We start from the raw sequence: 215255 nt of genomic DNA, 5'->3' as shown, positions 1-215255 counted from the left end.
ACATCGCCGAGGGTATCCAGGACTCCGGCACCACCCGCCAGGAAGCCTCCACCATCCTCGCCGCCCACGGCTAAACACCCCGCACAGCATCACCACAATGACTCCTCATGCTCCCCACGTGTTGAAATTGTCCCTACCAACGGCATTCAGCTGTGCAGCTTCAACTCTTTGGACGCTTCCCCGCAGCCGGTCTGACTCGTCCGGCTGACGTTCGCCCGCCGGACGGGTGTCAGTATCGTCAACAGCAGTAGTACGACGGCGGTTGGTTGCCTCTCTGAGGTGACTGGCCGCCGTCGGAGGTTAAGTGCCGCGGGGTCAAGTAATGAAACTGCAGCATTCGAACACCAGCGCAATTTTTGCTCAAGACAGGCACAAGGTTCGCGCAGTCCACAACCAGAGCCGGACGTGGCCGGCGGTTTCGGCTCCGCAAGTGCCCTGAAGCTGTTTCTTCAAAACTGAGTACAAACTGTCCCGTCCTAACGGCGGACACTGGGCCGCATCCAAGTAGTCACCTGCCGGAAACTGAGTACTCGCATGCGGGATGAACGTATTCCCGACCCCTTGTTCGAGCGGAAAAGTGAGGTACCCCGGACACTAGCCAGAGGGCTTGTGCGGACTGAACTATTGGGGTCATCGCTTCATCCGACAACACCGATCGGATGCTGGGGGTTGCGATGCGGCTCCCCGGGACGTAGATCAACCAAGGAGCCTTATCATGCGCAAGCTTTCCAAGAAGAGCCGGATCACAGCAGCCGTCGCCGGCGTGGCACTGGTGGCAGTTGGCGGCGGAGCCGCTTACGCCTACTGGACCACCACGGGTTCGGGCAGCGGCGAGGCTACCAATGCGCCTGGCGGCGGAACCGTAACCCTCCACGCTACGTTTGACGGCGGGCTCGCTCCCGGGAACCAGGTTAATGTGGCCTACACGGCAGATAACGCCACAACCTCCAGCACCGTGGTGGGTGCCCTCAGCGCCACTGTGACCACCAATGTGGCGACCTGTCTTCCGACCTGGTTCGAGGTCACGGCCAACACCAGCAACAGCCCTGTGGCTGCCGGCACCGCCGGGACGTCCGTTGGCAGCGGCGTGCTGAAGTTCAACGACAGCACCACGGAGAACCAGAACGCCTGCAAGGGTGCAGTCGTAACCGTCAACGTCACCAGCCTGTAGCGCCTGACCGCCGGGGACCACCTTGCGAGTGGTGGTCCCCGGCCTACGCATTTCTGCCCGCAGCCCCGAACACGTCCGAAAAGAGCTTCCATGGACCCCCGGCCTCAGCGAACAACGCCGTTCGGCCAAGCACGAGTGCCACTCCGTGCGCTCATACTGGCGCTCGTAGTTGCCCTGGTCCCGGTGGCGGCCCTCGCGGCCAGCAGCGGGCAGGGCGCCTCCCAAGGGAACCAAACCAAGGTCTCCAAAGGGTTTGTGGTCGCGTTGTCTCCCACAAGCCGGAGCCTGGACCAGGGGCAGTCCACCACGTATACCGTGTCAGCCACTTCCACGGGAGGCTTCACGGGAACCGTCATGTTCGCCGCCAGCGGGTTGCCGGCCGGAGCGGAGGCGGCCTGGCAACCGTCGTCGGTGGTTCTCACCTCCGGGAGCACCGCGCATATGACCATGACAGTGCAAACGGCACCCACCACAGCCGCCGGCAAAACGGACTTCACGGTGAAAGGCACCAGCGGATCTGTGCAGGCTTCAGCTCCGGCGCAGCTGCACGTGCTGGAGGTCAAGCGGTCATTTGACGTCACCGGCTCGGTGGACGGCTTGCTCGCACCGGGAACCACCAGGCCCGTGAACCTCCAGATTTCCAACTCCAGCAACAGGAGCATCGCCGTGACCAACCTGACTGTGGCTATCAGCCAAGTGGTCAGGACTCCCGCGGCGGAGGCGGCCAACCTGCCCTGCACCACGGCGGACTACAAGATCACCCAGTATTCGGGGGCGTATCCGCTGACGGTTGCACCGGGCACCCGCTCACTCTCCGCACTCGGTGTGCCGGAGTCCAAGCGACCGCAGATCGCCATGCTCGACTCATCCACGCTCCAGGACGGTTGCAAAGGCGCGACCCTCCAACTCGCATACACCGGCACGGGACAGGCGAACTGACATGAAGACCACAGTCCGAACTCCCCGCATTCCCGGCAAAGGGCGCCTGGCCCGAACCGCGGCCGCCACTGTGGCTCTCTGCATTCTGGGCGGCGTAGGGACCGCCTACGCGTACTGGGCCTCCACTGGCGCGGGAAGCGGATCGGCAACCAATGGCACCCTGCAGACCGTCACGGTGGACGCACTCGTCCCGGGCGATACCCTGCAAACCAGTCTGGTCCCCGGCGGGACTGCCGACGTCATCCTCCGGGCCTACAACCCGAACCCGCATGCCGTGACCATCTACGGATTCACATTGAATGGCCCCGTGACCGCTGATGCGGCCCACCCCGGCTGCGTCATCACCGGAGTGACGTTCACGCCCCCACCGGCACCGTTGGCACCCGCTGTAACCATTCAGGCGAACACCTCCCTCCAGCTCACGCTTGGCAATGCAGCCACCATGAGTTCGGCGTCGGTGTCCGCCTGCCAAGGCGCCACGTTCAATGTTCCCGTCACTCTGGAGGTGCGGAAGTGAGTCGGCTTCGTCATACCACTGGCGGGGCGACGTCCTCGCCCGCCACCTTTGGCCTCTGGAACAGGGTTGCCGTGATTGTGGCCGGCATTCTCCTCGTCTCGTGGGGAGGGCCGGCTGCCAGCGCGTTCTGGGGCTCGGTCAGCAGCGGTTTCGGGGCAGCCAAGGCCGACGCCGTAGCGCAGGGCGCGAGGCCCGCCACCGCCGTTTCCGGCACCAGCGTGACGGTCACTTGGACTGCAAGCACGACGGCGGCAGGACGGCCCGTGACCGGCTACAGCATCGCACGCTACGCCACAGCGACGGCAGGTACCGGGATGGCTGCGGCAGGAACCTGCGCGGGAACTATCGCCGCCCTCAGTTGTGTGGACAACAACGTTCCTACCGGGACCTGGTACTACGCTGTAACACCGTTGCTCTCGGCATGGCAGGGCGCGGAAAGCACCCGGAGCGCAGCTACGGCCTTGGACGCGACCCCACCCGTAGCACCTGTTATCACTGCCCCTGCGTACGTGTATTCCAGCAACGTGAACAACGTTCCCGTCAGCGGCACCGCCGAACCTGGTTCAACCGTGGTGCTCACGGTCACCGGTGCCGGGGCCCAGCCTTTGACGCAAACCATGACGGCCAACGGTTCCGGAAACTGGACGGCAGCACCGCTGAACACGAGCGCATTCAACGAAGGAACTATCAACTACTCAGCTCGTGCAACGGATGCAGCCGGCAACACCAGCCCTGCAGGTACGGCAGATTCCACGAAGGACGTGACCGCGCCGACGGTGACCGGGGTTCAGCTCACTAACGGCGGAACCACAGCCGGCAAGGTTGAGTCGGGCGATTATGTGACGCTGACATTCTCCGAGCCGCTTAGGGCCAGCACCATCTGTAGTACCTGGACCAGCCCCGACAGCACACAAACTGTGAGCGGCAACGGGAACAACCGGGTTGTGGTGAATGTCGGTTCCAACGACGTTCTTTCCGTGATTACCAATAGCTGCCCGGTGCTAAGAGTAGGCGCGGTTGCTCTCGGAGGACACTACGCATCGAGCAATTTGACTTTCGGTTCACCTAACAGCGGCGGCATTTTGCACTGGAGCTCCACAGCCCAAACACTCACTGTCACTTTGGGTGGAGGTAGTGCCGGAGGGGCGACCCTCACTTCGGACACTATCTTCCCGACTTACACCCCCGCCTCCGGCCTGACCGACGTCGCTGGGAACCAGCTTGGCACCTCGTCGGTACAAGGAGCCCCGTCCCGCTTCTGACCTCAGGAATGATCGTCAGATAGTGCCCCTCGCAGACGTGATAAGGGGCACTATCTGCGCCCATTGCCCGGGCAGCCCTAAAGCCCGGGCGTAACCTTGAAGCGGACGCCAGCGCCGCCGTCGTGCGTTTGATCCTGCGACGAAAGGCGAGCTGCCACTTGAAGGCTGTAGCGGAAATGTTCACGATGGGTCCTGGAAACAAGGACCACCATCCCGCACTCCGCTGCGCTGTAGGTGTGTTTGTTCCGCTGATTACTTTGACCTTGCTGGGACGACTGGATCTGGCAGTGTTCGCCTCGTTCGGTGCGTTCACCGGAATTTATGGCCGGAACGAGCACCACAGCGTGCGTTTCCGGAGCCAGTTGCGCGCCGGCGGCTTCATGCTTTTGATCGTTCTCCTGGCCACACTTATGGCTCGCTTTGCGCAGGCCGCGGGCATCGAAGGTGCAGCTTATTCCTGGCTCCTGACGGCTGCTACCACTGTGGTGGCCGGTGTCTGCTCCGTGGTGGTGGCTGCTTGGAGGCTACGGCCCGGCGGCTCGCTCTTTCACATTTTTGCCTTCGCTGCCATTGCCTCCATCGCCGCGCAGCCTCCCCTATGGGAAGCGATGCTGGTGGCGGTGGGGACTACCGTCTTTTGCTTGCTCATCGGCATGTCTTCACGCGTGCTCAGAAGCCACCGGACCCCGTGGAAACGGCCGCCACCCATCCGTCACACCGCAGCTGAGCGCCGGGCGATCTGGCTTGAGGGCGGTGGTTATCTCGTGGCCGCAGGGTTGGCGGGAACCATCGCAACGTTGGTAGGGGAGCGACTCGGGTTCGGGCACACCTATTGGGCTATGGTGGCGGCTGTGGTGCCGTTGGTGGGTCACTCGACGCGTCACAGGGTCAGTCGAGGTATCCAAAGGATCGCGGGAACGGTGATCGGACTGGTGCTGCTGGCCGGCATTCTCTGGCTCAACCCGGCACCGTGGGCCATGGTCCTGGTCATCGCCGCGTGCCAGTTCGGGGCGGAGATGTTCATCGCGCGGCAGTATTTGGTGGCGCAGGTCTTCGTGACGCCGCTGGCCTTGATTGCCACGCTGTTGGCCGCGCCGGTTGATCCGGCTTTGCTGCTCCGCGACCGCATCATCGAGACCGTCATTGGAGCCGCCGTCGGTGTGGCCGTCGTAGTGGCGCCGGCTGTTTGGCGTCGTATGCGGAGAAACGGGACAGGCTCTTAGCGCCTGAGACCTGGGGGTGCGGTCAGCACCGCCTGATCAGATCACCTAGGATCAATTGGTTAGACAAGCGAGATACATGTCTACCAAAGGACTGGTGATGAGCGACAGAAGTGAACGTCAGGGCTACTGGTACGGGCTGGAGCGCCGCAAGCAGATGGGCGCCGTGGACGTCCTGAATGCACTCAGGGACTACCGATCAGCCGAAGCTGACATGCGGCGCAGAACCCAGGCATCAACGGGGATGGGCGAAACGGACCTTCTGGCGCTCCGCTACTTGCTGGAAGCCGAGCGGGCCGGCAGGGATGTGGGGCCCAAGGAGTTGACTGTCCGCTTGGGAATGACTTCCGCTTCCATGACCTCGCTGGTGGATCGGCTGGTCAGGTCTGGCTATGTCACTCGCGAGCCGCATCCCACTGATCGACGAGCACTTATTCTCAGACCAACTCCAGGATCAGATCAGGAGGTACGCAGCACCCTGGGTGATATGCATGCCCGAATGATGGAGGTGGCGGGGACCCTGAGCGCTGAGGAATCAGCAGTTGTGGTGGACTTTCTCAGGCGTATGCGAGGGGCGATCGACGGCGTTGCCACCTAGTCCCGGCTGGACTTAAGTAGTAAGTACACATATAACTAGATAGCCAAGCTACTTACTAGGGAATGTGTGGGAGAGAACGATGACAGTCGCGCTGCGTGAACCAAGCTCCACACCAGTGGCTGAAAATACCGTTGACATTGTCACGGAACAGGCTATCCCCCAGGGGCCCGTGCACTGCGGTTCCCACATGGCCATCTCCGCCGGGCCATCCTACGACTCCATGCAGTGGGTTTCAGTTGAGCCGATCTGGCCCGAGTGGGCATGCGGTTGCGGCTTCCGGATGGATATTGACGCCCTGGACCCCGTGAGCGGTGTCTGGATCGCGGCTCTCCGCCGCCAGAGCCTGCAGCATGAGCTCGCCGTTGCCCAGAACACCCTCGAGCTGACGTTCAAAAAGGCGGTCGACGCCGGTGTCGATCCTCGCGCTCTGGCCGACGTGACCGGAGTGCCTGCCACCGAAATCGAAACCCTCCTTCAGTGACGCTCCTTGACCGGGCGGTCGTCCGCGCTGATCGCGGGGCCGCTGGAATGGATCGGCAGGTCGCTCAAACTGATCGGCAGGTCGCTCAAAGTGATCGCGGCGCGATGGCTGCCAGCTCGATGCACCCCGAGGTGGTGCTTGGAGGACGCTACCGGCTCGGCGCCCAGTTGGGTGGAGGCTCGGAAGCGTATGTCAACGAGGCCTTGGACCTGCTATCAGGCAAATCGGTAGCTGTGAAGATTTTCAGGTCAACGGACTCCATGGACAACGCCCCGTTCCGGCGGGAGCTGGAAATCCATGGACGGTTGCGGCACAAGAATATCGTTAGGGTCCTCGACTCCGGCGACACAGTAGACGCAGTAGATGCCGGCGACGCCGGTAAAACTGGCGCCGGCGCCAGTCAGGAAAGCCGCAGCTTTGTGGTGATGGAGCTGGTAGGGGGCAAGGACCTGCGTGGATTTCTGCAGAATAATGCTGCCTCTCCGGAGCAAACGGCCGCCTGGATGACAGACATTGCCCGCGCCCTGGCGCACGTCCACCGCAGGGGAATCGTCCACAACGACATCAAGCCCGGCAACATCCTGGTGGACTTCGCGTCCGACCCGCGCGGTCTTGGAACCGCGAAACTGGCGGACTTCGGAATTGCCATCAACGGACGCCACGCGGCCCCCAACTCTTCCTCGGGCACACCGCATTACCTCAGCCCCGAAGAGGTATGCGGCGGAACGTCCACAACCGCCAGCGACATCTACTCGCTGGGCCTGGTTGCACTTGAATGCCTGACCGGAACCAAAGCGTTCCCAGGCCCTCCCCTCGAGTCCATGGTGGCAAGGACTCTGGGGGAACCCCGAATTCCCGGCACGGTGCGGCGGCGCTGGTCCATGGTGCTTCATGCCATGACAGACCCCGATCCTGCCGGCAGGCCGTCTGCCAGCCAAGCCGTCGGCATGCTCCGCCGGCTCAGCTGGTAGCCAACAATCAGGCAGATAGCGGCATGTGTCCTTATGCCGAACTGGGGCCTCCACCATGAAAGAGAGAATGAAAAATGGGAATCATCGGTTGGATTATTTTGGGTTTGATTGCCGGCGCCATTGCAAAGGCCATCATGCCCGGTAAGCAGGGTGGCGGCTGGATCACCACGATCCTCCTCGGCGTCGTGGGCGCCGTACTGGGTGGTTGGATCGGCAGCGCGCTCTTTAAGGTGGGCATCAATGAGTTCTGGTCGCTTTCCACCTGGCTGCTCGCAATCGGCGGCGCGCTGCTGGTCCTCATCATCTGGGGACTGGTCACGCGCAAGAAGGCATAACTGACTGAACGCCAAGAGGCCCCGACGCTGCTGCAATTTCTGCAGGGTCGGGGCCTCTTTGCTGTATTCGAGACCATGACGTCCACCTGCTCATGTTCGCGTAGAAAGCGATGGGCAGGGGCGTCCTGGCTGATGGATGGCGCGAAGACGTACCCGGGCGAGCAGCACTGATGCGACAGAGCCCATAGTCGCCGCCCCTGTTTCGATGTGCAAAGCGATATTTACATCAGCCCTTCGGTCACAAATCTCCTGTAACTGTCCGGGTGCATACGACGTCAAAGGGTCGGTTACGCTGCTCAAAGCCACGCAACTCCGCACGCATAGGGCCACCAATGACGCACTCTTTTGCAGCCGATCACGCCACCCCGCAGCCGGGAACTTCGCCCGAACCCAGCGCCGAACCCAGCATCGAACCCAGCTCCGAACCCGGCGTCGAACGCGGAGCCGCCGGCACTGCCCTGGGAGCTTTCGGAATGGCGGGCGCCGTCGGTGTATTCGCTTTTCTCCTCCACATGTTGACCCAGTATTCGCCGCGGATTGGTCCTGGTTACGCGGGCTGGCAGCAAGACGCCGTTGACACGCCGTTGGCGGCCCTTCGCTGGTTCCTCGGCGACATGACCGAGCCACTGTTCTACAAGTCCGATCTCGCCGCGCTCGGACTACTCGCGGGCGCAGTGGTCGCGTGGTGGGCTGGCCGGAGAGGTTCGAAATGGGCGGGATCCCTTAGCTATGGGACGGGCCTTTGGCCTTGGGTTCTGGCATCAGCGTCCATGAGTTTGATTCTGTCCAATCTGATGTTCGGATGGATGCTCGACGACGGATGGCAGCCAACGTTTGTGCCTTTCGTTTGCGTCGCGCCCGCCCTGGTCCTTATGTACGGCGCGGGTTGGCGGACCTGCATCACCGGCGCGGTGCTTGGGGCGGCCATTACAACACCCTTGGCGCTGTTGTTCATACCCACCATCGCAGAACCGCTTGGCCTGCCGGCCGTGGTGGGGAGCGTCCTCGCAATGTCGGTGGGTTCGGTCATCTCGTTCCTGGCCGCCCGGCGGATGCCGTGGCTTGTCCTTCGGAAGCATCGACCGCCGACGCAACCGGAGTTGCCGCCGTCGAGCTTCAACCGAAACTTGGCCGGCGATGCCGTTTGGGCTGCGCGCAGGGTGCTTAAGGACTTCACTGAAACCCATTTTGTCGCCAACGAGCTCGCCGCGGCCTGTGTGATCCTGGCTGTGGCGGCGGCTTTCGTCCTGAACCCGGCGCTACCGTCGTACGGGACGGGCCTGCTGCCGCACATACTGTTTGCCCAGGCATTGACCTCGGCCATCGGCGTCTCGCTGTGGCGGGGCTGGTACCGCGACGGAGGATGGGCGGCCACCTACGCGCCCGTGGTATCAGTGGCTCCTGCGGCAGTACTCGCGTATGGCGGCTCCTGGACGGCAATAGTGGGCGGTGCCGTGATGGGTGCTGTCCTCGCACCGCCCCTGGCCAGGGCAATATCCGCGCGGCTGACGGCGGGCTTCCATCCAGTCATCGGCAATACAGCGGCCATGGCCGTCTCGACGGCGGTTGCGTTGCCGCTAATTGGGCTGCTGCACTAGTTTGCAGGGACTTTGCCCGCGTAGCTCAGCCGCCGATGTGGTGAATAGTAAACGCGCTCAGGAATCCGACGGCGGCCGTCAGCCCGGTCAGGTTATGGTGCTCCTCAAATGCCTCGGGAATCATGGTGTCGGCAAGCATGGCCAGGATTCCACCTGCAGCGATGGCGGTGATGAACGCGATCACGGTCTCCGGAGCGTTTTCCAGAGCGGTGTACCCAAGGAGTGCGGCAAGCCCGCTGAACACAGCAATGCCAGCCCACGTCCCAAAGACGTAAGCGGGGCTGCGTCCGGCCTTCTTCATGCCTGCCGTGCTGGAAAGGCCCTCCGGCACATTCGAAATGAAGACGGCGGCGAGCATGGCCGGGCTAACTGCCCCTCCGGCCAGGAGGCCGACGCCCAAGACCACTGATTCCGGAATGCCGTCAATGAGGGCCCCAACTGCAATCGCGGTGCCGCTTCCAGGGGAGTCCTTTTCTGAGGGCTGAGCGCCGCTGGAACGCTTACGATGCTTGGCTCCGGCGCGGGCAAGGAGGGCGTTGGAACCCACAAAGATGAGGGCGCCCAGAAGAAAGCCCAGGACCGTGGGGAGCAAACCGCCGCCTTGCACGGCTTCGTCCACCAGTTCGAAAGCCAAGGCAGAGATTAATACCCCGGCGCCGAATGCCATCACCGTGGACACGATTTTGGGCGGTACTTTCCAGATCCACGCGATACCCGCCCCAAGGACCAAGGCCCCGCCGGCAAGTGTTCCCCATATCAGGGCCTGCAACCACATTGGCATTGTCGTGCTCCAATCAGCCGTTCATGTGCACCAAGAAGTGTTGCACATGAGGTCTGTGTGGCTGCTGGAAGTCTTGATGGTTTCCTGAGGAATTGTTGACCGAACATAGGATTTGTTCTTGATCCGGGCCCGGCACAGTAGTTCTTGCCAGCCAGAGAGGCTGGAAAATGAACGGCCGGCCGGACCCGCGGTGGCCTCCCGAAAGGACCATACTCAGATGGCCATCAGCCTCAAGACCACCTCCGGCAAAATCCTCGCCTCGGTCGCACTGGTCGGCACCGCAGCCGCAGTGGCCGGCATGGGCACCTACGGCGCGTTCACCTCCTCCACCTCCGCCTCCCAGGCAGTCACCGCCGGGACCGTCACCATCGCCCTCGGCGCCCCCGGCCCGGCCAACACCCTCAACGTCCCCATCGCAGGCCTGCTCCCGGGCGACAAGGTCGAAAAACTCGTCACCCTGGCCAACACCGGCAACTCGGACCTGAACAACGTCACCCTCACCACCTCCGCCGGGACCACCGCGTCCCTGCTCACCACCGACGCCACCAACGGCCTGCAACTGACCATCGAAAACTGCTCCGTCGCCTGGACCGGCGCCGCAGCCCCCTACAGCTGCACGGGCACCAAAACCACCGTGGTCGCGTCCTCACCGGTGATCGCCGCGAACAAAGTCCTGACCAACCTCACCTCCCTGACCTCGGCCAAAACCGACAACCTCAAAGTCACCACCGCGTTCCCCACCACCGCGAACAACGACTTCCAAGGCGCCACCTCCACCATCGCCTTCGCCTTCACCGGCACCCAACGCACCGAAACCACCAAATAACAGCAACACAACAGCCCCGCCGGGCCTGATCGGGCGCCCCCCTGCCCGATCAGGTCCGCCGGTAAAGCCATACCCAACAACGAAAGGAACGCCAGGCAATGAGCACCATCACCAGCATCAACGAACCCGCAGTCCAGGGCCGGCGTTCCGCCACGCAGGTTCTCGAAACCGCAGAACCAGTTACCGGGCCGGGTACCGCCGTGACTCCCGCTTCGGCGACCCCCACCTCCGCGACCCGGCCCACCGCCGTCGTTATGCCTACGGAAGCTGGCATCACGGCAACGGGCAGTGGAAAACCGAGTGCCTTCCGCCGGATTGCCGGCAAGGTAGTTAAGGGCATCGGCGTGGGCATGCTGGTCCTTGCCGCCGTGGTGTTCCTCTTCCTGGCGATCGGGCCGCGTATCTTCGGCTACCAAACATCAACCATGCTCACCGGTTCCATGGCCCCGCTGATCAACCCGGGCGACGTCGTCGTCACGACCCCGACCCCCGTCAGGGACATCAAGGTAGGAGACGTCATCACCTACCACATCCCCGTCGAAGACCAACGGGTGGAAACCCACCGCATTACCGAGATCACCACCACCGCCGACGGCGGCGTCGCCGTCCAAACCAAAGGCGACGCCAACAACGGCATTGACCCCTGGATCGCCACCCTCCAAGGCAAAACCGTGGACAAGCAAGTCGCCACCATCCCCTACGTCGGCAACGCCATCCGCGCCCTCCGGGAACCCTTCGTCATGAACACCCTCATGTACGCCGCCCCCGCCATCCTGGTCATCGGAATGCTCGCCTCCATCTGGACCAAAGATCCCAAAAAGTCAGCGCCGGAAGGTGCCGCAGCTCCCCAGGCTTCCAGTGGTGAGTGAGGATCCGGGCCCCGCCCCGCAGGCGATGATTCTGGAACCTTGCAGGCTGCAAGCGCTGGCTGATGAGTTGGGAGACTCAACACCTGCGCTCCGTTTTCTCTCCACCTACCTGTCCATGCTGCCTGAACGGATTCTCAGCATCTCCAGTGGCCTGTGCGAGCACGACGTCAACGCGAGCATGGATGCCATCCTGAGCTTGAAGATTTCCTCGGCCATGGTCGGCGCCCTGGACACCGAAGACCAGTGCCGGGCCATCGAACGGATGATCCGGGAAGACCACTTCGACTCGGCTGTCCAGGCATTCCCGGCTCTTCAAAACTCTACGGACCGCTGCCTCGCTGCCGGACCTCAGTTATTGGGGAAGGCTCGGGAGGCGCTCTGCTCGAGGTCCCGGTCGCCCTTTTAGGGTCCGGCGGTTATCGTATTGTTCAAAGCCCAACCGGCACACTGGTCTCTGCTGTCTTGACCTCATGCGGTACAAGAAACAGCGCGGCTACTGCCAATACGCCTGCAGCAGCGAACACATAGAAGCCGGCAGGGTAGGCAATGTTTGCGGCAACCAAGGTCCCAGTCACTGCAGGTCCTACGATCGCACCGAGCCTGCCCACCCCCGCAGCGAAGCCCAGGGCGGTTCCGCGGAGGCGGGACGGGAACAGCTGGCTAACCCAGGCGTAGACCAGCACCTGCGAGCTGAAGACAAAGACTCCCGTGACAAACACGGCAGCGTTGAGCAGGAACTCGTTCTGGATCTTGAAGCTCAGAATGGCAAGGAACACGGCCGAGAGGCCGAACCACATCAGCACGATCTTCTTGGTCCCATGCTTGTCGGCCAGGATTCCGGCCAGGAAAAGGCCCGCGACGGCGCCGAGGTTCAGGACCAACAGCAGTGTCAGCCCAGTGCTGACGGGGTATCCGGCGGCGGCCATTAGCTGCGGTAACCACGTGTTCAGTCCGTAAACCAGCAGCAGCCCCATGAACGACGCGATGCCAATGCCCACGGCAACCAGCGGATACGGCTTCTGCAGGAGGTCGCGGAACCCGGTCTTTGGCTTTGTGCCCGTTGAATGCTCGACGGCGGTTGGTGCCGTTGCGGGTTCACTCGCCTTCAGTTCGTTGGTCTTGGCCGGGCCGGTCTTGGCGGAGGCTGCATCGGGGAGCGATTCCGGCAGCTTGACCCACAGGAAGGGCAGGAGCAGCAGCCCGGCTACACCGCCGATGATAAACATGAGTCGCCAGTTCGGAACGATGAAAATGGCAAGGAGTGCCGTTGCTACCGCGCCAACGTGATAACCGGTCATGGTTCGAGTGGTGGACTTGCCCGCAGATCCGGCTGGTGCGTAGTCGTTGATGTATGCCAAGGCCGCGGGGAGGCAGGCGCCCAACCCGAGCCCGGCCAGCATGCGAAGCAGCGAGAAGACGGCGACGTTCGGCGCGAAGGCGACTCCTATGGTGAAGAGCGAGAAGCTTGCCACGCAGGCGATCAGCAGTTTACGGCGTCCGAACTTGTCGGAAAGCGGTGCGATAAAGAGGGCGCCAAGGCCCACGCCCACCAAGGAAATGGTGGCGGCGAAGGTGGCTCCGACGGCGTCGAAGCCCAGCTCACCGGTCTTGATGAGTGTCGGGATGACGGTGCCCAGGACCACCAGGTCGAAGCCGTCCAGGACCATGGCCAGCCAACAGAGCCAGACGGGCCATTGGGAGCGGCGGGCAGATGACATCGTTGGCATAGCGTCCTCGGTACTTCTTGGTGGTTGGTGCCGACCACAGAACGTTCGGTCAGTCATGAGAGTTGTATCACCGCATGATGTTGCCCGGCACACGTTTTACCATTGAATGGAAGATGGTTCGCCGACAAATCAGGAGTGCATGTGGCCAACTCAGCATCAGGCGATTCTGTGGTGGACCGCGTTGTACGGGTCATCGAAGCTTTTCCGGAAGGCGTCATCACGCTGCAACTGAGCGAGCTGTCCGACCGTGCCGGACTCCCGTTGTCATCAGCTCATCGCTTGGTGCGGCAACTTTCCGAGCATGGGCTCCTGGATCTTGGGGCCGGCGGGACTGTTCGTTTGGGACTGCGCTTGTGGGAGCTCGTCAACCGGAATTCGCCTACGTTGGCTCTCCGGCAGGCAGCCATGCCCTTCATGGAGGACATCCAGCAGGTCCTCAACCAGAATGTGAACCTCGCCGTACTTGATGGATGGGAAGCGCTTTTTGTTGAGCGGCTTTCGCGGCGGGGATCGGTAGCCAACCGGGCACGGATCGCCGGGCGGATGCCTGTCCATATTTCCTCGGCGGGGCTGGCCCTGATGTCACATCAGCCGCGGGAGCTGCAGGCGGAGTACCTCGAGCAGTTCGCGGACCAATCGGGAAAAGTGACTGCCGACGTCGTGCGTCATTTCTTGGCGGAGGCAGCTCAGCAGGGGTACGCGCAACTGGCTGGTGTGGTGGACCCGGACACGTGGGGAATTGCCGTGCCGGTGATGAACGGTAAGCGCCGCACAGTGGCGGCGCTCGGAGTGGTGGTTCCTCTTGCGGAGATGCGGTTGCAGGCTCTGGTGCCCGCACTGCAGACTGCGGCTAGGGGGATCGGCCGCCAACTGGGGGACTAAGTCCTTCCATTGAATGGAAGTGCTGTAACGACAGTCACGCTACGCGGGTCACACTGATGTCAGATTCGTCCCGCTTCGGAGCAAGCAGGGATCCGCAACGAAGCGAGGATAAACATGGCACGAACATCAGTTACCACCCAAGTCGCCATCATGGGAGCAGGTCCCGCAGGCCTGATGCTCTCCCACTTGCTGGCAAAACAGGGAATCGAATCCGTGGTGGTGGAGATCCGCAGTCGGAAGCAGATTCAGGAAACAGTCCGTGCCGGTATCCTCGAGCACGGCACCGTAAACCTGTTGGTTGACTCGGGTGTCTCGGACCGGGTGCTGCGAGAGGGCGACCGGCACGATGGCATCGAATTGCGCTTCAACGGCGAGAGTCACCGCATCAACTTCAAGGAACTGGTGGGGGAATCCGTGTGGCTATATCCGCAGACGGACGTCTTCATGGATCTTGCCGCGAAGCGGGAGGCCGACGGCGGCGACGTTCGGTACAGCGTCACCAACACCACTGTGCACGATCTTGAAGGCAAGCCCAAGGTCTGGTTCACCGACGCCGATGGCCAAGACTTTGAAATTCAGGCCGACTTCGTGGTGGGCGCCGACGGGTCGCGCAGCCATTGCCGCTTCCAGATCCCTGAAGCCAACCGCAAGTGGTACTTCCACGAGTACCCATTCGCATGGTTCGGAATCCTCGCTGAGGCCCCCCGCAGCGCCGACGAGCTCATCTATGCCAACTCGGCGAACGGCTTCGCCTTGATCAGCCAGCGCACCGAAACTGTTCAGCGCATGTACTTCCAGTGCGACCCCAAGGAAAACGTTGCCGACTGGGACGACGAACGCATTTGGTCCGAGTTCCGCCAGCGCGTCAACGGCAATGGCTTTGAGCTCAAGGAAGGCCCCGTCCTGGAAAAGATGGTCCTGCCTTTCCGCAGCTTCGTGCACACCCCCATGCGCCACGGCAACCTTTTCCTCGCGGGCGACGCTGCGCACACCGTCCCACCCACCGGCGCCAAGGGGCTCAATCTGGCTATTCACGACGTCAAAGTGCTCTTCGAAGGCCTCGATTCGTTCTACTCGAACGGTTCGACCACCCTGCTCGATTCCTACAGCGAGCGGGCCCTGGACCGTGTGTGGAAGGCCCAGCACTTCTCGTACTGGATGACGTCCATGCTGCACACGGTTCCCGGAGCCGACGACTTTGATCGTGCCCGACAGCTTGGTGAGCTTCACTCTGTGGTGACGTCCGAGCACGCCAAGGCATATCTGGCGGAGTCGTACACAGGCTGGCCGGCTGCACGGTAGCTCTGGTCGCGGCCCTCGGGCCCCCCGACTCACATCAGCCCGGACCACAACACCACATCTTTATGTTCTTTGGGGTGTGTGGTGGTGGTTGCGTCGGGGTGTTTGTTGGGGGTCGAGGTGGGGTGGGGGGATGAACCAGGGGATTCCGGTTGTGATGTTGATGCGCCATTGTTCTTTGTGGATGAGGTGGTGGTGGTGGCTGCAGAGCAGGGTGCCGTTGTGTGTTGATGTGGTGCCGCCGTGGGACCAGTAGGTGGTGTGGTGGGCTTCGCACCAGGGTGCGGGTGTGGTGCAGTCGGGGAAGGTGCAGCCGCCGTCGCGGGCGGTGATGGCTTTGCGGATGTGGGGTGGGAAGATCCGGGTGGTGCGGCCGATGTCCAGGACTTGGGAGTCGGTTCCGAGCAGGACGGGGATGATGTCGGCGTCGCAGGCGATTTTGCGGATGGTGTTTGGGTGGATCGGGCCGGTGAAGGTTGCTGTGCCGGTGCTGAGCCGGTTCCCGGCCGGGCCGGTGCTGAGTCGTTGGTGGTTGTGGTTGTTGAGTCGTTCGAAGAGGTCGCGTTCGTCGATGGTGACGGTGAGTTGGGGTCGGAGTCCGCCGTTGGAGGGCAGTTTCCCGGTGGTCATGGCGAGGGCGCAGGCTCCGACGAGGCCGTTGAGGAGTTTCTGGGCCCGGCTGCGGCGGTCCAGGTCTGCTTTGCCAGGTTTGTCTTCTGGTCCGGTGGGATTGTTGCCGGTGGTGAGTCGTGGGTTGGTGGCGGTGTTCATGGCGGTGGTGAGGGTTTCGTATTGTTCGGCGGTGGCGAAGATTTCGAGGTGGTGGAGTCCGTGGCGGCGTCGGCGGCGGAGGAACGCGCCTTGGAGTTGGCGGAGGACTTCTTCGGACGGTTCGGGGCCGTCCTGGTCGATCCTGTCGGTCCAGCGTTTGGTCATTTTGGTGACGAAGTCCGGGTCGGATTCGAGGGCGGTGGTGGTGAGGGCGTGTTCCATTCGGGTGATGGTGTTCTCATCGGTGAGTTGCCGGACTTGGTCCAGTGCGGTGCTGATGATGGTCGCGGACCGGGACGGCAGGTCTCCCGCGGAGAGGGCGTCGGCCAGTATTTCGCGTCGGGCCGGGATTTGTTGCCCGGCCATTCCCGCCTGGGGAAGGACTTCGGGGGCGAGGGCGAGCCTGCGCCGGGCTTCTCCGATGCTGATCCGCAGCCGGGCCCGAAGGAACTCAGCGGCATTCCGGTACCCGTCATCCAAAGGGTTCACTTTTGAATCAGCAGGCCCTCCTCCGGAACCCGCCCCGAATACGGATCCGGGCCTAGTTACTGGCCCCGGACCGGGCACGGAAACGGCCCCGCTCCTGGAAGCTTCTGCGCTTCTGGAGCGTGCTTCACCAAGGGAATCCGGCGCAACACCGGATCCTGGTCCCACACCGGGTCCTGGCCCTGGTTCTGTCCAACCGGTCCGCCACTCCGGCGCGCCACCCGTGGACCCTAACGACCCAGGTCCTGTTTGCTGTGCTTCTTTCCGGGTCCGTTCGACCGCCTGCGCCGCGACGACCTGCAGGTACTCCAAGGACCGGGAGATCTCTTCGATGCTGCCCGCAAAGTCGGCAGCCTCAACGAACCCAAACAACCGGGCCTCATCGGCAGCTATTGATCTCAGCGCGTCCGCTGCGGCAGCACTCTCAAGGAGCGCCGCTTCCAGTGCCGGCAAACCCGACGGCGAGGATACCGGCGGCAGCGGCTCCGGCCACAAAGAACCCGGCAACTTGCCGGGAGCGGAGACCCTTGGCCAGGGCAACTGCCCGGGCACCTCCTCCTCGGGTGCTGCGTCTTCGGGCGCGGACCAGTCGGGCGCGGACCAGTCGGGCGACCCTGGAGGTACAGACTCTCCGGCATCGGGCACCGACTCGAGTCCAGGAAGTAGCTCAGGAGCCAGTGAGGATTCCGCGTCGGTGCATGCCGCCGTCGGGCATTCATGTGTTGAAAGCCGGGAGAGCGTGTCGAGCGAGGAGGGCGAGACGCGCCTGGGCGCCTCGCTGGCGTCGGACGGACCCGTCCGCCGCGCCGCAACCTGCTCTATGCCTTCCATAACTCAACCCTGACAGGATGGCGCAAAATCCATCAGCTCTCATCGACGCTATGTGGAAAAAGTGAGTCCAAGGCCGGGGTTGTCGAAAGTTCCGGGTTGCAGGACCTAGCGTACAAACATGACTATTGATCCACGTCCCAAATCACCGGTCCGGCAGTTGCGGCTCGTCGTTGAGGCTGAGGACTATGAAGCTGCATTGGCGTTTTTCCGTGACGCCCTGGGCCTGCCCGAGCAGGCTGCTTTCGAAGGAGATGGGGATGCCCGCGTCACTATCCTCGAAGCCGGCCGGGCCACCCTGGAGATTTCCAACCCCGCCCAAGTGCGGCTGATCGACCAGGTGGAGGCCGATGGGCAGCCCAGCGCCAAGATTCGCATCGCCTTCGAAGTGGATGATTCTGCCGCAACCACTAGAGACCTGGTCGAAGCAGGGGGCACCTTGATTGCTGAACCCAGGATGACCCCGTGGAAGTCATTGAATTCGCGACTCGAAGCACCCGCAGGTCTCCAGATAACGCTGTTCCAGGAGCTTGAACCAATCGAGGAACGCAGTTCGAAGCCTGGTGTCAAAAGGCCTTGAGCGGAGGCGGCGCCTAGCCGACGACTCCGTCTTGGTGATCGATGCCCACTTGGTCGACTTTTCTGTGGAAGCGCATGCCGGCCTTGCCGCCGACGATGGCACCGAGGAGGGGGATGATGAGGGCGATGACGAGACCGATGATGCCGCTGGTGGTCATCAGGCTTCCGTCGACGGGTATCTGGGGTGCGCCGTTGAGATTGTCGAGAATGTTGAACTGGCTCCCAGCCACCGCCGCGAGGACTGCCACGATAATGGCGATGATGATGCCCCACAGCCACACGGCGAGCCCCTGCTTGGCCCCGTCGAAACGGGCCATGCGGCCGGCGACGTACCCTCCGCAGTAGTAGGCAAGGAACAAGACCACTGCAAGGACGATTCCACTGACGATGCCCAGGGTTTCCGCGTTCTGCTGAGCCTGGTCCGCCGCTTGGTCGGCGCCGGATGGATTCGCTGCTCCCACGCCTACGCCAATGGCGGTGGCCAGGGCGCTGAGCAGGACGGTCATCCCGATGGCCGTCAGCCAGCCAAAGAAAGCCGAGCCCCATTTGATACCGCCGAAGCGATCCTTTTCCGCCCTGACGACGTCGTTCCTGCGGGCTTCGGGAGTGCTTGAGCCCGCACCGTTTTCATAGACCATGTCAGCTCCTAAGCCGGGTGCCTGAACTTTGGTTAATCAAGCAAAACACCACCCCCGACAAGAAAGCAAGCATGCTTACTAAATTCCCGCATCCCTCAGGAGTCGATTTCCGCCAAACCGCGCTGGACTTTGCCGCTCTCACCCGAAACCTCAAGCAGTTGCAGGGCTCCCGCAGCCGCTGATCCCGGGTCTGCGGCGTACAGGAGCACCCGGTGCCCGGATTCGTCCGGCGGCGTGAGTACCTCGAAGTTCAACTCCAGATACCCCACTTCGGGATGATGCAGGTATTTCACACCGGACATGCAGTTCTCCACCGGGTGCCGGGCCCAGAGCTTCGCAAAATCAGGGCTCTTTAATGTCAGCTCACCAACCAGTGACGCCAGTTCCTGGTCATCAGCGGATTTTCCCGCCACGAGGCGTAAGGACGCGACCGCCCTTCCCGCCTCCTCGGGCCAACGCGTGTACAGCTCACGCGTGTGATCGTCGAGGAATAACAGGCGGGTCATATTGGGACGAGCGGAGGGGGCCTCAGGCGCGTCAAAATCCAGGTGGCCGGCAACGAGCCGATGTCCCAAGGGGTTCCACGCCAACACTTCGCTTCGACGCCCCAAGACCACCGCCGGCGTGCCGGACATGGACTGGATCAACCGCAGTATCCCCGGCCGCACTTTGTCCGGCTTTGCGGGCATACGCCGTTTCGTTTTTCCCGGACGCGCCAAGTTGAAGAGATGCACGCGTTCGTCTTTGCTGAGGTTCAGGGCACGAGCGATTGCATCAATGACAGCTTCTGAGGCGTTGGTGCTCAGTCCCTGCTCCAGTCGTGTGTAATACGTGGTGCTGACCCCGGCCAGCATCGCCAATTCCTCCCGTCGTAGGCCAGGAACGCGCCGGATGCCGTAATTCAGAACGCCCACGTCCTCAGGCTGCAAGGCTGCCCGACGGACGCGAAGGAACTCCCCAAGTTCGCTGTGTGTACCCATACCTTCATTGTTCAGGTAGTCGCCGGGGTTGTCCTGTCACTGCCAGTGGTACCCACGGCGGGGTGTGGTTACGGCTCAAGAAGACGGTCACGCTGAACGCATGCCTACAACCAAACGCATGCCCACAACCAAACTCACGCCAACAACAAATAGAGCCAGCCATCCCCATGTCGATCCAGGACAAAACAAGGCCCCACAAAGCATGACCACCAAGCAACGGCTGGCGCTCATGGTCCTCCTGGCAGCGAGTTTCACGCTGGCCGTCGATTTCTCGATCCTCAACGTCGCGCTGCCCGCAATCGGCTCCGACGTCGGTTTCTCGCTGGAAAACCTACAATGGGTCGCAACGGCTTTTGCGCTGTGTGCCGCAGGCTTCACTTTGCTGTTCGGCCGAGTGGCAGACCTGGCGGGTCGGCGGAGGATGTTCCTGATCGGTATGGCGCTGCTCGGGGCAGCGTCCCTGGCTGGCGGCCTCGCGACTGAACCGGCGTTGCTGCTGCTGGCAAGGGTGGGCCAAGGCATCGCTACGGCGATGGTGATACCGGCGGCCCTGTCATTGTTGCTGGTTTCGTTCCCGGAAGGCCCTCTTCGGGACAAAGCACTCGGGCTCAACGGGTCCCTGATGGCTGCCGGATTCACCACTGGGGCGATCCTGGGTGGGCTGTTGACCGACCTCCTGAGCTGGCGGTGGGCGTTCTTCATCAATGTTCCCGTTGCGGCAGTCGTTCTCCTCATCGCACCCGTTGTCCTCGCCGAATGCCGGGCAACATCCAAGCTCCGGCTGGACATTCCCGGCGCCATCACGGTCACCTTTGGCCTGCTCGCGCTGGTCTTCGGCCTTACGCATGCAGCCGAACACTCCTGGACCCACCCCCTGACGATCGGTGCGCTTGCGGCCGCCGTCGTCCTCTTTGCGGTGTTTGCCAAGGTTGAAAGCCGGGCGCCGCATCCGTTGGTGCCCCTCGGCATCCTCAAGCGTTCGAGCGTAGCGTGGGGCAACCTCGCCGGGCTGCTGGCGTTCCTAACCGAGACGTCGCTGGTGTTCCTGCTGACCCTATACCTGCAGCAGGTCCTCGGCTATACCCCGCTCGGTGCCGGCCTTTCGTTCGCCGTCCTCGGCATGGGCACCGTCCTCGGTGGGATGCTGGGGCCCAAAGTAATCGGGAGGATTGGTGCCAAAAACGCGATCGTCTACGGGTTCGTGGTTCAGGCAGCGGCTACCGGAGCGTTGGTCTTGCTCAGCTCGGACCCGGCCTCCATTGTGCTCCTCCTGGTAGCGACATTCGTTGGGGGTGTCGCCAACCTGGTGGTCATTGTGGGGTTCATGGTTACCGCCACGTCAGGCCTGCCTGACGTAGATCAAGGCATGGCTACAGGCCTGGCTACCATGAGCCAGCAGATCGGCATCACCATGGGCATCCCTGTGATGAGCGCCGTGTTTACCGCTCAGCTGCTCAACCTCGGCGCGAGCGACAGGCCGGCGGTGCTGGCTGCCGCCACCATGGCCATTACGGTGAATGCCGCCCTATGCCTCGCAGCTGCCGTAGCAGTGGCGGCCTTTCTAAAGAAGCCCGTTTGCCAGACCGTCGGTTGAGCGGCCTACCGCCGCAGAAAGGCGCCAAACGCACGACGGCGGAAGGTCGCCGTCGTGCGTTGCTCGTGTTGAGGGCGGAACGCCGAAGCGGCGGTCAAGGCTGCTGCGACGCCGCCGCGGTGGGTTCAAGGTCTTTGAGGGTGAGCAGATGCGAAGGAGCTTGCGGGAACGAAACCGTGGAGGTGACGGAAAGGTCCGGGCCGACGTGAACCAGTTCGCCGGAGGCCATGGGCCGCCAGCCAGGGTTCGGGTCCATGGGTTCGGTGGCGAAGAGGACATGTGGGGAACGGGAAAGCTCAGTACTCTTCGAACGGATCCGATGACTTCGGGCGTCCAGCGGGCCAGATGCAGGGGCCTGCCGTTCAAGCACGTACAACTCGTGGGTGGCCGGGTATCTCAGCGCCCACATGTCCGTTGCGGTGGTCAGGATGAAGTTGAGGCTGAATACGGGGAGTTCCTGAGCCACCCAGTTGATGGCCTCCACTAGGCCGGTCCCAACATCCCCTCCGGCGAGGCGCGTTTCCGCCGTGATGAGTGCGAAAAGGCGTTCGCTGTCCGACTGTCCCAGCACCAGATCCGTCACGCCGAGCTCGTTGAGGCGCTGATCAAGTTGGTCCAAACCGTGGAGAACACCGTTGTGGGCGAACGGCCGCCCGTCCTGCTCGAACGGGTGCGTATTGGCCATGGTGAGCGCGCCGGTGCTGGCGTACCGCACATGGGCCAGGAACGTGGTGCTCTTCAGGTCCCTGGCTTCGCGGGCGAAAGCGTGATCCTCCCACGCCGCCAAAGGCTGTTTGGCTACGTGCGCCCTGCCTGCCGTATCAAACGTACCTATGCCGGCGCCGTCGGGCTCGCGTCGGCTTTGCACAGAGAGGCTGTCCGGGGCATCCAACAACCAGAAGGTGGCGCGCACCGGCCGTGGACCGGCGTGGAGCCCGAAAAGGCGACACATACGGACTTCCCTTCCCGGAGTTAGTGGTGAAAGCCTTCTGACTGCTTGTCCGTGGGCATCGGCGCCGTGAGGCTATCGAGGTAGTCAACTTCCTTCTTGAGGTCAGCCAGGAAGCTGGAGGCGAGGTCACGGGTGAAACCGTTGCGGACCACGATCCTCTGGACTGTGACTTCACTCAACCCATCGGGCAGCGGGTAGGCCGGAACCAGCCACCCGTTCATTCTGAGCCGTTCCGAGAGGTGGTGAAGGTTCCAGTGCTCCGTGTGGCCGTCGCTGAGCTGCCATGCGAATACCGGGATATCTGACCCGTCGCTCCAGAGGGTGAACGCGTCCATCGCCCCGATCTCGCTGGAGAGGTAAAGCGCCACATCCCTGGACGTCGCTTGGACAGACCTGTATCCGGCAAAGCCAAGGCGGAGAAAGAGGTAATACTGCAGAAGCACCTGCGCTCCGGGGCGGGAGAAGTTCAGCGCAAACGTTGGCATGTCCCCGCCGAGGTAGCTGACATGGAAGATCAAGTCCTCAGGGAGTGCTGCAGCGTCCCGCCACACCACCCAGCCCAGGCCCGGGTACACCAGCCCGTACTTGTGGCCTGAGGTGTTGATGGAAGCGACGCGGGGAAGCCGGAAATCCCACACGGTTTCGGGTTGCAGGAACGGTGCCACCATGGCTCCGGAAGCACCGTCCACGTGGATGGGGATGTCCAATCCGCGACGTGCCTGTATATGGTCCAGGGCTTCGGAGATGAGCTCCACCGGTTCGTACTTGCCGGTGTAAGTGACGCCCAAAATGGCGATGACGCCGATGGTGTTCTCGTCCACGTACTTGTCCAGGTCATGGCCGTCCAATGTGGGATGCTCGGTCGAGACCGGGACATAACGGGGCTCCACGTCCCAGTAATTGCAGAACTTCTCCCAGCACACTTGGACGGCGGAGCTGAGGATGAGGTTGGGCTTCTCCGTGGACTTGCCGGCAGCGCGCCGGTCATGTTGCCAGCGTCGCTTCAGGGCCAAACCGCCTAGCATGCAGGCCTCGGAGGACCCGATGGTGGAAGTGCCGATGCTCTTCTCGGGATCCGGCGCATTCCACAGGTCCGCGAGCATTCGCCAGCAGCGCGTTTCAATGAGCGCCGTTTGCGGGTACTCGTCCTTGTCGATCATGTTCTTGTCGAACGTCTCGGCATAAAGCCTGGATGCTTCCGTCTCCATCCATGTCCCGACGAACGTGGCCAGGTTCAGCCGCGAATTGCCGTCCAACATCGCTTCGTCATGGACAACCTGGTAAGCCGTGGCCGGCAACGATTCCCCGTCCGGCAGGGTGAAACGGGGGAAAATGTTGGATTCTCCGGGCCTGCTGAACAAAGGATTGAGTTCGACGGCGGTGTCCGGTTCATGCTGTGACGCTCGGTGGGATCTGCTCATGGGGCAACTCCTTGGGATCGTCCGCTAGCGGCGGGGCGCAACCTGTCCTCGGCACACGCTACCCGGGACCGCCGGCTAACCCAAGCTCCTGAAGCGCTACAAAAAGCGCACGACGGCGGTAGCTCGCCGTCGTGCGCTTTTCCCCCTGATGCCGGTCACGTAGCGGCCGTGAAGTCAGCGCCGGTGAAATCCAGCGCAGGCTGGGGCTAGTCGGGAATCTCCATCTGGAACCCGCATTCATCGCAGTGCAGGACCCTGGTGTTGAGGTACACCTCAAGTTCCGGGTCAACGGTCTGGCCGGTGGCATCGACCATGAGGACGTGTTGCTTCCCGGCCCCCGTATGCATGGGAACTCCGCAGTGAAGGTGATGGTCCCCGAACTGGAGCAGGCCGGGCGGATTCGTCGACGTGTGCAGGACATCCGCGACGTCGGCAACTGTTGCTGCATGGGCAAGGAACGAACCGCATTTTCCGCAGTTGTAGCCCACCTCCACCAATCCGGAGGCGAGGCTGTGATGGGCGCCAATGGTGTCCACCGTGAGGTGCCGACTGCTGCCGCAATGGTGGCACTGAGGAGGGCGCGCGGGGTTTGGGGTAGGAAGTGGGAAGTGTTCTGGCTGAGCAGACATGATGAACCCTTGCGGGTAAGAGAGAGTGGATACCTTTGGGCACAAGTACTAATTTCTCCGCCTCGAGCCTACGGTTGCCGTGGCAGTGTGGCAAGCGCCACTGATTCTCCAATTAGGGCTTGCCAAGCAAACACTAAGCATGCTTATTGTATTGGTGTTCCTTAAAGCCGACGGGTTGACTCGATTCTCCGTTTCGGCATCCGGAAACCATGCCTGGTGATGCAGCCCGCTTGGCAATCCACAGTAAGAGAACCGCATTCCAAGGAGACATCATGCTCGCGAGGGAAAACATTGACCGTTTGATGGGGCTCAACGGAAACGTCCGCACCACCGAAGGTGACAAGGTCGGCTCCATTGGCACGTTCTACACCGACGACGACACGGGTGAACCCACGTGGGTAACCGTGAAAACCGGCCTTTTCGGCAGTTCGGAATCGTTCATTCCGCTGCAGGACGCCACGGTGGAAGGTGACGATGTGGTGGTTCCCTTCAGCAAGGACCACATCAAGGATGCCCCGCGCGTTGCCGAAGACGGGCACCTGGATCCGGGCGAGGAAAGTCGCCTGTACAACCACTATGGACTTGAGGGCAGGGACAGCTTCAGTGGCCATGGCGACTATGCCGGCACCACTACCGGCACTGTCGGGACGACGGGCACTACCGGCACCAGGGATGCAGTGGACACTGATGCCGACTACACCCGCGATGCTGACACCCGCCGCGGCGACGACGCCATGACCAGGTCGGAAGAACAGCTGAACGTGGGTACCGAACGGCAAGCCACCGGTAGGGCACGGCTGCGCAAGTACATCACCACGGAAAACGTCACCACCACGGTGCCGGTAGAGCGCGAAGAAGTCCGTTTGGAGCGCGAACCCATCACGGACGCCAACGCCGGCGACGCCATGTCCGGTCCGGATCTGACCGAGAGCGAACACGAGGTCACCCTGCACGAGGAACGGCCCGTGGTGGAGAAGGAAACCGTTCCTGTTGAGCGCGTTCGCCTCGAAAAGGACACTGTGAGGGACGACGTCAAGGTAGATGAGGAAGTCCGTAAGGAACGCATCGAAACCGAAGGAACCGGCACAGGCGAGACCCGCCGCTAAACGCTGGTTGTGAGGCCCGCTCTGCGCCCCAAAAACTCGGAGGTGTGTGCAGGGCGGGCCTCACAACGGTTGTTTTAGCTATCGCTGACGAACTGGTGATGGGACCATTGGGGTATGGGCGAACAAGAGCAAGCGCAGCCCGCCGTGCCAATCGGCGCAGCGTCGGAAGACAGGGGAGACCCCACCACGCAGCAGATGCGAACCGTCGGACAGCGTCGGCGCGAAGCCGAACGCAAGCTGGACCTCCACTTGGAGGAAGCGAGCCACAAGGGTGAACCGTCTGCTACCGAAGGCGAGGATCATTCCGAAGGGTAGAGCCGCTTGCCTGCGCCGGATGCTTGGGTTTGTGAAGCGGGGTGTCGCTGCTGTGGGCCTCGCCCTGGTGTAGTTGCAGCGCGCTATGAATCAGCGGGAAATGGCTGAACGCCTGCGGGGTGTTGCCGAGATGCCGTTGGGTCCGCGGATCCCATTCCTCACTGAGCAGTCCCACATCGTTGCGCAAGCCAAGCAGTCGCTCAAATAGCTCGGTCGCCTCGCCGGAGCGGCCAATTCCCAGCAGCGCATCCACCAGCCAAAATGAACATGCCAGGAACACGCCTTCATCGCCGGGCAGTCCGTCATGCCCGGACTGGGTGCGATACCGAAGAACCAATCCGTCGTCGGTGAGTCCTTGCTGAATGGCGTCCACTGTTCCTTTAACCCGCGGGTGGCGGTGGGGCAGGAACCCGACGCGCGGAATCAGGAGCAGGCTCGCATCCAATTCCTTGCTGCCATAGGACTGGACGAAGCTGTTGAGTTCATTGTCGAAGCCCTTGGCCATGACATCTGCATGGATTTCGCTGCGGAGGGCAGCCCACCTGTCGGCAGGGCCCGGCAAACCCGACGTCCGGACGGCTTTGACCATTCGGTCCGCAGCCACCCACGCCATCACCTTGGAATGGGTGAAGTGCTGCCTCGGGCCGCGCATTTCCCACAGCCCGTTGTCAGGCTGGTCCCACGCCCCCTCCAGGAATTCCATCAGGGCGACTTGGATATCCCAGGAGCTATCCACTGTGCCATCCGGGGAAGCGGCCCGGGTCAGTGAAAGCCCATCCAACACTTCGCCCCATACGTCCAGTTGAAGCTGTGGAGCGGCCGCGTTTCCGGTACGGACGGGTAGGGAACCTTCGTAACCCGACAACCAGGGAATGTCTGCCTCCGGAAGTCTCCGGGCGCCGTCGAGCCCGTACACAATCTGAAGTTCTGACGGGTCGCCGGCGATAGCGCGCAGCAGCCAGTCGCGCCAGGCTGCCGCCTCTTCCGTGTAGCCGGCGGCGAGGAGTGACTGCAAAGTCAGGGTGGCGTCACGTAGCCAGCAATACCGATAATCCCAGTTGCGGGGCCCGCCGATTTGCTCGGGCAGGGACGTTGTTGCGGCTGCCACAATGCCGCCTGTGGGTGCATACGTGAGTGCTTTGAGGGTGATGAGGGACCGCTCCACCGGTTCTTTGTATTTGCCCCTCATCTCGCTGCGGCCGATCCATTCCAGCCAGAATGACTCCGTCGCCTCAAGGGCATGCAACGGATTGATCCTGCGTGGTGCACGTTCGTGGCTTGGCGCCCAGCGCAGCACGAAGGGAACGCGTTCGCCCGCGCGGACGGTGAACTCGCTGACGGTGCGCTTGTCCCGGCCCTGCAGGGGGGCAAGGGTGGTGAGATAGGCCGAGTCGGGGCCGGCCACTGCGCTGATACCGTGCTCGCTATGCCGGACCCACGGCACCACCCGGCCGTAATCAAAGCGAAGGACCAGCTCCATCTGCATAGTGACCTCGCCGGACACTCCTTCGACGATCCGCACCAGATCCACGGCGTCGTCACGGACGGGCATGAAGTCAATGACCCGGACCGATCCGCCGTCAACTTCCCATTCCGTTTCCAGAATGAGGGTGTCCTCGCGGTATTGGCGTCGCGTGCAGTCGCCGCCGTCCGGTGTCCCGGCGGGAGCCAGCAGCCAGCGGCCGGCGTCTGGGGTGTGCAGCAGCGCGGCGAAGCAGGCAGGGGAGTCGAAGCGCGGCAAGCACATCCAGTCGATGGAACCGCTGCGCCCCACCAGGGCAGCAGTGTTCAAGTCCCCGATGATCGCATAGTCCTCGATCCTGGCCATGAACTCAGCTCCCTCACTCGGCGTCGTCAGCTATGCCTGACCGTACCCCGTTGGCGTGAGCGCCTCCAATGAGACTCGCGCCTCAATCCGAAAGGCGGCTTATTCCTCGCCGGCCCGCAGCCGGTTGAGGCCATCGAGGATCAGGTCCAAGCCGAAGCCAAACTCGTCGCCAAAGTCGTAGCCGGGTTTGAGGACATGCTCGACGGCGATCTCCACCATGCGCGGATACTCACCTGTGGCGAAGCGCTCCATGATGGGGTTGGTGATCTCGGCCGCGGTGTCCCTGCCCTCGAACGGGAGAGCTGCTTCCTGAAGGGCGAAGCCGTAGATGTAGCTGTCCAGCAGGGCGTAGGCGTGGGCTGTCATCTGAACGGAGAAGCCGGCCTCCCTCAGCGTTGCCAACGTTGCTTCATGGTGCCGGAGCGTTGCCGGTCCCGGCGCTGACCGGCTTTCCAGCAGCCCGACTGCCCATGGGTGGCGCCTGAGCGCTGATCGCACTCCGTGAGCCCTCCGCTGCATTTCCCCGCGCCAATCACGCCCCGGCATCGGCGGCTCGATTTCGCTGAAGACCATGTCCACGATCCCATCAAGGATCTCTTCCTTGTTGGCTACGTAGTAGTAAAGCGACATGGGCTTGGTTCCCATGCTCCGGGCAAGCGTGCGGATGGTCAGCGCGCTTAGCCCGGATTCGTCAGCGAGTGCAACTGCGCACTCCAGTACTCGTTCCCTGCTGAGGGGCAGGCGCTGGGATGCTGCGGTGGACACGTGGACTCCTTGTTCGAGTGAAGGGCTCTAGCGGTTTAGTACAGTGTACGGTAGCGTCGCTAGTACAGCGTACGAAAAGCGTCAAAACCCCCAATCGAGCATCAGTACTGAAAGGTCGGCCCATGGCCACTGGTCAGCAATCCAAGGAAGCACGCAAGGGACAGGCGTCGCCCGGAACCATGCGGGCCATCGTCCAAGAGGCATACGGCTCCGCCGATGTGCTTCATGAGGCGCAAATTCCTCGCCCGGCCATCAAGGAAAATGAGGTCCTGGTGAAGGTCCGGGCAGCCGGGCTGGATCGCGGTACGTGGCACGTCACCACAGGACTGCCGTATGCCTTGCGCCTCGCCTACGGCATACGCGCGCCAAGGAATCCCGTTCCCGGGCTGGACCTCGCGGGCACCGTGGAGGCCGTGGGGGCTAAAGTGACACGGTTTTCCGTGGGCGATCAGGTTTTCGGGTCAGGGAAGGGATCATTCGCAGAGTACGCCGCTGCCCGTGAAAACCAGCTCGCCCACAAACCGACGGGCATCAGCTTCGAGCAAGCGGCCGCGGTTCCTGTGTCTGCGTGCACCGCCTTGATCGCGTTGCGTGCCGGCGGTATCGATCCGGGCAGAGGCCCGGTAGCGAAGGAGCTCAAGGTCCTGATCACTGGTGCCTCGGGCGGTGTGGGCAGTTACGCGGTCCAGTTTGCCAAGGCTGCCAGCGCCGAGGTGACCGGGATGGCCAGCGCTGCCAAGGCGGACCTGGTTCGGGACCTCGGCGCCGACCATGTCATCGACTACACCTCACGGGACTTCGCTGATGGCAGTGAGCGCTACGACGTCATCATCGACATAGCTGGCAACCCTTCGGTTTCCAGCCTCCGTAGGGCGCTCACCCCTTCGGGAACTGCAGTGATCACCGGAGGTGAGGAAGGCGGGTCCTGGACCGGCAGCTTGGATCGCCAGTTCCGGGCCGTGGCGCTTTCTCCCTTCATTCGCCAGCGGCTCACCATGATCGGGGGCACCCAAACCGCGGCGGATCTGGAATACCTGGCAGGCATCCTCGAAGCGGGAACCATTGCCCCCGCAATAGACCGCACGTATTCGCTGGCCCAGGTCCCGGATGCCATGCGGTATTTCGACGCCGGTAAAGCCCGCGGGAAGGTTGTTATCACCATTTGAGATTTGGTGTGAAGCTGAAACGCCCCTAGCCCCAAGCTCCGGCCTCGTGCTACCACTAACCCTAGGAGCAAACCCCTGAGGAGAAACTGTGGCCGAAGACTTACCTGTCCTTGTTGTTGGCGCCACGGGATTCTTGGGTGGCCAGGTGGTGGACGAGCTTCTCAAGCGCGGAAAGAAAGTCCGTGCCTTGGTGCGGCCAAAGTCCGATGCCGCCAAACTTGAGGCCAAGGGTGTTGAGATCGCCCGCGGAGATATGTTGGACGCTGCCTCGTTGATCAGCGCGATGAGCGGCGTTTCCGCGGCTATCTCTACGGCTGCGGGCTATACGCGGAACGACAAGAACGCCAAAGCCATTGACACCTTCGGCAACAGCAACCTGGCTGTGGCTGCCAAGCACGCCGGAGTGCCTCGCTTCGTGCTGATCAGCATCGTCACCAGCGATCAGACTCCCCAGATTCCCCACTTCTGGAACAAGAAGCTGGCTGAGGACAAATTTGAGGAACTCGGCGTTCCCTTTGTGGCCCTGCGCCCGGGTGCTTTCTTTGACCAAGCGGTAGGTATGGGTGGCGATCCCTTCGCTAAGGGGCGGTTCGTCTGGCTCGGTTCCAAGGATGCCCGGCTCACATTCGTCTTGGCGAGCGATGTTGCCGCCTATCTTGCCGAGGCGCTTGACGCGGACATTGTTGAGGGAGAGCGCATCGATATTGGCTGGAGCCGGCCCCTGAGCATCCATGAAGCCGCGGAAATCGCCGGACGCCGGGCCGGCAAGCAGATCAAGGTAATGTCCATCCCCGCCGGTGCCATCGCGGGACTCGGCAAGGCGACCGCGAAGATCCTTCCGTTGGTGGGCGATATGGCGAGCATGGTGGCGTGGTTCGAGACGGGAAAGTACGTTGCGGATGTCACCCGCCAGGAGCAGGTTTTCGGCCCCGCGCCCACTCCCGAGGATGCCATCGCACGGGTGGCGGCACGCTACGGTCACTGACAAACGCGCCGGGTTGGTGCTGGTCGGCGAGGTGGAACGTAAGTATCCTGATGATACAGATTCGGCCGTAGACCCTGACTGCGCCGAAAGAACATGAGGAGCACGTCATGAGAATTGGTTCTTCCATCGCCCTGATTGCCATCGGAGCTATTCTGGCTTTCGCGCTCGCCCCCGGAATCATCCCCTTCCTCGACCAAGTCCTGGTCGGCTACATCCTGATGGTGGTCGGCGTTATCGGACTCATCATTTCCATCGCCATGTCCAACCGGACGCGCCGCAGCGTTGTTGAGCGCCGCGGCGATCCCCACACGGTTGTCGAGCGGCGCCCCGAGGTTTAGCAGCCGCAACATACAGAAGAAGCGCACGACGGCGGGCACCCGCCGTCGTGCGCTTTTTCTTTCGTCACTGCCTCTTAGGTTTAAGCCCCGTCGGCTCAGGCGAGCGAGAGGGTGAACGACAGAACGAATCCAGCTGCCGTGCTTAGCGCCACGGCCGGGCCGCCGTGTTCGTAGGCCTCTGGCATGAGAGTGTCCGCGAGCGATGCGATCACGGCGCCCGCTGCGAACGCCAAGGGGAGGGAGATCGTCTCGGGTTGGGCTGAGGAGAGCGGCCCTGCGCCGAGCACCACCGCGGCAACGAGCAACACTGCGCAGACACTCCAGAGCAACATGATCGGCCCGGCCTTGCGACCCTGGCTGCGCATGGACGAGGCTCCCACCAGGGCTTCGGGCAGGTTGGAAACGAAGATTGCCGCCAGTAGTGCAAGGCCTCCAGATCCCTCTCCCAAGGAGATGCCCAAGGCGACGTTTTCGGGCACGCCGTCCAAAGTGACAGCAGCCAAGAGGGCCATGCCGGCAGCGCCTCGTGTTGACGCGGCGGTGGCAGCTTTATCGGACGCGGCTGCGTCGGTGTCAAGCTTGGGGCTGCCCTGTATTTCGTCCGCGGGTTTGGACTTCGAGGTTTTCCCGGGTTGCGCCCAGCGATCCAACAGGGCACTCAGCGCCGTAAACACAATGGCCCCCGCAAGGAGCCCCACCGCGGCGCGCACGATTCCGCCCTGTTCGTACGCGTCCTCGAACAGTTCGAAGGCCAAAGCCGTGATGAGTGAGCCGGCTGCAAAGGAAAGCAGGATGGCCAGGAGCCGCTTCGGCAGTTCGAAGCGCACACCGATGATGGCGCCTATGACCAAGGCGCTGGAGGCAATCAATCCGAACCACAGTGATGCCATCACAACGCCAGTATAGAAGTAAGTAGCCTGATCTTCTCTAGGGTGGGCAAAAGCGTTCGACGGCGGCAGCCCGCCGTCGAACGCTCCTCAGGTTGGGCGTGTGGTCAGGCCCGTCCGCTGCCGCTGCCCTGCCGTGCTGAAGCGGAATCGCCACTCCACTCCGGCGATTGGAAGTGAGCTCCGCCGAACATCGGGAAACGCAGCAGGCCTTCCTGGTCCCGGAGCTGGGCCCAAGGGCGGTTGATGCCGTGAGTTCCATAGCGGCGGAGCTGGGTGACGCGGTCCAAGTCCAGGACGGCGAACAGGATCTCCTCACCGCCCCGGGCCTGCTGCATGATGGTGCCCTCGGGGTCCACGATGACGCTCTCGCCCACTGCGGAGGGGGATGCTCCGTTGACGTTCACCACGTACACCTGATTGGCGAAGGCGTTGGCCTGGGACATGACGATTTCCATGGCCCGGTCCCGCGTGGTGGTGAGCGTCGGCTGGATGATGACCTCTGCGCCGAGCCATGCCAACTGGCGTGCTACCTCCGGGAAGCTGCCGTCGAAGCAGATGGCCAGGCCGATGCGTCCGCAGCCGGGGATGTCGAAAGTGACGAAGGAATCGCCGGGGGTGGTGGTTTCGAACGGTCGCCATGGAAAGAGCTTCCGGTAGCGCGCCACGATCTCGCCTTGCGGAGAGACAGCGATTGCTGTGTTGTACGTGTTTCCGTTGTCCGTTTCCAGCAGCGAGCCGGGCACGAGCCACACGTTGAGCCTGCGGGCCAGCGCGGAGATGCGGTGGGTGAGTGGGCTGGGGATGGGCGCAGCGGAACGGGTTTCACCGTCGGGGTCCGGCAGCAGGAACTCGCCCGGCGCGGAAAGCAGCAGTTCCGGAACCACGATGACGTCCACATCCGGGCCCAGCTCCCTGGCTGATTCGGCTTGGGCCTCGAACCGGGCCCACGTGGCCTCGAGGTCATTGGGGATTGGGTTGGTCTGAATTGCTGCGATGGACAGGATGCGCATTTATGCCTCGGTTTCGTTGATAAGCGTGTCGTTGCTGAGGATGGACGAAAGTTGGTTGCGGGTGGTGATGTTTCCGCGGGGGATGGCTTGGCCTGAGAAGAAGCGACGCAGCCTGGTCCTGAGGATCGCGGTGACCAGCAGGCCAAGGATCAGGGCGCCGATGCCAATCCAGAACACCGAGCCGATACCCAACCACGACAGCCCCACATATTCAGGGGACAGCATGTCGACGGCGCTGTAGGCGAACGCTCCGATCATGAGGAGTGCTCCGAGGCCGGGAAGGATACCTTTCAGGATCAGCGCCGATGCAGAGGTGCGCATCAGCGGGGCGAAGTACACCACCGAGGCCAAGGCGGTGGCGGCGTAGTAGGCCGCGATCATCAGGCCCACCGAAAGGATTCCCAGCCCGATGAAGTCCGGACTGATTGCCGTCAGCCCCAACGTTATGGCCATGGTGATGATTGCCCACCAGGCGATGGAGGTGGTGGGGGTGCCCCTCTTGGAATGCATCTTCGTGGTCGCCTTGGGCAATGCGCCATAGGTGCCCATGCTGAGCCAGGTCCGCGGCGTGCTGACAGCAACAGTCATGAGTGCTGCCAGCGCTGAAAGTCCCACCGCCAGGGTGATGACCTGGCCAAACACTTCTCCTGCCGCCTGCGGACCGAGGACGGAAAGGACATCCGAGACGGTTTCCGGATTGGTGATGCTTGCAGTTCCGGCATATCCGACGGCGGCCGTAGCGGTCACTACGTAGAAGAACAGCAGGATGACCGTGGTGATGACTACTGCCTTGCCAGGCGTTCCCTTGCGGTCTGTGGTTTCCTCATTCACTGCTATCAGCGCATCCCAGCCCCAGTAGATGAACAGACATAGAATGACGCCGGACACGAGGCCGGATATGTCCCCCGAGGCAAGGGGGTTGAACCATTCCAAGGCCGGCTTTTCTGACCCATCGGTGGTGTTGCCCGTGGACATGGCGGTGAAAGCCGCGACGCAGAACCCTCCGAGTGCCACTAGCTGGAGACCAATCAGCGCGTACTGTACCCAGGCAGAGAGCTCGATTCCCCTCGCCGCGATCCATGCACTCAAGGCGACCAGCCCGCATGCAATGGCAGCTACAGCGATAGGCTCCGCCGCGATCCAAGCCAGACCAAAGAAGTTGAGCAGGTAGGTGGTGGCCACTTGGGCGAGTGCGGCGCTCGCAATGAAGGTGGCCATTTGTGGCACCCACCCGCCGAGGAACCAGCCGGCAGTCGGCCCGAAAACGCGGGTAATCCAGACGAACACTCCACCGCAGTCGGGCATTTCCTTATTGAGGTCCCTGAACGCGAGGGCGGTGAACAGGATGGGGACGAAGCCCAGCAGGAACGCGGCAGGAGTGCTCGCTCCAACGGCGAGGACCACGAAGCCGAGCGTTACGGCCAGGCTATAGGCCGGAGCTACGGCGGCCAGCCCGAGGGCCACGGTGGGTCCGATGCCGATCGAGCCTGCTTTTAGACCCTTGGAGCTCGGGTACCGGGCTGGCGCGTTCTTTGATGTTGCGTCTTTTGGGGTTGAGTCGCGTGGGGTTGGGTCGCTCGCGATTGGGGTAGAGGAAGGGGGGTGTGACACGGAGACTCCTCGTTGAATCAGTAAGTCGGATCTGGGATCAGTAATTTGAATCACATTCAAATTTGAATGCCATTCAATACCGGTCTAGAGTCAATGTCAACAGGCATCTTCAAACGTCCACGGGGGAGCGACAGTGGTCAAGGTAGACAAGAAGGACATTCGGCGGCAGGAAATCGTTGCGGCAGCACAGGCCGTGGCAGCCCGCGACGGCGCTGAGGGCGCCACCCTCCGCGCCATTGCCGCCGAGGCTGGCATGGCCGCCAACGCCGTGCTCTACTACTTCGGCAGCCACGCCGAGATTATCGCTGCCGCCGTGCAGGCTTCCTCCGGCAGATTTCTGGAGAAGCTCGCCGAAGCCGATGACTTGGAGATGACTCCCACGGCCAGGCTCGCCGCCGTCATCAGCGCCGGCACTACTGCAGGACTGGACGACGACGTCTCCCGGATTTTGTACGAGTACTGGCCCCACATGCTCCGCGACGCGGAGCAGCGCCGGATCCAGGGCGAGCTCACCAGTGCGCAGGAACGCGTCTACCGGGAAATTATCGACGCCGGAACCCGCTCAGGTGAGTTCTCTCCCCTGCTGAATCCAGCCAAAATCGCCCGCACCCTTGTTGCCCAGGAAGACGGCCTTGTCATGGATGTGCTGGCCGGGAGCGCCACCAGCGAGTATGTGCTTGATTTGGTGGGGAATCTCGCGGCCGCACTCCTTGGCATCAAGGCTGAGGTACTGCTTGAGCTCATTGCTGTCCGGGGCGGGCCGGTTCCTGCTAAGTAACGGCGTAGGCTGCTGCCATGGAGAAGTCATTCGACATTGAACTGGTCAATCAGAACGAGTACTTGGTGCGATGGGCATCGGAAGGGCAGAACGGGGAATCTTTGGTTCACACCAACCCGGAATTCCTTGCCGAGGTTGGCTTGGACGGCTTCGACGAGCAGCTGATTGTCGAAGAAACCACCAACTACCTGGCAGAACACCAGCCAGTTATCGACTTCCCGCAAACGGTTGACTTGGAAGAAATTGCAGCAGCCTATACGGACTACGCGGAGCAGTTGAAGGCGCGGCTCGAAGCCAAATGAACGACTACTGAGATCAGGCCTCGACGTCGGCCGTGACGCGTTCGCCGTTGAAGTACTCCAGTTGCCAGCCGTCCGTGACGTGGTGATGGGCCAGGTTGAGCACCGCGTTCTGCACACTGTCCAAAGTGCGCCCGATGGCTCGGCTCAACGTCAGTCGGATTAAAGTACCGTGCGCCACCACCAGGACACGCTTGCCCGCAAACTCCCCGGCCAGCTCCTCCAAGGCAGCGATGCCACGGTCAGCGGCGGCCTCGTCGGATTCGCCTCCGCGGAAACCTCCCGGAATCCGAAGGGCTTCCAGCTCAGGACCGGCTTGAAGACCCTCGGCCGGGCCAAAGCTGCGCTCGGTAAGCTCCGGAACCAAACGAGCAACCGTGAGCCCCAGGCCCTCGGCGATGATCCCGGCCGTTTCGGCGGCGCGGCTCAGGGGTGAGGACACCACGGTGTCCCATTGCTGACCCGACAGGAAGGTGACGGCGTCGCGGGCCTGGCCGCGGCCGACGTCGTTAAGCGGGATGTCAGTGGATCCCTGCAACCGGCGCTCCGCGTTCCAATCGGTCTGGCCGTGGCGGACGAGGGCGAAAGTTGTGAGGGTCATGCTTTCCATTGTGCCTTGCGGGTGCGCCGGGCCGCAGTTTCCTACGTCACGTAAAGCCGCTGGGTCATGCCTGGCCTGATGAGTACACAGTCCGCCCGCCCACCACAGTCTGCAGAACCTTCGCGTGCAAGAGCGCGGACGGGTCCCGGGCAGCCAGCACATCGGTGTCCAGGACCACGAAGTCCGCGTACAGGCCAGCAGCAAGCCGACCGATCTCGTGTTCCGCGCCGCACGTCCACGCGGAGTCGCGCGTAGCATGTTCGATCGACTCGGCGAGGGGCAGTGCGAAATCGGGGACGTTGGTTCCGGCGGAAGCGTCCAGGGCCGAAGCCCGGGTGGTGGCTACGTACATGTTGGGCAGGGGCGCATGCGGGGACGTGGGGGAGTCCGTGCCGAAGGCCAGCCGTGCCCCCGCCTGGGTAATCCACGGCCACGGGAAACCGCGCTCCACGCGGTCATCACCCAACCTAGCCGCCCAGTTTTCGCTGATGGCGGGATCGGCGTGGACGGGCTGCATGCTGGCGGTGATGCCCAGCGCGGCGAGGCGATCGACGTCGGCCCTGTCCACCAACTCGAGATGCTCGATGCGGTGGCGGCGTTCGCGGGGCCCGTTCTCTGCCACGGCGTGTTCCACAGCTCCGATGGCGATCCGGACCGATTCGTCGCCGATGGCATGCATGGCTACCTTCAAACCGGCGGCATCGGCAGCGGCAACCACTGGCGCGAGTTCCTTCAGGCTCCAGATCGGTTCCGCGTTCGAACCATCGGCGTACGGCATTCCGAGGGTGGCCGTGCACCCGTCGATGGTGCCGTCAATGATGACCTTGATTCCCACCACGCGAAGGAATGGCGATTCATGCTCGACGGCGAGCGCCGCCGCCCGCTGGACCTGGGCGATGTTTTCCTCCGCCGATCCAGCGTTATTAACGCGCCAATAGGCGATGAGCCGGCTGGTCAGTGAGCCGTCTTTGTCGGCACGTATGAAGGCCTCGAGGTCGGTCTCGTTGAAGCCCATATCGCACGCAGTGGTCACGCCGGTCTCGCGGTAAGCCTGCTGGACTGCGGCGATGCTGGCCTCGTGCTCATCCTTACCTACTTGGGCTTCGAGGTACGGGAGCACCATGTCGTAGAACGCGTTCTCGTCGATGTAGCCGGTGGCGTGGCCGTCTGCGTCGCGCTTGATGGTGCCGCCGTGGGGATCCTTCGTGTGACGGTCAATCCCCAGTTCAGCCAGCGCCGCCGAGTTCACCCACACTGAGTGGAAGTCGTAGGCGAAGGCATAGACGGGCTTGTCCTGGACCACGGCATCGAGCATCGCCGCGTTGGGTACACCGCCGGGAATTGCGCCGTGCAACCAGCCGGTAGCCAGGACCCGCTCAGCGTCCGGGCGTTCGTTTGCCCTTGCTTTGATCCGTTGCTGGATCTCCTCCACTGACTTGGCGCCCCACAGGCTGACCTGCCCCAAGGCTTCGCCGGTACCGACAACGTGGGCATGGCCGTCGACGAAGCCGGGGACAATCAAGCGGCCCTCGAGATCAATCCGCTCGGCGTCCGGCCGAAGGCGTTCCGCCGTGTTGGTGTCTCCGACGTAAAGGATGCGCTCGCCCTGAACGAGCAGCGCTTCAGCCCAGCGACGGGTATCGGACGTGAAGATGCGGGCGTTGGTGTAGAGCTGGGTGGTCACGCTGCGTTTTCCTTGCTTTCCGGTGCTGATTCTTTTTCTGGGATTTCTTTTGTTGCGAGGGGCACATCCAAGGATTTGCTGACATCGAGGAGCAGCTGATTCTGAAGTTCGTGCAGGTGCCCGCTGTCCGGCTCCGGCCACGAGGACATCTTCACGATCACGGTATCGGTGGCGGGGTCGAGCCAGAGGTATTGGCCGTGGATGCCGATTCCGATGACATTGCCGCGCTCATTGCCGGTGCGCCACCACTGGCGGGTGTATGAGCCGTGGGGGTGAATGGCGGTGAAGGAGGAGCCGGCCATGGCTTCGGGGTCTCCGCCAGCAAGGACACTGCGGACCCACCCCTCGGACACCACCCGACCCGCCGGACCCATGCCGCCGTCGAGCATTAATCGGCCCACGCGCGCGAGGTCGCGGGCGGTGCACGAGATCCCGCCGTTCGCGAAGCCGAAACCCGCGGAATCAACTGTGATGGTGGCGTCCCGGTTTGCGTCCAGCTTGGACCACAGGTACTTGGAGAGCGCGTCCGGATACCGGAGCCCGGTCACGCGCTCGATGATCCACGCCAGGACGTCCGTGTTCGCGGAACAGTACTGGAACGTGCCCACGGTGCCTTCGCCCGTGAGGGTGGTGAGGAAGGCGTATGTGTCCTCAGGGTCGCCGTCTTGTCGGGTGCGCCAGCCGGAGGATCGATCATGCGTCTGAACTTCGGAAGCGGGGTCGAGGTAGTCCTCGCTGTAGTTGAGGTGGATGACCATGTCGAGCACGTGCTGGACGGTAGGCCCGTCGTAGGCCGATCCGGCGAGTTCCGGGACATGGTCAACCACGCGGTCGGACGTGTTGATATCTCCGGAATCAACTAACGCCCCCACCACCAGGCCGCACATGGACTTCGAAATGCTCATGACCAGATGAAGGTCCTCCGGGGAAAAGCCCGGGCGGTAGTAATCCGCGATGACATCGTTGCGGTGCAGGACCAGGAAGGCGTCGGTGTAGCTCTCTTCCAGCCGTTGCTTTAGGCAGGGAACGGCCAAGGAGCTCAAATGATCGGTAGCCGCAGCGGGGGCGGCCGGAAAGCGGCGGGTGACTGACGCCGTCGGCAGTAGTTCGCTCAGGTGCGCGAACGCCCAGCGGTTGTGCGGTCCCTCCTGCCACGTGTCCAGGGTTGGCTGTCCGACGGCGCCGCGGTAACGCGGGGGCCGGCTTTGGGCGGTGGTCATGCGGGGGCTCCCTCTGCGACGGGTGTTTTGTTGAAGCCGCGGCGCAGGGCCGGGTTCAGGGCGATGTACACGCCGGCAGTGACGATCATGGATACCGGCACTGAAAGGTCCATGGAGCCCGTTGCTGCTGCGATGGGGCCGGTCCACGCGGCGTTGCTGAGGAAGAGCGAGGCTACAACCGCGCCGAGGATGACGGCGAGCAGGCCCGGGATGTGCCAGCCCCCGCTGTACCAGAAGGGGCTGCCGGGCTTCTCATTGAAGAGGTCCTCGCCGCTGTAGCGGTAGCGCCGAAGGATGACGTCCGTTGCGAAGATGGTCATGGTCGGACCCGAAATGAGGACCAAGAGCTGCAGCATCAGGTTGACGGCTTCCAGGAGGCTCGTGGACATGACGAGGTAGATGGTCAACGCTGTGCCGATCGCTCCCACCACTACCGCGGACGGGATGCGGCGGATCGGGACACCGATGGATTGAAACGCCATGCTCGCCGTGTACGTGGTCATGCCGTTGAGGGAGATGGTGTTGATGATGACGCCCACAACGAAAATGGGGCCGAGCCACGCCGGTAGGAGGGCAAGAAGCGCGGATTCGATGCCAAGGTCCATCGCTGCTGCATCAATTCCCGTGGCGAGCAACGCACCTACCGAAGTGAACAAGATGCCTGGCAGGGCGCCGCCCAGGGCCGTGGCCGCAATGATGTGTGAACGCTTGGTGGACGTGGGGAGGTAGCGTGCCAGGTCGGGGCTGTTCGAGTAGGACAGGGGAGAGGAGGCCAGGATGGCGAAGCCGATTGTCATCGCGGCCCACAGCGGTAAACCTTCCAAGGGTGACGGAGCGGTGTAGCCCCACTGCACGTGGGGCAGGATGAAGGCCGTGACCAGCAGGAAGATGGCCAGCAATACCGACGCCACAACGGGGTAGCTGCGCAGGATCAAACTGTGGCCGAACACAGCCACCAGGACGGTGATCGCGGCAACCAGAATGGTGACGAATAGCGGAACCAGGACAGGGTCCGTGAAACCAAGCTGTGCCAGGAGTTCAGCGCCCATGAACGAGGATGCGAGCCAGTTCAGGGCTAGGAAGACCGCGGAAATGAACCATCCAAAGAAGGCGACCACAACTCTGTTGCCCCGGATTCCGTAGATGGCCCGGGTGATGACGGAGCCTGATGTCCCCGCTGCCGGACCACTGGTGGCGACGATGCCGGTGAGGATCCAAGGGAGGCTTCCGGCGATGATGACAACTAAGGCCTGCCAGAGTTCCATGCCGAGCAGGATGAGTGAGGCGCCCACCGTGAAGTTCAGGACGCTGACATTTGGGGCTGCCCAGACCGGGAAGAGGTCCCGCGCGCGGCCGTGCCGTTCGGAGGCTTCGATGAGTTCGATGCCGCGGGTTTCGGGGTGGGCAAGAGGTTCCGGGTAACTGGCCGGATCGGTTATGTGGGGATGGGACAACGCTGTTCCTCTCGGGCAAGGTCCGGCTCGCAACGCTGGGAAACCGGTCCGTCGACGCTATTGGTCGCACGACCAATGAGCTATTGGTCACTAATCCAATAGACTGGACGGCATGGTGTCAAGCCCCGCATCCCAACGCGTTCGAAAGTTACCCGACGAGCGCCGCGCCGAGATCCTCGCCGAGGCCGCTTCCATTGCCTTGGGTGAGGGGCTCGAGCGGATAACCCTCCGCGCCGTGGCCGACCGCCTTGGTGTGCGGCCTGGCCTGATCAGCCACTACTATCCAGCGGCAGAGGATCTGGTGATCGCCGCGTTCGTGCGAGCTGTCTCGGAAGAGCGGGAAGAACTGTTTCCCGACGACGGAACTCCCCTTGAGCGTATGGCTCACCTGGTCTCTCGCATCGAAGGCAGCGGCACCCTTGAGCTCACGCGGCTATGGCTCAACGCCAGGCATCTCTGCCGCTTTATCCCGGCCCTAACTGAAGCGCTGTTGGGTCAGGAACACCTTGATCGGAGCCGGCTGACCGCGCTCATCGACGATGGAGTCGTGTCCGGCGATTTCATGGTGGAGGACTCCTTTGCGGCTTGCATCCGTATATGGGTGGCCATTGACGGCGTGGGCTCCTACGTCAACAACTCTGAGACCTTCGAATACGACGCCTTCAAACGGTTCGTCACCGACGTCGCTGAATGGGCGCTGGGCCTTCCTGCGGGCGAGCTTCGTGCGGCTGTGGATCGGCTGCAAGTCGCCTGACGCTCGCAGTCGCTGAGCCTTCACATTGCCCTTTCCGCGATTTAATCAGTATCCTGATAACTTGTCTGGTGAAACCGGATGATGCTGTTTGGGCTCATTGCCTGGGCCGGACGTGGCTGAAGCAGTCGGCCGCGCGGCCATCGTGAAAGTTTGATTGACGGCATTGCTTGGTGACGCAGGGACAGTTGTTCCGCGGCTCCAGGAATGCCTGAAGGACGTGACATTCGTGGGCAACAATGACGAGGCCGTGGACCCCCAACTCCCCGCCTCCAGCGAAACCGCAGGAATAGGCGTTGCAGGAATAGACGCCGCTGAAACACTTGACGGCCGCTACCAGCTGGGCCCTTTGCTTGGCAGGGGCGCCATGTCTGCCGTCTACCAGGCGACGGATATGCTCCTTGGCCGCGAGGTAGCCATCAAGATTTTCCTGCCCGGTTCCGGCGATGAGTCGTTCCGCGCCCGCCAGGAAAATGAGATGCGGCTTCTGGCCGCCTTTGACCACCCAGGGTTGGTGGCCGCCTTCGACGCCGGCGTCGATACGCGCAACGACGAAGAACGCGCGTATCTGGTCATGGAACTGGCTGATGGCCGGGATTTGCGCGCCATACTGTCTGACGGACCGCTCACCGTTCCCGAGACCGCGCGCATCGGAATCCGGCTCGCCGGGGCGCTGTCCCAGGTACACGAACACGGAGTTATTCACCGCGACATCAAGCCGGCCAACATCCTGGTATCCGACGACGACGGCGTGGGACAGTCGGTGAAGCTAGCGGACTTTGGCGTCGCACTGGTCATGAACGACAACCGCCTCACCGCAACAGGCTTTACCGTGGGAACTGCCCAATACCTCAGCCCGGAACAGGCGCAGGGGCTTGGACTGACTCCCGCGAGCGACATCTACTCGCTGGGCTTGGTACTCCTCGAATGCCTCACCGGCAGGGCCGAGTACCCCGGAACGCCCATTGAAACGGCATCAGCCCGCCTTCACCGCGCGCCGCAGATCCCCGTGGAATTGCCCGTTCCGCTGCGGGAGCTCCTCGAAGCCATGACGGACATGGATCCCGAAAAACGCCCAACGGCACAATACGTCGAACAAGCGCTCGGGGTTGAAGGGATCCAGTCCGGGCGCAGGACCGCGCTGCTGCCGGCCGTGCCCTCGCGGCCACCACTCCGCACGCCAACCAAGCGGTGGGCCACCGTCACCAGCCTCAGGGACTTCAATAAGCGGCGACCCAGGACCGTTCGGGGCGTGGCCGCAGCAGCGCTAACCATTCCGCTCGCTTTGCTGATCCTCTCCCAGGGGCTCACACCCATGGGCAACACAACTGACCCCTCCCACCCCGCGGACACCGGGGTTTCCCAGGCTGAGCCGCAGCCGACGACGCCGGTGGTGCCCGCCCTCCCCCTTGCGCCGGCCACAGCCGAAGCCGTGCCCGCCGAAGCCGTGCCCGCGGACGGCCAGCCTGCTGAAGTGGTCAATCTGCAGGAGCCCGCGCAGGCCCCAGGGCCCGCCCCCGTTCAGGAGCCTGCGCCGGCTGTAGTGCCTGGCCCGGAGATCGCCAAGGAAAAGAGCGACGGCAAGAGCGAGAAAAAGCCAGAAAAGGCCAAGGGGTCCGGGGACGGCAAGTAGCCCTGACAGCGTGAATTAACGCACGACGGCGACCTGCCGCCGTCGTGCATTAAGTTCAGCCAGGTCAGCGTTCTTGGCGGTCAGCGGCCGGCAACGCAACCCGATGCGCTCCCGCGGCATTTGTAAGACGCCCCGGGCTTCAGTTCGATTCCTGCCAAAAGCTGCGGGAGCGTGACCAAGTAGAAGCCCTTGCCTTTGAGTTGCGCGATGAGCTCGCCCTGGCCGTCCACCGTGGAAGCGTGGACGTCGTGCTGGAGGATGATGGATCCTGGCTTGACCAGGCTCATGATCCGGGGGATGAACACGGATTTGTTCTTGGATTGCCAATCCATGGAGTCCACGTCCCAAATAATTTGGGGCAAACCCACAGAAGCGGCCACTGTTTTATTGGTTGCTCCGTACGGTGGCCGCATGTAAGCGGGCACCACACCCGTTGCCATTTCTATGGTGCCTTGGGCCCCCTGAACTTCGCTGGCGATGCTCGCCGGCGACAATTTCGTCAGGTATGGATGGCTCATGGTGTGGTTTGCGATGGTGTGGCCGGCTGCTGCCACGGCTTTGGCCACACCCGGATGGGCCCTGACATACCCGCCCTGTTGGAAGAACGTGGCGAACACTTTGTGCTTTTCGAGTATCGCCAGAAGGCGCGTGGTTTGGGCGTTGGGCCCGTCATCGTAGGTGAGGGCAGCGCAGGGAACCAGATCACAGTTGACGGGTGCCAGGCCGCCCGGTGCGGGCTGGGGGGCCTTGAGCGGAGCCCCAGTGATGACCGCCGTGCGAAGGGTCTGTCCTGCAGGCGAAATCACCTCGTCGGTTGCTGCTGCGTTCAAAGTCACGGTGACGGGGCCGGACAGGGCGGCACCTGTTACAGGGTCCCGGTGGATGGTGACGCTGAGATCCCCGGCGGAGGTAAAAGCGACGGCGGTGAGCAGCTCTGCGTCGGAAACGGAGTCTGTTGTTGGTGCCCGGGTTGGGTCCGGGCCGGGCGTCTGCGTCGAGGACGCTGGGCCCATGGTGTCTCCGAGCATTGTCCGTAAGGTGCCGGTCATGGCCGGTTTGATCAAGCTGGCACTGCCCGTAACAACGCCCGTGCTGAGGTCCTCGTAGGTGATCTCATCGCTGCGAGCGATGCGGACGCCTCCGTCCATGATTGTTTGCACGAATCTGGATCCAACAAGACTTCCGGTAGCCAGGACAATTTCATGGGTGACCGAAACGCCGTCGGCCAGCAGCGCAGCTGGGGTAGCAGGCAGTGCCGCAGGTTGGTGGCGACCGCCGGCGCGGGCATCGAAAATGCTGAGCAGGCGGGTATCGAGCTTGCTGTTGAAGGTCTCGGCACCGCTGATGTATTGCCACGTCGCAACCGTGGGCGTTATACCGGCTGTACGGGTGGTCATGTCCACGATGGACGTCGGGTGGGTGATCCTGGATGGAGGCGTCCCGATGACTGCGGTTGGTGCCTGAGGCGCCGGCGGGGTGGCCATGGGGACACAGGCCGCAATGAAGAGCACGATGACTACGAGCGGGATCGTGAACGGTGAGCGGACTGGGGCGGGCCGCTGCATGGTTTCCCCTACCGGAAGTACGAGGTGGTCATGCCTCGAATGATGGCAGGCGCAACGCCCAAGACCCCGGAGACACCCCGGAGGGGCTAGAAACCGGCTGGAAAGCTAACAGTGACTGTGGTTCCGCCGCCGGTGGTTTCAGCCAGGGTGAGGTCGCCACCGTGTGCTTTCGCGATGCTGCTGCAGGTGGCAAGGCCGAGTCCGGACCCCGGGCCGTCGCCTTGCCGCCGCAGGCGCACTAACGGTTCCAGGACCTTGGCGCGGTCCTCAGGTTTGATGCCCTTGCCGTTGTCCGCCACGAAGATCGTAGCGCCGTGATAGTTGGAAACCCCCGTGACCCGGACGCGGAGATCGCGCTCGGGACTGCGGTAGTTCATGGCGTTGGAGAGCAGGTTTTGCAGCAGCGTGCGGAGCTGTCCGCGGTCGGCGTGGAGAGTGAGATCTTCGACGTCCACAATGCCGTCATTTTCGATGCCCAGGTCGCGGACAACTTCCTCGGTGACCTGGCGCAAGGACACCTGGGCCGGTTGTATTGCACCGCCCACCCGGGAGTAACTCAGCACGTCTTCGAGCATGCCGAGCATCCGCCGCCCACTGGAGCCGATACGGTCCAGGTAACGCGCGGCGGTGCTGTTCGGTTCTACATCGGGATCGTCTTCCACCAGTTCCACATAGCCCAGGATGGTTGTGAGGGGAATGCGGAGATCGTGGCTGACACGGCCAGCGAATTCGGCGAGCTTGGCGTTGCTGTCCTTCAGCTCGGCATAGGTGCGGTCCAGCTGTACCGTGCGGTGCTGAAGCTCCAGAAGCTCAACCACCTGCTTCGCCAGGACCTCCAGCATGCTGACCTGTTCGGGGCGCAGCTCATTGGTTTTATTCGAGAAAACGCACAATGTTCCGGGTACGAAACCCGATTCTGTCTGCAGCGGGACAGACGCATAAAAGCGGACCTTGCCGATTTCGCCAGTGACGAAGGGGTTGTCCGCAAAACGCGGGTCCTTGGAAGCATCGGCCACCACGGTGCGCTCGCGGGTGAGGAAGACCTTTGCGCACATGGAATCCTCGCGGGAGCAGACGCCGGGGTCAACGCCCCAAGCTCCGATTTGGTGTTGGTATTCCGCGCTGATGATGTTGACCACGCCAAACGGAGCGCCGCAAAGCTCCGTTGCCAGCCGCACGAGGTTCTGCAATGCGCTCATGACGGCGGCGTTGGGAAGGAGAGTGGAATCCACCGCAGGGTCGAGGCCATATTCCTGCAATTCCAGGTCTCGGCTGATGTCATCGGTGAAGGACAGATGCCCTTGAACTTCCGTCATGTTATTACTCCCCCAAGCGTCTTTAGGATTCCCAGCCGATACTACCGGGACGGTGCCTGCGGTGGTTTACTGGGACGCATGACCGAGCAGGAATCGGCCTCCGCCGCGTCTACTGACAGCATCGACCTCTCCGTACGCACTCCCGCCCAAAGATCCCGGACCTTTACGGGGATCCTGGTGAACACCGCCCTCGCGAACATCACAACGAGCTATCTCTGGTTCGCCCTGACGTTCTGGGTGTACTTGGAGACGCGGAATGTCATCGCCACAGGGGTGATCGGCGGTGCGTACATGCTGCTGATCGCCCTCTCCAGCATCAGTTTCGGAACGTTCGTGGACCGTTACCGCAAATTGGCCGTGATGCGTTTTGCCGCAGCCTTCACCATGGTGATGTTCGTCCTCTCCGGTGTCATGTTCCTGCTGACACCCGAGCGGGCGCTACTGGACCTGACACAGCCATGGTTCTGGATCTTCACCATGATCATCCTCATCGGCGCAGTGGTGGAGAACATGCGGAATATTGCCCTGTCCACCACTGTCACTATCCTGATCGAACCGGATCGGCGGGCCAATGCCAACGGGCTCGTCGGCATGGTGCAGGGGCTCATGTTCATCGTCACCTCGGTCCTTTCCGGGCTATCGGTAGGACTGCTGGGCATGGGCTGGACGGTAGTTGTCGCCTTGGTGCTGACCGCGTTGGCCTTCGGCCACTTGCTCACCCTGCGCCTGCCGGAGGAAGTGAAGGCAGCGCCGTCCGACGCGCAAGGCGGATTCGACTTGCGGGGGTCGTGGGCTGCGGTCATGGCAATATCCGGCCTGTTTGCCCTGATTCTTTTCTCCACATTCAACAACTTCATCGGCGGCGTCTATATGGCGTTGATGGACCCGTACGGCCTGGAGATGTTCTCCGTGGAGATGTGGGGAGTTGTCTTCGCCATTGGTGCCACGGGGTTCATTGTTGGTGGTGCGCTGATCGGCAAGTTCGGCCTCGGGTCCAATCCCTTGCGGACCATGCTCATCGCTGTGGTGCTGATGGGGTTCATCGGTGCCGTGTTTACCCTTCGCGAGTGGGCCTGGCTCTACATCGTGGGAATCTGGCTCTACATGGCGTTGGTGCCTGTGGTTGAAGCCGCCGAGCAGACCGTCATCCAAAAGGTGGTGCCACTACCTCGGCAGGGCAGGGTGTTTGGTTTCGCCATGGCGTTCGAGTCAGCGGCGGCACCCATCACCGCTTTCCTCATCGCACCGATCGCCCAATTCTGGATCATCCCGTACGCCCGCTCGGAGGACGGAGCGGCCACCCTTGATCCTCTGTTGGGCCAAGGCATCTCCCGTGGCATTGCCCTGGTTTTCCTGGTGGCGGGCATCATCATGATCTTGGTGGCGCTGATCGCTTTCCTGACTCCCGTCTACCGCCGCGTGTCTGCCTCGTATGCGCAGACAGCGGCGGAGGAACGGGAAAGCCAGGATGAGGAGTCGCCGTCCTCACATTGATTCGGAGCTGCTCAGGAAGTTGCTTGCAACGCGGCCCCTGCCATGGCGGAGCTGCCAAGATCGCTCCTTTCCAGGGCTTGCCCGGACTCAACGGCCTGGACCCACGCTTCGGTGGTAGCAACGGCGGCCCAGTTGGAATTCAGCAGCGCCATCAACGTGGTGTGAACAGTCTTTGCATCGGCGGTTCCGGCGTTATTGCTGAGGTTGATGGCTCCCGTGGCATCTGAGAGTACTTCGGTGGAGAAACCGAGGAATTCTGCTTCAACGGCCGAGGCCAGGATGCAGTTGTTGGTCATGTAACCCACCAAGGTGACGGTGTCGACGTCGTGCTCCCGCAGCCATGCGGCAACATCCGTGCCGGCGTACACGGAGCCGTACTGTTTGGTGACGTCTTTCCATGAACCGGTCCGGCGGGCTTCCACCTCGGGGTGCAGCTCGTATTCAGCTGTTCCCGGGGCGAAGACGGGAGCGCCTTCACCTTCGCTGTGTTGGATTGCCGCGATGGGGATGCCGGCGGCACTTGCAGCGTCGATAGCCTTAGCGATCATCGGAAGCGACTCCTGGTGCTGCGGGTACTGAATTTCCAGCGGCCCGCTGAAGTACTGCTGTTGGACATCGACAAGGACGAGGGCGCGGCGGGGTTTGCTCATGGTGTTCTCCCGGAATGACTGTTGGGGCGTGTTTTGGTGGTCCCTTTCATCATTCGTCCCTGGACAGCTGAGCACCAGTGGCACGAATGCCCATATACGATTGATTCGGGCCAAAGAACGACGGAGGGCAGCATGAGGATCGCGGTGTACGCGTTCAATGGCGTCACGATGTTTCACCTTGCCGTGCCGCAGATGGTTTTTGACGAAGTCTCGCGCCAAGGGTTAGCGGAGTGGAATACCGTCCTGTTCTCTGACCGGGCGGGCCACATCCAAACTGCTGAGGGGTACGTGCTGGGGGAAGTTCAAGGGCCCTCGATGGCTGAACAGGCCGACGTCGTAGTGGTGCCGTCCTGGTTCGACGATGAACGCAGGACCGGCGAAGCCCTCAGCAATGTCCTCCGGCAAGCCCATGCTAGGGGAGCAACCATCGTGGGTCTGTGCTTGGGAGCCATTCCCGTTGCCGACGCCGGTCTCCTGAACGGGCGATCTGCCGTAACCCACTGGCAAGCCTTTGACTCCCTCGCTGTCCGGCACCCGGATGTGTCCCTCGACCAAACGGTGCTGTATATCGATCATGGCGACGTCCTGACCTCGGCCGGTACAGCATCCGGACTCGACGCATGCCTGCACGTTGTGAGGGGCCGTTTGGGCGCGGAAGCAGCCAACCAGGTGGCGCGAAGCCTGGTCATCGCCCCGCACCGTGAGGGTGGGCAGGCACAGTACATCGAGCATCCCCTTCCGCCGCGAGCCGAAGGCGACCCCATGGCCCGGTTGCTTGAGTGGGCGATGGGTCGGCTGGGCGAATCGCTCAGCATTGACCGGCTTGCGGCCCAAGCCCACATGAGCCGGCGAACTTTCGTGCGCGCCTTCCGCGCCTCAACCGGGACTACGCCGTCGGCCTGGATACGCACACGCCGACTCGATGCCGCGCGCCGTCTGTTGGAAACCACCGACTTGTCTATTGATCAGGTTGCGGCCGACTGCGGGTTCGGCAGCGCCGTGACCCTCAGGCAGAACTTTGCCAGCGCTTTTTCCACCTCACCCACGGACTACAGGCGCCGCTTTACCGCTTGACGGCTTGAAGGTCTTGGAAAACTGAAAGACACTCTAGTTGGATGAGACGGTGGGATTGCCGAGTGTGCAGGGTGGAGTCAGCCCGTGGGGCGCGGGTAGTCCTGCAATCAAGCAGAGATGGAGATGGTTCTATGGCTGAGACGGACCACGTCGATTACACCATCCAACTCGAGGCGGGCAGCGTCTTGTTACTGGCTTGGGCGCAGGGCGTCAGAATTGAAGCCGGCAATGCCCGGGCTGCCGTGGACGCCGTCAACGAGTTCGCCGCCGGCAACCGTTATCCCTTGCTGGTCAGGATGGCGAATGCGAGCCACTTGAGCCGCGCTGCACGTGACGTGTTTATCGAGCCCTGTGCCGCTTCCAGAATCGCGTTGCTGGGCGAAAATGCCGTTGACCGCATACTCGTCGACTACCAATTGGCCGCCCAGCCGGCACCCTGCCCCACCAGATTCTTTACCTCAGAAACGGAGGCAATGACCTGGCTCCTGGAACCGGCACAGCAAGCCGACCAGTAGCAACAGGGCCGCACAGCAATTGGATGAGAACTCCGTGACGCTCTATACCTCCAACAGGAGGTGTGGAATCATCGGCAAATGGACCAATATCTGTGGGTGTTGAAACAAGATCAACTTGATTTGATTCGCGAATTGGAGCCAGCCAGACTTGAGCTCCTCGACGAGGAAGGCCTGCTCCAACTCCATAAGCGGGTGCGGAAGGCCCGGAACAAATACACCACCAACTATCGGCGCAAAGCGGCAGACGAGGTGCTGGAAGCCGGTGGTCGCGGAGCCGCAGCCAACAAGTCGGACAAAGCGCGTGCCCGGGCCCTGGTGTTCGAGGAAGCACTCTCCATAGTGAGCACTGAACTCGCCAGGGTGGCTCACGAGGCAGCAGAAGAACTTAAGGATGAGCGACTGGAACGCGCCAGCGCCGACACTTCCACCGGGCCGGAGAGCTCCGGAACCGGCACCAAATCCACCGCTGGTTCAGGCCGGGCAAGGTCTCACCAGAAGACCACCGGCGGAGTGAAGCGGGACGCCTCCAGCCGTTCGCAAGGCGCCCAGCGCCAAGCCAAAAAGGACGCGCGCTAAGATTCATTTCCTTCACCCGGACCCGCTGAGGTGGCACTTGATGACAATCGCGACGCGTTACATTGCCATCAAATGCCACCTCGGCGGGGCGGGGTCGACGCGCCGGGAGGAATCTTGAGGGAATCTTGAGATGACCCGGCGTCCTTCTTGAGGACCCCGTCCGATGGTTGAAACATCAGCCAATCAGCTGACGGGAACTTCCAGGAAGGACCATCGAAATGACTGACCAGATCTCCGCCAAGTCCGTAACTGCCGGCGCCGCCCACATGAATCCCGATGCCCGCACCGGGACTGCGGACACTGCAGGTCATACAGGGGAAACCGTTGGCCAGACCCGTGCAGTGGTGACAGTCCGTGAGCAGTTCAACCCCCTTGGGGCAGGTCTCCGGAGCATCTGGCCACAGTCGGTCGTGGGGTTCTAGGGCGCCAAGCTTCTACTAGGGCAGGCACCTCGTTATTTGGGCGAGTACCTGCCCGACGGCGTTTAAGGGACGATGGAGTCCAGCGCGAAAAATAAGGAGGCTTGCCATCAAGGAAGAGATGAGAAAGGCCGCTGATGTGGCCGAGGAAGCCGCGAATTCGCAGGCTTTCGCAGCTGTTGCCCGAGCCGGATATGCCGTGAGTGGGCTGCTGCACCTACTCATTGGCGTCATCGCGATCCAACTAGCCGTCGGCCGCGGCGGCGAAGCTGATGTCAGCGGGGCGGTGACCGAGCTGGCCAACAAGCCGGCCGGACCCCTCCTGCTCTGGGCCTGTTTTGGAGCCTGTGCGGCGTTAGCTTTATGGCAATTGGGAAATGCCGTCCTTGGCTATCGCATCGCCTCTGACAACAAACTGACCAAGCGGTTATCTGCTTTAGGTCAGGGGCTGGTTTTCGCTGCCTTGGCGGCCACCATCATGTCCTTCGTCGTAGGGCGGGGCCAGAACAGCAGGGAGTCCAGCAGCGACTTTACCGTCACTCTTATGAAGGCGCCGTTCGGGGTGTTCCTGCTGATCGCCATCGGCGCCGGCGTCGCGATTACCGGCATTGTCTTTGCGGTGAGGGGTTTCCGTCGAAAGTTCACCAAGGACCTTTCCCTGTCATCCAGCCCGGGCGTGCACAAGCTCCAGCTCTGGGTTGGGGTGGTGGGCTACATCGCCAAGGGGATCGCCCTGTTCCTGGTAGGGCTGCTGGTGGTCATTGCCGCGGTTCGGGCCCAGCCCGAGCAATCAACCGGGCTTGACGGAAGTCTGAAAGCGTTGAAGGAACAGCCCTACGGTCCGTACTTGTTGGCTGCCGTCGCACTTGGGCTCATCGCTTACGGGATCTTCCTTATGGTCAAAGCGAGGACCCTCCGGACCTAGTTCCAAGTGCGTTTAGGAGCTGGGGAGCCGGGGTACAGGGCAAAAGTACCGTGGAGTGAATAAAGCACCGTGCCGTGGAATGAAAAGGGGCAGAACCATGACTCAAAATGATTCGAACCAGACTGATAAGCCGCAAACCGACGGGAACCGCCTCACCTCACCGCCATCCGACCCCCGCAGCGGATACCACTCGGGCGAATTCCCCCAGCAGGAGCAGGAACAACCGGGCCTCACCAAACCACTGGATCCGCAACCGGACCATGGCGAGAAGAGTTATGCGGGGCATGGGCGCCTGCAGGGCAAGACCGCGCTGATCACCGGCGGTGACTCCGGCATCGGCGCTGCGGTGGCCATTGCCTACGCGCGCGAGGGTGCAAACGTGGCCATCAGCTATCTTCCGGAGGAAGAGGAAGACGCGCAGTCGACGGCGGAGTGGATCCGTGAGTGCGGAGCGCAAGCCCTGCTGTTGCCCGGTGATGCGCGGGATGAAGGCTTCGCGGCTGAAATTGTGGAACGCACCGTGCAGGAGCTTGGCGGGCTCAATGTAGTGGTGTTGAACGCGGCCTACCAGAAGAACCGCGAAGGCTTGGAAACCATCCCCACCGAGGAATTCGACCGTGTGTTCAAGACCAACCTGTACTCGCTCATCTGGACGGCACAGGCAGCTATCCCGCATCTCCGTCCGGGCGCCTCGATCATTGTCACAGCATCCATCCAGGCGTTTAACCCTTCCGCCCAGTTGATCGACTATGCCATGACCAAAGCGGCCCAAGTCGCCTTCACCAAGGCCATGGCCGAGGAACTAGGGCCCAAGGGAATCCGCGTCAACGCCGTGGCGCCCGGGCCCATCTGGACTCCGCTGATTCCTGCCACCGAGTGGCCGGACAAGCTCCCCACCTTTGGGCAGGACACGCCACTGGGCCGTGCCGGCCAGCCTGCCGAGCTGGCGCCAGCTTACGTGTTGCTGGCGTCCGACGAAGGATCCTACATTTCAGGAGCAGTCCTTCCCGTCACGGGGGGCAAGGGACTCTGATCTCTGCCTGGCCGGTCTCTTGAGGTTTCACGTGTAAGAGGAGAAAGAATGTTCGCTGTGTTGGTGATCGACATGCAGAACGCCTACTTCGAAGACCCTGCTCTGAAGGGGCGTCAGGAAGAAATTGTTGCTGCCTGCAATTCCTTGACCAGCGCAGCGCTCCAAGCCGGGTCCAAAGTGCTCCTGGTAGGAACCGTGCATGAACGGGACAAATCCACATGGAGCCTGAACATGCTCGACGATGATCAGGGATTTATCTTCAGGGGCAGTGAGCAGGCCGAATTCGTTCCCGGACTGCTCACTGCCGATCATCCCCGGCTGGTCAAGACCCGGGACAGCGCCTTTTTCGGTACAGACCTGGCCATGCGGTTGAGGAACTGGGGCGTGGACACCGTAATCCTTGCCGGCATTTCAGCGCATAACTGCATCGCCCAAACGGCGGCAGATGCCTTCGCGCACAACATCAAAGTGATCTACGCAGCGGAGGCCATTGGAACGGAAAACGCGGAGGCCGCAGAGTCAGTACTCCGCGTCCTTACGCGTGAATACCGGCAGAATGTGTTGCCCCTGGAAGAAATCCGTCAGCTTCTGGAGTCAGTTCCTTCAGCGTAGTTCTTCCCTTTCAATGGGGATCCACAGTTGCCCGCGGCCATGCGTGGCGCCGGGTTCCACTTGGACGCTGAGCATTTCCGGTCCGGGTGCCCACCTATAGGGGTTGGCGGGAAACCACTCCGTGGCGGCATCAGCCCACATGCCCTGCAGGACATCCGGGAACTTTCCCTCGGCTTCAAAGACCACCCACAGGCCGGCCGGGACCTCAAGGGACTCGAAACCTTCCGGCGCTGGCTTGGTGGAGGCTACTGCGTGCCAGTAGTCCAGTTCGCTTCCCTCGGTGCGCTGCTCTTCGATGTTGTCAGTGACTGAGAGCGGTCCGGCCGGTTCCAAGTCCGCAAGCTCCAGCAAGGACTTGGTGACCGCGGGGTCCACCCCGCGTTGGAAATCGATGATGGCCTGATTGGGTCCCTCGTGGACCAACGGGACACGGGCTTTCAGGCCGATGAGGCGGAAAGCGGGTTGATCTTCTATGCGGTGCTTCATATCGGTGTTTCCTTCGACTCGGAGGTGGAACCTCAATTGAGGTTGGGAATGGAGAACCGCGCCCGGCATTCGCGCCTCTGAGGGGCTTAGCCCGTGCAGGGCCCTGAAAGCCCGGGTGAAGGCCTCTGCTGATCCGTAGCCATAGCGAACGGCAACGTCCAGCACAGTCCCGCCCTCCAGGATTTCCGCAGTGGCTGCTGTCAGGCGCCGTCTCCGGATGTATTCAGAGATTGGCAGGCCGGCCAAGGAGGAAAACATTCGACGGAAGTGATACTCGGACGTCAAAGCGGCACGGGCCAAGACACCCACCTCGATGTCCGCAGTCAGGTCCTTCTCGATGAGCTCTATCGCCCGATTCCAGCCCTGCATCATGTCTCCCTCTTGCACCCGGTGCTCCATCCTTTTCATCGACGCTACGGGTACCTCCGTGTCGATGCCCCAACTATCCATGCCCGAAAATATCAGGTCAGGAAATGCAGGAGCCTGACAACGCAAGAACCCGGAGCCTGCGGCTGCAGACTCCGGGTTCTTGTTTGTCTTCAGATGTTACGGCCGACTGGAGCCTGACGCTTCTTCATCCGGTTCGGAGGAGAAGGGTCGGTCCTCGGGGACGTCTTCCGTATTCTTTTCATTCAGTTCAGCGTCAGCTGAAGGCACCGTCTTCTCGGAGTAGTCGCCTTCGGTGTAGTCCCCTCCGGCGTCTTCCTTGAGGGTTTCCGGAGACACTCCGGTGTCGCCGTAGTCGCCCTCGGAGTACTGGCCTTCGAGTTTGTCGCCGTTGGCGTCGCGGTTCTGGTTGTTAGCCATGGTGGGTCCTGCGGTTGGTGACCAGGCCGTAGATCAGCAGCACAATGATGGAGCCGCCGATAGCCAGGAGCCACGTAGTGAGGGAGAAGAATTCCTGCAGGCCCGTGTTAAAGATGAGCCCGCCGATCCAGCCACCCAGGAGAGCGCCGACGACGCCCAACAGGAGGGTGACCAGCCAGCCGCCACCCTGGCGGCCGGGAAGAATAAGCTTTGCGATAGCGCCAGCCAAAAGGCCGAGCAGAAGAAAACCAAAGAAACCCATTTTTGCTCCTACTTTCTTGTTGATGGAAATTCCATGAACGTGATGAAGCGAGTAAGTTCACCGGGTGCCTGTTCCAAGCTGTAGGCACCGTAATGGGGCCCCTGAAGGCCCTATGGAATGTGGGGAATTGGAACTAGTATGAAACCCCGATGAATTTATGAAATGCAGCCAATAGAGCACTCCTGCCGATTGGGTCGGACTCAGTACTACACCAGCAACGCTAGCGGCTCCCGGGGCAAGTAGCAAGTAACCTGACTATTAGTCGATCCTTGCTTGCGGGCCCGGAATGCCGCGGATTGGCGGCCTAGTGGCCCTTAAGGGAGTCCGCGACTCCCTTAGCGGCGTCCTTAACTTTCTCGCCCGACTGCTTGAGGTTTGCCTCGGATTGCTCGCCGGCCCCCTCGGCTTGCAGATCCCTGTTGCCGGTGGTTTCGCCGGTCTTTTCCTTAACCTTGCCGCCTGCTTCTTCGGCGGCATTACTAATCTTGTCATCCAGTCCCATGGTTTTCACTCCTCGGGTAGTGATGCGGTTACTTCCTGCGGTTATCCGCTGGTTGGCATAACAGTTTAGTCGAATGTTCTATTTCGGCAAATTACTATTAACCGGCACGCAATCAATGGCAGGTGACACGGCATGCCCGGCAGGGATAGTGTCGAGGAATAACACCTCGGAAGGAGTGATTGCTGTGAAAGGCAAAGCATTGTTCGCCGTTGGCGTGGCTGTCGGTTACGTATGGGGATCGAAGTCCTGGCCGGAGGTGTACCGGCGGGTCCGCGGAGGCACCGAGAAGCTTTGGAAGAACCCTGAAGTTCAAGAGAACGTGCACCAGGCCACGGAAGCAGTCCAGGAATCCGTGCCGGATATTCTGGACAACCTGTATGAGGCTGGCAAGAAGTTGCTGGAAAAGGCAGAAGCGATGTTCCCTGGCATCACTTCCCCCAAGGCGGCTCAGCATGCTGACGCCTCTTCCAGCAGCAAGCCCACCGTCACCACCGTGCCCACTATCAAGTCGGACGTCGTGTCTGATCCTGCCTTGGATGACGCCACAGGAAGTGACTGGACAGACGAGGGCGGCGCTGCGCCGGAAGGACCGGCGACCAACACGCCGCCGAAGGCCTAAAACTCTCCACACTGGAGGCAGCCGCGTCCGGTGAGTGCCGGCGTCGGAGTCTAAATGGTGCGTTCGACCGCCGTCAGGATCGCCTCGCCCAGCTCTTTGGGTTTGGTGAACTGCGGCCAGTGTCCGGTGGGGAGGTCGATGTAGTCGACTTCCCGGATTCTGGCGAGTTCGGCGGTAAACGGGTGGCCGGCATCCATCCACTCCTTGAGGAGTGATGACGGGAACTGGCAGGCAATGATCGTGGCCGGTACGTCGTAGCGACGGATGTCGCTCAGGTGTTGCTGGTCGAAGGCAACGCCCTTGGGCTCCGGAATAGCCCGTGCCCGGAAGGCCTCCTTGAGGTGGTCAGTCAGGTCTACGACGTCTTCTTCCTCGAACAGTTCCCACTGCGGCAGCGGAATGTCGTCGCCGTCGTCGGGCAGTTCGTCGTTGATGACCCCGCCCTCGCCGAGTGGTCCGCTGTCAACGTAAATGGCGCGGGCCACTCTATCGGGGCGGGCATCGGCCACGCCATGGATGATGGCGCCGCCACCTGAATGGCCCACCAGGATGACCTTGCCGTCGAGGGAGTCTACTTTTGCCACCACGGCATCGATATGGGTGCGAAGGCCGATGCCCGCGCGTGATGCGTCCACCGACTCCAGCCCTGGCAGCGTCAGCGGATGAACCGTGTGGCCGGCTGCTTCCAGCGGCGGCGTCACCTCCTCCCACGACGACGCGTCCAACCAGAAACCGGGTACAAGGATGATGTCCATGCCGGTACCCTACGGGAGCCCGCCGACAGTTTGTAAGAGTGGTTAGCTTCCCTCCGCCAGCTTCTCCACTGCCCTTGCCAGGATCTTGGCGCGCGACTCCGGGGAGCGGGCCTTCAGCACCTGCAGAATGATGAGGTAGCGCTCTGTTTTGCCCAGATCGCCAAAGGCTTCTTTGGCGGCCGGGTTTCCCGAGAGTGCAGTTTCGAGATCCTCCGGAACTTCGGCGTTGGCTTGCGAAACGTACGCCGCTTCCCAGCGGCCATCGGATTTGGCTGCCTCTATCTCGGCGAACCCGGCCGGTTGCATGCGTCCTTCGCTTATCAGTGCTTCCACTTTGCCCACGTTCACTTGGGACCACGAACTTCTGGCTCGACGTCGGGAGTACCTCTGCAGGAATGTCTTCTCGTCATGGCCCTTGCGTTGGCCATCGATCCAGCCGAAACACAGGGCGCCGTCCAGCGCGTCCTGTATCTCAATGAGCCCTGCGCCCGAGTTCTTTTTCCCGATCACAAGCCAGGCTTCGGCCTTGGTGTTATGGTTCGCGGAAAGCCAGTCTTCCCACTCCGCGCCGCTGGCAAACCTCAGCAGCTCCGGCTCACTCGTCTGCTTCATGCTTTCCCTTCCCCCTGTTCCTCACTCAAATACCCAGCATCCCCCAACCAGGTAGCAGTTGGGGCCGTTTCGCGCGCTCAAAACGGCGTCTGCTGCTACTTGCTTGGGGTTGGCAGGGGGGTTGACGCCGGTCGCATCTCCGGGCCATAGCTATCGTATACGATTTCGTACTTGTTCGATCAGGAGGAGGTGCCGTGACATTGGAGTTCCGGACACAGGAAGTCAGTCAGGACGTACTGGCTCGGACGCGCAAGGTCATTGCGGTCCACATCAATTACCCCAGCCGCGCTGCCCAGCGCGGACGTACTCCTGAGCAGCCGTCGTACTTCCTGAAGCCGTCCTCGTCGCTGGCGCTCGGCTCCGCGGATGCTCCCGGCACGGTTGAGCGCCCGGATGGTTGTGAACTGCTCGGCTATGAGGGTGAGATTGCGTTGGTGATCGGCAAGTCCGCCCGCCGCGTGGGTTTGGAGGATGCGTGGAGCCACGTCGAGTGGGTCACCGCATCCAACGACCTTGGTGTGTACGACCTCCGCTACGCAGACAAGGGTTCCAACGTCCGGTCCAAAGGGGGCGACGGTTTCACTCCCATTGGTCCCGCGCTGATTCCTGCCGACGCCGTCGACCCGGCCCGGTTGCGGATCCGTACCTGGCATAACGGCGACCTCGTCCAAGACGACACCACGGAGGATCTGCTCTTCCCGTTCGCCCAACTCGTCGCGGACCTCTCCCAGCTGCTCACCCTCGAAGAAGGCGACATCATCCTCACCGGCACTCCGGCCGGCGCCTCGGTGGCCAAGCCGGGCGACGTCGTCGAAATTGAGGTCACCGGTGATGAGTTTAGCAGCGGCCGCCTGGTCACCAAAGTAACGGAAGGTACGACGCCGTTCGCGGAGTTTGGTGCCCGGCCCAAGACCGATGACACCCAGCGGGAAGAAGCGTACGGCTCGCGGGAAGCGGCCGGCCTGCCTGCTCCGGTTTCCCAGGCTTCGGTTCTAACGCCGGAGCTGAAGAAGAAGCTGGAATCCGTTGCCACGGCTACGCTGTCGTCCCAGCTCCGCAAGCGCGGGCTGAACAACGTGAGCATCGACGGCCTGCAGGCCACCCGGCCGGACCGAAAAGTAGTGGGCCTGGCCCGGACCCTGCGTTATGTGCCCAACCGCGAAGACCTGTTCAAGACTCACGGCGGCGGTTTCAACGCCCAGAAACGTGCCATCGACTCTGTGAACGAAGGCGAAATCCTGGTCATGGAAGCCCGTGGCGAGAAGGGCACCGGCACTGTGGGTGACATCCTGGCGCTGCGCGCCCAGGTCCGCGGGGCCGCTGCCATCATTACCGACGGCGGCGTCCGCGACTACTCGGCCGTGGCCGACCTGGAAATGCCAACCTACTTCGCCAACCCGCACCCGGCAGTGCTGGGCCGCCGGCACATTCCCTGGGACACGGACATCACCATCGCCTGCGGTGGAGCAACGGTCCAGCCCGGGGACATCATCGTGGCCGACTCGGATGGCATCCTGGTGATCCCGCCGGCTATCGCCGAGGAACTGGTGGACGACTGCATCCAGCAGGAAAAGGAAGAGACGTTCATCTTCCAAATGGTCCAGGACGGCAACAGCGTTGATGGTCTGTACCCCATGAACAAGGAATGGCAGGCGCGGTACGCGGAGTGGTCCGCCCGCCAGCAAGCCGCGGAAGGAGCCTCAGGTGACTGAAACCGCCGTCGGAAGTACCGCCGTCGAGAACCCTGCCTCCCAAAGCAAATCCGAACAGGCGTATGCCGCCGTGAAGGCGCGCATCGTGGAGGGGACCTACACCCCGGGGTACCGGCTGGTGCTCGCCAAGATCGCCGAGGACCTGGGCTTCAGCGTAGTCCCCGTGCGCGAAGCGATCCGCCGACTGGAAGCCGAAGGGCTGGTCAAATTCGAGCGGAACGTGGGCGCTACGGTGTCCGGCATCGACCCCACCGAATACCTGTACACGATGCAGACCCTGAGCATCGTGGAGGGTGCGGCCACTGCATTGTCGGCGCCATTGATCGATTCGGTAGCTATTGCCCGTGCCCGTGCGGTGAACGAAGAAATGCGAAAGTGCCTGGAACATTTCGACCCCGTTCGCTTCACCGCGCTGAACCAGGACTTCCACAGCGTCCTCTTTGAACACTGCCCCAACCCGCACATCCTGGACCTGGTCCACCGGGGCTGGAACCGGCTGGCGTCACTTCGCTCGTCGACGTTCCGGTTCGTCCCCGGCCGGGCCCAGGAATCGGTGCGCGAACACGAGGCGCTACTGCACCTTATTGAGAGCGCCGCAGATGCCGAAACCATCGAAAAGGCAGCCCGCCAGCACCGTGCAGCCACCCTCGACGCCTACCTGGCCCAGGCCAAACAGTAATTACCAGCCACTGATCACTAGTTAGGACTTCAACGATGACGACCTCAGTAGAGACCGCCAAGCATTACATTCCCGAGAACCTGCCCTCCCATATCCAGCACTTCATCAACGGCGAGTTCGTTGACTCCATCTCAGGCAAGACCTTCGATGTCCTGGACCCGGTATCCAACGGAAACTACGCCACTGCGGCTGCCGGCCAGAAGGAAGACATCGACCTCGCAGTCGCCGCCGCCCGCGAAGCCTTCGTCAACGGTCCGTGGCCGAAGATGAAGCCGCGCGAACGTGCCCGCGTGCTGAACAAGATCGCCGACGCGGTCGAAGCGCAGGAAGCACGCCTCGCCGAACTCGAAACGTTCGATACCGGCCTGCCGATCACCCAGGCCAAGGGCCAGGCGCTGCGCGCAGCTGAGAACTTCCGCTTCTTCGCGGACCTGATCGTGGCCCAGTTCGATGACGCCATGAAGGTCCCCGGCTCGCAGATCAACTACGTGAACCGCAAGCCGATCGGCGTCGCCGGACTCATCACACCGTGGAACACCCCGTTCATGCTGGAGTCCTGGAAACTCGCCCCGGCGCTGGCCACCGGTAACACCGTGGTGCTGAAACCGGCCGAGTTCACCCCGCTCTCGGCCTCGCTGTGGGCGCAGATCTTCAAGGACGCCGGCTTGCCCGACGGCGTGTTCAACCTGGTCAATGGCCTGGGCGAAGAAGCCGGTGACGCGCTGGTGAAGCACCCGGATGTGCCGTTGATCTCCTTCACCGGCGAGACCACCACGGGCCAGACGATCTTCCGCAACGCTGCGGCCAACCTCAAGGGCCTGTCCATGGAGCTCGGCGGCAAGTCCCCGTGCGTTGTCTTCGCCGACGCCGATCTTGATGCGGCCATTGATTCCGCGCTGTTTGGTGTGTTCTCCCTCAACGGCGAACGCTGCACCGCCGGCTCCCGCATCCTGGTTGAGCGGGCAATCTACGACGAATTCTGCGAAAAGTACGCCGCCCGGGCCAAAAATATCGTGGTGGGCGATCCCCACGATCCCAAGACCCAGGTGGGTGCGCTGGTCCACCCCGAGCACTACAACAAGGTGGCCTCTTACGTGGAGATCGGCAAGTCCGAAGGTCGGCTCCTGGCTGGTGGCGGCCGACCCGACCACCTGCCTGAAGGCAACTACATCGCACCCACGGTGTTTGCCGACGTCGCGCCTGACGCGCGGATCTTCCAGGAGGAAATCTTCGGTCCCGTCGTGGCCATAACGCCTTTCGAGAACGACGACGAAGCCCTCGCCTTGGCGAACAACACCAAGTACGGCCTGGCGGCCTACATCTGGACGCAGAACCTGACCCGGGCGCACAACTTCTCCCAGAACGTCGAGGCCGGCATGGTGTGGCTCAACAGCCACAACGTCCGCGATCTGCGTACTCCGTTCGGTGGCGTCAAGGCCTCCGGGCTGGGCCATGAGGGTGGCTACCGTTCCATCGACTTCTACACCGACCAGCAAGCCGTGCACATCACGCTCGGCTCTGTTCACACCCCCAAGTTTGGCAACATCGACGCTTCTGCTGCCAAAGAAGGCTAAAGCGACTCCGCCCCGACCCCCTTTCAACGAAGAGAGACCATCATGAGCAAACCCTTCACCGGCCCCATTCCCACCCCCACAGTCCCGGCCCCGGACATCGTCCGCTGCGCCTACCTGGAACTGGTGGTCACGGACCTGGAGAAGTCCCGCGCGTTCTACGTGGACCTCCTTGGCCTGCACGTGACCGAAGAGGACGAGAACACCATCTACTTGCGCTCCTTCGAGGAGTTCATCCACCACAACCTGGTCCTCCGCAAGGGCCCGGTCGCCGCTGCCGCAGCGTTCGCGTACCGGGTGAAGTCCCCGGCCGAGGTTGATGCCGCTGAGGCGTACTACCGCGAACTCGGTTGCCGGGTGGAGCGCCGCAAGGAAGGCTTCACCAAGGGGGTGGGCGACTCCGTCCGTGTGGAAGACCCGTTGGGTTTCCCGTACGAGTTCTTCTACGACGTGGAGCACGTAGAACGCCTCACCCAACGCTATGACCTCTACTCCGCCGGTGAACTGGTCCGCCTGGACCACTTCAACCAGGTCACCCCGGACGTCCCGCGCGGCCGCAAGTACCTGGAAGACCTCGGCTTCCGCGTCTCCGAGGACATTAAGGATTCCGACGGCGTCACGTACGCCGCGTGGATGCACCGCAAGCAAACTGTGCACGATACCGCCCTGACCGGTGGCAACGGACCCCGCCTGCACCACATCGCGTTCTCCACGCACGAGAAGCACAACATCATCCAGATCTGCGACAAGATGGGCGCCCTGCGCATCTCCGACCGGATCGAACGCGGCCCCGGACGCCACGGTGTCTCAAACGCGTTCTACCTCTACATCCTCGACCCGGACGGGCACCGCGTGGAGATCTACACCCAGGACTACTACACCGGGGATCCGGACAACCCCACCGTCACCTGGGACGTCCACGACAACCAGCGCCGAGACTGGTGGGGCAACCCCGTGGTCCCGTCCTGGTACACCGAAGCTTCCTTGGTCCTTGACCTCGACGGCAACCCGCAACCCGTGATCGAGCGCGAGGAAAAATCTGAAATGGCTGTCACAGTGGGCGCCGACGGATTCTCCTACACCCGCCCGGAAGGTGCCTCCGGCGAGGCTGCCGAGGGTTTCAAACTGGGAGCGCAGGTCTAAAGCCATGCTGGACGCGAAGACGATCGAAGCCATAGCTGACGAGCTCCTCGAAGCCGGGCGTTCCCGTACCCCGGTCCCGCGCCTCACAGCCCGCTACCCCGAGATGACGGTGGAGGATTCCTACGCCGTGCAGCAACTGTGGATGCGGCGGAACGAGGAAGCCGGACGCACGTTGGTGGGTCGAAAGATCGGCCTCACGTCCAAGGCCATGCAGGCCGCCACTGGCATAACCGAGCCGGACTACGGTGCCATTTTTGACGACATGGTCCTCGAAACCGGATGCTCCGTGGAATGGGATAAGTACACCCACCCGCGGGTGGAAGTGGAGCTGGCATTCGTGCTCAAGTCAGGTCTCAAAGGGCCCGGCTGCACAATTTTCGATGTCCTCAACGCCACCGATTACGTGGTTCCAGCCCTCGAAATCCTGGACTCCAGGATTGAAATGGAGGGCCGGACCATCGTGGACACCATCTCGGACAATGCCGCCATGGGTGCCATGGTGGTGGGTGGCCGACCGGTGCGTCCCGACGCCGTCGACCTCCGCTGGGTGTCGGCCATTCTGTACAAAAACCAGACCGTTGAGGAGACCGGCGTAGCCGCCGGAGTGCTCGATCACCCGGCTAACGGAGTGCACTGGTTGGCCAATAAGATCGCTGCACACGGGGACTCAATGAAAGCTGGAGATATCATCCTCGCGGGCTCGTTTACACGCCCCTTATGGGTGTACAAAGGTGATACCGTACACGCGGACTACGGACCGTTGGGAGTTGTGACATGTCACTTCAGCTGAGCCCCACCTTCTATTCGGCCCTTGGTGACGCGGCTCGTCCGCTGGCCGGGATGTGGGTGTGTTCCGGTAGTCCGCTGGTGGCGGAGATCTGTGCCGGTTCGGGTTTGGACTGGCTGCTGATTGATGCGGAGCACAGCCCCAACGGGCTCGAATCCATTGTGGCGCAGCTTCATGCGGTGAGCGGCTATCCGCTCCAAGTCATGGTTCGGCCTCCCGTGAATGACACCGTGGTCATCAAGCAGTATTTGGACCTCGGCGTACAAAACCTGCTGATTCCCATGGTGAACTCGGCCTTCGAGGCCGCTGCCGCCGTTGCCGCTGTTCGTTATCCGCCGCTGGGCGTCCGCGGCGTTGGTTCGGCACTGGCGCGGGCCTCGCGATGGAACCGCGTGCCGGACTACCTGGCTGCGGCTTCCGACTCGATCAGTCTCACCGTTCAGATCGAGTCCGAGGCCGCGGCATCCGCCGTTGAGGAGATTCTTGCCGTCGACGGCGTTGACGGCATCTTCCTTGGTCCCTCGGATCTCGCCGCCTCCATGGGCCTGCTGGGACAGCAGGAGAATCCCTTGGTGAGGGCCGTCGTCGAGCATTGCCTTGCAGCTGCGAAAGCCGCCGGGAAACCGGCTGGCGTGAACGCCTTCAACGAGGCAACTGCCCGCGCTTATCTCGACGCCGGCGCCTCCTTTGTGCTGGTCGGCGCCGATGTCGCAGTGCTGGCCCGCGCTTCCGAGGGCTTCGCGTCAACGTTCATTCCAGTGTCTGAAACGGCTGAGCGCGAAAGCTACTGACCCTGTTGCCTGGGCTAGCTGGTCGCTGAGTTCTTGCGGGCCATGTACCACTCCGTGAATTCGCGGGCGCGACCGTCCTCGGCGAAACGGATAACCCAGAGGTTGTCATAGGTGGGCTCGCCGTTCAGGTACGTGGTGAGGCCCTGGACGAATGCGGTGTCACCATCCTGTCCGAGCAGCGTCCATTCGAAGGTCCAGTCCTCGGGCTTGTCGCCGGCATCTGCCCAGGCTTTGACGATCTCGTCGTGGCCGTTCCATTGTTTTTCGGTGTTGGGCCGATCGGAATAGATGGCATCTTCGGTAAACAGGGCACGGATATCGTCGGGCTCATTCGAGGTCCACGCGCGTACGTACTGATCCATCCAAGAGTTCACGTCGTTGGTCATTTATCCGTTCTACCCTGCCGCTCGGGCTGGTTCAACGGTGGTTCGCAGGGTTTGCCCAACGTTCCCGTTTGGTTGGCGGGCTGGTTACGCACCGCCAACCTGCGGGAATGCACGACGCCGGTTGGTTCAGTCCTCGTCCAGGGTTTCCGTGAGGTGGTGCGTGGGAATGCGGTCGCGATCGTACGTGATCTCCGTATAGCCGTGCGGCTGGGGGCGGCCGTCGGCGCCGAGATTCACGAAGACGATTTCCTCGATGGTCAGGATCGCCTCGCGGGTGATCATGTTGCGGACCTCGGCCCGCATGGTCAAGGACGTGCGTCCGAAGCGTTTCGCCGTCAGGCCCATTTCCACGAGGTCCCCCTGGACGGCGGAGCTCACAAAGTTGATCTCGGAAATGTACTTGGTGACGGCGCGCCCGTTCCCCAATTGGAGGATGGCGTAGATCGCGGCCTCTTCATCGATCCACTTCAGCAGGCTGCCACCAAAGAGGGTGCCGTTGGCGTTAAGGTCCTCGGGCCGCACCCATTTGCGGGTGCGAAAGGTGATGTCTGCTTTTTCCATAATCCGAGATTATCGAACCGGCGCAACCTTCGCTTGATATTGCACCGGTGACCTAGGCCATTGCCGTGTGTGAAGCGCTGTGTGAATCGATCCGCTTTGAATAGCAGTACGATTCACTGACGCCGACGTAGGGACCGAAATTTGGCACGGCGGCAAACCCTGCACTTTCATAAAAACTCCGTCCATCCGACTGGGCAGACCCTGCCTCAGCTGCGATCACACTGAATCCATGGGAATGAGCCTGCGCTTCGAGCGCAGCGAGGATGGAACTCGCCACTCCCGAACCCCGGGCGTAGGGGACAACGTAAAGCCGCTTGATTTCGGCGGTCTTCTCATCCAACATTCTCAGGCCCCCGCAGCCGAGAGGTTGGCCTGAGCACTTCTCGTAGGCCACAACGAACACAGCGGTGTCGGCCTCTGATGGCGGGGGACCGGGCTCGTGATCCTTGGTTCCGAACCTTGCATCGAGTTCTGCCTGCTGTGCGGCGCGGAGGTCAGCGCCCACGGGGTTCGCCCAAGTTACCTGCCGGATGTTGAGCCGCGGGTTGGTCTGCATCTCTGCCTCGTTTCGCCGGGTTTCGGGGAGGTGTTTATGCGTCTTAAGCCTACGGAGCTGTGGTTACCGCGGTGTTTCCTGCGCGTAAGCGTCGGGAGAAATGCACTGCCTATTCGCGTTGCGGGGCCCGTTCTGCGCCCTCCCGAGTAGGTTTGGCGGGTAAAGCAGGCCCCGCAACGTTCCTGAACCCCGGAATATCACTGGATGGGCCCAACGGATCAGGGCTGAAGTGCCTCGCCCGTGGGATCCTCGGCGGTTTGGTCTGCCAGTGCCATGCCTCCAACCGGGATCTGGTCCCAATGCAGCACCCGCCATCCGCCTTCGGGGTCGCCTTCCAAGGCCACGATCCCGGTGTTCGGGAGTTGATGGGTTTCGGCGAACACCGTGTCTATGTCCGTTGCCCTGCGTCCCGCCCAGCAGCGGATTGCGGCACCGTGGCTGACGATTGCCGCTGAGGAGTGTCCAGCTTGGGCAACTTTGCGTACCGAGGCATCAAACCTCGTGAAGAAGTCGTGCCCGTTGAATGCTCCGGGCATGCGCACATCCAAGTCACCGTCCGTCCAAGCGAAGACCGTGCTCATGTAGCGAAGGTGGGATTCGTGATCGGTTTTCTTCTCCAGCGCCCCAGCCTCAATTTCATGGACGCCGTCCAGAATTGTTGGCTCCAATCCGGTGGCCTTCGCCAAAGGCGCGACTGTCCGATGGGTGCGCAGCAACGTCGACGTGTACAGGGCTTCGATGGCTTCGTCAGCCAGGGCTTCAGGGAGTGCGGCAGCTTGTCGTTCGCCGAGCTCCGTCAGCCCCGGCCCCGGGAATGCGGTGTCCAACTGGCCCGCGACGTTGCCGGGTGTCTGCCCGTGCCTGATCAACAGGAGCTTCATTAGTGCCCCGCTCCTTACGTGATAGCTGTTCCGGGATTGAGTGGGTGAGGGACCCCGCTTCTGCTCTCCAGCCTAAACGCCGACGGCGGACCGAGGCACCCAGCCCCGGCCCGCCGTCGTCGAGCATTCTGTCCTACTGCAGGTGGTCCCTTACTGAAGGTGGTCCACCAGTTTGTCCGCAATGCCCGTGTACTTGCCCGGGGTAAGGGCGAGCAGGCGTGCCTCGGCGTCGGGGGAGAGGCCAAGACCCTGAACGAATTCCTGCATGCGGGCACCGTCCACGCGCTGGCCGCGGGTCAGGTCCTTGAGGCGTTCGTACGGGTTTTCCATGCCTTCGACGCCAGCGATGGCTTCGGCGCGCATGACCATCTGGATGGCTTCACCCAGGACCTCCCAGTTGGTGTTGAGGTCGCCAGCGAGGACTTCCTCTGCGACGTCCAGGGCCTTCAGGCCCTTGGCTACGTTGGAGATCGCGAGCAGCGAGTGGCCGAAGGCGACGCCGATGTTCCGCTGCGAGGAGGAGTCCGTGAGGTCGCGCTGCCAACGGGAGGTGACCAGCGTGGCGCCCAAGGTGTCCAGGAGGCCGTTGGAAATTTCCAGGTTGGCTTCCGCGTTCTCGAAGCGGATCGGGTTGACCTTGTGCGGCATCGTGGAGGAACCCGTGGCCCCGGCGACCGGGATCTGGCGGAAGTAACCGATGGAGATGTAGCTCCAGATGTCCGTGCAGACGTTGTGCAGGATGCGGTTGAAGCGTGCAATGTCGGCGTAAAGCTCAGCCTGCCAGTCGTGGCTCTCGATCTGCGTGGTGAGCGGGTTCCAGGTAAGGCCCAGGCCTTCTACGAACGTCTTGGCGACGGCTTCCCAGTCAGCGCTGGGAACGGAAGCGACGTGCGCCGCGTAGGTGCCAGTGGCGCCGTTGATCTTGCCCAGGTACTCAGTCTTTGCAATCCGCGCCAGTTGGCGATTCAAGCGGTGCGCTATGACAGCAAGTTCCTTGCCAAGCGTGGTGGGCGTTGCAGGCTGGCCGTGGGTGCGGGACAGCATGGGCACGGAGCGGTTTGCTTCGGCCATGGCTTCGATCTGCTTCACGAGGGCGGTGGCGTTGGGCAGCCACACGTTCTCCACGGCACCTTTGATACCCACAGCGTAGGAGAGGTTGTTGATGTCTTCTGACGTGCACCCGAAATGCACCAAGGCGGTGAGGTTCTCGATGCCAATGGCCGGCAGCCGGCGGCCGATGTAGTACTCGACAGCCTTGACGTCGTGGACGGTGACGGCTTCGATTTCGGCGAGTTCGTTGACAGAGGCGGCATCGAATTCGTTGACGATGGCACGCAGCTGGGCCACCTGCTCGTCGGACAGCGGCCCTGCGCCGGGCAATACGGACTGGCTGGTCAGGTGGATGAGCCATTCAACTTCGACGTGAACGCGATCGCGGTTAAGCGCGGCCTCGGACAAGTAGTCAACGAGGGGTGCGACGGCGGCACGGTAGCGGCCGTCAAGGGCGCCAAGGGCGAGGGGTTCGGAAGCGAGGGACACGCGGGTGGATTCAGCCATGTCGCCTATTCTTTCATGCTCCGCGCAGGGGTCGGGAGTCGATGACGAGCCTATGTGGACGGCCGATCGGGTTATCCACATAGCCGACGGCGGCCCTTCCGTTGGATTCGGCCGCTGCGTAGCGTCGACCCTACCGATCAGCAGAACAATCAATGGAGTACACAGACAATGAGCGTCGGCTTGATGCCTGCACCCAACCCGCCCACTTTTGATCCCTTGGAGTGTGCTTCGCGAAGCCACGAAGTCCAAAGGCTCGCTTGGCGGATGCAAGCGTGCGTAGACCAAGTGGACCAGGTTCTCACGTCCCTGCGGAGAGCGCAGGTGGATGACTGGCTTTCTCCCGCGGGAAGGGCCTACCGGACCACCCTTGCCCTGCATGCTTCAGCGCTGATGCGTGCACGTGAGTCGGTGGAAGCCTCCGTTGCCATCGTGCTCCGACACTCTCAAAACGTCTCCGTCTCCGGCGAACGGGGTCCGTAATGGCAGATGCAGCTCCCGTCGGGGCCGGCTCAGCACCACAACCCTCTCGCCCAGTCAGTGACGGGATCCTCAATATCAGGGGAGGGGTGGGAGGGATGTCTTTTCAACTTGAGGAGCTCCTAAGGGGTGCGGGCACGCTGGACGACCTGGTCCAACAGCTCGTGGCCATCGAAGAAGAAGCGCGTCAGGTCCAAGACTGCCTGGAACTCTTTCTCTACGATTCCTATGACACCGGCTGTAATGCCCTCAACGCTGTGGCCGAGAGCCGGAAGCAAGTGGGAAAGGTTCGCCAGGAATTGGTGGAGGTCAGTGGAAGTGTGCGCGCCAGCCACCGGGATTACGAGGCAGCGGAGGCCAAGAACGCCAGGCCGCACGCGTTGAGTTTTGACCAGTATCGATTCTCTGACGCACCTGTCCTTTTGTCACTGGGGCGGGACCTCACGGAGGAGGGCTATAACCGCCTCATCCCCGATGGCTATGAGCTATCAGACATACTGCGTACCCTTCTTGATTCACCACTAGTGGCCACCTATCAACCCCGCCCGATAAGCATCGAAAAGATGGGTATAACGGACGAAGACGTGGATCCGTCCATGGCGGAAAGCCTTCGTCGTCTCGAGAGGCTTCACGCCCGGAACGACGGTGAGGTCGAAGTGATTCGCTTTGACAACCACGGCTCTGCTTCATGGATGGTGCTGATCCCCGGAACCCAGCCTGATTCACCACCTACCAATCCTTTCGACATTCAAGGAATTGGCGAAGCACTGGGTTACGGCTCCGAAGAAGTTGTCCCGGCTGTTGGCACGGCACTCCGTGAAGCCGGGGCTGAGGCGGGCGATCAAGTAGTGGCAGTGGGACACAGCCAGGGAGGTATCCACGCCATGAACCTCAGCCGGGACAAGGCATTTCTCAGCGAATTCGATCTCAAGTATGTGCTGACGGCCGGGGCGCCCGTCGGCAGCATCTCGGCTGAGCCCGGCATCAATTCGCTCCATCTGGAACACGTCCAAGACTGGGTTCCAGGAGCAGACGGCCGGGTCAACGCCGATAACAAGGACAGGGTGACGGTCACACTGAGCAATGAAGTCAAGACACCCGAAGGGGAAGATCCCGGCATCGGCCCCGGGCACGATCAGGAAAACTACGCTGCCGGAGCAGAATTTGTTGAGGCAAGCCGTGACGAGTCACTCGCAGCATCGACTGCCGCATTTGCGGGTGTTGTCGGGGCTGGCGGGATTGCCAAGGTGACGCGGTTCAAGCTGGAAAGAGCGCCCCTCCAGGTTCTCCGTCCCGCAACGCCAGCCACTTCCAGATACGAGGGCTGGAGCCGGAACAAGGTAAAGCCCTGAAGAAGGAGACGACGGGTATCCGGATCTGCTAGCGCTTCCTTGCACCCGGAATCAGGCCTGCCACCATGGAGATGATGCTGATGATGATCGACGCCAGGATTGCTGTCCAGAAGAAAGAATCGATAGTGAGTTGCACGGGCGTGAAGGTGCTCAGCCATGCCGTCAGGTACAGCATCGCTGCGTTGATCACGATGGTGAACAAGCCAAGCGTCAGGATGGTCACAGGGAGGGACAACAGCCTCACCAACGGACGGACAAAGGCGTTCACCACTCCAAAGATCAAACCGATGAACAGATACGCCAAAATGATGCCGGCGGTGTCTGCCCCCTGCGTAAGTCCTGCGTTGGCTGCGGCCGACTCTGTGGCACTTGTGGAGATGTCCATGCCTTGCAGAAGCCAGGTTGCAACCCACAGGGCAAGCCCGTTGATGAGGACACGAATGATGAAGGAACCCATGGGCCCATGGTTTCACACACGCCTGTTAAAGAGCTCGGCGTCAGCCGTGGATGGGCAAGTAGGCTTGAAGCCATGACTACTACTGACAACGTACCGGAGGGCGTACTCCCTCGTCCGGTCGTAGACAGGCTCCCCAAGTATGCGGCTGGAAAACCCCCTGCTGCGATTGAGGGCCTCACCAGCTACAAATTGTCGTCCAACGAAAACCCTCTCCCTCCGATTCCTGCAGTGTTGCAGGCAATCGCGGACCAGACTGACATCAACCGATACCCGGATCCCCTGGCCACCAAGCTGCGGAACGCTTTGGCCGGCTTCCTGGATGTTCCCGCTGACGATGTCGTCACTGGCGCCGGGAGCCTTGGGGCACTGAACCAGATTCTGGCCACGTTCGCCGGCCAGAATGAGGACGGCAAGCAGGACGAAGTGATCTACGCCTGGCGTTCTTTCGAGGCCTACCCCATCTGCGTGGGCCTCGCAGGGGCAGCCAGTGTGCAAATCCCCTTGTTACCGGACGGGCGCCACGACCTCGAGACTATGGCTGCCGCAGTCACCGTACGCACCAAAGTGATTCTCCTGTGCACGCCCAATAACCCCACCGGACCGATTCTCACAGCCGAGGAAACGGAGCGGTTCATCCAAGCCATGCCGCCAAACGTTGTGGTGGTCATCGATGAGGCCTATCAGGAATTTGTGCGGGACGCCGAGGCTGTGGACGGCATCAAGCTCTACAGCAAATACCCCAATGTGGTGGTGCTCAGGACTTTCTCGAAAGCCCACGGCCTGGCTGGCTTGCGCGTTGGTTACAGTGTCTCCGGTCCTTTGCTTACCCAGCATCTCCGGGTAACAGCTACTCCTTTTGCCGTTTCCCAAATTGCAGAACGTGCCGCTGTTACTTCACTGGAGAATTTCGATCAGGTTGTGGAAAGGGTACAAAGCCTGGTGGATGAACGGGACCGCGTGATCGCTGGCCTGAGGGAACTGGGCTGGTTCGTTCCTGAAGCTCAAGGCAACTTTGTTTGGTTGAATTTGGGGGAGCACAGCGGGGAGTTTGCTGCCTTGGCGGCAGAGCAAGCCTTGTCTGTTCGTGCCTTTGGAAATGAGGGTGTTCGGGTCAGTATCGGCGAGGTGGAAGCCAACACCCGGTTCTTGGATCTCTGTGCAGGTTATACAAAGGCTCCGCAAGGTTCCTAGCGGTTAACAAATGCGCCAACGCTACTTACTGCCGATAAAGTAAGGGACGAAAGCCAAAATATATGCCCGTTCCGGAATGCATTCCGGAACGGGCATATATCCCAGCGACAGACATTGCCCGGCGCCTCGCCACGGCAAGCAAGGAGACGGAATGGGCTCGACACAACTGCCCCCCGGGCCGGAAGAAAGTCTCGCGGCAACCACCGCGGCAGCAGCCGCACCAGGCGAACCAGTGGAAATGGTGCAGTTGCTAGGGCCCGACGGGAAATTGGGATCCGATCCCGTCTTCTCGGACTACGCCAAGCGGATCGATCCGGAGAAGCTCCGTGTTTTCTACGCGGATATGGCGAGGATCCGTCGCTTTGACCAGGAGGCCACGGCACTGCAGCGCCAAGGCGAGCTTGCCTTGTGGGTGCCGCTTACCGGCCAGGAGGCCGCCCAGATTGGTTCGGGCCATGCGAGCCAGTCCCAGGACTACATCTTCCCCACCTACCGTGAACACGGCGTTGCGCTGGTCCGCAATGTAGACCTCGCCGAGCTGCTCAAGCAGTTCCGCGGGGTGTCCAACGGTGGCTGGGATCCGCGGGAGAACAACTTCCACCTCTATACATTGGTGCTCGCAGCCCAGACGCTTCACGCTGTTGGCTATGCCATGGGTATCCAAAGGGACCAGAAGTTCGCAGCGGCATCTGACTCCACAGACCCCAAGGCTGCAGTCATCGCTTACTTCGGTGACGGCGCCAGCTCCGAAGGCGACGTCCATGAGTCGATGGTCTTTGCGGCGTCGTACAACGCCCCGGTTGTTTTCTTCTGCCAGAACAACCACTGGGCCATTTCCGTGCCTACTGAAGTCCAGACGAAGGTTCCGCTCGCGAACCGCGCCAAGGGCTACGGTTTCCCGGGAATCCGAGTGGACGGCAACGACGTCATCGCAGTCCATGCCGTTACGGAGTGGGCACTCGAGCACGCCCGGGAGGGCCGGGGCCCTGTGCTGATCGAGGCCTACACCTACCGGGTGGGCGCACACACCACTGCCGATGACCCAACCAAGTACCGGGAATCCGCCGAAGAAGCTGCCTGGCGCGAGAAAGATCCGCTCGACCGCCTGGAGAAGTACCTGCGCGCGGAGGGTTTGGCGGATGAAGCGTTCTTCGACCAGGTCAAGGCCGACGGCGATGAGCTCGCCAAGTACGTCCGAAGCACAACCCATGGCCTTGAGGTCCCGGATATCCGCGAAGCCTTTGCCAGTGTCTACGCAGAACAACATCCGCTGATCGCGGAGGAACTGGCTTGGTTCGAGGAGTACTCGGCCGGCTTCGAGAGCGACCAGGAGGCAGCTAACTGATGGCAACAATGACCATTGCGAAGGCCATCAATGAGGGCCTGCGGGCATCGCTGACGAACAACCCCAAGTCCTTGCTGATGGGCGAGGACATCGGACATCTGGGCGGTGTTTACCGTGTCACGGATGGCCTTATCAAGGAATTCGGCGACGAACGCGTGGTGGACACCCCCTTGGCTGAGTCCGGCATCGTCGGAACCGCCATAGGCCTGGCCCTTCGCGGATACTCACCAGTGTGCGAAATCCAGTTTGACGGCTTCGTTTACCCCGCTTTCAACCAGATCACCACCCAGCTGGCCAAAATCCACTCCCGCAGCCTCGGCAAGCTGACCGTTCCGGTGGTTATCCGCATTCCGTACGGCGGCGGCATCGGGTCCATCGAGCATCACTCAGAGTCGCCTGAAGCGCTGTTCGCCCACACTGCGGGCCTGCGCATCATTTCCCCTTCCAATGCCCATGATGCCTATTGGATGATCCAAAAGGCCATCGAGTGCCAGGACCCCGTCATCTTCTTCGAACCCAAGCGCCGTTACTGGCTCAAGGGTGAGGTGGACGTCGAGAACGCAGGTCTTTCCGAGGACCCCTTCAAAGCGCACGTTGTCCGCGAGGGAACGGATGCGACCATTGTGGCCTATGGCCCGCTGGTACCGGTTGCGCTGGCGGCTGCCAATGCTGCCACTGAGGACGGACGGAGCATTGAAGTCATCGACCTCCGTTCCATCTCGCCTTTGGACTTTGACACTGTGGAAGCCTCGGTCAAGAAGACGGGCCGCCTGATCGTAGCCCATGAAGCCCCCACCTTTGGTGGCATCGGTGGCGAAATTGCCGCGCGCATCAGCGAGCGGGCATTCCTGCACCTGGAGGCTCCGGTCATTCGCGTTGGAGGGTTCCATATGCCGTACCCCGTCGCCAAGGTGGAAGAGGACTACTTGCCGGATATCGACAAAATCCTTGAGGCGCTCGACCGCTCCTTGTCCTACTAGAACTGCGGTCCTGGCAAGACCTCGTGCTCTACCAACCGCCGTCCTACTAACCGCCCTGATCCAGCCCGGCTTCGCAGCCGGGTGACCGGAAATCGAGGACCACTGTGACTGTAAAGAAATTCAACCTGCCGGACGTTGGCGAAGGCCTGACCGAGGCCGAGGTAGTGGCTTGGAAGGTCAAGCCAGGTGACGTCGTCGCCATCAATGACGTCTTGTGCGAGATCGAGACCGCCAAGTCCCTCGTCGAGCTCCCTTCGCCTTTTGCGGGCACTGTCACGGAGCTGCTGGTTGAGGAAGGCATCACGGTTGAAGTCGGCACGGCGATCATCGCTGTTTCGGAAGGCCAGGAGGGTGACCCGACGCCGGTGACGCCTGCTGCACCCGAGGCACCCGCCGTCGAGATGCCCCTTTATGGCAAGCTGCCTGCCGACGACGACACCGACGACAACCGTCCGGCCGGCGGTCCGCTGGTAGGTTCAGGGCCCAAGGCCGACGCCGTGAAGCGCCGCGCGCGCAAACGCCCGGCCGGGGCCGCGGTTGAGGCATTTACCGTCGCCGAGAGCGCCGAAGGTACCGTTCAGGACCACCAAGCGGTGGTGGAAGCCAAAGCAGCCGAATCACCGGTTTCACACCGCACTGCGGCCTCCGCCGTCGTCGCCCCTGTCCCGCCAGCGCCTGTTACCCAGGCTCAGCCCGCCGGGCCTGTCGCCCAAGCTCCGCAGTCCGCTGCCTCCCGCGGTGCGGCCATCAGCGGAACCATTAGCGGCTTGGTCAACAAGGTCTTGGCAAAGCCTCCCGTCCGCAAGTTTGCCCGCGACCTCGGCATCGATCTCGCTGATGTCGTAGCCACAGGGGAGCGCGGTGAAGTGACCCGCGAGGACCTGGTGAGCTACCAAGCCCAGCGCGACGCCGAGCATGACCAAGCGGACAGTTTTTGGGGTGCCTCGAAGAAGCCGCAGGATCAGCGCGTTGAGCGGATGCCCGTCAAGGGTGTTCGTAAGGCGACCGCCAAGGCCATGGTTGAGTCAGCTTTCTCGGCTCCCCACGTCAGCATTTTCGTGGACGTGGATGCCAGCCGCACCATGGAGTTCGTCAAGCGGCTGAAGGTTTCCCGCGACTTTGAAGGCATCAAGGTCTCGCCGCTGCTCATCCTTGCAAAGGCAGTGATCTGGGCTGCTGCCCGGAACCCCAGCGTCAACGCAACCTGGGTGGAGAACGCTGACGGTAAGGGGGGAGCGGAGATCCTGGTGAAGCACTATATGAACCTTGGCATCGCCGCTGCGACCCCGCGCGGTCTTATGGTGCCCAATATCAAGGACGCACAGGACCTCTCCCTCAAGGAACTGGCCCTTGCGCTTAACGAGTTGGCAACCAAGGCCCGGGCAGGGAAGACGCAGCCGGCTGAAATGCAGGGTGGAAGCCTGACCATCACCAACATCGGCGCGCTCGGCATTGATACCGGAACCCCTATTATCAACCCGGGTGAAGTAGCCATCATTGCCTTCGGAACCATCAAGCAGAAGCCCTGGGTCCTGGACGGCGAAGTCATCCCGCGCTGGATCACAACACTCGGCGGTTCCTTCGACCACCGCGTGGTGGATGGGGATTTGTCTGCGCGCTTTATGGCGGACGTTGCATCCATTCTTGAAGAACCGGCCCTGCTGCTTGACTGACCGGCAAGCCGACCCAGGCGCCGGCCGTGGCACCGAGACGATAGCAGAGGCAACAGGCCGTGTGCCCCCTCAGCTGTTGACCGGGCCGTGGCGGACGGTTGCCCGGGTGCTGACGGAAGTTTTCCAGCCGCCGGTTGTTGTGCTGGTCCTCCTGCTGATCAGCCCTGCCATTGAACCGGGCTTCCCGGGGACCATATGGTTCGGGCTGCTCGCGGCGATGTTCGTCTGTGTCCTGCCGCTGGCGTACGTGCTGGCGATGGTGAAGCTGGGCAAGATTACGGACCACCACGTCAGCGACCGACGTCAGCGGCCCGCGTTGCTTTTGATGACGTTGGGGTCAGTGGTGGTTGGCCTGCTCGTCCTGCACTTGCTCAGTGGTCCGGTGAGCGTCACGGTGATGATCATCGCGCTCATTGGAGGAATCGGGGTTCTGGCCGTAGTCAGTGCGTTCTGGAAAATGAGCGGGCACGCGTCGGCTCTTGCGGCGGCCGTCGTTATCTCCGTCATGATGTTCGGACCGGAGTGGCTTCCCCTGTTGCTCCTCGTGCCGGCGGTTGGCTGGTCACGATTGGTATTGCGCGCCCACACCCTTGCTCAAGTTATTGCAGGCTCGCTATTTGGAGGCATTGTCATCGCGGGCCTTTGGTGGCTGCTGCGGGAGTGGATGCTCTAGCAGCTAGAACGCCGGGTAATTGACCAGCAGCGCCTGCAGTTCCGTCGTCGACATGTGGTTTGCCATCTCCACGCTGATGCCCATGGCGACGGCGGCCACGGTGACCATGGCAACACATGCCAGGGAAAGGAAGCGCCAATCCTTGCGGAAGACGCTGCCGAACGTTTCGGGCATCTCAAGACTAGGGGAGATCATGTTGGGGGCGCTGTCCCAGGAACCGTCGTCCAGCATGGCGATGATGCGGTCGTTGGTTCGGTCATAGCGCATTGTGCTGATGTGATTGCCGTGGCGGGCAAGAAGAATGTCGTGTCCCACGCGCTGGCGCGGCTGCAAAGTAAGCAAGTAAATGATCCCTGAAGTCAGTATGTGGAGGTGGCACGCGCCATTGCGAGCATCTCGATTTTATAACGATGACTTCAGGGTGCAGGCTCAAAAGACGCCAAACGCCGGGTGAGACTCCCCACCCGGCGGCGTGATTCAGCTCGCGTTAGGGCTGGTCGGTCTTGGCGATGTAGACGTCGCAGGGAGCGGTGTGCGCAACGGTGTTGGCCACGCTTCCAAGCACGCGGCCCAGGCCCTGCATGCGGCGGTTCCCCACCACGATCAAACGGGCATCCTGCACCTCAGCCTCTTTGACCAAAGCTTCACCCGGTTTTCCCCGGGCCGCGGAGTAGGTAACCTCCAGGCGGTCATCCATCAGGCGCTCCGCGACGGCGCGAGCCACAGCTTCAGCTTCGGCGGCGTCGGAGACGATCCACTTATCGGTGCCGATCTCAACCACCTCTGTTCGGTTGCTGTCGAAGGCGCTGACCACGCGAAGGCTGGCTCCAAGGCCGATCGCCAACTGCTGGGCGGCCTGTGCTGCCCTCATTGCTGTCTCGCTGCCGTCTACTCCGACGATCACAACTCCGGTCATTGTGGTGCTCCTTCATTGGTAGCTTCAACGGCATCCGCCAGGACAGGGGCCAAGCGGCGGACACCTTCGGCTATCGTATCCGGCGGTACGGCGCTGAAAGCGAGACGGAGCTTGTTGGAAGGTCCGTCAGCCGGAGAAAAGGCAGCACCCGGGATGAAGACGACTCCCGCGTCAATTGCCTTTCCGAGCAGGGGATAGGTATCGACGCCTTCGGGCAGCGTGACCCAAACGAAGAAGCCGCCGTCCGGGCGCGTCCACGTGAGGCCTGCGGGCATGTATTCGTCGAGTGCGGACAACAGGGCATGGCAGCGTTCCGCATAAAGCGTCCGGTAGGTTTCGATCTGCCCTTCCCAGTCGTACTCCCGGAGGTATGCCGAGACGAGCATTTGATTCAGCGGAGGCGGGCAGAGGGTCACCGCCTCGGAGGCGAGGTAGAAACGACGCTGCAAGTGCGCGGGAACCAGGGCCCAGCCAATGCGGAGTCCGGGGGCAAAGATTTTAGAGAAGGAGCCCAGATAGATGACATCATCCGGGTTGGCGGCTCGCATCGGCGCGATCGGATGGCCGTCGAACCGCAGGAGTCCGTAAGGGTTGTCCTCGAGGACGATGACATTCGCATTACGGCATATATCGACGATCCGCTGCCTGCGCTCTGCGGCCAGCGTGATGCCTGAGGGGTTGTTGAAGTTGGGGATCGTGTAGAGGAACTTGATGTTCTTGCCCTCTGCCTGAAGTGCCGCGATCCTGGCCTCAAGAAGCTCGGGTACTAACCCGTCGTCGTCCATTTCCACAGGTTCCACCTGGACTTGGTACGCCTCAAACGTATTCAGGGCGCCCACATAAGTGGGATTTTCCACCAGGACAACGTCGCCCGGGTTGCAGAAAACCTTCGTGGCAACATCCTGGGCGGACTGCGATCCAGCGGTAATGACCACGTTCTCGGGACGGGCGTCGGTGATCCCCTCGGCTGCCATGATGTCGCAGATCTGCGCGCGGAGTTCTTCCGTGCCTTGGCCGCCGCCGTACTGCAGGGCGGTCATACCCTCTTCGGCGATGATGCGGGCCGCAGTTTGGCCAAGCTTCTCCAAGGGTAGCGACTGCAGGTAGGGGTTGCCGCCGGCAAGGGAGACCAGGCCTGGCTGCATCGAGATGTCGAAGACGTCCCGGACAGCGGACTGTTTGATATTGGCGGCCCGCGCGGAGAACAGTTCCTCGTGCGGGTGAGCGGCCGTAGCGGCCCGCTCAATGGCGTCGATGGCTTCAGCAGGCAACGTTGCGCCGGCATCCAGTGTTTCGTGGGTCACAGTGAAAGGATACTCCTCGATGTTGCTAAAGAGGCAACAGTTGTTTTCGAATGACTTCAGTTTCGCAGGCAATCCTTTACGCCACGATCATGAAGGGCTGGAATGTAGCTATGACAGCGCACAGGGGATCCGTGACCAAAGCAGAACACTTTCATAAACTTCACGACGCCGGGCCAATGCCGCTTGTGCTGGTGAACGTGTGGGACGCGGCTTCCGCCCGTGTGGTGGAGGAGGCGGGTGCGACCGCGATTGCCACCTCGAGCTCGGCTGTCTCATGGAGCCTGGGGTTCCGGGACGGTGACCACGTGCCATGGGGCCTGGCAATGGCTGCACTTGGTCGCATTGCGGGGGCAACCCGGTTACCGGTCTCTGCAGACATTGAGACGGGCTACGGGCGTACCGACGACGAACTTCGTGCCACTGTCCATGCGGTCCTGGACGAGGGAGCCGTTGGCATCAACATTGAGGACTCCGCCACCGAACCGCTCACGGACATCAACGAACAGTCGCGCCGGATTGCCTTGATTCGCGCAGTTGCTGACGATCGTGGAATACCGTTGTTCATCAATGCCCGTACCGACACCTACCTCTCGGGCCAGTTCGCGGAAACTGCCTACGACGAAACGTTGCGCCGTGCGGAGGCCTACCTCACTGCGGGGGCGGACGGAATCTTCGTGCCCGGCGTCGTGGATCTACATGTCCTCCATGAGTTGTCCAGCAGGATTCCCGCACCTCTCAACGCGCTGGCGGGCGTCGGGGCGCCGTCGCCCCTTGAGCTCCACGACGCCGGGGTTCGTCGCGTCAGCATTGGCGGCAATACGGCCAAAGCGGCGTATGCCAAGGTGGCCCGGGTGGCAAAGGAAATCCTCGGCGACGGCAATTGGGCGGGGCTGGCTGGCACGCGCAGCCACGACGAAATGGACTCCCTGTTCGCGCCGGGACCAAAATACAGCCTTTGAACTCTGTGTCGGCCTGCAGGTTCAGGGCACGACGCCGGCACCCGGCTTTAATGTCGGACCTCGCCGATAGCGTGGGTCATGGAAAACGAGGGGAGGATCCATGGCACGGCGCAGTGTACAGTTCTGGCGGATCGAGCAGCTGAACGGTGACGAACTCAGCCGGCCATTTCCAGCGCGCCGCGTGGCGGAGGTGCTGAAGAAGGCCCAGGACTCTGGGGTGGACCGGCATTACACAAGTGCGGACGGGACTGTGCTGCTCGCCCAGGCGGTGGCATCGTCTCCGCACCCCGTGCTGCTTTTGGACCGGGTGCGGGACACCAACCTTCCCAGCGTCGGCGACGCCCTCGGGCGGCGCAAGCCCTTGCCGCTGGCTCCGGGTGACCATCTGTTGGAGACCACCTGCTTCGCCTTTTTGAAGAGGAATGTAATCGCTGTGCTGACCAGTGGCAATGGCCCCCGGGCATCAAGGATGGGCGAGTACCTCGAAGGAATGCTGGGGCTTGAGCCAAGCCTGGTGCCGGTTGTGCGCGAGGACATCGAGGAAATCCTCACCCGGCTGGAGGTGAGCCGTTTCGAGTTCGCGCTTCCTGCCGAACGTCTGTCCGGGAAGCTTATGGAGGGTGAATGGGCTGACGTTCTGGACAGCGCCTCACGGCTCATGAATGAGGGAACATTCCGGATTTCCCTGAGCGTTGGCAGGTCAGGAAAGGCCGAGGACAAACAGCGGATTCGGGACCGGATCCAGCAACTTATTGATCTCTTCCGCAGGGCCGGATCCGTGGAGCATTTCGACTATGTGGTGGCTGAGGGCAAGGACTCCCTGACCGGCGACCGTGAGGTGGTGGACCTGCTGAAGGAGCGGTTCATCTCGCACGTAGAGGTGGACCCGGATGTCTTCAACGACCCCCAAAAATCCACAAGCGAGGCGATTGCCATCCTCAATAAACAGGCCAGGGACAACGAGGCATTTTTCGCCAGGACCCTGCCGGACATCAAGGGCCCTGCTGATTCGGGCTTGGTCCCGGACATCGTTGCGGGCGGAATAGCCACTGTTCGGGCAGCCCTGGTGGCCGCTATGGAGAGCGCTGACAAGGCTGATCAAACATCTGAGGACAACCAAGGCGGTGCAGATCATGAGCTTGTACGAGGTTGACGTGGAGCGAAGTGGGCGCCGCAGGACTCTGTGGCGTTGGTTTCTGTTGCATCCCAGCGCGGATTTCGGATGGGCTGCGCTTGGCGTCCTGATTTGGCTGGGAATCTCGCTCCTTGTGCGTCAACCGCTGATGCTGGAAAGCGCGGATCCCGGTGCGAGGCGAACCTTGTTCCAGACACTCGCCACGCTGGCCGGCGCCACTGCTGGCCTGACTCTGACGAGTGTATCCATGCTGATCAACGTGCTGGGAAAGAAGGCTGCGCCGGGTCAGCGAGAACTTCCCTTGGAGAAACTCTCCGCCAAGCACCGGCGCCAAATCGGCGAAGTTTTCCTTTTTGCCATCCCCGGGCTGGGTCTACTGGTGGTGGCCGCCTTGGTCACGGTGGTCCTGGAAGGAGATGCTGTCACAGGCCTGTGGATCCCCGAAGCGCTGGTCTTTGTGTTGACCTTCGCCTCGGTCCTTGCCCTGTTGCGTGTAGCTTGGGCGCTCCGGAGGGTGCTGGCGATCGCAACGGCATGAGCACGAAAGCGCAACTCACTAGCCCCGTGCCTGAATCACGCGCCGGCAGCACCCTCACCGCACGCTCAGGGCCTCCGTCAATGTCCTGCCGTTCACATAGATCTCCGCACGCGACGCACCACTGGCCGACACTATGGTCTGCGTCAGTTGCGCCTGGATCCGTGGGATGTCGCACACGCCTCCGGGCCGCAGTGACCCGCTGAGGTTAACCACCACCGTTGCGCCGCTCATGTAGCCGGAGAGGTAGCGCAGCGACGAAGTGGCCAATGAGTCGTAGAGGGCCGCATCACTGTCCACTGGCAGTCCCGCCTCCAGCAGTCGTCCCAGGGCCACGGACAACGGATCGCCGGGCACCGCTACACCCCTGATGGGTACCAAGCTGTCGTTGCAGCCGAACCGCACGCCGCGGGCACCACCGTCGTCGATTGCCACGTAGTAGACCGCTGGTCCGGAGTTGTCGGAATCCACGGGAATGACAGTTGCGGTGGTTGTTGGTTCTGGCGCGCTGGTGCCAGGTTGGGGTGAGGGCTCGACGACGGCCGCCGGTTGGGTGGGCGAGGCCACGGACGAAGCGGGTGTACTCGCGGACGGTGCTGGAGCAGATGTTGCTGCCGGGGGCGACGCGGCGGGGACGGCCACGGAGGGAGTACCCGGGCTCGAAGGTGCAGGAGCCGAGGCAGCGGGCGCCGAAGCTACGGGTGAAGGTGCGGTGGCAGGCGAAGTCAAGGAAATTGTGGGAAGGGGGCCTGCGGCCTCAGACTCGGACGGTTCGGCCGGGACAGTAGTGCAGCCAGTCACCCAGAGGCCGAAAATGAGGCAGGCAGCCGTGATCGCCGTCGTACTTTTTACTCCCCGTCCGGTATGCATGACAGCCCCGCGCTCCTGTCCGTCCACCTGTATCTCCAACGTTAGGACGGGGCGGCGGAACACAACATGCCGTTACGGTGACGGTTCGGACAAGAGTTGATCACGCCCCGCCAAAAACCGAAGAAACGCGAATGCCCCCGTCCCGCAGAATGCGGAACAGGGGCATGGAAAGCGTCGAAGACTAGGCTGCTGCTTCTTCGTCCTGAACGGCAGTCAGGGGCTCGAAGATGCCCTTGATCTGCTCAACAACTTCAGCGTCGTCCTTCGGGTGCAGTTCAGCGAAGCGGATCATGGAACCCGGAACGGCCAGCTTTACGTCTTCAAGTACCTTGGCGCCGGCGATGCCAGCAGCCTTGCGGGCCTCGTCCTGGGCCCACACTCCGCCGAACTGGCCAAAAGCGGTTCCAATGACGGCGGTCGGCTTGCCGGAGAGTGCGCCGGCGCCGAACGGGCGGGACAGCCAATCGATGGCGTTCTTCAGGGAAGCGGGCATGGTGCCGTTGTGCTCGGGAGTGACCAGGAGGATGGTGTCGGCGTCGGCTGCTGCAGCGCGGAGGGCAGCGGCTTCGGCAGGAACCTGGCCTTCGACGTCGATGTCTTCGTTGTAGAAGGGAATGCTGCCCAGTGAGCCGTGGATCTGCACATCAACGTTCTCGGGCGCGTTCAGCTGAATGGCTTCGGCGAGCTTCTTGTTGTGGGAATCGGCGCGCAGGCTGCCGACGAGGGTAAGAACGGTGTTCTTGGACATGGTGTCTCCTTTTGTCTGCCGGTTGAGGTGCCGGCCGTTCGATGTCTGGGCTGGGAGCCTTCATCGATACTAAACGGACTATGGTCCGCTTTCTATTCCCGGGGTCTAGAATATTTCTGTGAGCTCGATCCCTATTCGGCCGGACGTGCCCCTGGGTGCGCCCCACGAGCGCAGTGACGCAGCGAGAAATCGCGAGCGCCTCCTTAGCGCTGCCCGGGATCTGGTGGCCGAGCTGGGCGCCGAGGCACTGACCATGGACGCGCTCGCTTGCAAGGCAAAGGTGGGCAAAGGGACAGTCTTCCGTCGCTTCGGTAGCCGCGCCGGGCTGATGATGACCCTGTTGAGCGACTCGGAGTCCGAATTCCAGCACGGCTTTATGTTCGGGCCGCCTCCGCTGGGTCCAGGAGCTGCGCCAATGGACCGGCTGCTTGCCTTCGGCGAGGGGCGAATCTACTTCGTCCTTGAAAACGGCGAACTCCTGAAAGCGGCTGGTGCTGCTACCCGCAACCGGTTTGATGTGCCGGCAACCAAGCTTTCGCATCGACATATGGAGGTCCTGCTGCGGGAGGCCGGAATCGCGGATCCTTGGGTGATGGCGATGTCCCTGACCTACGCGCTGGACCCTGAGCGAATAGTGGATGATGTTCGCGTTCGAGGTATTTCACCCACGCGGCTTGCGGACTCGTGGCGTGAGTTGGTCACCCGGCTTCTGAGCGCCGACTAAGTCGCGCCGCTACATCAGCGGAAACCAGCGCAGCCAAGTCTCGAAACCTTTGTTAGCGCCCTCATACCTGGCGCGGTAACCGCAATAGTGCTGCCGACGTCGTAAACGTGACGCAACCTGCACATAACAATCTGGCCGCAGGCGCGAAACCGGACGCCCCGAAGCAAAACGTGAAGCAGTTATTGTGGTAGTTTCCTCTTGAATGTGACGCATGCCATACATGGCTGGTGATCACTGAAGGGGTGCGGGGGGCCCAAGAACCCGCTGCGCCAATTCGTAGCTGACGCCGGCCACAGCCGGGAACCGCGGAAGGACGAGCATTGAGTTTTGCCACGATTCGGGGCAGCCGCCCGACATGCTGAAATATCTGATGAAGCGGTCGGGCATCTACCTGATCATGATCTTCCTGACCACAAGTGCAGGTTACTTCCTGGCGGTCTCGTCGCTGAAACCCGCAGTGCTCGAGCAGGAAAAGATCCCGCGGCCAACCCCTGAACAAGTAGCTGCTTCTTTCCGGGGGCTCGGTCTGGATCCGGACAAAAACGCCTGGGAGCGTTACCTGGATTGGCTCTGGGGCATCGTCACCCGCTGGGACTGGGGCCGCAGCCCGAACGGCGCGTTCGTCAACGCCGAATTCGCGGACCGCGTGATGGTCTCCACCCGGCTGTTCATCGCCTCGATCATCCTCACCCTGGTCATCGGCGTCGCCCTCGGCGTGTACTCCGCCGCCCGCCAGTACAAGTTCCAGGACCGCGTCATCACGTCCTACAGCTACCTGGTGCACATCCTTCCCGCGCCCATCGCATACTTCCTGGTGCAGCTCGGTGCCATCAGCATCAATGAGGCCGTTGGCGAGCGCATCTTCTTCGTCACGGGGATTTCGACGCCGGGAATTGAGCCGGGCTGGCCGGCTTTCGTTGACCTTGTTGCCCACTACGCCGTGCCCACCTTCGCGATGACTATCTTCGGTTGGGCCGGTTACCAGATCGCCCAACGGCAGTACCTCCTGGACAACGTGAATGCCGACTTCGTGCGCACCGCCCGGGCCAAGGGACTGACCCGCAACCAGGCCATCAGGAAGCACGCCCTGCGGGTCTCCTTCATTCCGGTGGCGCAGAGTATCGCCTTCACCATCCCGGCCATCTTCACAGGCGGCTTCTTCGCGGAGGCCATCTTCGCTTGGCCAGGCATCGGCCTCTGGAGCATCCAGGCCATCAGCCTTCAGGACGTCAACGTCGCCACCGCCACGCTGGCCTATGGCTCAGCAATCTTCGCTATCGGCGCCATCCTTGCCGACTTCGCCACCACACTGGTCGATCCACGAGTGAGGGTCCAGTAATGACCAACATCATTGATCCCATTGCGGAAATCGACGAAGCCCGGGTCGCGGACCAGGACGTCGTCATTGGGAAGTCGCGGATCATTTTCCGTCGCTTCATGCGGAACCGGACCGCCGTCGCAGGCTTGTTCATTTTCCTTGCGTTGTTCCTCTTCTCAATCTTTGGCGGGTTCCTGACCTCGTGGGACAAGGACACCCTTGATCCGTTGAACATTGGTATGCCGCCGTCGCCGGACCACTTGCTGGGGACCACCCAGGCCGGCATCGACCTCCTGGCGCTCATTGTGGACGGCACCCGGACCTCCATCCTCATCGGCCTGATCGTGGGAGGTGTTTCCGTCCTGATCTCCGCGGTATACGGCTGCACCATGGCGTTCTTTGGCGGCAAGGTGGACGCCACCATGCTGTTCATCCTTGAAGCGCTCATCATGATGCCCGCCATCCTGGTGGTCGCCGTCGCCACCAGCGGAAGCGGCGGCCTGAAAGACCTCCCCAGCTGGCTCCTGCTGATCGTGGTGCTGCTCTTCTTCAGCTGGATGGGCACCGCCCGCCTGGTGCGCTCACTGTCCATGTCCCTCATGCAGCGCGATTACGTCAAAGCCGCCAAGTACATGGGTGTCCCGTCCCGTCGCATCGTGTGGCGCCACCTTGTCCCGAATATCGGCTCTCTGTTGGTCCTCGACTTCACCCGTGGCATTACCGGCGCAATCCTGGCCGAGGTCGCGTTCTCCTTCATCGGCATCGGCATCAAGCTCCCGGACGTCAGCCTTGGTGTCCTGATCGGCCAAGCGACGGGCCAGGTGTCGTCCTTCCCGTGGATGTTCTGGGTTCCGCTGACCGTCATGTTCCTGCTCACCGGTTCGCTGGCCATGATGAACGACGGACTCCGTGACGCCTTCGACCCCAGCTCCAGCTCCATTGGACGGGCCAAGACCAAGACCGCAAAGAAGATCAACAAATGAGCACCAAAATCACTCCCGCCGAGCGCCTTCGCGACGCTGGACTCTACGCTCCCGGCGACGCCGTCCTCAGCGTCCGCGACCTCAACGTCCGCTTCAACTCCGAGAATGGTGTGGTCCATGCGGTCCGCGGCGTCGACTTCGACCTCATGCCCGGCAAAACGCTGGGCATCGTGGGCGAGTCCGGTTCCGGCAAGTCCGTCACGTCCATGGCCATCATGGGACTCCTCCCGGAAACGGCGGATATCACGGGCTCCGTGCGCTTCAAGGGCAAGGAACTCCTGGGTCTCAGCGACAAAGCCATGTGTAAGCATCGCGGCAATGACATCGCCATGGTCTTCCAGGACCCGCTGTCCTCATTGACCCCGGTTTACACGGTGGGCAACCAGATCATCGAGGCGCTCACGGTCCACAACCCCACCATGAGCAAGCAGGCCAAAGAAGCCCGCGCCGTCGACCTTTTGCGTATGGTGGGCATCCCGAGCCCCAAGGACCGGCTGAAGGCTTTTCCGCACGAGTTCTCCGGCGGCATGCGCCAACGCGTTATGATCGCCATCGCCATCGCCAACGATCCGCGGGTACTCATCGCGGATGAACCCACGACGGCGCTGGACGTCACCATCCAGGCGCAGGTGCTGGAAGTCCTGCACACCGCGCAGGAGGAGACCGGCGCCGCCGTCGTCATGATCACTCACGACCTCGGTGTTGTAGCGGGCATGGCTGACGACATCATGGTCATGTACGCCGGCAAGCCGGTGGAAACCGGGACTGTGCAGGACATCTACTACAACCCGCGAATGCCGTACACGCTCGGCTTGCTCGGCGCTGTTCCCCGCGTGGACACGGCCACCCGGCAGTCGCTGGTTCCCATCGAGGGGACTCCGCCCAACCTGGCCTTGCCGGTGACCGGATGTTCGTTCGCGGCCCGCTGCCCGATGGTCAGCGACGCCTGCCTGCACGGCGAGCCGGAGCTCATCAGCGTCCCCGGTGTTGAGGGCCAGACGCTGGGACATAAGGCAGCCTGCATCAAGGCTGACGAACTGTCCGGTAGCGCCGACGCCCACAAGATCTTCCACGCGCCGCCAAAGCCCGTTTCAAAGTTCGACGGCGTCCCTCGCGTTGAGCGCGAAAAGGTCCTGGAACTCAAGGACGTGAAAAAGCACTTCCCGCTGCTCAAGGGTGCCTTGATCAAGCGACGGATCGGCACGGTCAAGGCCGTAGATGGCCTGAGCTTCGACATCCGCGAAGGCGAGTGCGTTTCGATTGTGGGCGAGTCAGGCTGCGGCAAGACCACCACTCTCCTGGAAATCATGGAATTCCACCCGGACCAGGTGGGCGAAGTGGTTATCGGCGGCGTCAGCAACAAAGTAGCCACCGACCACAAGACCACGATGGCCATGCGTAAGGAAATGCAGATGGTGTTCCAAGACCCCACGGGTGCCTTGGATCCGCGTTTCACCGTATACGAGGTCCTTGCTGAGCCGCTGGAAAACCTGGGGATGCCCAAGGCCGCCATCAGGAAACGCATCATGGAACTCATGAAGCTGGTGGGCCTGCAGCCTGACCACGTCAACCGCTTCCCCAACCAGTTTTCCGGCGGGCAGCGTCAGCGCATCGGTATTGCCCGTGCGCTCGCGGTGAATCCGAAGCTCGTGGTGCTGGACGAACCGGTATCTGCGCTGGACGTGTCCGTGCAGGCCGGAGTCATCAACCTGCTGGATAAGCTGCGCGCCGAGCTGGGCTTGAGCTACCTGATGGTGGCCCACGACCTCTCCGTTGTCCGGCACATCTCAGACCGTGTTGCCGTGATGTACCTCGGCAAGATCGTTGAAACCGGCGACGTGGACGACGTCTTCGACAACCCGCGCCACCCTTACACGCGGGCCTTGTTGTCAGCGATCCCGGTTCCGGACCCCAACTTGGAACGCACCCGCGAACGCATCATCCTGCAGGGCGACCTACCCAGCCCGCTTGATGCTCCCCAAGGCTGTAATTTTGCGACCCGTTGTCCCGTGTTTGCCGCATTACCTGCCGCAAAGCAGCAGAAGTGCCTTACTCTGGAGCCGCCACTGGCTTCGGAGAAGGAGGACACACAGGACTTCGCATGCTTCTTCCCGGACGGAGAGATAGATGCCGACATGCTGGTGGTGCATGCCTGACGACATATGACGCATCGATTGAAACCCTGTTATTCAACTCGCAAAGATTTCCAGTCGTAAACATGAAGGGCAAACCATGAAGAAATACACGACGATCGGTGGCGTAGCGCTCGCAGCAACGCTTATGCTGACCGCTTGCGGCGGGGGAACGCCGTCGGGTCCGGCCTCGCAGAAGGCCGAAGAGAGCGGCGGCGACATCAGCAAGCTGATTAGCGTCAACGCCAAGGAAGCAAAAGACCTGGAGCCGGGCGGCACGGTCACCCTGGCTGTGGGCAGCATCGGGCCGGATTTCAACGGTTTCTCCAACGTGGGTAACAGTGCCGACACCTCAGCGCTGATGACGCCTGTTAACCCCGCCTCCATCAACAGCGGTGGCATCGGTGGTTGCTGGAAGCTGGACTTCAACGGCAAGGCGGAGCCCAACAAGGACTTCTGTGAAGAGGTCAAGAGCGAAGTCAAGGACGGCAAGCAGACCATCACCATTAAGGTCAATGAGAAGGCGACCTGGAACGATGGGACGCCCATCGATGTTAAGACCTTCGAAAACACCTGGAACATGCTCAAGGGTGAAGACAAGTCCATCGACATCGTCACCGCCGGCGCCTACGCCTTCGTGGATTCGGTCAAGGCCGGTGCCAACGACAAAGAAGTCATTGTCACCACCACACAGCCGGTCTTTCCGTTGGAAGGCCTCTTCCTCGGGCTGATTCACCCGGCCATCAATACTCCCGAAATCTTCAACACGGGGTTTGCCGGCAACATGCACCCGGAATGGATGGCCGGCCCGTTCAAGGTGGAGAACTACGACACGACCGCCAAGACTGTAACTATGGTTCCTAACGAGAAGTGGTGGGGCCAGAAGCCGGTCCTCGAAAAGGTCATTTGGCGCCAGATGGAGCCGAGCGCGACGATCGCTGCTTTCAAAAATGGCGAGATCGACGCCGCCAATGGCCGCACCCTGGGCCGTTACAAGCAGCTCGAAGGAACTACCAACTCGGAGGTCCGCCGCGGTCAGCGCCTGTTTGCCGGCGGTCTCAACATCAACGCAAAGCGCCCGGCCCTGACCGACGTCGCCGTTCGCAAGGCGATCTTCACCGCCGTCGACCGCAAGGCTATCCGCGACGTCCGCTTCAACGGCCTGAACTGGTCCGAAGAGAGCTCAGGCTCTATGATGCTCATGCCGTTCTCGGAGTATTACCAGGACAACTACCCCGTGAAGGACACCGGCGCTGAGGCTGCGAAGAAGGTCCTGACAGACGCTGGCTACACGGCCAATGACAAGGGCATCATGGAGAAGGACGGCGTCCCCATCTCCTTTAAGATCACCAACTTCGGTGACGATCCCACCACGGGTGCCACTTCGCAGACCCTGCAGAACCAGCTCAAGGCTGCCGGAATGGATGTCACTATCGACCAGCGCGGTGATGCTGACTTCGGCAAGGTCATCGGCGGACGCGAGTTCGATGTGACCATCTCCGGTTACACCGTTGGCCCGGATGCCACTGATGCCGTCAAGCAGTACTACGACTCTGCTACCAACGAAAACGGCCTGGGCGACGCTGAGCTCGATGCCGAAATCAAGCGGTTGGCAACCATTGCCGATGACACCGAGCGCAACAAGGCTGCCATGGAGGTAGAGAAGAAGCACATGGAGAAGTACTTCTCCATGGGTACCGTGCTGAACGGTCCGGAGATCCAGTTCGTGCGCACGGGCTTGGCCAACTACGGCCCGTCCCTGTTCAAGAGCCTCTCGAACGTTCCTGACTGGACCACCATCGGCTGGGAAAAGGGCGCCAAGAAGTAGCCCCCACGCTGTAGTTACCCAAAGTGTAGTTTCCTGAAGGCCGGGAACTCCCTTGAACCTGTTCATCGGTTCGGGAGGTTCCCGGCCTTCGCCGTCCCCACCCGCTCTCACGTCCCGCGCCCTTCGCTCCGACGCTCGCTCACGTCCCGCGCCCTTCACCCGAATCCTCTCTCACCCGGGGATAGAGGGTTGGTGTGAAAGGGCTATTACGTGAGAGAGGATCGGTAGCCTAGAGTCATGACTTCCCAGCCGATCCGTACCGCCGTCGCAGGTTTCGGCCTGTCGGGCAGCGTCTTCCACGCGCCTTTCATCGCGAGTAATCCCGCCTATGAACTGGCCGTCATTGCAACCTCTGACGCCGCACGTCAAGCGAAAGCCGAAGCCCTCTACCCGGAGGCGCGAATCGTCAACACCCCGCAGGACATCCTGGCGCTGGCTGATCAACTGGATCTGGTCGTCCTGGGCACACCGCCCGCAACCCACTTTCCCCTCGCGAAAGCTGCGCTGGAAGCCGGGCTCGACGTCGTCGTCGATAAACCGTTCACGGTCCACAGCGCCGAGGGTGAGGAGCTGATTCACCTAGCTGCGAAACTGGGCCGCGTCCTCACCGTGTACCAAAACCGGCGCTGGGACGGTGACTCGCTCACGGTGAAAAAACTGCTCGACGCCGGAACGCTGGGTACCGTGACCAGGTTTGAGGTGGGCATGGAGCGCTGGGCGCCGGAGATCGCCAAGGCCTGGAAAGCCAGTGCCACGGCGGAAGACGGCGGTGGTGTCCTGTTCGATCTCGGCACCCACGTCCTCGATCTCACTCTCCGCTTCTTTGGGCCGGCCACCGTCACCTTCGCGGAAATCACGGCCCGCCGCCCCCAGGAAAGTGCCGACGACGACGTTTTCCTGGCACTCCAGCATGAGTCGGGCGTGGTCAGCCACGTCACCATCAACCTCAACAGCCACCTCCACGGGCCGCGCTTCCGCATCCTCGGCACGGAAGCTGGCTTCGTGAAGTTCGGCACCGACCCGCAGGAGCCCTACGTGCTGCGCGGTGGGTTGCCTACGGACGCGGAGTACGGCGTCGAGCCCCCAGAAAACCACGGCACTCTGGAACGGGACGGGCAGCGCACCACCATCCCCACGGAGCGAGGCGCCTACCCCGAGTTCTACCGCATGCTGGCGGACAAGCTCGACGGCGGCGGCACCGCCTCCGCACTTCCGGTACCGGTGGATCCGGCCGACTCCGTTGCGGTGCTGAAGCTGATTGAGCAGGCTAGGGCGCTGGCGTAACGTCCGCGCTGGCAACCAGCGAATAGATGGCCTTGAGGTCGTGGTTGCCTTCAATGGGTTGGCAGCTGCCGGTCAACTGGACGACATCCGCTGCGGCGTCCTGGTGGACCACCGTGACGGCTGTGAACTGTGCCAGCGAACCTGCCTGTGGGTGCGTGTAGCGTGCCTCGCGTACGTGCCAATCCCGGCCATTGATAACCACTGGCTCCGTGGCGAGCAGGACGGCGTCCGGCAGGGCGTCCAGGAACGAGTCCACGGATGCAGCGATATCCCGCAGCTGGTAGCCGGGCAAACGGCGGGACACGGAGATCACCACATTTGCTGTGTAGCGACCTTCGGCGGCCGGGGCCATCAGGGCACCCAAAGCATCGGGGACCACTTGATGTGTCCAACCGGATGGTGGATTGAGTTTGATGGTGGGGTAGGCGGGGAAAGATGCGGACGGGAAAACCTGTTGCGACATTGGAGCCTTTCCGGCGGTGGTGTGGTGGCGAAGGTCAGTTGTTCAGGAAGTCGACGAATCCGGTCACGGAATCTACTAGTCCTTTGGGGCTGAGGGTGATCTGGCCACCCGCACCCAGTCCCAGTTCGGCGGTGAGCTTGGCTCCCGCACCCAGAGTGAGCCCGTCTTCATCCACGGAAGCCGTAAAGAAGTGCCCCTCACCCGCTCCGGCGGCCACCGTCGCGTTGAATGTTAGTGTTTGGCCCAGGACTTCGACATACCGGCTCCCTGTCAGCTCCGCACCCGCTCCTGCGCTGAACGCAGTGCCTGAGACATCGCGGCCCTTGACGCTGATTTCGCCTTCACCGGCGCTGGCCCAGGCCCCGGCGCGGAATTCTCCACCTTGCCCCAAGGTGAACAGCCCACCAGCGAACTCGGTCTTGTTGTCCACGGTGAGTTTTTGACCCGCGAAGCCCTCACCACCAGCCGAAAACAGAAAGGGGCTGCTCGCGTTGGCGTGTGCGCTCGCCTCGACTCCAGTCATTGCACGCGTCGTGGAGGTGTTGCTGACCCAGCCGTCAAAGAAGTCGGATCGTATGGTGGTGACGTTTTCCGCGCCAGCGAATGCTTCACCGTTAACGTGGGCATTGGGAAGTCCGAGTCCGAATGGCACACTGGCCTCGAACTCGCCGTCGGCGCGGACGCCGACGAACGTTTCGTTGGTGACAGTTGTCGTGCCGGGCCCGAACCCGGTCTCGGCCTCCCAGGTCATGCGACCTCCGGTGGACGCCTCACCGGATCCTCCGAACGCAATGCCGCCGGGACCAACGGAGCCGTGGGTTTCGCCCGCTGCTTGACTGTCGATTGAACCGCTGCCTTCAACGGTGACGGGGCCGTAGCTGGTGGGATCAAAACTAAACCCTGGCGCCTCAGGAGTGCTCTTTCCCTGCCCCGTGGAAGGTCCCCCTTTGAGCCTTCCTCCGGGACTGCCCGAGGACGCTTGTTCCTGCTGCTCGGCGTTGATTTTCAGGGCGCGGGCGTTGGTTCGCAGGCAAGCAGCTGCTGCTCCCAATCGTCCATGGAGATCGCTCTGCCACCGGCTTCGGAACTGGTCGGCATCATTTCCCCGCCATAGGTTGCCGTTCTGAATCAGCGTATTGAGCTGTTGTTGAAGCTTGGTGATCTTCTCCGCCTCGGAGTCCATCACTGCCGAAAGTCGTCGGAGATCTCCGACGTCCGCGCCCACCAATCCCTGTCCCACTAGGTGCCCAACCCCATTACGTATCCCCTGACGTAGTGATATTCGATCGCCGGGCGTCCAAGGGCCGAGCGTTTCCCGAGCATAGTTGGCCACAGCGGACGCGGCCATGGGGACATCTAACCAGTGTGGATAAAGAGCAGCATGCCGAGACCTGAAAAAGAATTTCGGACAATGCGTAACCTCACCGGCGCCGCGAACGATGTAAGGGGAGTGCGGGCCACGTCTGCACGCTGATCATCCGGTCGCGACCCAACCGCGGCCGGGGCAATCCCAAAAATGTTTGTCGGAGGGTTTCATGTCCTTGTTCACTATCCTTGCCACCAGCAAAGTCGCCGCGGGCGTCTTGGCTGCCGGAGCCGTAGCTGCCGGCGGAACCGGCGTAGCTGCCTTCAATGGTGCGCTTCCCACCGGAATCCAGCAGACCGCGCATGACCTCGTTGGCGCACCGGCCCCTGTTGCTGAGAAGGCCGCAGAAGCAGCCGAGTCCGCCGAAACCGCCAAGACCAAGGCTACTGACGCCGTCGAGACCGCGCAGGCAACTGCAACCGAGGCTGCTGAAGCCGGCCAGGCCAAGGCCGGCAACGCCGTGTCAGATGCCAAAGCAACGGTAGAAGACGCCACGTCCCCGGAGGCGTTCGGCCTCTGCACCGCGCTCCTCAATGGCGGCCTGAAGTCTGACGCCAAGGTCCCCGGCTTCGAGTCCTTGACTATTGCTGCCGGCGGCGAAGCCAAGGTGGAGGCGCACTGCGAGGCGGTGGTGGAGGCGGGCAAGGCTGCCGGCCTGAAGGCTGCCGGCTCGGTGAAGGCAGAGGCCGACGTCGACGCTGCCGTGACGTCCGAACTGCCGGCAACTCCTGCCGTCCCCGCTGTTCCCGCCGCTCCTGCAGCGCCCGCTGTGCCGGGAGTTCCCGCCGTTCCCGCTACACCCGCTGTCCCCGCAGTGCCTGCCGTCCCTGCGACGCCTGAGCTGCCGGAACAGGTTCCCAGCGACGTTCCGTCTGCACCCCTCGATTCTGTCCGCTAAGAAAGCAGCGGTTACGGTTTAAGGGCGGGGCTCCTTGGCTTAGGACAAGGAGCCCCGCTACGTAGTGTGTGGGACGGAGGCATCCACGGGTGCTTGACCCTTTGGCTGATGAATATGTGCAGGCGGATCAGGACGATCCCGCCCTGCTCTTCACGGCTGCCTACAATAACTTCGCCGGACCGGTGTTTGGCTACCTCCGGGCACGGGGCGTGGACGACCCGGAGGCCGTGACGCAGGACGTCTTCCTCGCGCTGTATCCGAAGCTGGAAACGCTCCACGGCGGGCTGCCAGGGGCAAAAACCCTGTTGTTCTCCATCGCGCATGCGCGGATGGTGGATCACTATCGCAAACGCGAACGAACGCCCGACTCGACCCCCTACGAACCGGACCTGGACGTGCGGCGGTCGCCATCGGCCGAAGACCAGGCCTTCGGACGGGTTGCAGGCCTGGGCGTCACTGAAATTTTGGACGACCTCCCCGACGATTATCGGGAGGTCCTGGCCCTCCGGGTCGTCGCTGACGTGTCTGTGGAAGATGCGGCGGCGATCATGGGCAAGTCCCAGGGAGCCGTCAAACAGCTACAACGCAGGGCATTGAGTGCACTGAAGAAGCGTGCATTACTAAGGAACGGCACATCATGAGCGAACAACTTACGCCTCCCGGGCGTCATGACCAGCAGGCAATCGACCACCTGTTGGCCGACGCCGGCCTCACAGGCGACGCCGATCTCCGCACTGAACTCCTCGAGCTCCGTTCACTGGCCAACACTGCCCCCTTGCCGTCCGACGCAGTCCGCGCGCTCATGGTCAGCAGCGCGGCCGCAAGCGCCCAGCAGCACGCCGCCACCCAGCAGGCCGCCGCCACCCAGCAGGCCGCCGCCACCCAGCAGATCGCGACGGCGGACGGTCCGGTCGCGTCGTCCGGTGCGCCCACTGAGGTGTTCGCCACGGTTGCTGCGGAACCTGCTCCTGCGCACGACCTGCCTGCCAACGACCCGCCTGCCAACGACCCGCCTGCCAACGACCCGCCTGCCAACGACCCGCCTGTTGACGAACTTGCCGCCCGGCGTCGGAAGAAGCGCCGGACGGCCATCGCAGGCCTCGCCGTAGTTATCTCCTTGGCTGGCGGAGCCACCGCTGCAGTCGCTTCCGAGGGCGGCCTGCCGGGCGCTTTCCAGCATCTCGGATCAGCAATCGGTTCGGTGGTATCGCAACTAAACCCCGGTTCCGGCAGCGCTCCCCAGCCCGACAGCCCCGCCGGTACCACGCCCGAGCCGTTGCCTGTCCGGGATGAGCCTCAGCAAGCTCCTGCCACGGTCAAACCCCAGCCAGCACCTGCCGCGCCGGTCAGTCCTGCCGTTCCTGTTCCTGGGCCACAGCCCGGTGGAGCGTCGCCGCACACGCCCAAGGTGCCATCGCATAAGGAGCCCGGCAATGGCGTCATTCCCACGCCGCCGGAGTTGCCGGTGACCCCACGGGAGATCGATCCCTCCAAGATTGATCCCTCAAAGCCCGGCCCCTCGGGCGTACCCGCCCCGGTTCCCTCGGAGCTGATCCCGTCCCTCCCCGGAAAGCCCTGATCTCCAGACCCAAACGTCCCCGCGAGTTGGCACTTAATGACAATGTTTGGCGCCAGCATTGGGATTAAGTGCCAACTCGGCGCGGGTTAAACCACGACGGCGGGGTGCGGCTTCGCGTGGAAGCTGCACCCCGCCGTCGAGCGTTGAAGCTACGCGGAGACCAGCGTGTGCCAGTCGTTGACGAGGGGCAGGTTGTGCGCCTCGGAAACGGAGTGGTGTGCCACGTGGCCGGCGGCGATGTTGAGGCCGGCAGCCAGGGCGGGGTCGCGGTCGAACGCGGCCTTGACGCCCAGATTGGCCAGTGCCACAGCGTAGCGCAGGGTGACGTTGGTCAGTGCGTATGTGGACGTGTTCGGAACAGCGCCAGGCATGTTGGCAACGCAGTAGAAGATCGAGTTGTGGACCTTGTACGTCGGTTCCTGGTGGGTGGTGGGGTGCGTGTCTTCGAAGCAGCCGCCCTGGTCAACAGCGATGTCCACCAAAACCGAGCCGGGCTTCATGCGGGCAACGAGGTCGTTGGTGACCAGCTTGGGAGCCTTCGCGCCGGGAATAAGGACGGAGCCGATCACGAGATCCGCGTCGATAACTGACTTCTCGATCTCGTAGGCGTTGGAGGCAACGGTCTTCAGTCGGCCCTGGTAGAGGGCATCGAGTTCGCGCAGCCGGTTGATGTTGATGTCCATGATGGTGACATCAGCACCGAGGCCCAGCGCCATGGCGGCAGCGTTGGTTCCCGCAACGCCGGCACCGAGGACAACAACCTTGGCCGGGCGCACGCCCGGTACGCCGCCCAGGAGGACGCCCTTGCCGCCCGCGGGTGCCATCAGCGAGGAAGCGCCGACCACTACGGAAAGGCGGCCTGCGACCTCGGACATGGGGGCGAGCAGCGGAAGGGTGCGGCCTTCCTGCACGGTTTCGTAAGCGATGGCCGTGACGCCGGAGTTGATGAGCTCGGCGGTGAGCTCGGGCTCTGCGGCGAGGTGCAGGTAGGTGAAGAGGATGAGGCCCTTGCGGAAGCGGTGGTACTCGGCCGCGATGGGTTCCTTGACCTTCATGACCATGTCCGCCCGGGCCCAGACGTCATCTGCCTCGTTGACGATTTCGGCGCCGGCGATCGAGTACTCTTCGTCGGTGATGCCCGAGCCGAGGCCTGCGCCGCGCTCAACCAGAACGGTGTGACCGTGGGTGCGGAACTCGTGGACGCCGGCGGCCGTGATGGCTACGCGGAACTCGTTGTTCTTGATTTCTTTGGGGACACCGATGATCATCTGTGGGCTCCATCGTTAGCGGCCACTTCGGCCGAAAAATGTGTTGCGGGCTGTGATTCCAGAATAAATCCGGCTGTGAGGCAGGCGACATGGATGCGAAGCCGCCCGCCTACGCAACCCCTGCAAATTCAAGGATCTTGCGCCAGGGCGCTCGACATTTGTCGAGTACTGAAGCGTCAAGTGTCGCCTGCTGTTGGTACGCTTTCCAGATGCAGCAGGACGTGGAACAGATCGTTGAACGCGTGGCCTCGAAGCTGGGCCGCGGACTGTCCCTGGAAGATCTCGACGGCGTTCTTCTCGCCTATAGCTCCAACCAGTCCCACGCCGATCGCGTTCGTGTGAACTTCCTCCTCAGCAAGCGGGTCCCCAGCGACGTCAGCGCCTGGCAGCTCGCCCATGGCATCGCCACGGCCGTGCGTCCCGTCGTAGTTCCCGCCAACGACGAACTGGGCATGCTGGGCCGCGTCTGCGTGCCACTTTTGGTCCGGGGTTTCCGCGTGGGGTACTTGTGGGTGCAACTGGACCTTGAAGAACAGAGTCCGACGGCGATACTCGCCGAATTGCCCGGCGTGCGGGACGAGCTGGACCTGTTGGCGGGTTTGCTCCTTGATTCCAATACGGCCGAATCGGAGTTCCGGCGCAGGCGTGAGCAGGAGTTCCTGTCAGCGTGCGGCGGGGAATCGAACGCTGTGGCCGCCGTCGCAGGTTGGAAGGAAATACAGGGGCGCGGTCCATGGCAGTTGGTGACCATACTCGACCCGGATGGTGCGAGGTCCGACGTCGATCCCATTGCCGCTACTTTGACGCATCGATCAGCGGCGCTGCAGTCCACTATCGGCGTCAACGCTGCACTGTTCAGCGCAGGAACGGAGACACATTCGGTGGTCCTGTTCCGCGAGTCGGGCGGCCGGGCGGACCATGCCCAGGTGTTGGTGCATTATCAACTGGAGCTTGCGAAGCGCGCTGGCCGCAAGGTGGACAGGGTGATTCTGGGCATCAGTGAACCCTTCCAAGTCATCCGGCAGCTATCGGGCGCTTACCGTCAATCGAAGGTTGCTGCGCAGGCGGCCGCCGTGGACCTCCCACTAGGTGAGCTCGTGGACAGCCGGACCGTTGGTGTCTATCAACTTTTCGATCGTCTGGTGGCACCCGGCGGCTGGGATGACACAGGATCGGTGCATTTTCAGGCCCTTGAGGACCAGGACAAAAACGGCGAACTCCTGCCTGTCCTGGAACTGCTCTATGACAATGACGGCTCGGTGCAGGACGTTGCCGCCAAACTTCACCTCCACCGGAGCAGCATCTACAACCGGCTCGGCCGGATCCGCCAACTCATCGGTGCTGATCCGTTGAGTGGCGCGATCCGGCTCGAGCTACATGCGGCCCTGAAGGCGCGGCGCTGGGCGGGGCGGCCGCGGATCTGAAGGTTTCTAGAAAGGTGAAGAACCGTCAGCCTTGACTGCCAACACAGGTCGATCCGCTTGCATCAGGATCCGCTGGGCGTGGCTGCCCAGGATGAATTTTCCAACTTGGGTGCGATGGCGCAGGCCGATGACGATCAAGGAAGCGTTGGCCTCGCGGGCAACGTCGAGGAATTCGTCGGCGAGGTCGTCCTTGTAAGGGGGCTGAATGACACTGGCAGTCACCCCGGCGTCCGAGGCGCGCTTGGCCGCTTTTTCCAAGACATCGTCCGGAGCCACTGACTTGTCTACCAGCGACCCTTGCCTCGCAGAGTTGACGATCACCAACTCTTCGTTGCGGAGCTTGGCCTCTGCAATGCCTGCCGTGAGGGCTGCCTCTCCTGCCGGGGTAGGGACAAATCCAACGATGATGCTCATACCTTCTCCTTGATGTCGGTGGTGACGGCTGTGGTGATGAATTTGCGTTTGGTGACTGCTGTGCGGATCACCGGCAGCAATGCCACCACGACGAAGACAACCAGCAGTGTCGCTGAGATCGGGCGGCCAAAGAACCCGAGCGGGTCTCCGCCGAATACCAGCAGTGATCGGCGCATGGAGCTTTCCAGCAGTTCACCAAGTACGAACGCCAGCACAAGCGGACCGGGTTCGAAGCCGAACTTCTTCATCAAGTAGCCCACTACTCCGAAGACCACCACGAGGGTGACATCGAACATGCTGTTGTTGATGGTGTAGGCACCCAGCAGGGTAATGAGGGCGGTTACCGGAGCCAGGATCGCTGCGCGGACGCGGAGGATTTTCACGAAGATCCCCACCAACGGCAGGCTCATGATCAGCAGCAGGATGTTGCCGATGTACATGGAGTTCACCACGCCCCAGAACAGCTCCGGGTCTTGTTCCACCAGCTGGGGACCTGGTGTAACGCCTTGGATGAGCAACGCCCCGAACATGAGAGCCATGGTGGCGTTCGCTGGAATGCCGAGGGTCAGCAGCGGAATGAAAGAGGAGGTCGCCGCTGCGTTGTTTGCTGTTTCCGGTCCTGCTACGCCCTCAGGCGCGCCTTTGCCGAAGCGTTCGGGTTGCTTGGCCCGCTTCTTTTCCATTGCATACGAGGCCATGGATGCGATGGTGGCTCCGCCGCCGGGGAGGATGCCAAGGAAGAAGCCCAGGACTGAGCCGCGGCCGATCGCCCCGGAGGCTTGCTTGAGGTCCTTCCGAGAGGGCCAGACGTTCGCTACTTTGGAGGGTGCCTTGGCTGCCCGGTGGCGTTCCTCGAGGTTGTACAGTATTTCCCCGAGGCCAAAGATGCCCATGGCGATGGGGACGAAGTCGATGCCGTCGGCGAGCGGCGTCTTCTTCCTCCTCGACGCCAGGATTCAGGACGCCAAGTGGCTCACTCCTGCCGAGAAGACCGCCCTGTCACAGGCAATCGCTGACGAGGACGCCCAGCACACCCAAGGCGCCAGTGGGAAGGTCAACCGCTGGAAGATGCTCCTGAATCCGCAGATTCTCCTGCTTTGCGGAATCTATTTCTCCGTGCAGCTATCCATCTACGCCAACACGTTCTGGCTGCCCACCATCGTGAAGCAGATCCCGGGAACTACCGACCTCAGCGTCGGCTTCCTCTCTGCCATTCCTTGGGTTTGCGCCGTCTTCGCCATGTACTTCGCAGCGAAGCTGCAGGACAAAGCCAAGTCCAAGCGGCCCTTGTTGGTGGTCGCCCTGCTGATTGCCGCCGTCGGGACCTTCGCCGCGGCCATTGCTACTCCCGTGCTTGCGTTGGTGTTTCTGGCCGTGGCGGCCATGGGTTTCAAGAGTGCGTCTCCGCTGTTCTGGACCATTCCCCAGTCGGGTCTTCACCCCGCGGTGCTGGCACCGGCCATCGCTATCATCAACTCACTGGGTAACCTGGGCGGCTTTGTAGCCCCCTTCAGTTTCGGAATTATCAAGGAGCAGACCGGCAGCGTCATCCCGGGACTGTTTGCCTTGGCCGTGGCGTCCACCCTCGCTGCAGGTCTGGTGTACTTCCTCAGGGAGCGCAAGGCTCCCCAGCAGGAAACCGGCAGCGTGAGCGAGGTTCGGTCGGCGGACAAAGTGCGCACCAACGCCTAGGTTTACCGAGGAATCACAGAGGGCAGGCACCCGGCCGGGTGCCTGCCCTCTGTGTTTTAAGGGTTGTGCATTTGCTTACGAGCGCCGCAACCGCTGGCAGCTCCAACGTCCCATCCGGCGACGGAAGGCGGCAGTCCGGCTGCTGCTGCAGTAACGGCTATGCCACCCCACATGCGCTGAGGTGCGGGGCAGGCGGGTGCTCAACCGAGTACCTTTTGGGCTGCATCCAGAATGTCCTGAAGCGCAGATTCGCTGGGCTGGGGTGCCGGGGCGGCCTGTGGCTTGCCCGGCCGCGGCTTGGACGTCGGGGTCGCAGTTTCCGTGGGCGTGGGCGTCGGGGTCGGCGTGGGTGTGACCGTCGGCGTTGGGGAGGTTGTGGGCGTCGGTGTAGTGGGCGGTGTGGTCACCGTGTCCGACGGCACCTCGCTCGGCGCGGGGGCCGGCTGCGTGGGGACCGGGCTTGTCACCCCGGGGACGGCCGGGACTGAGGAGGGGACAGCCGACGGAACCCATACCGGGTCTGCGAGGGATACCTTCGGGGTCGGAGCCGACGACGGCGACCCGGCCGTAGGTGCCTCCGCCAATGTCGCGGGCTTGCCGGCTTCCGAGGACGCTGTGGCAACTGACGAGACTGATGGCGACGACGCTGATGAAGCGGAAGCCGTGGAATACGAGGCACTGGGCGCGGGGGATGCGGAGCCCGAGTTCCTGGCGCCACCGCTTGCTTCCTGCGCAGGGGTTTCCTGGCCGAAGAACGGAAGCTCGAGGGCTTGCCCCAAGGTCCCGGCCGTCAGCACAAGTCCAAGCGCACCGGCAACCACGGCCATGCGCTGGCTCATGTGCTTGACCGACGCTGCTTTCCGAAGGGCGGAGTGGGGTTCGCGGCCGAGTGAGGACGTGGATCCCAAACTGGACCTGGTTGGAGAGGGTGTGGCTGCCTGCTTGCGAACATCCTTGCGGCTTGCCAGTGATGCCGACGCCGTTGCAGCGGCAGCGACCTGCGCGGGGGACTTGCCCCGAGGCGACTCCGTGCGGGGAGACTCGGCTGCCCCGGTTGTGCTCGTGGATTCTTCGTGGGCAGACACCACCGGAATGGCCGTCGTAGCGGGTTCCGGCGTTGATGGCTGAACCACTGGAATGGCTGCGGTTGTGGGTTCCCGGGCGCTGAACTCCTGCGAATCCGGCTCCACGCCAGTTGGTGGCGCACTTGCCTGGGGCACATTCGCCGGGGCCACGATGGGGATTGCCGCGGTAGGGGGTCCCGGTGTGGTCGACCTCCGGGCCGCTGGCTGCACAGTAGGTATCGCGGCAGTAGCGGGTTCCGCCTGCTCGGACAGCTCTGGGGCCGGCTCTGGGGCCGAAGCCTCAGGCGCAATCACGGCAAGGGCCGCCCGCTCCCGCTCGGCCGCACGAATTTCCGCACGAGTGGCAGGCACCGCCGCGGTGGGGATGGCTGCAGTGGCGGATTCCGGCGTCGTGCCTGTGTTGGTCGCGCCAGTGTCATCTGGGTTTCCGGTGGGGAATCCGCTGGGTTGGGCCCGACGGCGTCCGGTTGGCTTGGTGCGCTCGCCTTCAGAATGGGCGCGGCGCGGCTGATCCATGGTTGGCGACATGGTGGTTGCCTCTCAACGCCTTCGAGGTTAGCTGTCGGGTTCGGACGAGGCCGTCCGGCCGCCTAAGCGGCTTCACCCCGAGGACTTGGATTCCAAGCCCGGGAACTGTGGGTCCCCCGCCTCTGCCGCGGGTCTGGCGGATCCCGGATTGCGGCAGAGCTCGGCGTCAATCCGGAAGCGGCCCAGCGGAGATACGGGTCGCCCTACGACGGTACATGAGCTGGAAAGTAAAGTCACATTAATGTAACGGGCGGTAGGCCTGCCCAAGCGAGGCGGTTCTATGACTTAGGCTTCGGGGCCGGCGCGGGAACTCCGAGCACTGCGGCCAACACGAGCAAGATATCCATGGCCTAACACTAGCTTCGCGGTGCACTGGCAGGTAGACATTGTCTATGGACCTGCCTGTGATGCCACCCGTCTCGCCCATGCTCGCCAAATCCGTCCCGGCCATCCCTGATGTTGGGCACTACGAACCCAAGTGGGATGGATTCCGGACCATCGTCTTCAAGGATGGCGACGAGATCATCCTGGGTAGCCGCAACGAGAAGCCAATGACCCGCTACTTCCCCGAAGTGGTGGAGGCTCTCAGGAAGAACCTGCCGGACAAATGCGTAATCGACGGCGAGATCGTCCTGATCGAGGGCAAGAGGCTCGAATTCGAGGTACTCCAGCAAAGGATCCATCCCGCCGACAGCCGCGTAAGGATGCTCGCCGAGAAGACTCCGGCTTCCATGATTGCGTTCGACATCCTGGCGCTTGGCGACGAGAACCTCATGGACAAGCCGTTCGCCGAGCGCCGTGCCATCCTGGAACGCGCGCTCGCCAAGGCCGAGCCACCTGTCTACGTGACCCCCGCAGTGACGGATCTCGAGGGGGCGCAGGAATGGTTCGTGCAGTTGGAGGGTGCAGGACTGGACGGCGTCCTGTCCAAGCCGCTGACCGGGACCTATCAGCCCAACAAGCGCGTGATGTTCAAAACCAAACACGAGCGCACAGCGGATTGTGTGGTGGCCGGATTCCGATGGCACAAGACCGCGAAGGTTGTTGGCTCGATGCTGCTCGGCCTTCATGATGACACTGGCCGCCTGCATCATGTGGGAGTGGTGGCGTCTTTCCCCATGGCCCGGAGGGAGGCCCTTGTGGCCGAGCTTGAGCCGTATCAAGTCGAACTCAGCGAGCATCCCTGGGGTGAGTGGGCCAACCAGGACGAAGCTGCCGGGGGTTCACGCATGCCCGGCGCCCAGAGCCGGTGGAGCGGGGGCAAAGATTTCTCGTTCGTGCCACTGCGTCCCGAGCTTGTGATCGAAGTGGCGTACGACTACATGGAAGGCGACAGGTTCCGGCACACTACGCAGTTCCGCAGGTGGCGGCCGGACAGGACCCCCGAGAGCTGCACCTACTCCCAGCTTGAAGAACCCGCTGAATACGATCTCGGGGAAATCCTGAAGCTGCCGAACACCTAGGACGCTGCCAACCCGCTGTTACGTCGCTGGGTAGCGACGGAGAAGCGGGTTGGCGACTTTGTTACTCCTCGTGGCCTTGGTCGCTGCTCATGCTGCCTTCGGCTGGCGGAGTTTCTCCGGGAGGGACTCCGCCGCCCGGCTCCAAGCCAGTGACGTTGCCGTCGAGGGGGTCGGGGTTGGCGGATGCAGCGGGGTCCTCGTCCTCATCCTGGCGCATGTCGGGATCCTCGTGGATGCTGTCGGCATCGGACGTAGTGTCAAACGGCCCTGTGGCGCCGGTTGCGCCGAAGCCCTGGGTTTCCTCATTCAAGTCTTTGTCGGTCACGATCAGCCCTTTCGTAAGCAAACTTACTAATGTGCTTGCTCCGCCAGCCTAACCGGGACCAGCTAAGCCAACAAGGTGAGCCGACAAACCGGCCCGCAACCAACCAAACACGGGACGCTCAACTCGTGCACCGGCGTCGTGCGTCAGGGGTCAATGGTGAGGCGTGGTCGCGGTGACAAAGCTCCGGATGGCATCCGCCACAGTCTTGGGGCGCATGTGTTGCGCCACGTGCCCGACCCCCGGAATCTCCACCAGACGCCCCTGCGTGACTGCCCTTGATAGCCGCAGCGCCCAGTCCGGTCCTGCCACATGGTCGCGGCTTCCCCTCAGAATCAGCACCGGCACTCCAACGCCGGCCAGCCGCTCCTCGGTACGGTAAGACATCATGACGGGTAGCTCAGTGAGGTACCAGCGCGGGCCGCAACGGAAGTAGTCCGAGATGACGATCCAGTTGGACGACGGGCTCTCACGTAGCAGTCCGTCCAGGAAGAGTGCCAGGGACTGGCGGCGCACGTTCTTGTGCCGGGAATCCACCACCGGCCCCATCAGCACCAACTGCCTGATTTGATCGGGGGCATGCAAGGCCGCCTCGATGGCAAACTGCACTCCCATCGAGTGGCCCACCAACACATAGGAATCGATGCCGCAGGTCTTGAGTGCCCCAGCAATGAAGGCGCCGTAATCCTCTACGGACAACTGGCGGCCGGGCTTGGGAGTGCCGCCAAAACCAGGCAGATCCAACGCATAGGTGGGCGCCCCCTCGGCCAGGACTCCATGCAACCGTGCCAAGTACCGATGCGACACGCCAATGCCGTGAATCAAGATGTATGCCGGCTCATTCCGGGGCTCTGCGCCCGGTTCCGGCGGCGGCGTGCCCTCGGCCCAGAGAATCCGTCCGGTCAGGCCCATTACGTCGACGTCGGCGGACAGCAGTGTTGCCGCCTTGCCCCGCGCGTTCACTGGTTTCCCAAACGTTGCAGGAACGCGGGGGCTCCTGGCCCGCTCACTTCGTGGTGTCCGATGGGTCGTCCAGACACAGCAAGCAGCAGGGCTATGGTGGGGCCTTCAACTGCCGGACCGTTGCCATGGCGGAATGACGTGTCAGTGGCTACCAAGCGCCAGCCCTCCGCGATTTCCTTGCCGCCACCCATTTTGGTGGTGGTCTTCACCTGATAGCTCAAAGCAGTAGCCACGTGCTCTGCGGGGTAGTCGCGGCTGATCCCCAGAGGCCGCCGGATGTCCTCGCCGTGGACGAACGCCTCAACCAAGCGGGTGGCCAAGCTCGCCGGAGGGCCCGAGGTCCGTGAAAGCACGGCGCGCAGCCCGTTCAATGTTTGCCCGGGTTCTCCGCTCTTTTCCCGCTCCACACCCACGGCGTTATCCCGGTCAAAGTCCATCCGAGCGGCGATCATCCGCCGAATGAAGTTCAGCCGCGTCGTCTTGGCACTGTCGATCACGTGGGCCAGAACGTCGTGCACATTCCAACCGGCACACAGGGACGGCGTCTGCCATTGAGCTGCCGGAAGCGGTTCCAGGTCCTGCAACAGGGCACGGCGTTCATGGTGCACCACGGGCCAGACGACTGAAGGGGAACTTGAAGCCATACCGCTATTCAACAGCATGCCGGGATTGGGGCTGGCTAGCGTGCCGCGTCATTCTCTTCCGCGGCGTCAACGCCCGCGCCCGCCTCGGCCTGCTGCTTTTTCTTCTGAGTTTCCAACCAAGCCATGATGGCTGCCTGCCGTATCCGACGATGCGTTCCCCGATACTCCACCGGGATCTCGCCACGGTCGGTCATGTTGCGCAGGTACGTGTGCGAGATGCCCGCGAGTTCAGCGGCCTGTGACGTGGTGAGCATTTCCTCTACGCTGCTCACCGTCACCGTTTCACCACGGCTCAGTCTCGCAAGGAGATCGACGACGGCGTCCCTCGCCTCGTCCGGTAGGCGGTGGACAGTTCCATCCACGAACACGGTGATGTCGTTGCTGTCCCCAAGGGAGCGCGCCAGGTTCCGGGCCTCGTCGGCTGGGAGGCCTGCCGTGACGCGGGGAGCTATCAATGCCATGGCAGAAGCCTAGCCTGTGGAGGGGCTGCCCATTTCGATGGCAAGTTGCGGGCAGCGCCGTGCGCACGGCACGGTGTGCAGCCTGGGCACGAAACGGGTAAGGCGGCAGCCAACCCGGGCAGCCTACAACGACGCCCGGAGCTCCGCGGCGTTGGCCAACTCTGCAGCCAACCCTTCACGTTCCATGGGGTTCAGGGCCAGGGAGTCCACGGAATCCAGGGCTTGCGCCGCGAACTCGAGGTTCCCGATGCGTAGCTTCAACTCAGCGAGATGCACCAGCAGCGGTAGCTTTTCCACGTCCGGGGCATCGGCATGACGTGACAACCCGGCCTCAAGCACCGATATCGCTATGGCGTCATCCCCGCGGGCATCTCCTTGCCGCGTAGCGTTCATCAGTACTCTTTCCAGGCGGCTTTCCGAGCCCTTGCCGTCTTCCTCCGTTGCCCCCAGAGCGTAGATCCGTAGCCAGTTGCCGCCCGGGTCCACGACTGTGAACCCGGCCGCGGTGCCCTGTTTCCGGCGGGGCCGGGTGATCCGGGGAAGCCCGGAAAGCGTCAACTTTCCGAAAGCAGCACGAAGTCCGGCGGCGAACTCGTCGTAAAGCACACCCGTATCAGGGACCAGCAAGATGGCACTGCCCATGGAGTTTTCGGGCTCGAAGGCTTCCAAGCCGAAAAAGTGGAGGTCGATCCCGCCCCGGTTGAAGCACACATAGGGGTTGGGTCGGGCCTGCCGGAAGGTCAGTGTGAAGCCCAGGGCCTCGTAGAACGGCACGACGTCGTCCACGTTACGGCAGGGCAGGATAGGGATCACGTGCTCGTTCATAACCCGAACCTACGCCCAGCCGGGCAAGCGAGCTACCCGATTCGCGGGTTCCCTGCGGGGCATGCCGTGCGCACGGCATTGTTGGCAGGGAACCATCGAAACGGGCGTGCCAGGGAAACCGCCAACCGACAAACTACTCCGCGTCCAAGTCCGTCTCCAGCAGCTTCACCAGTGCGTCCAGCGCAGCGTCCGCACCGTCGCCCTCGGCCCGCAGCACAACGACGTCACCCTTCGCGGCGCCGAGGGTCATGAGCGAAAGGATGCTGGCGGCGTCGAGCGCGTCATCGGCAGGTTCGCCTTGCATGGCAATGGTGACCTCCACGGGCTGCTCACCCGCGGCTTCCGCGAACAAGGCCGCCGGCCGGGCGTGCAGGCCGGAGCGGCTGGCGATGGTGGCTGTGCGTTCGGGCATGGTTTCTCCTTTGACAGAAACAAACAGAAGTTAGAGGCCGAGCTCTTCGAGCACGGGGAGCTTCGCGCGGACCCAGTCCCGAGCCTCAAGAGCGCTGGGAGCGGAAAGTGCGAGCGTGGCCAGTTCCTGCGCCTGCTCCAGCGTGACGGTTTTCAGGACAGTCCCGACGGCGGCCAGCGAGCGGGCAGTCATGGACAGTGTGGTGACTCCCAAGCCGGTTAGTACGACGGCGAGCGCAGGGTCAGCTGCTGCCTCACCGCAGACGCCCACGGGCTTGGCGGTACCCTCGCGGCCAGAGCTTTCCTGTTCCGCACCTTCAACGGTGAGCTGCACCAGCCTCAGCACGGCGGGCTGCCACGGAGTGTTGAGTTCCGCGAGGGGTCCGAGTTGGCGGTCCGCGGCCATGGCGTACTGGGTGAGGTCGTTGGTGCCCAGCGAGGCGAAGCCGACTTCGCGCAGCACGGTGGCGGCAGTCAAAGCAGCAGAGGGAACTTCCACCATGACACCCGGCGTCTGGATTCCGGCGGCCGCACACAGTGAGGCGAACCGTCCGGCTTCTGCGGCCGTCGAGATCATGGGGGCCATAACCCAGACGTCTGCCTCGGACTCCGAAGCTGCCCGGGCGATGGCCTCGAGCTGACGCTCCAAGACGCCCGGTGTAGTGAAGTCGGTGCGGTAGCCGCGGACACCCAGTGCAGGGTTGGGTTCGGTGGCGTCGGTGAGGAAGGGGAGCGGCTTGTCGGCCCCGGCGTCAAGGGTGCGGAGGACAACTTTCTTGCCCGGGAATGCGTCGAACACGGCCTTGTAGGCTGCGGCTTGCTCGTCCACGGAGGGCTCGGTGTCCCGCTCCAGGAAGCAGAATTCCGTGCGGAAAAGGCCAACGCCCTGGGCGCCCAAAGCGGCAGCCGCCACGGCGTCCTTGGCTCCACCGACGTTGGCGAGGAGCGGCACCAAGTGGCCGTCCGCCGTCGTGCCGTTTCCGTCGAATTCGGCGAGGGTGGCGGAGGTTTCCGCCCAGGCCGTGGCGGCGGCGCGGTGTTCGTCAGTGGGCGAAACAGCAACGAAGCCAGCCGCACCGTCCACGTACACCTCGGTTCCATCGGCGATGTCATCAACACCATGTGCTGCAACTACGGCCGGCAGGCCGAGCGAGCGCGCGATAATGGCGGTGTGGGACTGCGGGCCGCCACCCGAGGTGACCAGCGCCTGCACCACTGCGGGATTCAGGGTTGCGGTGTCGGCGGGAGCGAGGTCCTCGGCTACCAGGATGAAGGGCGTGTCAGAGGCAGGGATGCCGGGAGCGGGGACGCCGCGAAGTTCGGCCACGATGCGGGCGCGCACATCCAGGACGTCCGTGGCTCGCTCGGCCATGTAGCCGCCCAGGTTGTGCAGCATTTCGGAGACGGACGCACCGGCTTCCCAGATGGCCCTCTCCGCAGAGGAACCTGCAGTGATGAGCTTGCTCGCAGACTTCAGGAGCATGGTGTCTTTGGCCATGAGGGCTGTGGCTTCGAGGACGGCTTTGCCGTCGCCGGAAGCGCTGTCCGCGCGTCCCTTGAGCTCGTCATGGACCGCCTGCGCAGCCGCTTTCAAGCCCGCGACGGCGTCTTCCGGTTTCACGTCCGTAGCCAATCGTTCTCCCGACGGCGGCTCGCTCACCGGCTTGGGCATCTGGCGGACGGAACCAATGATGCGGCCAGGGCTTACCCCTACTCCTTGGAAATTCTGCACTGAATCCTCTGTTCCTGCTTGTTGGTTCAGGCCCGCCGGCGACGGCACCGGGGGCCTCGAAAACTAGCCTACAAAATTCCTTTGTGAGCCACTTCATATAGCAACGCTATAGGTGCTAGGGTAGCGGTTATGAGTTTCGATGACCAGCTTCCGCCTAAAATTCGGTTGCTTCGCGCAGCTGCCGAATTGCTGGCGAATTCGGAGGGGTCAGCAGTCTCGACGCGCCAGATCACCAAGCTTGCCGGGGTCACGGCGCCAACGCTTTACCACCACTTTGGCGACAAGGAAGGCCTGTTCGACGCCGTCGTATCAGCCGGGTTTGAAGAGTATGTGGCGGGGGAGCGGGATTTTGCACCGTCCGGGGAGCCCTTGGAAGACGTCCGGCGAATGTGGGATAACCACGTTCAGTTCGGACTGAGCCAACCCCATCTTTACCTGGTCATGTTCGGCAACATCAGACCGGAAAGCCGCCCGGCAATCGTCGCCGATGCTGAAGCGCTTCTGGAGGAGATGCTGAACAAAGCCGCCATCGCCGGCCAGATCAACGTGCCGCCCCGGGAAGCGGCGCGGAGCATCTTGGCGGCCAACGTGGGCGTCACGCTCATGCTGATCGCTGAACCGGTGGAGGAACGGAATCTCGAGCTCTCAACCATGACGCGGGATTCCATGATTTTTGCCGTCTCCACGGACACCGCCCGTGGCGCCGCAGCAGAGGACTCCGGTAAGTCCTCGGTAGTTGTTGCGGCAATCGCCCTGAATGCGGCACTGCAGGCCTCGCATTCGGACCAACTTTCCAGCTCTGAATTGAAGCTCTTCCTTGAATGGCTTCACCGCATTTCCAGCAGCTCCTAAGGCTGCGCTCTCTCGATCTATATCGACTGACCCCGCGCCGCCGCGGGACACACGTTAGGAATTCACATGGCAACAGAGACAGTTGCGAAGCCCCGCACCAGCGTGCGCGTTGGTGTACAAAAGTTCGGCACCTTCCTGTCCGGCATGATCATGCCCAACATCGGCGCCTTCATCGCCTGGGGCCTCATCACGGCCCTCTTCATCGAGAAGGGCTGGATTCCAGTTGCGGAACTGGGCGGTTTCGGCACAAACGCCGAGGGTGATCCCAACGTGGGCATCGTCGGCCCCATGGTCACGTACCTGCTTCCGATCCTGATCGCCTATACAGGCGGCCGGATGGTTTACGACGTCCGCGGCGGTGTGGTCGGCGCCATCGCAACCATGGGCGTCATCGCAGGTACTGACGCGCCGATGTTCATCGGGGCCATGATCATGGGCCCACTGGGTGCCTGGACCATGAAGAAGATCGACGCCCTGTGGGACGGCAAGATCCGCCCCGGTTTCGAGATGCTGGTCAACAACTTCTCGGCCGGCATTTGGGGAGCGCTGTTGGCCTTGGGTGGCTTCTACGGCCTTTCCTGGGTAGTTCAGCGCTTCACGGACGGTGCCGGCGCAGTTGTCGGGTTCCTGGTCAACAACGGCCTGCTGCCACTGACCAGCATTTTCATCGAGCCGGCCAAGGTCCTGTTCCTCAACAACGCCATCAACCACGGCGTGCTGACTCCGCTGGGTATCCAGCAGTCGCTGGAACAGGGCAAGTCCATCCTGTTCCTGCTTGAAGCCAACCCCGGCCCGGGCCTGGGCATCTTGCTGGCGTACATGTTCTTCGGCCGCGGTGCCGCCAAGGCTTCGGCTCCCGGTGCTGCGATCATCCACTTCCTCGGTGGTATCCACGAAATCTACTTCCCGTACGTCCTGATGAAGCCGATCATTATCCTGGCTGCCATCGGCGGTGGCATGACGGGAATCGCTACCCTGGCCATCACCAATTCCGGCCTGGTTGCACCTGCCGCGCCGGGTTCCATCATCGCGGTTTTGGCACAGACGTCCCGTGACAGCTACGTTGGCGTGATTCTCGCTGTCGTCCTGGCCACGGCCGTGTCCTTCCTCATTGCCGCGGTCATCCTGCGGACCTCCAAGAACAAGGGTGAGGACGACCTTTCCGCAGCTACATCCCGTATGGAGTCCATGAAGGGCAAAAAGAGCTCCGTCTCCTCGGCACTCACCGGTAACAATGCCGGCGCCCAGGGTGGCGCTGTCCTCACCCGCCCTGTCCAGAACATCGTGTTCGCTTGCGACGCCGGCATGGGTTCCAGTGCCATGGGTGCCTCGGTCCTGCGAAACAAGATCAAGGCCGCAGGCTTCCCGGACGTCAAGGTCACCAACTCGGCCATCGCCAACCTCAACGACAGCTACGACGTTGTGGTCACGCACCAGGACCTGACAGAACGCGCCCAGCCGAGGACGGCCAGCGCCGTTCACTACTCGGTGGACAACTTCATGAACAGCCCCAAGTACGACGACATTGTTGAACTGGTCCGCAGCAGCAACACTGAAGGCGCGGCTTCCGATGCAGGAACGACGGCGGAATCCACTGCCGGAGCGCAGTCTGCCGCCGCTGCAACCGCTGCTGCCCCTGCCGCCCACGGTGCGCATGTCGCCGAGCCGGCTGCCGCCGTCGGAGGCCAGGCAACCGAACGTAAAGGTGTCCTGCTTCGCGAAAGCGTGGTCCTGAACGGCTCTGCAACCGACCGTGACGCAGCGATCGACGAGGCCGGAAAGCTCCTGCTGGATCGCGGCGCCGTGGATGTGAGCTACGTCCATGCCATGCACGAGCGCGAGGAATCCGTGTCCACGTACATGGGCAGCTTCCTGGCCATCCCGCATGGCACCAACGACGCCAAGGAACACATCAACCATTCGGCAGTGTCCATCATCCGTTACCCGGAGGGCATTGACTGGGGCGGCAAGCAAGTGAAGTTCGTGGTGGGCGTCGCTGGCCTCAACAATGAACACCTCCACATTCTGTCCTCCATCGCAAAGATCTTCACCAACAAGGCGCAGGTGGCCCAGTTGGAGGAAGCAACCACGGTTGATGAAGTTTTGGAGCTGTTCGGAAAGGTCAACGCATAGTGAAGGCAGTCCATTTTGGCGCAGGCAACATCGGGCGTGGCTTTGTGGGGCTGCTGCTTCACGAAGCCGGCTATGAGGTGGTGTTCGCGGATGTTGCGGATGCGCTGATCAGCCAGCTCGCATCGGCCAGCAGCTACGACGTCCACGAGGTAGGGGAGAACCCGGCGGTCAAGACCGTCACCGGCTTCCGCGCTTTCAACTCGGGTTCGCAGGAACCAACGGTGGTGGAGGAAATCTCGACGGCGGATGTGGTCACCACTGCTGTGGGGCCGCACATCCTGAAGTTCGTGGCACCGGTGATCGCCCGCGGGCTGGCCGCCCGGCCCACGGGCTTGCCACCTCTGCAGGTCATGGCTTGCGAGAACGCCATCAACGCCACGGATCTCCTCCACACGGAGATCCGGGCGGCCTGGGACGACTCCGCCGGAGACTTGGACGCCGTCGCAGTTTTCGCCAACACGACGGTGGACCGTATCGTCCCCAACCAGGCGCCGGGCCAGGGCCTGGATGTCACGGTTGAGACCTTCTACGAGTGGGTCATTGACCGCACGCCGTTTGACGGCAACGCGCCTGTGATCCCGGGCGCCACGTTCGTGGACGAACTTGGCCCGTACATCGAGCGCAAGCTGTTCACTGTGAACACCGGCCATGCCTCGGCAGCCTACTTTGGTTACGCAGCGGGCTTGGAGAAGATCTCCGATGCCATGGCGGATCCGTCAGTGGCTGCGAAGGTCCGGGCCGTGCTGGAGGAAACCAAGGAACTGCTGGTGTCGAAGCACGGGTTCGTGGAGGCCGAGCAGGAAGCGTATGTGCAGAAGATCCTGTCCCGTTTCACCAACCCCCACCTGCCGGACACGGTGAACCGCGTGGGCCGGGCGCCTCTGCGGAAGCTAAGCCGACATGAGAGATTTATTGGCCCTGCTGCTGAGTTGGCCGAGCGTGGCGTGACGCCGGTTGCCCTCCTTGAGGCAATGTCCGCTGCCCTCCGTTTCGACGACGGCAACGACGACGAAGCCGTGGAACTCGCCAACTTGCTGACCGAAATGGACGCGGCTGCCGCCGTCGAGCGCATCACGGAACTGACGCCGTCGCACCCGCTGTTCCCGGCAGTGCAGAAGCTGGTGGAGGATCGGCAAGCCGAAGCGTAACCATTCCGATGCAAAGTCATAAAGGCTCTCCAGCGGGAGAAAAACAAGTGAGTTATGTCACTATTACCCGCTGGAGAGCCTTTCGGTTTTGAAGTTAGCCTCACCTTACTAATAGAGTCAAAAAGATATTAGGCAACACATCTATGACTTATTAGTGAGTGGAGTACCGGCATGAAAAAGAGGCTGTCGAGCTACATCGGGGCACTGGCTGCAGGTGCTGCCTTGCTGACCGTTACGGCGTGTGGCGGCGGGGCGACGGCGTCCTCGCAGCCCGAGGAAGCCAGCACCATCACCATCGAGCACGCCCAGGGCTCCACCTCCAACGTTCCCGTGAACCCGGCCAAGGTTGTCACCTTCGACCTCGGCGTTTTGGACACCATGAACGCGCTCGGCGTCGAACCCGCCGGTGTTCCCGAAGCGAGTTACCCGAAGGCGCTGAAGAACTTCTCCGACGCAAAGTACGCCAAGGTCGGTTCCCTCAAGGAACCCGATTTCGAAGCCGTCAGCTCCGCCGCTCCGGACCTCATCATCATCTCCGGCCGCACCGCCGGTGCCTATGAGGAACTGAGCAAGATCGCGCCTACCATCGACCTCTCCGTTGACGCTGCCAAGCCCATGGAAAGCTTCAAGGCCCAGACCGAAAAGCTCGGCAAGATCTTCAAGAAGGAAGACGAAGTCGCTTCCAAGCTCGCAGAGGTAGACAAGACCGTCGCGGACACCAGGACCAAGGCTGCTTCGGCTGGCAAGGGCCTGATCGTGCTTACCTCGGGTGGCGAAGTCACGGCATACGGCGCCGGCTCCCGCTTCGGCATCATCCATGACGTCCTGGGCGTTCCGACTGCCGCCGATGTCAAGGCAGAGGGTTCCCATGGCGAAGCCGTTTCCTTCGAATACATCAAGGAAACCAATCCGGACATCCTCTACGTCATCAATCGCGACACCGCTGTAGGCACCGCGGGCTCCACCGCCAACCCGATCCTGGACAACGAGCTCGTGAAGTCCACCAACGCCGCCAAGAACAACAAGATCGTCAACCTCGATCCTGCCGGCTGGTACGTCGTCGGCTATGGCTTGAACAACGTTCAGGCCATGGTCACGGCAGTGGCCGACTCGGTCGCCTAATACCGCATCACCTGAAGCTCTGACGTGACAACTACAGCCGTGCACCCCACGGCACCAGCAAGCCGCAACCGGACTGGCGAGACCGCCCGCCTGGTTGCGGCTGCTGCCGTTGTGCTGGTGATCGCCGTCGGCAGTATCTTCGTTGGGGTCAGTGACGTCTCACTGCCCGCCTTGTTGGCGAACGACGCCGGTACTTGGGAGATCTTCTGGGTCTCCAGGGTGCCGCGCACTTTGGCTGTGGTCCTGGCCGGGATGGCCGTCGCCGTGGCCGGGTTGATCATGCAGCTCATGGCCCGGAACCGCTTTGTTGAGCCGTCCACCGTGGGCACCGTTGAGTCAGCGACGCTCGGGATCCTGGTGGTCACTGTGTTGGCTCCCGACTCTCCGATTCTCACCAAAATGCTGGTCGCTTCCGTGTTCGCCGTTCTGGGCACAGCACTGTTCCTGGCCATCCTCCGCAGACTTCCTGCGCGGAACACGCTGCTCATTCCTTTGGTGGGCATCATGCTTGGTGGAGTCATTGCGGCCGTCACCACGTTCTTCGCCTACCGCTTCGACCTCCTCCAAACCCTCAGCAACTGGATGGTGGGTGACTTCTCCGGCGTGCTCCGTGGCCGGTATGAACTGCTGTGGATCGTGGCTGTGCTGGTGTTGATGGGCCTCTTTGCTGCTGACCGCTTCACCGTTGCCGGCATGGGCCAGGACTTCACCACCAACCTGGGCCTCAACTACGCCCGCACTATGCGGCTTGGCCTGATGATCGTCTCTTTAATCTCGGCTGTTGTGGTTACCACTGTGGGGGCAGTGCCGTTCCTCGGCCTGGTGGTCCCAAATATCGTCTCCCTGCTGTTCGGCGACAACCTCCGCCGAGCTGTTCCCTGGACCGCGCTTTTTGGAGCCGCGTTCGTGCTGGTCTGCGACATCATCGGCCGGACTATCCGATTCCCCTATGAGGTTCCAGTGGGCATGGTCATGTCAGTCCTCGGCGCCATCCTCTTCCTCTTCCTGCTCCTGAGGAAACGCAATGCCTGAAACTTCCGTATCCGTGGCACCCGGCTCTCCAGTTTCCAGCCGCCCTCGCTGGTTCACTCCCAGGCGCTGGCGCGACGCCATCCGAAGCACCCCGCCGGGGCTGGTGATCGCCATCCTGGCGATTGCCGCCGTCGTGCTTGTTGCCGTATTCCTGACGATCGACCTCAGGGGCAACATCGCGTATGTGCTGCCACGCCGGGCAATCAAAGTGTCCGCGATGCTGCTGGTGGCCGTGGCAGTGGGGGTGTCCACCCTGCTGTTCCAGACCGTGACGGCCAACCGGATCCTGACGCCGTCCATCATGGGCTTCGATTCCCTCTACATCCTGGTGCAGACCGCCCTGGCGTTCGTTGCCGGTGCGGCCACGTTGGCGACCGCTCCCTCTGCGCTCAAGTTCGGGGTCGAGATCCTGCTGATGGTGGGGTTCAGCGCGTTCCTTTACCGGTGGATGTTCACGGGTGCCACGCGATCGCTGCATCTGCTATTGCTCGTGGGGATCGTGCTGGGGACGTTGTTCCGCGGTTTTTCCTCGCTCCTGCAGCGGCTCATGGAACCCAGCGAGTTCATCATCCTTCAGGACTTGTTCTTCGCCAGTTTCAACAACGTGGATCCAGGGCTACTGGGTGTTTCCGCTCTGCTGATTGCCCTTGTGTGCTTTGCAGTGTGGCGCATGCGGCACACTCTGGACGTGCTGGCGCTTGGCCGCGAAGTGGCCATCAACGTGGGCGTGGACCACAAGCGCGTGGTGATGCGGGTGCTGCTCGGGTGCTCGCTGCTGGTGGCGATTTCCACTGCCTTGGTGGGTCCCGTGACGTTCTTCGGCCTCCTGGTTGTCAGCCTCGGTTACCAGCTATGCCGCGGATTCCGGCATGCGTGGCTGCTGCCGATCGTGGTGCTTATCGGGGCCATTGCACTGGTGGGCGGTCAGTTGTTACTGGAGCGGGTGTTCGGGTTCGCCACTGCCCTGAGCGTGATCATCGAATTCACGGGCGGCATCCTCTTCCTTTACCTGTTGTTGAAAGGCTCGCTGAAATGATCGCTGTTATGACTGGGGTCCACCCATGATTACCGTCCGCAATGTAACCAAGCGCTACGGCGGCACCACCGTTCTGGATGACGTGTCCTGCGATATTCCCCGGGGCGGCATCACGTCCATCATTGGTCCCAACGGGGCAGGCAAGTCCACGCTGCTCTCGCTGATCAGCCGACTGCAGCCCATGGACGCCGGGGGAGTATCCGTCGCCGGACTGGACGTTACCGCGACGCCCAGCAGGGAACTGGCCAAGACCATGGCAATCCTCCGGCAGGAAAACCACCTGACCATGCGGCTGACTGTCCGTGACCTCGTGGCGTTCGGGCGCTTTCCGCACAGCGGTGGCCGGCCTACGGTTGAGGATCTTGAGCACGTTGATGAGGCCATCCGACAGCTGGACCTTACCTCCATGGCAGACAAGTTCGTAGACGAGCTCTCCGGCGGTCAGCGCCAACGTGCCTACATTGCGATGGTCCTGGCGCAGGACACTGAATACCTGTTGCTGGACGAGCCGCTCAACAACCTGGACATGAAGCACTCCGTGGAAATGATGCGGCTGCTGCGGCGCTTGGCCGATGAGCTTGGAAAGACAATTGTGCTGGTGGTCCACGACATCAACTTTGCGTCCTGTTACTCGGACACCATCCTGGCCATGAAAAACGGCCGCCTCATCCATCAGGGCACGCCCTCGGACATCATGCGTGCGGGGATGCTGCACGACGTCTACGACATCGATATCCGCATAGAGGAGATCGACGGCAACCGCATCGGCGTGTACTTCGCCTGACGCTCCTGAACGCAGGTTCCGGAAAATATCAGCAACCTTACTTTCGAGGCAAAAGGCTGCTAACTTGGCAGCATCGCTGATGTGGATCGCCGGACCGGACCGTGGCCCGGCAGCGGAAAACAGGAGGTATCTTCAGTGAACGACACCCCTCAGCACAATGAACTGCCCTTGGCTGATTACGATCACATCCCCAGCGGAACCTTGCCGTCCCGCATCTCTGGCCTTGACCGGGATGGAATCGAGCAACTCCTCAGCTACGAGCGCGCCCATGGCAACAGGCTCCCGGTCGTCCAAATTTTGGAGCACCGGCTGGATGCGCTCAAGAACGGCGCGGAGCCCAGCGGAACCACCTCTCCCAGCACTCCCGAGGTCAGCCGGACCAGTACGGGTTCACCCGTCAGCCCGGCAACCTCCGGCCCGCCCATCAACCCGCCGTCCCAAGGCGTTCCCACCAATCCTTCACAGCCGCGGTGACGTGAAGTAAGAGGTGATGTGGATTAAACGCCGACGTCGGCACCCAGGCCCGGGTGCCGACGTCGTGGTTTCTGAGTGTTTCAGCGTTAGCGCGCTGAGGCGGTTTCGCCTTCAGCCATCGCCTTCCACTCGGCCACGCGGGCCTGATGCAGGGGCGACTTGCGGACCACAGCGTAGGCAACGCCGAGGATGGCGAACCAGATGGGCGTCACCAGCAGGGCCGTGAGCGTATCCGGCTGCGTGGTCAGTGCCCAGACGAGGAACGCGAAGAACGCGAACACCACCCACACCATGGGGATGCCGCCGGGCATCTTGAACGGCGAGGCTGCGTGCTGTTCGGGACGGCGTTTGCGGTATACGAGGTAGCTGGCCAGGATGATGGACCAGACGAACATGAAGCAGACGGCGGACACGGTGGTCACCATGTCGAACGCCACGCCAACGTCCTTGCCTGCGTACAGAAGTGCGACGCCGGCCAGCAGCAGGACGCAGGAGAGGAACAATGCGTTCTGGGGTACCTTGCGGCTGGAGAGGCGGCCGAAGAGCTTGGGTGCGTCGCCGTCGTGGGCCAGGCCGTACACCATGCGGGACGTGGAGTAGATGCCCGAGTTGGCCGACGACATAGCCGAGGTGAGCACTACGAGGTTGACCACGGTAGCTGCCATGCCAAGGCCGGCGAGCGAGAACATGGCGATGAACGGGCTCTGGCCCGCCTTAAACTCAGTCCACGGGGTGACTGACATGAGGATGATGAGGGCGCCCACGTAGAAGAGCATGACGCGCAGGGGGATGGCGTTGATGGCGCGGGGGAGGTTGTGCTCCGGGTTCTTCGTTTCAGCGGCGGCAGTGCCCACCAGTTCGATGCCCACGAACGCGAAGACGGCGATCTGGAAGCCGGCTACGAAGCCCATGAATTCCTTGGGGAAGAAGCCGCCGTGGCTCCAGAGGTTGGTGAAGCTCGCCGTGCCTGCGTTGGACTGGAAGCCGGTGAAGATCATCACCAGGCCCACCACGATCAGCGCCACGATGGCCACGATCTTGATGAGGGCGAACCAGAATTCGGTCTCACCGAAGGCCTTCACGGTGGGCAGATTGAGGAGCAGCAGGATGATGATGGTGGCGATGCCCGGGATCCAGAGCTGGATTCCCGGCCAAAGTTCGTTGGCGTAGCCCGCAATCGCGATGACGTCGGCCACGCCGGTAACCACCCAGCAGAACCAGTAGGTCCACCCGGTGAAGAAGCCCGCCCAAGGGCCAAGGAGATCGCCAGCGAAGTCGCTGAAGGACTTGTAGTTCAGGTTGGAAAGCAGCAGTTGGCCCATTGCCCGCATGACGAAGAACAGCATGAAGCCGATGATCATATACACGAAGATCACGGAGGGGCCGGCGACAGAGATGGTTTTGCCGGAACCCATGAACAGGCCGGTTCCGATTGCGCCGCCGATGGCAAGAAGCTGAATGTGGCGGTTGCTGAGCGAGCGTGACAGGTGGGGCTCGCTGTCCCTGCTGGAGACGTGGAGCTTCCCCTGTGTTGTCTGATCGGACATTAGTTCAAGAACCCTTCGAAGGATCCGCCAAAATGGTGACGGCCGTTACAAATCTGTTCGATAAAGCTATAGCTAATGCCTGACTAATGGCGAATCGGTCTGCATGGCGAAAGCTCCCTTGTAGAGAAAAGGGAGCTTAAGCCGTTGTTTGGCTTGATGAATCACTAGGCGATCTGGCGTTTGTAGGCAGCTGTGGCAAAGGCGTACGCGACGATGAGGATCCCCAGGCACCAAGCCAGGGCCACCCAAATGTCACCGCCCACTGGGCGTTGTGCGAACAGGTCCTGGATGGTGTTCACGATTGACGTCACCGGCTGGTTTTCGGCGAACCAGCGGACCGGCCCGGGCATGGTCTCCGTCGGAACGAAGGCCGAGCTGATGAATGGCAGGAAGATCAGCGGATAGGAGAACCCGCCCGCGCCGTCCACCGATTTCGCTGAGAGACCGGCGATGATCGCAATCCACGTGAGCGCCAAGGTGAAGAGCGCCAGGATTCCCGCGACGGCCAGCCAGTCCAGCACGTTGGCCGAAGTGCGGAAGCCCATGAGGAGAGCCACCAGGACGATGATCACCAGCGAAAGTCCGTTGGCCACCAGCGACGTCAGCACGTGGGCCCAAAGAACGGATGGGCGCGCGATCGGCATGGACTGGAACCGCTCGAAGATGCCGCTCTGCATGTCCGTGAACAGCCGGACGGCCGTGTAAGCGATGCCGGAGGCGATCGCAATCAACATAATGCCCGGGAGCAGGTAATTTACGTAGTTCCCGGCGTCGGTCCTGATGGCTCCGCCGAACACGTAGACGAACAGCAGCATCAGGGCGATAGGCGTGATCGCAGTGGTGATGATGGTGTCCATGCTCCGGAAGATGTGCCGCATGGAACGGCCCAGCAGGACCGAGGTGTCTGCGAAGAAATGGGTACTCATGGCCTGTCCTTTACTGACTCGTTGTTACCCGCTGGGGCGCCGGTATTGGCACCTGTTCCCACCAGTGCCAGGAAGATGTCCTCCAGGCTCGGCTGCTTCTCCACGTATTCCACCTTGGCCGGCGGCAGCAGCTGCTTGAGCTCGGCGAGGGTGCCATTGGCGATGATGCGTCCCTCATGCAGGACGGCAATCCGGTCCGCGAGCTGCTCGGCTTCGTCCAGGTACTGCGTGGTGAGCAGGACCGTGGTTCCTTGCTTGGCGAGATTCCTGACGATTTGCCATACCTCCAGCCGGGCCTCCGGGTCCAGGCCGGTAGTTGGTTCGTCCAGGAAGATCACCTTCGGGTCGCCGATCAGGCTCATGGCAATGTCCAGGCGGCGGCGCATGCCGCCGGAGTACGTCGCCACCTTGCGGGAGCCTGCCTCGGTGAGGCTGAACTGCGCCAGCAGATCGTCCGCGATTCCGCCCGGGTTCTTCAAGTGACGCAGCTTGGCCACCAGGACCAGGTTCTCCTTGCCGGTCAGGACTTCATCCACAGCCGCGAATTGCCCAGTGAGGCTGATGGACTGCCTTACTTGGAGCGACTCCGTTGCAACGTCAAAGCCCTCGACGGCGGCCGAGCCGGCGTCCGCCTTCAGCAGGGTGGACAGGATCTTCACCATGGTGGTCTTGCCCGCTCCATTGGAGCCCAGGAGGGCAAAGATGCTGCCGGGTGCTACTTCAAAGTCCACGCCGCGGAGCACATGCAGGTCCTTGTAAGACTTCTCGATACCCTGTACCCGGATTGATGTGGGAGTCATGATTCCGCCTCCTTCGCTTTGTCGATTGCCTTGGTAAGGCGCTCGCGTTCCTTGTCGATCCAGCGCTTACCGCCGTAGGACTGGGCGAAGGTTTCGGCGAATTCGATGGGATCTTCGCCCACGATTTCGCTCACGGGCGTCCCGTCGATTGCGGCCCGTTCCCATAGGTCGGCCAGGTCGGTGAACATCTGCACCATGGTGTCGCCTTCAGTAACGCCGCCGTAGTACATGAGGTACCGGTTGAAGGCGGTGGCCACGGTCAGGTAGGGCTCAGGCAGGGCATTCATCCTGGCCTTGGCTTGCTTGTACTGCTTCTTCTGTTCGAGTGATCCGGTGACCAGTTCGATCCATTTCGCTGCCATGTTATTTCCCTTCCTTGCGGAGCTCTTCAATCCGTCCGGACAAGAAGCTCCAGGTGTTCCAGAATTCGTTCAGTTCCTTTTCGCCCTGTGTGTTGAGCGTGTACACCTTGCGGGGTGGCCCTTTTTCAGACGGGCGCTTTTCGACGTCTACCAGCCCCTTTTGCTCGATCCTGACGAGCAGTGCGTACACAGTGCCTTCAGCGATCTCGGTGAAGCCCTGCTCCCGGAGCAGCGTAGTGATTTCGTACCCGTACGCTGCCTTTCCGGTCAGGAGTGCCAGAACAATGCCCTCCAATGTGCCTTTGAGCATCTCCGTCATTTGCTTGCCCATCGGACACCTCCCTCGCTACTCAGTATTACTAGCTACCACTACATAGTAGAACTAGGTACCGGTACTTAGTATTACTGAGTTCCGGGTTTGTTCTGTCGGATGGCAAGCTGGGGTGGTGACTACTCAATCCGGTGCCGTGCCCGCTTTGTTTACCGCCGCCGTCGAGCATGGAACCTTCACCCTCAGGCGTGCCCGGAGGAGTGACCTGCCGCGGATCCTCGCGTTACTGGCCGACGATCAGCTGGGCGCTACACGCGAACGTGCCGACGATTTAGTGCCGTACGAGCGGGCTTTTGACGCGATCGACGCCGACCCTGCGCACCTTCTGGTAGTGGGCGAACTCGATGGCGATGTTGTGGCTACCTTCCAGCTCAGCTACCTTCCCGGTTTGTCCCGCAAGGGGTCCTGGCGGGCGCAGATAGAGGCGGTGAGGGTTTCTGAGGTGTTGCGGGGACAGGGTGTGGGTGCGCTCATGATCCGGTGGGCTATTGAGCAGGCCCGGGAGCGTGGCTGCTCGCTCGTGCAGCTCACCACGGATAAGTCCCGCGTTTCGGCCCATCGTTTCTATGAGCGGCTGGGCTTTGTTGCGAGCCACGAGGGCATGAAGCTGACGCTGTAAACCGGGGGTGTCCCGCGCTTGTTCGCCTGACGTGCCGTAAAGCGGAGGGGTGGGCGGACGGGATGTGGATTCGTGGGGCTCTTGGTACCTGCGATGGGCCTGGGGGAGGTTGTTTTCCACATAGGGGGATTCCCGCCTTACGGTGCCCTATGCCCGCTGGAAGAGTTGGGCTATGGAGACAGTTCGAGAGCGGCAAGGGATTGACACCGGTTCATTTGCCTTCGAGGTTGGGAGCAAGGCCGGCGAGTCCTTGTTCGATGTTCCATCCCTCATCGCACTGCTGAGGGACGTTCGCCTTGGTTCTTCCAGCGTTCAGCTGATTGATCAGCTGCGTGGGTTGGAGGAGCTGAAATCTTTAATTACCAGTGTGCAGGCCCGTGCTGCGGTGGCTTTGGACCTTGCACAACGGCGTGGGCAGGCAACTGCTGGTGTTCCCTCTTCGGAGCAAGGGCAAGGTGTCGCCGCTCAGCTTGCGTTGGCCAGGCGTGAATCACCGAACCGCGGCTCCCGCCTCCTTGAACTCGCGAAGGTGTTGGTCACCGAGATGCCACGCACTATGGCCGCGTTGGAATCAGGCCAGCTCAGTGAATGGCGCGCAACCTTGCTCGTGCGGGAGACGGCCTGCCTATCCTCTGAGGATCGGTGCGCGGTGGACGAGGAACTCGCACCTGACATGGGCACCTTCGAGGGTGCCGGTGATAAAGCAATCATCGGCGCCGCGAAAGCCGCCGCCTATCGGCGCGATCCCCGTTCCGTTGCCCAGCGCGCCAGTCATGCCGCTTCTGAGCGAACAGTGACCCTGCGCCCGGCACCAGACAGCATGACTTACCTGACTGCCCTGCTTCCTGTATCCCAAGGGGTTGCCGTCTATGCCGCGCTTACCCGCAAGGCAGACTCTGCACGTTCCGGTGGGGACTCCCGGATCCGCGGACAAGTCATGGCGGATACCCTCGTTGAACGCATCACCGGGAGGCGCGGCGGGGTTAGCGGCGTCGACCTCGAGCTCATCATGACGGACCGCTCGCTGTTGCAGGGAGATAGCGAACCGGCCCGCCTCAAGGGTTATGGGATAGTCCCGGCAGCGTGGGCAAGAGCCCTGGTTAGCGCTGGCGGTCCTGCCCCATCCGGAAGCGAAGGGGCGTCCGCGACGAGCGGTGGTCCGGTGCCAAAGCAGGACGCGGAGTTCGCTGTGTGGCTTCGCCGGCTCTATACAGCGCCGTCCACGGGCGAACTCATCACTATGGACTCCAAGGCACGGCTCTTCCCGCCAAGATTGAGGCGTTTTGTCGAAGTCCGGGACGATACCTGCCGCACGCCCTACTGTGACGCGCCCATCAGGCATATCGATCACATCGTCCCGTGGCATTCGGGTGGCACCACAACCGTCAACAACAGCGCAGGACTCTGCGAAGCATGCAACCACACCAAGGAAAACCCTGGCTGGACGACAAAGCGGGTGGCCGAAGAGGTCCACACGCTGGAAGTCAGCACACCAACAGGGCATAGCTACCGATCGTCCGCGCCGCCCCTGCCTGGGGATGTGCGCAGACCCCCTCACCGGTAAGGACTTGACTATTAGGCACCCTAACTATTAGGGTGCCTAAGTATGAGCTCCTTTGATCCCCGGCTACTTGACCTGGCGCAGGATTTTCGCGAGTCACTACGACTCGGCGTGTACATGTTTCGTCGTCTTGATCCTGAAGGTGACCTTACCGCCGCGCAACTCAGCCTGCTGTCCATGATTTCCGACGGCGGCCTCCGCGTGGGCGATATCGCCAAGAACCTGGGCATCAAAGTCCCCAGTGCTACGGAGCAAATCATCAAGCTTGAGCGTGCCGGCCTGGTCACCCGCAAGCAGGATCCCGACGATTCACGAGCCGTCCAGGTGGTCATCACAGAAGCCGGGACGGCCGCCGTCGACTCTGCCAATCAGCGACGCAACGCGATGGTGGCCGAGTTGCTCCAGGACCTCAGCAACGACGAGATCGAACATCTTGCCGCAGCCTTGCCCGTAATTGCCAAGCTCAACAGCTCGTTCCAAAGCTAAGAAAACCAGCACCGTCTAACCAAACCAGCACTGATAACCAAACCAGCACTGATAACCAAACCAGCACTGATAACCAAACCAGCACCGTCTAACCAAACCAGCACCGTCTAACCAAACCAGCACCGACAGGGAGCAATTGAATGTCACGCCAGTTGGCTGACGCTTCAGCAAGCGCCGAAACAACCACGGAAACCGTCTTGGAAGCTGAGAAAGCTTCCTTCCTCAAGCAGCCCAAGGCGGTGTGGGCCACCGCGCTCGCGGCCGTTTTTGCCTTCATGGGCATCGGGCTCGTCGACCCGATTCTTCCTGCTATCGCTAAGAATCTTCAGGCATCCACCAGTGAAGTCTCGCTGCTTTTCACTAGCTACTTCCTGGTGACGGCGATCGCCATGTTGATCAGTGGGTTCGTGTCTTCAAGGATCGGTGGAAAGAAAACCCTGTTGATCGGATTGGCGATCATCGTGGTGTTCGCTTCGTTGTCCGGCTTTTCCGGCAGCGTTGAACAACTGGTGGGGTTCCGGGCAGGCTGGGGTCTTGGTAACGCTTTGTTCGTTGCTACCGCCTTGGCAGTGATCGTAGGCGTGGCCAGTGGCGGTACCGGGACGGCCATCATCCTTTATGAAGCAGCACTTGGCTTGGGTATCTCGCTAGGCCCCCTGCTTGGCGCGCTCCTTGGCGGCTGGCAGTGGCGCGCACCGTTTTTCGGCACCGCAGTGCTCATGGCCGCGGCCTTCATCGCGCTGCTCGCATTGTTGCCCAAAACGCATCCTCCCGCTAAGAAGTCCCGCCTCAGGGATCCGCTGCTGGCACTCGGGCACAAGGGCCTGCGGACTACTGCAGCCAGCGCGTTGTTCTACAACTACGGCTTCTTCACCATCCTCGCCTTCACCCCCTTCATCCTGGGCATGGACGCCTATGGCATCGGGGGAGTGTTCTTCGGCTGGGGTGTGGCTGTTGCCGTATTCTCTGTCTTCGTGGCTCCCGCTGCGCAGAAGCGGTTCGGGGCCGTTAAAGTCCTGACCGGAACACTAGCGGCGCTGATGCTCGATCTGGTCGGCCTGGGACTGGCTGCTGGGCACTCGGTGACAGCCGTCGTCGTGCTTGTCATCTTGGCAGGCGCCCTTCTGGGAATCAACAACACGGTTTACACGGAACTGGCTATGGGTGTCTCTGATTCACCGCGCCCTGTTGCATCCGCCGGCTACAACTTTGTGCGCTGGATGGGTGGCGCGCTTGCGCCATTCGCGGCAGCCCAGCTGGGGGAGCACTTCGGCCCGCAGGTCCCGTTCTTCGCAGGTGCCGTGGCCATGGTTATCGCCATCCTGGTCGCTTTCGGAGGACGCGCCTACCTGAAATCCCACGAACCGCAGTTGGTCTAACCCGTTACGAAACACAAAAAGCCCGGCGGAACTGAACTGGTCAGAATCTGCCGGGCTTTTTGGTGAACTACTTGGCTTCGTCCGAGGTGACCGGCAGCGGCGCTACTGGTGCCCCCTTTGGAACAAACAAGGTTTCAGCCTGTTCCAAGGACATACCGTTCGTCTCGGGGACCTTGAACATGACAAAGAAGAACGACGCCGCCGCGAAGGCTGCGTACATGGCGTACGTCAAGGGCAGCGAACCTGCCGCCATGATGGGGAAGCTGAGCGTGATGGCAAAGTTGGCGATCCACTGCGCAGCGGCAGCCAGGCCCAAGGCACGGGCGCGGATGCGCGACGGGAAAATCTCGCCCAGCAGCACCCAAACGAGCGGACCCCACGAGGCACCAAAGCTGATGACGAAGACGTTTGCAGCCACGAGGGCCACCGGACCCCAAGCACCGGGAAGGCTGATCTCGGAGCCGGTGCCAACAGCAGAGGAGAACGCCAGCGCCATAACGCCCAGGGATGCGGCCATGCCGATGGAGCCGGTCAGAAGAATGGGGCGACGGCCGATCCGGTCCACCAAGGCGATGGCCACCAAGGTCACCAGGATGTTCGTGACGGACGTGGCGACGGAGATCGTCAGGGAGTCCTTTTCCTGGAACCCGACGGCCTTCCACAACGTGGTGGAGTAGTAGAAGATCACGTTGATGCCAACGAACTGCTGCAGAACGGACAGGATGATGCCGATCCAGACCACCGGGAGCAGACCGAACCTGTTGCCCCGGAGCGAGCCCTTCTTAGTGGAGAGCTTTTCCTGTTGGATGGATTCCTGGATCTCGCGGATGTGGCGTTCGATGTCATCGCCGGGGATCAGTTTGTTGAAGATGGTGCGGGCTTGGTCTTCCTTGCCGTTGAGCACCAGGAAGTGTGGGGACTCCGGCAGGCGGAAAGCGATCCAGCCATACACGGCCGCGGGTGCGGCACAAGCGATGAACATCCACCGCCAGGCTTCAATGCCCAGCCACAACGTGCCGTCCGCACCGCCAGCCGAGTTTGCGAGCACAGCGTCGGAGAGCAGGGCTGCGAAGATACCGGTGGTGATGGCGAGCTGCTGAAGCGATGCCAAGCGGCCACGTACGTGCCGTGGGGAGATTTCCGAGATGTAAGCCGGGGCAATAACCGAGGCGAGCCCGATGCCCAGGCCGCCCACTAGCCGCCAGAAAATGAGGTCCCAGACGCCGAACGCAAGCCCGGTTCCCACAGCGCTCACCAGGAAGAGCACTGCGCCGATCTTCATGGCTGGGATTCGGCCGTACCGGTCCGCAATCTTCCCGGCGAAGTAGGCGCCGGCGGCACAGCCCAACAGGGCAACGGCCACGGCGAAGCCTGTTAGTGCTTCGCTCATGACGAACTCGTCGGCCATGGCATCCACGGCACCATTGACCACGGACGAATCGAAGCCGAAGAGGAACCCGCCCACTGCGCCGGCGACGGCCAGGCCGACCACCTTCCGTGAAACAGGGGGCGCGCCTTCGGTGCTGGAACTGGACATGGGTCTCCCTTGGGGAATGGGGTTTGGGAAGCGAAGTGCGGGTCGTCGTCGGCTGTCCGACGGGGACGCCGGTGCACTCGCGCTACACAGTGTGGCACGTCATATCCGCTAAGTTCCAGTCAAGTGACGGACGTGACATTCATTCAGATCATTAACGCAGCACCTCGTGTCTGGCGGCTGGGAGTTCCCTAAAAGCCTCTTTGGCGCTCTTCTGGTCCGTTGCGAGGGCTGTTGAGTCCACTACTTGAACGCAAACACGACGCCGGATGGCGACTCTTGCACCCAAGCTGAGTGCCGCCGTCGTCAAGCTGCGGGAGCTGACTGTGCCGCTAGGAGAACTCCCTTAACGCTGCTGTCAGAAGGTCTCCCGGTGCGCCGAGGCGCGTGTGCACGCCGTGGGCTGCAATCAATTCACCGGCGATGACTACCTGCGTTACGTCGCTGGCCGTCGCGCTGAAAGCCAATTGCAGGGGCCGTGTCCCGGCAGTCCGGGTGGAAGCGGGATCCACCACCATGAGGTCGCAAATCGCGCCGACCCTCAGTGCAGCCGAAGTGACGGGTGTGGCCATGGAGCGAGCTGCTCCTTCGGTTGCGGCCCGCAGCAGTTCCCCTGGTGAGAACCTTCCACGCTGCCCAGTGCCCAGCCGCTCTCCGTGTTCCAGGGTGCGCATTTCAATCCAAGGATCGATCACCGCATGTTGGTCGGTTCCCAAGGCGATAGTGGCTCCGGCATCGGAAAGTTCACGGGCGGGGCCAATCCCGTCCGCGAGGTCGGCTTCCGTGCTGGGGCACATGACAATAGTGGTTGATGCTGCGCCCAGCATGGAAATATCCTGCTGCGTCAGGTGCGTGGAATGGACTGCCGAGAGCCTGGAAGACAGGAGGCCATGGCGTTCCAAAAGACCCGCGGGAGTGGTGCCGTAGGCCTCCAAGCACGCTTGGTTCTCGGCAGGTTGTTCGCTCAGGTGGATGTGAAGGGGAATGTCGCCAGGGAGTTGCTTGGCAACAACCTTCAGGGCCTCTTCGGGCACGGCGCGGACGGAATGCAGGGCGGCTCCTACGGCCACCATGTCTGGTGGAAACTCCTGCGCTATTGCGGTCCGGAGGGAACGCAACCGGTCCAGCCACGCCTCCACGTCGGTGTCCCCGAACCTTGCCTGCTCGGGACTGAGCGAGGTGCCAATTCCACCGGACAAGTACAAGGTGTCCAGAAGTGTCAGGCGGATCCCTGCCGAGATTGCTGCGCGGGCTAGGGCCAACTCCATAGCGTGCGGCTCTGGATACGCCGCGCCACCGGGTTGGTGGTGCACGTAGTGGAACTCGGCCACGCTGCTGAAACCTGTCACTACCATCTCAGCGAACACTGCAGCGGCGAGCTTCTCGTACTTCTCCGGAGTCAGCTCCGACGCGCTCCGGTACATCTGCTCCCGCCACACCCAGAAATCTCCGCGCCCGTCATGCGTTCTGCCGCGGAGGATCCTGTGGAAGGCGTGCGAATGGGCGTTGGCAGCCGCGGGGAAGACGACGCCCATCAGTTTCGTGTCGCCGGTTTGGGGCTGTGCACCACTTTCCATTGCCGAGATGCGTCCATCGATAGTTTTCACGCGCACGCCCGTAGCTACCTCCGGAAGGGCGGTGCCGCCGTCGTGAGCGCCTGCGATGATGGCGGTCTCACACCAGAACGTGCTCACAGGAGTCCCTCCAGAACATCGGCCAATGCAGCAGCGCCTACGGACGCGTCCTCGTCGGCTACGTACTCCTCTGGTGAGTGTGAGATGCCGCTGGGGTTACGGACAAAGAGCATCGCTGAGGGGACGTAACCAGCCAGTACGCCGGCATCATGCCCTGCGCCGGTTGCCAGCACTGGAGCTCCCGGCAGAAGGTTGGTGATGCGACGACTCAAGGTGCCATCAAAGTGCACAGTATCGCTGTAGGACTCCTCGGTGAGGGTCGCGGTGCAACCTTCCGCCGCGGCAACGTCCTGGGCTGCGCGGTAAATTGCTTCGATGAGTTGAGCGGTCACGGCGTCGTCGGGATGGCGGGCGTCCAGCCAAAGGTCCACGCGCGAGGCGATGACGTTGGTCCCACCTGGAACGGGCGTCAGGCGCCCCACGGTTGCGCGGGCGTCGGGCTGCTTGGCGGCTGTGTCCCGAACGGCCAGGACGACCTGCGCCGCTGCGACCATCGGATCGGCGCGGTCTGCCATGAGTGTGGTGCCGGCGTGGTTGCCTTGGCCATTGATGCTGATCTTCCAGCGGCCGTGGCCCAGGATGGAACTTCCTACAGCGATCGCAGGACCGCCCTGCCCCAAGCCCTTGCCTTGTTCTACATGCAGTTCAACGAAGTCGCCGATGCGCGCCATGGCTTCCGGATCCGGACCTACATGACGGGGATCCAGGCCGTTGGCACTGGCAACGTCGGCGAACGAATCGCCGTTGACGTCGCGCAGATTCAGGGCCTTCTCGACGTCGATCGCACCGGTGAGGAGCCGCGAACCCAGGCACGCCACTCCAAAGCGTGACCCTTCCTCCTCCGGAAAAACCGTGACTGCCAGCGATCGCGGCGGCTGGAGTCCGCGCGCCCTGAGGATGTCGACGGCGGCCAGCGCGGAAGCGACGCCGAGCGGACCGTCGAAGGCGCCCCCACCGGGCACCGAATCCAGGTGGCTTCCGGTGACAAGGGCGCCGTCATGGGGCCTGCCCCACCATGCCCAAATAATGCCGTTCCGGTCGGTTTCCACGTCGAGGCCGCGTTGCTGGGCTTGCTCGATGAACCACTGCCTGAGGTCGAGTTCGGGTGTCGTATAGACGGCCCTCGAGTAACCTCCGCGCACCGCGTCGCGGCCTACATCCTGTATCGAGGCTAGAAGCTGATTGACGGTTTCCACGTATTTCCTCCGATTGAAGACTGCCACCAAGTAAAAACCAGATGCCACCACATGACAAGGGCCTGAAGGACTATTTACGTGGTGGAAACATAACCACCGCCACAGGAGGCGACAGGGCGTCTCATAACTGGAACTTCCCGCAATCTTCCGAAATCTATTGCCATTTGATGAAAATTGATTTTTACTAAGTGGCAAGACATGGTGATGTAGACCACTTGAAAGCAGGTCAGGCAGTGGCAGCTGATTCTTCCACCCGAACAGTCGAGAGGGCACTTGCCCTCCTCAGTGCGGTTTGTACTGACGGCTCCATCAGCCTCAGTGACGCAGCACGGGTGGTGGACCTGTCGGCTAGTACCGCGCTTCGCCTCCTCCGCACCTTGGAAGGAAGCGGCTTCGTGACGCGGGATCCCGGGGGCAACTTCCGCCCGGGTGCCAGTGTCATTCAGCTGGGAGCGCTGGCGTTGGGCCAGGAATCCTTGGTATCGCTTTGCACGCCGCACATGAAGCGGCTTGTAGCTGAGACTGGCGAGTCCTGCTATTTGAGTATTCCCGGTCCTGGGGAAACCGGAATCTACATAGCCATCGTCGAAGGTACCCGCTCTGTCCGGCACACCAGTTGGGTCGGCAGGAGTATCCCCCTGGAAGGGTCCGCCGCCGGCAAGGTGCTGACCGGCGGACAAAACGGCCGCGGTTACGCCATTGTGCGGAGCGGCGTTGAAGACGACATAACGGCCGTCGCCGCACCCATTGTGATCGGCGGCCGAACAGTGGCAGCCCTCAGCATCGTGGTGCCCAGCTACCGCTTGGACGAGGCGAAGGCCCACACATTTGGCGAGGAACTGGTGAAGGTAGCCGACAACATCCTCGTGGAACCCGACGGAAACCATGAAGTGCCCCAGGAAAGCATGGAAAAGTAATGATCAAATTTGAAAATGTCACCAAGGCCTACCCTGACGGCACGGTGGCAGTCGACGGCCTCAACTTGGAAGCCCCCACCGGAAAGCTGACCATTCTTGTTGGTCCTTCCGGCTGCGGCAAGACCACCTCCCTGAGGATGATCAACCGCCTCATCGAACCCACCAGCGGCACCATCTACTTGGATGATCAGCCCACCTCCGGTATGGACGCAGCGTTGCTCCGCCGCAGGATCGGATACGTCATCCAGCACGCAGGGCTCTTCCCGCACAAAACCATCGTGGACAACGTCTCCACCATGCCGCTCCTGCTCGGGGAAAGCCGGCAGAAGGCCCGGGCCAAGGCGCTCGAACTGATGGAGCGTGTGGGACTGCCCACGAGCTTCGCCAAACGTTATCCGTGGCAGCTTTCCGGTGGCCAGCAGCAGCGCGTGGGTGTTGCCCGTGCGCTCGCATCTGACCCGGCATTCATGCTGATGGATGAGCCTTTCAGTGCCGTGGACCCCGTAGTACGCGCGCAGCTGCAGGAGGAGTTCCTCCGCCTGCAGCGCGAAATCGGCAAAACCATCATCATGGTCACCCACGACATCGACGAAGCCCTCAAGCTCGGGGACCAGGTTGCCGTGATGCGCGTGGGCGGCAAGCTCGCACAGATGGCGTCCCCTTCGGAGCTACTCACCGCACCAGCAGACGAGTTCGTGGCCGACTTCGTGGGCCGTGACCGCGGTTACCGCTCGCTCGGCTTTACCAAAACGGCCGGTGCCGTTGCTATCGGTGAAGAAGCTGTTGTTCACCTCGGTGCTTCAGCTGATGAGGCTCGCGCCAAGGCGCTGGGTGCTTGGGTGTTGGTGGTCGACGGCGGCCGGAAGCCTCTCGGTTGGGCTCAGACACAGCTTCTCAATGGTGAAGTGAAGCGGGAGAACCTGAATCTCAGCGGGATCCCGGCAGCAGCATCAGGAACCATGCGGCAGCTGCTCGACGCTGCCCTCTCCTCACCCAGCCGCCGCGGCGTGGTTGTCAACGAGCATGGCGAATTGATTGGGACCGTGTCTGCAACGGACGTGGTCAAGGCTATCGAGGCCGAACCACACCTGGAGACGATCTGATGAACTTCGAGTGGCTGGGCCGCCAGTTCGACAACATTGTGTTCCTGCTGGGCTGGCACGTTCTGCTGGCCGTCACCCCGCTGATCCTGGGGCTGCTCATCGCACTGCCCCTTGGCTGGTGGGCGCACCGCAGCCGGCGGATCTACCCGCTCTTGGTGGGTGTTGCCGGGCTGCTCTACACAGTCCCCTCCCTGGCGCTCTTCGTGCTCCTTCCCCTGGTCCTGGGTACCAAGATCCTGGACCCTCTCAACATTGTGGCCGCACTGACCATCTACACCGTGGCCCTGCTGGTCCGTGTGGTGGCAGATGCCCTAGATTCCGTTCCGGAGGATACCGTCCAAGCCGCCAAGGCCATGGGTTATCGCGGATACCAGAGCCTTCTGAAAGTTGAACTTCCCGTGGGTGTCCCGGTGATTTGCGCAGGCTTGCGCGTCGCCGCCGTCTCCAACGTCAGCCTCGTATCTGTCGCCGCCCTGCTGGGTATACCGCAGCTCGGTTCGCTCTTCACACAGGGCTTCCAGCTCCGTTTCTACACTCCGATCATCGCCGGCATTCTGCTTTGCGTGGTCCTGGCCATGATCCTGGACGGGGTGATCATCCTCATTAACCGGTGGCTGACACCGTGGACCCCCAAGGTGGTGGCATCGTGAACTACTTGTTCGACCCCGCACACTGGAGCGGCGCAGACGGGATCCCAACCCTGATCGCTGAGCACCTCCTGTACTCCCTTATTGCCCTGGCAATTGCCGCCATCATTGCCGTGCCACTGGGTATCTACATCGGTGTGACAGGCAAGGGTGTGTTCATGATCGCCGGCCTTGCCAACGCCCTCCGGGCACTTCCCAGCGTCGGCTTGTTGATCTTGCTGGTCCTGCTCATTTCGCCAGCCTTCCCCTCCCGTATGGGTTACGTACTTCCCAGTCTCATCGTGCTGGTATTGCTGGCAGTTCCGCCTATCCTGACCAACACCTACGCCGGCGTGCGCGCTGTGGATGCTGCCGCCGTCGACGCCGCCAAGGGCATGGGCTTCCGGACCATGAAGATCCTCACGGACGTCCAGCTACCTTGTTCACTTCCGCTGGTTTTGTCCGGTGTCCGCAGCGCATTGTTGCAAATCATCTCGACCGCGACCATCGCTGCATACATTTCGCTCGGCGGTCTGGGCCGCCTCTTGATCGACGGCAAGGCCCAGAACGACTACGGACAAATGGTGGCGGGGGCCGTTCTTGTCGCCCTGCTGGCACTGTTCTTCGACCAGCTTCTCGCTTTCATCACCCGCCGAGTTGTCTCACCCGGATTGACCCGGCGCACCATCAAATCGGCCACTGTGGCCGAACCCGTGAAGACCCCCGTCACGGTCTAATCAACACCGGCGCCGGTGGTTCGGCGCACAAGATTCACCTCCACCCACCCCAACCTGGCCGCTGCATGCCTTGCAGCACCCATTTCAGGAGAGTTGACATGAAGAAGTACCTCACCGGATTCACCCTGGCAGCCGTCGCTGCCATCACCCTGAGCGCCTGTGGCGGCGGGGACCCCATGAGCTCGTCCAACACAGCCGCAGCAGGGGGTTCGGCCGACAGCATCATCGTAGGTTCCGCGGACTTCCCCGAGAGCCAGCTGATCGCCAAGATCTACGCCGAAGCCTTGAAGGCCAAGGGCGTCGAGGTAACTGAGAAGCCGAGCATCGGCAGCCGTGAGGTCACCATCCCCGCCCTCAAGGACGGTTCCATCGACCTCATGCCGGAATACGGTGGCGCGCTCCTGCAGTACCTCGACTCCGCCACCAAGGCTGTTTCTTCCGAGGATGTTGCCAAGGAGCTGACCACAAAGATCCCGGCCGGCCTGACTGCATTGACTCCTTCCGAAGCAGAGGACAAGGACGTCCTCACCGTCAAGAAGGAAATCGCAGATCAGTACAAGCTGAAGACCATCGAAGACCTCCAACCCGTTGCGAAGGAACTTGTGTTGGGTGGCCCGCCGGAGTGGAAGACCCGCCTCAACGGGGTTGCCGGCCTGAAGTCCGTCTACAACCTTGAGTTCAAGGAATTTTCAGCGCTCGACGCCGGTGGGCCGCTCACGTTGAACGCCCTGCTTTCCGGTCAGGTACAGGTCGCCGACCTCTTCAGCACTGATCCCGCGTTGGCTGAGAACAACCTCGTGGCGCTTGAGGACAACAAGAACCTCTTCCTTTCCGAAAACATCGTGCCGGTCATCAACGAGAAGAAGTCCACGGACACCGTCAAGGAAACGCTGAACAAGGTCTCCGCTGCCTTGACTACTGAAGATCTCATCAAGATGAACGGCCGCGTGGCCAAGTTCGAGGACATCGGCGAAATCGCCAAGGAATGGCTCAAGACAAAGAATCTGGGCTAAGTCCCTGCTGGTTCATTTAGATGGTTGCTTTAGAGGAGTAAAGAATGACTGCCGATTTCACTACTGGTGCCCGTCCGGTTAAGGCCGCGCGGGGTACTGAGCTTACTGCCAAGTCGTGGCAGACCGAGGCGCCGTTGCGCATGTTGATGAATAACCTGGATCCGGAGGTTGCTGAGCGTCCGGATGATTTGGTGGTGTACGGCGGTACGGGTCGTGCGGTCCGTTCGTGGGCTGCGTTTGATGCGATTACCCGGACGTTGGAGTCGATGGAGAAGGACGAGACGCTTCTGGTGCAGTCGGGGAAGCCGGTGGGTGTGTTCCGTACTCATGAGTGGGCTCCGCGGGTGTTGTTGGCGAACTCGAATCTGGTGGGGGATTGGGCGACGTGGCCTGAGTTCCGCCGGCTCGAGGCCGAGGGTTTGATGATGTATGGGCAGATGACGGCCGGGTCGTGGATTTACATTGGTACCCAGGGCATCTTGCAGGGCACGTATGAGACGTTCGCTGCGGTGGGGAATAAGCTCGCTGCGGAGGGCCGTCACCCGGCGCCGGCCGCGGAGGGTTCCACGGAAGGACCTCTTGCGGGGACCCTGACCCTGACGGGTGGTTGTGGTGGCATGGGCGGTGCGCAGCCGCTCGCGGTGACGCTGAACGACGGTGCGTGCCTGATCGTGGACGTCGACGAGTCCCGCCTGCGTCGTCGTGTGGGGAAGCGGTACCTGGACGAGGTCGAAACGGATCTGGATGCTGCGATCAAGAAGGTCCAAGCCGCGAAGGACGAACGCCGTGGCTGGTCGGTGGGGTATGTGGGTAACGCCGCGGAGGTTTTCCCGGAGCTGCTGGCCCGGCATAAGGCCGGCGAAGTGACTTTTGATGTGGTCACCGACCAGACCAGTGCCCATGATCCGTTGTCCTATCTTCCGGAGGGCATCACCGTGGCGGAGTGGCATGTTGAGGCTGAGGCGGATCCGGAAGGGTTCACGAAGAAGGCCCAGGCGTCCATGGCACGGCAGGTCCAGGCGATGGTGGAGTTCCAGGACGCCGGTGCTGAGGTGTTTGATTACGGGAACTCGATCCGTGACGAGGCCCGCACGGGCGGGTACGGGCGGGCGTTTGAGTTCCCCGGCTTCGTTCCGGCGTATATTCGTCCGTTGTTCTGCGAGGGTCTGGGCCCGTTCCGTTGGGTCGCGCTTTCCGGGGACCCGGAGGACATTGCCGTGACGGACAAGGCCATCAAGGAGTTGTTCCCGGAGAACAAGCACCTGCACAAGTGGTTGGACGCTGCGGCGGACCGGGTGGAGTTCGAGGGCTTGCCGGCACGTATTTGCTGGCTTGGGTACGGTGAACGGGCCAAGGCCGGGTTGTTGTTCAACCAGTTGGTCAAGGAGGGCAAGGTCAAGGCCCCGATCGTGATCGGCCGTGACCACCTGGACTCCGGTTCGGTGGCGTCTCCGTACCGGGAGACCGAGTCCATGGCTGACGGCTCGGACGCTGTTGCTGACTGGCCGTTGCTGAACGCCCTGCTCAACACCTCTTCGGGTGCTACCTGGGTGTCGATCCATCACGGCGGCGGTGTCGGGATCGGCCGGTCCCTGCACGCCGGGCAGGTCTCCGTCGCTGACGGCACCGATTTGGCCGCGGAAAAGCTCGAACGGCTCCTGACCAACGACCCCGGCATGGGCGTCATCCGCCACGTCGACGCCGGCTACCCCCGCGCCGTCGAGGTCGCCAACGAACGCGGCGTCCGCATCCCCATGAACGAGACCGCCAGGACGCGGTAACTGCCTCTCGAAGATCCCAGGACGGCTATGCAATGCATCCTTGCCTAGCCGTCCTGGGGCAACGTAGGCACAGCTTCGAATCACAAACGTCAACACGGCCATCTGAGAGCGAGGAAACGCACTATGGACAGGGAGAGCCCGGGACCGTGGACATCAGTCGCTAGGGGAACGCGGGTGACAATGACAAAAGGCGGCCACAATCCGTTTCGTGGGACTGTGGATGATAGAACCCCGGACGGCACAATTCTCTGGATCCTTTCCAGGACAGGGATTCGGAAGCTCTTTCATACTGAGGACGGGTTTCAGTTGACCCCTGGTGAACGATGACGGCACTCTTACCACTGGCGTTCCAGCCTGAAACGCGGACTGATGTTCCGGACGAATACTCATATCGAGATAGTGCAGGCGTCGAACAAAACCAGTTGTCTTGTCCGGAGGACTGCTTTTACTGCACTGCACCGGAAACTGATTAGCGCCGGAAACTGATTAGGGACGAAACTGACTGGAAAGGACCGGTTTATGGTCACGATTGATGGCTTGACGCTGAACTTGGCCGATGTCGTCGCAGTAGCCGACGGCGAAGACGTCGTGCTGGCTCCGGAAGCTTTGGTCCGAATGGACCAATCGAGGAAGTCTGCGGAAGCTACGGCACTGCGACGTCCGGTCTACGGCCGATCGACCGGGGTGGGAGCGAACCGCACCGTTTCGCTGACGGAAGCCGAGAGCCGGGACACCCACGGATTGAAGCTTCTGCGCAGCCACGCTGTGGATGCGGGCAGAGCACTGGATCGCAGGACCGTTCGTGCGATGTTGGTTGTCAGGCTCAGCCAATTGGCGGCCGGCGGATCCGGGATCAACCCCTCCATTGCGGAACAATTGGTGGAACTTATCAATAGCGACGTCGTTCCGGAAATCCGCGAGTTCGGTGGCATAGGTACGGCGGATCTGCAGGCATTGGCCGGTACGGCGCTCACGATGCTGGGCGAACGCCAGCCATTGGGGGGCGGTAACGTTCCCGTTCGCCTGACGGGGTGGGCCACAGCCGATGCCCTTCCGTTCATCAGCTCCAGTGCACTGACTATTGGCCAGGCGATCCTGGCTCAGCAAAAACTGTCGAGTCTCTTGGACAACGCAGCGTCATCGGCTGCACTGTCCTTCATTGCGATGTCCGGCAACTCCGAAGCCCTGAGCCCCGCAGTAGCGGCGGCTGCGGATACCCAAGAGGTGGCGTCGGCCGCAACGAGGTTCCATGGCATGGTTCATGGCAGCGGCGAGCCTGCCCGCATCCAGGATCCATACTGCTTGCGTACCTTGCCGCAGATTTTTGGTTCCCAAGCCGAGGAACTCGCGGGCTTGCATGCTCTGCTGAGCCGTCTTGTCACAGTGGGCAATGAGAATCCGCTCGTTCACGGCTCGCCGTCTGATGGAACGCACGACGTCGCTCACCACGGGCTCTTCCAGATGACTAACCTTGCCCGCCGCGTGGATACGTTGCAGCTGGCCATCGGCGCGGCGTGCGCCACTCACCTGCGGAGGATCGATCTCCTGTGCGACCCGAAGTACACGGGCCTGCACCCCTTCCTGGCTGAGGACGGTTCAGGTCAGTCAGGGGTGATGATGCTCGAATACGTGGCTGCTGCCGCCGTCGGCCGGATTCGGGCCAACGCCCAGCCGGCAAGCCTGCAGACTGTGGTGCTGTCCCTCGGGGCTGAGGAAGATGCCAGCTTCGCAAGCGTGGCCACCGCCCAGTTGGAGTCGACGGCAGACGCACTCGCCACCGTTGCCGCCGTCGAGCTTGTTTGTGCTTCACGGGCCCTGCGGCTGCAGGGGCGACGACCCGAAGAGTTCGCCAGTGCACGGCTGCGCGCCATGCTGCAGGCAGGTTTCACGCTCCCGTCCGACGTGGGGGATCGCGACCTTCGCGGTGACCTGGAGATGGCCATCGAGCTCATAAAGAGTTCGTACTGGGGGTAAAGGGTTAGGACTAGGAGCTATCGACCGAATTCCACGAATGATAATGACCCAATAGAGAACGGCAGGCAGTCCGGAGACTGCCTGCCGTTCTCTATGAACCCGCTATTTATGGGCCGTTTGTCTATGAAACCGGGCCCTTAGTGGCCGGCTCTTCATGTCCAGGCATCAGTGCGCCGGAACGGATTCCTTGGCTGCTGCCTTGGGGTCCATGAGCTTCTTGTTGGGCAAGGCGAAGCTGATCAGGAAGGCTACAAGCATGAGTCCGGCAGCTGTAAGCATGACGATGTCGATCGCTTGGGCAAAGCCTTCGGTGATGGGTCTCGTCAGCGTGCTGTTGGCCGTGTGGAGCCAGCTGGTGTCATTCAGGGACTCGTTGTTGGCACCATTCTTGAAGAAGTCGAAGAGCTTGGCGTTTGCCGGGTCCGATGCCACCGCCGGGTCAGTCATAACCGCTTGGTAGTCCGGGCTGGAAGCGGCGGTCTTCATGCCGTCGGCGATTTTGTCGGCTGCCGTGCTGAACAGCATGGAGATGAACACCGCCGTTCCCACAGCGCCGCCCATGGAACGGAAGAACGCTGCAGTGGAGGTGCCTACACCCATGTCCTTGGGCGGGACCGACACCTGCATGGCGAGCGTGAGCGGCTGCATGCAGAAGCCCAGTCCGACGCCGAAGAACACTGCTATCAGGCCGGGAACCCACAGGCCGGTATCGACGCCGAGCACCAAACCCATGACAGTGGCTGCGGCGGCAAGGATAGCCGTACCCAGGATTGGGAAGATCCGGTAAACGCCTGATGAGGAGATGGTTCGGCCCGCGGAGATCGAGCCGAAGAGGATGCCCACAGTAAACGTGATCATCATCAGGCCGGCTTCGGTGGGAGTCAGCCCCTTCACGAGCTGCAGGTACATAGGCAGCATTGCGATTGCGCCGAACATGCCGATGCCGATGATGAAGTTCAGCAGCGACGACAAACCGAAAGTGGTGTTCTTGAAAAGACGCAACGGGATCAAGGCGTAGTCACCGGCACGCTTCTCAGCGAGCAGGAACGCCACAATGCCGATCACGCCAAGTCCGTAGCAGAGCCAGGATGCGCCGGAAGCCCAACCCCAAACACGGCCCTGTTCTGCAACAAGAAGCAGGGGGACAATGGCCAGCGTGATGGCCGCCGCACCCCAGTAGTCGATCTTTTGCTTCACGTGGCGCGCCGGAAGATGCAGGTACATGAAGACCACCACAAGGGCGGCGAGCCCGATGGGGAGGTTGATAAAGAAGACCCAGCGCCAACCTTCGAAGCCCAGGATATTAGCTGAGCCCGCGAAGGCCCCGCCGATCACGGGGCCCAGGACGGAAGAAATGCCGAAGACTGACATGAAGTAGCCCTGGTACTTCGCCCTGTCCTTCAGCGCCACGATGTCACCAATGATTGTCAGCGCCAATGCCAGCAGGCCACCGGCGCCGAGGCCCTGAATGCCGCGGGCAATGGCGAGCTCGGTCATGGAGTGGACCGATCCCGCGTAAAGGGAGCCAATCAGGAAGATCACAATGGCTACGAGATAGAGCGGGCGGCGGCCGAAAATATCGCTGAGCTTGCCGTAGAGCGGGGTGCTGACCGTCGATGTGATGAGGTAAGCCGTGGTTGCCCACGCCTGGAGAGACAGGCCATCGAGATCGTTGGCAATGGTGTAGATGGACGTGGACACGATGGTTTGATCCAGCGAGGACAGGAACATGCCGAGCATGAGCCCCACCATGACAGTGAGCGTCTGACGATGCGTCAGGACCTCACCGGCAGCCCGTACGGGCGCAGTTTTGGACATATCTTCTCCAGAGGTGGCAGAAAAGTGGTTTAAGCAGGATAGTTGCTTTCAGTAACTATCTTACGGCCCGATTGATTCCCCCCGAGAGAATGTTTCTTCTGCTTTTCTTGTGAGACGGCGACTTCAGGAGGGTTAGCGCTCCACCAAAATGCCGTCCGTGTCGCAGAAAATCATCACGCCGGGCTGGATCCTCACGCGGTCGATCACAAGCTGAACGTCCACCTCACCCACGCCTGTCTTGGCGCTCTTCTTTGGGTTGCTGCCGAGTGCTTTGACGCCCAGAGGCAGGCGGGCGATGGCCTCGCGATCGCGAATGGCCCCGTTGATAACTACTCCGGCCCACCCGTTTGCTACGGCACTTTCCGCGATCATGTCACCCATGAGCGCAGTCCTCAGCGACCCTTGCCCATCAATGACCAGAACGGCTCCGTCCCCGGGAGTGCTCAGGACGGTCTTCACCAAGGCGTTGTCCTCAAAGCATCGAACAGTGCGGACAGGCCCGCTGAAGTGTGTGTGGCCACCCAAGTTCTGAAACTGGACGGCGATGGATTCCAGTTCCTCGCCGCGTTCGTCGTAGAGATCGGCGGTATTTACTTGCTCGCTCATTGTGCTGCTCCTCTTTCGGTTTGAGGCCACACTAACGCTTGCGTCAGGGCTGCCGCATGAGATGTTTCGGCCTATGTGGATAAAAGGGGCGACGGCGGTTTAGTGTCGCTCCACCGCGCTAGGCTGAATCCAAACATTGAAACGAGGGGGAACCTGCCATGAGCTTGTCCGATCTACCGGGCCCGGTGCCGGATCCAGCCGTAGTCCGTGGAGGTACGGCGACGGCACTGGCTGAGCCTGTTACCCGTGTTCGGCCGATTTGGGTCACAGGCGTTGTCCTGATGAACCTAGGCATCAACGCGGCATTCTTTGGCCCCCTCCAGGTTCTTCTCGGACAGCAGGCAGCCCACTTCGATGAGGGTCAGAAAGAAGCAATCCTGGCTTTGGTTACTGGCTGTGGTGCCGCTGTTTCCATGGTTGCGAATCCCTTGTTTGGAGCCTTCAGTGATCGCACGACGTCACGATTTGGACGCCGTGTTCCTTGGGTTCTGATGGGTGCCATCCTGGCGGCTGTTGCGCTGGTTGCTTTGGCCGGTGCCCCCAATGTTGCAGCGATGACTTTGCTTTGGTGCCTGGTGCAGGCCGGAGCCAACGCCATGTACGCCGCCATAACGGCCGCCGTACCTGACCGCGTCCCGGTTCCACAGCGCGGAACGGTCGGCGGTCTCGCGGCCATGGGGCAGACGGTAGGTATTCTGATCGGCGCGGTGATCGCGGCGGTGGTTGTCGGGAACTTTGCAGCCGGGTACTGGCTGTGCGCCGCGGCGTTGCTCGCCGGCGTCGTGCTTTACCTCTTCAAGAATGACGACCAGCAGCTTCCCACAACCGAACGCCCGCCCTTCAACCTGGCAGAGTTCCTTAAGGGCTTCTGGGTTTCGCCTAAACGCTATCCCGACTTCGCCTGGGCCTGGCTGACGCGTTTGCTGGTAAGCACCGGTAACCACATGGTCACGTTGTATCTGTTGTTCTTCCTCAGCGATGCGGTCCGCCTAAAGGAAACCGAGGGAATCGATCCTTCTTTTGGTGTCCTCGTTCTTACCGGGCTTTACGCGGTCTCGGTCATTATTACCAGTGTTCTCGGTGGACGCCTAAGCGACAAGATGGGCAAGCGGAAGCCTCTGGTAATCGCGTCGTCGGTCATCATTGCACTGGCTTCGCTGATCCTTGCCTTCGCCCCAACGTGGATCGGCGGGCTCGCCGGTGCGGTGGTGTTGGGGATCGGATTTGGCGCATACCTCGCCGTCGACTTCGCGCTTATCACGCAGGTCCTTCCGACCGGGATGGACCGCGGACGGGACTTGGGTGTCATCAATATAGCCAATTCACTTCCCCAAGTGATCGCCCCTTTGATCGCATCGCCGTTTGTCCTTTACTGGGGCGGCTACGTCTCCCTGTACGTAGCCGCCGCGGTCATTGGGCTCTTGGGCGCCGTGTTCGTGGTGAAGATCAAGAGCGTCGCTTAGGTCTGGAACCGAAACTAGAACAGGTCCGTGAACCCGCCCCAGCCCCAGCCCACCACTTCGGCGCCAGCCCAGCCGGCATTGCCGTTGCCGTAGTAGGCGCGCAGCTGGCCGGAGCCGTCAACGGCGAAGACGTCGAGGCTGCCATCGGCGTTGATGTCGCCGGCGCTGCCGATCTTGCTCATGCCGTTCCAGCCTTGGCCAACAACTGTCATGCCGTTCCAGCCACCGGTGCCGTTTCCGCTGTAGAGCCTCAGGTAGCCGGAAGCATCGCGAGCTAAGAGGTCGACGTTCGTATCGCCGTCGAAGTCTCCGGGGGTGATGATCGCGTTCAAGGCGTTCCAGCCTTGGCCCGCCACGGACCTGGGCAGCCATCCACCCTCACCGTCGCCGGGGTAGAGGTAAAGAATTCCATTGGCGTCGCGGGCCAGGATGTCGTTGGTGCCGTCGCTGTTGAAGTCGCCGGGGGAGACCAGCGACGTGAAGATGTTCCACCCGGTCCCGACTTTCAGGGGACCGCTCCAGCCCCCTGCGCCATCACCGCTGTACAGGTAAAGGCCGCCTGCCGAGTCCCGGCCCAGGACGTCATTGCTGCCGTCGCCGTCAAAGTCACCGGGGGAGAGCACTGTGGGGAAGATGTTCCAGCCGGCGCCGACGGTCCGTGCCGGTTCCCAGCTGTTGAATACGCGCGGGTACATCACCAGGGCGCCGTCGGTGCGTCGGGCCAGGAGCTCGAACGCGCCGCGACTGGTGAAGCCATTGGGGCGGTTCGAGGCAGATATCGGGGCACTTTCTTCGCTGGCAACTTCCAGGCCCTCGCAGGGATGGTTTGCCACGAGGTGCGCTGCGATGGTTTTACCGCGGTCTTCTTCGCCGAGAAGGTAGTGGGGCCAGGTGGTGTGGTCGGCCGCCAACTCGCCGTCGCGAGTCCAGTAGATGCGTGTATCAGGCCCGGAGGCCTGGGCGCAGCCCTTATAGGCCATAGGATCCCATGAGACTGTCAGCGTGGAACCAACATAAGGAGCGCCGGTAATTACGGGAGGTTCAGGGTCCATGTTGGCCATGGCGGGAGTGGGGGCAAGTACTACTGCTGCAAAGATCGCAGCCACTACTCCGGCAATTGCCCGGCGCACGCCGGACGTAGGGCGTGATGAAGCAAACATTGTGTCCTCCCCAGACTTTATGCGGTTAATGGTACCGCGTCTGGGATTTTCCTAGAAGATTGCTGTGAACCATCCAAAGCCTGCGCCCACGACCTCGGAACCCTTCCAGCCGGTCCTACCGTCGCTGTAGTAGGCAAGCAAGCGGCCCTGCTGGTCCACGCCGTAAACGTCGGGGTAGCCATCGCTGTTGAAGTCACCGGCGCCGCCTACGAACCTGAGCGCATTCCAGCCGACCCCGATCATCCAGGACCGTGACCAGCCGCCCGCACCGTTACCCCCGTAGAAGAACAGGTATCCGCTGCGGTCACGCGCCAGGATGTCCACATTGCCGTCACCATTGAAGTCGCCGGGGGTTGCCAATGCGTCCATAACGTTCCAGCCGGTTCCGACGGCGGTTCGAGCCAGCCATCCGCCGGTGCCATTGCCCGGGTAGAGATAAAGGGCGCCGCCGGGTTCCCTTGCCAGAACGTCATTGTGGCCATCGCCATTGAAGTCGCCCGGGCTGATGATCGAGTCGAATACGTTCCATCCATTGCCGATGGACTTGGCCGGTTTCCATCCACCGGCCCCGTCTCCGCCGAAGAGGTAGAGTCCGCCGACGGAGTCGCGCACAATTACGTCGCTTTTGCCGTCGCCGTCGAAGTCACCCGGGGAGAATGCCGTGTTGAAGATACTGAAGCCATATCCCACTGTTCGGGCGGGGTCCCAGGCGCTGCTGTTTCGCCCGTATAGCAATAGCGAGCCGTCATTGGCGCGGGTTAGGAGTTCGAAGCTGCGTCCCGTGAATCCTGCCGCACGGTTCACGGCGCCAACAGGTTTGGTTTCGTTGCTGTGCAGGGATTCTGCGCCGCAGGCCGTTCTGCTGGCCGTGACGTGGGCGGCCATCCGGGCGCCCGTGTCATCGGGCTCAAGGAGGTAGCTCCGGGTTGTTTCGCCGGCCACGAGGAAGCCATCCCGGGTCCAGTACACCGTGAAGTCCGGGCCTTTGCCGCCGCCGCAGCCATAAAACGTGTAGGGACCTATGTCAGCGGTCAGTTTTTTGCCCACAAACGCTTCGCCGTTGAGTATCGGGTCTGGTCCGCTGCTGGGCGCGGCCGACGCCGGTAGGGGACTAAGTGCCATGGCCGCCACAGTGGCGGTCAGCAGTGCCGCTGCCACCCGACGTCGAAATGTCCCCATGCGTAATCCTCCCGATGCGCCATCCAAACCTGCATGAAGTGTATGTGCCTGCAGGGTAGATAGCCGGGAACGGCATAGCTCTTGGACGCAAATGGAGCTCTCAGCAAACGGTCATTTTGCTCCCGTATCATTGATGCGATCGGCCAGCCGCGGTCCTTGACCCAGCCGGCCCCTTCCTTGTCAGCCTGCCAAGAGATCGCCGGAAATGCCCGCATCAAACTCACTGGAACCCTACTCCCTTGACCTGACCACGGGGTTGCCCCGTATGGCTGCCGCGCCCACCACGCCGCGGCAGCAGCTGCGCTATGCCCGCATCCTGAAGACTGCCGAAGGATTTGCGCAGCGGCAGTTCGATACCTTGAGCTTGTCCGACGTTGCTGCACGCGCTGATATTCCACTTGGCACGCTCTACCGCTACTTTCCCTCCACAGCCCACCTCATGCTGGCCGTTTATCGGCAGCAATTGCGGGAACTCCGCGACGGCGTCCGGCTACGCGAGGGCAAAGGCCATGCCCTCGCGGGTTTGATGATGGAGATCTTCCATTTGCGGGTCATGCAGCCCGGGGTGGAACACTGCCTTATCAGGCCTGCGGGCAAGGACGATGACACGGCGCAGCTACTGCGGGAGATCGATGCTTTGTCCGAGGAAGTGGTTGGTTCGCTGAGCAGGGACCCCGGGAAGGATGCCGTCAGGGCCCGGATCCTGCTGCACTTGGTGAGCGGGTTGGTGCAAGCGGTCCGTTGTCGCAGGCTTTCTCTGTTTGAGGCCGAGAAGGATCTCAAGAAAGCATGCACGCTGCTCACTGGCGAGGAGTGAAAGTCCTGCTGGTCTAGACCGGCACGGCGTAAGAACACGTTTTTTGGAATGACGAGAGTCACAATTTCTGATGGTTGAACGTTTTACTCTCGAATCATCTCTCTTGGTATTGAATCTTGTACCCTCATCGCTTCCCTAGGCTGGAAACACCGAAGCGGCTAGCAGCCCCCTATCTGCAGAAGCAATGCCGGACCAGTCACCCTTGGTCCGCACCAGCAGTTCTGTTCCTGCCCGAATCGTGCCGTGGGTTCACGGCTAGCCTGAGGAGACAAAGACGTGTCCATTGAGACAATTGCAACTGATAACGACACCCTGGTACTGAGCGAAGAAGAGATCTTCGCCGCCCACGAAGGCGGCAAGCTGACTATTTCCAGCACCGTTCCGCTCAATAACAAGCGCGACCTTTCCATCGCCTACACCCCGGGCGTTGCCCAGGTCAGCCGCGCGATCCACGCCAACCCCGAACTTGCCCGCACGCACACCTGGGCTGAACGCCTGGTTGTTGTTGTCAGCGATGGCACCGCCGTTCTGGGTCTCGGCAACATTGGCCCCAGTGCTTCCTTGCCGGTAATGGAGGGCAAGTCGGCCCTGTTCAAGTCTTTCGGCGACCTCGACTCCATCCCGCTGGTGCTCAACACTACCGACGTGGACGAGATCATCGAGACCCTGGTCCGCCTCCGCCCGAGCTTCGGCGCCGTGAACCTTGAGGACATCTCGGCTCCGCGCTGCTTCGAACTTGAAGAGCGCCTCATCGAAGCCTTGGATTGCCCGGTCATGCACGATGACCAGCACGGCACCGCCGTCGTGGTTCTTGCCGCCCTGACCAACGCTGCCAAGGTGACCCAGCGCGAACTCTCCGGCCTTAAGGTTGTTGTCTCCGGTGCAGGTGCCGCAGGTATTGCCATTGCCGAGATTCTTCTTGCTGTTGGCATCCAGGACGTCATCCTGCTCGACTCCAAGGGTGTGGTCAACGCTGACCGTGCCGACCTCGTGGCTGACCCCGGCAGCGTCAAGGCCCGTATGGCCCAGCGGACCAACCCGCGCGGCATCACAGGTGGTCCGGGTGAAGGTCTGACGGGAGCGGACGTCTTTGTGGGCGTCTCCTCTTCCAAGTTGGACGAAGAACACCTGAAGCTCATGAACGACCAGTCAATCGTGTTCGCCCTGTCCAATCCGGACCCGGAAGTTCTTCCCGAGGTTGCCCGGAAGTATGCAGCAGTAGTTGCAACGGGCCGCAGCGACTTCCCGAACCAGATCAACAACGTGCTGGCCTTCCCAGGCATCTTCCGCGGCGCACTCGACGCCAAGGCCCGCCGCATCACGCCGGCCATGAAGATCGCCGCCGCCAATGCCATCGCCGAACTGGCCGCAGAAGACCTCTCGGCGGATTACATCGTGCCGAGCCCGCTGGACGCCCGAGTGGCACCGGCCGTCACCGCGGCAGTTGCTGCCGCTGTGGCTGAATAGCGGTTACCGACGTAGAACCGACGACGGCGACGCTCCCCGTGCTGGGGAGCGTCGCCGTCGTTTGTGGTTGAGCCGGTCTGGCTGCGCCGCATGCCAGCCAAACGGCCCCTAGACTTGGGGCCATGAATGCCGAACTTATCGTCACCATCCTGTGCGGCCTGGCCATTGCGGTAGGTGTCGCCGGAACCATCATTCCCGTGCTGCCCGGGAGCCTCCTCATTGGCGCGAGCCTGCTGGCTTGGGCCATTTGGGGAGGTGCCGGTCCGCTCGGCTGGGTGATCTTCGCCGTCGGAATGGTGTTCGTGGTGGCGGGAATGGCGGCCAGCGCCGTGCTCACCGGACGAAAACTGAAGCAGCACGGTATCCCCAACAGGTCCGTGCTGATTGGCGTGATCCTGGGTGTTGTGGGAATGTTCGTCATTCCCGTGGTGGGGCTCTTTGTTGGGTTCGCCGTCGGACTTCTCCTCAGCGAAGTCCAGCGGACCCGTGACTTCCGTACAGCTGTGCGGTCGAGCGGCGCTGCGCTGAAAGCGACCGGCATCGGCATCCTGGTGGAGTTCGGACTCGCCTGTGCTGCGGCCAGTACGTGGATCATCGGCGTCTGGATCAACGCCGTGAACGGCTGAACCTCTTCAAACCCTGCGTCGAGATGGCAGCTCACCCCCATGTTGCGGTTCAACATGGGGGTGAAGTGCCATCTCGGCGGGAGGGGCCGGGTGATTAGTGGTGCGCGGGGACGTGGACCTGCGCGGGGCGGAAGCTTGCACCGGCTCCGGGGAACAGTGGAACATCGATCCGTGCATGGGTGTGGATTTCCTGCACGGTGTCCTTAGTGTGCTGCGCTATCTCAACGAGCGTGGTGACCCACATGCCGTCCAGGTCCTTGACTCTCTCGATCAGCTGCTCCAAGGCAACGGCTCGGGACGGACGACCTGAAATGAACGGGTGGTTGGTCAGAACGAAGCAGCTGCCCTGGGAATGGTGCGCCTGGGCTTCAAGGGTCCACATCTCCAGCGCCTTGGCCGGGCTCTCGATGACCCCGCTGCCGGTGACTCCCGGGTAGAACCCGTACTGCTCCCAGTCATCCAATGCCCAGTCCACGGGGACCTCCACGATGTCCCGGGAATCGCCCTCGGCTACGGACATGCGGTAGGGGGCATCGCCGTCGAGCAGACTTGAGTCATAAAGGAAGCCTCGGTCCGCGAGCAGTGCCGGCGACTGCCAGTTCAACTCCCACCAGGGCGCCCGATAACCAACCGGTCGGCTCCCCGCGACGTTGGCCAGGGCTTCGAGTCCCCGGTCCAGGTAACTGGCCTCGGTTGCGGCGTCGATGCCCTGCATGGGCTCGTGAAGGTAACCGTGATGGGCGATTTCGTGCCCGCGATCAGCGATCATGCGGACAACGTCCGGGTAGCTTTCCGCAGTGAAACCCGGAATGAAGAACGTCCCCTTGACGTCCTGGCGATCCAGGATCTGAAGCAACCGCGGCACCGCGATCTTGGGCCCGTACGACTGGTGGCTCATGAGGGACATGCGCCGGGTGCTCGAAGGATCGTGCGCGATGGTGCAGGACTCAGCGTCGACGTCGAAAGTGAAAGACGCTGCGGCTTGGTAGCCCTGCGGCCACGTGATCGGGTGGAGCGAATCAGCGAAAGCGGGCTGGTTCATGCTGTGGTCCTTTCGGGAACTACGGGATTGGATGCGGCCGGCTGCGTGGCTGAGACGTGGTTCGAGTCCGCTAAAAGGTATTTCTTGTGTGCCCGCGGGCCGAGGACTGCGTAACTCGCAGCGCTGGTGAGGCCACCGGCCAGCCAGGAAAGGTCCCAGCCGCCGAGGGCCACGGCGATGGGGCCTTGCATGGCGGGAACCAGACCGTACATGAATAGCCAAGTGGAGAAAATACCTACTAGAAGGGACACAATTCCGGCCCAGTTGATCACGGGCAGGCGGTGCGTTCCTACGGCATCGAAGAGCCGGTCAACCTTTGCCGGCCAGCGCTTTTCCAGCCAGAAGTAGTGCACCAACATGACGCCACCCCAAGCGGCCACCCAAGCGACCAGGCCGATGAGCCAAGCGTCGAGCACCGCGGCGAAGTCCTCCTGGAAGATGAAGAACACGACGGCAATGAGCGAGAAGACGCCCACGAAGAGGTTGAGTTTGCGGCGACTGATCTTGATGTCCAGGGCTTGTGTGGCCACGGAGAAGGTGTAAATGTTCAGGATGTTGGTGGCGATGGGGCCGTGCAGCACCATGAGGAGGACAGGAAGGGCCAGGACGCCGAAGTTCTGGACGATCAGTTTTCCGGGGTCGATCTCGCCGCTATTGGTGGCCAGGCTTGCGCCGAGGACGCCCAACCAAACTACGGGGATGAACTGGCCGAGGACTGAGGCGAGGTAGACCCTGCGCTTGGGAACCGAAGTGCTGACGAAGCGGGAGTAGTCGGCGGCGTACGTGAACCAGGTAATGCCCCAGCCGATGCCGATGGCGGTCATCACGGCGCTCATGGCGGCGATGCGCTCGGACCCCTCGAGGATGTTGCCTGCGGGTCCTGCATAGCCCCAGTCGATCTTCATGCCGAACCATGCCACGCAAGACATGACGGCCAGAATGATGATGGTGGGCGGGACAGTCCACTTCTCAAAGGCTGCAATGGCTTTGTAACCGAACCAGGCGATGGCAACCTGTGCCGCCATGATGGCCGTGGCAACGCCGATCTTCCAGCCGTAGTTCAGGGCTTCGGGATCTACCCAACCAAGGGTTCCGAACAGCGCCATGACCAGGTCCAGGATGATCCATGTGTTGACGGCACACCAGCCGATCACCAGGAGTGCTTGAATGGCCGCGGGAAGGTAGTTGCCTTGACGACCGAAAGCGGCGCGGGCGAGCACCATGCCAGTGGCGCCGGTCTTCTGGCCAAGGAGAACGAAGCAGCCGAACAGCAGCATGCCGATCAGGTTACCCAGGACCAGGACGATCACGGTGTCAGCGAAACCGAGGCCGAGGTGGATGCCAAGGGCGCCGAGCACCCAGTTGATAGGTGCGAGGTTGGCGCCCGCCCAGATCCAGAATTGCCCGGAGACTTTGCGGGTGCGGTCGGCCTCGGGGATGGGCTGGAGCCAGGCTTCGCTGTCATGACCCGGCGCCGTTGCCGGACCCGACTGCGATGAACCTGAAGGCGCGGGGGAGAGGTTGTCTTGCATGGGGAGGGCCTCCGTGAGTGAAAGGGACCCTCTCAGCGTATGTGCCCCGGATCACAGCAACAAGATACGATGTGTCTAAGTAAAAGCTCAATCACCATACGGAGTGTCATGTCTATTGCGTTGGGTGCGGCGTTGGAGTACCAAAGTCTCCAATCTGCAGAACCGCGGTTCCTTAATAGCGTTCCGGAAGCGCTGAACCGTCCCGTCCGTTGGGTGCACTCCAGCGAGGTATTGGACATCGCACCGCTCCTCAGCGGCGGCGAGCTGTTGCTAAGTGGCGGCCAGGCGCTCGCCGGCGCCACTGCCGAGCGGCAAGCCGACTACGTCCGTGAACTGGCAGCCCGGGGGATCGCGGCGTTAGCCCTGGAGACCGGTCCGGCACTGCCTGAAGTTCCGGGGAGCATGCTGAAAATTGCCGAGGCTGCGGGATTGCCGGTGATAGAGCTGCGCCACGTGGTCCCGTTCGTTGGAGTCATGCAGGAGATCAATTCGCTCTTGGTGAGCGAATCCGTGGAGCACCTTCAGCTAGGTGACCAGGCCAGCCATGCGATGGCCGCTGAACTTGCCCACGGTGGCGGGCTCGACCAACTCCTGGCTGTCTTATCCGAAAGGACAGGTGCCGGCGCCAGGCTGGTCTCGCCGTCGGGCCTTACCCTGGGCGCCGCCGGATCTTTCGACGACGACAGCAACGTCACCACGGTGGATGTGCCGGTGCGCGGCGTCCTTGCCGCGCGACTTGAACTGCACATGCCCGACGACGGCGATGGCGGCCTCGCGCGGGTGGCGGGCGAACGTTCGGTGGACATCCTCGGACTGGCGTTGCTGCAACGCATGCCGCCCGGGTTGAAGGAGCTCGCGGGCATCGAGCTCATGCGTGCCATCAATTCCGGGAGCCAGCCATGGCAGCTGCAGCAGCTCGGACCGGCGTCGGGATTCCCGGTCAAGGGCTCGGTGGCGGCGGTAGTGATTCGGTCAACCGGTGCCGGGCAGCTTCGTCCGGCAGTGGACACGCTGCTTCGTGCATGTGTGCCGCACAGCGCCAGCTACGCCAACAATGCGGAACTCATCGCACTCGCGTCGTTGGTCGGAGGGGTGGCTGTGGATGGGGCGGCCACCCGCCGTGCACTGATGGATTCACTTCATCAGCTGGACGTGCCGGCCGGATCCTTGGTGGCGGTCGGACCTCTGGGCAAGGGAATCGGTGAGGCGTCGTGGTCTTTGGCTGAGGCGCGTCGTGTGCTGGATTTGCCCTCGGCCGGCGGCGGTGGCGGCGCCGGCGGCGGTGGCGGCGCCGGCGGCGGTGTTGTGGACGCTGACACACTGGCCGTGGAGCTCCTTGCCCAAGAGTCTTTGGACGCCGCCACCCGCGAGGTGTTCGTCCAGCGGCAGCTGGGTGCCGTTGTCGAGCATGATCGCCTGAAGAAGTCCGAACTGATGCGGACCCTGGCCGTCTGGCTGGATACAGGGTGCAACACTGCCCAAGCTGCGCGGGAACTGCACTTGGAGCGGCAGTCGCTACATCACCGGCTCCAACGGATTTTTGAACTGTGTGGCGGAGATCCACGGGGAACCGGCAGGCTGGCAGCGCTGCATCTGGCAACGCGGCTCGCCCGATTGTAGGTCCTTAAACGCCAATTCGATGGTTCCCTGCACACGCCGCCGTTCGCACAGCATCTGCGCAGGGAACCATCGAAATGGGTGCTTGCAGGGCCCTACTTCAGCACGATCGTCCTGTTCCCATTCAGGATGATCCGCCCCTCGCAGTGCCAGCGAACGGCGTTGCTGAGGGCCTTGCATTCGGTGTCCCGGCCAGCGGCTACGAGATCGTCCGGCCCGAACGTGTGGTCCACTTCCACTACCTGCTGGGCGATGATGGGACCTTCGTCCAACTCGCCGTTCACGTAGTGGGCGGTGGCGCCCACAGTTTTCACTCCACGCGCGTACGCCTGGTGGTAGGGCTTGGCGCCCTTGAAGCTAGGCAGGAACGAGTGGTGGATGTTGATGGCGCGGCCATCCAGCTTGCGTGCCAGATCGTCGCTGAGGACCTGCATGTACCGGGCCAGGACAATGAGTTCCACGTCCAGTTCGTCGATGATCTCCAGCAGGCGGCCTTCGGCCGCGGGCTTGGTGGCAGCCGTGACAGGGACGTGGAAGAACGGAATTCCGTGCCACTCCGCCAAACCCTGGTGGTCCGTGTGGTTGGAGACGACGCCCACCACATCGATGGGGAGCTCTCCGATCCGTGCGCGGAACAAGAGGTCATTCAGGCAGTGCCCGAACTTGGAGACCATGATCAGCACGCGTCGCTTGTAGCCCTGTTGCTCCAGCTGCCAGTTCATGCCGTACTTCTCGCCAACGGGAGAAAACGCAGAACGAAGCTCGTCAACAGTGGATTCATCACCGGTCGACGCGAAGTGGACCCGCATGAAGAAGTGGCCCTCAGCGCGATCACCGAACTGCTTGTTATCGATGATGTCGCAGCCGTGTTCCAGCAGGAAGCCGGACACAGCGTGCACGATTCCGGGACCTTCGGGACAGTCGAGGGTGAGCACGTGCTCCACCGTGGTCTCTGGAGAGGAATCGACGGTTGTTTCAGTTTGGATGGCAGTCATGGCTAGCACTCCACTACGTTGACGGCGAGGCCTCCACGGGAGGTCTCCTTGTATTTGGATTTCATGTCTGCGCCTGTTTCGCGCATGGTCTTGATGGCTTTGTCCAGGGACACTTTGTGGCTGCCGTCGCCGTGCAGGGCAAGGCGGGCGGCGTTGATGGCCTTGACGCTGGCGATCGCGTTGCGCTCGATGCAAGGGATTTGCACCAGCCCGCCCACGGGATCGCAGGTGAGGCCCAGGTTGTGCTCGATGCCCACTTCGGCGGCATTCTCCACTTGTGCGGGCGTTCCGCCAAGGACTTCGCAGAGACCGGCGGCGGCCATGGAGCAGGCGGAACCCACCTCACCTTGGCAGCCCACCTCGGCGCCTGAGATGGACGCGTTGATTTTGAACAGGATTCCGACGGCGGCCGCCGCCAGCAGGAAGCGCACGACACCGTCGTCGTTGGCTCCTGGAACAAACTTTGTGTAATAGTGCAGCACTGCCGGGACAATTCCGGCGGCACCATTGGTGGGTGCTGTGACGATCCTGCCGCCCGCGGCGTTCTCCTCGTTCACAGCCAAGGCAAACAGGTTCACCCATTCCATGGCGAGGAGTGGATCGGCAGAGTGCGCACCGTTCAGGTCTGCGTCAGTTTCGGAGAGCTTCTTGAACAACGACGGCGCCCGACGCCGGACCTTCAGGCCTCCCGGCAGGATTCCCTCGGCAGAGCAGCCGTTGTCAACGCATTCCTGCATGACGGCCCAGATGCCCAGCAGCCGTTCGCGGAGCTCTTCCTCAGAACGCCATACGAGTTCGTTGGCCAGCATGATGTCCGAGATCGACTTGCCTTCCCGGAGGCAGATGGCCAGCAGTTCGTCGGCAGTGGTGAAGGGGTAGGGCAGGACGGTGTCATCGGCTACCACTTTGTCTGCTCCGGAGACGTCCCCGTCCACCACGAAGCCGCCCCCAATGGAGTAGTAGCTGCGTTCCCGCAGCACGGTGCCCGTGTGGTCCAGAGCGCGGAACGTCATGCCGTTGGGGTGTGCCGGCAAAGACTTGCGGCGGTGCAGGACCACGTCCTCGTCCCAGTTGAAGTCCACCCGGTGGTTGCCGCCCAATCGAAGTTCCGCGTCGAGTGCAGCGGCTGCCACCTGGTCATCCGCGGTGTGGGTATTCACGGTTTCCGGGGAGTGGCCTTGCAGCCCCAGAACCACAGCCTTGTCTGAGCCGTGGCCCCGGCCGGTGGCGCCCAGGGAGCCGAAAAGCTCAGCCTGGACGCGCACCGTAGCCGGGAGCTGGCCGGACGATTCGAGACCGTCCGTGAACTGCTTTGCCGCACGCATGGGGCCTACCGTGTGTGAAGACGACGGCCCGATGCCAACAGAAAACAGGTCAAGCACACTTAGTGCCATTAGGGGACCTCTGGTGAGGCGTACTCCCGCATGGCGTCGAGGAGCCAGCGTCCCAGGAAGTCGGCAAACGAGGCCCTGGGAAAGATCCGGTAGGACTCGTCCGAGGTCTTCCAGAGCATCACCGGAATGTGCGCGAGCTCTGTAGAGACAGCGGTGCCGGCCTTGAAGACGCGAGGGTGGAGGTCTAATGCGCAGGTCTTTTCCAGCACTGCGCGGGCGTGGCTACCGGAGAGCTCGAACGTGGTGCGGTTGGCGGACAAGTCCACCACCTGGCCGGCGTCATTGCCCAGAGCGGTGGTCAGATCGCTGACCAAGGATCCGCCCAGCGAATCGTGGGCTTCCTCCGGGGCCACCACCATGAACTCGGTGGGGCCCAGCCACAGGGTGTTCACGGAACCCGTCCCCGCCACGTCACCGCAAGTGGCAGGCAAGCCGCCGGTCACGGACGCAACTCGGGCACCGGCGTCGGACGTTCGGTCAACCCGAATGCCCACCATGGCCTGGTACGGGATTTCGGTGAGCGTCACCGTGCCCGGCACGGAGCCGGAGGTGAAGGCCTCAGCCAGGTGTTCGGCCGGGCTGCGGCGGGCGCCCCGTACGCGGTTGACTGTTTCTGATGGTGTTGCTGTTTCAGCCATCTTTGCGGGTCCCTTCAGCATCGAAAAGTACGGTTTCGCCAACAACCACGTCCACCAGTTGGTCTCCCAACGAGGCCACCAGGGTCTCGCCGATGCGGTTGCGGCCGTTTTGAATGAGTGCCAGGGCGAAGGAACGGCCCAATGCGGCGCTGTGGTAGCTGGAGGTCACGAAGCCCTCCATGGGAACGGGTCCGTAAGCCGGGTTGACCGGAATGCCCTTTTCCACGAGTTGCGTGCCTTCCGGCAACCTCAGCGAGTGGTCCACGGGAAGCACGCTGACCAGGTGCTTGCGGTCCTCACGGCTTGCGTCCTGGCGGAGGTAGGAGCGCTTGCCGATGAAGTCCTTGGCCTTGGAGACGATCCAGTCCATGCCGGCGTCCTGCGGTGTGACCGTGCCATCGGTATCCTGCCCGACAATCGGGTAGCCCTTCTCGGCGCGGAGAACGTGCATGGTTTCAGTGCCGTAAGGGGTGATGTTGAACTCGGCGCCTGCGGCAGCGACGGCTTCCCACGTGTTGAGCCCATACCAGGACGGGATGTTGATCTCGTACGCCAGTTCGCCGGAGAAGGAGATGCGGCAAACACGAGCCTGAACTCCGGAGGCCAGCGTGGTCTCGCGGAATGTCATGAACGGGAAGGCTTCAGCATCCAGGCCACCGTTTTCGGCGAGCTGGGGAGCAACCTTGGCGATCACGGCGCGGGACTTCGGGCCAACAACGGCGATGGTGCTCCACTGTTCGGTGACGGATGTGCAGACCACATCGAGTTCCGGCCACTCCGTCTGGTGCCACTCTTCCAGCCAGTCCAGCACCTTGGCTGCGCCGCCGGTGGTGGTGGTCATGAAGTAGCGGTCATCGTCCAGGCGGAGGGTCACGCCGTCGTCGAAGATCATGCCGTCCGGGGTGCACATGACGCCGTAGCGGGCGGATCCCGGTGCGAGCTTCTTGAACGCGTTGGTGTACACGCGGTTCAGGAATTCGCCGGCATCCTTGCCACGGATTTCGATCTTGCCCAGCGTGGTGGCGTCCATGAAGCCCACGGAATCGCGGACGGCGGCGCATTCGCGCAGGACAGCCGTGTCCATGTCTTCCCCGGCCTGCGGGTAGTACCAAGGGCGCTTCCACTGTCCAACGTCTTCGAAAAGTGCGCCTTGGGCAACGTGCCACGGGTGGATGGAGGTCACTCGGGCGGGATCAAACAGCTCGCCTCGCTGGCGGCCGGCCAATGCTGCGAAAGCCACGGGCGTGAAGGGAGCACGGTAAGCGGTGGTTCCGATCTCACCGACGCCCGGAATGTTCTCGGCTCCGCCGAACTTCAACGCTGCGGCGATGACGCCGATCGCGTTGACGCCGGACGTCTTGCCCTGATCGTTGGCCGTGCTGATGGAGGTGTACCGCTTGACGTGTTCCACGGACCGCATGCCTGCTCCAGTGGAGCGGAGGACATCGGCCACGGACTGGTCGCGCTGGAAGTCGACGAAGTGATGGTGCCACTCGCCCGGTTCGCCGGTCTGGCCGGGAACCAGCCAGAGCTGGCGGCTCGGTGCGCTGGCCACGGGTGCCTGTAGCTCTACGGGAGTAGTGGCGGATTCGAAACCGGCCGCGATGGACGCTGCTGCTCCCGCCGAGATGCCCTCTGCCAGGCAATCCTGGAGTTCGAAGCTGCCACGGCCTGCGCCCACAACGTGCTGGTCCCTTACAGGAGCGGTGGGAATGAACGCTGCGAGCTCGTCATCCCAACGCAGCTTGCCCTGGCGCTGGCTGTGGAGGTGAACCACCGGGCTCCAGCCGCCGGAAACTGCGAGCAGGTCGGCAGCCAGCTGTTCGACGCCCGAGGTGAGTTCGCCGTCGTCGTTGATACTGCGGATGGTGACGCCGTCCAGACGGCCGTTTCCGTCTGCGGAAGTGTCAGCCACGGCACTGCCGATGAGGACCCGGATACCGGACTCGACGGCGGCGGCAGCCTTCGCGCTGATCTGCGGACGGGCATCGACGACGGCGGCAACCGCCACGCCTGCCGCCTTCAGGTCCGAGGCAAGAGCGTAAGCGGAGTCGTTGGTGGTGCTGATGACCACTCGCGAACCGGCTGCCACGGCGTAACGGTTCAGGTAGGTGCGGGCGGCCGAGGCGAGCATGATCCCCGGACGGTCATTGTTCTCGAACACCAGGGGACGCTCGTGGGCGCCCGGTGCCAGGACAACCTGCTTGGCACGGATGTGCCAAATACGCTGGCGGGAGACACCCGAAGCTGCCGGAACGCTCAAGTGGTCCGTGCGGTTCTGGGCTGCAATGAAGTAGTTGGAGTCATAGGAGCCGAATGCGGTGGTGCGGTTCAGCACCGTGCATTCGCCGGCGGAAACCAGCTCGGCTTCCACGTCAGCAACCCATTCCAGGGCCGGCTTGCCTTCGATCTGTTCGGCCAATTCCGGGGCGGTGGAACCGGAGAGCAGTGCGCCGCCAAGTTCGGGCTGGTCGTCGATCAGGATGACGCGGGCGCCGGTGCGGACTGCTTCGCGTGCTGCAGCCAGGCCGGCGATACCGCCGCCGACCACCAGGACGTCGGTGTGGACGTACTTCTTGTCGTACTCGGCCTTGTCCTCGTTGGGATCCAGTTTGCCCAGGCCGGACAGGAGCTCAATGTTCATGCCATCCACCAAGGACACTGCGGTGGCGGGAAGCATGGACTCGGCGACATGTCCGCGGAAGCGGGGAGCGATCTTGACCAAGGCGTTGGACTCTTCCACGCCGGCCGCCATGATGCCGCGGGGGCGGTCCTCGTAGAGTGAGTTGCCGGCGTTGATGTGGCCGTTGGCCAGCAGCGCCGATGCGATGGTGTCGCCCGGGTGACCTGTGAATTCCTGACCGTCCACGGTGAAGCGCCAAGAGATGCTGCGATCAATGCGTCCGCCGGTGGCGAGGCGTGCGTTCTTGCTGGTCACTTCTAGACTCCTTCCGAGGAGGTGGGTGCTGTGGCGCCTGTTGTTGCGGCGCCGGGTGCGAGGCCTGGTTCGCCGGCCTGGCCGAAGTCCCCGCTTTGGGTGAACTCGCCGGGCTGGGACGGTCCGTTCTTCGGGCTTCCGCCTGTTCCTGCCGCCGTGCTCTTTGCAAGCTCGGGACGGGGCTGGCCCATTGCGTAGATGGAGTGGATTTCGTAGCTCACGGTGTCGCGGAGCATGTTGAACCACTGGCGGCAGCCGGTGCTGTGGACCCAGCGCTCGGCGAAGGTTCCCTTGGTGTTCTCGCGGTAGAACAGGTACTCAGCCCATTCGCGGTCCGTGAGGTCGTTGGGGTTCTCCGGGTAGGCGATGTGTGCCTGGCCGCCGTAGTGGAATTCGGTTTCGTCGCGGGGCCCGCAGTTGGGGCATGAAATGAGGAGCATGTCTTTCCTGTCCTGTCCTGGCTAGTGGGCCACGGCTGCGGCGCCGTGTTCGTCGATCAAGGCGCCTGTTTCGAAGCGTTCCAAAGCGAAGGGCTTGTTCAGCTTGTGCGGTTCGCCCGTGGCAATGGTGTGCGCGAAGGTCAGGCCCGCTGCAGGAGTGCCCTTGAAGCCGCCCGTTCCCCAACCACAGTTGACGAACATGTTCTCCACAGGGGAAAGACCAACGATCGGCGAGGCATCCAACGTGGTGTCCACAATGCCGCCCCAAGTCCGGAGCACGTGGGCCCTCGCGAAGATCGGGAAGAGCTCCACGGCTGCTGCCATCTGCTCCTCGATGACGTGGAACGAACCGCGCTGGCCGTAGCCGTTGTAGGAGTCCACGCCAGCGCCCATCACCAGTTCGCCCTTGTGTGCCTGGGAGACGTACACGTGCACGTGGTTGGACATGACCACCGTGGGGTGGACCGGCTCGTGCAGTTCGGACACCAAGGCCTGGAGCGGGTGCGACTGGATCGGCAGCCGGAATCCTGCCATTTCTGCCAGTACCGAGCTGTGGCCAGCGGCGCAGAGGCCCACCTTTTCGGTGTTGATATTGCCGCGGCTGGTCTTGACGCCGGTGACCCGGTTGCCGTCCTTGATGAAGCCGGTGACTTCACAGTTCTGGATGATGTCGACGCCGAGTTCATCGCATTTGCGGGCGAAGGCCCAGGCCACGTGGTCGTGCTTCGCGATGCCTGCGCGCGGCTGGTAGGTGGCGCCCATGACGGGGTAGCGGATGTTGTCGCTGATGTTCAGGATGGGGCAGAGTTCCTTGACCTGCTGCGGGTCCAGCCACTCAGCGTCCACGCCATTGAGCCTGTTGGCACCCACGCGGCGTACGCTTTCGCGGACATCGCCCAGGGTGTGGGCCAGGTTCATGACGCCACGCTGGCTGAACAGGAAGTCGTACTCCAGCTCTTCCGGGAGGATCTCCCAGAGCTTGAGGGCGTGCTCATAGATGGCAGCGCTCTCGTCCCAGAGGTAGTTGGAACGAATGATGGTGGTGTTGCGGGCCATGTTTCCACCGGCCAGCCAGCCCTTTTCCAGGATGGCAATGTTGGTCATGCCGTGGTTCTTCGCCAGGAAGTAGGCGGTGGCCAGGCCGTGCCCGCCGCCGCCCACAATCACGGCGTCGTAGCTCTTCTTCGGTTCCGGGTTGCGCCAGAGGAAGTCCGGGTGTTCGGGGAGGTGGTCTGCACTCACTGGGCTGCTCCAATCAGTTCTGCTTCGGTTGCGGCGCCATTGCCGTTGTTGGAAAGGTGCGGGTAGAGCGGGAACTTCTCCGCCAGCGCGGTCACGCGACGGCGAAGCTCGACGGCGGTGGCGTCGTCCAAGGTGACATCGGCTTCGGTGCCTGCCTCGGTGCTGCCGTCTTTGGTGCCGCTGTTTGCTGCGGCGATCAACGCCGTCGCAATGATGTCCGAGACCTCAGTGAAGTCCTCAGCCTTGAAGCCGCGGGCGGCGAGGGCGGGGGTGCCGATGCGCAGGCCGGACGAAACCATCGGAGGGCGGGGGTCGAAGGGGACGGCGTTGCGGTTGACCGTGATGCCGATGCGGTGCAGGGTGTCCTCGGCCTGCTGGCCGTTGAGGACCGAGTGGCGGAGGTCGGCGAGGACCAGGTGAACGTCTGTTCCGCCGCTGACAACAGAGATGCCGGCTGCAGCTACGTCTTCCTGGAGAAGTCGCTGGGCAAGGATCTTGGAGCCTTCCAGAACGCGGACCTGGCGTTCTTGGAATTCCGGCTCGGCGGCCATCTTGAAGGCCACAGCCTTTGCTGCGATGACGTGCTCCAGCGGACCGCCTTGCTGGCCGGGGAAGACAGCGGAGTTCACCTTCTTGGCGATGTCGGCGTCGTTGGTGAGAATCACGCCACCGCGGGGACCACCAAGGGTCTTGTGGGTTGTGCTGGTGACGATGTGGGCGTGCGGCACCGGGCTCGGGTGCAGTCCAGCTGCAACGAGGCCGGCGAAGTGGGCCATGTCCACCATGAGGTAGGCACCAACCAGGTCCGCAATGCGGCGGAATTCAGCGAAGTCCAACTGGCGGGAGTAAGCGGACCAGCCGGCGACGATCAGCTGGGGCTTGCTCTCCAGGGCGAGGCGTTCAACTTCAGCCATATCCACGGTGTGGGTGTCTTCGCGGACACCGTAAGGAACAACCTTGTACAGCTTGCCGGAGAAGTTGATGCGCATGCCGTGGGTCAGGTGGCCGCCGTGGGCGAGGTTCAGGCCCATGATGGTGTCGCCGGGGGTAATCAGTGCGTGCATGGCCGAGGCGTTGGCCTGGGCTCCGGAGTGGGGCTGGACGTTGGCGAACTCTGCGCCGAACAGGGACTTCAAGCGGTCAATGGCGAGCTGTTCGATCACATCAACGTGTTCGCAGCCGCCGTAGTAGCGCTTGCCGGGGTAGCCCTCGGCGTACTTGTTGGTCAGCACCGATCCCTGGGCTTCCATGACGGCCGTTGGGGCGAAGTTCTCAGAGGCGATCATTTCCAGCGTGGACTGCTGGCGGATGAGTTCCTGGGCGATCGCCTGATCGACCTCCGGGTCCGCCTGGGCGAGCGGGCGGATCAGCGGTTCAACCATGGTGTTCTCCTTCAAAAGCTTGTCTAGTGGCCGACTGTTAGGCAACTGATATATTAGAACTATTGCCATAGTATGTTGAAGATCACATGGTCGTCAACAGGTCTGCGGTAACTCATCCAGCAGACTGAAGTACGACGACGGGAGAGAGCAATGAGCGCTGCATTGGAAGCACTGGAATCAGCTCCGCAGGGAACGTCCCTGGCGGAGAACGCCTACTTGCTGCTGCGCGACAGACTCATCATGCTGGACGTAAAACCCGGCGACCCCATCAACGACGGCCAAATCGCTGCTGAACTGGGGATCGGGCGCACGCCCATTCGGGAAGCCATCAAGCGACTCGAAAGCGATCACCTGGTGGTCTCGTATCCCAGGCGAGGCACGTTCGCCACCGGCGTGGACATCACCCAGCTGGCTGAAGTCTCCGAGATCCGCGAACTCCTGGAGCCCCTCGCCTCCCGGAAAGCTGCCCGTATGGCGAGTCCCGCCATGCGTTCTGAGCTCCGCGCCGTCGCTGCTGCAATCCGTGATCTTGAAGGCCAGGACAATTCCTCCCAGGAACTCATGCGGTACGACATCCAGGTGCACCGGCTCATCTATAAAGCCTCCGCCAACGCGCATCTCGAAGACGTCCTCATTCGCTATGACAATCTGGCCACCCGAATCTGGTGCCACATGCTGGAAAAAATGCCCTCCGTTTCAGGCCACATCTCCGAGCACGCCGACCTTCTCACGGCCATAGCCGACGGCGACGAAGAACGTGCCGCCGAGCTCGCCCTGCACCACGTTGTCAGCTTCGAAGAAACGATCCGCAAGGTCCTCTAAGGCTTCTCACCGCCGGCCTGCGCGCTGCCGCCTATTCGGTTCCGGCCGCTGCCGGGTCATCCTTTCCCACCCCCTCCCGACGCTCTCTCATGTCCGCGGGTTTGAGCGGGTCCCTCTCACATGTCCCGCGGGTTTGAGCGGGTCCCTCTCTCGTGTCCCGCAGGTTTGGGGCGGGTCCCTCTCTCACCTCCCGCGTACTTGAGCGGGTCCCTCTCTCGTGTCCCGCGGGTTTGAATGGATCCCTCTCTCACCTCCCGCGGGTTTGAGCGGGCCCCTCTCTCACCTCCCTTGGGATCCCTCTACGCAGGTGAGAGGGCGACGCTGTGAAGGGCTATGGATCTGAGAGAGCGTGGGGTCTTCTCTCGCTCAGTGCAACGCTATTTCCTTGAATGCAACGCATGTTCTCGTCGCTGCGATGAAAAACGAGGGGCTACCCGGCCCGAGCACCTTTGGCGCAAAGCTGCAATTGTCTCTTGACCAAAGTGTTACTCCCGCATACTCTGATGCAACAGTGTTGTTCTGAATGCAACGAAACGGATTTGGCGGATACATGGCAGCCGAACAAGGCATATTCCCAGCCTCCGGTTCCAACCGCCCGCGTGAACACGACCAAGCACCCAGCCCCGCTTTGAAAGGAACCACCATGACAATCACCCAGAACGAGCCCGTCAACGATGTCGCCAAGCTCGAGCGCACCAAGGTCCTCAACAATGGCGAGAAGGTCTCGCTGACCTTCTCCGATGCCGAGTTTGAGCGCCGCCTCAGCGGCCTCCGCAGCATCATGGCCGAGAAGGACCTCGACGCCGTCATCCTCACCAGCTACCACTCCATCAAGTACTACTCCGACTTCCTCTTCACCTACTTCGGCCGCTCCTACGGCATGGTGGTGACCAAGGACGACACCGTCACCATTACGGCGAATATCGACGCCGGGATGCCTTGGCGCCGCAGTTACGGCGACAACCTTGTGTACACGGACTGGCGTAGGGACAACTACATTCACGCCATCCAGGAAGTGCTGCGTAGCCGCGGCATCAACCCGCGCCGCATCGGCGTCGAAGACGACTCGCTTCCGCTGGACAACCGCAACAAGATCCAGGCAGCCTTCTCAGGAGCCACGCTGGTGGACGTCGCGCAGGCAGCGATGCGTCAGAGGATGATCAAGTCTGATGAGGAGATTGCGGTCATCAAGCATGGCGCCCGCATTGGTGACCTCGGCGGCGAGGCTATCCGCAACGCCATCACAGCCGGGATCACCGAGTACGAGGTTGCGTTGATCGGCACTGAGGCCATGGTCCACGAGATCGCCCGCACGTTCCCGGACTCTGAAATCCGTGACACGTGGGTTTGGTTCCAGTCGGGCATCAACACCGATGGTGCGCATAACTGGGCCACCACGCGCAAGATTCAGGAACACGACATCCTGTCCCTGAACTGCTTCCCCATGACCAGCGGCTACTACACCGCCCTGGAGCGCACCCTGTTCTATGGCGAACCGGATGCCCGCTCCCTGGAACTGTGGAAGATCAACGTGGAGGTCCACAAGCGCGGCCTCGAACTCATCAAGCCCGGCGCGGTCTGCAAAGACATCGCCGCCGAGCTGAACGAGATCTACGTCAGCCACGGACTGCTGGCCAACCGCACCTTCGGCTACGGCCACTCGTTCGGCGTGCTGAGCCACTACTACGGACGCGAAGCGGGCCTGGAGCTGCGCGAGGACATCGACACCGTTCTGGAGCCGGGCATGGTGGTATCCATGGAACCGATGATCACGGTCCTGGACGGCCAGCCGGGCGCCGGCGGCTACCGCGAGCACGACATCCTGGTAGTCGGTGACGACGGCGCAGAGAACATCACCAAGTTCCCGTTCGGCCCCGAGTACAACATCATCGGAGCCTAGTGTGCCGGCCGGTGGGCACAGCGTGGTGTCCACCGGCCGGCACGCCTGCCCAAGCGAAATATAGTGAAACCATGACTCCCCCGGAATCCACCGACGCTTCAGAAAACAGCAACGGCAGTGGCGACAGCAAAAGTACCTCCGTCATCGTCAATGCCATCGCCGTGCTGAGGAGCTTCACCGCCGATGAACCGCTCCTGGGAGTCACCGAAATCGCGGGCCGCGTTGGCCTGCATAAGAGCACCGTCTCCCGCATCCTCGCGACGCTGGAACAGGAAAACCTTGTAGAGCGCGACGTCGATTCGCGCAGGTTTCGTTTGGGGCTGGGAATGATCGCCATGGCGGGCCCCCTCCTGGCGGAACTCGAAGAACGCCGCGTTGCCTACCCTGTGCTTCGCGAACTCACTGAGCGCACGGGCGAGACGAGCGCGCTCATGGTGTGGAACGGCAACGAATCCATGTGCGTGGAACAGATCCCCAGCCGCCACCAGGTCAAACACCTTGCTCCGTTGGGGGCGCGATACAACGAGGCCCTAAGTTCGTCGGTGCAGGTGTTCCTTGGTGCGGAGAATGAGGACCGGGTGCGTCAGCTTTTGCGTAGCGGTTCGATCACTCTTCCTGTTCTGGACGAGGACGCAATTGAGGCGTACCTCGAGCGGATTGGGGACTCGATGCAGCGCGGCTGGGCAGTGAACTTCGGAGAAACGTCCATTGAGGAAGTCGGCGTCGCATCACCCGTTTATGACCATCGCGGTGACATCGTGGCCTCGGTCCTGATCCCGGCCCCGAAATTCCGTGTTTCGAAGGATACCTTGGACAGCCTCGGTGAAGCCTGTGCCGCAGCCGCCGGCAAGGTCACCACGCGCTTGGGTGGCCGCGCCCCGCGGTAGCCCGGCAGCCCGTCGTCGAGCCCCGGAAACCTCCGCCGAGATGGCAGTAAATGACGATCACGAGCAAGAACATTGTCTTTAAATGGCATCTCGGCGAAAGAAAAAACGGCGGCCGTCCCTGCTAAGGGAGCGGTCGCCGTCGTTGAATTACAAGCCGTGCGGAAGGTCTACATCTTCCGTCGTGCTGTGGTTGTTTCGTCCATGGCATCCCTGCCAAGCCAGGCGCCCAGCCCGATCATGGCAACGCCGAGGATCAGGTGCAGCCAGTTGTCAGCCGTGTTGAACGGGACGAAGTTGGCAGCTGTTTCCTGGTTGATGACCAGGCCGTAGATCCAAAGAACGATGTACACGGCGCCGCCGCCCAAGAGGAACAGGCGAGCCATGCGTGCGTTCCTTGCCATGGCCAAGCCGGCCACGCCAAACAGCAGGTGAACGATGTTGTGGAGTATGGACACTTGGAAGATTCCAAGCAGCATGGCGCCGGATTCATGTCCCGCAAAGGTCATGGCGCCGAAATTGGTGGTGATTCCTGGAATGAAGCCCAAGATGCCTACCAGCAGAAATACAATGCCAACGCCCATGGCGGTGTTGCGAAGCGTCAACCCCATCATGTGGTGGTGTTCGGCGGGGTGCGAAGCGGTGGTCATCAGTCCTCCCTTTCACGCTGTTACCCGGCTCTTCTCGTGGAGAGCCGACCTGCGGCAAGGGGTGTCGCAAAACCTTGCCGACGCCGCCATAATACTCCTGAAATGCCTCCGATAGCAGGGGGATGGGCCCGGTTCAGCGGCCGTTAGCATGGATTTATGAGCCAAGCTCCAAATGGACGTGTACACACGATCTTCCATGACACCCGCGATCTCACGCCTTTCCGCGAGGGCTACGTCCGAACGCCGGTCCGAGGCCTGGCCGACGGCGTAAACGACGTGCTCTCCGGGGTCCTCAGCGGCCGCGACCATGCGAGGTTGTCCGTGGTGGGGAATGTCCCGCGGTTGAAGATGCTCTCCTCAAAGACTGCGAAGGCCATGCATGAGGCCGTTTTCACGTCAACGGAGCCGGATCGGCTTCTTGCCTTCGGCCGCACGTATCCGGGCTGGGCCGGCTTATGCCACGTGATGGCGGGGCTTCTCGCTTATAAGCATGGCGGATTCCTGAGGGCTTCGGAGTTGTTGCAGCGCGGTTTAACAACAAGGATCGACGACGACGCCAGCCAGTTCTCGGCTACGTACCTTGGGCAAGTGGTCACCAAAGTCGAGGTAGCCGAACGCATTGAGGTTCCGGTCCTGTTCAGCGAGGAATCCGTGTTCTTGGCGTTGTCCCATTGCCTCCGGGAAATGGGGATGACCGAGGCGGCCTTGGAAGCGGTGGTGACTTTGCCGCCGTCGTTGCCTTCTGCGTTGGCGCGCTGCACAGCGGCGTACTCGTTGGACCGCCACCGTGACGTGGTCCTGTGGACCGAAGGTTTGCTGAATACCGATGACCTGTCCGCCGCGCTGTTGCTGATCCGGGCGCGGTCGCAGCGGGCAAGGGGCGACTTCGAATCGGCCCAGGCTGCCCTGAAGGAAGTCCTCCGGCGTCGGAAAACCAACCTGGCTTTGAAAAATGATGCATTGACGGACAGGGCGTTGCTCGCGCTTGACCAAGGCCGCCGAACCCTGACTCCGCGATCGAGGCGGCCAGCCCCGCCTGCCGAGCTTGAGACCTTGGAAGTCATCCGCAAGGACGCCGAGATGCGGCGTCTGTGGGAGAACGACTTCAGGCAGCTCGGCGGCGAATAAAACACTCTTGTCCCGTGCCAAGGAGTGGCGTATTCTCTTGATCAACCAATCAGTTGATCAATGATCTAGTTGATTAACAGTGGTTGAAGGAAGGGTTGAAGCGGAGATGGAACAAGATGGCCTGGGGTCGGAATCCTTGGACAGGGCCTTCATGGCATTGGCGGATCCCGTGCGACGGGCCATGGTGGCCCGGCTGTCCCGGGGAGATGCCACTGTCAACGAGCTGGCCGAACCATTCGCCATCACCAAGCAGGCGGTTTCCAAGCACATTCAAGTCTTGGAGCATGCCGGTTTGGTTACCCGTTCCCGCGACGCCCAGCGCAGGCCGGTCCATTTGGATGCAGTAGCACTCGAGCGACTAACAGCCTGGATTGACCAGTACAGGCTGGTCGCCGAGTCGCGCTTCCGCCAGTTGGACCAGCTGCTTGGCGCCGGCGTCTCACACCATGAACAAGAGAACACACCAGCAAAGAAGAAAGAGGAACTGAAATGAGCAATCCAACAACAATCACCGCTGACAGTGGCGTCCCGTTCGTTGACACGGTCCGCGAATTCGATGCCCCGGTCAGTGCAGTTTTCAAAGCCCACGTTGACCCGGACCTCTTGGCCAAATGGCTGGGACCGCGCAGCACGGTGACGAAAATTACCGAGTACAACGCCACCACGGGCGGCAGTTGGCGCTACGAAAGCGGCGACGATAACGGGATGTACGGATTTCGAGGTGTCTTCCACACGGTCGAGGCCGACGCGTTGATCATTCAGACAATCGAGTTCGAAGGGGCACCGAACCAAGTGGTCATCAGCACAACAACTTTCGAGGAAATCGATGGCAGGACCAGGATGTCGGCACACGAGGTCTACCCCTCAGTTGAAGCGCGCGATATGGCCTTGGCTACCGGGATGGATTACGGCGTCATCGAAGGATACGAGCGACTTGATGAACTCCTCGCCGCCTAGTGTTTGCAGCCCGAATGGTTGCGAACTAAATCTGCGGCAGAAGCGGCAGGAGTTGCTCTGACAGCAGCACTGTCCCCAACCCGATCATGATGATTCCGCTGATCAAGGTCACCACTTTGGCGGCGCCGGGCCGGGAGGCCAGCAGCTTCCGGGAGGTCAGTGCGACGGCGGTGTAAACCATCCCTGCCAGGATCACGAAGGTCAGGCCCAGCAAGCCCGACTGGACCGGAACAGGCAGTGCTGCCTCGGGGCTGACGAACTGTGGCACCAGCGCCACGAAGAAGAGCAGGCCCTTTGGGTTGATGCCGCTGGTGCCCATGCCCTGGAGGAAGGTGCGGAGCTGGTTTCCGGACACGACGCCGCCTTCCGCACTGAAGCTGGCGCCTCGCCACGAGCGGAGGGTAGCGATGCCGAGCCACAGCAGGTAGGCAGATCCCGCGATGGTCAACCACCCGAGCAGTCCTGGAACTCCGGCCAAGAGGGCCGCCAGTCCTGCCACCATCAGCAAAGTGTGGATGACGTAGCCGCTGCATAAGCCAGCGACGGCGGGGACGAAGCTGCGCTGACGGAGGCCCGCCGAAATCGAATATGCCCAGTCGACGCCGGGCGTGCACGCCAAGCTGACGGCGACGAGCATGAAGGCGAGGAACAGCTGCGGATTCACGTTTTCTCTCCAGGGCTAGATGGTAGGAAAACTCTAGGGAAAATCCGCCCATAAGTGTTCCCATTTTTAGCCCGACCAACCCGGATTTCGGTAAGATAATTGCGTGATCGACGGGATTGATAGAACTATTTTGCGCCACCTCAAAGAGGATGGCCGGATGACCGCCACAGCCCTTGCGTCCAAGGTGGGTTTGACTGTGGCTCCATGTCATCGGAGGCTGCGCGATTTGGAGTCGTCAGGGGTGATCCGCGGCTACCGTGCAGACATCGACCCTGCCGCGGTGGGCCTGGGCTTTGAAGCGATTGTTTTTGTCACACTCAAGCAGGTGGAGCGCACCATCATGGCGGAGTTCGAAGAGCGTGTGACTGCCAGCCCCCACATAGTGGAGGCTCAGCGGCTCTTCGGATCCCCTGATTATCTGCTCAAGGTCATTGCCGCGGACCTGCCCGCGTACCAGCGCTTCTACGACGACGAACTCGCGGCACTTCCCGCGGTGGAACGCCTCACGTCAACGCTGGTTATGAAGAACCTGAAAACCAACATTGGACCGCCGGTCTGAGTAGACCTACTCTGCCAGCAGTCCAGTGGTCCGGTATGGAATCACTTCCCGGAGGAACATGCTGGTGGACGTGCGCACGATCCCCGGGCACAGCCGGATTTCCTCGGAAACCCGGTAGAGGTCGTCCGGGCTCTTGGCTACCACCCTGATGATGAGGTCTGTATCGCCGGCTGGAGCATGGCATTCGAGAACTTCGGGGATCTCCCGCAGGGCAGCAATCGCCTCGTTCAGGTGGCTTTGATCGAGCTCGGCACTGACGGCGGCAGCCACGCCACGTCCCAAAGCCGAGGGTAAGACGCGACTGCTGTTGGGGCGGAGGGCGCCGGACGCCGTCATCCGCTCCAGGCGCGACTGAACTGTCCCTCGAGCCAGGTGCAGTTTCTGGGCCAACACCATGATGGGCACGCGAGGGTCTTCGTCCAAGGCGGCGAGGATTCGACGGTCTGTGGCATCGAGTTCCTGCAAAGTGACCACTTCCTGTCGAGCTTTTCACATGAGACTGGTCAGATCGATCAATCAATATGATGTCCGTTGCACCAACTGTAGACCTTCTGCTGAAATGGTGACAACGAAGCAGGTCGCGGCTACCGCCAAACCCCGCAGGCACCAGGAACCCGGAACATCACCCGGGGCCCTGCACAGGTTTCCCGCAAGGAAGCAGCCGCTGATTGACTCTTGTTCACAGCATTGTCATTCTGCACCCGCCCTTTCACTGGGGCGCCACAGCAAGAGCCCCTGAGCTACCGGATCGTTGCGGTAGCTGAGGGGCTCTTGTGTTGCCGGCGCCGGTCTTCGTCTCCCGTGCCCGGCGAATAGGCTTGGATCATGACTGCTGCTGGCCGCTTCGCCCCGAGCCCTTCCGGTGAGCTGCACGTAGGCAACCTGAGGACCGCGATTCTCGCTTGGCTGTTCGCGAAGTCCAGTGGCCGCGATTTCCTGTTGAGAGTCGAGGATCTGGACCGCGCCAGATCCGGCGCTGAAGCGGAGCAGCTCCGCGATCTGCGGGCCGTCGGCGTCGGTTGGGACGCCGCCGTCGTTCGTCAGACTGAACGCGCGGCGCTGTATGACGAAGCGATTGCGCGACTGACGGCCGAAGGACGGACCTACGAGTGCTTCTGCACGCGAAGGGAAATCCAAGAGGCCCCCTCCGCGCCACATGCTCCGCAGGGCGCTTATCCGGGAACGTGCCGACGGCTTTCCCACGCCGAACGCGAGATCCGGCGCGCCACGCGTCCCGCGTCCATCCGGTTACGGGCAGAGGTTTCGGAGTGGGCTGTTGAGGACCAGTTGCACGGCAGGTATGTGGGCGTGGTGGATGACTTTGTGCTTCGCCGCAACGACGGCGTGACCGCCTACAATCTCGCGGTGGTGGTTGACGACGCCCACCAGGGAATCGACCAAGTGGTTCGGGGCGATGATCTCCTCCCATCCACGCCGCGGCAGGCCTGCCTGGCATCGCTGCTGGGGCTGCCGATCCCTGAATATGCCCACGTTCCGCTGGTGGTAAATCACGACGGCGTGAGGCTGGCCAAGCGCGACGGGGCCGTCACGCTGGGCGACCTCTCCGCCGTCGGAATTCCTGCAGAACGCGTGCGTGACCTACTACTGGAGTCCCTTGGATTGCCCGCGGGAACCTTGCAGGATGCCATGCCGCACTTCACCCCGCATAACGTGCCGAAGACGCCCTGGGTGTGGAAAACTCCCCGGACCTGAACTGCCCACCGCGTAGGGCAAGCTGGCTTAGCTGAGCTGCGCCGCCGGTACTCCGGCAGCCATTCCCGCCCACAAGGTGTCGGTGGTAGCGGTGACGACGTCTTCCACTGAGTTTCCGTCCAACTGCCCGCCGGCGGCGAGAAGGGCGGTGCCATGAAGGCTCACGAAACACACCATGGCCAAGGTTTCGGGGTCCCCGGCGGCCAGGACACCGGCATCCTGTGCCTCGGCAATCATTGCTCGGGCTACGTGTATTCCTTGCACGCCGGTGCTTCGCAGCTCTTCGCTGGAATCGGGATGGTGCTTGGTGGAGTACATCACCGTCAGTAGGGCGGGGTGTTCAACAGCAAAGTCCACGTAGGCCTTGCCAACACTGACGAAACGCCCCCGAAGGTCTTCGCTGGACTGGCCTGCATCACGGATGCGGCGGTTCATCGACTCAAAGCCAGCCAGTGCCACGGCGTCGATCAGGGCCTGCTTGTCGCGGAAGTGCTTGGCCGGCGCACCGTGGCTGACATTCACATCGCGGGCCAGTTGCCGGAGGGACAGTCCGTCCACGCCAGCTTCTTCGATGGTTTCCATGGCGCGTTCCAAGAGGGCTTCCCGGAGTTTGCCATGGTGGTAGGGCTGGTCAGTCATGGATCAAGTCTAAACCAATGTAGTCATTGACAACAAAGTAGGCAGTGCCTACCATGTAGGCAGCGACTACATTAGTCTCCGACTCAATCGATGGGATTTCGCCATGACCATGACTTACGCAGGCACTACTGCACTCATCTCGGGCGCCAGCTCCGGCCTCGGCGCTGAGTTCGCCGGACAATTTGCGGCCCGAGGCTCAAACCTTGTCCTCGTGGCCAGGCGCGCAGACCGTATGGAGGAGTTGGCTCAGGACTTGCGGTCCCGCCACGGTATTACTGTGACAGTGCTCCCGATGGACCTGGGCCGCGCAGGAGTGGGACGCGAGCTCCTCGACGAACTGGCCGGTCGCGGAATCACCGTGGACACCTTGATCAACAACGCGGGTTTCGGCACCCACGGTCCTTTGGTTGAGGAAGACCCGGACACCATTGCAGCTGAGATTTCCTTGAACGTTGCCGCCCTCGTGGACATTACCCGGGCGTTCCTGCCGGAACTGCTCGCCTCCGGGAAGGGGGCGCTGGTCAACGTCGCCAGCACTGCCGCGTTCCAGCCCATTCCCGGCATGGCCGTCTACGGTGCCACCAAGGCCTTCGTCCTGAGCTTCACCGAAGCCGTTGCCCACGAAACCAAAAACTCAGGACTCAACGTCCTGGCCCTTTGCCCCGGTGCGACGCGAACTGAGTTCTTCGACGTCGTCGGCGGTGAATCCGCGGCAGTGGGCAGGATGCAAACCTCTGAGCAGGTCGTAGGAACTGCCCTCAAGGCACTCGATCGCAAAGATACGCCCGGCAGCGTCGTCTCTGGTTGGGCCAACCGTGTTGCTGCCGGGTTCGCCCAGCGTTTGCCACGGGCCATCACAGTCGCCATCGCGGCCCGCGCTGTTCAGGACTCGTAGAACCCGGCGGGAGTGGTAAGACGGTGCTGCGGGTCCGGGAACAGCGGATAGCCTGAAGGGGAGGACCGATCCCCGTCGGTCCCTCTTCAAGCCGGAGGCCAGCATGACCGAACCACGCTTTACCGTAGAGACAGCCCAGGTTTTGGCCGAGGTGGCTCACAACCGGCAGAAGGACAAGCTGAAGCGTCCTTATCGGGAGCACGTTTTGGCCGTGGGAGATGCGCTCGCCGATTTTGACGAAGATATCCAAATCGCAGGCTACCTTCACGACATCGCCGAGGATACGCCCATCACCCGTCAGGCCCTGCTTGAAATGGGAGTATCCGAGCGGGCGGTAGACATCATCGAACGCGTCACCCGCCGCTTTCACGACGACCCGGATGATTACGACGCCGGCATCCGTTTCGTTGCGGAGGACCACGACGCAACGTTGGTGAAGATCGCGGACAACGCCCACAATTCCTTGCCGGAGAGGGTCAAAGCACTTGCTGAAAAGTGGCCGGACAAGCCGCCGGTCACCCGCTACGCGGATGCCCGACCTGTCCTTTATACGGCGGTTCCCCGTGAAGAGGTTCGGATGATCCTGGAGCGGATCAACCCGTACTTGCTTCGGGAACTGGACGAGATCGTTCCCGAGTAGCCCACAGGCATTCGTTGTGGGGCCCACTCTGCGTGCCTTGGAGGGCAGATGGGGTGCAGAGCAGGCCCCGCAACGCGGGAATGCCTTAGCCCGCGGCGGTTTCGAGCCGCCGGAGGGCTGCTGCCCGGCCCTTGTGTCCCCGCCGTTCGTCGTAGGCGATAGACAGGCCCAGGACCCCCATCATTGCCAGCATGCAGATCGGCACAGAGGCTCCCGCTCCGGCCATGGCAATGCTTGCAGCCAAGCCGAGGACCACCAGCGCGGAGCTCCACAAGTGTTCGCGGTCCAGGCCGAGCATGATGCCGTACAGCGTGCTGAGGGAGACTTTGAAAATGATGATGGGAATGGCGATGGAGGCCACGGCGGCGGCTGCAGGAATGTGGGCTTCATGATCAATGTAGTAAGCGGCAACGTGCAGTCCCGCACCTGTGGCGGCAATGGCAGCGAAGATCGGCATGTGCCCATAGCCGAACACCCATGAACGGTGCCGCTGGACGTGGAGTGCCGGACCCGAGGGCAGGATGAAGTAGATCCACCACATGGCGAAGGCCAGCCCGGTGCCACTCAACCCAACCAAGGCGGCATCCATGGACCATTGGTGGGTGGCCACAATGGCACGCAGGGTTTCAATGGCACCAATCAAGCATTCACCCAGGGCGATGATGGCCAGGAGCCCGTACCTTTCCGCGATGTGGTGCGCGTGCCACGGGGTACGGATCTTGCGTTCCGCGAAGTACGGTGCCGCCATCTCCATGACGAACAGCGGAGCTGCCATGAGGAAGGTGGTGAGGACGCTTGCATCGACCAAGAGAACCACCACCCATCCGACTTGGACGATCGCCACGTACTTCGCGTAGCGCAAGCACGTTTCCCGCCGTTCTGGATCCTGCCTGGCTGCACGCAGCCACTGGAAAATCAGGGCCACCCGCATGACGATGTAGCCGAGCACCATGGTGAAGTTGTCCACGTGCTTGCCCTCAATGATGGAGTGGAACACCGGCTCGACGCCCATGGCCAGGATGAGGACGCCAACCATCTGCACCATGGTGACCACGCGGAACACCCAGTCATCGGTGTCGTAGGCGCTGGCGAACCAGGTGAAGTTGATCCAGGCCCAGATCACCGCGAACATGGCGAACGAGAAGGCGAGGAGGCCTGGCCAGAAATGCGCCTCTGCCACAGCATGGGCGAACTGGTTGCCGGCGACACCAAAGGCGATAACAAAGGTCAAGTCAAAAAAGAGCTCCAGCGGTGTTGCTGTGCGGTGCTTTTCATGGGGATCGCGGCCGCCCATGCGGGACAGCGCATGGCGAAGGGGATTCGAGGACATGGCTCAAAGATTACCGTTGCCCTCACCTCCATGCCGAGATCGCCGGAATGCGTCGAGGACCCTTGGAATGTTCCAACGATCCCGCAGCGTTCCGGCGAACTCGGGGAAAACGCAGCCCTACACGCGCCCCAACACGTCGATGTCTTCCAGGAAGTCCTGATGCACCTCGGCGCTGACGGTGGTCCGGGTATCACCGATCGCGTCGAGGTAGTCCTGGGTGACCGGTCCTTTACGTCCGTTGGAAGCGAGACCGGAGCCGTCGTCGTCGTACACCGCTTTTTCCAGGGCCCGCTGGGAGGCGCTGCGGGCAGCGAACTCGATGTCCGCGGGGGAGAAGCCCTCCGTTCGCTCCACCAACTGGGCGATATCGACTGAGTCCACCACGGTGGCGGGGATGAATCGCTGCCACATGGCTTCGCGGGCGTGGACGTCGGGGAGGCCGATCGGGATGACGTAGTCGAACCGACCGTGGCGCAGGAACGCGGTGTCCAGGGCGCGGATGAAGTTCGTGGCGCAGACCAGCAGCCGGCCGGGTTGTTCGCGGAAGGCCGGAATGATTTTGAGGAGTTCGTTGGTGACGCCCTGCAGCGGCGACGGCGGGTCACCGGCGCGCTGCGACGCGATTTCCTCCACTTCGTCGATGAAGACCACGGCGTGTTCCAGCTCGGCGATTTCCAGGAACGTCTCGCGCAGTGCGCCTGCCAGTCCCTTGGGATCAGAGGCCAAGCGCGACGGGAAGACCTCCACGAACGGCCACTCGAGCCTCGACGCGATGGCCTTGGCGAACGTGGTCTTGCCGGTGCCCGGAGGGCCGAAAAGCACGACGGCGCGCGGCGGGACCACGCCGTATTCGTCGGCGAGGTCGGCCTCGGCCAATGGCAGAACCAGCCGCCGTTCCAAGAGTTCCTTCTCGCGGCGCATGCCTGCCACGTTCTCCCAGAGGTCCCGGGCAAGGATGCGACCACCTAGCAGCCCCAACGCGCCAAGTTCCTGCCGCTGAACGGGGATGGTCCGCTCGAAGTAACGGAGGTTCTTCTTCACCACGAACCCGCGTCCCAGGAAAGCTTCGACGCGTGTTTCGGTCTCCGGCATGAGCGCAGAGAGTTTGTTGAGGCCGTGCGGGGCCATGCGGTTCTCGACGGCGGATAGCAGCGAGGTGCCGATGCCGCGGCCGCGGAACTCCGTGAGCGTGGCCAGGAAAACGATCCAGCCCTGGTCATGGGCGGCGCGTCCGACGGCGGCGCCCACCACCTGGTCGCCTTGGACAGCCACCACCGCGTGGTCCTTTTCGCAGGACGCCAGTACCTCAGACAACGCGTAGACGGGCTCCACGCCATCGGCTTTGAGTGACTCCCAGAGGTGCAGGATGCCGTCCAAATCGGAGGAATGGAAGTCCCTGATGCGCCAGTTGCTCATGGCTGTATCTCCTGAGTCTGCTAAGTGAGTCGCCGTTGATCTCTTGGAGTTGAGCATAGGCGAACCAGCGCTGCAGGAGGTTGCGGGTCCGTTGCGTTACGAAACCCTGAGGCCGGTCACCCCACGAAGCAGCCCCCACTGGCTGAAGCAGCCCCTACTGAACCGGCCGTAGCCGCAGACCCTGCATCCCGCCGTCGACAGCCAGTGAGGTCCCGGTCGTCGACCCCGACAACGGGCTCGCCAGATAGGCGACGGCGCCGGCTACCTCAGCGGGGTCGACCATCCGGCCGTGCGGTTGGCGGGCGTTGAGGGCGGCGCGCTCGGCTGCAGGGTCAGCAGCCGAATCGAGCAACCTGCCAACCCAGGGAGTGTCCACGGTGCCGGGGTTTACGCAGTTCACGCGGATCCCCTCTCGGACGTGGTCCGCTGCCATGGCGAGCGTCAACGACAAGACCGCGCCCTTCGACGCCGAGTACAGGGCACGCTGCGGAAGCCCGGCAGTCGCCGCAATGGAACAGGTGTTCACGATCGCGGCTGCCGGTGACTCACGAAGGTAGGGCAGGGCCGCCTTGCTGACACGGGCGATTCCCACTACGTTGACATTGAGGACACGAAGCCACTCGTCGTCGTCGTTCGCTGCGATGTCACCCTGGGCGCCGATGCCGGCGTTATTGATGACAATGTCCAAACGGCCGTACTGCTGCACAACGTGCTCGACGGCGCCTCGCACCGAGGCGTCATGGGCCACATTGCACTGCACGCCGAAGTGCGGGCTGGCTTCGGGGGCGATGTCCAGGACCGCCACCTGTGCACCGCCGGCCGCGAGACGGTCGGCGATCGCTGCCCCAATGCCGGAGGCGCCGCCTGTCACGAGCGCTGTCAGGCCCTCGAATTCGTTGGCCAAAGAGGGTGCCATGACGATCTCAGGCGTGGATGCGGACGGGAGCAGGTGCACCGGGCTGTGTTGGGGAGCCGGCCTGCGCCCGGAAGTATTCCTGCCGTTGACGGCCCAGTCCTTCAATTTCCAACTCCACCACGTCACCTGGCTGGATGAAGGGGAATCTGCCGGACAGCGCCACGCCCTCGGGAGTGCCCGTGATGATCACGTCGCCCGGCTCCAGGACCATGTACTGGCTGAGGTGGTGGACGATCGTGGCGGGGTCGAAGATCATGTCCGAGGTGTTGGAGTCTTGGCGGCCTTCGCCGTTAACCAAGGTCTGCAGGTGAAGGTTGCCGGCATCGATGTCCGAGGCCGGAACCAGCCATGGACCCAGGGGCGTGGAACCGGGAAGGGTCTTGCCCTTGGTCCATTGCCCTGCAGCTCCGGGGATCTGGTAGTCGCGCTCGGAGAGATCGTTGGCCACAGCATAGCCGGCGATGCAGCCCTCGGCCTCGGAAAGGGAGGAAAGGTATGACGCTTCCTTGCCGATCACGATTGCCAGTTCCACTTCCCAGTCGTACTTTTCCGACGACGGCGGGATGGGGGCGGCGTCGAAAGGCCCGGCGATAGTGTTGGTCGGCTTGAGGAACACCACGGGAACCTCGGGCGGCGTAGCACCGGATTCGGCAGCGTGTGCGGTGTAGTTGAGTCCGATGGCCACCACTGCGCCGGGTCTCGCAACGGGGGCGCCGATGCGCAGGCCTTCCGGCGAAATCTCGGGGAGTTCCCCTTTATTGAGGGCTTCGCGGGTGCGTTCAATGCCGTCCGAGGCGAGGAAACCGCCGTCGATGTCGTTGGTCAGGGCCTTAAGGCTGAAGTACTTCTCAGCGCCGTCGGCGTCCTGGGCGATGACGGCCGGTTGTTCGTTTCCGGCCGTACCCAGCCTGGCGAATTTCAAGGTCATGGCTTCCTCCGTGCGTTCGGGACTAACATCCGAGCTCTAGTGTGGTGTTGTCACCCATAATACGGAAATGTGACCCATTGACAAGGTAGACATCGGATGTTTAGGCTCGTGAAGAATCGTGACGCATTTCAGGAGCCGCATGAGCATCATCACCGCAATGGATACGTTCGATATCCGCTTTCCCACATCACTGGAACTGGATGGCTCTGACGCCATGAACCCGGATCCGGACTATTCCGCCGCGTACCTGGTCATCCGCACGGATGCCGGGGACGGGCATGAGGGCCACGGATTTGTGTTCACCATCGGGCGGGGGAACGAGGTGGAGACGGCGGCGATCGAGGCCCTCCGTGGGCACCTTCTCGGCCGCACGGTTGAGGACCTGCTGGCAGACATGGGGGCCACATGGAAACTGTTGGCCCATGACTCGCAGCTCCGGTGGCTGGGTCCCGAGAAAGGTGTCATGCACATGGCTATCGGCGCCGTGGTCAATGCGCTGTGGGACTTGAAAGCCAAACGCGCAGGGCTTCCCCTTTGGGAGTTGCTCGCCGGCATGACACCCGAGGAGCTCGTAGCACTCGTGGACTTCCGCTACCTCACGGACGCGCTCACCCCGGATGAAGCTTTGGACATCCTCCGCACTACCGAACCCGGAAGGGAAACGCGCAAAGAGGCACTTCGCGCTGAAGGCTACCCCGCGTACACCACGACACCGGGCTGGTTGGGCTACAGCGACGAGAAACTCACACGGCTGGCCAAGGAAGCCGTGGCTGACGGATTCGCCCAGATCAAGTTGAAAGTTGGCGCCTCTTTGGAGGACGACATCCGGCGCGTGCGGACTGCCCGCGCTGCCGTTGGTCCGGACGTCAAAATCGCGGTAGATGCCAATCAGCGCTGGGATGTGCAGGAGGCCATCGACTGGATGGCGCACCTTGCCCCGTACGACATTGCCTGGATTGAGGAGCCCACCAGCCCTGACGACATCCTCGGCCACGCCGCCATCGCCCGCGCAGTGGTGCCCATCCCGGTGGCCACCGGCGAACACGTCCAAAACAGGGTGGTGTTCAAACAGATGCTCCAGGCCGGCTCGCTTCAGGTCCTGCAGATTGACGCGGCCCGGGTAGCGGGAGTGAATGAGAACATCGCAATTCTCCTTCTCGCTGCCAAGTTCGGTGTGAGGGTTTGTCCGCATGCCGGTGGTGTCGGTCTGTGTGAAGCCGTCCAGCACCTGTCCATGTTCGACTTCATTGCGGTGTCCGGGACCAAGGAGAACAGGACCATCGAGTTCGTGGACCACCTCCATGAACACTTCATCACACCTGTGGACGTCCACGACGGCGCGTACTGGCCGCCGTCGGATCCTGGCGCTGGTAACGAAATGCTCCGTGAAACACTGGCCGCGTACAGCTTTCCCAACGGCCCCGTATGGAAGGAATCCCGTTGATCCAGCACGCACCTTGGTTCGAAGAGGCACGTTTTGGGATGTTCGTTCACTGGGGCATCTACGCCCTGCCTGCCCGGCACGAGTGGGTGATGAACCAGGAAGAAATCACAGTGGAGGAGTACTCCAAGTACTTCCAGCGCTTCGATCCCGACCTCTACGATCCCCGGGAATGGGCACGCGCAGCACGGGACGCAGGGATGAAGTATGTGGTGCTCACTACCAAGCATCATGACGGCTTCTGCCTCTGGGACTCCGCGCTGACGGATTACAAGGCCACCAACACGCCGGCCGGCCGCGACCTGATAGCGCCTTATGTGGAAGCACTCCGGGCCGAGGGGCTGAAGGTCGGCTTCTATCACTCGCTTATCGACTGGCACCACCCCGACTTCACCGTGGACGGCGTACACCCCCAACGGAACGCGACCGACGTCGAAAGCTTGAACGCCGGGCGCGACATGGCGCGCTACCGCGAGTACCTGCACGGCCAGGTGCGCGAACTCCTGAGCAATTACGGCACCATTGACTACCTGTTCTTCGACTTCTCCTACACAGGCGGGCACGAAGAAGAATTCTGGGGTGGCAAGGGCCGGAAGGACTGGGAATCGGAGGCATTGCTCGCCATGGTGCGGGAGCTGCAGCCCGGCATTGTGGTCAATGACCGGCTGGAGATCCCCGGCGACTTTGTCACTCCCGAGCAGTACCAGCCCGCCGGGCCCATGATGGTGGGCGGCGAACCGGTCACCTGGGAGGCCTGCCAGACCCTCAACGGCAGCTGGGGTTATGACAGGGACAACCTGAACTACAAATCCGTGGACCTGCTCATCCGCATGCTCGTGGACGGTGTGTCCAAGGGCGGCAACCTGCTGCTCAACGTCGGCCCCACGGGTAGGGGAAACCTCGATCCGCGGGCGGTGACGTCCTTGAAGGGCATCGGTGAGTGGATGAAGCTGCACTCGCGCGCCATCTACGGAACGGGGGCCTCCCCGTTCAAGGCACCGACGGACGCCCGCTACACCCTGAGTGGGGACAGGCTCTATGTTCACTTATTCGCTTGGCCGTTCGAGTATGTACACCTCCCGGACCTCGCCGGCAAGGTTGAGTATGCGCAGTTGCTGAACGACGCGTCCGAGGTGTTCCTCAAAGAGGTAGACCCCGGGCAGCAGGCCATGAACATGAAGCAGGGAGGCCAGCCGCCAGGCACCCTGACCATCAAACTCCCTGTCCAGCGCCCGAACGTTGCCGTCCCGGTGCTGGAACTGTTCCTGACGCCGGAGGCTGCGACGCCGTCGGCCGTGGAGCGCGAGGCCGCCCGTGACTGAAAGCATCGCCCTGCACACCAAGCTGAAACCGGGAGCCGAAGAGGAGTACGCCGACGCGCACGCGAACATTCCCCCTGACCTGATGGCAGCGCTCAAGGATGCCGGCGTCCGGAACTGGCGAATCTGGCGCAGCGGACTCGATCTTTTCCATGTAGTGGACGTCGACGACTATCAGGCAATGCGGCACGCGCTCGCCGGCCATCCTGCCAATATGTCGTGGCAAGCCCGAATGGCTGAACTTTTGGAGGTCCAGGACGATTACTCGGGGGAGGATACGGGTATTCAGAAGGTATGGGAGCTGCCATGAACTCACTTGAACTCGGCAAACCAGGCAAATTAGGCAAACTGGGCTTCGGCGGAGCGGGCATCGGGAACCTCTACCGGGCGATCCCTGACGGGGAGGCGCTCGCAACAGTGCTCTCTGCATGGGACGCGGGCATCCGCTACTTCGACACAGCGCCCCACTACGGCCTTGGCCTCTCGGAGCAGAGATTGGGCGCCGTCCTCCGTGATAAACCCCGGAACGAATTCGTCATCTCCACCAAGGTGGGCAGGCTACTCGAACCCAACTCCGGTGGCGGCCAGGACTCGGAAGGCTTCGAGGTCCCCGCGACGTCACGACGCGTATGGGACTTCTCCGGAACAGGCATCCGGCGCAGCATCGAGGACTCCCTGGAGCGGCTCGGCTTGGACCATGTGGACATCGCATACCTGCACGACCCCGACGTTCACGATCTTCAAGCCGGAATTTCCCAGGGCCTTCCAGCACTGGAGAAACTGCGCTCCGAAGGAGTGGTCGGGGCAATCGGTGTGGGCATCAACTCCGCTGAGGCAGCCTTGGAATGTGTCGAAGCCGCTGATCTCGATCTCGTAATGCTCGCCGGCCGGTATACCCTTATTGAGCAGCCCAGCGTTCCGTTGCTTGAACGCTGTGTGGAGCGAAGCACCGGCGTCGTAAGCGTGGGCGCCTACAACTCGGGCCTCTTGGCCCGACCCGACGTTCCGGAAGACGCGCACTACAACTACGATCAAGCACCGGCGGAGGTGCTGGAGCGTGCGCGTGCGCTCGCGGATCTCTGCCGGGACTTCGGCGTGGAACTCCCGACGGCGGCGATCCAGTTCCCGCTGCGGCATCCGGCCGTGGTGAACGTGACAGCCGGAGCGACTTCTCCTGAACAGGTGGTCACGAACGCTGCCAGAATGGAGGCGGCCGTACCGGACGAACTGTGGAATGCGTTGGAGGAGCGCATGGCGTGATTGATTCGCATCTGCACTTGTGGACCTTGGACACGTTCGTCACCGGCGGTGTGCGCCACTATCCGTGGCTCGGACCGCAACACGGTGCGCTCTTCCGCAGCTTTGGCGAGGACGAGGCGCGCGAGACGTTGGACGCTGCCGGCGTGAGGGGAGCCGTTCTGATCCAGGCCGACGACAGCGTAGCCGACACCGAGAGCATGTTGGCGGTTGCAGCGCGGAATCCCTGGGTGCTCGGCGTAGTGGGCTGGGTCAGGTTGGATTCGCCTGCTGAAGCTGCAGAGCAGTTGCACCGCTTCACAACCCAGCCCGTCTTCAAAGGTGTTCGGCACCTGGTGCATGATGATCCCCGCAATGACTTTTTGGACCTTCCCGCTGTTCGCGATTCCCTGGCGTTGGTGGCTGGGGAACGTCTCACCTTGGACATCCCCGATGCTTTTCCCCGGCATCTGGGGCCCGCGGTTCGGCTGGCCCGCGAGATGCCGGAACTGACGGTTGTGTTGGACCACCTGGGTAAGCCGCCGCTGGCTGATCCTGAGCTTATGGATTCGTGGAGCGCTGATTTCCGGGCGCTCGGGCGGGAACCGAACTCGGTGGCGAAGCTCTCCGGACTGCATTTGCCGGGCGTTGAGTACACCCCGGATACGTTGCGACCTCTGTTTGAATCAGCTCTGGAGGCTTTCGGTCCGGAGCGATTGATGATCGGCTGCGACTGGCCAGTGAGCACATTGGGCGCACCCTATGGCAGGACTCTGGATGTCTTGCTGGAACTCGTGTCTACCTTGAGTCCTTCGGAGCAGGACCTGGTGCTTGAGGAAACGGCTATTCGCACCTACGGCCTGGCGGTCACCCCTATTGCCGAAGGTTAGAGCGCCTGCCGCAGCCAGTTCTCCACGCCACTGATATGCACAGTGACGAGGGCCCGCACTAGTTCGGCATCGCCCCGTTCAAGTGCGTCCGCAATGGCGCGGTGTTCAGCCAAGGTGTGCGCCACAGCCTTTTCCTGTGTCAGTCCACGCCAGATCCGGGCCCGCACGGTGCTGCTGGACAGGGCTTCCAGGAGGCTCCCGAGGTAATCATTTCCGGCGGCCTCGGTGATGATGCTGTGGAACTCAAGGTCATGGGCCACGAGCTCCTCAACGTCAGTGTTCTCGTCGATGCCGTCCATGGTGCTTCTCAGGGCAAGGAGCTCCCCGGGCGTGATTTTGCCCGCCGCCAGATGCGCGGTGGCCGGCTCCAGGATTCGTCGGACCTCAAAGAGTTCCAGGATGGAGCGGTCCTGGTGCAGGTCCACCACAAAGGCCACGGCTTCGTTGAGCAGCTTCGCATCGAGGCTGGTCACGTAAGTGCCGTCACCGCGGCGGACATCCAGCACGCGGATCAGTTCGAGGGCTTTCACGGCCTCACGCAATGAGCTCCTGGAAAGACCGAGCCGTTCGCTCAGTTCCTTTTCCGGCGGAAGACGATCGCCGGCCTTGAGTTCCCCGCGGATCAGCATGTCTTTGATCTTGCTGATCGCCTCGTCTGTGACAGCCATGGACCAATAGTAGCCACGAATGATCGGATGTCTGTCTCCGCCGCGTCCTCACCCAATTGAGTCGCAGTTGAGGTCGTTTTCAGCCCTCAAAACGGCCTCAACTGCGACCTACTTGGGGGCGTTAACCGACGACGGCGGCACCTGGGGTCCGATTGTTACGGAACCCAAGTGCCGCCGTCGTGAGTTAGCGGTTGTTACTTTTCGGCGCTGCTACTGGCCGCTTACTTGTCGCCGCCGGGAAGCGGGCGGTTGGCAATCACCGGCGCGCTGCCGGTGTAACCGTCGCGGGTGGCGGCAAGCTCATGAATTTGCTTGCGGCACAGGAACCAGCCCCACACCATGAGTCCGCAGGCAATCGCGGTGACCAGCATGGTCAACGGGGACTCGATGAACACCATGATCAGCACGGCCGCCAGGAAGATCAAGGACAACCAGCCCGTGTAGGGGGCGCCAAACATCCGGAAGGACGGGCGCTTCAGCCATCCCTTGTCGGCCCAGCGTTTGAGTTGCATCTGGCACAGGACGATGGTGGCCCAGGTGACGATGATGCCCACGGAAGCGACGTTCAGGACGATCTCGAAAGCGTCGGCCGGAACGAGGTAGTTCAGCGGAACTCCCAGGAGGGAAACGCCGGCGGTAATGGCGATGCCACCGTAGGGGACACCTGCCTTGTTCATGCGCTGGGCGAACTTCGGGGCCGAGCCGGCTACCGACATGGAACGGAGGATGCGGCCGGTGGAGTAGAGCCCGGCGTTCAGGGAAGACAGCGCAGCGGTGAGGACCACGAGGTTCATGATGACGTCCACGCCCTCCACTCCGATGGAACCGAAGAACGTGACGAACGGGCTGACGCCCTTCTCGTAAGAGGTGTACGGCAGCAGGAGAGCCAGCAGGATCACGGAGCCAACGTAGAAGAGGGCGATGCGGATGACCACGGAGTTGATGGCCTTGGGCATGATCTTCTCGGGGTTGGCAGTTTCGCCGGCCGCGGTGCCGATGAGTTCAATCGAGGCGTAAGCGAAGAGCACACCCTGCATGAGGATGATCATTGGAAGGACGCCGTTGGGGAAGACCCCGCCGTTGTCTGCGATGAGGCTGAAGCCGACTTCCTGGCCCTCCACCGGGGTGCCGAAGATGACGAAGTAGGTGCCCACCAGGAGGAACGCCACCAGTGCCGCCACCTTGATCAGCGCGAACCAGAACTCCATTTCACCGAAGACCTTCACGGAGACCAGGTTGAGGCAGAGCACTACAACCAGTGCAATGAGCGCCCACGCCCACTGTGGAACGGCACCTATCCAAGCGACGTACTTACCGAAGAACTCCATGTAGAGCGCCGCTGCGGTGATGTCCACGATGGTGGTGGTGGCCCAGTTGATCCAGTAGAACCAGCCCGAAACGAAGGCTGCTTTTTCGCCATAGAACTCGCGGGCGTAGGAAACGAAGGATCCCGAGGACGGGCGGTGCAGAACGAGTTCACCGAGTGCGCGGAGGATCAGGAAAGCGAAGAAGCCACAGATTGCGTAGGCGATAACGAGGGAGGGGCCGGCTGCGTTGAGTCGGCCGCCGGCGCCAAGGAACAGCCCGGTGCCGATTGCGCCGCCGATCGCGATCATCTGGATCTGGCGGGGCTTAAGGTCCTTGTGGTAGCCGGAGTCCTCCTTGTGGAGGGCTTTCTCGCTGGCGTGCGCTTGGGCCGGGACCGTGTGGTCCGTGATGGGATTGGTCATTGGAATCCTTAGGGGTGTCCTGTTGGGGGTGTCCTGGGCATGTCCGGTCGGGGGTCCGGGCACGCGGAACAAAGCCTCGTGTGGGTGTGCCTCATGGGCGGGACGACTGGGGCGTTTAGAAAGCCAGTTTCGGCCTATTTGCTGAGATTTGCCAGACGTTCGGGGCTAAGCAGTTCCTCAAGCTGGGTGGCGGTCAGGAGACCGTGCTCCAACACGAGTTCCGCTACGCCCTTGCCCGTTGCCAGCGCTTCCTGGGCGATAGCGGTGGCGGAGGCGTAACCGATATGGGGGTTCAATGCCGTGACGAGACCGATCGACTGCTCCACGGTAAGCCGTAGCCGTTCGGTGTTTGCAGTGATGCCCCGGACGCAGCGCGCCGTAAGGGTGCGGCACGCTGCTTCCAGGTGGGAGATGCTCTTGTGCAGGCTGTGCACAATGATCGGTTCGAAGGCGTTCAGCTGAAGCTGGCCGGCCTCCGCGGCCATGGTGACTGTGACATCGTTGCCGATGACTTCGTAGGCCACCTGGCTGACCACTTCCGGGATCACCGGATTGATCTTGCCGGGCATGATCGACGAACCGGACTGCACGGCCGGAAGGTTGATCTCGCCCAAACCCGCACGCGGTCCGGAGGACAGCAGGCGGAGGTCGTTACAAATCTTGGAGAGTTTCACTGCCACGCGTTTCAGCACGCCGGACAAGTGAACGAAAGCTCCTACGTCCTGCGTGGCCTCAATGAGGTCAGCAGCCGTCAGGAGGGGAAGGCCAGTAATTTCGGCGAGATGGCGGCAGGCTGCCTCAGCGTAGCCGGCCGGGGCGTTCAAGCCGGTGCCGATTGCCGTGGCTCCAAGGTTGATCTCGTGGATCAGCATGTGGGACTCGTCCAAGCGCGCCCGGTCCTCGCCGATTGTCACGGCGTAACCGCCGAACTCCTGGCCGAGGGTCATGGGAACGGCGTCCTGCAGCTGCGTGCGTCCCATCTTCACGACCGCCCGGAACTCCCGGCCCTTCTCCGCGAAGGCCAGCTCAAGTTCTTCGAGCGCTTCCAGGAGTTCTTTCACGGAGAAGATCGTGGCGAGGTTCACCGCCGTCGGGTAGACGTCATTGGTGGACTGGCTCAGGTTGACGTGGTCGTTCGGGTGCAGTTTGGAGTAGTGGCCCTTGGGGTGTCCCAGGATCTCCAGCGCGCGGTTGGCGATGACCTCGTTGGCGTTCATGTTGGAACTGGTTCCCGCGCCGCCCTGGATCACATCAACCATGAACTGCTCGTGGAGCATGCCGTCCATGATGTCCTGGCAAGCCTGCTCGATGGCACCCGCCTTTTCGGCGTCCAGCAGGCCAAGCTCGTGGTTGGTCCGGGCCGCAGCCTGCTTCACAGCGGCGAGGCCCCTGACGAGGTGCTTATTGGTGGAGAGGGGCTGCCCTGTAATGGGGAAGTTCTCGATAGCGCGCAGGGTGTGGACGCCCCAGTAGGCGTCCGCGGGTACATCGCGGTCGCCCAGAAGGTCGTGTTCGGAACGGAGGGGGATCGCCTGATCGACGGTGGTCATAGCTGTCCTTGGTTTAGTTGCTGAAAATTTGGGCTGCGCGGAGCTCGCCGACGGGAAGGCCGCCGCCCAGCACGGGTGGGCTCTGAAGCGTGTCCAAGCTGCCGCCGTCGACGCCCAACTTGCGGAGGACCTCAACGGTGACGGGCATGCGGGCGCGATCGCCGCCGTCGGAAATCTTGATCGCCACGCCGGTGCCATTCGGGAGGCCGACAAGCTGGAGTCCCTCAAAACCGTCCTTCGCGAGGAGTCCAGGGACTGCCCGCATGAGAGCGGTGACGTCACGGCCTTCGCCGGCCACCATCTGCGGGTAGCGGCGCATGGCGTGGGCAACCTTGCCCTCGTCGGTGCTTTCATCGGCAGCGGCGATGCGGCCGTAAGCGCGCGCCATACCGTGAAGCGAGTGTGCGAACAGCGGAGTGCCGCAGCCGTCCGTGCTGACTGCCGCAGCTTCCTCACCGGTCAGTTCCGTGATGGTGTCGCGGACCAGGACCTGAAGCGGGTGCTCGGGATGCAAGTACCCCTCCACAGGCCAGCCGTTGATGACGCAAACTGCGGTCATGGAAGCGTGCTTGCCGGAGCAATTCTGCGCAATTTGGGTGGGGCTGTTGCCTTGGCGTAGCCACTCTTCACGCTCAGCGACGCCGTAGGGCAGGTCTGTGCTGTTACCAAGGGCCGCTTCGGTGAGGCCGTGCAGCTTCAGGATCTCGGCGGCGCCATCGCGGTGCATCTGCGCGCCGGAGTGGCTGGCAGCGGTCAGCGCGAGGAGGTCCTGGGGGATGTCCAAACCGGCCTTGAGCAGCGCAACAGCCTGTAGCGGCTTCAGGCTTGAGCGCGGGTACATGGGGGCATCGGGTTCGCCGGCTTGGATTGCGGTGCCGCCATCGGCGCTGAGGGCGATCAGCGAGCCGTAATGGATGCTCTCCACCAGGCCGTCGCGGGTTACCTCTACGAGCGGGACGTGGTTCGGTGCTTTTTTCGCGTGGGCCTGGGCCGGTGCTTCGGGGGCGGGCATGGTGGCAGTGTCCTTTGGGTGTGTCATTTGCTGAGGATCGTGTCCAGCGCGACGCTGACGGCCTGCAGGTGAGCGGCCATCGCTTTGCTTGCGGCTTCGGAGTCGCCGGCTTCGATTGCGTTGAGCACGGCGACGTGTTCCTCGTCAGAGCGGTGTTGCCGGTCTGCCACGAGGTTCAAGGTTTCGGATTGGTGTGCCAGGGCTTCACGTATATCGGACACCACGCTGGCAAATACCCGGTTTCCGCTGGCGCGGGCCACGGCTGAGTGGAAGCTGGCGTCCAAGTTCACCCAGGCTTCGGGATCGTTCTCCGTGAGCATCTCCTGGACGATGTCCTTGAGGTGCTCCAGCTCTTCCTCTGTCCTTCTTTGGGCCGCGAGGCCGGCCGCCGGGATCTCGATGTGCGGGCGGGCTTCGTTAAGATCACGCGCACTGTACTGACCCAAGGTAAGGTCATTAGCAACCTTGTTGGCAACAATGAACGTGCCCTTGCCGGTCTTGGTCACGGTAAGGCCCAAGGTGTTGCAGGACCTCAACGCTTCCCTGATGACTGAACGGCTAACGCCATACTGGCCTGCCAGGGTTGCCTCGGAGCTCAGCTTGGTTCCGATATCGAACTGGCCGCCCTCGATGGCGCGCCGAAGGGCCGCAAAGACCGCTTCAGCTGCGGAAATGCGTGAGATAGGCGTATGCCCACCCTGGGGTCCTTGCTGTCCGGCTGTCCGGCTGTCTGACAGGTTCACGTTTTGAATATGGCACGGGTCACAAGTGCCTGTCAACGCTGAAAGGTTTGCTTCAGGTTTTGGCGTCTTTGGGCCTATCAGGGGCGGCCCGCACAATGGAGCATGCTCTTCACCAAAAAGTCACTCACCGAGGACGGGTTCACCGGCTTCCGGCCGCTCGACGAACTCGATCCCATGAGGATTCCCCAAGGACCTGGTATCTTCGCAATCCTCCGTCCCGCGGATTTCGAGCCGGTGTTTCTTGCCAAGAGCACTGCCGGTACGTTCAAAAAGAAGGACCCCAGCCTCAAGCGTGAATCCCTGGAGTCCGAATGGATTCCGGATGCTTCTGTGCTGTACATCGGCAAAGCCAGCACCGGAAGCCAAGGCAATCGGGGCCTCCGCAAGCAACTTCAAGAGTTCATGGATTACGGCCGTGGACGACCCACCGTCATCTGGGACGCCCGGCTCATCTGGCAACTTCGCGACGCCCTTGACCTGATCGTTGCATGGAAGGAACTCCCCGCCTCCGAAGTAAACGCCGCCGAGGCCGCCTACCACGCTGACTTTGTTGCCGCCTATGGCCGTCTTCCGTTCGCCAACCTGGTTCAGGCCCGCTCCAAAAAGTAAGGCTTCACGCACGACGGCGGCACTCGGCTTGCGTCGTCGGCCTGCCGTTGGCTTGGATTCCGGCGCATAATGGCATCCATGACGGACCTTGTCTCCCCTGGAAGCAAACCTCATGGATCCCGCATCACTGTGGAGGTGCCCGTCGTACGTGTTGGGGCAGGGCCCTTGGACTACGAGGGTCTCAACCGCTTTGTCGACTCCCTTCGCAAGCCGCAAGGACTGCACATGACATTGCTGCACGTTGGGATCCTGGACGAGCTGGGAACGGACATCTTGGGGTGGACGAAGGGGTTGTCACCCCCGGAGAAGGTACTTCCCGAGGTGGCTGGTTGGTTGACGGAGTTGCCGGTACTGCAGGGCTTTTTGGGGAAGTCGGACAAACTGATTCCCCTAGGCGGTGGCCGTCTCATGGGGCTCGAAGTGGACGTGCCCCAGGAGGTTCACGACTACCAAGCACTTTTGGTGCAAGGGCTGCACGTACTTCTTGGCGACCTCGGCCTCGACAACATCGACGACTTCATCTTGAGCTCGCCCGCACTTGGTTACAGGTCGCCCCGATGGTTACCGCACATCGCAGTCGGGAAAGCCCGGACCAGGCACGAGCCTGCCGTGGAGATTGCGCCTGTGGCCTTGGAATTCGGCGACTCTCGGATCCGCAACCGGGAGGCGCTCCCTTCTCCAGAGTGACTGCGGTTGCACTGATTGACCCACGGGAAGTTCTACAGCCGGTAAAATAGGGTGTGTCTCCCGTTTTCTACCTGAGGACTTCCATGCAGCCCCGCACCTTGTTCCGTACCGTTGCTTTTGCCGAGGCCGTGACATGGACGCTGCTGCTGATCGGGCTGTTCCTCAAGTACGTCACGCGCACCACAGACGTTGGTGTGAGCATTGCGGGAGGCATCCACGGCTTCGTGTTCCTTTGCTACGCAGCAACGGCCGCGTTCACGTGGATTAACCAGAAGTGGACGACCCGTACCGGCCTGCTGTCCATCGCTTCAGCAGTGATCCCCTATGCCACAATCCCCATGGAGAAGTCGCTGGACCGTCGCGGCCTCCTCGCCGGTGACTGGCGCTTGGCTGCCGGGGGAGAGGAGCCTCAGGGAGGCTTCGAGAAGGCCCAGGCTTGGGTTCTGCGGAACCCGATTCTTGCCGTAGTTGTCACCCTGGTTGCCGTGGGCGCAGTGTTTAGCTTCCTGCTGTTCATGGGCCCTCCGGGCACCTGGTTCTCCTAACTCCCACTTCAGCCTCGCGCATTATCTGCCCCCGGCACCGGGGCAGCCCCAGGAGTTGGGGTTTTCCTGGCAGGTGTCGGCGACGAGTGCTTTTTCTGTTTTCCAGACTTGGATGGTTTTGGCGGGTGTGGTGATGTCGAGGGTTCCGTTGATGGGTAGTGGTGGTCCGTTGTTGACGGAGTAGGTGCCGGTGAAGCTGGTGGTGAGGTTTGCTTGGTAGTTGCCGGTGTCTGTGTAGGTGTGGCTGGTTCGGGTCTCGTTGTTGAGCCATTCGGCTTCGGGGATGGAGTAGCCGGCGGCCTGGGTGGGGCCTAGTACGGTTCCGTCGCCGAAGGTGTAGGTGTAGTTGGCGGGTGTGGCGGTCAGGTGGACGGTTTGGCCGAGGATGGTGACGTCGAAGCCTTGTTCTCCGGCGGTGGCGTAGAAGTTGGTGGGTCCGCCTTTGAGGGTGTGGGGGAAGGGTTGTGCTTCGAGGCTTCCCGGATTGACGGGAAGTTGCCGGAAGTCGGTGAGGATCCTGGCGGCGATATTGGCCAGGACGTTCTCGGGCTCGGCGTCGTAGAGGCAGGTGGGTCCGCTGACGGCTGGGTAGTCGGTCCATGTTGGGTTGGTGATGGACTTTGGTGCCTGTCGCCAGATGACCGGTGTGCCTTCTTGGCCTCCTGGTGTCTTGGCAGGGCATTCCATCGTTAGGCAACCCCTGTCGGGAGTGTCCGTTCCACCTGATCGGCAGTGCACGTCAGCCATGTACTGATTTGGATCCTCCGAACCTGCAGTGCTGCCTTCAACAAACGGTGTAAAACTGCCGGTGGCAGGGTCCCTGATCCACTGGGTTCCCGTCAGTTTCAGCCCGTTATCGACGTATCCGATGTCTATCTTTGGGTCCTTGGCAACGGCTATACCGCAATGGATGGACAGCAAAGCGAAGGTGGAGGCTAAAAGAGCGGCAGCGATACGCTTGGGATTCTGCATCGGCTAGCGGAGAAGACCAAGGTCGATCAGTAACCAACGCTGATCCTCGAACGTCAGCGCTGCCCTGCTTGCCGAGTTCGTTGCGGCTGTCGGCTCTTGATAAAGCGATCCATCTGGCGTCCGAATTTCGATCGGTTCCTGGATGACCTGCACTGCGGCGACTTGGGTGGACACTGTCGGATCAAAGTCAGCCTCAACGCTCGTCGATCTGATTGCGGCCCCGGATATCCATCGCCCCTCTCGCCAACCGCTCTCGACTCCTTTATGCAGGGACGTGCATAAGGCGCACGTCGACCTACTAAGTGGCGTCAGTTGCTCAGTCTGCCCGGTCTCGTAGCTGTAGCTCAACTGGGCGTACCAGTACCCAATAAACGCCTCCAGCCCCGCCTTCGAGTTCTCCTTTGCCAGCTCCGGCATCACCGGAACGGGCACGTTCTCCGCCTTCCCCTTCGCGTCGGCAGGCTTGTAGACAGGAGGCGCTGACGGAGTAGCCGAAGCGGAGGGAACCGAAACGCTCGCGGTGGGCGACGCCGTCGTCGAACTTGTTTCTGAAGGTGGGCCGCCAGGCACGGAGCCACCCTGACAACTGCTCAGAAGCAGCGCAGCGGTCAGAGCCAAAACCGCCGTTCGGACGCGAACAAAAGAAAAAGAAGCAAACGAAAGGCGTGACATGACAGACTCCCCAGCAGCTGTTTGGCGGTGTGCCGGTCAGTCTAGGCCGGGAGTGAAGTTCCATTCATGTCAGAAAACGCGGCCTGTGGATAAGTGTCAGGCGCTGCCACCCACAAAACCACCTACCCCCGAAGCTTCTCCATATCCCGGCGGTCCTTCTTGGTGGGGCGGCCCGCGCCGCGGTCACGCTGGGGGAGTCCCAGCTTAGGGGCAACTGGGCGCGGGGGAGTGTGATCGGTGAAGCAGTGGGAAGCGGCCTCGGCCCCAACACGCTTCGCGATGAGTCGCCGGACTTCGAGTATCCGTTCCCAGCCGGACTCGCGGACCCGGATGGTGTCGCCGATGATCACGCTCTGCGACGCCTTGACAGGGTTTCCGTTGATGCGGATGTGCCCGGCACGGCAGGCAGCGGTGGCGGCCGAACGGGTCTTGTAGGCGCGGATCGCCCAAAGCCAGGCGTCGACGCGGACATTTGCCGGGGATGATGTCGGGATACTCATGGTTGGGAAGAGTCTAACCGGGCCTTCGCAAGACCCGCGAGAACGCCGGAAACGTGTGAGCAGGCCGGGAAGCCACCGAGTACGCCGGAGCGCTCCGGCGATCACGCAGCGTTCCAGCGATCTCGGCGCGTCGGGCCGCGGCGGGCCGCGCCGGGACCCGGACGGAGGCCGGTACCGAAAGAACTACCGCACCGTCACCTCGACAACCTGCGCCATGTTGTTCCCGATGCCCTGGTAGTTCCACACCTGCTCCGTGGGCTGCAGCGCGCCCGATGTATCCATCGCCCGACACCGAAGAACGTGCTCGCCCGGACTCGCGACCCACACCATGGACCACGAGCGCCAAGCGAAATCACCCATGGGAGGTTCCAGATGCGCCGGCATCCATTCGCCGTCGATTCCTACCTCAACGCGCTCCACCTCGCCGTGCCCGGACCACGCACGCCCGTGCAGCATCACGGGACCGGCGTCCACCACGCGTCGCCGAGTATAGAAGTCCGGGATTCCCGGCGGAATCATGAGGGAGCGCACCCGGATATGGGAAACGGGAATCCCTGGCCCGTCAGGGCCCTGAAGATAGTGATACGCCACAGCCTGCTGGAACCCCATGAACCGCGACTTCACGGCCTCGATCGACGTCAACCACTTCACACTCGCCATGCCATACCAACCCGGCACCAGCAGCCTGAGCGGGAACCCGTGCTGGATGGGCAAAGGGTTGCCGTTCATGGCGTAGACCAGCATGACTTCGGGATGCATCGCTTCTGCCACCGAAAGGCTGCGCGCGTAAGGCTCTTCGACGCCACCTTGGATCCCGTTGTCAGCACCGGTAAAAACAAGTTCGACGGCGTCGCTCGCCAAACCTGCTTCCTCCAGCAAAGGCGCCAACGGGGTGCCGGTCCACTCGGCTGTACCCACGGCACCCAGAACCCAGGGTTGGCTGACGGGACGGGGTTGCAGAAGCGACCGGCCGTTGCCTGCGCATTCAAGGGTGACAGGCATGGTCACGGCGGGCCGGGCTTTGATGTCCTCAAGACTCAACTCGAGACTCCGATTGACTGCGCCACCCAGACTCAATCGCCATGTCTCCGCGGAAACGTGTGGGATATCGAAGTGGATCAGCAGGTAGTGAAGGCCGGCCGGCGTAATGTCGTCGTGCAGGGCCTCTAGTGGCATGGAGTGATTCCGCCCGGAGAGCTGCAGTTCCTCATGGGTCAGTGGACCTTGGGTCGGCTGTCCGGGGTTGGCGGTTTTCGTTGCTCTTTGTTTGACATGGTGCTTGGACATGGGACGGCGGCGTTCTACTCGAAGCTAAACGCTGCGGAGTGCCGCAGCACCTAGGTCAAGGATCACGCTGCAGCCGAACCTCGTCAATAGCTCGTTGTGAGGCCTGCTCTGCGCCCAAAAGCGAGCACAGAGCGTGCAAAGTAGGCCCCGCAACGCAAAGGTGGCTACCGGCGTCGTAATTCCGGGTACTCAAGGTGGGGTGCAACCGTGCCGGCATCGCGCTCTAAAAAGTTCACGGCGGGGGCAACGATGTCGTCGATTTCGTCGAGGATCGCCTCGCTGAGCACCACATCTGCAGCCTTCAAATAGTCGGTGAGGTGGTCCTCGGTCCGCGGCCCGATGACCACGCTGGTGACTGCCGGGTGGCTAAGGGCGAATCCCACGGCAAGCTGGATCAGGGTCAACCCATGGCGGGCGGCAAGCTGCGCGAGGGCATCTGCGGCGTGCAGTTTTCCTTGGTTAAAGGGGGCATTGACGTCGAAGCGGCCCGGAACCGCAGCCGATCGCGAACTTTCCGGCTGGCCGCCGCCGACGCGATAACCACCAGCCAGCCACCCGCCGTCGAGCGGCCCATAACTCAAAACCCCGACGCCGTACTGCTGGGTGATGGGGAAAACGTCCCGTTCGTTGGCTCGTACCAGGAGCGAATATGGAACTTGGTCCACCACTGGCGGCGTCAGGTGGTTGGTGTTCGCGATCCACTGGGCCTCCACAAGCTGGGCCGGGCTGAACACGGACGTGCCGTAGTACAGGATCTTGCCCTGCCGAATGAGGTCGTTGAGGGCTGTGATGGTCTCCAACAGATCAGTGTTATAGTCCGGGCGGTGCGCTTGGTAGAGGTCGATCCTGTCCGTGTTCAGCCGCCTCAAGCTCTCCTCCACAGCCCGGACAATCCACCGGCGCGAGTTTCCCGCGTGCGCAGGGTTTGAGCCCATCTGGCCGTGGAACTTGGTGGCAAGGAAAACGTCGTCGCGGCGGCTGTGGATGGCCTGGCCAACCACAGTTTCGGCCTCGCCCTGTGAGTAGATGTCAGCCGTGTCAATGCTGGTGATACCGGCGTCAAGGGCGGCCTTGATGATGCGGATGCTCTCCGCTGGACCCGTGGGTGCGGCGCCGGTGCCGAAGTTCAAGGTTCCCAGAGTGAGGGGGCTGATCAGGGCGCCAGTGCGTCCAAGCGTTCGTAGCTCGTTGAGGCTCATGTCGGCTTCCTGTGGTGGGGCAGTGCTGGATGTTCAATCGAGGCTACACACGGCCGCCGGAGGCATAAACGCAAATGGTAGAAGTTCTTCGTTTTTCGTCTTGCGAGGTAATGGAAGCGGCCTTACTTCGCGACATTTCTTGACATACGGCAACACAAATGTCTTTCAAATCAACAAATATTGCCGTTCTCCCAAGCAGGTGAATTATGGGAAAGGAACTCAGGCTACGCACGAATAGGGGACAGCGGAATGACACAGACCACAGTGGAAGAAACGGCGGCCATCAAGGCAGCATTTGCGCAGTTTCCGTCCGGAGTTGCTGCATTCAGCGCGATGGTGGATTTCACGCCGGAGGCCCTGGTGGCGTCGTCCTTCACGGTTGGCGTTTCACTGGAACCGCCCTTGGTGATGTTCGCTGTGCAGAACTCCTCAACCACCTGGCCGAAACTCCGTCAGGCCCAGCGCTTGGGCGTTTCGGTGCTCGCCGAAGGTCAGGAAGCGACGGCCCTCCAACTGGCCTCCAAGACGCGCGACCGTTTCGCCGGGCTGGACACCAGCGTGAGCGACTCAGGTGCAGTGCTGATCGACGGCGCGGTGCTGGGATTCGAATGCGAAGTCATCTCCGAGACCCCGGCCGGTGATCACGCGATTGTGGTTCTCGAGGTAAAAGCGACCGCCGTCAACCTCGAGTCCAAGCCCTTGATCTACCACGGTGCGACGTTCCGGCAGCTGGCAGCGTAGGCGTCACCTAGGAGTTGCGGCTGGCGCCGCTGAGCGAACCTTTTCGAATCGGGCTCGGAGACTTTCCACTCTTGGAAGTGTTCGGGCCTGGTTTCTTGGCTCCGTTGCTTGAGCCAGGGCCCTTGGCCTCGCCCGACTGTGTCGGGCCGTTGTCCGGCCTCTTGGGCGGGAAGTCCGGACGCTTGGGAGCCGGAGTTTTGCCATTGGGCGACGGCGCGGGGTCGTCAAGGTCGCGGACAGTCACCTTAATAGCGGGTGGCTGTTGTGCCTTGGCGCGCGCAGCCGCCCGTTCATCTGCTTCTGCCACAGCATCCGCCCAATCCTTTGCAAGCACAGGCGGTTCTTTGGCAGCTGCCACGACTATGGGATGGTGGGCGGTCTGGCGTTCCACCACCGATTTCACTTCGGCCGGTTTCGGCAGGTTGCGGGGGTCGACTTTCGCCTTCCACGCGCCTTCCTTCAGCGTGGAAGAGGCGCCAGACAGCCGCCGTCGAACATCACCCATAAGGTCGCGCTTAGGCGCGGGAGCCGCGGCGGGAGCGGTAACCGGCGCAACTGCAGCGGGTTCGGAAACTGCGGCAGTTGCAGGTGCTCGGACGAAAGCAGGCTCTAGTGCGGAAGGAGCGGAATCGTCAGCAGCAGCCATGGGCTCCGGCACGTGCGCCTGATGCTGGGGGAGGTGAACGATGGGAGTGTGGTCCTTCTTGGGGAAAATCCCCACCATCGCCAAGAGGATGATCGACAGTAGCCGTCCAATTCCGGCGACCACCAGCGTGATGATAATGATCAACCCGAGCCCCAGGAACATCAGGACCGCGAGTCCCAATGTGCCCAAATACGTCAGGTTGATGGCGAGTGTTGTCGGATCCTCCACGTTAGCCTCCCCTGGCCGTCGTTTTGTGATGCGCCCATTGCCCACCCAGCTTGCATCTATAAGCCTAAGGTCCAGCACCGACGGAATCACGCCCCGCCCCACACTCTGGCGGGGTTGTTTCAAAGCTGTTATACGGCGTGGGAAAATATGTTGCCCAGCTCTCATTTTTAGCCTTAGATTGGGACCTCGTGACCCCTGATTCAGCCCGACTCCGCAACGGCGCTTGCCCATGTCTCTCCGGCGAGCAGTACGTCGATTGCTGCGGACGGTTCCACCGCGGCGAGGCGGACGCGCCCACAGCCGGGCAACTCATGCGCTCCAGGTATGCGGCCTTCGTCGTTCTTGATGCCGGCTACCTCCTGCGCACCTGGCACGCCTCCACCCGTCCAACGTCCATGGACCTCGATCCAGACACGGAGTGGCGCAGGTTGGACATCGTTCGCACTTCGAATGGCGGACCCTTGGACACGACAGGGACCGTGGAGTTCGCTGCGCACTACAGGCTCGACGGCGAACGCGGCGTCCAGCGCGAAATCAGCCGCTTCGTGCGGGAAGACAAGCGCTGGTTCTATGTGGATGGGGACGTTCGTTAACGGCTCACCGGTAGCTGCGGTGCAGGTTCTCCTTGGTTGAGGCGCCCGGCGACGCATCGCCGATCCAGGGGCCGGTTCCTTCGGATTGGTCCAGGACGCCGGCTTCCAACCAGGCGTAGTCGCCGGCGAGGACCTTGCGCGAAAGGTCGTGATCGCCGTCGTCAGTATTCCTCCACAGCTGATCGAAGTATTCGTCCACCCGCACGCGCGCCTGCTCGCAGAACGCGTCGGCCAGTTCGTACGCGGTAGCGCCTTGTTCGGGGTGGGTTTGGAGCAGCATCTCGGCGCGTGAACAGCACGCGGCCATGGCGAACAGTTCAGCACCGATGTCTACGATCCTGCCCAGGAACGCCTGCTTGTGCTCAAGCCTGGCCTGCCACCTGCCCATGCCATAGAAGGTCTGCCGGGCAAGCCGCCGTGAGGACCTTTCAACGAATCTCAAGTGCTTGCCCAAGCGCCCGAACTCAGCATAGGACCGCGGATCCATCCCGGCACCGGCCACGAGCTTGGGGAGCCATTTTGCGTAGAAGCCGGAGGCCCCGACGGCGGCCCTCGCCTTGTCTTGCAGGCTCGCATCCGCAGAGGCGAGATCGCCCGCGGCGGCAAGGTGGGCATCCACGGCTTCGCGGGCAATCAGGAGCTTCATGATTTCGCTGGAGCCCTCGAAGATCCGGTTAATGCGGAGGTCCCGGAGGAGTTGCTCGGCCGGTACTGCCCGTTCACCGCGGGCTTCCAGGGAATCGGCTGTTTCGAAGCCCCGGCCGCCGCGGATCTGCACGAGTTCGTCCGCGATGCGGCAGCTCAGTTCCGTGGACCATAGTTTGGCCAACGCGGCTTCTATACGAACGTCCTTTTGGCCGGCATCAGCCATTTCGGCGGAAAGTTCGAACACGGCTTCCAGTGCGAAAGTGGTGGCGGCGATGAAGGCGATCTTCTTGCCCACGGCCTCGTGTTTGCCCACCGGCCGCCCCCACTGGGTCCGGGCGTTGGACCATTCGCGGGAGATTTTCAGGCTCCACTTTCCGGCAGCGACGCAAAGGCCGGGGATGGAGAGCCGTCCGGTATTAAGCGTCGTGAGGGCGATCTTGAGGCCTTGGCCTTCACGGCCGAGCCTGTTGGCCGCAGGGACGCGAACCTGGTGGAAGCGCGTCACGCCGTTCTCGATGCCGCGCAGGCCCATGAAGACGTTGCGGTTCTCCACGGTGATGCCGGGGGAGTCCATTTCCACTACGAAAGCGGAGATACCGCCCTTGTGCTCGGTGCCGTCAGCATCGGTGTGGGAAGGCACCCTGGCCATGACCACCACGAGTTCGGCGATCACGCCGTTAGTAGTCCACAGTTTCACGCCGTCCAAAAGGTAGGACTCGCCGTCGTCGGACAGCACTGCAGTGGCGCCCATGCGCGCGGGGTCGCTGCCGACGTCGGGCTCTGTCAGGAGGAACGCGGTAATAGCGCCGGCGGCACAGCGCGGCAGGTATTCCTGTTTCTGCTCGGGCGTACCAAATTCTTTTACGGGTTCCGGAACGCCGATGGATTGGTGGGCGGAAATCAGGGCGCCGAGGCTCGGATGTACGGATCCCAGCAGGGCAAGGGCGCGGCCGTAATAGACTAGAGATAAGCCCAATCCGCCATATTCGCTTGGAATCTTCATGCCGAAAACACCCAGGTCCGCGAGCCCTTTCAGGTATTCGTCGGGAATCCTGGCATCGCGCTCGATGACGCGGCCGGACATGGTTTTGGCGAATGTCACCAAGCGGGCCATGAATTCCTCGCCACGCTGGACATCTTCGGTTCTGGCTTGCGGCCACGGGTGTATCAGGCTGAGGTTAAAGCTGCCCAGGTACAGGCCCTTGGCGAAACTGGGCCGGTTCCATTCTGTTTCCCGGGCAGCCTCGGCAACGGCGCGGGCTTCTTCTGCGGTGGCATTGACGCTTGCGGCGGCGAGACTGTTGTCAGTGGCGGACGTCATGGGATCACTCCTCTACCCGGTGGTGCCGGATGGAGCCAAGGTCCGCCTTGGGTGCGAACCCTTCAGCTGTCCCTCAATGCTACCCGCGAGTAGCTACCGGTGCTAGGGGAAACCTGTGGCTGGAATTCGGCAGGAATTTCCACTTGCCCTGCGTGGTGAACCACGCGGTCCCATGCAAAGTTGATGCCGTGGACCAGACCGCCCAGCACTGCCTTAGTGGCGTACCAGGCAAGGCCCATTGCTCCGATAAGAATAATTGTTGCCATTGCTGCTGCGGCGATAAAGGCCACCAGAATTGCAGCAAAAACCAGCGTTCCAATGAATACGTAAGTGGCTGTATCAAGCGCAGTGAAGTCGAAATTCATGGTTCCCCCCGGGGCGACGATGCATGGGTTGACGCGGCGTGGCTGCGTCGATGCTCTGACACTAGGGGCGGGCGGTCTTTCCGGCCAGAGCAGAAAGGCGTCGTGACGGCGTTGATATGGGATCGAAACGATACCGGGCGGTAGGTTACGAAATGGTTGCGGCGGGCAAGCTTATGAATGATCAGGACGGACTTGCCTGCGGCTCTTCGGGTTGGTTCGACGTCGGCTCTTCGACCGCCAGCCGACCCGCCAGCCGGCCAGCGATGGCCCGCCGGTGGCCCCGGCGACGCTCTGCGTTAACCTTGTACGGGGCAGTTTTCGCTGCCAGCCAGGTTTCGCAGCAGCTGAAGGAGAGTAGTTGTCCCGTTCAGCCATGTCCTCCGCCGACGCCATTAGCGCGAGGCTCCGTGACCTCGAACAGTTGACCAAGGGCCCCGCCTGGGCCCTGACGCGGTCCGCGCCGTGGGTGATCGCGGTGCTTCAAGCATCCTTTACCCGCACCCGGCCGCAGCTTCCGCTCGAAGAGTTCCACGCCGACGTCGACGCTTTCCTTGAGCAGCTCCGCCGGCAGGACCCGGCGTTGGGCGGCCAGCAGAACGGCAAGCTTTTCGGCGACGAATGGACCCGGAAGCAATTCCTGACGCGACGCAACCAATCAGGTCAGATCGTTTACGAAGTGACCGAACCCGCTGCCCGTGTGCTCGCGTTCCTGGACAGCCTCTCCAGCGAGCGTTCCACGCTGAACGGTTCGCGGCTTGGCACGCTGCTGGGCGACGTGGAGAAGCTCGCCAACGAGACCAATCCGGACCAGAGCGCACGATTGGAAGCCCTTGAAGAGGAAATCCAAGAGCGCCAGCAGCTGGTGGAAGACATCAGCTCCGGAGAGTTCGACGGGCTCTTGGACGACGAGGAAGCCGTTGAAGCGGCCGGCAACATCCTGGATCTAGCGGCCAGCCTGCCTGCCGACTACAAGAAGATGCGTGACCGCATCGAAGAGTTGGTGGGCGAGCTCCGCAACCAGATCATCGAGGAATCCCTGAGCAAGGGCGCCACCATGGCCCAGGTTTTGGAGGCCGACAAGCGCCTGCGGCAAAGCCCCGAGGGCCGCACCTTCCGCTCGTTCACCGCGTTCCTGGAGGATCCACAGCAGCAGTTGCGGTTCCGCTCCGCTATCGGCGAGGTGCTGAGCCGCCAGTTCGCCGATGACCTCTCCCATGAGGACCGCGAAACGCTGAAAAACCTGGTGGCCGAGCTGCGCACGCAACACAGTCAGATCCAGCGGATTTACGGCAAGCTCTCCGAAAGCCTGAACACTTACATCCAGAGCGACGACGTGAGGCAGTCCGTCAGCCTGCGAAAGGTGTTGGCCGAGGCAGAGCAGGCCATCCGATCCATGCCCTACGAACGCGACCGACCCGGCCTGATCCGCGGACCCGCACTGTTCAATGCCGGGTTCGAGTCGCTGGCCATGGTCAAACTTTTCGACCCCGACGAATTCGCAACACCACCACGCCTGGCTGATCCCATCGCCTTCAGCGACTCCGACCGGGTGCGGTCAGCGCGCACGGGCAAAGCGCGGCCTGAGGTTGTCCGGGCAGCCATGGCCGGCGCAGCCACACTGGGCGATGCATGGGAAAACCTTCCCCCCGAAGAGCGCCACATCAACACCGTGCGCACCCTGCTGTCCATGGCGCTTCAAACGGGTGCGGCCTTCGACCGGGCCGCCTGGGAACACATCGACTTCGAACAAATCGACGGCAGCATCCGCACCGCGTACCTGCCTGTCGTCTCGCTGAACAAGGATTCTGATGACTGAAGAAATCACGACGACGGACATCACCGAAGCGGACGAGGTCACCGAAGAGGCGACTGAAGTCAATGTTGAGGCGGCCGAGCCCGCCCCTGAAGTCAGCCATGCGGACCCATTCCGGGTCACGCCGCGGGATACGTTCGTGGACGGCGCCGCGCTCTTCCCCGGCGACACGGGTGTGCTGCCCATGAAGGTGCGGCACGCGCTGGTGAAACTGCTCAAGGGCCCGTACATCGACGGGGGCCGCGACGAGAAATTGTGGACAACTCTGCTGGATAACCAGTTGATCCTCCGCAGTCGCCTCTCCGAGCTCTTCCTCAGCCTCCAGCTCGACCACGACCGCAAAATCGCCGTCCTCCGGCCCGTTGACCCGGAAGTCATCGGCGCCAGTTCCCGCTCCAGCATTCTCCGCCAGCAGCGTGCCCTGAGCCGAGTGGAAACCATCGTCCTGCTGCGCCTTCGCCTCTTGCTGGACCGACACGTCACAGCCCAGACCGACCCCACCATCACCCGCGAAGAGATCTCGGACCTCGTCGCCAATTACACACCCGCCGGTCAACAGGATGCCCTCCGGGACTCTGACGTTGTCACTCGCACCATCACCAAACTCTTGGCCCGCCAACTTATCCTCCCCACCCCGCTGGACGACACTTACACCATCAGCAACGCCCTCCCCCTGGCTCTTCCTTTCGAGAACATCGGTGACATTCCGGCCCAAATCGAGGCCCTGATAGCAGTAGCAGCCGACGAATCCGGCACAGAGCCGTTGATCGACCTTGACCCCTCCGCTGAAGACGATGACGCCGATGCCGCCCCCGCCCCTTCGCCGGACAGCACTCGTCCTGCGGACGATGCTGCCGGCTCCGACAGGCCCGATGCCACTCCCGGGGCGGCATCGGCGTCGTCTACCTCGAGCGCGCACGTCACCGACCAGATAGACCTCAATTCAAGCAATCACTCCATAGCGGACAACGTGCTTGACGGTGAAGGTGACGAGTCCGCTGAGGCGAGCGGCGATCCCGGAGACATGCGGCAGCATGCGTCTAAGGTGGGCCCACGGGAGCAGGGTTCCCTGGCCGAGCTTGCGAGGCTAGGGGGCTTCCGGGGAGGCACGAGCGAGCATGCAGAGCATGTGTCCGGTACCGCCGCGGACGCAACCGACGCTGAAGGGATGACCAAGTGACTATCGCAAGCATGCTCCCGCTCGGCGAGCTCACCAACCCGGGTCAGATGCGTTTGGCACTCGTGCAGGTGGTCAACTGGGGTACCTTCCATGGGGCGCACACCATGCACGTGGACCGCAAAGGCACGCTCCTTACGGGCAACTCGGGTGTCGGCAAGTCGACCCTCTTTGATGCGATGCTCCGCGTGTTTGATGCCCGTCCGCGCTCGAACGAGGCTGCGGCCCAGCGATCCGGTGGGGCTGTGGAGGACAAGAGGACCACGTTCACTTACATGCGCGGCAAGGTGGGTGATAAGGCGGTGGGGGATAGCTCGGCGAGTGCCTTCCAGCGCCCCGGTGCCACTTGGTCCGCCGTCGCGCTGACGTTTGATAACGCGGCTGGCACGAAGGTGACGGTGTCGGCGCTGTTCGACTTGCCAAAGAATGGCACGGAGTCGAGCGTCGGGCGTTTTTATGTGATTGACAGCAAGCCGTTGGACCTCGAAGCGATCGAGGGCATTGCGCAGAAGCGTTTCACCAAGGGCGCGTTGGAGTCGATCTTCCCTGAGGGCCAGGTCTTTGACGTGCACAAGGCGTTCGCTGAAAGGTTCCGCAGGCTCCTGGGCATCAACTCGGACCAGGCGCTTCCGCTGCTTCGCGTGATCCAAGCCGGTAAGGGCTTGGGTGGCAGCGTGAACACGTTCTTCCGCGACCAGGTGCTGGACGCTCCGGCCACGCTGGCTGCCGCCGATGATGTGGTGGAGGAATTCAGCAACCTGATGTCCATTAGGCAGCGGTTGGAGGATGTCCGGCAGCAGCGGGACCAGTTGGCGCCCGTCCCGGGGCTGAACAAGGAGTATGCACAGGCGCTGCTGGACGCGAACCGTCTCCGGGAGCTGGCCGGCGAGGAGTTCGAGGCCTACAAGCAGCAGCTTGCGGTCACAGTGCACGCCAAGACGCTGGCCCGTTTCAAGGAGTTGGCTCAGTCCAAAGCCCAGGAACTGGCAGCCGAGCGCGGCGTGCGGGATGCCTTGGCAAAGGAGCTCCGCGACCTTGAACTGGACTACAACAATCGCGGCGGCAACGCGATTTCGGCTATTGAGCAATCTTTGGAGAACGCCCGGGTTGGCCTCAAGCTGCGTCAGCAAGTTGAAGATTCGGCAAAGAAGGCGTTGGCCGACGCCGGACTGAATCTTGAGTGGTCCGCCGAGGGGTGGGATCAGGCGCATGAGCAGGCAGCAGCTCGCTCGGCGGAGTTGAAGGACGATTCCGAGGCGCTCAAAGAGCTTCGTTTTGAGGCCTTCGACGGGCATGCGACAAAGAAACGCGAGCTTGCCGCGGCCCAGCAGGAGCTGCTTTCCTTGCGTTCGCGCAAGTCGTTGCTGCCGCCGTCGAGCATTGAGAACCGGGCTGCTATCGCAGCTGCAACCGGGGTTCCGGAAGAGCGGATGCCGTTTGGTGGTGAGCTGATCGATCTCGCAGAGGGCCAGGATCAGTGGCGTCCGGCCGCCGAGCGAGCGCTGCGCAACCTCGCCACCACGTTGCTGGTTCCGGGTGAGCATTTCGCCGCTGTGACGCGGTACCTGAACGACAACACCGTCCGGGGCGCGCTCCGCGCTGTCGATGTTTCCAAGCCGCTCGCCGGTGGCGCGCTGGCTGTGGAGGACGTGTCCGACGGCGACCTCTTGACTAAGTTGAGCATCCTCACCTCGGGCGCCAATGGCGACGCCGGGGAGTGGATCCGCGAGCGGATTGCCTTGGACTTCGCGTACCCGTGCGTTGAGGATCCTGACGAGCTTGCTTCGATGGACAAGGGCCTGAGCCTGGGTGGCGTGGTTAAACGCAACCGGCACACCGTGGAGAAGGACGACCGTTTCACGAACCGCCAGGACTACGTCCTCGGTTTCGACAACGCTTCCAAGCTCGAACTGGTGGCGGCGCGCGTGGGGGAGCTGGAAAACGAGCTCGTGAAGGCCGCGGAACTTGCCCAGAGCCGCGAGGATTCGCATCAGGGTATGGCTCGCCAGCTCGAAGCACTGCGCCGGGTCGCTGAAGATGAGCGCCCGTGGGAGCAGGTCTCTGCAGCCGTCGCCGCAGATGAACTTGCCAGGATCGAACAGCGCCTCGTCGATGCCCTGGCCGCGCAGGCAGATCTGGAACCGCTGCGTGCCAACATCGAGATTGTCCGGGAAAAGCACCAGTCCTCCACAGGTACGGCCGCCGTCCTGCAGAGCGAATACAAGGCGCTGGACCACAAGATGACCACGGCGGACGGCCTGCTCGATGCGGCGAGATTGAAGCTGGAGCAAGCACCGCCGTCGGCCTCTACCGTCACCGCGCTGGAGCCGTACTTCGACGGCATCGCTGAAGTCTCCGAACTGTACGAGCTCGACAACCTCGCCAACAGCGTCCGGAACAGGCTGCTCGACGAACTGCATGCCGCAGAATCCCGCGGCCAGGCGACGGCCGAACGGCTGACCCGCATGTTCGAGGCGTTCGTGCGTGACTGGGGAAGCGCCATCAGCGCTGACCACGGCACATCGATCGGAGCCGCCGGCGACTTCGAATCCCGGTACCACGCGATCGTCAGCGACGGCTTGCCTGCTCAAGAGGCCGAATTCCGGCTGTTCTTCAACCAACGCACGCACGAATCGTTCAGTACACTCCTGCACTTGCTGGACGAGGAACGCCGCAGCATCACCAGCCGCATCCTGCCCCTCAACGGCATCCTGTCGCAGGTCAACTTCCATGAGGGCAGCTTCCTGGAACTGGACATCAAACAGACCCTTCCGGCCACGGCCAAACAGTTCAAGGACGCCATTCAGAATGCCCTGAAAGCGAAGCACACGCGGCCGTCGCGCAGCGCTGTTGCTTCAACGGGTGCTGGTTCAACGGCAGAAATCGACGACGACGCCGAGCTCACCGCTCGCTATAAGTCGTTGGAGACCTTGGTGAAGCGGCTTGGATCGCAGACACCGGAGGATCGGCGCTGGCGGGCTGAGGTGCTGGACGTCCGCGGGCACCTGTTTATCCAGTGCAAGGAACACCGCGAGGTTGCTTCGAAATCGGGTAAGGCCGGCGCCTCTGGAAAGTCCGGCAAGAAGAAGACCGAAGTCTTCATGCACGCCGACACCGGTTCAATGTCCGGCGGTGAGCGGCAGCGCTTCACGGCATTCATCATGGCCGCGGCATTGAGCTACCAGCTGGGCATCGCCGAGCAAGGCTTTACCACGTACGGCACCGTGATGATGGACGAAGCCTTCGTACTGGCGTCCGAGGAATTCGCGGGTGCGGGGATTAAGGCCCTTCACGAATTCGGGTTCCAGTTGCTCCTTGCAGCACCGGAAAACGTGATTGACCTGTCCAGGCACCTTGGTTCCGTCACTGAAATTCTCCGGGACAAGCGAACCAATCGCTCGGGTGTGCTCACGGCTCCGGTCATCGCAGGACCCGGCGAGCCAGGAGCATGGCGATCCGAAGCGAACCCCGTGGACATCGTCCTGCGCTGACGTCACCTTTCGTCCGGCGGGCCCAAGTAGGTAGCAGATGATGCCGTTTTGAAGGTTCTAAACGGCACCTGCTGCTACCTACTTGGGCTTGTCCTGGAGTTACTTCGCGCGGACGCGGTCAAGGAACTGTTCGGTCCTGGACTCGAGTCCTGCGATTTGTCGAACGACGACGGCGGCCGGGTCCGGGTTGATCTCGTTGGCGGGCGGTTCCTTCCGCACGTTGGCGCTGCAGCCAAATTCGGCGCAGATCAGTGTTCCCACAGTGTTCCCGTCCTTACCGGATTGCCCGGCTTTCTTGGCGACCCACAGATAAACGTCGTCTTTCGAAAACACGTCGCGGCAGAGTTCGCAGAGGACTACGCGCCTCTTCCCAGAGCCACCTTCGGGAGCCCGGAGCATGATCCCGGTGAGTTTGCCCCGGTGCGGAACCACGAGGTATCCGCGCTGCGGCATCTTTTCGTCCCGCCAACCCAGGAATTCCAGGTTGTCCCAGTCGATGGTTTCGAAGTCGCGGGGGAGGTTCAGCCGGGCAGCCTCGGAGCGGCTGGCGTTGATGAAGGACGAACGGATCTGTTGGGCAGTGATTTTCTGCATGGCATGGCTTCTTTCGGAAATGGTCGACGTCCGCGCGCTGAAGATGAGCGCGGGTAAGGGCAGCAGGCGTCGGTCATCGGACGAAGGAAGGGCACAGCTCTATAGCCCCTACTAAGGGGGTGTGCCTTGAAGGGGTGTGCTTGAAACCTAGGAAGATGCCGACGTGCGGGGGAGTGCCAAGCAGGCCAAAGCGGCCACCTCGCCAACCATGGCTGCAGCAACTGAATCAGTGCGCACGCTCATCCCCTCGTCGTGATCCTTGGAAGCGGTAGTCCGCTGCCGCTAATACTTTCAAAACTTCAGGGCAGATGTCCACTGGAAGAGGGTTCGGGTGAAGGGCGCGGGATGTGAGAGAGGGTGTGACCTGCGTCGCATTTGGGCAAGGAGTTGGATTAGGTGACGCAAACGTTTCTTAATTCACGACAGGCTAGGCTAGCCTTACTTAGGTTCGCATCACTTACTTAAGGAGTCCCGTGGCTTCCCTTCTCCCACGCCGCGCCCTGCTGAAAACAGCAGGAACCGCGACGGCCGCTTTGGCCGCCGTCGCTCTCACCCTCACCGGCTGCTCCACTGGCCCCGCAACTTCCGCTCCGGCAACTGAGCAGGCAGCCTCCGCAACGTTCCCGGTGACCATCAAGAACGTCTTTGGTGAGACCACCATCAAGGAACAGCCCAAGCGCGTAGTTACCGTCTCGTGGGTCAACGACGACATCGCGATTGCCCTGGGTGTTGTCCCGGTTGGCGTTCCCAAGAACGAGTGGGGCAACAACGACAAGGGCTCTACCCCTTGGAAGGACGCAGCGCTGGAGAAGCTCGGCGCCGGCTTTGGCACCGACAAGGCTCCGGTCCAGTTCTCCGAGGCTGATGGCATCAACTTCACCGAGATCGCCAAGCTCAGCCCGGACGTTATCCTGGCCACGTACTCCGGCCTGGAAGAGGCTGACTACAAGAAGCTCAGCGAAATCGCCCCCGTTGTGGCACAGCCTGAGCTCGCTTATGGCACCCCTTGGCAGGAGAGCACCACCCTGATCGGCAAGGCACTGGGCAAGGAAGCCGAAGCCAAGAAGCTGATCGAGGACACCGAAACCACCGTCAATGACAAGGTTTCCAAGTTCCCGCAGATCAAGGACAAGACCTTCATCTACGGCAACCTCGAACCCGCCAAGGGTGACGGCGCCAACGTCTACACCGCAATCGACAACCGTCCCCGCTTCCTCTCCGAAATCGGCATGAAGCTGGCTCCGGTAGTCACCGAGAACACCAAGACGTCCACGGACTTCTTCATCCCGTGGTCCGCCGAGAAGGCCAACGAGCTCGAGTCCGACATCTTCGTGACCTGGGTTCCGGACGCCACCACTGCCGAAGCCATCAAGGCTGACCCGTTGCTCGGCCAAATCCCGGCCGTCAAGAAGGGCGCGTTGGTTGCCGATTCGGACAACACCCTGACGCTGGCCATCTCCGCTTCTTCGCCGCTGAGCCTGCCGTGGGCGCTGGACACGTTCCTGCCGCAGCTGGGTAAAGCAGCAGACGCAGCGGGCAAGTAACTGCAATGAAACTGAGTACGACGGCGGCAGTCCAGGGGCGGGGCAACGGCACTTTGGTGTCGGCTGGCCCGGGAGGCATCTCCCCTGAAACTGCGGGAACCGGAGGGGGAACCGGCTCCCACAGCCCAGCAGGCAAGCGTGCCGCTTGGCTGCTGGCGGCCGTCGTCGTACTCACCGCAGTGTGCGCTGCATCCTTGGGGATCGGCGCACGCGGCCTTCCCCTCAATACCGTGTGGGAAGCACTCACCGCCTTCAACCCGGCAGATGGCAACCACGCTGTGGTGATCGCCCGGATTCCACGCACGGTGCTGGGGCTCCTTGCCGGGGCCGCACTTGGTTTGGCCGGTGCAGCCATGCAAGGCGTTGCCCGCAACCCCTTGGCCGACCCCGGCATCCTGGGGCTCAACGCCGGTGCTGCCCTTGCAGTCGTCGTGGGAATCTACGTTTTCGGTATCGGCTCCCTGTCCGGCTACATCTGGTTCGCCTTCATCGGCGCCGCGGCTGCCGCCGTCGTGGTTTACGCAATCGCGTCCATCGGCCGTGACGGTGCGACGCCGGTCAAGCTAGCTCTCGCGGGTGCGGCCCTGAGCGCCGGACTGTTCTCACTGATGAACGTCATCCTGGTTTCGAGCCAGGACACTTTCGACCGCTTCCGTTTCTGGCAGGTGGGCACCATTGGTGGACGTGATTGGTCCGTCCTCCTTCCCGCGCTGCCGTTCCTCGCAGTCGGGGCCGTGATTGTCCTGGCCGGCGGTCGCATTCTGAACAGCCTTGCCCTGGGCGATGACATTGCCCGCGGCCTCGGCCAAAATGTCACGCTTGCCCGCAGCATCACAGGCCTGGGCATTGTGTTGCTGTGCGGATCCGCCACTGCCGTAGCCGGGCCCATTGCCTTCCTTGGGCTGGTCATACCCCACGCCGTCCGCTCCTTGACCGGCCCGGACTACCGGTGGATCCTGCCGTTTTCCGCCGTTGCGGCCCCTATCCTGCTGATCAGCGCCGACATTGTTGGCCGCGTGATCCTTCTCCCCGGTGAAGTCCCCGCAGGCATCATGACCGCCATCATTGGCGCTCCCGTCTTCGTCTGGCTCATCCGCCGCGGAAAGCGGGCCGGCCTGTGACCACCGTTCACAAACTCCCCACCGAGTTGGCACTTCACGCCAATGATTCCCACAAACATGGGCATCAAATGTCACTTCGGCGCGTGCTGAGCCCCACATTCTTCCTCGGGCTGGCCCTCGTGGTCATGTTCGCGGTGTACGTTCTGCTGGGCAGCTACACGGTGACCGTCCCGGACTTCTTCACCATAGTCATCAACCACCTGACTGGCGGCGAGAAAATCCCCGGAGCCAGCTTCATCGTGATGGAGCACAAGCTGCCCCGTGCCGTAGTTGGAACCATGATCGGTATCGCTTTCGGCCTGGCCGGCGCACTGTTCCAGACCATGCTGCGCAACCCGCTGGCCAGCCCGGACATCATTGGTATCAGTTACGGCGCCAGCGCGGCGGCCGTGACGGCCATCGTCATCTTCGGTGCTTCCGGAGCCGTGGTTTCCGGTGCTGCCCTCGGCGGAGCGCTTGGCGTCGCGGCCATCATCTACGCAATCTCCCGTGGCGGTTCCGGTGCGGGTGGAGGAAGCCGCGGCAACGCAGCAGGCAACCGGCTCATCCTGGCGGGCGTGGGTATCGCCGCTGCACTTCACGCAGTGGTCAACTTCCTCATGACCCGCGCGGACATCCGCACCGCGGCCGACGCCCTCATCTGGCTCAACGGATCCCTGAACTCCGCCACCTGGGACCGGGCAGGCGTCCTCGCAGTGTCATTGGTGATCCTGGTCCCCGCCGTCATTGCCCTTGCCGGCCCCTTGCGCATCCTCGAACTCGGCGACGACGCTGCTGCGGGGCTCGGGATCAGAGTCAACGCCGCCCGGCTGGCCCTGGTGCTGACCGCCGTCGGACTTGCCGCCGTCGCCACCGCTGCTGCCGGTCCTGTAGCGTTCGTCGCTTTCCTTGCCGGACCGATCGCCCGCCGCATCGTCCGTAAACCCAGCCTCCCGGCGGCGGCCCTTACCGGCGCCCTGATCGTGTTGCTCGCAGATTTCTTCGCCTCCAACATCGCTCCCGTCATCCTCGACGGAACCGTCCTTCCGGTCGGCGTCATCACCGGCGCCCTCGGTGCCCCCTTCCTGCTGTGGCTGCTGGTCACGTCGAACCGAAAGGAGGCCTGACATGGCCATCCTTAATGCCAAGGACCTCACGCTCCAGTACGAGGCACGCAAGGTGGTGGAGGGGCTCACCACCGAGATTCCCGAAGGCAAAGTGACCATGATCGTGGGCGCCAACGCCTGCGGCAAGTCCACCCTCCTGCGCGGCCTGTCGCGCCTCATCAAGCCCGCCGGCGGTACCGTGACGCTGGACGGCAAGGACATTCACACCCGCCCTGCCCGCGAACTAGCCCGCACGCTCGGGCTTCTCCCGCAGCACCCCACCGCCCCGGACGGTATTACCGTGCGCGATCTCGTGGGCCGCGGCCGCTACCCGCACCAAGGCTTCTTCCGTAGCTGGAGCGCAGCCGACGACGCCGCGGTACAGCGTGCGCTCGACGCCACCTCAACGCTGGAACTCGCTGAGCGAAGCATCGACGAGTTGTCCGGCGGACAGCGCCAGCGCGTCTGGATCGCCATGGCCCTCGCTCAGGAAACCGAAGTGCTGCTGCTGGACGAGCCCACCACGTATTTGGACCTGGCACACCAAGTGGAAGTCCTGGACCTGGTCACGGACCTCAACCGCAGCCGCGGAACCACCGTGGCGATCGTGCTCCACGACCTCAATCTCGCTGCCCGCTACGCCGACCACGTCATTGCCATGAAAGGCGGGTGCATCGTGGCCGAAGGGCCGGCGCCCGTCGTCGTGACGGAAGAACTGGTCTTCAACGTTTTCGGCTTGGAATCCCGAGTAGTTCCGGACCCCATCTCAGGCACCCCGCTGATCGTCCCCATCGGACGCCACCACGCACGCCCCGCTTCAACCAACGAACTGGAGATCGCCTCATGAGTGCACAACCGACACAGGCAAAAGCAAGTGCCGCCGTGGAGCCCATGACCCTCGCCTTCGACGTCACCGTGACGGCCGTGCAGGAGCTCAGCCCTAACTTCCGTCGAATCACCTTCGGCGGCTACTCGCTGCGTGACTTCGGCGTTGCAGGGGACACTTTGGACCTCCGCGTGAAGTTGATGATCCCGTCCTTCGACGCTTCCGGGCAGCAGATCCCGCTCCCTCCCTTCAAGATGGAAGAGGCCGGCTGGTACCAGGAATGGTTGGCCATGGACCCATCCGTCCGCGGTGACATGCGCACCTACACCGTCCGGTCCGAGCGCCTGGACGCCGTTTACCCCGAGATCGACATCGACTTCGTCATGCACTTCGACGACGCTGGCCACGGTGGACCCGCTGCCAATTGGGCGGTTTCTGCAAAACCAGGGGACGCCATCACCATCATCGGCCCCAACAACCGTGCAGCCCAGTGCACCACTGCCGGCGCCTACGGCGGCATCGAATGGCGTCCGGGCTTGGCCCAGCGCGTACTTCTGGCCGGCGACGAAACCGCTGTCCCTGCCATCAGCGCCATTCTGGAAAGCCTGCCCGCCGACATGACCGGGCATGCCTTCCTTGAGGTGCCCGAGGCTGGCGACTTCCAAGACATCTCCACTGAAGCCGATATCGAAATCACCTGGCTCGCACGTGGTGCAGCCATCGGACGCTCACGTCCCCACGGCGAACTCCTCAAGGAAGCTGTCGCCAAGGCTGTTCCCGTGCCGGGCTGGGTAGGCATCAAGGGTGCCGGCACCGCCGCAGGACCTGAGCCCGAAGACGTCAACGTGGACCAGGACATCCTCTGGGAAACCCCGCAGCGCATGGACACCGCAGCCATCGAAGCCACCAAAAACCCCACCCTTCCCGCAGGCGCCCTGCCGTTCTACGCATGGATCGCCGGTGAAGCATTCGTGATCAAGGAAATGCGGCGGTACTTGGTGCGGGACGTTGGCATCGACCGCAAGCAGGTTGCCTTCATGGGTTACTGGCGACGCGGCAAGGCGGAGGGCTAAGCCTGTTCTTCTGGTCCGCCGCAGCGGCTGGGTGGCAGCTCGGTGGCCATCCTCGGCGTGTTGCTCCTTCGTCGCTTTGACGCACGCTGCCGGATGCCCGCCGAGCGGCCCGTCCTGGCGTCACCTTCCCACGCTCTCTCACTTCCCTCGGGTTTGGGGGCGACGCTCGCTCACGTCCCTCGGGTTTGTTCACGTTGGGTTGGCTGGGGTGTAACCGGGTACGGGTAGCGTCGGCTGCGTGCGGGAGGAATTCGGGGACGGGAAAAAGGTTCGACGGCGGTATGTCGCCATCGGGGATTCCTTCACCGAAGGAGTGGGGGACCCGAGTAAGGTCCTGCCCAACGGGGTCCGCGGATGGGCCGACCGGGTTGCAGAGAAATTGGCCAAAGCCCAGCCGGGCTGGGAGTACGCCAACCTGGCAGTGCGCAGCAAACGGCTCCGGCACATCATCGATGAACAACTTGAGCCGGCCCTCGCCATGGAGCCAACGCTCGTCACGCTCTACGCAGGCGGCAACGACATCCTCGACTTTGGCACCGATATGGATGCTCTCCTCAATGACTACGAGTTGCTCGTTGCGCGACTCAGCGAAACCGGGGCCACGCTGGTCCTGTTTACCGGGTTCGACGTAAAGGTTTCTGCCGTCCTGGAACCGTTCAAGAAACGCAACACGCTCTACAACCAGAGAGTCCGCGACATCGCAGCGAAATATGGCGCGGTCCTGGTGGACTATTGGTGTTTCGACGCGTACAAGGACTCACGGATGTGGGCTTCGGACCGGCTCCACATGTCCAAAGCGGGCCACAAATATTTGGCTGCCCAGGTTCTGGATCACCTCAACGTCCCGCACAAAATCTCCCCGAAAGAGTGGGACCCGCCCACCCGCCTGTCCATGCGCGAATGGGAGCGCCGGCAACGCCGCTGGGTCAACGACTGGGTGGTTCCGCTATTCGGACGCAAACTACGCGGCGTCACTCTGGGGGATTCAATCAGCCCGCGTTGGCCGGAGCCCGTAAGAGTTCCACGCAAGGGCGGCCTGAAAAAGCTCATGGAGGACCGGGAGAAAGCGCAATGAGAGATCAGATCCGCTTTGTGGCCCTCGGCGACTCCTTCACTGAGGGCGTCGGCGACATCGATCTCAGGCTCCCCAACAACTGCCGGGGCTGGGCGGACCGCGTGGCCGAAGAACTGGCAAGACACGACGAAACCGTGAGGTACGCCAACTTGGCTATTCGTGGGCGTCGCCTCCAGCGGATCATCGACGAACAAATCGAGCCAGCCCTCGCCATGAATCCCACGATGGTCAGCTTCTACGCCGGCGGGAACGATCTCCTCATGGCAAGGCTCAACATGGCCAAGCTCATCACGGACTACGAAGATGCTGTCAGAAGGATCAGAGCCAGCGGAGCCACGGTCCTGCTCTTCACGGGTTACAACGTTCCTTTATCGCCCCTGCTTGAGCCGCTCAAGCTACGCACTGCCATCTACAACCGTCACATTCGGCGTATTGCCGCAGAGTACGGAACGCTGCTGGTGGACTACTGGTGCTTTGAGAAATTTCAGGACCCGCGAATGTGGGCCCCGGATCGCCTGCACATGTCCACCCCGGGCCACAGCTACATGGCCAAGAAAGTCCTCGAAGTCCTCGGAGCCCCGCACTCACTGACCTCACCAACGTTCGCAGCTCCCCGTCCGCGGACGCTCACCGAAAACCTTGCCGACGACGCCGCCTGGCTGCGGCGCGACGTCGGGCCTTGGCTTAAGCGACGGGTCCTCGGCGTCTCGAGCGGTGACCATCTGGGGGCGCGATGGCCGGAAATGATGCCCGTGGTGCTGCCGGAACGGCTGGGAACCAGTCGGGCAAAACCTCAGTTATCGAGCAGGTTTTCGTAGCCTTCAGCCACGCTGGTGGCAGTGAATTCGATGATCTCGAACTCGGCCACTCCGTTGCTGTAGAACGGGTCCTTTGCAAGGGAAGCGTCCAGTGTCGCCCTGTCCACTTTGGAGAGCAGAACGCCGCCGGTGGCTGGGACGCGGCGTCCGGACGCAAGGAAGGTTCCGGCGTCGAACGCGTCCTTAAGCCAAGCCATATGGCCGGGGCGGTGGAAATCGACAATTTCGTCGGGAACTTTGTAGGTCAATGAGACGACAAACATGCCGCCAGCCTATCGCCTGAGGCCGGGCATGGAGCTAAGTAAGGAGGGAATTCTCATAAGATGGATGCATGACTCAACCCCGCTGGCTGAATGCCGACGAACGCCGTGCTTGGCTAGCCCTGCTGAGCATCAACACTTTGCTCCCCTCGGCGTTGGACACCCAGCTTCAGTCGGCCGGCAAACTGTCCCTGTTCGACTACAACGTGCTTGCGATGCTCTCCGAAACCGAGGGCCGATACCTTCCCATGAGTGAGCTCGCCGCACGGACAAGTGCCTCGTTGTCGCGCCTTTCGCACGTGGTGACCAAGCTGCAAAAACGCGGGTGGGTGGAACGGCAAGCGCACCCCGGCGACGCCCGTGTCACTGTGGCGCATCTGACCGACGCGGGCATGTCCACCATCGTGTCCCTAGCCCCGGGACACGTGGAGTCCGTGCGCACGTTGATGCTCGATTCCCTTAGTCCCGAGGACGTCTCGGACCTTGCACGCATCGGCGAGAAAATCGTTGCCCGCTTGGACAACAACCACTGGATCCTGCGCGATTCCTAGCCCTCCTGCTGCAGGCTTTGTGGCCTCAAGCGTTGAAGTGGCAGACTGACGGCATGGATTTTTCTGCCCGTTATGTTGCCCTGGGGGACTCGTTCACCGAGGGTGTTGGAGACGACGATCCCACCCGCCCCAACGGCGTTCGCGGCTGGGCCGACGTCGTTGCCGGGCAGCTCGCCTACAGCAACCCGGACTTCGGCTACGCCAACTTGGCTATCCGAGGCCGGAAGCTCCGGCAGATCATGGCGGAGCAGGTTGATGCCGCCGTCGCGATGAAGCCAACTTTGGTGACGTTGTATGCGGGGGCGAACGACATCCTGCGGCCCAAGATCGATATCGACTCGCTTTTGGAAGAGTACGACGCCGGCATCGCCAAGTTGAGCGCGTCGGGAGCCACAGTGGTCCTCTTCACGGGCTTTGATGCGAAGGGCTCGAAGGTTTTCAGCGCCATGCGCGGCCGCACCGCGATCTACAACGAACTGGTGCGTGAAATCGCCGAAAACCACGGCGCCCTCCTGGTGGACTATTGGCGGTTCGACGAGTACGACGACTGGCGCCTCTGGGGTGAGGATCGCATGCACATGTCCACCGCAGGCCACGTCAACATGGCAAAGCGCGTCCTGGATGTCCTCGAGCACGAGCACGTCATCGAGGTCCCCGAACTGGCGCCGGTCCGACTTATGAACCGGGTTGAGGCATTGAAGGCAAACGCACGATGGTTCCGCGAGTCCGCGGCGCCATGGGTTGCCCGCCGCGTGCGTGGAGTGTCCTCCGGCGACGGTTTGAGCCCGAAATACCCGGAGTTGATCCGGCCGCTGTAATCCGGGCTGCCGGGCGACCCGCCAAGGTTGAGTCGGTGTTCCGGCAGTGGACGGCAAGGGCTTATGATGCCGGATTGGTCTTAATTTGGCCTGACCCGTAGAATAGTTAGGCGCTAGGTAGTGCGGATCGTGTGCAATTGCTCCGGTTGGTGGTGACTGTCGGTTTTACTGACGTCCCGGTGGCCGGTAGTTAGGGGCTCAAGTTGCGTGCATTCCTGTATTCGCCCGGTATCCCAGGATCTGTTCCAGTGATTATCACTGCCCGGTCTTGAGGCCAACCTTCTTCGCCGCACTTGCTGCGGAAACTACCGAAATGGTCTGGACCCGGATGCGGACGCTGCCTGTCGCACGGCAACGCAGGAACATCTGCACGCCGTTACATTCAATCTTTGGAGGAGAGTCATGGCAGCACACTGCCAAGTGACCGGAGCCGAGCCGGGCTTTGGACACAGCATTTCGCACTCGCACCGTCGCAACAAGCGTCGGTTCGACCCGAACATTCAGAAGAAGCGCTACTGGGTTCCGTCCCTGCGCCGTAACGTCACGCTGACCCTGTCAGCCCGTGGCATCAAGACAATCGACGTACGCGGCATCGACTCAGTCGTCGCCGACATCCTGGCACGAGGAGTAAAGCTCTAATGGCAAAGGACAAGGACGTACGTCCGATCATCAAGCTGAAGTCCACCGCGGGCACCGGTTACACCTACGTAACCCGCAAGAACCGTCGTAACGATCCTGACCGCCTGGTCTTGAAGAAGTACGACCCCAAGATCCGCCAGCACGTCGAATTCCGAGAGGAGCGCTAAACACATGGCAAAGAAGTCAAAGATTGCTCGCAACGAGCAGCGCAAGGTCATTGTTGAGCGTTACGCTGCCAAGCGTCTCGAACTGAAGAAGACCCTGGTTGACCCCAACGCGACTGACGAAGCACGCGAAGCTGCACGCCTCGGCCTGCAGAAGCTGCCCCGCAACGCCTCCCCGATCCGTCTGCGTAACCGCGACCAGATCGACGGCCGTCCCCGCGGCACGCTCCAGAAGTTCGGTATCTCCCGTGTTCGCTTCCGCGACATGGCTCACCGCGGTGAGCTCCCGGGCATCACCAAGTCTTCCTGGTAATCACGAAGCTCTAAAAGGGTCGGCAACCGTCATGGTTGCCGGCCCTTTTTGCGTTTAAGCGCGTTTGTCATTGGAGGGAACGGTGGTCATCCTCTGCGCGCTCGGTGGGCGCACCTTGGCCGCGCGCTGCCGGATGAACCCGCCTCCTTTCGACGCCCGCTCACTTCCCTAGAGCTTCAGGTCGACGCCCGCTCACTTCCCTCGGGTTTGGTTGAACGTTCGACGGCGGGGGTGGCGTGGGCGCGGGGCGGTGGTTTGGTGGTGTGGCTGAGGTTGTGACGGGCTTCACGTGGGCTGTTTTGGCGGCTTTTTTGTTTGTTTGGGGTCGTTATGAGGTCGCTTGGCCTGTGTTTGCGGGGATTTTGGGTGATGTTAGCGGTGATTTGTGCCCGGGCTTATGGCCGTGTAATGTCTTCTGAGTCGCCGCGAGTGAGACAGCCTGGAGCTGAGAACCGCGGGGGCCGACCCCCTGATAACAGCCTGGAAAATGGCGCGCTTCTGAGCGTGCCTGTGCCGGGCGGGGCCGGGACTCGGATCGAAAATTGCGGAAACGCCGATTTGCGAAGATCCGGTTGATCGGGTAAGTTTGAAAAGTTGCTCCGGAGCGATCCTGGCCCCTTGTGGGGGGTTTGGTGGTGCCGGGTGTGTCTGTTGTTTGAGAACTCAATAGT

Annotated in this window: 215 protein-coding genes, 2 pseudogenes and 1 riboswitch; of the genes and pseudogenes, 124 read left to right on the top strand and 93 right to left on the bottom strand. The window is 62.3% G+C overall.

Going from position 1 to position 215255, the window contains the following annotated elements; all coding sequences use genetic code 11:
• Positions 1-715: 715 nt before the first annotated feature.
• The 10 genes from ACIQTW_RS19385 (at position 716) to ACIQTW_RS19340 (ending at position 9092) form a co-directional block, all read left to right on the top strand.
• Positions 716-1171 (top strand): hypothetical protein, encoded by a 456-nt coding sequence (locus ACIQTW_RS19385; protein WP_402940383.1) that lies wholly within the window; start codon positions 716-718, stop codon positions 1169-1171.
• Positions 1172-1261: 90 nt separating this feature from the next.
• Positions 1262-2110, top strand: coding sequence for a hypothetical protein (locus tag ACIQTW_RS19380; RefSeq protein WP_402940380.1), 849 nt, complete (start codon positions 1262-1264; stop codon positions 2108-2110).
• A gap of 1 nt (position 2111) precedes the next feature.
• Positions 2112-2627 (top strand): hypothetical protein, encoded by a 516-nt coding sequence (locus tag ACIQTW_RS19375; protein WP_402940377.1) that lies wholly within the window; start codon positions 2112-2114, stop codon positions 2625-2627.
• Complete coding sequence (locus ACIQTW_RS19370) at positions 2624-3889, top strand: Ig-like domain-containing protein (RefSeq protein ID WP_402940374.1); 1266 nt, start codon at positions 2624-2626, stop codon at positions 3887-3889. Before ACIQTW_RS19375 ends, ACIQTW_RS19370 begins: the two co-directional genes overlap by 4 nt.
• A 158-nt stretch (positions 3890-4047) precedes the next feature.
• Complete coding sequence (locus ACIQTW_RS19365; protein WP_402940371.1) at positions 4048-5112, top strand: FUSC family protein; 1065 nt, start codon at positions 4048-4050, stop codon at positions 5110-5112.
• A gap of 97 nt (positions 5113-5209) precedes the next feature.
• Positions 5210-5707 carry a MarR family winged helix-turn-helix transcriptional regulator gene (locus tag ACIQTW_RS19360; RefSeq protein ID WP_402940369.1) on the top strand — a complete coding sequence of 166 codons (498 nt, stop codon included), beginning with the start codon at positions 5210-5212 and terminating at the stop codon, positions 5705-5707.
• Between the two features lie 79 nt (positions 5708-5786).
• A complete protein-coding gene (locus ACIQTW_RS19355) occupies positions 5787-6188 on the top strand; it encodes a hypothetical protein (RefSeq protein ID WP_402940366.1) in 402 nt (133 codons plus the stop codon).
• Positions 6185-7159 carry a serine/threonine-protein kinase gene (locus ACIQTW_RS19350; RefSeq protein ID WP_402940363.1) on the top strand — a complete coding sequence of 325 codons (975 nt, stop codon included), beginning with the start codon at positions 6185-6187 and terminating at the stop codon, positions 7157-7159. The genes ACIQTW_RS19355 and ACIQTW_RS19350 overlap by 4 nt, the downstream gene beginning before the upstream one ends.
• Before the next feature lie 74 nt (positions 7160-7233).
• Positions 7234-7494, top strand: coding sequence for a GlsB/YeaQ/YmgE family stress response membrane protein (locus ACIQTW_RS19345; protein WP_091463889.1), 261 nt, complete (start codon positions 7234-7236; stop codon positions 7492-7494).
• Positions 7495-7826: 332 nt separating this feature from the next.
• Positions 7827-9092 (top strand): hypothetical protein, encoded by a 1266-nt coding sequence (locus ACIQTW_RS19340; protein ID WP_402940359.1) that lies wholly within the window; start codon positions 7827-7829, stop codon positions 9090-9092.
• 25 nt (positions 9093-9117) lie between these two features.
• Here the strand turns inward: ACIQTW_RS19340 and ACIQTW_RS19335 are convergent, their stop codons facing one another.
• Positions 9118-9873 (bottom strand): ZIP family metal transporter, encoded by a 756-nt coding sequence (locus ACIQTW_RS19335; protein WP_402940356.1) that lies wholly within the window; start codon positions 9871-9873, stop codon positions 9118-9120.
• Positions 9874-10090: 217 nt separating this feature from the next.
• On the opposite strand from ACIQTW_RS19335, the gene ACIQTW_RS19330 reads away from it, so the two are divergent.
• From ACIQTW_RS19330 to ACIQTW_RS19320, 3 genes are all read left to right on the top strand, one after another.
• Positions 10091-10699, top strand: a complete 609-nt coding sequence (locus ACIQTW_RS19330) for a TasA family protein (RefSeq protein WP_402940353.1) — start codon at positions 10091-10093, stop codon at positions 10697-10699.
• A gap of 98 nt (positions 10700-10797) precedes the next feature.
• Positions 10798-11568, top strand: a complete 771-nt coding sequence (locus ACIQTW_RS19325) for a signal peptidase I (RefSeq protein WP_402940350.1) — start codon at positions 10798-10800, stop codon at positions 11566-11568.
• Positions 11561-11974, top strand: a complete 414-nt coding sequence (locus ACIQTW_RS19320; protein WP_402940347.1) for an Hpt domain-containing protein — start codon at positions 11561-11563, stop codon at positions 11972-11974. The genes ACIQTW_RS19325 and ACIQTW_RS19320 overlap by 8 nt, the downstream gene beginning before the upstream one ends.
• A gap of 22 nt (positions 11975-11996) precedes the next feature.
• Here the strand turns inward: ACIQTW_RS19320 and ACIQTW_RS19315 are convergent, their stop codons facing one another.
• Positions 11997-13295: an MFS transporter gene (locus ACIQTW_RS19315; RefSeq protein WP_402940344.1), complete on the bottom strand. Its 1299-nt coding sequence runs from the start codon at positions 13293-13295 to the stop codon at positions 11997-11999.
• A 141-nt stretch (positions 13296-13436) separates the two neighbouring features.
• Between ACIQTW_RS19315 and ACIQTW_RS19310 the strand changes: the two genes are divergently transcribed.
• Both ACIQTW_RS19310 and ACIQTW_RS19305 read left to right on the top strand, forming a co-directional pair.
• Complete coding sequence (locus tag ACIQTW_RS19310; RefSeq protein ID WP_402940342.1) at positions 13437-14177, top strand: IclR family transcriptional regulator; 741 nt, start codon at positions 13437-13439, stop codon at positions 14175-14177.
• 114 nt (positions 14178-14291) lie between these two features.
• On the top strand, positions 14292-15479 hold the full coding sequence (locus ACIQTW_RS19305) for a 4-hydroxybenzoate 3-monooxygenase (RefSeq protein WP_402940339.1): 1188 nt from the start codon (positions 14292-14294) through the stop codon (positions 15477-15479).
• Between the two features lie 60 nt (positions 15480-15539).
• Here the strand turns inward: ACIQTW_RS19305 and ACIQTW_RS19300 are convergent, their stop codons facing one another.
• Entirely contained in the window at positions 15540-17564 is a 2025-nt protein-coding gene (locus tag ACIQTW_RS19300) for a DUF222 domain-containing protein (protein ID WP_402940337.1), read from the bottom strand.
• 118 nt (positions 17565-17682) lie between these two features.
• Here ACIQTW_RS19300 and ACIQTW_RS19295 point away from each other — a divergent pair, with 118 nt between their 5' ends.
• Positions 17683-18141, top strand: coding sequence for a VOC family protein (locus tag ACIQTW_RS19295; protein WP_402940334.1), 459 nt, complete (start codon positions 17683-17685; stop codon positions 18139-18141).
• Positions 18142-18154: 13 nt separating this feature from the next.
• Here the strand turns inward: ACIQTW_RS19295 and ACIQTW_RS19290 are convergent, their stop codons facing one another.
• Both ACIQTW_RS19290 and ACIQTW_RS19285 read right to left on the bottom strand, forming a co-directional pair.
• Positions 18155-18778 (bottom strand): hypothetical protein, encoded by a 624-nt coding sequence (locus ACIQTW_RS19290; RefSeq protein WP_402940331.1) that lies wholly within the window; start codon positions 18776-18778, stop codon positions 18155-18157.
• Between the two features lie 95 nt (positions 18779-18873).
• A complete protein-coding gene (locus tag ACIQTW_RS19285; RefSeq protein WP_402940328.1) occupies positions 18874-19758 on the bottom strand; it encodes a helix-turn-helix transcriptional regulator in 885 nt (294 codons plus the stop codon).
• Between the two features lie 202 nt (positions 19759-19960).
• Between ACIQTW_RS19285 and ACIQTW_RS19280 the strand changes: the two genes are divergently transcribed.
• Positions 19961-21352 carry an MFS transporter gene (locus ACIQTW_RS19280; RefSeq protein ID WP_402940325.1) on the top strand — a complete coding sequence of 464 codons (1392 nt, stop codon included), beginning with the start codon at positions 19961-19963 and terminating at the stop codon, positions 21350-21352.
• Between the two features lie 94 nt (positions 21353-21446).
• Here the strand turns inward: ACIQTW_RS19280 and ACIQTW_RS19275 are convergent, their stop codons facing one another.
• From ACIQTW_RS19275 to ACIQTW_RS19265, 3 genes are all read right to left on the bottom strand, one after another.
• Positions 21447-22304 (bottom strand): class II glutamine amidotransferase, encoded by an 858-nt coding sequence (locus ACIQTW_RS19275; RefSeq protein WP_402940322.1) that lies wholly within the window; start codon positions 22302-22304, stop codon positions 21447-21449.
• 20 nt (positions 22305-22324) lie between these two features.
• Positions 22325-23725: a glutamate decarboxylase gene (locus tag ACIQTW_RS19270; protein WP_402940319.1), complete on the bottom strand. Its 1401-nt coding sequence runs from the start codon at positions 23723-23725 to the stop codon at positions 22325-22327.
• Between the two features lie 206 nt (positions 23726-23931).
• A complete protein-coding gene (locus ACIQTW_RS19265; RefSeq protein ID WP_402940317.1) occupies positions 23932-24261 on the bottom strand; it encodes a hypothetical protein in 330 nt (109 codons plus the stop codon).
• Positions 24262-24626: 365 nt separating this feature from the next.
• Here ACIQTW_RS19265 and ACIQTW_RS19260 point away from each other — a divergent pair, with 365 nt between their 5' ends.
• Entirely contained in the window at positions 24627-25460 is an 834-nt protein-coding gene (locus tag ACIQTW_RS19260) for a PRC and DUF2382 domain-containing protein (RefSeq protein ID WP_402940314.1), read from the top strand.
• 114 nt (positions 25461-25574) lie between these two features.
• On the top strand, positions 25575-25775 hold the full coding sequence (locus ACIQTW_RS19255) for a hypothetical protein (protein WP_402940311.1): 201 nt from the start codon (positions 25575-25577) through the stop codon (positions 25773-25775).
• On the opposite strand, the gene ACIQTW_RS19250 is transcribed toward ACIQTW_RS19255, so the two are convergent.
• A complete protein-coding gene (locus ACIQTW_RS19250) occupies positions 25744-27603 on the bottom strand; it encodes a glycoside hydrolase family 15 protein (protein WP_402940308.1) in 1860 nt (619 codons plus the stop codon). The two genes, ACIQTW_RS19255 and ACIQTW_RS19250, sit on opposite strands and share 32 nt — an antisense overlap.
• A gap of 99 nt (positions 27604-27702) precedes the next feature.
• On the bottom strand, positions 27703-28368 hold the full coding sequence (locus tag ACIQTW_RS19245) for a TetR/AcrR family transcriptional regulator (protein WP_402940305.1): 666 nt from the start codon (positions 28366-28368) through the stop codon (positions 27703-27705).
• Positions 28369-28490: 122 nt separating this feature from the next.
• Here ACIQTW_RS19245 and ACIQTW_RS19240 point away from each other — a divergent pair, with 122 nt between their 5' ends.
• The 3 genes from ACIQTW_RS19240 (at position 28491) to ACIQTW_RS19230 (ending at position 30857) form a co-directional block, all read left to right on the top strand.
• Positions 28491-29534, top strand: coding sequence for an NAD(P)-dependent alcohol dehydrogenase (locus ACIQTW_RS19240; protein ID WP_402940303.1), 1044 nt, complete (start codon positions 28491-28493; stop codon positions 29532-29534).
• A gap of 88 nt (positions 29535-29622) precedes the next feature.
• On the top strand, positions 29623-30519 hold the full coding sequence (locus tag ACIQTW_RS19235) for an SDR family oxidoreductase (protein ID WP_402940300.1): 897 nt from the start codon (positions 29623-29625) through the stop codon (positions 30517-30519).
• A gap of 107 nt (positions 30520-30626) precedes the next feature.
• Complete coding sequence (locus ACIQTW_RS19230; RefSeq protein ID WP_017198862.1) at positions 30627-30857, top strand: DUF6458 family protein; 231 nt, start codon at positions 30627-30629, stop codon at positions 30855-30857.
• A gap of 95 nt (positions 30858-30952) precedes the next feature.
• On the opposite strand, the gene ACIQTW_RS19225 is transcribed toward ACIQTW_RS19230, so the two are convergent.
• The 3 genes from ACIQTW_RS19225 to ACIQTW_RS19215 all read right to left on the bottom strand — a co-directional run bounded on the left by ACIQTW_RS19225 (position 30953) and on the right by ACIQTW_RS19215 (position 34368).
• A complete protein-coding gene (locus ACIQTW_RS19225) occupies positions 30953-31750 on the bottom strand; it encodes a ZIP family metal transporter (RefSeq protein ID WP_402940297.1) in 798 nt (265 codons plus the stop codon).
• A gap of 101 nt (positions 31751-31851) precedes the next feature.
• Complete coding sequence (locus ACIQTW_RS19220) at positions 31852-32757, bottom strand: carbon-nitrogen hydrolase family protein (protein WP_402940294.1); 906 nt, start codon at positions 32755-32757, stop codon at positions 31852-31854.
• Positions 32758-34368, bottom strand: coding sequence for an APC family permease (locus tag ACIQTW_RS19215; RefSeq protein ID WP_402940291.1), 1611 nt, complete (start codon positions 34366-34368; stop codon positions 32758-32760).
• Between the two features lie 133 nt (positions 34369-34501).
• On the opposite strand from ACIQTW_RS19215, the gene ACIQTW_RS19210 reads away from it, so the two are divergent.
• Complete coding sequence (locus ACIQTW_RS19210; RefSeq protein WP_402940289.1) at positions 34502-35146, top strand: TetR family transcriptional regulator; 645 nt, start codon at positions 34502-34504, stop codon at positions 35144-35146.
• A 17-nt stretch (positions 35147-35163) separates the two neighbouring features.
• Positions 35164-35448, top strand: coding sequence for a hypothetical protein (locus tag ACIQTW_RS19205; protein WP_402940286.1), 285 nt, complete (start codon positions 35164-35166; stop codon positions 35446-35448).
• A 13-nt stretch (positions 35449-35461) separates the two neighbouring features.
• On the opposite strand, the gene ACIQTW_RS19200 is transcribed toward ACIQTW_RS19205, so the two are convergent.
• From ACIQTW_RS19200 to ACIQTW_RS19185, 4 genes are read right to left on the bottom strand one after another with little or no spacing between them, the layout of a single operon-like run.
• Positions 35462-36055 carry a histidine phosphatase family protein gene (locus ACIQTW_RS19200; protein WP_402940283.1) on the bottom strand — a complete coding sequence of 198 codons (594 nt, stop codon included), beginning with the start codon at positions 36053-36055 and terminating at the stop codon, positions 35462-35464.
• A 55-nt stretch (positions 36056-36110) separates the two neighbouring features.
• Positions 36111-37730, bottom strand: coding sequence for an amidohydrolase (locus ACIQTW_RS19195; protein ID WP_402940280.1), 1620 nt, complete (start codon positions 37728-37730; stop codon positions 36111-36113).
• The gene (locus ACIQTW_RS19190; protein WP_402940277.1) at positions 37727-38950 is read right to left on the bottom strand and encodes a serine hydrolase domain-containing protein; all 1224 of its coding nucleotides are present in this window, start codon (positions 38948-38950) and stop codon (positions 37727-37729) included. Before ACIQTW_RS19190 ends, ACIQTW_RS19195 begins: the two co-directional genes overlap by 4 nt.
• On the bottom strand, positions 38947-40404 hold the full coding sequence (locus ACIQTW_RS19185; RefSeq protein ID WP_402940274.1) for a purine-cytosine permease family protein: 1458 nt from the start codon (positions 40402-40404) through the stop codon (positions 38947-38949). The genes ACIQTW_RS19190 and ACIQTW_RS19185 overlap by 4 nt, the downstream gene beginning before the upstream one ends.
• Positions 40405-40516: 112 nt before the next feature.
• Here ACIQTW_RS19185 and ACIQTW_RS19180 point away from each other — a divergent pair, with 112 nt between their 5' ends.
• Together ACIQTW_RS19180 and ACIQTW_RS19175 are read left to right on the top strand one after the other, a co-directional pair.
• Positions 40517-41158, top strand: coding sequence for a TetR/AcrR family transcriptional regulator (locus tag ACIQTW_RS19180; RefSeq protein WP_402940271.1), 642 nt, complete (start codon positions 40517-40519; stop codon positions 41156-41158).
• Positions 41159-41312: 154 nt separating this feature from the next.
• Complete coding sequence (locus ACIQTW_RS19175) at positions 41313-42788, top strand: protein kinase (RefSeq protein WP_402940268.1); 1476 nt, start codon at positions 41313-41315, stop codon at positions 42786-42788.
• An 80-nt stretch (positions 42789-42868) separates the two neighbouring features.
• On the opposite strand, the gene ACIQTW_RS19170 is transcribed toward ACIQTW_RS19175, so the two are convergent.
• Together ACIQTW_RS19170 and ACIQTW_RS19165 are read right to left on the bottom strand one after the other, a co-directional pair.
• Entirely contained in the window at positions 42869-44353 is a 1485-nt protein-coding gene (locus ACIQTW_RS19170; protein ID WP_402940265.1) for a polysaccharide deacetylase family protein, read from the bottom strand.
• A gap of 86 nt (positions 44354-44439) precedes the next feature.
• Positions 44440-45669 carry an ATP-binding protein gene (locus ACIQTW_RS19165; protein ID WP_402940262.1) on the bottom strand — a complete coding sequence of 410 codons (1230 nt, stop codon included), beginning with the start codon at positions 45667-45669 and terminating at the stop codon, positions 44440-44442.
• A 78-nt stretch (positions 45670-45747) separates the two neighbouring features.
• Between ACIQTW_RS19165 and ACIQTW_RS19160 the strand changes: the two genes are divergently transcribed.
• Positions 45748-47163, top strand: a complete 1416-nt coding sequence (locus ACIQTW_RS19160; RefSeq protein WP_402940259.1) for an MFS transporter — start codon at positions 45748-45750, stop codon at positions 47161-47163.
• 11 nt (positions 47164-47174) lie between these two features.
• Here the strand turns inward: ACIQTW_RS19160 and ACIQTW_RS19155 are convergent, their stop codons facing one another.
• Positions 47175-47813: an isochorismatase family protein gene (locus tag ACIQTW_RS19155; RefSeq protein ID WP_402940256.1), complete on the bottom strand. Its 639-nt coding sequence runs from the start codon at positions 47811-47813 to the stop codon at positions 47175-47177.
• 132 nt (positions 47814-47945) lie between these two features.
• On the opposite strand from ACIQTW_RS19155, the gene ACIQTW_RS19150 reads away from it, so the two are divergent.
• The 7 genes from ACIQTW_RS19150 (at position 47946) to ACIQTW_RS19120 (ending at position 52967) form a co-directional block, all read left to right on the top strand.
• The gene (locus ACIQTW_RS19150; protein WP_402940253.1) at positions 47946-48887 is read left to right on the top strand and encodes a GlxA family transcriptional regulator; all 942 of its coding nucleotides are present in this window, start codon (positions 47946-47948) and stop codon (positions 48885-48887) included.
• 131 nt (positions 48888-49018) lie between these two features.
• Complete coding sequence (locus ACIQTW_RS19145) at positions 49019-49402, top strand: STAS/SEC14 domain-containing protein (RefSeq protein WP_402940250.1); 384 nt, start codon at positions 49019-49021, stop codon at positions 49400-49402.
• A 78-nt stretch (positions 49403-49480) separates the two neighbouring features.
• The gene (locus ACIQTW_RS19140) at positions 49481-49978 is read left to right on the top strand and encodes a hypothetical protein (RefSeq protein ID WP_402940247.1); all 498 of its coding nucleotides are present in this window, start codon (positions 49481-49483) and stop codon (positions 49976-49978) included.
• A gap of 218 nt (positions 49979-50196) precedes the next feature.
• Positions 50197-50400: a hypothetical protein gene (locus ACIQTW_RS19135; RefSeq protein WP_402940244.1), complete on the top strand. Its 204-nt coding sequence runs from the start codon at positions 50197-50199 to the stop codon at positions 50398-50400.
• 118 nt (positions 50401-50518) lie between these two features.
• Positions 50519-51322, top strand: a complete 804-nt coding sequence (locus ACIQTW_RS19130) for a DUF1206 domain-containing protein (RefSeq protein ID WP_402940242.1) — start codon at positions 50519-50521, stop codon at positions 51320-51322.
• 97 nt (positions 51323-51419) lie between these two features.
• Positions 51420-52355 (top strand): SDR family oxidoreductase, encoded by a 936-nt coding sequence (locus ACIQTW_RS19125; protein ID WP_402940239.1) that lies wholly within the window; start codon positions 51420-51422, stop codon positions 52353-52355.
• Positions 52356-52403: 48 nt separating this feature from the next.
• Complete coding sequence (locus tag ACIQTW_RS19120) at positions 52404-52967, top strand: cysteine hydrolase family protein (protein ID WP_402940236.1); 564 nt, start codon at positions 52404-52406, stop codon at positions 52965-52967.
• On the opposite strand, the gene ACIQTW_RS19115 is transcribed toward ACIQTW_RS19120, so the two are convergent.
• The 4 genes from ACIQTW_RS19115 to ACIQTW_RS19100 all read right to left on the bottom strand — a co-directional run bounded on the left by ACIQTW_RS19115 (position 52959) and on the right by ACIQTW_RS19100 (position 55024).
• Positions 52959-53822, bottom strand: coding sequence for a helix-turn-helix domain-containing protein (locus ACIQTW_RS19115; protein ID WP_402940233.1), 864 nt, complete (start codon positions 53820-53822; stop codon positions 52959-52961). The two genes, ACIQTW_RS19120 and ACIQTW_RS19115, sit on opposite strands and share 9 nt — an antisense overlap.
• A 177-nt stretch (positions 53823-53999) precedes the next feature.
• Positions 54000-54260: a hypothetical protein gene (locus tag ACIQTW_RS19110; protein WP_402940230.1), complete on the bottom strand. Its 261-nt coding sequence runs from the start codon at positions 54258-54260 to the stop codon at positions 54000-54002.
• A complete protein-coding gene (locus ACIQTW_RS19105; protein ID WP_178993727.1) occupies positions 54253-54522 on the bottom strand; it encodes a GlsB/YeaQ/YmgE family stress response membrane protein in 270 nt (89 codons plus the stop codon). The genes ACIQTW_RS19110 and ACIQTW_RS19105 overlap by 8 nt, the downstream gene beginning before the upstream one ends.
• 304 nt (positions 54523-54826) lie before the next feature.
• The gene (locus ACIQTW_RS19100) at positions 54827-55024 is read right to left on the bottom strand and encodes a CsbD family protein (protein ID WP_402940228.1); all 198 of its coding nucleotides are present in this window, start codon (positions 55022-55024) and stop codon (positions 54827-54829) included.
• 184 nt (positions 55025-55208) lie between these two features.
• On the opposite strand from ACIQTW_RS19100, the gene ACIQTW_RS19095 reads away from it, so the two are divergent.
• Positions 55209-55643 carry a hypothetical protein gene (locus ACIQTW_RS19095; RefSeq protein WP_402940226.1) on the top strand — a complete coding sequence of 145 codons (435 nt, stop codon included), beginning with the start codon at positions 55209-55211 and terminating at the stop codon, positions 55641-55643.
• Between the two features lie 50 nt (positions 55644-55693).
• Here the strand turns inward: ACIQTW_RS19095 and ACIQTW_RS19090 are convergent, their stop codons facing one another.
• Together ACIQTW_RS19090 and ACIQTW_RS19085 are read right to left on the bottom strand one after the other, a co-directional pair.
• Positions 55694-56398, bottom strand: a complete 705-nt coding sequence (locus ACIQTW_RS19090) for an alpha/beta fold hydrolase (protein ID WP_402940224.1) — start codon at positions 56396-56398, stop codon at positions 55694-55696.
• Positions 56399-56440: 42 nt separating this feature from the next.
• Positions 56441-57010 carry a YdeI family protein gene (locus ACIQTW_RS19085; RefSeq protein WP_402940222.1) on the bottom strand — a complete coding sequence of 190 codons (570 nt, stop codon included), beginning with the start codon at positions 57008-57010 and terminating at the stop codon, positions 56441-56443.
• A 194-nt stretch (positions 57011-57204) separates the two neighbouring features.
• Here ACIQTW_RS19085 and ACIQTW_RS19080 point away from each other — a divergent pair, with 194 nt between their 5' ends.
• Genes ACIQTW_RS19080 through ACIQTW_RS19055 form a run of 6 tightly spaced genes read left to right on the top strand, consistent with a single transcriptional unit; the run spans position 57205 to position 63693 of the window.
• Positions 57205-58722: a fumarylacetoacetate hydrolase family protein gene (locus ACIQTW_RS19080; protein ID WP_402940221.1), complete on the top strand. Its 1518-nt coding sequence runs from the start codon at positions 57205-57207 to the stop codon at positions 58720-58722.
• Positions 58715-59401, top strand: a complete 687-nt coding sequence (locus tag ACIQTW_RS19075; RefSeq protein ID WP_402940219.1) for a GntR family transcriptional regulator — start codon at positions 58715-58717, stop codon at positions 59399-59401. Before ACIQTW_RS19080 ends, ACIQTW_RS19075 begins: the two co-directional genes overlap by 8 nt.
• 35 nt (positions 59402-59436) lie before the next feature.
• Positions 59437-60975, top strand: coding sequence for a 5-carboxymethyl-2-hydroxymuconate semialdehyde dehydrogenase (gene hpaE / locus ACIQTW_RS19070; RefSeq protein ID WP_402940217.1), 1539 nt, complete (start codon positions 59437-59439; stop codon positions 60973-60975).
• Positions 60976-61017: 42 nt separating this feature from the next.
• Positions 61018-62115 carry a 3,4-dihydroxyphenylacetate 2,3-dioxygenase gene (hpaD, locus tag ACIQTW_RS19065; protein WP_402940215.1) on the top strand — a complete coding sequence of 366 codons (1098 nt, stop codon included), beginning with the start codon at positions 61018-61020 and terminating at the stop codon, positions 62113-62115.
• Between the two features lie 4 nt (positions 62116-62119).
• A complete protein-coding gene (gene hpaH / locus ACIQTW_RS19060; RefSeq protein ID WP_402940213.1) occupies positions 62120-62905 on the top strand; it encodes a 2-oxo-hept-4-ene-1,7-dioate hydratase in 786 nt (261 codons plus the stop codon).
• A complete protein-coding gene (locus ACIQTW_RS19055) occupies positions 62890-63693 on the top strand; it encodes an HpcH/HpaI aldolase/citrate lyase family protein (protein ID WP_402940211.1) in 804 nt (267 codons plus the stop codon). Before hpaH ends, ACIQTW_RS19055 begins: the two co-directional genes overlap by 16 nt.
• Before the next feature lie 14 nt (positions 63694-63707).
• On the opposite strand, the gene ACIQTW_RS19050 is transcribed toward ACIQTW_RS19055, so the two are convergent.
• From ACIQTW_RS19050 to purB, 5 genes are all read right to left on the bottom strand, one after another.
• Entirely contained in the window at positions 63708-64079 is a 372-nt protein-coding gene (locus ACIQTW_RS19050; RefSeq protein WP_402940209.1) for a nuclear transport factor 2 family protein, read from the bottom strand.
• A gap of 126 nt (positions 64080-64205) precedes the next feature.
• On the bottom strand, positions 64206-64640 hold the full coding sequence (locus ACIQTW_RS19045; RefSeq protein ID WP_017198826.1) for an acyl-CoA thioesterase: 435 nt from the start codon (positions 64638-64640) through the stop codon (positions 64206-64208).
• A 52-nt stretch (positions 64641-64692) separates the two neighbouring features.
• Positions 64693-65196: a GNAT family N-acetyltransferase gene (locus tag ACIQTW_RS19040; RefSeq protein ID WP_402940206.1), complete on the bottom strand. Its 504-nt coding sequence runs from the start codon at positions 65194-65196 to the stop codon at positions 64693-64695.
• Between the two features lie 218 nt (positions 65197-65414).
• A complete protein-coding gene (locus ACIQTW_RS19035; RefSeq protein ID WP_402940204.1) occupies positions 65415-66077 on the bottom strand; it encodes a histidine phosphatase family protein in 663 nt (220 codons plus the stop codon).
• Positions 66078-66227: 150 nt separating this feature from the next.
• On the bottom strand, positions 66228-67634 hold the full coding sequence (purB, locus tag ACIQTW_RS19030; RefSeq protein WP_402940202.1) for an adenylosuccinate lyase: 1407 nt from the start codon (positions 67632-67634) through the stop codon (positions 66228-66230).
• A gap of 168 nt (positions 67635-67802) precedes the next feature.
• On the opposite strand from purB, the gene ACIQTW_RS19025 reads away from it, so the two are divergent.
• Together ACIQTW_RS19025 and ACIQTW_RS19020 are read left to right on the top strand one after the other, a co-directional pair.
• Complete coding sequence (locus ACIQTW_RS19025) at positions 67803-68114, top strand: hypothetical protein (RefSeq protein ID WP_402940200.1); 312 nt, start codon at positions 67803-67805, stop codon at positions 68112-68114.
• A gap of 95 nt (positions 68115-68209) precedes the next feature.
• Positions 68210-69463 (top strand): hypothetical protein, encoded by a 1254-nt coding sequence (locus tag ACIQTW_RS19020; protein WP_402940198.1) that lies wholly within the window; start codon positions 68210-68212, stop codon positions 69461-69463.
• Between the two features lie 28 nt (positions 69464-69491).
• Here the strand turns inward: ACIQTW_RS19020 and ACIQTW_RS19015 are convergent, their stop codons facing one another.
• Positions 69492-69920: a phage holin family protein gene (locus tag ACIQTW_RS19015; RefSeq protein WP_402940196.1), complete on the bottom strand. Its 429-nt coding sequence runs from the start codon at positions 69918-69920 to the stop codon at positions 69492-69494.
• Between the two features lie 72 nt (positions 69921-69992).
• On the opposite strand from ACIQTW_RS19015, the gene ACIQTW_RS19010 reads away from it, so the two are divergent.
• The 5 genes from ACIQTW_RS19010 to ACIQTW_RS18990 all read left to right on the top strand — a co-directional run bounded on the left by ACIQTW_RS19010 (position 69993) and on the right by ACIQTW_RS18990 (position 75782).
• The gene (locus tag ACIQTW_RS19010) at positions 69993-71111 is read left to right on the top strand and encodes a histidinol-phosphate transaminase (protein WP_402940194.1); all 1119 of its coding nucleotides are present in this window, start codon (positions 69993-69995) and stop codon (positions 71109-71111) included.
• A 151-nt stretch (positions 71112-71262) separates the two neighbouring features.
• The gene (gene pdhA / locus ACIQTW_RS19005) at positions 71263-72456 is read left to right on the top strand and encodes a pyruvate dehydrogenase (acetyl-transferring) E1 component subunit alpha (protein WP_402940192.1); all 1194 of its coding nucleotides are present in this window, start codon (positions 71263-71265) and stop codon (positions 72454-72456) included.
• Positions 72456-73436 carry an alpha-ketoacid dehydrogenase subunit beta gene (locus ACIQTW_RS19000; RefSeq protein ID WP_062072602.1) on the top strand — a complete coding sequence of 327 codons (981 nt, stop codon included), beginning with the start codon at positions 72456-72458 and terminating at the stop codon, positions 73434-73436. Before pdhA ends, ACIQTW_RS19000 begins: the two co-directional genes overlap by 1 nt.
• 104 nt (positions 73437-73540) lie before the next feature.
• Positions 73541-75109 carry a dihydrolipoamide acetyltransferase family protein gene (locus tag ACIQTW_RS18995; protein WP_402940190.1) on the top strand — a complete coding sequence of 523 codons (1569 nt, stop codon included), beginning with the start codon at positions 73541-73543 and terminating at the stop codon, positions 75107-75109.
• 76 nt (positions 75110-75185) lie between these two features.
• On the top strand, positions 75186-75782 hold the full coding sequence (locus ACIQTW_RS18990) for a phosphatase PAP2 family protein (protein ID WP_402940393.1): 597 nt from the start codon (positions 75186-75188) through the stop codon (positions 75780-75782).
• Positions 75783-75785: 3 nt separating this feature from the next.
• Here ACIQTW_RS18990 and ACIQTW_RS18985 read toward each other — a convergent pair whose 3' ends face one another.
• The 3 genes from ACIQTW_RS18985 to ACIQTW_RS18975 all read right to left on the bottom strand — a co-directional run bounded on the left by ACIQTW_RS18985 (position 75786) and on the right by ACIQTW_RS18975 (position 78002).
• Positions 75786-76097: a hypothetical protein gene (locus ACIQTW_RS18985; RefSeq protein WP_402940390.1), complete on the bottom strand. Its 312-nt coding sequence runs from the start codon at positions 76095-76097 to the stop codon at positions 75786-75788.
• A gap of 172 nt (positions 76098-76269) precedes the next feature.
• Positions 76270-76698, bottom strand: coding sequence for a universal stress protein (locus tag ACIQTW_RS18980; RefSeq protein WP_178993701.1), 429 nt, complete (start codon positions 76696-76698; stop codon positions 76270-76272).
• Positions 76695-78002: a PLP-dependent aminotransferase family protein gene (locus ACIQTW_RS18975; RefSeq protein WP_402940187.1), complete on the bottom strand. Its 1308-nt coding sequence runs from the start codon at positions 78000-78002 to the stop codon at positions 76695-76697. The genes ACIQTW_RS18980 and ACIQTW_RS18975 overlap by 4 nt, the downstream gene beginning before the upstream one ends.
• Positions 78003-78052: 50 nt before the next feature.
• Here ACIQTW_RS18975 and ACIQTW_RS18970 point away from each other — a divergent pair, with 50 nt between their 5' ends.
• From ACIQTW_RS18970 to ACIQTW_RS18960, 3 genes are all read left to right on the top strand, one after another.
• On the top strand, positions 78053-78961 hold the full coding sequence (locus tag ACIQTW_RS18970) for an isocitrate lyase/phosphoenolpyruvate mutase family protein (RefSeq protein WP_402940185.1): 909 nt from the start codon (positions 78053-78055) through the stop codon (positions 78959-78961).
• Positions 78962-79061: 100 nt separating this feature from the next.
• On the top strand, positions 79062-80114 hold the full coding sequence (locus ACIQTW_RS18965; protein WP_402940182.1) for a hypothetical protein: 1053 nt from the start codon (positions 79062-79064) through the stop codon (positions 80112-80114).
• Positions 80095-80634: a hypothetical protein gene (locus ACIQTW_RS18960; protein ID WP_402940179.1), complete on the top strand. Its 540-nt coding sequence runs from the start codon at positions 80095-80097 to the stop codon at positions 80632-80634. Before ACIQTW_RS18965 ends, ACIQTW_RS18960 begins: the two co-directional genes overlap by 20 nt.
• 54 nt (positions 80635-80688) lie before the next feature.
• Here the strand turns inward: ACIQTW_RS18960 and ACIQTW_RS18955 are convergent, their stop codons facing one another.
• Positions 80689-81102, bottom strand: a complete 414-nt coding sequence (locus ACIQTW_RS18955; protein WP_402940176.1) for a GerMN domain-containing protein — start codon at positions 81100-81102, stop codon at positions 80689-80691.
• A gap of 4 nt (positions 81103-81106) precedes the next feature.
• Between ACIQTW_RS18955 and ACIQTW_RS18950 the strand changes: the two genes are divergently transcribed.
• Positions 81107-81601 carry a hypothetical protein gene (locus ACIQTW_RS18950; protein ID WP_402940173.1) on the top strand — a complete coding sequence of 165 codons (495 nt, stop codon included), beginning with the start codon at positions 81107-81109 and terminating at the stop codon, positions 81599-81601.
• A gap of 81 nt (positions 81602-81682) precedes the next feature.
• Here ACIQTW_RS18950 and ACIQTW_RS18945 read toward each other — a convergent pair whose 3' ends face one another.
• Positions 81683-82249 (bottom strand): NAD(P)H-dependent oxidoreductase, encoded by a 567-nt coding sequence (locus tag ACIQTW_RS18945; protein ID WP_402940169.1) that lies wholly within the window; start codon positions 82247-82249, stop codon positions 81683-81685.
• 118 nt (positions 82250-82367) lie between these two features.
• On the opposite strand from ACIQTW_RS18945, the gene ACIQTW_RS18940 reads away from it, so the two are divergent.
• The 6 genes from ACIQTW_RS18940 to ACIQTW_RS18915 all read left to right on the top strand — a co-directional run bounded on the left by ACIQTW_RS18940 (position 82368) and on the right by ACIQTW_RS18915 (position 90518).
• Positions 82368-82973, top strand: coding sequence for a TetR/AcrR family transcriptional regulator (locus tag ACIQTW_RS18940; RefSeq protein WP_402940166.1), 606 nt, complete (start codon positions 82368-82370; stop codon positions 82971-82973).
• A 355-nt stretch (positions 82974-83328) separates the two neighbouring features.
• On the top strand, positions 83329-84312 hold the full coding sequence (locus ACIQTW_RS18935) for an ABC transporter permease (RefSeq protein ID WP_402940164.1): 984 nt from the start codon (positions 83329-83331) through the stop codon (positions 84310-84312).
• Positions 84312-85274, top strand: coding sequence for an ABC transporter permease (locus ACIQTW_RS18930; RefSeq protein WP_402940162.1), 963 nt, complete (start codon positions 84312-84314; stop codon positions 85272-85274). The genes ACIQTW_RS18935 and ACIQTW_RS18930 overlap by 1 nt, the downstream gene beginning before the upstream one ends.
• Positions 85271-87430 carry a dipeptide ABC transporter ATP-binding protein gene (locus ACIQTW_RS18925; protein WP_402940159.1) on the top strand — a complete coding sequence of 720 codons (2160 nt, stop codon included), beginning with the start codon at positions 85271-85273 and terminating at the stop codon, positions 87428-87430. Before ACIQTW_RS18930 ends, ACIQTW_RS18925 begins: the two co-directional genes overlap by 4 nt.
• 76 nt (positions 87431-87506) lie before the next feature.
• On the top strand, positions 87507-89234 hold the full coding sequence (locus ACIQTW_RS18920; RefSeq protein WP_402940156.1) for an ABC transporter family substrate-binding protein: 1728 nt from the start codon (positions 87507-87509) through the stop codon (positions 89232-89234).
• Between the two features lie 237 nt (positions 89235-89471).
• Complete coding sequence (locus tag ACIQTW_RS18915; protein ID WP_402940153.1) at positions 89472-90518, top strand: Gfo/Idh/MocA family oxidoreductase; 1047 nt, start codon at positions 89472-89474, stop codon at positions 90516-90518.
• Here the strand turns inward: ACIQTW_RS18915 and ACIQTW_RS18910 are convergent.
• Together ACIQTW_RS18910 and ACIQTW_RS18905 are read right to left on the bottom strand one after the other, a co-directional pair.
• Positions 90502-90981, bottom strand: coding sequence for a hypothetical protein (locus tag ACIQTW_RS18910; protein ID WP_091463728.1), 480 nt, complete (start codon positions 90979-90981; stop codon positions 90502-90504). The genes ACIQTW_RS18915 and ACIQTW_RS18910 overlap by 17 nt on opposite strands.
• A 34-nt stretch (positions 90982-91015) precedes the next feature.
• A complete protein-coding gene (locus tag ACIQTW_RS18905) occupies positions 91016-92221 on the bottom strand; it encodes a WXG100 family type VII secretion target (protein ID WP_402940149.1) in 1206 nt (401 codons plus the stop codon).
• A 295-nt stretch (positions 92222-92516) separates the two neighbouring features.
• On the opposite strand from ACIQTW_RS18905, the gene ACIQTW_RS18900 reads away from it, so the two are divergent.
• The 3 genes from ACIQTW_RS18900 (at position 92517) to ACIQTW_RS18890 (ending at position 94824) form a co-directional block, all read left to right on the top strand.
• Positions 92517-93245, top strand: coding sequence for a hypothetical protein (locus ACIQTW_RS18900; protein WP_402940146.1), 729 nt, complete (start codon positions 92517-92519; stop codon positions 93243-93245).
• An 89-nt stretch (positions 93246-93334) separates the two neighbouring features.
• The gene (locus tag ACIQTW_RS18895) at positions 93335-93886 is read left to right on the top strand and encodes an RNA polymerase sigma factor (protein ID WP_402940144.1); all 552 of its coding nucleotides are present in this window, start codon (positions 93335-93337) and stop codon (positions 93884-93886) included.
• Positions 93883-94824 (top strand): hypothetical protein, encoded by a 942-nt coding sequence (locus tag ACIQTW_RS18890; RefSeq protein ID WP_402940141.1) that lies wholly within the window; start codon positions 93883-93885, stop codon positions 94822-94824. The genes ACIQTW_RS18895 and ACIQTW_RS18890 overlap by 4 nt, the downstream gene beginning before the upstream one ends.
• A gap of 149 nt (positions 94825-94973) precedes the next feature.
• On the opposite strand, the gene ald is transcribed toward ACIQTW_RS18890, so the two are convergent.
• Positions 94974-96092 (bottom strand): alanine dehydrogenase, encoded by a 1119-nt coding sequence (gene ald, locus ACIQTW_RS18885; protein ID WP_011776472.1) that lies wholly within the window; start codon positions 96090-96092, stop codon positions 94974-94976.
• A 209-nt stretch (positions 96093-96301) separates the two neighbouring features.
• Between ald and ACIQTW_RS18880 the strand changes: the two genes are divergently transcribed.
• The gene (locus ACIQTW_RS18880) at positions 96302-97516 is read left to right on the top strand and encodes a PucR family transcriptional regulator (RefSeq protein WP_402940138.1); all 1215 of its coding nucleotides are present in this window, start codon (positions 96302-96304) and stop codon (positions 97514-97516) included.
• Positions 97517-97522: 6 nt separating this feature from the next.
• Here ACIQTW_RS18880 and ACIQTW_RS18875 read toward each other — a convergent pair whose 3' ends face one another.
• Positions 97523-97930 (bottom strand): universal stress protein, encoded by a 408-nt coding sequence (locus ACIQTW_RS18875; protein ID WP_402940136.1) that lies wholly within the window; start codon positions 97928-97930, stop codon positions 97523-97525.
• A pseudogene (locus ACIQTW_RS18870) lies at positions 97927-98856 on the bottom strand (tripartite tricarboxylate transporter permease); the annotation flags it as partial. The pseudogene ACIQTW_RS18870 and the gene ACIQTW_RS18875, both read right to left, overlap by 4 nt.
• Between ACIQTW_RS18870 and ACIQTW_RS18865 the strand changes: the two are divergent.
• The 3 genes from ACIQTW_RS18865 (at position 98816) to ACIQTW_RS18855 (ending at position 102698) form a co-directional block, all read left to right on the top strand.
• Positions 98816-99622, top strand: a complete 807-nt coding sequence (locus tag ACIQTW_RS18865) for an MFS transporter (RefSeq protein ID WP_402940133.1) — start codon at positions 98816-98818, stop codon at positions 99620-99622. The pseudogene ACIQTW_RS18870 and the gene ACIQTW_RS18865 overlap by 41 nt on opposite strands.
• A gap of 282 nt (positions 99623-99904) precedes the next feature.
• The gene (locus tag ACIQTW_RS18860; RefSeq protein ID WP_402940130.1) at positions 99905-100750 is read left to right on the top strand and encodes a hypothetical protein; all 846 of its coding nucleotides are present in this window, start codon (positions 99905-99907) and stop codon (positions 100748-100750) included.
• Between the two features lie 487 nt (positions 100751-101237).
• A riboswitch (cyclic di-AMP (ydaO/yuaA leader) is annotated at positions 101238-101384 on the bottom strand.
• Between the two features lie 243 nt (positions 101385-101627).
• Complete coding sequence (locus ACIQTW_RS18855; protein WP_402940127.1) at positions 101628-102698, top strand: ATP-dependent DNA ligase; 1071 nt, start codon at positions 101628-101630, stop codon at positions 102696-102698.
• Positions 102699-102759: 61 nt separating this feature from the next.
• Here ACIQTW_RS18855 and ACIQTW_RS18850 read toward each other — a convergent pair whose 3' ends face one another.
• From ACIQTW_RS18850 to ptsP, 7 genes are all read right to left on the bottom strand, one after another.
• Positions 102760-103023: a DUF6480 family protein gene (locus tag ACIQTW_RS18850; RefSeq protein ID WP_402940124.1), complete on the bottom strand. Its 264-nt coding sequence runs from the start codon at positions 103021-103023 to the stop codon at positions 102760-102762.
• A 150-nt stretch (positions 103024-103173) separates the two neighbouring features.
• On the bottom strand, positions 103174-103932 hold the full coding sequence (locus tag ACIQTW_RS18845) for an alpha/beta fold hydrolase (RefSeq protein WP_402940387.1): 759 nt from the start codon (positions 103930-103932) through the stop codon (positions 103174-103176).
• Between the two features lie 47 nt (positions 103933-103979).
• Entirely contained in the window at positions 103980-104645 is a 666-nt protein-coding gene (locus ACIQTW_RS18840; protein WP_402940121.1) for a maleylpyruvate isomerase family mycothiol-dependent enzyme, read from the bottom strand.
• Positions 104646-104662: 17 nt separating this feature from the next.
• On the bottom strand, positions 104663-105088 hold the full coding sequence (locus tag ACIQTW_RS18835) for a helix-turn-helix domain-containing protein (protein ID WP_402940118.1): 426 nt from the start codon (positions 105086-105088) through the stop codon (positions 104663-104665).
• A gap of 123 nt (positions 105089-105211) precedes the next feature.
• Complete coding sequence (locus tag ACIQTW_RS18830) at positions 105212-105913, bottom strand: hypothetical protein (protein ID WP_402940116.1); 702 nt, start codon at positions 105911-105913, stop codon at positions 105212-105214.
• Between the two features lie 133 nt (positions 105914-106046).
• Positions 106047-106325 carry an HPr family phosphocarrier protein gene (locus ACIQTW_RS18825; protein ID WP_089596564.1) on the bottom strand — a complete coding sequence of 93 codons (279 nt, stop codon included), beginning with the start codon at positions 106323-106325 and terminating at the stop codon, positions 106047-106049.
• A 30-nt stretch (positions 106326-106355) separates the two neighbouring features.
• The gene (gene ptsP, locus ACIQTW_RS18820; protein WP_402940113.1) at positions 106356-108056 is read right to left on the bottom strand and encodes a phosphoenolpyruvate--protein phosphotransferase; all 1701 of its coding nucleotides are present in this window, start codon (positions 108054-108056) and stop codon (positions 106356-106358) included.
• A gap of 129 nt (positions 108057-108185) precedes the next feature.
• Here ptsP and ACIQTW_RS18815 point away from each other — a divergent pair, with 129 nt between their 5' ends.
• From ACIQTW_RS18815 to ACIQTW_RS18780, 8 genes are all read left to right on the top strand, one after another.
• Entirely contained in the window at positions 108186-108908 is a 723-nt protein-coding gene (locus ACIQTW_RS18815) for a TetR/AcrR family transcriptional regulator (protein WP_017198635.1), read from the top strand.
• A gap of 66 nt (positions 108909-108974) precedes the next feature.
• Positions 108975-111041, top strand: a complete 2067-nt coding sequence (locus tag ACIQTW_RS18810) for a PTS mannitol transporter subunit IICBA (RefSeq protein WP_402940109.1) — start codon at positions 108975-108977, stop codon at positions 111039-111041.
• Entirely contained in the window at positions 111041-112189 is a 1149-nt protein-coding gene (locus ACIQTW_RS18805; protein WP_402940106.1) for a mannitol-1-phosphate 5-dehydrogenase, read from the top strand. Before ACIQTW_RS18810 ends, ACIQTW_RS18805 begins: the two co-directional genes overlap by 1 nt.
• A gap of 171 nt (positions 112190-112360) precedes the next feature.
• Positions 112361-113311: a siderophore ABC transporter substrate-binding protein gene (locus ACIQTW_RS18800; protein ID WP_402940104.1), complete on the top strand. Its 951-nt coding sequence runs from the start codon at positions 112361-112363 to the stop codon at positions 113309-113311.
• Positions 113312-113335: 24 nt separating this feature from the next.
• Entirely contained in the window at positions 113336-114343 is a 1008-nt protein-coding gene (locus tag ACIQTW_RS18795) for an ABC transporter permease (protein WP_402940101.1), read from the top strand.
• Positions 114336-115379 (top strand): iron chelate uptake ABC transporter family permease subunit, encoded by a 1044-nt coding sequence (locus tag ACIQTW_RS18790; protein WP_402940098.1) that lies wholly within the window; start codon positions 114336-114338, stop codon positions 115377-115379. The genes ACIQTW_RS18795 and ACIQTW_RS18790 overlap by 8 nt, the downstream gene beginning before the upstream one ends.
• Before the next feature lie 25 nt (positions 115380-115404).
• The gene (locus tag ACIQTW_RS18785; RefSeq protein ID WP_402940095.1) at positions 115405-116163 is read left to right on the top strand and encodes an ABC transporter ATP-binding protein; all 759 of its coding nucleotides are present in this window, start codon (positions 115405-115407) and stop codon (positions 116161-116163) included.
• Between the two features lie 135 nt (positions 116164-116298).
• Positions 116299-116637, top strand: coding sequence for a hypothetical protein (locus ACIQTW_RS18780; protein ID WP_402940093.1), 339 nt, complete (start codon positions 116299-116301; stop codon positions 116635-116637).
• Between the two features lie 86 nt (positions 116638-116723).
• Here ACIQTW_RS18780 and cycA read toward each other — a convergent pair whose 3' ends face one another.
• The 5 genes from cycA to ACIQTW_RS18755 all read right to left on the bottom strand — a co-directional run bounded on the left by cycA (position 116724) and on the right by ACIQTW_RS18755 (position 120603).
• Positions 116724-118184 (bottom strand): D-serine/D-alanine/glycine transporter, encoded by a 1461-nt coding sequence (gene cycA, locus ACIQTW_RS18775; protein ID WP_402940090.1) that lies wholly within the window; start codon positions 118182-118184, stop codon positions 116724-116726.
• Positions 118185-118348: 164 nt separating this feature from the next.
• Positions 118349-119110, bottom strand: a complete 762-nt coding sequence (locus ACIQTW_RS18770) for an ABC transporter permease (protein WP_402940087.1) — start codon at positions 119108-119110, stop codon at positions 118349-118351.
• Entirely contained in the window at positions 119107-119910 is an 804-nt protein-coding gene (locus tag ACIQTW_RS18765) for an ABC transporter ATP-binding protein (protein WP_402940084.1), read from the bottom strand. Before ACIQTW_RS18765 ends, ACIQTW_RS18770 begins: the two co-directional genes overlap by 4 nt.
• Positions 119907-120272, bottom strand: coding sequence for a DUF1048 domain-containing protein (locus ACIQTW_RS18760; RefSeq protein WP_402940082.1), 366 nt, complete (start codon positions 120270-120272; stop codon positions 119907-119909). Before ACIQTW_RS18760 ends, ACIQTW_RS18765 begins: the two co-directional genes overlap by 4 nt.
• 1 nt (position 120273) lies before the next feature.
• Positions 120274-120603 carry a PadR family transcriptional regulator gene (locus tag ACIQTW_RS18755; RefSeq protein WP_141283837.1) on the bottom strand — a complete coding sequence of 110 codons (330 nt, stop codon included), beginning with the start codon at positions 120601-120603 and terminating at the stop codon, positions 120274-120276.
• Positions 120604-120715: 112 nt separating this feature from the next.
• On the opposite strand from ACIQTW_RS18755, the gene ACIQTW_RS18750 reads away from it, so the two are divergent.
• From ACIQTW_RS18750 to ACIQTW_RS18735, 4 genes are all read left to right on the top strand, one after another.
• Positions 120716-121222 (top strand): GNAT family N-acetyltransferase, encoded by a 507-nt coding sequence (locus ACIQTW_RS18750; RefSeq protein WP_402940077.1) that lies wholly within the window; start codon positions 120716-120718, stop codon positions 121220-121222.
• A gap of 172 nt (positions 121223-121394) precedes the next feature.
• Entirely contained in the window at positions 121395-122786 is a 1392-nt protein-coding gene (locus ACIQTW_RS18745) for an HNH endonuclease (protein ID WP_402940075.1), read from the top strand.
• Between the two features lie 42 nt (positions 122787-122828).
• Complete coding sequence (locus ACIQTW_RS18740) at positions 122829-123269, top strand: MarR family winged helix-turn-helix transcriptional regulator (protein WP_402940072.1); 441 nt, start codon at positions 122829-122831, stop codon at positions 123267-123269.
• A gap of 140 nt (positions 123270-123409) precedes the next feature.
• A complete protein-coding gene (locus ACIQTW_RS18735) occupies positions 123410-124648 on the top strand; it encodes an MFS transporter (RefSeq protein ID WP_402940069.1) in 1239 nt (412 codons plus the stop codon).
• Between the two features lie 67 nt (positions 124649-124715).
• Here the strand turns inward: ACIQTW_RS18735 and ACIQTW_RS18730 are convergent, their stop codons facing one another.
• The 3 genes from ACIQTW_RS18730 to ACIQTW_RS18720 form a co-directional block, all read right to left on the bottom strand.
• Complete coding sequence (locus tag ACIQTW_RS18730; protein WP_402940066.1) at positions 124716-126185, bottom strand: sugar porter family MFS transporter; 1470 nt, start codon at positions 126183-126185, stop codon at positions 124716-124718.
• A gap of 329 nt (positions 126186-126514) precedes the next feature.
• A complete protein-coding gene (locus ACIQTW_RS18725; protein WP_402940063.1) occupies positions 126515-127876 on the bottom strand; it encodes a formimidoylglutamate deiminase in 1362 nt (453 codons plus the stop codon).
• Positions 127873-129072 carry an allantoate amidohydrolase gene (locus ACIQTW_RS18720; RefSeq protein WP_402940060.1) on the bottom strand — a complete coding sequence of 400 codons (1200 nt, stop codon included), beginning with the start codon at positions 129070-129072 and terminating at the stop codon, positions 127873-127875. The genes ACIQTW_RS18725 and ACIQTW_RS18720 overlap by 4 nt, the downstream gene beginning before the upstream one ends.
• Positions 129073-129260: 188 nt before the next feature.
• Between ACIQTW_RS18720 and ACIQTW_RS18715 the strand changes: the two genes are divergently transcribed.
• The 7 genes from ACIQTW_RS18715 (at position 129261) to ACIQTW_RS18685 (ending at position 137223) form a co-directional block, all read left to right on the top strand.
• Positions 129261-129989 carry an IclR family transcriptional regulator gene (locus tag ACIQTW_RS18715; protein ID WP_402940058.1) on the top strand — a complete coding sequence of 243 codons (729 nt, stop codon included), beginning with the start codon at positions 129261-129263 and terminating at the stop codon, positions 129987-129989.
• A complete protein-coding gene (locus ACIQTW_RS18710; RefSeq protein ID WP_402940055.1) occupies positions 129989-131092 on the top strand; it encodes an ATP-binding cassette domain-containing protein in 1104 nt (367 codons plus the stop codon). Before ACIQTW_RS18715 ends, ACIQTW_RS18710 begins: the two co-directional genes overlap by 1 nt.
• The gene (locus ACIQTW_RS18705) at positions 131092-131742 is read left to right on the top strand and encodes an ABC transporter permease (RefSeq protein ID WP_402940053.1); all 651 of its coding nucleotides are present in this window, start codon (positions 131092-131094) and stop codon (positions 131740-131742) included. Before ACIQTW_RS18710 ends, ACIQTW_RS18705 begins: the two co-directional genes overlap by 1 nt.
• Entirely contained in the window at positions 131703-132455 is a 753-nt protein-coding gene (locus ACIQTW_RS18700; RefSeq protein WP_402940050.1) for an ABC transporter permease, read from the top strand. Before ACIQTW_RS18705 ends, ACIQTW_RS18700 begins: the two co-directional genes overlap by 40 nt.
• Positions 132456-132553: 98 nt before the next feature.
• Entirely contained in the window at positions 132554-133468 is a 915-nt protein-coding gene (locus ACIQTW_RS18695) for a glycine betaine ABC transporter substrate-binding protein (protein WP_402940049.1), read from the top strand.
• Positions 133469-133512: 44 nt separating this feature from the next.
• Positions 133513-135249: a urocanate hydratase gene (locus tag ACIQTW_RS18690; RefSeq protein WP_402940045.1), complete on the top strand. Its 1737-nt coding sequence runs from the start codon at positions 133513-133515 to the stop codon at positions 135247-135249.
• 519 nt (positions 135250-135768) lie between these two features.
• Positions 135769-137223, top strand: a complete 1455-nt coding sequence (locus ACIQTW_RS18685) for an aromatic amino acid ammonia-lyase (RefSeq protein ID WP_402940042.1) — start codon at positions 135769-135771, stop codon at positions 137221-137223.
• Between the two features lie 165 nt (positions 137224-137388).
• Here ACIQTW_RS18685 and ACIQTW_RS18680 read toward each other — a convergent pair whose 3' ends face one another.
• Together ACIQTW_RS18680 and rraA are read right to left on the bottom strand one after the other, a co-directional pair.
• A complete protein-coding gene (locus ACIQTW_RS18680) occupies positions 137389-139041 on the bottom strand; it encodes an MDR family MFS transporter (RefSeq protein ID WP_402940039.1) in 1653 nt (550 codons plus the stop codon).
• 132 nt (positions 139042-139173) lie between these two features.
• Entirely contained in the window at positions 139174-139647 is a 474-nt protein-coding gene (gene rraA, locus ACIQTW_RS18675; RefSeq protein ID WP_402940036.1) for a ribonuclease E activity regulator RraA, read from the bottom strand.
• A 158-nt stretch (positions 139648-139805) separates the two neighbouring features.
• On the opposite strand from rraA, the gene ACIQTW_RS18670 reads away from it, so the two are divergent.
• Positions 139806-141110, top strand: a complete 1305-nt coding sequence (locus tag ACIQTW_RS18670) for an MFS transporter (protein ID WP_402940033.1) — start codon at positions 139806-139808, stop codon at positions 141108-141110.
• A gap of 14 nt (positions 141111-141124) precedes the next feature.
• On the opposite strand, the gene ACIQTW_RS18665 is transcribed toward ACIQTW_RS18670, so the two are convergent.
• Together ACIQTW_RS18665 and ACIQTW_RS18660 are read right to left on the bottom strand one after the other, a co-directional pair.
• Positions 141125-142270 carry an FG-GAP repeat domain-containing protein gene (locus ACIQTW_RS18665; protein WP_402940030.1) on the bottom strand — a complete coding sequence of 382 codons (1146 nt, stop codon included), beginning with the start codon at positions 142268-142270 and terminating at the stop codon, positions 141125-141127.
• A 51-nt stretch (positions 142271-142321) separates the two neighbouring features.
• Positions 142322-143449: an FG-GAP repeat domain-containing protein gene (locus tag ACIQTW_RS18660; protein WP_402940027.1), complete on the bottom strand. Its 1128-nt coding sequence runs from the start codon at positions 143447-143449 to the stop codon at positions 142322-142324.
• A 205-nt stretch (positions 143450-143654) separates the two neighbouring features.
• Here ACIQTW_RS18660 and ACIQTW_RS18655 point away from each other — a divergent pair, with 205 nt between their 5' ends.
• The 3 genes from ACIQTW_RS18655 (at position 143655) to ACIQTW_RS18645 (ending at position 146359) form a co-directional block, all read left to right on the top strand.
• Positions 143655-144266 (top strand): TetR/AcrR family transcriptional regulator, encoded by a 612-nt coding sequence (locus ACIQTW_RS18655; RefSeq protein WP_091463639.1) that lies wholly within the window; start codon positions 143655-143657, stop codon positions 144264-144266.
• A gap of 276 nt (positions 144267-144542) precedes the next feature.
• Positions 144543-145733, top strand: a complete 1191-nt coding sequence (locus tag ACIQTW_RS18650; protein ID WP_402940023.1) for an NADP-dependent malic enzyme — start codon at positions 144543-144545, stop codon at positions 145731-145733.
• 122 nt (positions 145734-145855) lie between these two features.
• Positions 145856-146359, top strand: a complete 504-nt coding sequence (locus ACIQTW_RS18645; protein WP_402940020.1) for a DUF456 domain-containing protein — start codon at positions 145856-145858, stop codon at positions 146357-146359.
• 94 nt (positions 146360-146453) lie between these two features.
• On the opposite strand, the gene ACIQTW_RS18640 is transcribed toward ACIQTW_RS18645, so the two are convergent.
• Positions 146454-147401, bottom strand: a complete 948-nt coding sequence (locus tag ACIQTW_RS18640; RefSeq protein WP_402940017.1) for a polysaccharide deacetylase — start codon at positions 147399-147401, stop codon at positions 146454-146456.
• Positions 147398-148933 carry a purine-cytosine permease family protein gene (locus tag ACIQTW_RS18635; RefSeq protein ID WP_402940014.1) on the bottom strand — a complete coding sequence of 512 codons (1536 nt, stop codon included), beginning with the start codon at positions 148931-148933 and terminating at the stop codon, positions 147398-147400. The genes ACIQTW_RS18640 and ACIQTW_RS18635 overlap by 4 nt, the downstream gene beginning before the upstream one ends.
• A gap of 108 nt (positions 148934-149041) precedes the next feature.
• Here ACIQTW_RS18635 and ACIQTW_RS18630 point away from each other — a divergent pair, with 108 nt between their 5' ends.
• Positions 149042-150553 (top strand): PucR family transcriptional regulator, encoded by a 1512-nt coding sequence (locus tag ACIQTW_RS18630; protein WP_402940011.1) that lies wholly within the window; start codon positions 149042-149044, stop codon positions 150551-150553.
• 92 nt (positions 150554-150645) lie between these two features.
• Here the strand turns inward: ACIQTW_RS18630 and purU are convergent, their stop codons facing one another.
• From purU to glyA, 7 genes are read right to left on the bottom strand one after another with little or no spacing between them, the layout of a single operon-like run.
• On the bottom strand, positions 150646-151545 hold the full coding sequence (gene purU / locus ACIQTW_RS18625; protein ID WP_091463620.1) for a formyltetrahydrofolate deformylase: 900 nt from the start codon (positions 151543-151545) through the stop codon (positions 150646-150648).
• Between the two features lie 2 nt (positions 151546-151547).
• The gene (locus tag ACIQTW_RS18620) at positions 151548-152939 is read right to left on the bottom strand and encodes an L-serine ammonia-lyase (protein WP_091463615.1); all 1392 of its coding nucleotides are present in this window, start codon (positions 152937-152939) and stop codon (positions 151548-151550) included.
• Positions 152939-153577, bottom strand: coding sequence for a sarcosine oxidase subunit gamma (locus tag ACIQTW_RS18615; RefSeq protein ID WP_091463612.1), 639 nt, complete (start codon positions 153575-153577; stop codon positions 152939-152941). Before ACIQTW_RS18615 ends, ACIQTW_RS18620 begins: the two co-directional genes overlap by 1 nt.
• A complete protein-coding gene (locus ACIQTW_RS18610) occupies positions 153570-156515 on the bottom strand; it encodes a sarcosine oxidase subunit alpha family protein (protein ID WP_402940007.1) in 2946 nt (981 codons plus the stop codon). Before ACIQTW_RS18610 ends, ACIQTW_RS18615 begins: the two co-directional genes overlap by 8 nt.
• A 2-nt stretch (positions 156516-156517) precedes the next feature.
• Complete coding sequence (locus ACIQTW_RS18605) at positions 156518-156955, bottom strand: sarcosine oxidase subunit delta (protein ID WP_402940005.1); 438 nt, start codon at positions 156953-156955, stop codon at positions 156518-156520.
• Between the two features lie 21 nt (positions 156956-156976).
• Positions 156977-158197 carry a sarcosine oxidase subunit beta family protein gene (locus ACIQTW_RS18600; RefSeq protein WP_178993528.1) on the bottom strand — a complete coding sequence of 407 codons (1221 nt, stop codon included), beginning with the start codon at positions 158195-158197 and terminating at the stop codon, positions 156977-156979.
• Complete coding sequence (glyA, locus tag ACIQTW_RS18595; protein WP_402940002.1) at positions 158194-159579, bottom strand: serine hydroxymethyltransferase; 1386 nt, start codon at positions 159577-159579, stop codon at positions 158194-158196. The genes ACIQTW_RS18600 and glyA overlap by 4 nt, the downstream gene beginning before the upstream one ends.
• A gap of 150 nt (positions 159580-159729) precedes the next feature.
• Between glyA and ACIQTW_RS18590 the strand changes: the two genes are divergently transcribed.
• The 3 genes from ACIQTW_RS18590 (at position 159730) to ACIQTW_RS18580 (ending at position 163188) form a co-directional block, all read left to right on the top strand.
• Positions 159730-160401: a GntR family transcriptional regulator gene (locus tag ACIQTW_RS18590; RefSeq protein ID WP_402939999.1), complete on the top strand. Its 672-nt coding sequence runs from the start codon at positions 159730-159732 to the stop codon at positions 160399-160401.
• Positions 160402-161044: 643 nt separating this feature from the next.
• Entirely contained in the window at positions 161045-162301 is a 1257-nt protein-coding gene (locus ACIQTW_RS18585; RefSeq protein WP_402939996.1) for an aminopeptidase P family protein, read from the top strand.
• A 71-nt stretch (positions 162302-162372) separates the two neighbouring features.
• Complete coding sequence (locus tag ACIQTW_RS18580) at positions 162373-163188, top strand: IclR family transcriptional regulator (protein WP_402939994.1); 816 nt, start codon at positions 162373-162375, stop codon at positions 163186-163188.
• Between the two features lie 167 nt (positions 163189-163355).
• Here ACIQTW_RS18580 and ACIQTW_RS18575 read toward each other — a convergent pair whose 3' ends face one another.
• Positions 163356-163835: a DUF4383 domain-containing protein gene (locus ACIQTW_RS18575; protein ID WP_402939991.1), complete on the bottom strand. Its 480-nt coding sequence runs from the start codon at positions 163833-163835 to the stop codon at positions 163356-163358.
• A 156-nt stretch (positions 163836-163991) separates the two neighbouring features.
• Between ACIQTW_RS18575 and ACIQTW_RS18570 the strand changes: the two genes are divergently transcribed.
• From ACIQTW_RS18570 to ACIQTW_RS18560, 3 genes are all read left to right on the top strand, one after another.
• On the top strand, positions 163992-164963 hold the full coding sequence (locus ACIQTW_RS18570) for a hypothetical protein (RefSeq protein WP_402939990.1): 972 nt from the start codon (positions 163992-163994) through the stop codon (positions 164961-164963).
• A gap of 106 nt (positions 164964-165069) precedes the next feature.
• Positions 165070-165456 (top strand): ArsR/SmtB family transcription factor, encoded by a 387-nt coding sequence (locus ACIQTW_RS18565; RefSeq protein WP_402939987.1) that lies wholly within the window; start codon positions 165070-165072, stop codon positions 165454-165456.
• Positions 165453-165920, top strand: a complete 468-nt coding sequence (locus ACIQTW_RS18560; protein WP_402939984.1) for an SRPBCC family protein — start codon at positions 165453-165455, stop codon at positions 165918-165920. Before ACIQTW_RS18565 ends, ACIQTW_RS18560 begins: the two co-directional genes overlap by 4 nt.
• Before the next feature lie 25 nt (positions 165921-165945).
• Here ACIQTW_RS18560 and ACIQTW_RS18555 read toward each other — a convergent pair whose 3' ends face one another.
• Positions 165946-166584, bottom strand: a complete 639-nt coding sequence (locus tag ACIQTW_RS18555; RefSeq protein WP_402939981.1) for a LysE family translocator — start codon at positions 166582-166584, stop codon at positions 165946-165948.
• 103 nt (positions 166585-166687) lie between these two features.
• Here ACIQTW_RS18555 and ACIQTW_RS18550 point away from each other — a divergent pair, with 103 nt between their 5' ends.
• Positions 166688-167143, top strand: a complete 456-nt coding sequence (locus tag ACIQTW_RS18550; protein WP_402939979.1) for an Lrp/AsnC family transcriptional regulator — start codon at positions 166688-166690, stop codon at positions 167141-167143.
• Positions 167144-167149: 6 nt separating this feature from the next.
• On the opposite strand, the gene ACIQTW_RS18545 is transcribed toward ACIQTW_RS18550, so the two are convergent.
• Complete coding sequence (locus ACIQTW_RS18545; RefSeq protein WP_024818488.1) at positions 167150-167608, bottom strand: Lrp/AsnC family transcriptional regulator; 459 nt, start codon at positions 167606-167608, stop codon at positions 167150-167152.
• A 360-nt stretch (positions 167609-167968) separates the two neighbouring features.
• Between ACIQTW_RS18545 and gluQRS the strand changes: the two genes are divergently transcribed.
• Positions 167969-168856, top strand: coding sequence for a tRNA glutamyl-Q(34) synthetase GluQRS (gene gluQRS, locus ACIQTW_RS18540; RefSeq protein WP_402939976.1), 888 nt, complete (start codon positions 167969-167971; stop codon positions 168854-168856).
• A 27-nt stretch (positions 168857-168883) separates the two neighbouring features.
• Here the strand turns inward: gluQRS and ACIQTW_RS18535 are convergent, their stop codons facing one another.
• Entirely contained in the window at positions 168884-169495 is a 612-nt protein-coding gene (locus ACIQTW_RS18535; RefSeq protein ID WP_402939973.1) for a TetR/AcrR family transcriptional regulator, read from the bottom strand.
• A 103-nt stretch (positions 169496-169598) separates the two neighbouring features.
• Here ACIQTW_RS18535 and ACIQTW_RS18530 point away from each other — a divergent pair, with 103 nt between their 5' ends.
• Positions 169599-170390 carry an SDR family NAD(P)-dependent oxidoreductase gene (locus tag ACIQTW_RS18530; RefSeq protein ID WP_402939970.1) on the top strand — a complete coding sequence of 264 codons (792 nt, stop codon included), beginning with the start codon at positions 169599-169601 and terminating at the stop codon, positions 170388-170390.
• Positions 170391-170493: 103 nt separating this feature from the next.
• Positions 170494-171030 carry an HD domain-containing protein gene (locus ACIQTW_RS18525; RefSeq protein WP_159732660.1) on the top strand — a complete coding sequence of 179 codons (537 nt, stop codon included), beginning with the start codon at positions 170494-170496 and terminating at the stop codon, positions 171028-171030.
• 85 nt (positions 171031-171115) lie between these two features.
• Here ACIQTW_RS18525 and ACIQTW_RS18520 read toward each other — a convergent pair whose 3' ends face one another.
• The 4 genes from ACIQTW_RS18520 to ACIQTW_RS18505 form a co-directional block, all read right to left on the bottom strand.
• Positions 171116-172360 (bottom strand): low temperature requirement protein A, encoded by a 1245-nt coding sequence (locus ACIQTW_RS18520; protein WP_402939966.1) that lies wholly within the window; start codon positions 172358-172360, stop codon positions 171116-171118.
• 117 nt (positions 172361-172477) lie between these two features.
• The gene (locus ACIQTW_RS18515; protein ID WP_402939963.1) at positions 172478-173776 is read right to left on the bottom strand and encodes an ATP-binding protein; all 1299 of its coding nucleotides are present in this window, start codon (positions 173774-173776) and stop codon (positions 172478-172480) included.
• Positions 173777-173930: 154 nt separating this feature from the next.
• Complete coding sequence (locus ACIQTW_RS18510) at positions 173931-174692, bottom strand: SDR family NAD(P)-dependent oxidoreductase (RefSeq protein ID WP_402939960.1); 762 nt, start codon at positions 174690-174692, stop codon at positions 173931-173933.
• A 7-nt stretch (positions 174693-174699) separates the two neighbouring features.
• The gene (locus ACIQTW_RS18505; RefSeq protein WP_402939957.1) at positions 174700-175620 is read right to left on the bottom strand and encodes a fumarylacetoacetate hydrolase family protein; all 921 of its coding nucleotides are present in this window, start codon (positions 175618-175620) and stop codon (positions 174700-174702) included.
• A 139-nt stretch (positions 175621-175759) separates the two neighbouring features.
• Here ACIQTW_RS18505 and ACIQTW_RS18500 point away from each other — a divergent pair, with 139 nt between their 5' ends.
• The 5 genes from ACIQTW_RS18500 to ACIQTW_RS18480 are packed head-to-tail and all read left to right on the top strand — an operon-like array spanning position 175760 to position 180506.
• A complete protein-coding gene (locus ACIQTW_RS18500; RefSeq protein WP_402939954.1) occupies positions 175760-177064 on the top strand; it encodes an L-fuconate dehydratase in 1305 nt (434 codons plus the stop codon).
• Positions 177061-178383 (top strand): alpha-L-fucosidase, encoded by a 1323-nt coding sequence (locus ACIQTW_RS18495; protein ID WP_402939951.1) that lies wholly within the window; start codon positions 177061-177063, stop codon positions 178381-178383. Before ACIQTW_RS18500 ends, ACIQTW_RS18495 begins: the two co-directional genes overlap by 4 nt.
• Positions 178376-178690, top strand: a complete 315-nt coding sequence (locus tag ACIQTW_RS18490; protein WP_402939948.1) for an L-rhamnose mutarotase — start codon at positions 178376-178378, stop codon at positions 178688-178690. Before ACIQTW_RS18495 ends, ACIQTW_RS18490 begins: the two co-directional genes overlap by 8 nt.
• Positions 178675-179640 carry an aldo/keto reductase gene (locus tag ACIQTW_RS18485; protein WP_402939945.1) on the top strand — a complete coding sequence of 322 codons (966 nt, stop codon included), beginning with the start codon at positions 178675-178677 and terminating at the stop codon, positions 179638-179640. The genes ACIQTW_RS18490 and ACIQTW_RS18485 overlap by 16 nt, the downstream gene beginning before the upstream one ends.
• Positions 179637-180506: an amidohydrolase family protein gene (locus ACIQTW_RS18480; protein ID WP_402939942.1), complete on the top strand. Its 870-nt coding sequence runs from the start codon at positions 179637-179639 to the stop codon at positions 180504-180506. Before ACIQTW_RS18485 ends, ACIQTW_RS18480 begins: the two co-directional genes overlap by 4 nt.
• Here the strand turns inward: ACIQTW_RS18480 and ACIQTW_RS18475 are convergent.
• From ACIQTW_RS18475 to ACIQTW_RS18455, 5 genes are all read right to left on the bottom strand, one after another.
• The gene (locus tag ACIQTW_RS18475; RefSeq protein WP_402939939.1) at positions 180503-181174 is read right to left on the bottom strand and encodes a FadR/GntR family transcriptional regulator; all 672 of its coding nucleotides are present in this window, start codon (positions 181172-181174) and stop codon (positions 180503-180505) included. The two genes, ACIQTW_RS18480 and ACIQTW_RS18475, sit on opposite strands and share 4 nt — an antisense overlap.
• A 221-nt stretch (positions 181175-181395) precedes the next feature.
• Positions 181396-182904 carry an amino acid permease gene (locus tag ACIQTW_RS18470; RefSeq protein WP_091463511.1) on the bottom strand — a complete coding sequence of 503 codons (1509 nt, stop codon included), beginning with the start codon at positions 182902-182904 and terminating at the stop codon, positions 181396-181398.
• 134 nt (positions 182905-183038) lie between these two features.
• Entirely contained in the window at positions 183039-184454 is a 1416-nt protein-coding gene (locus ACIQTW_RS18465) for an aspartate ammonia-lyase (RefSeq protein WP_402939936.1), read from the bottom strand.
• A gap of 13 nt (positions 184455-184467) precedes the next feature.
• On the bottom strand, positions 184468-185493 hold the full coding sequence (locus ACIQTW_RS18460; protein ID WP_402939933.1) for an asparaginase: 1026 nt from the start codon (positions 185491-185493) through the stop codon (positions 184468-184470).
• Positions 185490-186209, bottom strand: a complete 720-nt coding sequence (locus ACIQTW_RS18455; RefSeq protein ID WP_014923019.1) for a FadR/GntR family transcriptional regulator — start codon at positions 186207-186209, stop codon at positions 185490-185492. Before ACIQTW_RS18455 ends, ACIQTW_RS18460 begins: the two co-directional genes overlap by 4 nt.
• A gap of 102 nt (positions 186210-186311) precedes the next feature.
• On the opposite strand from ACIQTW_RS18455, the gene ACIQTW_RS18450 reads away from it, so the two are divergent.
• The 3 genes from ACIQTW_RS18450 (at position 186312) to ACIQTW_RS18440 (ending at position 188050) form a co-directional block, all read left to right on the top strand.
• Positions 186312-186818 (top strand): hypothetical protein, encoded by a 507-nt coding sequence (locus ACIQTW_RS18450; RefSeq protein WP_402939929.1) that lies wholly within the window; start codon positions 186312-186314, stop codon positions 186816-186818.
• 78 nt (positions 186819-186896) lie between these two features.
• On the top strand, positions 186897-187505 hold the full coding sequence (locus ACIQTW_RS18445) for a hypothetical protein (protein ID WP_402939926.1): 609 nt from the start codon (positions 186897-186899) through the stop codon (positions 187503-187505).
• Between the two features lie 83 nt (positions 187506-187588).
• Positions 187589-188050 (top strand): DUF3817 domain-containing protein, encoded by a 462-nt coding sequence (locus ACIQTW_RS18440; RefSeq protein ID WP_402939923.1) that lies wholly within the window; start codon positions 187589-187591, stop codon positions 188048-188050.
• Positions 188051-188071: 21 nt separating this feature from the next.
• On the opposite strand, the gene ACIQTW_RS18435 is transcribed toward ACIQTW_RS18440, so the two are convergent.
• The 5 genes from ACIQTW_RS18435 to ACIQTW_RS18415 form a co-directional block, all read right to left on the bottom strand.
• Positions 188072-189022: a PKD domain-containing protein gene (locus ACIQTW_RS18435; protein ID WP_402939920.1), complete on the bottom strand. Its 951-nt coding sequence runs from the start codon at positions 189020-189022 to the stop codon at positions 188072-188074.
• A gap of 3 nt (positions 189023-189025) precedes the next feature.
• A complete protein-coding gene (locus ACIQTW_RS18430; protein ID WP_402939918.1) occupies positions 189026-189694 on the bottom strand; it encodes a DUF6318 family protein in 669 nt (222 codons plus the stop codon).
• A 122-nt stretch (positions 189695-189816) separates the two neighbouring features.
• Positions 189817-190194: an RNA-binding S4 domain-containing protein gene (locus ACIQTW_RS18425; protein ID WP_402939915.1), complete on the bottom strand. Its 378-nt coding sequence runs from the start codon at positions 190192-190194 to the stop codon at positions 189817-189819.
• 183 nt (positions 190195-190377) lie between these two features.
• Positions 190378-191481 (bottom strand): sulfite oxidase, encoded by a 1104-nt coding sequence (locus tag ACIQTW_RS18420; protein WP_402939912.1) that lies wholly within the window; start codon positions 191479-191481, stop codon positions 190378-190380.
• 164 nt (positions 191482-191645) lie between these two features.
• A complete protein-coding gene (locus ACIQTW_RS18415) occupies positions 191646-192680 on the bottom strand; it encodes an aldo/keto reductase (RefSeq protein ID WP_402939910.1) in 1035 nt (344 codons plus the stop codon).
• 249 nt (positions 192681-192929) lie between these two features.
• Between ACIQTW_RS18415 and ACIQTW_RS18410 the strand changes: the two genes are divergently transcribed.
• Positions 192930-193421, top strand: coding sequence for a flavin reductase family protein (locus ACIQTW_RS18410; protein ID WP_402939907.1), 492 nt, complete (start codon positions 192930-192932; stop codon positions 193419-193421).
• Between the two features lie 7 nt (positions 193422-193428).
• Here ACIQTW_RS18410 and ACIQTW_RS18405 read toward each other — a convergent pair whose 3' ends face one another.
• The gene (locus tag ACIQTW_RS18405) at positions 193429-194295 is read right to left on the bottom strand and encodes a hypothetical protein (RefSeq protein WP_402939905.1); all 867 of its coding nucleotides are present in this window, start codon (positions 194293-194295) and stop codon (positions 193429-193431) included.
• Between the two features lie 188 nt (positions 194296-194483).
• Between ACIQTW_RS18405 and ACIQTW_RS18400 the strand changes: the two genes are divergently transcribed.
• Positions 194484-194888, top strand: coding sequence for a YchJ family protein (locus ACIQTW_RS18400; RefSeq protein WP_402939902.1), 405 nt, complete (start codon positions 194484-194486; stop codon positions 194886-194888).
• 4 nt (positions 194889-194892) lie between these two features.
• Here ACIQTW_RS18400 and ACIQTW_RS18395 read toward each other — a convergent pair whose 3' ends face one another.
• Positions 194893-196857: an acyl-CoA dehydrogenase family protein gene (locus tag ACIQTW_RS18395; RefSeq protein ID WP_402939899.1), complete on the bottom strand. Its 1965-nt coding sequence runs from the start codon at positions 196855-196857 to the stop codon at positions 194893-194895.
• A 62-nt stretch (positions 196858-196919) separates the two neighbouring features.
• Entirely contained in the window at positions 196920-197222 is a 303-nt protein-coding gene (locus ACIQTW_RS18390) for a hypothetical protein (protein WP_402939896.1), read from the bottom strand.
• A gap of 358 nt (positions 197223-197580) precedes the next feature.
• On the opposite strand from ACIQTW_RS18390, the gene ACIQTW_RS18385 reads away from it, so the two are divergent.
• The 3 genes and pseudogenes from ACIQTW_RS18385 (at position 197581) to ACIQTW_RS18375 (ending at position 203703) form a co-directional block, all read left to right on the top strand.
• On the top strand, positions 197581-199038 hold the full coding sequence (locus ACIQTW_RS18385) for a DUF3375 family protein (protein ID WP_402939893.1): 1458 nt from the start codon (positions 197581-197583) through the stop codon (positions 199036-199038).
• A pseudogene (locus ACIQTW_RS18380) lies at positions 199031-199867 on the top strand (DUF4194 domain-containing protein); the annotation flags it as partial. The gene ACIQTW_RS18385 and the pseudogene ACIQTW_RS18380, both read left to right, overlap by 8 nt.
• Before the next feature lie 344 nt (positions 199868-200211).
• Positions 200212-203703 (top strand): ATP-binding protein, encoded by a 3492-nt coding sequence (locus tag ACIQTW_RS18375; protein WP_402939890.1) that lies wholly within the window; start codon positions 200212-200214, stop codon positions 203701-203703.
• A 99-nt stretch (positions 203704-203802) separates the two neighbouring features.
• Here the strand turns inward: ACIQTW_RS18375 and ACIQTW_RS18370 are convergent, their stop codons facing one another.
• Entirely contained in the window at positions 203803-204297 is a 495-nt protein-coding gene (locus ACIQTW_RS18370; RefSeq protein ID WP_402939887.1) for an FBP domain-containing protein, read from the bottom strand.
• A 473-nt stretch (positions 204298-204770) separates the two neighbouring features.
• On the opposite strand from ACIQTW_RS18370, the gene ACIQTW_RS18365 reads away from it, so the two are divergent.
• The 7 genes from ACIQTW_RS18365 (at position 204771) to ACIQTW_RS18335 (ending at position 211839) form a co-directional block, all read left to right on the top strand.
• Positions 204771-205841: an iron-siderophore ABC transporter substrate-binding protein gene (locus ACIQTW_RS18365; protein WP_402939884.1), complete on the top strand. Its 1071-nt coding sequence runs from the start codon at positions 204771-204773 to the stop codon at positions 205839-205841.
• A 5-nt stretch (positions 205842-205846) separates the two neighbouring features.
• Positions 205847-206962, top strand: coding sequence for a FecCD family ABC transporter permease (locus ACIQTW_RS18360; RefSeq protein ID WP_402939882.1), 1116 nt, complete (start codon positions 205847-205849; stop codon positions 206960-206962).
• The gene (locus ACIQTW_RS18355) at positions 206959-208068 is read left to right on the top strand and encodes a FecCD family ABC transporter permease (protein WP_402939880.1); all 1110 of its coding nucleotides are present in this window, start codon (positions 206959-206961) and stop codon (positions 208066-208068) included. The genes ACIQTW_RS18360 and ACIQTW_RS18355 overlap by 4 nt, the downstream gene beginning before the upstream one ends.
• A gap of 1 nt (position 208069) precedes the next feature.
• Complete coding sequence (locus tag ACIQTW_RS18350) at positions 208070-208894, top strand: ABC transporter ATP-binding protein (RefSeq protein WP_402939877.1); 825 nt, start codon at positions 208070-208072, stop codon at positions 208892-208894.
• Positions 208891-209946, top strand: coding sequence for a siderophore-interacting protein (locus ACIQTW_RS18345; RefSeq protein ID WP_402939874.1), 1056 nt, complete (start codon positions 208891-208893; stop codon positions 209944-209946). Before ACIQTW_RS18350 ends, ACIQTW_RS18345 begins: the two co-directional genes overlap by 4 nt.
• 238 nt (positions 209947-210184) lie before the next feature.
• Complete coding sequence (locus tag ACIQTW_RS18340; protein ID WP_402939871.1) at positions 210185-211021, top strand: SGNH/GDSL hydrolase family protein; 837 nt, start codon at positions 210185-210187, stop codon at positions 211019-211021.
• The gene (locus tag ACIQTW_RS18335) at positions 211018-211839 is read left to right on the top strand and encodes an SGNH/GDSL hydrolase family protein (RefSeq protein ID WP_402939868.1); all 822 of its coding nucleotides are present in this window, start codon (positions 211018-211020) and stop codon (positions 211837-211839) included. The genes ACIQTW_RS18340 and ACIQTW_RS18335 overlap by 4 nt, the downstream gene beginning before the upstream one ends.
• Here ACIQTW_RS18335 and ACIQTW_RS18330 read toward each other — a convergent pair.
• Positions 211815-212102, bottom strand: a complete 288-nt coding sequence (locus tag ACIQTW_RS18330; protein ID WP_017198794.1) for a YciI family protein — start codon at positions 212100-212102, stop codon at positions 211815-211817. The two genes, ACIQTW_RS18335 and ACIQTW_RS18330, sit on opposite strands and share 25 nt — an antisense overlap.
• A 68-nt stretch (positions 212103-212170) precedes the next feature.
• Between ACIQTW_RS18330 and ACIQTW_RS18325 the strand changes: the two genes are divergently transcribed.
• The 5 genes from ACIQTW_RS18325 (at position 212171) to rpsN (ending at position 214584) form a co-directional block, all read left to right on the top strand.
• The gene (locus tag ACIQTW_RS18325) at positions 212171-212650 is read left to right on the top strand and encodes a MarR family winged helix-turn-helix transcriptional regulator (RefSeq protein WP_091463442.1); all 480 of its coding nucleotides are present in this window, start codon (positions 212171-212173) and stop codon (positions 212648-212650) included.
• Positions 212651-212703: 53 nt separating this feature from the next.
• The gene (locus tag ACIQTW_RS18320; protein ID WP_402939864.1) at positions 212704-213468 is read left to right on the top strand and encodes an SGNH/GDSL hydrolase family protein; all 765 of its coding nucleotides are present in this window, start codon (positions 212704-212706) and stop codon (positions 213466-213468) included.
• 402 nt (positions 213469-213870) lie between these two features.
• Positions 213871-214107, top strand: a complete 237-nt coding sequence (rpmB, locus tag ACIQTW_RS18315) for a 50S ribosomal protein L28 (protein WP_011776361.1) — start codon at positions 213871-213873, stop codon at positions 214105-214107.
• Positions 214107-214274, top strand: a complete 168-nt coding sequence (rpmG, locus tag ACIQTW_RS18310; protein ID WP_003798558.1) for a 50S ribosomal protein L33 — start codon at positions 214107-214109, stop codon at positions 214272-214274. The genes rpmB and rpmG overlap by 1 nt, the downstream gene beginning before the upstream one ends.
• A 4-nt stretch (positions 214275-214278) precedes the next feature.
• The gene (gene rpsN / locus ACIQTW_RS18305) at positions 214279-214584 is read left to right on the top strand and encodes a 30S ribosomal protein S14 (RefSeq protein ID WP_011776360.1); all 306 of its coding nucleotides are present in this window, start codon (positions 214279-214281) and stop codon (positions 214582-214584) included.
• Positions 214585-215255 lie beyond the last annotated feature (671 nt).

It is taken from the genome of Paenarthrobacter sp. NPDC090517 (assembly GCF_044769165.1).
GTDB lineage: Bacteria > Actinomycetota > Actinomycetes > Actinomycetales > Micrococcaceae > Arthrobacter.
Note: the sequence above shows the minus strand (reverse complement) of the source record. Positions and strands in the feature narration are given on the sequence as shown.

Coding starts and splice junctions, on each gene's coding strand:
- ACIQTW_RS19385 (WP_402940383.1), top strand. CDS start 716: ATGCGCAAGCTTTCCAAGAAGAGCCGGATCACAGCAGCCGTCGCCGGC.
- ACIQTW_RS19380 (WP_402940380.1), top strand. CDS start 1,262: ATGGACCCCCGGCCTCAGCGAACAACGCCGTTCGGCCAAGCACGAGTG.
- ACIQTW_RS19375 (WP_402940377.1), top strand. CDS start 2,112: ATGAAGACCACAGTCCGAACTCCCCGCATTCCCGGCAAAGGGCGCCTG.
- ACIQTW_RS19360 (WP_402940369.1), top strand. CDS start 5,210: ATGAGCGACAGAAGTGAACGTCAGGGCTACTGGTACGGGCTGGAGCGC.
- ACIQTW_RS19355 (WP_402940366.1), top strand. CDS start 5,787: ATGACAGTCGCGCTGCGTGAACCAAGCTCCACACCAGTGGCTGAAAAT.
- ACIQTW_RS19345 (WP_091463889.1), top strand. CDS start 7,234: ATGGGAATCATCGGTTGGATTATTTTGGGTTTGATTGCCGGCGCCATT.
- ACIQTW_RS19340 (WP_402940359.1), top strand. CDS start 7,827: ATGACGCACTCTTTTGCAGCCGATCACGCCACCCCGCAGCCGGGAACT.
- ACIQTW_RS19335 (WP_402940356.1), bottom strand. CDS start 9,873: ATGCCAATGTGGTTGCAGGCCCTGATATGGGGAACACTTGCCGGCGGG.
- ACIQTW_RS19330 (WP_402940353.1), top strand. CDS start 10,091: ATGGCCATCAGCCTCAAGACCACCTCCGGCAAAATCCTCGCCTCGGTC.
- ACIQTW_RS19325 (WP_402940350.1), top strand. CDS start 10,798: ATGAGCACCATCACCAGCATCAACGAACCCGCAGTCCAGGGCCGGCGT.
- ACIQTW_RS19315 (WP_402940344.1), bottom strand. CDS start 13,295: ATGCCAACGATGTCATCTGCCCGCCGCTCCCAATGGCCCGTCTGGCTC.
- ACIQTW_RS19305 (WP_402940339.1), top strand. CDS start 14,292: ATGGCACGAACATCAGTTACCACCCAAGTCGCCATCATGGGAGCAGGT.
- ACIQTW_RS19300 (WP_402940337.1), bottom strand. CDS start 17,564: ATGGAAGGCATAGAGCAGGTTGCGGCGCGGCGGACGGGTCCGTCCGAC.
- ACIQTW_RS19295 (WP_402940334.1), top strand. CDS start 17,683: ATGACTATTGATCCACGTCCCAAATCACCGGTCCGGCAGTTGCGGCTC.
- ACIQTW_RS19290 (WP_402940331.1), bottom strand. CDS start 18,778: ATGGTCTATGAAAACGGTGCGGGCTCAAGCACTCCCGAAGCCCGCAGG.
- ACIQTW_RS19285 (WP_402940328.1), bottom strand. CDS start 19,758: ATGGGTACACACAGCGAACTTGGGGAGTTCCTTCGCGTCCGTCGGGCA.
- ACIQTW_RS19280 (WP_402940325.1), top strand. CDS start 19,961: ATGACCACCAAGCAACGGCTGGCGCTCATGGTCCTCCTGGCAGCGAGT.
- ACIQTW_RS19275 (WP_402940322.1), bottom strand. CDS start 22,304: ATGTGTCGCCTTTTCGGGCTCCACGCCGGTCCACGGCCGGTGCGCGCC.
- ACIQTW_RS19270 (WP_402940319.1), bottom strand. CDS start 23,725: ATGAGCAGATCCCACCGAGCGTCACAGCATGAACCGGACACCGCCGTC.
- ACIQTW_RS19260 (WP_402940314.1), top strand. CDS start 24,627: ATGCTCGCGAGGGAAAACATTGACCGTTTGATGGGGCTCAACGGAAAC.
- ACIQTW_RS19255 (WP_402940311.1), top strand. CDS start 25,575: ATGGGCGAACAAGAGCAAGCGCAGCCCGCCGTGCCAATCGGCGCAGCG.
- ACIQTW_RS19250 (WP_402940308.1), bottom strand. CDS start 27,603: ATGGCCAGGATCGAGGACTATGCGATCATCGGGGACTTGAACACTGCT.
- ACIQTW_RS19240 (WP_402940303.1), top strand. CDS start 28,491: ATGGCCACTGGTCAGCAATCCAAGGAAGCACGCAAGGGACAGGCGTCG.
- ACIQTW_RS19230 (WP_017198862.1), top strand. CDS start 30,627: ATGAGAATTGGTTCTTCCATCGCCCTGATTGCCATCGGAGCTATTCTG.
- ACIQTW_RS19220 (WP_402940294.1), bottom strand. CDS start 32,757: ATGCGCATCCTGTCCATCGCAGCAATTCAGACCAACCCAATCCCCAAT.
- ACIQTW_RS19205 (WP_402940286.1), top strand. CDS start 35,164: ATGGAGAAGTCATTCGACATTGAACTGGTCAATCAGAACGAGTACTTG.
- ACIQTW_RS19200 (WP_402940283.1), bottom strand. CDS start 36,055: ATGGAAAGCATGACCCTCACAACTTTCGCCCTCGTCCGCCACGGCCAG.
- ACIQTW_RS19190 (WP_402940277.1), bottom strand. CDS start 38,950: ATGACCACCGCCCAAAGCCGGCCCCCGCGTTACCGCGGCGCCGTCGGA.
- ACIQTW_RS19180 (WP_402940271.1), top strand. CDS start 40,517: ATGGTGTCAAGCCCCGCATCCCAACGCGTTCGAAAGTTACCCGACGAG.
- ACIQTW_RS19170 (WP_402940265.1), bottom strand. CDS start 44,353: ATGCAGCGGCCCGCCCCAGTCCGCTCACCGTTCACGATCCCGCTCGTA.
- ACIQTW_RS19165 (WP_402940262.1), bottom strand. CDS start 45,669: ATGACGGAAGTTCAAGGGCATCTGTCCTTCACCGATGACATCAGCCGA.
- ACIQTW_RS19160 (WP_402940259.1), top strand. CDS start 45,748: ATGACCGAGCAGGAATCGGCCTCCGCCGCGTCTACTGACAGCATCGAC.
- ACIQTW_RS19155 (WP_402940256.1), bottom strand. CDS start 47,813: ATGAGCAAACCCCGCCGCGCCCTCGTCCTTGTCGATGTCCAACAGCAG.
- ACIQTW_RS19150 (WP_402940253.1), top strand. CDS start 47,946: ATGAGGATCGCGGTGTACGCGTTCAATGGCGTCACGATGTTTCACCTT.
- ACIQTW_RS19145 (WP_402940250.1), top strand. CDS start 49,019: ATGGCTGAGACGGACCACGTCGATTACACCATCCAACTCGAGGCGGGC.
- ACIQTW_RS19140 (WP_402940247.1), top strand. CDS start 49,481: ATGGACCAATATCTGTGGGTGTTGAAACAAGATCAACTTGATTTGATT.
- ACIQTW_RS19135 (WP_402940244.1), top strand. CDS start 50,197: ATGACTGACCAGATCTCCGCCAAGTCCGTAACTGCCGGCGCCGCCCAC.
- ACIQTW_RS19130 (WP_402940242.1), top strand. CDS start 50,519: ATGAGAAAGGCCGCTGATGTGGCCGAGGAAGCCGCGAATTCGCAGGCT.
- ACIQTW_RS19125 (WP_402940239.1), top strand. CDS start 51,420: ATGACTCAAAATGATTCGAACCAGACTGATAAGCCGCAAACCGACGGG.
- ACIQTW_RS19120 (WP_402940236.1), top strand. CDS start 52,404: ATGTTCGCTGTGTTGGTGATCGACATGCAGAACGCCTACTTCGAAGAC.
- ACIQTW_RS19115 (WP_402940233.1), bottom strand. CDS start 53,822: ATGCAGGGCTGGAATCGGGCGATAGAGCTCATCGAGAAGGACCTGACT.
- ACIQTW_RS19110 (WP_402940230.1), bottom strand. CDS start 54,260: ATGGCTAACAACCAGAACCGCGACGCCAACGGCGACAAACTCGAAGGC.
- ACIQTW_RS19105 (WP_178993727.1), bottom strand. CDS start 54,522: ATGGGTTTCTTTGGTTTTCTTCTGCTCGGCCTTTTGGCTGGCGCTATC.
- ACIQTW_RS19100 (WP_402940228.1), bottom strand. CDS start 55,024: ATGGGACTGGATGACAAGATTAGTAATGCCGCCGAAGAAGCAGGCGGC.
- ACIQTW_RS19090 (WP_402940224.1), bottom strand. CDS start 56,398: ATGGACATCATCCTTGTACCCGGTTTCTGGTTGGACGCGTCGTCGTGG.
- ACIQTW_RS19085 (WP_402940222.1), bottom strand. CDS start 57,010: ATGAAGCAGACGAGTGAGCCGGAGCTGCTGAGGTTTGCCAGCGGCGCG.
- hpaE (WP_402940217.1), top strand. CDS start 59,437: ATGACGACCTCAGTAGAGACCGCCAAGCATTACATTCCCGAGAACCTG.
- hpaD (WP_402940215.1), top strand. CDS start 61,018: ATGAGCAAACCCTTCACCGGCCCCATTCCCACCCCCACAGTCCCGGCC.
- hpaH (WP_402940213.1), top strand. CDS start 62,120: ATGCTGGACGCGAAGACGATCGAAGCCATAGCTGACGAGCTCCTCGAA.
- ACIQTW_RS19055 (WP_402940211.1), top strand. CDS start 62,890: ATGTCACTTCAGCTGAGCCCCACCTTCTATTCGGCCCTTGGTGACGCG.
- ACIQTW_RS19050 (WP_402940209.1), bottom strand. CDS start 64,079: ATGACCAACGACGTGAACTCTTGGATGGATCAGTACGTACGCGCGTGG.
- ACIQTW_RS19045 (WP_017198826.1), bottom strand. CDS start 64,640: ATGGAAAAAGCAGACATCACCTTTCGCACCCGCAAATGGGTGCGGCCC.
- ACIQTW_RS19040 (WP_402940206.1), bottom strand. CDS start 65,196: ATGCAGACCAACCCGCGGCTCAACATCCGGCAGGTAACTTGGGCGAAC.
- ACIQTW_RS19035 (WP_402940204.1), bottom strand. CDS start 66,077: ATGAAGCTCCTGTTGATCAGGCACGGGCAGACACCCGGCAACGTCGCG.
- purB (WP_402940202.1), bottom strand. CDS start 67,634: ATGGCTGAATCCACCCGCGTGTCCCTCGCTTCCGAACCCCTCGCCCTT.
- ACIQTW_RS19025 (WP_402940200.1), top strand. CDS start 67,803: ATGAGCGTCGGCTTGATGCCTGCACCCAACCCGCCCACTTTTGATCCC.
- ACIQTW_RS19020 (WP_402940198.1), top strand. CDS start 68,210: ATGTCTTTTCAACTTGAGGAGCTCCTAAGGGGTGCGGGCACGCTGGAC.
- ACIQTW_RS19015 (WP_402940196.1), bottom strand. CDS start 69,920: ATGGGTTCCTTCATCATTCGTGTCCTCATCAACGGGCTTGCCCTGTGG.
- ACIQTW_RS19010 (WP_402940194.1), top strand. CDS start 69,993: ATGACTACTACTGACAACGTACCGGAGGGCGTACTCCCTCGTCCGGTC.
- pdhA (WP_402940192.1), top strand. CDS start 71,263: ATGGGCTCGACACAACTGCCCCCCGGGCCGGAAGAAAGTCTCGCGGCA.
- ACIQTW_RS19000 (WP_062072602.1), top strand. CDS start 72,456: ATGGCAACAATGACCATTGCGAAGGCCATCAATGAGGGCCTGCGGGCA.
- ACIQTW_RS18980 (WP_178993701.1), bottom strand. CDS start 76,698: ATGACCGGAGTTGTGATCGTCGGAGTAGACGGCAGCGAGACAGCAATG.
- ACIQTW_RS18970 (WP_402940185.1), top strand. CDS start 78,053: ATGACTTCAGTTTCGCAGGCAATCCTTTACGCCACGATCATGAAGGGC.
- ACIQTW_RS18965 (WP_402940182.1), top strand. CDS start 79,062: ATGGCACGGCGCAGTGTACAGTTCTGGCGGATCGAGCAGCTGAACGGT.
- ACIQTW_RS18960 (WP_402940179.1), top strand. CDS start 80,095: ATGAGCTTGTACGAGGTTGACGTGGAGCGAAGTGGGCGCCGCAGGACT.
- ACIQTW_RS18950 (WP_402940173.1), top strand. CDS start 81,107: ATGACAGTTGCGGTGGTTGTTGGTTCTGGCGCGCTGGTGCCAGGTTGG.
- ACIQTW_RS18945 (WP_402940169.1), bottom strand. CDS start 82,249: ATGTCCAAGAACACCGTTCTTACCCTCGTCGGCAGCCTGCGCGCCGAT.
- ACIQTW_RS18935 (WP_402940164.1), top strand. CDS start 83,329: ATGCTGAAATATCTGATGAAGCGGTCGGGCATCTACCTGATCATGATC.
- ACIQTW_RS18930 (WP_402940162.1), top strand. CDS start 84,312: ATGACCAACATCATTGATCCCATTGCGGAAATCGACGAAGCCCGGGTC.
- ACIQTW_RS18925 (WP_402940159.1), top strand. CDS start 85,271: ATGAGCACCAAAATCACTCCCGCCGAGCGCCTTCGCGACGCTGGACTC.
- ACIQTW_RS18920 (WP_402940156.1), top strand. CDS start 87,507: ATGAAGAAATACACGACGATCGGTGGCGTAGCGCTCGCAGCAACGCTT.
- ACIQTW_RS18915 (WP_402940153.1), top strand. CDS start 89,472: ATGACTTCCCAGCCGATCCGTACCGCCGTCGCAGGTTTCGGCCTGTCG.
- ACIQTW_RS18910 (WP_091463728.1), bottom strand. CDS start 90,981: ATGTCGCAACAGGTTTTCCCGTCCGCATCTTTCCCCGCCTACCCCACC.
- ACIQTW_RS18900 (WP_402940146.1), top strand. CDS start 92,517: ATGTCCTTGTTCACTATCCTTGCCACCAGCAAAGTCGCCGCGGGCGTC.
- ACIQTW_RS18890 (WP_402940141.1), top strand. CDS start 93,883: ATGAGCGAACAACTTACGCCTCCCGGGCGTCATGACCAGCAGGCAATC.
- ald (WP_011776472.1), bottom strand. CDS start 96,092: ATGATCATCGGTGTCCCCAAAGAAATCAAGAACAACGAGTTCCGCGTA.
- ACIQTW_RS18880 (WP_402940138.1), top strand. CDS start 96,302: ATGCAGCAGGACGTGGAACAGATCGTTGAACGCGTGGCCTCGAAGCTG.
- ACIQTW_RS18875 (WP_402940136.1), bottom strand. CDS start 97,930: ATGAGCATCATCGTTGGATTTGTCCCTACCCCGGCAGGAGAGGCAGCC.
- ACIQTW_RS18865 (WP_402940133.1), top strand. CDS start 98,816: ATGCCCATGGCGATGGGGACGAAGTCGATGCCGTCGGCGAGCGGCGTC.
- ACIQTW_RS18855 (WP_402940127.1), top strand. CDS start 101,628: ATGGACCTGCCTGTGATGCCACCCGTCTCGCCCATGCTCGCCAAATCC.
- ACIQTW_RS18845 (WP_402940387.1), bottom strand. CDS start 103,932: ATGGGCCTGACCGGACGGATTCTCTGGGCCGAGGGCACGCCGCCGCCG.
- ACIQTW_RS18840 (WP_402940121.1), bottom strand. CDS start 104,645: ATGCTGTTGAATAGCGGTATGGCTTCAAGTTCCCCTTCAGTCGTCTGG.
- ACIQTW_RS18835 (WP_402940118.1), bottom strand. CDS start 105,088: ATGGCATTGATAGCTCCCCGCGTCACGGCAGGCCTCCCAGCCGACGAG.
- ACIQTW_RS18830 (WP_402940116.1), bottom strand. CDS start 105,913: ATGAACGAGCACGTGATCCCTATCCTGCCCTGCCGTAACGTGGACGAC.
- ACIQTW_RS18825 (WP_089596564.1), bottom strand. CDS start 106,325: ATGCCCGAACGCACAGCCACCATCGCCAGCCGCTCCGGCCTGCACGCC.
- ACIQTW_RS18815 (WP_017198635.1), top strand. CDS start 108,186: ATGAGTTTCGATGACCAGCTTCCGCCTAAAATTCGGTTGCTTCGCGCA.
- ACIQTW_RS18810 (WP_402940109.1), top strand. CDS start 108,975: ATGGCAACAGAGACAGTTGCGAAGCCCCGCACCAGCGTGCGCGTTGGT.
- ACIQTW_RS18800 (WP_402940104.1), top strand. CDS start 112,361: ATGAAAAAGAGGCTGTCGAGCTACATCGGGGCACTGGCTGCAGGTGCT.
- ACIQTW_RS18790 (WP_402940098.1), top strand. CDS start 114,336: ATGCCTGAAACTTCCGTATCCGTGGCACCCGGCTCTCCAGTTTCCAGC.
- ACIQTW_RS18785 (WP_402940095.1), top strand. CDS start 115,405: ATGATTACCGTCCGCAATGTAACCAAGCGCTACGGCGGCACCACCGTT.
- cycA (WP_402940090.1), bottom strand. CDS start 118,184: ATGTCCGATCAGACAACACAGGGGAAGCTCCACGTCTCCAGCAGGGAC.
- ACIQTW_RS18770 (WP_402940087.1), bottom strand. CDS start 119,110: ATGAGTACCCATTTCTTCGCAGACACCTCGGTCCTGCTGGGCCGTTCC.
- ACIQTW_RS18765 (WP_402940084.1), bottom strand. CDS start 119,910: ATGACTCCCACATCAATCCGGGTACAGGGTATCGAGAAGTCTTACAAG.
- ACIQTW_RS18760 (WP_402940082.1), bottom strand. CDS start 120,272: ATGGCAGCGAAATGGATCGAACTGGTCACCGGATCACTCGAACAGAAG.
- ACIQTW_RS18755 (WP_141283837.1), bottom strand. CDS start 120,603: ATGGGCAAGCAAATGACGGAGATGCTCAAAGGCACATTGGAGGGCATT.
- ACIQTW_RS18745 (WP_402940075.1), top strand. CDS start 121,395: ATGGAGACAGTTCGAGAGCGGCAAGGGATTGACACCGGTTCATTTGCC.
- ACIQTW_RS18740 (WP_402940072.1), top strand. CDS start 122,829: ATGAGCTCCTTTGATCCCCGGCTACTTGACCTGGCGCAGGATTTTCGC.
- ACIQTW_RS18735 (WP_402940069.1), top strand. CDS start 123,410: ATGTCACGCCAGTTGGCTGACGCTTCAGCAAGCGCCGAAACAACCACG.
- ACIQTW_RS18730 (WP_402940066.1), bottom strand. CDS start 126,185: ATGTCCAGTTCCAGCACCGAAGGCGCGCCCCCTGTTTCACGGAAGGTG.
- ACIQTW_RS18710 (WP_402940055.1), top strand. CDS start 129,989: ATGATCAAATTTGAAAATGTCACCAAGGCCTACCCTGACGGCACGGTG.
- ACIQTW_RS18705 (WP_402940053.1), top strand. CDS start 131,092: ATGAACTTCGAGTGGCTGGGCCGCCAGTTCGACAACATTGTGTTCCTG.
- ACIQTW_RS18695 (WP_402940049.1), top strand. CDS start 132,554: ATGAAGAAGTACCTCACCGGATTCACCCTGGCAGCCGTCGCTGCCATC.
- ACIQTW_RS18690 (WP_402940045.1), top strand. CDS start 133,513: ATGACTGCCGATTTCACTACTGGTGCCCGTCCGGTTAAGGCCGCGCGG.
- ACIQTW_RS18685 (WP_402940042.1), top strand. CDS start 135,769: ATGGTCACGATTGATGGCTTGACGCTGAACTTGGCCGATGTCGTCGCA.
- ACIQTW_RS18680 (WP_402940039.1), bottom strand. CDS start 139,041: ATGTCCAAAACTGCGCCCGTACGGGCTGCCGGTGAGGTCCTGACGCAT.
- rraA (WP_402940036.1), bottom strand. CDS start 139,647: ATGAGCGAGCAAGTAAATACCGCCGATCTCTACGACGAACGCGGCGAG.
- ACIQTW_RS18670 (WP_402940033.1), top strand. CDS start 139,806: ATGAGCTTGTCCGATCTACCGGGCCCGGTGCCGGATCCAGCCGTAGTC.
- ACIQTW_RS18665 (WP_402940030.1), bottom strand. CDS start 142,270: ATGTTTGCTTCATCACGCCCTACGTCCGGCGTGCGCCGGGCAATTGCC.
- ACIQTW_RS18660 (WP_402940027.1), bottom strand. CDS start 143,449: ATGGGGACATTTCGACGTCGGGTGGCAGCGGCACTGCTGACCGCCACT.
- ACIQTW_RS18655 (WP_091463639.1), top strand. CDS start 143,655: ATGCCCGCATCAAACTCACTGGAACCCTACTCCCTTGACCTGACCACG.
- ACIQTW_RS18645 (WP_402940020.1), top strand. CDS start 145,856: ATGAATGCCGAACTTATCGTCACCATCCTGTGCGGCCTGGCCATTGCG.
- ACIQTW_RS18640 (WP_402940017.1), bottom strand. CDS start 147,401: ATGAACCAGCCCGCTTTCGCTGATTCGCTCCACCCGATCACGTGGCCG.
- ACIQTW_RS18635 (WP_402940014.1), bottom strand. CDS start 148,933: ATGCAAGACAACCTCTCCCCCGCGCCTTCAGGTTCATCGCAGTCGGGT.
- ACIQTW_RS18630 (WP_402940011.1), top strand. CDS start 149,042: ATGTCTATTGCGTTGGGTGCGGCGTTGGAGTACCAAAGTCTCCAATCT.
- purU (WP_091463620.1), bottom strand. CDS start 151,545: ATGACTGCCATCCAAACTGAAACAACCGTCGATTCCTCTCCAGAGACC.
- ACIQTW_RS18620 (WP_091463615.1), bottom strand. CDS start 152,939: ATGGCACTAAGTGTGCTTGACCTGTTTTCTGTTGGCATCGGGCCGTCG.
- ACIQTW_RS18615 (WP_091463612.1), bottom strand. CDS start 153,577: ATGGCTGAAACAGCAACACCATCAGAAACAGTCAACCGCGTACGGGGC.
- ACIQTW_RS18605 (WP_402940005.1), bottom strand. CDS start 156,955: ATGCTCCTCATTTCATGCCCCAACTGCGGGCCCCGCGACGAAACCGAA.
- glyA (WP_402940002.1), bottom strand. CDS start 159,579: ATGGTTGAACCGCTGATCCGCCCGCTCGCCCAGGCGGACCCGGAGGTC.
- ACIQTW_RS18590 (WP_402939999.1), top strand. CDS start 159,730: ATGAGCGCTGCATTGGAAGCACTGGAATCAGCTCCGCAGGGAACGTCC.
- ACIQTW_RS18585 (WP_402939996.1), top strand. CDS start 161,045: ATGACAATCACCCAGAACGAGCCCGTCAACGATGTCGCCAAGCTCGAG.
- ACIQTW_RS18580 (WP_402939994.1), top strand. CDS start 162,373: ATGACTCCCCCGGAATCCACCGACGCTTCAGAAAACAGCAACGGCAGT.
- ACIQTW_RS18575 (WP_402939991.1), bottom strand. CDS start 163,835: ATGACCACCGCTTCGCACCCCGCCGAACACCACCACATGATGGGGTTG.
- ACIQTW_RS18570 (WP_402939990.1), top strand. CDS start 163,992: ATGAGCCAAGCTCCAAATGGACGTGTACACACGATCTTCCATGACACC.
- ACIQTW_RS18565 (WP_402939987.1), top strand. CDS start 165,070: ATGGAACAAGATGGCCTGGGGTCGGAATCCTTGGACAGGGCCTTCATG.
- ACIQTW_RS18560 (WP_402939984.1), top strand. CDS start 165,453: ATGAGCAATCCAACAACAATCACCGCTGACAGTGGCGTCCCGTTCGTT.
- gluQRS (WP_402939976.1), top strand. CDS start 167,969: ATGACTGCTGCTGGCCGCTTCGCCCCGAGCCCTTCCGGTGAGCTGCAC.
- ACIQTW_RS18535 (WP_402939973.1), bottom strand. CDS start 169,495: ATGACTGACCAGCCCTACCACCATGGCAAACTCCGGGAAGCCCTCTTG.
- ACIQTW_RS18530 (WP_402939970.1), top strand. CDS start 169,599: ATGACCATGACTTACGCAGGCACTACTGCACTCATCTCGGGCGCCAGC.
- ACIQTW_RS18525 (WP_159732660.1), top strand. CDS start 170,494: ATGACCGAACCACGCTTTACCGTAGAGACAGCCCAGGTTTTGGCCGAG.
- ACIQTW_RS18520 (WP_402939966.1), bottom strand. CDS start 172,360: ATGTCCTCGAATCCCCTTCGCCATGCGCTGTCCCGCATGGGCGGCCGC.
- ACIQTW_RS18515 (WP_402939963.1), bottom strand. CDS start 173,776: ATGAGCAACTGGCGCATCAGGGACTTCCATTCCTCCGATTTGGACGGC.
- ACIQTW_RS18510 (WP_402939960.1), bottom strand. CDS start 174,692: ATGGCACCCTCTTTGGCCAACGAATTCGAGGGCCTGACAGCGCTCGTG.
- ACIQTW_RS18505 (WP_402939957.1), bottom strand. CDS start 175,620: ATGACCTTGAAATTCGCCAGGCTGGGTACGGCCGGAAACGAACAACCG.
- ACIQTW_RS18500 (WP_402939954.1), top strand. CDS start 175,760: ATGAGCATCATCACCGCAATGGATACGTTCGATATCCGCTTTCCCACA.
- ACIQTW_RS18485 (WP_402939945.1), top strand. CDS start 178,675: ATGGGAGCTGCCATGAACTCACTTGAACTCGGCAAACCAGGCAAATTA.
- ACIQTW_RS18475 (WP_402939939.1), bottom strand. CDS start 181,174: ATGGCTGTCACAGACGAGGCGATCAGCAAGATCAAAGACATGCTGATC.
- ACIQTW_RS18470 (WP_091463511.1), bottom strand. CDS start 182,904: ATGACCAATCCCATCACGGACCACACGGTCCCGGCCCAAGCGCACGCC.
- ACIQTW_RS18465 (WP_402939936.1), bottom strand. CDS start 184,454: ATGACCACCGTCGATCAGGCGATCCCCCTCCGTTCCGAACACGACCTT.
- ACIQTW_RS18460 (WP_402939933.1), bottom strand. CDS start 185,493: ATGACACACCCAAAGGACACTGCCACCATGCCCGCCCCCGAAGCACCG.
- ACIQTW_RS18450 (WP_402939929.1), top strand. CDS start 186,312: ATGCTCTTCACCAAAAAGTCACTCACCGAGGACGGGTTCACCGGCTTC.
- ACIQTW_RS18445 (WP_402939926.1), top strand. CDS start 186,897: ATGACGGACCTTGTCTCCCCTGGAAGCAAACCTCATGGATCCCGCATC.
- ACIQTW_RS18440 (WP_402939923.1), top strand. CDS start 187,589: ATGCAGCCCCGCACCTTGTTCCGTACCGTTGCTTTTGCCGAGGCCGTG.
- ACIQTW_RS18435 (WP_402939920.1), bottom strand. CDS start 189,022: ATGCAGAATCCCAAGCGTATCGCTGCCGCTCTTTTAGCCTCCACCTTC.
- ACIQTW_RS18430 (WP_402939918.1), bottom strand. CDS start 189,694: ATGTCACGCCTTTCGTTTGCTTCTTTTTCTTTTGTTCGCGTCCGAACG.
- ACIQTW_RS18425 (WP_402939915.1), bottom strand. CDS start 190,194: ATGAGTATCCCGACATCATCCCCGGCAAATGTCCGCGTCGACGCCTGG.
- ACIQTW_RS18420 (WP_402939912.1), bottom strand. CDS start 191,481: ATGTCCAAGCACCATGTCAAACAAAGAGCAACGAAAACCGCCAACCCC.
- ACIQTW_RS18415 (WP_402939910.1), bottom strand. CDS start 192,680: ATGAGCCTCAACGAGCTACGAACGCTTGGACGCACTGGCGCCCTGATC.
- ACIQTW_RS18410 (WP_402939907.1), top strand. CDS start 192,930: ATGACACAGACCACAGTGGAAGAAACGGCGGCCATCAAGGCAGCATTT.
- ACIQTW_RS18395 (WP_402939899.1), bottom strand. CDS start 196,857: ATGACGTCCGCCACTGACAACAGTCTCGCCGCCGCAAGCGTCAATGCC.
- ACIQTW_RS18390 (WP_402939896.1), bottom strand. CDS start 197,222: ATGAATTTCGACTTCACTGCGCTTGATACAGCCACTTACGTATTCATT.
- ACIQTW_RS18370 (WP_402939887.1), bottom strand. CDS start 204,297: ATGCAGAAAATCACTGCCCAACAGATCCGTTCGTCCTTCATCAACGCC.
- ACIQTW_RS18360 (WP_402939882.1), top strand. CDS start 205,847: ATGAAACTGAGTACGACGGCGGCAGTCCAGGGGCGGGGCAACGGCACT.
- ACIQTW_RS18350 (WP_402939877.1), top strand. CDS start 208,070: ATGGCCATCCTTAATGCCAAGGACCTCACGCTCCAGTACGAGGCACGC.
- ACIQTW_RS18345 (WP_402939874.1), top strand. CDS start 208,891: ATGAGTGCACAACCGACACAGGCAAAAGCAAGTGCCGCCGTGGAGCCC.
- ACIQTW_RS18335 (WP_402939868.1), top strand. CDS start 211,018: ATGAGAGATCAGATCCGCTTTGTGGCCCTCGGCGACTCCTTCACTGAG.
- ACIQTW_RS18330 (WP_017198794.1), bottom strand. CDS start 212,102: ATGTTTGTCGTCTCATTGACCTACAAAGTTCCCGACGAAATTGTCGAT.
- ACIQTW_RS18325 (WP_091463442.1), top strand. CDS start 212,171: ATGACTCAACCCCGCTGGCTGAATGCCGACGAACGCCGTGCTTGGCTA.
- ACIQTW_RS18320 (WP_402939864.1), top strand. CDS start 212,704: ATGGATTTTTCTGCCCGTTATGTTGCCCTGGGGGACTCGTTCACCGAG.
- rpmB (WP_011776361.1), top strand. CDS start 213,871: ATGGCAGCACACTGCCAAGTGACCGGAGCCGAGCCGGGCTTTGGACAC.
- rpmG (WP_003798558.1), top strand. CDS start 214,107: ATGGCAAAGGACAAGGACGTACGTCCGATCATCAAGCTGAAGTCCACC.
- rpsN (WP_011776360.1), top strand. CDS start 214,279: ATGGCAAAGAAGTCAAAGATTGCTCGCAACGAGCAGCGCAAGGTCATT.